At 32.4% G+C, this 176494-nt stretch carries 161 protein-coding genes and 1 other RNA gene; 92 read left to right on the plus strand and 70 right to left on the minus strand.

Going from position 1 to position 176494, the window contains the following annotated elements:
• Positions 1-64: 64 nt before the first annotated feature.
• The 4 genes from dnaN to ACVCXO_RS03770 all read right to left on the minus strand — a co-directional run bounded on the left by dnaN (position 65) and on the right by ACVCXO_RS03770 (position 5006).
• Entirely contained in the window at positions 65-1183 is a 1119-nt protein-coding gene (gene dnaN / locus ACVCXO_RS03755) for a DNA polymerase III subunit beta (RefSeq protein WP_452228256.1), read from the minus strand.
• A gap of 128 nt (positions 1184-1311) precedes the next feature.
• Positions 1312-3702 (minus strand): gliding motility-associated ABC transporter substrate-binding protein GldG, encoded by a 2391-nt coding sequence (gene gldG, locus ACVCXO_RS03760; RefSeq protein ID WP_452228257.1) that lies wholly within the window; start codon positions 3700-3702, stop codon positions 1312-1314.
• 107 nt (positions 3703-3809) lie between these two features.
• Positions 3810-4106, minus strand: a complete 297-nt coding sequence (locus ACVCXO_RS03765; RefSeq protein ID WP_452228258.1) for a putative quinol monooxygenase — start codon at positions 4104-4106, stop codon at positions 3810-3812.
• A 63-nt stretch (positions 4107-4169) separates the two neighbouring features.
• Entirely contained in the window at positions 4170-5006 is an 837-nt protein-coding gene (locus tag ACVCXO_RS03770) for an SAM hydrolase/SAM-dependent halogenase family protein (RefSeq protein WP_452228259.1), read from the minus strand.
• 123 nt (positions 5007-5129) lie between these two features.
• Between ACVCXO_RS03770 and ACVCXO_RS03775 the strand changes: the two genes are divergently transcribed.
• Together ACVCXO_RS03775 and ACVCXO_RS03780 are read left to right on the plus strand one after the other, a co-directional pair.
• The gene (locus ACVCXO_RS03775) at positions 5130-6086 is read left to right on the plus strand and encodes a PhoH family protein (protein ID WP_452228260.1); all 957 of its coding nucleotides are present in this window, start codon (positions 5130-5132) and stop codon (positions 6084-6086) included.
• A gap of 198 nt (positions 6087-6284) precedes the next feature.
• Positions 6285-7235: a phosphoribosylaminoimidazolesuccinocarboxamide synthase gene (locus tag ACVCXO_RS03780; protein ID WP_452228261.1), complete on the plus strand. Its 951-nt coding sequence runs from the start codon at positions 6285-6287 to the stop codon at positions 7233-7235.
• Positions 7236-7298: 63 nt separating this feature from the next.
• On the opposite strand, the gene mddA is transcribed toward ACVCXO_RS03780, so the two are convergent.
• Both mddA and ACVCXO_RS03790 read right to left on the minus strand, forming a co-directional pair.
• Positions 7299-8033 (minus strand): methanethiol S-methyltransferase, encoded by a 735-nt coding sequence (gene mddA, locus ACVCXO_RS03785; protein ID WP_452228262.1) that lies wholly within the window; start codon positions 8031-8033, stop codon positions 7299-7301.
• 125 nt (positions 8034-8158) lie between these two features.
• Complete coding sequence (locus ACVCXO_RS03790) at positions 8159-9355, minus strand: alpha/beta fold hydrolase (protein ID WP_452228263.1); 1197 nt, start codon at positions 9353-9355, stop codon at positions 8159-8161.
• A gap of 270 nt (positions 9356-9625) precedes the next feature.
• Between ACVCXO_RS03790 and ACVCXO_RS03795 the strand changes: the two genes are divergently transcribed.
• Positions 9626-11005 carry an alanine/glycine:cation symporter family protein gene (locus ACVCXO_RS03795; protein ID WP_452228264.1) on the plus strand — a complete coding sequence of 460 codons (1380 nt, stop codon included), beginning with the start codon at positions 9626-9628 and terminating at the stop codon, positions 11003-11005.
• Between the two features lie 278 nt (positions 11006-11283).
• Here ACVCXO_RS03795 and ACVCXO_RS03800 read toward each other — a convergent pair whose 3' ends face one another.
• Positions 11284-12204: an AraC family transcriptional regulator gene (locus tag ACVCXO_RS03800; protein WP_452228265.1), complete on the minus strand. Its 921-nt coding sequence runs from the start codon at positions 12202-12204 to the stop codon at positions 11284-11286.
• Positions 12205-12376: 172 nt separating this feature from the next.
• On the opposite strand from ACVCXO_RS03800, the gene ACVCXO_RS03805 reads away from it, so the two are divergent.
• From ACVCXO_RS03805 to ACVCXO_RS03885, 17 genes are all read left to right on the plus strand, one after another.
• Complete coding sequence (locus ACVCXO_RS03805) at positions 12377-13876, plus strand: aldehyde dehydrogenase family protein (RefSeq protein WP_452228266.1); 1500 nt, start codon at positions 12377-12379, stop codon at positions 13874-13876.
• Between the two features lie 67 nt (positions 13877-13943).
• Positions 13944-14297 (plus strand): DUF779 domain-containing protein, encoded by a 354-nt coding sequence (locus tag ACVCXO_RS03810; protein WP_452228267.1) that lies wholly within the window; start codon positions 13944-13946, stop codon positions 14295-14297.
• Between the two features lie 159 nt (positions 14298-14456).
• On the plus strand, positions 14457-14876 hold the full coding sequence (locus ACVCXO_RS03815; RefSeq protein WP_452228268.1) for a transposase-like zinc-binding domain-containing protein: 420 nt from the start codon (positions 14457-14459) through the stop codon (positions 14874-14876).
• Positions 14877-14981: 105 nt separating this feature from the next.
• On the plus strand, positions 14982-16229 hold the full coding sequence (locus ACVCXO_RS03820) for a hypothetical protein (protein WP_452228269.1): 1248 nt from the start codon (positions 14982-14984) through the stop codon (positions 16227-16229).
• Between the two features lie 12 nt (positions 16230-16241).
• On the plus strand, positions 16242-16502 hold the full coding sequence (locus tag ACVCXO_RS03825) for a DUF4212 domain-containing protein (protein WP_452228270.1): 261 nt from the start codon (positions 16242-16244) through the stop codon (positions 16500-16502).
• A gap of 30 nt (positions 16503-16532) precedes the next feature.
• On the plus strand, positions 16533-18299 hold the full coding sequence (locus ACVCXO_RS03830; RefSeq protein WP_452228271.1) for a sodium:solute symporter family protein: 1767 nt from the start codon (positions 16533-16535) through the stop codon (positions 18297-18299).
• 165 nt (positions 18300-18464) lie between these two features.
• Entirely contained in the window at positions 18465-18659 is a 195-nt protein-coding gene (locus ACVCXO_RS03835; protein ID WP_452228272.1) for a hypothetical protein, read from the plus strand.
• Positions 18652-21342: an ATP-binding protein gene (locus ACVCXO_RS03840; protein ID WP_452228273.1), complete on the plus strand. Its 2691-nt coding sequence runs from the start codon at positions 18652-18654 to the stop codon at positions 21340-21342. Before ACVCXO_RS03835 ends, ACVCXO_RS03840 begins: the two co-directional genes overlap by 8 nt.
• A gap of 16 nt (positions 21343-21358) precedes the next feature.
• Positions 21359-21724, plus strand: coding sequence for a response regulator transcription factor (locus tag ACVCXO_RS03845; protein WP_452228274.1), 366 nt, complete (start codon positions 21359-21361; stop codon positions 21722-21724).
• A gap of 294 nt (positions 21725-22018) precedes the next feature.
• Complete coding sequence (locus ACVCXO_RS03850) at positions 22019-23914, plus strand: acetate--CoA ligase (protein ID WP_452228275.1); 1896 nt, start codon at positions 22019-22021, stop codon at positions 23912-23914.
• A gap of 204 nt (positions 23915-24118) precedes the next feature.
• Positions 24119-26026: an acetate--CoA ligase gene (gene acs / locus ACVCXO_RS03855; protein ID WP_452228276.1), complete on the plus strand. Its 1908-nt coding sequence runs from the start codon at positions 24119-24121 to the stop codon at positions 26024-26026.
• A gap of 362 nt (positions 26027-26388) precedes the next feature.
• A complete protein-coding gene (locus ACVCXO_RS03860) occupies positions 26389-31701 on the plus strand; it encodes a DUF7379 domain-containing protein (RefSeq protein ID WP_452228277.1) in 5313 nt (1770 codons plus the stop codon).
• 202 nt (positions 31702-31903) lie between these two features.
• A complete protein-coding gene (locus ACVCXO_RS03865; protein ID WP_452228278.1) occupies positions 31904-32485 on the plus strand; it encodes a Crp/Fnr family transcriptional regulator in 582 nt (193 codons plus the stop codon).
• 99 nt (positions 32486-32584) lie between these two features.
• Entirely contained in the window at positions 32585-33145 is a 561-nt protein-coding gene (locus ACVCXO_RS03870; RefSeq protein WP_452228279.1) for a YceI family protein, read from the plus strand.
• Between the two features lie 156 nt (positions 33146-33301).
• Entirely contained in the window at positions 33302-33487 is a 186-nt protein-coding gene (locus tag ACVCXO_RS03875) for a CsbD family protein (protein ID WP_452228280.1), read from the plus strand.
• Between the two features lie 93 nt (positions 33488-33580).
• Positions 33581-34153, plus strand: a complete 573-nt coding sequence (locus ACVCXO_RS03880) for a Crp/Fnr family transcriptional regulator (protein WP_452228281.1) — start codon at positions 33581-33583, stop codon at positions 34151-34153.
• A 56-nt stretch (positions 34154-34209) separates the two neighbouring features.
• A complete protein-coding gene (locus ACVCXO_RS03885) occupies positions 34210-34944 on the plus strand; it encodes an acyl-CoA desaturase (protein WP_452228282.1) in 735 nt (244 codons plus the stop codon).
• A gap of 224 nt (positions 34945-35168) precedes the next feature.
• Here ACVCXO_RS03885 and ACVCXO_RS03890 read toward each other — a convergent pair whose 3' ends face one another.
• Positions 35169-35864: a hypothetical protein gene (locus tag ACVCXO_RS03890; protein WP_452228283.1), complete on the minus strand. Its 696-nt coding sequence runs from the start codon at positions 35862-35864 to the stop codon at positions 35169-35171.
• A gap of 344 nt (positions 35865-36208) precedes the next feature.
• Between ACVCXO_RS03890 and ACVCXO_RS03895 the strand changes: the two genes are divergently transcribed.
• The 7 genes from ACVCXO_RS03895 to ACVCXO_RS03925 all read left to right on the plus strand — a co-directional run bounded on the left by ACVCXO_RS03895 (position 36209) and on the right by ACVCXO_RS03925 (position 42625).
• Positions 36209-36379 carry a hypothetical protein gene (locus ACVCXO_RS03895; RefSeq protein ID WP_452228284.1) on the plus strand — a complete coding sequence of 57 codons (171 nt, stop codon included), beginning with the start codon at positions 36209-36211 and terminating at the stop codon, positions 36377-36379.
• Between the two features lie 38 nt (positions 36380-36417).
• Positions 36418-38061: a tetratricopeptide repeat-containing sensor histidine kinase gene (locus ACVCXO_RS03900; RefSeq protein ID WP_452228285.1), complete on the plus strand. Its 1644-nt coding sequence runs from the start codon at positions 36418-36420 to the stop codon at positions 38059-38061.
• Positions 38062-38064: 3 nt separating this feature from the next.
• Complete coding sequence (locus ACVCXO_RS03905) at positions 38065-38730, plus strand: DNA-binding response regulator (RefSeq protein ID WP_452228286.1); 666 nt, start codon at positions 38065-38067, stop codon at positions 38728-38730.
• Positions 38731-39074: 344 nt separating this feature from the next.
• Positions 39075-39608, plus strand: coding sequence for a thermonuclease family protein (locus ACVCXO_RS03910; protein WP_452228287.1), 534 nt, complete (start codon positions 39075-39077; stop codon positions 39606-39608).
• Positions 39609-39712: 104 nt separating this feature from the next.
• The gene (locus tag ACVCXO_RS03915; RefSeq protein ID WP_452228288.1) at positions 39713-40075 is read left to right on the plus strand and encodes a hypothetical protein; all 363 of its coding nucleotides are present in this window, start codon (positions 39713-39715) and stop codon (positions 40073-40075) included.
• Between the two features lie 158 nt (positions 40076-40233).
• On the plus strand, positions 40234-41592 hold the full coding sequence (locus tag ACVCXO_RS03920; RefSeq protein WP_452228289.1) for a GEVED domain-containing protein: 1359 nt from the start codon (positions 40234-40236) through the stop codon (positions 41590-41592).
• Between the two features lie 268 nt (positions 41593-41860).
• Positions 41861-42625: an NYN domain-containing protein gene (locus ACVCXO_RS03925; protein ID WP_452228290.1), complete on the plus strand. Its 765-nt coding sequence runs from the start codon at positions 41861-41863 to the stop codon at positions 42623-42625.
• Positions 42626-43434: 809 nt separating this feature from the next.
• Here ACVCXO_RS03925 and ACVCXO_RS03930 read toward each other — a convergent pair.
• A complete protein-coding gene (locus ACVCXO_RS03930) occupies positions 43435-44070 on the minus strand; it encodes a 3'-5' exonuclease (RefSeq protein WP_452228291.1) in 636 nt (211 codons plus the stop codon).
• Entirely contained in the window at positions 44071-45978 is a 1908-nt protein-coding gene (locus tag ACVCXO_RS03935; RefSeq protein WP_452228292.1) for a DUF294 nucleotidyltransferase-like domain-containing protein, read from the minus strand. It abuts the gene before it with no gap.
• A 122-nt stretch (positions 45979-46100) separates the two neighbouring features.
• Between ACVCXO_RS03935 and ACVCXO_RS03940 the strand changes: the two genes are divergently transcribed.
• From ACVCXO_RS03940 to ACVCXO_RS03950, 3 genes are all read left to right on the plus strand, one after another.
• Entirely contained in the window at positions 46101-47165 is a 1065-nt protein-coding gene (locus ACVCXO_RS03940) for a proline iminopeptidase-family hydrolase (protein ID WP_452228293.1), read from the plus strand.
• A gap of 201 nt (positions 47166-47366) precedes the next feature.
• Complete coding sequence (locus ACVCXO_RS03945) at positions 47367-48965, plus strand: hypothetical protein (protein ID WP_452228294.1); 1599 nt, start codon at positions 47367-47369, stop codon at positions 48963-48965.
• Positions 48966-49123: 158 nt separating this feature from the next.
• Positions 49124-51673, plus strand: coding sequence for a T9SS sorting signal type C domain-containing protein (locus ACVCXO_RS03950; protein WP_452228295.1), 2550 nt, complete (start codon positions 49124-49126; stop codon positions 51671-51673).
• 511 nt (positions 51674-52184) lie between these two features.
• On the opposite strand, the gene ACVCXO_RS03955 is transcribed toward ACVCXO_RS03950, so the two are convergent.
• A complete protein-coding gene (locus tag ACVCXO_RS03955) occupies positions 52185-53405 on the minus strand; it encodes a multidrug effflux MFS transporter (protein ID WP_452228296.1) in 1221 nt (406 codons plus the stop codon).
• A gap of 62 nt (positions 53406-53467) precedes the next feature.
• Between ACVCXO_RS03955 and ACVCXO_RS03960 the strand changes: the two genes are divergently transcribed.
• The 10 genes from ACVCXO_RS03960 to ACVCXO_RS04005 all read left to right on the plus strand — a co-directional run bounded on the left by ACVCXO_RS03960 (position 53468) and on the right by ACVCXO_RS04005 (position 65181).
• Positions 53468-53914 (plus strand): DUF1572 family protein, encoded by a 447-nt coding sequence (locus tag ACVCXO_RS03960; protein WP_452228297.1) that lies wholly within the window; start codon positions 53468-53470, stop codon positions 53912-53914.
• Between the two features lie 97 nt (positions 53915-54011).
• A complete protein-coding gene (locus ACVCXO_RS03965; protein ID WP_452228298.1) occupies positions 54012-55781 on the plus strand; it encodes an ABC transporter ATP-binding protein in 1770 nt (589 codons plus the stop codon).
• A gap of 79 nt (positions 55782-55860) precedes the next feature.
• On the plus strand, positions 55861-56961 hold the full coding sequence (locus ACVCXO_RS03970) for a sensor histidine kinase (RefSeq protein ID WP_452228299.1): 1101 nt from the start codon (positions 55861-55863) through the stop codon (positions 56959-56961).
• A gap of 3 nt (positions 56962-56964) precedes the next feature.
• The gene (locus ACVCXO_RS03975) at positions 56965-58293 is read left to right on the plus strand and encodes a sigma-54-dependent transcriptional regulator (protein ID WP_452228300.1); all 1329 of its coding nucleotides are present in this window, start codon (positions 56965-56967) and stop codon (positions 58291-58293) included.
• Positions 58294-58487: 194 nt separating this feature from the next.
• The gene (locus ACVCXO_RS03980; RefSeq protein ID WP_452228301.1) at positions 58488-58673 is read left to right on the plus strand and encodes a hypothetical protein; all 186 of its coding nucleotides are present in this window, start codon (positions 58488-58490) and stop codon (positions 58671-58673) included.
• A 12-nt stretch (positions 58674-58685) separates the two neighbouring features.
• Positions 58686-59981, plus strand: a complete 1296-nt coding sequence (locus tag ACVCXO_RS03985; RefSeq protein WP_452228302.1) for a Glu/Leu/Phe/Val family dehydrogenase — start codon at positions 58686-58688, stop codon at positions 59979-59981.
• Positions 59982-60000: 19 nt separating this feature from the next.
• Positions 60001-60402 (plus strand): GreA/GreB family elongation factor, encoded by a 402-nt coding sequence (locus ACVCXO_RS03990; protein WP_452228303.1) that lies wholly within the window; start codon positions 60001-60003, stop codon positions 60400-60402.
• A gap of 15 nt (positions 60403-60417) precedes the next feature.
• Positions 60418-60795 carry a hypothetical protein gene (locus ACVCXO_RS03995; protein WP_452228304.1) on the plus strand — a complete coding sequence of 126 codons (378 nt, stop codon included), beginning with the start codon at positions 60418-60420 and terminating at the stop codon, positions 60793-60795.
• 219 nt (positions 60796-61014) lie between these two features.
• A complete protein-coding gene (locus tag ACVCXO_RS04000; RefSeq protein WP_452228305.1) occupies positions 61015-63921 on the plus strand; it encodes a PEP/pyruvate-binding domain-containing protein in 2907 nt (968 codons plus the stop codon).
• Entirely contained in the window at positions 63922-65181 is a 1260-nt protein-coding gene (locus tag ACVCXO_RS04005) for a serine hydrolase (protein ID WP_452228306.1), read from the plus strand. It abuts the gene before it with no gap.
• On the opposite strand, the gene ACVCXO_RS04010 is transcribed toward ACVCXO_RS04005, so the two are convergent.
• From ACVCXO_RS04010 to ACVCXO_RS04040, 7 genes are all read right to left on the minus strand, one after another.
• Positions 65171-68002 (minus strand): Npt1/Npt2 family nucleotide transporter, encoded by a 2832-nt coding sequence (locus ACVCXO_RS04010; RefSeq protein ID WP_452228307.1) that lies wholly within the window; start codon positions 68000-68002, stop codon positions 65171-65173. The two genes, ACVCXO_RS04005 and ACVCXO_RS04010, sit on opposite strands and share 11 nt — an antisense overlap.
• Positions 68003-68127: 125 nt before the next feature.
• Complete coding sequence (locus ACVCXO_RS04015) at positions 68128-69048, minus strand: serine hydrolase (RefSeq protein WP_452228308.1); 921 nt, start codon at positions 69046-69048, stop codon at positions 68128-68130.
• Between the two features lie 233 nt (positions 69049-69281).
• Complete coding sequence (locus ACVCXO_RS04020) at positions 69282-70268, minus strand: phosphotransferase (RefSeq protein WP_452228309.1); 987 nt, start codon at positions 70266-70268, stop codon at positions 69282-69284.
• A gap of 44 nt (positions 70269-70312) precedes the next feature.
• Complete coding sequence (locus ACVCXO_RS04025; RefSeq protein ID WP_452228310.1) at positions 70313-71854, minus strand: acyl-CoA carboxylase subunit beta; 1542 nt, start codon at positions 71852-71854, stop codon at positions 70313-70315.
• 217 nt (positions 71855-72071) lie between these two features.
• Positions 72072-72542 (minus strand): hypothetical protein, encoded by a 471-nt coding sequence (locus tag ACVCXO_RS04030; RefSeq protein WP_452228311.1) that lies wholly within the window; start codon positions 72540-72542, stop codon positions 72072-72074.
• Between the two features lie 68 nt (positions 72543-72610).
• Positions 72611-74065 (minus strand): acetyl-CoA carboxylase biotin carboxylase subunit, encoded by a 1455-nt coding sequence (gene accC, locus ACVCXO_RS04035; RefSeq protein ID WP_452228312.1) that lies wholly within the window; start codon positions 74063-74065, stop codon positions 72611-72613.
• A gap of 131 nt (positions 74066-74196) precedes the next feature.
• A complete protein-coding gene (locus ACVCXO_RS04040) occupies positions 74197-74685 on the minus strand; it encodes an acetyl-CoA carboxylase biotin carboxyl carrier protein subunit (RefSeq protein WP_452228313.1) in 489 nt (162 codons plus the stop codon).
• Positions 74686-74891: 206 nt separating this feature from the next.
• Here ACVCXO_RS04040 and ACVCXO_RS04045 point away from each other — a divergent pair, with 206 nt between their 5' ends.
• Positions 74892-76364, plus strand: coding sequence for a T9SS type A sorting domain-containing protein (locus tag ACVCXO_RS04045; RefSeq protein WP_452228314.1), 1473 nt, complete (start codon positions 74892-74894; stop codon positions 76362-76364).
• Here the strand turns inward: ACVCXO_RS04045 and ACVCXO_RS04050 are convergent.
• Complete coding sequence (locus tag ACVCXO_RS04050) at positions 76354-77046, minus strand: PrsW family intramembrane metalloprotease (RefSeq protein ID WP_452228315.1); 693 nt, start codon at positions 77044-77046, stop codon at positions 76354-76356. The two genes, ACVCXO_RS04045 and ACVCXO_RS04050, sit on opposite strands and share 11 nt — an antisense overlap.
• Before the next feature lie 13 nt (positions 77047-77059).
• The gene (locus ACVCXO_RS04055; protein ID WP_452228316.1) at positions 77060-78316 is read right to left on the minus strand and encodes a flippase; all 1257 of its coding nucleotides are present in this window, start codon (positions 78314-78316) and stop codon (positions 77060-77062) included.
• An 89-nt stretch (positions 78317-78405) separates the two neighbouring features.
• Here ACVCXO_RS04055 and ACVCXO_RS04060 point away from each other — a divergent pair, with 89 nt between their 5' ends.
• From ACVCXO_RS04060 to ACVCXO_RS04105, 10 genes are all read left to right on the plus strand, one after another.
• Positions 78406-79386, plus strand: a complete 981-nt coding sequence (locus ACVCXO_RS04060; RefSeq protein ID WP_452228317.1) for a helix-turn-helix transcriptional regulator — start codon at positions 78406-78408, stop codon at positions 79384-79386.
• Positions 79387-79600: 214 nt separating this feature from the next.
• Positions 79601-79759 (plus strand): hypothetical protein, encoded by a 159-nt coding sequence (locus ACVCXO_RS04065; RefSeq protein ID WP_452228318.1) that lies wholly within the window; start codon positions 79601-79603, stop codon positions 79757-79759.
• Between the two features lie 19 nt (positions 79760-79778).
• Entirely contained in the window at positions 79779-79988 is a 210-nt protein-coding gene (locus ACVCXO_RS04070; RefSeq protein ID WP_452228319.1) for a DUF6140 family protein, read from the plus strand.
• A 49-nt stretch (positions 79989-80037) separates the two neighbouring features.
• Complete coding sequence (locus tag ACVCXO_RS04075) at positions 80038-80184, plus strand: hypothetical protein (protein WP_452228320.1); 147 nt, start codon at positions 80038-80040, stop codon at positions 80182-80184.
• 6 nt (positions 80185-80190) lie between these two features.
• Positions 80191-81954, plus strand: a complete 1764-nt coding sequence (locus ACVCXO_RS04080; RefSeq protein WP_452228321.1) for a hypothetical protein — start codon at positions 80191-80193, stop codon at positions 81952-81954.
• Between the two features lie 2 nt (positions 81955-81956).
• Positions 81957-82478: a hypothetical protein gene (locus ACVCXO_RS04085; protein WP_452228322.1), complete on the plus strand. Its 522-nt coding sequence runs from the start codon at positions 81957-81959 to the stop codon at positions 82476-82478.
• Positions 82479-82489: 11 nt separating this feature from the next.
• Positions 82490-82837 carry a hypothetical protein gene (locus ACVCXO_RS04090; protein ID WP_452228323.1) on the plus strand — a complete coding sequence of 116 codons (348 nt, stop codon included), beginning with the start codon at positions 82490-82492 and terminating at the stop codon, positions 82835-82837.
• 137 nt (positions 82838-82974) lie between these two features.
• Positions 82975-83412 carry a hypothetical protein gene (locus ACVCXO_RS04095; protein WP_452228324.1) on the plus strand — a complete coding sequence of 146 codons (438 nt, stop codon included), beginning with the start codon at positions 82975-82977 and terminating at the stop codon, positions 83410-83412.
• Between the two features lie 629 nt (positions 83413-84041).
• A complete protein-coding gene (locus ACVCXO_RS04100) occupies positions 84042-86162 on the plus strand; it encodes a hypothetical protein (RefSeq protein ID WP_452228325.1) in 2121 nt (706 codons plus the stop codon).
• 52 nt (positions 86163-86214) lie between these two features.
• Positions 86215-88608 (plus strand): TonB-dependent receptor, encoded by a 2394-nt coding sequence (locus ACVCXO_RS04105; RefSeq protein ID WP_452228326.1) that lies wholly within the window; start codon positions 86215-86217, stop codon positions 88606-88608.
• 84 nt (positions 88609-88692) lie between these two features.
• Here ACVCXO_RS04105 and ACVCXO_RS04110 read toward each other — a convergent pair whose 3' ends face one another.
• From ACVCXO_RS04110 to ACVCXO_RS04120, 3 genes are all read right to left on the minus strand, one after another.
• The gene (locus tag ACVCXO_RS04110) at positions 88693-89247 is read right to left on the minus strand and encodes an NUDIX hydrolase (RefSeq protein WP_452228327.1); all 555 of its coding nucleotides are present in this window, start codon (positions 89245-89247) and stop codon (positions 88693-88695) included.
• A gap of 9 nt (positions 89248-89256) precedes the next feature.
• On the minus strand, positions 89257-90399 hold the full coding sequence (locus tag ACVCXO_RS04115; RefSeq protein WP_452228328.1) for an aminotransferase class V-fold PLP-dependent enzyme: 1143 nt from the start codon (positions 90397-90399) through the stop codon (positions 89257-89259).
• Positions 90400-90596: 197 nt separating this feature from the next.
• Complete coding sequence (locus tag ACVCXO_RS04120; RefSeq protein ID WP_452228329.1) at positions 90597-91685, minus strand: M42 family metallopeptidase; 1089 nt, start codon at positions 91683-91685, stop codon at positions 90597-90599.
• A 234-nt stretch (positions 91686-91919) separates the two neighbouring features.
• On the opposite strand from ACVCXO_RS04120, the gene ACVCXO_RS04125 reads away from it, so the two are divergent.
• Together ACVCXO_RS04125 and trhA are read left to right on the plus strand one after the other, a co-directional pair.
• On the plus strand, positions 91920-92597 hold the full coding sequence (locus ACVCXO_RS04125; protein ID WP_452228330.1) for a DUF4294 domain-containing protein: 678 nt from the start codon (positions 91920-91922) through the stop codon (positions 92595-92597).
• Positions 92598-93224, plus strand: coding sequence for a PAQR family membrane homeostasis protein TrhA (gene trhA / locus ACVCXO_RS04130; protein WP_452228331.1), 627 nt, complete (start codon positions 92598-92600; stop codon positions 93222-93224).
• Between the two features lie 19 nt (positions 93225-93243).
• On the opposite strand, the gene ACVCXO_RS04135 is transcribed toward trhA, so the two are convergent.
• Both ACVCXO_RS04135 and ACVCXO_RS04140 read right to left on the minus strand, forming a co-directional pair.
• The gene (locus tag ACVCXO_RS04135) at positions 93244-93747 is read right to left on the minus strand and encodes a glycosyl-4,4'-diaponeurosporenoate acyltransferase CrtO family protein (protein ID WP_452228332.1); all 504 of its coding nucleotides are present in this window, start codon (positions 93745-93747) and stop codon (positions 93244-93246) included.
• 385 nt (positions 93748-94132) lie between these two features.
• The gene (locus tag ACVCXO_RS04140) at positions 94133-94579 is read right to left on the minus strand and encodes a KTSC domain-containing protein (protein WP_452228333.1); all 447 of its coding nucleotides are present in this window, start codon (positions 94577-94579) and stop codon (positions 94133-94135) included.
• A 631-nt stretch (positions 94580-95210) separates the two neighbouring features.
• Here ACVCXO_RS04140 and ACVCXO_RS04145 point away from each other — a divergent pair.
• Positions 95211-96092, plus strand: coding sequence for an NAD(P)-dependent oxidoreductase (locus ACVCXO_RS04145; protein ID WP_452228334.1), 882 nt, complete (start codon positions 95211-95213; stop codon positions 96090-96092).
• Between the two features lie 267 nt (positions 96093-96359).
• Here ACVCXO_RS04145 and ACVCXO_RS04150 read toward each other — a convergent pair whose 3' ends face one another.
• The 9 genes from ACVCXO_RS04150 to ACVCXO_RS04190 all read right to left on the minus strand — a co-directional run bounded on the left by ACVCXO_RS04150 (position 96360) and on the right by ACVCXO_RS04190 (position 103172).
• Positions 96360-97343, minus strand: coding sequence for a bile acid:sodium symporter family protein (locus ACVCXO_RS04150; RefSeq protein ID WP_452228335.1), 984 nt, complete (start codon positions 97341-97343; stop codon positions 96360-96362).
• A gap of 106 nt (positions 97344-97449) precedes the next feature.
• On the minus strand, positions 97450-97833 hold the full coding sequence (locus ACVCXO_RS04155) for a DUF3037 domain-containing protein (RefSeq protein WP_452228336.1): 384 nt from the start codon (positions 97831-97833) through the stop codon (positions 97450-97452).
• On the minus strand, positions 97823-98602 hold the full coding sequence (locus ACVCXO_RS04160; RefSeq protein ID WP_452228337.1) for a HipA family kinase: 780 nt from the start codon (positions 98600-98602) through the stop codon (positions 97823-97825). Before ACVCXO_RS04160 ends, ACVCXO_RS04155 begins: the two co-directional genes overlap by 11 nt.
• Before the next feature lie 68 nt (positions 98603-98670).
• Complete coding sequence (gene chrA, locus ACVCXO_RS04165) at positions 98671-99792, minus strand: chromate efflux transporter (RefSeq protein ID WP_452228338.1); 1122 nt, start codon at positions 99790-99792, stop codon at positions 98671-98673.
• A 40-nt stretch (positions 99793-99832) separates the two neighbouring features.
• Positions 99833-100879 carry an ACR3 family arsenite efflux transporter gene (gene arsB / locus ACVCXO_RS04170; RefSeq protein WP_452228339.1) on the minus strand — a complete coding sequence of 349 codons (1047 nt, stop codon included), beginning with the start codon at positions 100877-100879 and terminating at the stop codon, positions 99833-99835.
• Positions 100880-100881: 2 nt separating this feature from the next.
• On the minus strand, positions 100882-101499 hold the full coding sequence (locus tag ACVCXO_RS04175) for an arsenate-mycothiol transferase ArsC (protein WP_452228340.1): 618 nt from the start codon (positions 101497-101499) through the stop codon (positions 100882-100884).
• Positions 101500-101523: 24 nt separating this feature from the next.
• On the minus strand, positions 101524-101991 hold the full coding sequence (locus tag ACVCXO_RS04180; RefSeq protein ID WP_452228341.1) for a DUF6428 family protein: 468 nt from the start codon (positions 101989-101991) through the stop codon (positions 101524-101526).
• A 123-nt stretch (positions 101992-102114) separates the two neighbouring features.
• Positions 102115-102444: an ArsR/SmtB family transcription factor gene (locus tag ACVCXO_RS04185; RefSeq protein WP_452228414.1), complete on the minus strand. Its 330-nt coding sequence runs from the start codon at positions 102442-102444 to the stop codon at positions 102115-102117.
• A 101-nt stretch (positions 102445-102545) separates the two neighbouring features.
• Complete coding sequence (locus ACVCXO_RS04190) at positions 102546-103172, minus strand: DUF6624 domain-containing protein (RefSeq protein WP_452228342.1); 627 nt, start codon at positions 103170-103172, stop codon at positions 102546-102548.
• A gap of 190 nt (positions 103173-103362) precedes the next feature.
• On the opposite strand from ACVCXO_RS04190, the gene ACVCXO_RS04195 reads away from it, so the two are divergent.
• The 3 genes from ACVCXO_RS04195 (at position 103363) to ACVCXO_RS04205 (ending at position 104691) form a co-directional block, all read left to right on the plus strand.
• The gene (locus ACVCXO_RS04195; RefSeq protein ID WP_452228343.1) at positions 103363-103569 is read left to right on the plus strand and encodes a hypothetical protein; all 207 of its coding nucleotides are present in this window, start codon (positions 103363-103365) and stop codon (positions 103567-103569) included.
• Between the two features lie 38 nt (positions 103570-103607).
• Positions 103608-104051, plus strand: coding sequence for a hypothetical protein (locus tag ACVCXO_RS04200; RefSeq protein WP_452228344.1), 444 nt, complete (start codon positions 103608-103610; stop codon positions 104049-104051).
• 241 nt (positions 104052-104292) lie between these two features.
• Entirely contained in the window at positions 104293-104691 is a 399-nt protein-coding gene (locus ACVCXO_RS04205) for a hypothetical protein (protein WP_452228345.1), read from the plus strand.
• A 154-nt stretch (positions 104692-104845) separates the two neighbouring features.
• Here the strand turns inward: ACVCXO_RS04205 and ACVCXO_RS04210 are convergent, their stop codons facing one another.
• The 5 genes from ACVCXO_RS04210 to ACVCXO_RS04230 all read right to left on the minus strand — a co-directional run bounded on the left by ACVCXO_RS04210 (position 104846) and on the right by ACVCXO_RS04230 (position 108903).
• Complete coding sequence (locus ACVCXO_RS04210; RefSeq protein WP_452228346.1) at positions 104846-105286, minus strand: BLUF domain-containing protein; 441 nt, start codon at positions 105284-105286, stop codon at positions 104846-104848.
• Between the two features lie 241 nt (positions 105287-105527).
• Positions 105528-106736, minus strand: coding sequence for an esterase/lipase family protein (locus ACVCXO_RS04215; protein ID WP_452228347.1), 1209 nt, complete (start codon positions 106734-106736; stop codon positions 105528-105530).
• 82 nt (positions 106737-106818) lie between these two features.
• Positions 106819-107247 carry a DUF4268 domain-containing protein gene (locus ACVCXO_RS04220; protein ID WP_452228348.1) on the minus strand — a complete coding sequence of 143 codons (429 nt, stop codon included), beginning with the start codon at positions 107245-107247 and terminating at the stop codon, positions 106819-106821.
• Positions 107248-107399: 152 nt separating this feature from the next.
• The gene (locus ACVCXO_RS04225) at positions 107400-108071 is read right to left on the minus strand and encodes a ZIP family metal transporter (protein WP_452228349.1); all 672 of its coding nucleotides are present in this window, start codon (positions 108069-108071) and stop codon (positions 107400-107402) included.
• 100 nt (positions 108072-108171) lie between these two features.
• Positions 108172-108903: an SAM-dependent methyltransferase gene (locus ACVCXO_RS04230; RefSeq protein WP_452228350.1), complete on the minus strand. Its 732-nt coding sequence runs from the start codon at positions 108901-108903 to the stop codon at positions 108172-108174.
• A gap of 58 nt (positions 108904-108961) precedes the next feature.
• Between ACVCXO_RS04230 and ACVCXO_RS04235 the strand changes: the two genes are divergently transcribed.
• The gene (locus ACVCXO_RS04235; protein ID WP_452228351.1) at positions 108962-110134 is read left to right on the plus strand and encodes a THUMP domain-containing class I SAM-dependent RNA methyltransferase; all 1173 of its coding nucleotides are present in this window, start codon (positions 108962-108964) and stop codon (positions 110132-110134) included.
• A 144-nt stretch (positions 110135-110278) separates the two neighbouring features.
• Here ACVCXO_RS04235 and ACVCXO_RS04240 read toward each other — a convergent pair whose 3' ends face one another.
• The 6 genes from ACVCXO_RS04240 to ACVCXO_RS04265 form a co-directional block, all read right to left on the minus strand.
• Complete coding sequence (locus tag ACVCXO_RS04240; protein WP_452228352.1) at positions 110279-110818, minus strand: DUF4136 domain-containing protein; 540 nt, start codon at positions 110816-110818, stop codon at positions 110279-110281.
• A 77-nt stretch (positions 110819-110895) separates the two neighbouring features.
• Positions 110896-111423: a DinB family protein gene (locus ACVCXO_RS04245; protein ID WP_452228353.1), complete on the minus strand. Its 528-nt coding sequence runs from the start codon at positions 111421-111423 to the stop codon at positions 110896-110898.
• Positions 111424-111427: 4 nt separating this feature from the next.
• Entirely contained in the window at positions 111428-112153 is a 726-nt protein-coding gene (locus ACVCXO_RS04250; protein ID WP_452228354.1) for a DUF6048 family protein, read from the minus strand.
• Positions 112119-112661: a DUF6452 family protein gene (locus tag ACVCXO_RS04255; protein ID WP_452228355.1), complete on the minus strand. Its 543-nt coding sequence runs from the start codon at positions 112659-112661 to the stop codon at positions 112119-112121. Before ACVCXO_RS04255 ends, ACVCXO_RS04250 begins: the two co-directional genes overlap by 35 nt.
• 39 nt (positions 112662-112700) lie before the next feature.
• Complete coding sequence (rlmD, locus tag ACVCXO_RS04260) at positions 112701-114155, minus strand: 23S rRNA (uracil(1939)-C(5))-methyltransferase RlmD (protein WP_452228356.1); 1455 nt, start codon at positions 114153-114155, stop codon at positions 112701-112703.
• A gap of 92 nt (positions 114156-114247) precedes the next feature.
• Positions 114248-114448 (minus strand): hypothetical protein, encoded by a 201-nt coding sequence (locus ACVCXO_RS04265; protein WP_452228357.1) that lies wholly within the window; start codon positions 114446-114448, stop codon positions 114248-114250.
• Between the two features lie 33 nt (positions 114449-114481).
• On the opposite strand from ACVCXO_RS04265, the gene ACVCXO_RS04270 reads away from it, so the two are divergent.
• The 4 genes from ACVCXO_RS04270 (at position 114482) to rocD (ending at position 117445) form a co-directional block, all read left to right on the plus strand.
• Positions 114482-114991 carry a hypothetical protein gene (locus ACVCXO_RS04270; RefSeq protein WP_452228358.1) on the plus strand — a complete coding sequence of 170 codons (510 nt, stop codon included), beginning with the start codon at positions 114482-114484 and terminating at the stop codon, positions 114989-114991.
• Positions 114992-115528 carry an RNA polymerase sigma factor gene (locus tag ACVCXO_RS04275; RefSeq protein ID WP_452228359.1) on the plus strand — a complete coding sequence of 179 codons (537 nt, stop codon included), beginning with the start codon at positions 114992-114994 and terminating at the stop codon, positions 115526-115528. It begins immediately after the preceding gene.
• 158 nt (positions 115529-115686) lie between these two features.
• The gene (locus ACVCXO_RS04280) at positions 115687-116070 is read left to right on the plus strand and encodes a DUF6768 family protein (RefSeq protein WP_452228360.1); all 384 of its coding nucleotides are present in this window, start codon (positions 115687-115689) and stop codon (positions 116068-116070) included.
• A 130-nt stretch (positions 116071-116200) separates the two neighbouring features.
• Positions 116201-117445, plus strand: a complete 1245-nt coding sequence (rocD, locus tag ACVCXO_RS04285; protein WP_452228361.1) for an ornithine--oxo-acid transaminase — start codon at positions 116201-116203, stop codon at positions 117443-117445.
• Positions 117446-117542: 97 nt separating this feature from the next.
• On the opposite strand, the gene ACVCXO_RS04290 is transcribed toward rocD, so the two are convergent.
• From ACVCXO_RS04290 to ACVCXO_RS04310, 5 genes are all read right to left on the minus strand, one after another.
• Positions 117543-117881, minus strand: a complete 339-nt coding sequence (locus tag ACVCXO_RS04290) for a CCC motif membrane protein (protein ID WP_452228362.1) — start codon at positions 117879-117881, stop codon at positions 117543-117545.
• Positions 117882-117896: 15 nt separating this feature from the next.
• Positions 117897-118178, minus strand: coding sequence for a DUF2752 domain-containing protein (locus ACVCXO_RS04295; protein WP_452228363.1), 282 nt, complete (start codon positions 118176-118178; stop codon positions 117897-117899).
• 81 nt (positions 118179-118259) lie between these two features.
• Entirely contained in the window at positions 118260-120158 is a 1899-nt protein-coding gene (locus ACVCXO_RS04300; protein ID WP_452228364.1) for a T9SS type A sorting domain-containing protein, read from the minus strand.
• Between the two features lie 58 nt (positions 120159-120216).
• Entirely contained in the window at positions 120217-120582 is a 366-nt protein-coding gene (locus ACVCXO_RS04305) for a hypothetical protein (RefSeq protein ID WP_452228365.1), read from the minus strand.
• A complete protein-coding gene (locus ACVCXO_RS04310; protein WP_452228366.1) occupies positions 120569-121075 on the minus strand; it encodes a hypothetical protein in 507 nt (168 codons plus the stop codon). The genes ACVCXO_RS04305 and ACVCXO_RS04310 overlap by 14 nt, the downstream gene beginning before the upstream one ends.
• 108 nt (positions 121076-121183) lie before the next feature.
• Between ACVCXO_RS04310 and ACVCXO_RS04315 the strand changes: the two genes are divergently transcribed.
• The gene (locus ACVCXO_RS04315) at positions 121184-121375 is read left to right on the plus strand and encodes a hypothetical protein (protein ID WP_452228367.1); all 192 of its coding nucleotides are present in this window, start codon (positions 121184-121186) and stop codon (positions 121373-121375) included.
• Positions 121365-121919: a DNA mismatch repair protein MutS gene (locus tag ACVCXO_RS04320; protein ID WP_452228368.1), complete on the plus strand. Its 555-nt coding sequence runs from the start codon at positions 121365-121367 to the stop codon at positions 121917-121919. The genes ACVCXO_RS04315 and ACVCXO_RS04320 overlap by 11 nt, the downstream gene beginning before the upstream one ends.
• Here ACVCXO_RS04320 and ACVCXO_RS04325 read toward each other — a convergent pair.
• Positions 121916-122854 (minus strand): hypothetical protein, encoded by a 939-nt coding sequence (locus ACVCXO_RS04325; protein WP_452228369.1) that lies wholly within the window; start codon positions 122852-122854, stop codon positions 121916-121918. The two genes, ACVCXO_RS04320 and ACVCXO_RS04325, sit on opposite strands and share 4 nt — an antisense overlap.
• A gap of 112 nt (positions 122855-122966) precedes the next feature.
• On the opposite strand from ACVCXO_RS04325, the gene ACVCXO_RS04330 reads away from it, so the two are divergent.
• Entirely contained in the window at positions 122967-124109 is a 1143-nt protein-coding gene (locus tag ACVCXO_RS04330) for a cysteine desulfurase family protein (protein ID WP_452228370.1), read from the plus strand.
• A gap of 161 nt (positions 124110-124270) precedes the next feature.
• On the opposite strand, the gene ACVCXO_RS04335 is transcribed toward ACVCXO_RS04330, so the two are convergent.
• The 4 genes from ACVCXO_RS04335 to ACVCXO_RS04350 form a co-directional block, all read right to left on the minus strand.
• Positions 124271-124774: a hypothetical protein gene (locus ACVCXO_RS04335; protein WP_452228371.1), complete on the minus strand. Its 504-nt coding sequence runs from the start codon at positions 124772-124774 to the stop codon at positions 124271-124273.
• A 119-nt stretch (positions 124775-124893) separates the two neighbouring features.
• A complete protein-coding gene (locus tag ACVCXO_RS04340; RefSeq protein ID WP_452228372.1) occupies positions 124894-125268 on the minus strand; it encodes a hypothetical protein in 375 nt (124 codons plus the stop codon).
• Between the two features lie 55 nt (positions 125269-125323).
• Positions 125324-127732 (minus strand): TonB-dependent receptor, encoded by a 2409-nt coding sequence (locus tag ACVCXO_RS04345; protein WP_452228415.1) that lies wholly within the window; start codon positions 127730-127732, stop codon positions 125324-125326.
• 66 nt (positions 127733-127798) lie between these two features.
• The gene (locus ACVCXO_RS04350) at positions 127799-129430 is read right to left on the minus strand and encodes a M23 family metallopeptidase (protein WP_452228373.1); all 1632 of its coding nucleotides are present in this window, start codon (positions 129428-129430) and stop codon (positions 127799-127801) included.
• A 311-nt stretch (positions 129431-129741) separates the two neighbouring features.
• Here ACVCXO_RS04350 and ACVCXO_RS04355 point away from each other — a divergent pair, with 311 nt between their 5' ends.
• From ACVCXO_RS04355 to rny, 4 genes are all read left to right on the plus strand, one after another.
• Positions 129742-130032 (plus strand): hypothetical protein, encoded by a 291-nt coding sequence (locus ACVCXO_RS04355; protein ID WP_452228374.1) that lies wholly within the window; start codon positions 129742-129744, stop codon positions 130030-130032.
• Positions 130033-130046: 14 nt separating this feature from the next.
• Complete coding sequence (locus ACVCXO_RS04360) at positions 130047-130340, plus strand: cell division protein ZapA (RefSeq protein WP_452228375.1); 294 nt, start codon at positions 130047-130049, stop codon at positions 130338-130340.
• Between the two features lie 57 nt (positions 130341-130397).
• A non-coding RNA gene (gene ssrS / locus ACVCXO_RS04365) (6S RNA) lies at positions 130398-130504 on the plus strand.
• A 58-nt stretch (positions 130505-130562) separates the two neighbouring features.
• Positions 130563-132137 carry a ribonuclease Y gene (gene rny / locus ACVCXO_RS04370; protein ID WP_452228376.1) on the plus strand — a complete coding sequence of 525 codons (1575 nt, stop codon included), beginning with the start codon at positions 130563-130565 and terminating at the stop codon, positions 132135-132137.
• 43 nt (positions 132138-132180) lie between these two features.
• Here rny and ACVCXO_RS04375 read toward each other — a convergent pair whose 3' ends face one another.
• The 3 genes from ACVCXO_RS04375 to xerD form a co-directional block, all read right to left on the minus strand.
• Positions 132181-133338, minus strand: a complete 1158-nt coding sequence (locus ACVCXO_RS04375) for a sensor histidine kinase (RefSeq protein ID WP_452228377.1) — start codon at positions 133336-133338, stop codon at positions 132181-132183.
• A gap of 204 nt (positions 133339-133542) precedes the next feature.
• Positions 133543-134688, minus strand: coding sequence for a sensor histidine kinase (locus ACVCXO_RS04380; protein ID WP_452228378.1), 1146 nt, complete (start codon positions 134686-134688; stop codon positions 133543-133545).
• A gap of 117 nt (positions 134689-134805) precedes the next feature.
• Positions 134806-135711 carry a site-specific tyrosine recombinase XerD gene (xerD, locus tag ACVCXO_RS04385; RefSeq protein WP_452228379.1) on the minus strand — a complete coding sequence of 302 codons (906 nt, stop codon included), beginning with the start codon at positions 135709-135711 and terminating at the stop codon, positions 134806-134808.
• 162 nt (positions 135712-135873) lie between these two features.
• Between xerD and ACVCXO_RS04390 the strand changes: the two genes are divergently transcribed.
• Together ACVCXO_RS04390 and aroQ are read left to right on the plus strand one after the other, a co-directional pair.
• Positions 135874-136467, plus strand: coding sequence for an outer membrane beta-barrel protein (locus ACVCXO_RS04390; RefSeq protein WP_452228380.1), 594 nt, complete (start codon positions 135874-135876; stop codon positions 136465-136467).
• Between the two features lie 75 nt (positions 136468-136542).
• A complete protein-coding gene (gene aroQ, locus ACVCXO_RS04395) occupies positions 136543-136959 on the plus strand; it encodes a type II 3-dehydroquinate dehydratase (RefSeq protein WP_452228381.1) in 417 nt (138 codons plus the stop codon).
• Positions 136960-137078: 119 nt separating this feature from the next.
• Here the strand turns inward: aroQ and lpdA are convergent, their stop codons facing one another.
• The 3 genes from lpdA to msrB all read right to left on the minus strand — a co-directional run bounded on the left by lpdA (position 137079) and on the right by msrB (position 139762).
• A complete protein-coding gene (lpdA, locus tag ACVCXO_RS04400; protein WP_452228382.1) occupies positions 137079-138455 on the minus strand; it encodes a dihydrolipoyl dehydrogenase in 1377 nt (458 codons plus the stop codon).
• A gap of 175 nt (positions 138456-138630) precedes the next feature.
• Complete coding sequence (locus tag ACVCXO_RS04405) at positions 138631-139185, minus strand: DUF1572 family protein (protein WP_452228383.1); 555 nt, start codon at positions 139183-139185, stop codon at positions 138631-138633.
• A gap of 94 nt (positions 139186-139279) precedes the next feature.
• Positions 139280-139762, minus strand: coding sequence for a peptide-methionine (R)-S-oxide reductase MsrB (gene msrB, locus ACVCXO_RS04410; protein WP_452228384.1), 483 nt, complete (start codon positions 139760-139762; stop codon positions 139280-139282).
• Between the two features lie 158 nt (positions 139763-139920).
• On the opposite strand from msrB, the gene ACVCXO_RS04415 reads away from it, so the two are divergent.
• The 10 genes from ACVCXO_RS04415 to ACVCXO_RS04460 all read left to right on the plus strand — a co-directional run bounded on the left by ACVCXO_RS04415 (position 139921) and on the right by ACVCXO_RS04460 (position 152592).
• Complete coding sequence (locus ACVCXO_RS04415) at positions 139921-141327, plus strand: glycogen synthase (protein WP_452228385.1); 1407 nt, start codon at positions 139921-139923, stop codon at positions 141325-141327.
• 6 nt (positions 141328-141333) lie between these two features.
• Complete coding sequence (locus ACVCXO_RS04420) at positions 141334-142599, plus strand: glucose-1-phosphate adenylyltransferase (RefSeq protein ID WP_452228386.1); 1266 nt, start codon at positions 141334-141336, stop codon at positions 142597-142599.
• Between the two features lie 30 nt (positions 142600-142629).
• Positions 142630-144537, plus strand: a complete 1908-nt coding sequence (gene glgB / locus ACVCXO_RS04425) for a 1,4-alpha-glucan branching protein GlgB (protein WP_452228387.1) — start codon at positions 142630-142632, stop codon at positions 144535-144537.
• Positions 144538-144690: 153 nt separating this feature from the next.
• Positions 144691-147093 (plus strand): glycoside hydrolase family 31 protein, encoded by a 2403-nt coding sequence (locus ACVCXO_RS04430; RefSeq protein WP_452228388.1) that lies wholly within the window; start codon positions 144691-144693, stop codon positions 147091-147093.
• A gap of 101 nt (positions 147094-147194) precedes the next feature.
• Positions 147195-148031 carry a M48 family metallopeptidase gene (locus tag ACVCXO_RS04435; protein WP_452228389.1) on the plus strand — a complete coding sequence of 279 codons (837 nt, stop codon included), beginning with the start codon at positions 147195-147197 and terminating at the stop codon, positions 148029-148031.
• 53 nt (positions 148032-148084) lie between these two features.
• Positions 148085-149383 (plus strand): MFS transporter, encoded by a 1299-nt coding sequence (locus tag ACVCXO_RS04440; RefSeq protein ID WP_452228390.1) that lies wholly within the window; start codon positions 148085-148087, stop codon positions 149381-149383.
• Positions 149384-149434: 51 nt separating this feature from the next.
• Positions 149435-150613 carry a hypothetical protein gene (locus tag ACVCXO_RS04445; RefSeq protein ID WP_452228391.1) on the plus strand — a complete coding sequence of 393 codons (1179 nt, stop codon included), beginning with the start codon at positions 149435-149437 and terminating at the stop codon, positions 150611-150613.
• A 180-nt stretch (positions 150614-150793) separates the two neighbouring features.
• A complete protein-coding gene (locus ACVCXO_RS04450) occupies positions 150794-151960 on the plus strand; it encodes a hypothetical protein (protein ID WP_452228392.1) in 1167 nt (388 codons plus the stop codon).
• Positions 151961-152081: 121 nt separating this feature from the next.
• Positions 152082-152321 carry an addiction module protein gene (locus ACVCXO_RS04455; RefSeq protein WP_452228393.1) on the plus strand — a complete coding sequence of 80 codons (240 nt, stop codon included), beginning with the start codon at positions 152082-152084 and terminating at the stop codon, positions 152319-152321.
• Positions 152311-152592, plus strand: coding sequence for a type II toxin-antitoxin system RelE/ParE family toxin (locus ACVCXO_RS04460; RefSeq protein WP_452228394.1), 282 nt, complete (start codon positions 152311-152313; stop codon positions 152590-152592). Before ACVCXO_RS04455 ends, ACVCXO_RS04460 begins: the two co-directional genes overlap by 11 nt.
• Before the next feature lie 189 nt (positions 152593-152781).
• Here the strand turns inward: ACVCXO_RS04460 and ACVCXO_RS04465 are convergent, their stop codons facing one another.
• The 4 genes from ACVCXO_RS04465 to ACVCXO_RS04480 all read right to left on the minus strand — a co-directional run bounded on the left by ACVCXO_RS04465 (position 152782) and on the right by ACVCXO_RS04480 (position 155898).
• Positions 152782-153510 carry a head GIN domain-containing protein gene (locus ACVCXO_RS04465; RefSeq protein ID WP_452228395.1) on the minus strand — a complete coding sequence of 243 codons (729 nt, stop codon included), beginning with the start codon at positions 153508-153510 and terminating at the stop codon, positions 152782-152784.
• Between the two features lie 150 nt (positions 153511-153660).
• Positions 153661-154752, minus strand: coding sequence for a hypothetical protein (locus ACVCXO_RS04470; RefSeq protein WP_452228396.1), 1092 nt, complete (start codon positions 154750-154752; stop codon positions 153661-153663).
• A complete protein-coding gene (locus ACVCXO_RS04475; RefSeq protein ID WP_452228397.1) occupies positions 154730-155287 on the minus strand; it encodes a hypothetical protein in 558 nt (185 codons plus the stop codon). The genes ACVCXO_RS04470 and ACVCXO_RS04475 overlap by 23 nt, the downstream gene beginning before the upstream one ends.
• A gap of 47 nt (positions 155288-155334) precedes the next feature.
• Entirely contained in the window at positions 155335-155898 is a 564-nt protein-coding gene (locus tag ACVCXO_RS04480) for an RNA polymerase sigma factor (protein WP_452228398.1), read from the minus strand.
• Positions 155899-156144: 246 nt separating this feature from the next.
• Here ACVCXO_RS04480 and lon point away from each other — a divergent pair, with 246 nt between their 5' ends.
• From lon to ACVCXO_RS04525, 9 genes are all read left to right on the plus strand, one after another.
• Entirely contained in the window at positions 156145-158598 is a 2454-nt protein-coding gene (gene lon / locus ACVCXO_RS04485) for an endopeptidase La (protein ID WP_452228399.1), read from the plus strand.
• 2 nt (positions 158599-158600) lie between these two features.
• Positions 158601-159428 carry a LysM peptidoglycan-binding domain-containing protein gene (locus tag ACVCXO_RS04490; RefSeq protein ID WP_452228400.1) on the plus strand — a complete coding sequence of 276 codons (828 nt, stop codon included), beginning with the start codon at positions 158601-158603 and terminating at the stop codon, positions 159426-159428.
• Positions 159429-159482: 54 nt separating this feature from the next.
• On the plus strand, positions 159483-160502 hold the full coding sequence (gene porQ, locus ACVCXO_RS04495; protein WP_452228401.1) for a type IX secretion system protein PorQ: 1020 nt from the start codon (positions 159483-159485) through the stop codon (positions 160500-160502).
• 90 nt (positions 160503-160592) lie between these two features.
• The gene (gene cmk, locus ACVCXO_RS04500) at positions 160593-161288 is read left to right on the plus strand and encodes a (d)CMP kinase (RefSeq protein ID WP_452228402.1); all 696 of its coding nucleotides are present in this window, start codon (positions 160593-160595) and stop codon (positions 161286-161288) included.
• Positions 161289-161736: 448 nt separating this feature from the next.
• A complete protein-coding gene (rpsA, locus tag ACVCXO_RS04505) occupies positions 161737-163620 on the plus strand; it encodes a 30S ribosomal protein S1 (protein WP_452228403.1) in 1884 nt (627 codons plus the stop codon).
• A 311-nt stretch (positions 163621-163931) separates the two neighbouring features.
• Positions 163932-164471 carry a bifunctional pyr operon transcriptional regulator/uracil phosphoribosyltransferase PyrR gene (gene pyrR, locus ACVCXO_RS04510; protein WP_452228416.1) on the plus strand — a complete coding sequence of 180 codons (540 nt, stop codon included), beginning with the start codon at positions 163932-163934 and terminating at the stop codon, positions 164469-164471.
• A 118-nt stretch (positions 164472-164589) separates the two neighbouring features.
• The gene (locus ACVCXO_RS04515; RefSeq protein ID WP_452228404.1) at positions 164590-165519 is read left to right on the plus strand and encodes an aspartate carbamoyltransferase catalytic subunit; all 930 of its coding nucleotides are present in this window, start codon (positions 164590-164592) and stop codon (positions 165517-165519) included.
• A gap of 3 nt (positions 165520-165522) precedes the next feature.
• On the plus strand, positions 165523-165855 hold the full coding sequence (locus tag ACVCXO_RS04520; protein ID WP_452228405.1) for a ribonuclease Z: 333 nt from the start codon (positions 165523-165525) through the stop codon (positions 165853-165855).
• A gap of 67 nt (positions 165856-165922) precedes the next feature.
• Positions 165923-166828 (plus strand): ribonuclease Z, encoded by a 906-nt coding sequence (locus tag ACVCXO_RS04525; protein ID WP_452228406.1) that lies wholly within the window; start codon positions 165923-165925, stop codon positions 166826-166828.
• Here the strand turns inward: ACVCXO_RS04525 and ACVCXO_RS04530 are convergent.
• Both ACVCXO_RS04530 and ACVCXO_RS04535 read right to left on the minus strand, forming a co-directional pair.
• Positions 166825-167247 (minus strand): hypothetical protein, encoded by a 423-nt coding sequence (locus tag ACVCXO_RS04530; RefSeq protein ID WP_452228407.1) that lies wholly within the window; start codon positions 167245-167247, stop codon positions 166825-166827. The genes ACVCXO_RS04525 and ACVCXO_RS04530 overlap by 4 nt on opposite strands.
• A gap of 54 nt (positions 167248-167301) precedes the next feature.
• The gene (locus ACVCXO_RS04535) at positions 167302-167730 is read right to left on the minus strand and encodes an SRPBCC family protein (RefSeq protein WP_452228408.1); all 429 of its coding nucleotides are present in this window, start codon (positions 167728-167730) and stop codon (positions 167302-167304) included.
• 67 nt (positions 167731-167797) lie between these two features.
• Here ACVCXO_RS04535 and pdxH point away from each other — a divergent pair, with 67 nt between their 5' ends.
• Positions 167798-168445, plus strand: a complete 648-nt coding sequence (gene pdxH, locus ACVCXO_RS04540) for a pyridoxamine 5'-phosphate oxidase (protein ID WP_452228409.1) — start codon at positions 167798-167800, stop codon at positions 168443-168445.
• A gap of 165 nt (positions 168446-168610) precedes the next feature.
• Positions 168611-169105 carry a CAP domain-containing protein gene (locus tag ACVCXO_RS04545; protein ID WP_452228410.1) on the plus strand — a complete coding sequence of 165 codons (495 nt, stop codon included), beginning with the start codon at positions 168611-168613 and terminating at the stop codon, positions 169103-169105.
• Positions 169106-169469: 364 nt separating this feature from the next.
• Here the strand turns inward: ACVCXO_RS04545 and ACVCXO_RS04550 are convergent, their stop codons facing one another.
• The 3 genes from ACVCXO_RS04550 to ACVCXO_RS04560 all read right to left on the minus strand — a co-directional run.
• Entirely contained in the window at positions 169470-171404 is a 1935-nt protein-coding gene (locus ACVCXO_RS04550) for an OmpA family protein (protein WP_452228411.1), read from the minus strand.
• A gap of 78 nt (positions 171405-171482) precedes the next feature.
• Entirely contained in the window at positions 171483-172415 is a 933-nt protein-coding gene (locus ACVCXO_RS04555) for a PorP/SprF family type IX secretion system membrane protein (protein WP_452228412.1), read from the minus strand.
• Between the two features lie 14 nt (positions 172416-172429).
• A partial coding sequence (locus ACVCXO_RS04560) for a gliding motility-associated C-terminal domain-containing protein (protein WP_452228413.1) occupies positions 172430-176494 on the minus strand: 4065 nt, incomplete at its 5' end.

Consider the following 176494-nt stretch of genomic DNA (forward strand, 5'->3'; position numbering starts at 1 on the left):
ATGAGTATTTTTAATATTTAAAGGTTGTTTATCTCGATTATGAGATTCCTGCCTTCGCAGGAATTTAGCTATTTAACATCACGGGCATTACTAACATAGTAACTTGTTCTCCTTCATCTAATCCATCAACAGGAGTTAAAATTCCTGCTCTGTTTGGTAGACTCATTTCCAATTGCACTTCACCAGAAGTTAGGTTGTTTAACATTTCGGTTAAAAAACGAGAGTTAAAACCAATTTGCATATCGTCCCCTTGATAATCACAAGTTAAACGCTCTTCTGCTTTGTTAGAGTAATCGATATCTTCGGCAGAAATATTAAGTTCTGCTCCAGCAATTTTTAAACGTATTTGGTGTGTTGTTTTATTAGAGAAAATACTAACACGACGCACAGAATTTAAAAACTGTGTTCTGTCAATGCTTAATTTATTCGGATTCTCTTTTGGAATAACCGCTTCGTAGTTAGGATATTTTCCATCAATTAATCTACAAACTAATTCTGTGTTTTCAAAAGTAAACTTCGCATTAGAGTCGTTATACTCAATAGTTACAGCATCATCACTAGCAGCCAAAATTCCTTTTAAAAGATTTAAAGGTTTTTTAGGCATGATAAATTCTGCCACTTGGCTAGCTTGAACATCAGAGCGCGTGTATTTTACTAATTTGTGTGCATCTGTTGCTACAAAGGTTAAACCTTCTGTGGAGAACTGAAAAAAGACACCACTCATTACCGGACGTAAATCATCGTTTCCAGCAGCAAATATAGTTTTGCTAATTGCTGTTGCTAAAATATCACCAGAAATGGTTGTTGAACTAGGGTTCTCTAAAGCTACAGCTTTCGGAAATTCTGCACCATCGGCATATGCTAAAGCATACTTACCATGATTAGAGCTAATTTCTATCGTATTATTTTCTTCTACAACGAAAGTTAACGGTTGCTCCGGAAAAGTCTTTAAAGTGTCTAAAAGTAAACGAGCAGGAACTGCAACGCTACCTTCGTTATCACTTTCTACATCTAATTTAGAAGACATGGTTGTTTCTAAATCACTTGCAGAAACTGTAAGTTCGTTATGATTTAATTCGAATAAAAAATTATCTAAAATCGGTAAAGTATTAGAGCTGTTAATAACACCTCCAAGAACTTGTAATTGTTTTAGTAAATAGGTACTGGATACTATAAATTTCATGTATATAATACGTTAATTCGTTTCAATATTGAATAGATACAAATATATTCTAAAGCTAGTGAAAATGGAAACAAACTTATTAACAACTTGTTTCTGTGAAATGGACAAAATATTGCTGTTTTAAAATCTTATTTCGCGTACTTTTTTCTTCGGAAAAAATTAAAAATAAATCCGAAAACACCTAATAAAACTAGTGGTAACAGAATATTTACTATTTGCCATTTTGCTTTTTCGGAAGCTACTTTTTTAGGATCTAAAAATGCAACAGCAATTTCTTTGGTACGAATGTTTATAAGTCCATCGTCGTCTAATAAGTAGTTTACGGCGTTTAGCAGAAATTCTTTGTTTCCGTAGGTTTGTCCGGACCATTTATCAAAACCAAGTTCCTGAGGTCCATTTCTGCCCACATCATTTTTAATGACATCGCCATCTGCAATGACAATCATTTTAGTAGGAATACTTTTATTTAATTCGTTTTCTAAAGCAAATGGTTTCACTCTATTATTATACACGGAAGTAAATTGGCCTTCTAATAATACCGCAAGATTCTGACTGCCTTTGTTATATTGTTTGGGGTCTGGTTCTTTCTGCGTCATCTCTAAGCTAATCTCACGTGGTGTGCCGTCTATTTTAGAAAGAACAGAACTTTTTAACAAAATAGTCTTATCAATATTGTTTTTTAAGGTGTCTATTTGGTTCGCAAAATCAAACTTTACCAAGTTTAGGTTATTGGTAATAGCATGCTTGCTTTCTGCATTTACTAATGGCGAATAATACCAGGGTAGTTGCTTAAATTGCGATTGGCTGCCTTCGCCTGAAGCTAAAGTTATAGGAGCAGAGTAGAGGTCGTTAACCAAAACGTGATTGATACGAGCGCCGTATTTAAAAAAGAAATCAGTAAGATTTAAATCTCTTGCAACAGCAACACTTTTTCCTGTAGGATTATACAAGCTGTCTTTTTCAATGGAAACAGCATCTATTAGCCAAAGACTTTTTCCACCTTTCATTGTAAATTGATCTAATACCAATTTTTCTTTTTCTGAAAAAGCTTCCGTTGGTTTAGCCGAAATAATCAAATCGAATGCATTTAAAGCTTTCGATGTTTTTTGCGGATTAGAAGCAACACTATCTAAAGTAAAAGGTGCAATGAAATAGTAGTCCCCAATAGTTTTAATGAAATCGTAAATGTATTTATCTTCTAATTGATTGTTTCCTCTAAGTATGGCTACTTTGCGTTTTTTAGGGTTTACGAGTTTGCTAAATGCATCTGCAAAAGCATATTCTAAATGCTGTACAGAGTTGGTAACTAATTCTTGTTGTGTAGCGCCAATCTTCGTTTTTACTAACGGAATTTTAACCGTTTCCCCATTATGGCTCGCTAAAGCCCAAGGGAAAATTACTGCTTGGCTAGACTTACCACTTTCTTGAACGGTTAATTGCATCGGAGTTAAACCTCTATCGTTTAACTGTTGCATGCTGCGATCACGAGTTGCTTCGTCTGCAATCGGATTTATAAAATGAAATTTAATGTTCGCATTTTGTGCTTCAAACTCTTCTAGTAATTGTTTGGTTTCGTTTTTAAGTCGTCTAAATTCCGTAGGAAAATCTTCGCCTTCTAAGAATACATCTATCAAAATTGGCGATGCTACTTTATCTATAATTTGTAAAGCAGCATCACTAATAGTATATCGTTTATCCTGGGTTAAATCATAACGTTGATATAATCCGCTTTTCGCTGAAAATATATTGAAAAGCAAAAGACCTAAAGGCAATAATAGAAAAATGACATAGTCTTTTTTTACAAAAGGTTTTGTCTGAATTTTTCTTGCAGTGAAGAAAATAAACAACACAGTAATACTTAAAAAGTAAATAATATCTCGAGTATCTAAAACACCACGACTCATGCTTTTATAGTGCGTGCTCATGCCTAATTGTTCTACAAAAGAACTAGCCATAAAGTCTGCAATACCTTGAAACCCTATATAAAAAAGGAAGCATAAAAAAACCGAAGTAATAAATGCTACAATTTGATTGTCGGTAATGCTAGAAGCAAATAAGCCAATTGCGGTATACGCTGCAACTAGAAATAATAAACCAAAATAGGAGCCAAGTGTGCTACCAGCGTCTAGATTTCCTTGCGGATTACCAAGTTGGTTTACCGCATATACATAGAGTAATGTTGGTAAAAGGGCAATTAAAATTAAAATCAATGCGCCAAAATATTTGCCAAGTACAATGTTTACTTTGCTAATAGGTTTTGTTAATAAAAGTTCTAGTGTTCCTTGTTTTTTTTCATCACTAAAACTACGCATGGTTACCGCAGGAATAAGGAAAATAAGAATCCAAGGTGCAAGTAAAAAGAACGAAGATAAATCGGCAAAGCCATTATCTAAAATATTGAATTCGCCTTTAAATAACCAAAGGAATAGACCGTTTAGCAATAAAAATATAGCAATCACCAAATAACCTATTGGTGAAGCGAAGAAGGAGTTGATTTCTTTTTTAAGTATTGCAAACATGCTTTGTTTATTTGTTTTTTGCTGATGCGTTTATTTGGTTTGTTACTACTGTTTACTTTTTTCACTTACTGAATACTGAATACTGAATACTGAATACTGAACACTGCCTACTTCAGCGAAGCGACTTTATCCACACTCCAGGCTTCCGGTTTCCCATTAAACATGGGTTTTGTTTTTGCCCAAATACCTTTAAATAAATCGGAGTGTCTATAATTTTCTAAATCGGCTTCCGCTTCCCAATAACTATACGTGAAAAATATATTCGAATTTGTTTTATCTCTGTATAACTCTAAAAAACGACAGCCATTAAAGTTTCGTATATTTTCTTTCTTTTCATTAAAGTTTTCTAAAAATTCTTCAATTTTAGAAGGGTCAAAACTCATTTTTACAATACGTACAAACATAGATGTATTTTGTTTTATTTCCGCGAAAGCGAAAAGCTTAATTTATTTACTGAACACTGAACACTATACTTTATTAATATGAATAGTTACCGTATCTCTAAGTTGTAAACCCATTAATGTGGATGCACTACCAACGGTATTTGTATTACTTTTATACAACGCGATTTCCAAATAATTGGAGGAGTTAAATACCACAACCCGGCGTCCTTCATCATGTCTTTTTTCTTCGGGAATATCAAAATTTATAATATCGCTATACTTTTTATGAATGGTTTTAAACTTATAATTTCTAGCAGATATTTCAAATTCACGACCTTTTTGGATTTCTTCAAAAAACGATTTTCTAATATTCGTGATCACATTACCGTAATTGTCAATATAAATAACACTTCCTATAATTTGTGTTCTTTCTTCGTTTACAAAAGGATGTATGTTGGTGGTTGGTTTTATATCTGTTATCACTTTACCAATAACTTCTAGCGTACCACCGCGAGCCAAATGCGAAGCGACTTTTACAAACACATCTAAAACAGGGAAACTAGTAACTATTTTATCGTGTATATTAATTTCTACAATTTTCTCAGGTGCAATTTCTGCACAAATCATACTCATAATACCATTATTGGCACAAATAAAATAATGTCCGTCTAACTTCACAGCAATATGTTTGTTCTCTGGATTTATTTCGGCGTCAATTCCTATAAGGTGAATCGTGCCTTTTGGGAAACTACTATATGCATTTTGAATTATATACGCCGCTTCCGGAATATTAAATGGGGAAACAGAATGAGAGATATCAACAATTTTAACATCAGGAATTTCGCTATAAATAGCTCCTTTTATAGCACCAGCAAAGTGATCTTTCTCACCAAAGTCAGTCGTTAATGTTATTATTGCCATAAATTAATGTTGATATTTTTTTAACATAACACACCTTAAAATTGTTTAAGTTTGTTTAGCTTTCTAATTGGAAAACAAATCTAATAAAATAGAACAGATTACTATAATTAAATCGATACGCTTTTGAACGAATTAATAATTGAACTTGAAGAAATTACACCAAAAGAATTTTTTGGTGCTGGAAACGAAAATATTAAATTATTAAAAAAATACTTTCCTAAATTAAAAATTGTTGCTAGAGGCAATGAAATTAAAGCTTACGGAGAAGAAGAGCTTTTAGACGAGTTTAATAGGCGAATCACAATGTTGATAAAACATTTTGCCAAGTATAACAAGCTAGACGAGAATGTTATAGAGCGCGTTTTAACTAGCAATACTAGTCAAGATTATGCTACAAGTGCAAAAAGTGGAGAAACGATTTTGCATGGTGTAAATGGGAAAATTATTAAAGCCCAAACGGCAAACCAACGTAAAATGGTGGAACTTATGCGTACAAACGATATGGTTTTTGCTATTGGCCCAGCAGGAACAGGAAAAACATATACCGGAGTTGCATTAGCCGTAAAAGCATTAAAAAATAAGGAAGTAAAACGAATTATTTTAACGCGTCCTGCAGTAGAAGCCGGAGAAAATTTAGGATTCCTTCCCGGAGATTTAAAAGAAAAACTAGATCCATATATGCAACCTCTTTATGATGCGTTGCGAGATATGATTGCGCCAGAAAAATTAGCACAGTATATAGAAAATGGAACCATACAAATTGCACCTTTGGCATTTATGCGGGGACGAACCTTGGATAATGCATTTGTTATTTTAGACGAAGGTCAAAATACCACGCACGCACAAATGAAAATGTTTTTAACCCGAATGGGAAAGAATGCAAAGTTCCTTTTAACGGGTGATCCCGGACAAATAGATTTACCGCGTCGTACGGTTTCCGGACTAAAAGAAGCCTTATTGGTTTTAAAAGATATTGAAGGTATTGGTATGGTTTTCTTAGACGACAAAGATGTGGTTCGTCATAAACTTGTAAAAGCCGTAATTGCTGCCTATCGAAATATTGAAAATCTGGAAGGCTAGTTTTTTTAGGAGTCAGGAACCTGCTTTTCGCTATATCTTTTTACTTGTTCTCGATACAAATTTGCAAAAAAGCAAATCCACTCGAACTGACGTAAAAAGGATGCCGCTGCAATCAGGACTAAGGCTTTCTAGATAAAAATAAAAAATACAATTATTAAAGGCTAATAGCCAACAGCTACTAGCTAAAAGCAAAAAAAAATGAGTAATACAATTACAGATACCAACTTTAATTTTCCAAATCAAAAAAGTCTTTACAAAGGAAAAGTAAGAGCCGTCTATAATATCAATGATGAAGAATTAGTCATGATAGCAACCGATAGACTTTCTGCTTTTGATGTTGTGATGCCAAAAGGAATTCCTTTTAAAGGACAAATACTAAACCAGATTGCTACAAGCATGATGAAAGCTACCGAAGATGTGGTGCCAAATTGGTTAACAGCAACACCAGATCCAAATGTGGCCGTTGGTCATTTATGTGAACCGTTTAAAGTAGAAATGGTAATTCGTGGGTATATGTCTGGTCATGCAGCAAGAGAATATAAAGCAGGAAAGCGTATGCTTTGCGGCGTTGCAATGCCAGAAGGTTTAAAAGAGAATGATAAATTTCCTTCTCCAATAATTACACCTGCTACCAAAGCAGAAATGGGAGATCATGATGAAGATATTTCACGTGAAGATATCTTAAAACGAGGAATAGTTTCTGAAGCAGATTATATTGTTTTAGAAGATTATACCAGAAAATTGTTTCAAAGAGGAACGGAAATAGCTGCTTCTCGCGGATTGATTTTGGTAGATACTAAATATGAATTCGGAAAAACAAAAGAAGGAAAAATCGTTTTAATTGACGAAATTCATACGCCAGATTCTTCCCGTTATTTTTATGCAGATGGGTATCAAGATCGTCAAGATACAGGCGAAGCGCAAAAACAGCTTTCTAAAGAGTTTGTGCGTCAGTGGTTAATTGCAAACGATTTTCAAGGTCTCGAAGGACAAACAGTTCCTATAATGTCTGACGAGTATATAGAAACGGTTTCCGAAAGATATATTGAATTGTATGAGAAAATCATGGGTGAGAAATTTGTGAAAGCAGATGTATCTAATATTCAAGAACGTATTGAAAAAAATGTTTTAGCGTATTTGGCTAGCTAAATTACTAACATATACATATTAGACCTGACAGATTTCAAAAACTGTCAGGTCTTTTTTTTTTTTTTACTTAAACTTTGTGAAAGGAACTATCATGGGGACTTCCTTTTGATAGACTTCATATTTTTCTCCAATAAATTTTCGTAAATCTCTTTCTTCTAAATATTTAACTGCAATCAGCATGTAAAGCGTGGTAACTATAGCAAATAGCAGATGCCCAACGGTCATAAATGGGGTTGCCCAAAACGCTATCATAAAGCCAAGCATAATAGGATGTCTTACCATTTTATAGAAATAGTTGGTTTGAAAGGTTGGGTCTTCCGTATGTTTATTTTTATAATTATTAAATATTTGTGTTAAACCAAATAACTGAAAATGACTAATCATAAACGTAGAAAGAAATACAATTAACCAACCCATAAAAAAGACTCCCATAATTATATATTGCATAGTTGTGTTTTCAGCATTCCATATTACCGCAGTCATTGGTTGCCATTTCCAATAAATTAAAAGCAGCGCTAAACTAGATAATAGGATGTACGTGCTACGTTCTGAAGCAGGGCCAATCGCAGGTGAAATCCACTTTTTAAAAGCAGGTCTCGCCATAACGCTATGTTGTACAGCAAATAAACTAAGCAATCCTAAATTTATAAATAACGCATTGGTAAAAGAAGTTTCTACTCCAGAGTTTATTGCTTTTGGAACTATAAAATCTCCTACAAAACCGATAGCGTAAAGAAAAGCAATTAGAAATACTACGTACGCGATTAGGCCATACAGAATGATGATTAATTTTTTCATAATAGATAATTTGATTAATAGCTTATAAATCAGAGATTAAATATCGTAAAAAACGTAGCGTTTGAATATGCCTAAAAGACCAAAGAATGTTCTCTAAGGTTCAATGTTGTCTATTTATCTTGTTTTTAGTGTTTTAAAATTCGGTTCTTGTATTTGTTTGGAGAGGTTTTGTACTTTTCTTTAAATACTTTTATAAAATGGGAGTTGTTTTTAAAACCACTTTCGTAACATATTTGGTTTATGTTTAATTCGTTTTCTAACAGAAGTTTTTTTGCGTATTCTAAACGTTTTGCTTTTAACCATTTATATGGTGTAGTATGGAATTGATTACTAAAATCTCTTTTAAATCCAGATAAGCTTCTTCCACATAGTTTTGCAAATGCTTCCATTTTTAAATGATATTGAAAATTGTCAAGCATCGTTTTTTTTATATCAATTTTAGCGTATTTAGTTTTCCTTTTAATATGTTGCTTTAAATCACTAATAGGTTTAATTCCTGTAATAAATTCCTCCATTGCTTCTAGAGCCGAATTGGAATCACCAACCCAAAAACAATGATCATTACCTTTTAGTTCTATAAATTTCGAATTAATAATTTGATTTGCAAGATACTTTCCTTCTTCTATATTTACATCTATATCGTCGGTTCGATGTAGTATTAATGTTGGCGTTTTTATTTTTTTTAAAATACCAGTAATGTCTGTTTCGGTATTCATTTTTGCGAGAGCAAGAGCAGCACTCGGACTTGCCGCAGAACGTAAATAACTTGCAAACCAATTATAGTAATTTGTGTCACTAGCTAGAGATGGCATAATGGTTTCTAATCCCATTTTTTGTCCGTTTCCCCATTCTTTTTCAATGGTATTATAGAAAATCTCACGTGCCTCAGGTTTGGGAGCCCAAGGATAATTAATCGAATATTTTCTTTTTGCAAATACACCAAAAGTGATTAGAGAAATCATTCGTTCTGGATACGTTGCAGCAAAAAGACTTGCGATTGTTCCTCCTTCAGAATGGCCAAAAAATATAGCTTTTTTACTTCCTACCGCTTGCATCACACTTAAAACATCCTCCATTCTTTCCTCCAGGGAGCATAATGCATTTACGCGATCGGAAAGCCCTGTTCCTCGCTTATCGAATAAAATGAGCCTTGAAAACTGAGAAAGTGCCGTTAGAAATTCAGATAGTTTACTATCTAACCACATCATATCTATGTTGGAAACCCATCCCGGAATAAAAACGAGGTCAACATTACCTTCTCCTATTACTTGATATGCAATATTAATATCGTTGTTTTTTGCGTATTTCGTGATTGGTTTCAATGTGTGTAAATGCTGTTTTCTGTGTTAAAGTGTATGATAAATTAATTCCAGATATTTTTTAAAAATAATTTGCTTATTTTAATACGTTAAGTTACATTTTTTTTAACCAATCTTCCAATTATTTTTTTGTAAAAAGGGCTTATTTTTCTTTTAATTATTGTCTAATTCTATTAATCAAATATTGATTTTAATCCATAATTTTGTAATTATGTTGAGGGTTGTATTAAGATACTAGTAGTAATTTCAATACATTTATAAAAAAATATCAATTTGGAAAAACTAGACCAATTTATTGCAAACTTCGCCTCCTTTGTTTGGGGACTTCCATTATTAATTTTACTAATTGGAGGTGGTTTGTACCTGCTTATTTTATCCCGATTTTTACCATTTCGGTATTTAGGTCATGCTATTCAAGTACTTCGCGGTAAGTTTGATAATCCAGAAGATGCTGGGGAAATCACACATTTTCAAGCTTTAACAACCGCTTTGTCTTCTACCATTGGTATGGGGAATATTGCAGGAGTTGCTGTGGCAATTTCTATTGGAGGTCCAGGAGCTGTATTTTGGTTATGGGTTAGCGCAATTATTGGTATGGCTACAAAATTCTTTACTTCTAGTTTGGCAATTATGTATCGAGGAAAAGACAGTGAAGGTAATACGCAAGGCGGACCCATGTATTTTATTATGGAAGGTCTTGGTAAACACTGGAAACCCTTAGCAGTGTTTTTTAGTCTTTGCGGATTAATAGGCGCGTTGCCTGTTTTTAATGTAAATCAGCTTACACAAGCAATAAATGATATTGTTTTAAAACCGAATGGTGTGGCAGTAAATTTCACTTCCAATCTAATTATAGGTCTTGTTTTAGTAAGTATAACTTCAGTCGTTATTTTAGGTGGATTAAACCGAATTAGTAAAGTGGCTTCCAAGTTAGTACCAAGTATGGTTTTGCTTTATTTTGTGCTGATTCTTATTATTTTGTTCGCTAATGCGGAAGTAGTTCCAACCTATTTCAAACTTATTTTTACAGATGCTTTTGCAGCCGAAAATTATAAAGGCGATGCCTTTTTAGGCGGACTTCTAGGTGGATTGATCATTTTAGGAATTCGTCGTGGTGCATTTTCTAATGAAGCGGGAATTGGTACCGCACCTTTAGCCCATGGAGCAGCAAAAACAAACGAACCAATTCGAGAAGGTTTAGTGGCTATGTTAGGTCCCGCAATAGATACATTATTAGTTTGTACATTAACTGCTTTAGCTATTTTGGTAACAGGAGTTTGGCAAACCACCGAAGCGAACGGCGTTAGTCTCACAGCTAATGCTTTTGGAGCTGCAATGCCAAACTATGGTAGATATTTATTACTGCTTTGTATTGTCGTTTTTAGTGTGTCTTCTTTGTTTTCGTATGCCTATTATGGCGGAAAATGTTTGTCGTTTCTAATAGGAGATAAAAATAAACATTATTACAATTACTTCTATATTTTAAGTATTATTCTAGGAGCAACCACATCGTTGGCTTTAATGATTAATTTAATTGATGGTGTTTTTGCATTAATGGCAATTCCAACTATGACAGCCACTTTAATTTTAGCACCAAGAGTGGTGAAAGAGGCGAAAGCGTATTTTAAGAGAATGAAATCTCACCATGATTAAGTGTTTTTTATTAATACTACATTAGTAACTGATAATTTGTTGTGACTTGAAATTCCGACAAAGTCGGAAAACATCAAAATTCAGAAATAATGAAAGAAGGAGTGAAGATGCAATGCGAAGCATTCAGCACGTAACTCCGAAAATGAATGCTGCTTTAGTAATTTCCTATATTTTGATAGTGATTTTTTGGCTTGGTTTATCCTGAGCGTAGTTGAAGGGTTTTGTGTTAAAACAAAATGAATATAAGAAAGGAGTAGAAGTTTAAATCTAAAATTGATTTAAGATTTATTTATAGAAGCCTTAAACTGTTGCGGCGTCATCAATTCCATTTTCTTAAATTGTCTATTAAAATAACTCGTGTTATTAAATCCGGATTTAAAAGCAATCTCAGACATTCTAAAATCGGAAGATTCTTTCATTAGTTTTTTTGAAAATTTAATCTTTTCCGAGTTTATATAATCAATAGGAGAGATTCCTAATGTGTTTTTAAACTGCTTATGAAAGTGAGAAGCACTCATATATGCTTTCTTTGCCAATACATCTACAGACATGTCTTTATTGGTTAAATTTTCTTTAATAAACTTAATAACCGTTCCTATTCTAGTATCATTAAAAACTTGATGCGGATCATTTATTATTAATGCTTTGGCTTTGGTTTGTAATAGCCTAACAATTAACTCCTGAATCATTAAATCTAATAATACATCCTTCGATTTATTATTGTTGGTAAACGTATATGTTAATCGTTCTATTAGATGGTTGACATCTGTGTTGTTTATTAGATGTGAAGTGGTTTCGTCTAAATCCCAAGTGTTATTTTCATTTTCAATCGCTACATGCTGATTAAACTTTTCCACAACCTCATCAATTTTAAAAGCATCAATTCCTAAAGCTAGGCATTGCGTCGGATTCTCTTTTGTTGCCACCGGAAAATCAATAACCATTTCTTTATTGGTTGGCATCACTACAGATTCGCCAGGAAAAAAATCAAAAGCTTCAAAACCGTCTAAGTGCATAATCTTCTTTCCCGTAAGCATACTTGCTATAATGGGAAAGTTAAACGTTAGCGATATTTTTTCCGCGAAAGCGTGGGTTTCAAAAATATTAAGCTCTGCATAATCGGCACTATACGTCGTTCTGTTCTCCACTAATGTGGTCAGTTTTCTGTGGTTTCTATGTTGATTTAATAAAGATTCCATATTCAAGGTTACAAAATTTTAGTTAACAAATCTGTTAATAATAGATATGTTCACAACTATGATAAATACGTGCAAGGTAATTAGGATATGATAAAATAACTTTATAAAAAATAAAGATAATATATTTTTTAGATTAAAAAATTATCTAATTATTAATTTAACAAGAATTTATATGAGTTATTCTAAACCAAAGTTTAAAGCGAAATATGGCAATTTTATAAACGGAAAATTTGTAGAACCCATAGGTGGTCAATATTTTGAAAATACGTCACCAATCGATAATTCTTTAATTGCAAAATATCCACGCTCTCAAAAAGAAGATGTAGAAATGGCTTTAGATGCAGCAAATGCAGCTAAGGAAGCTTGGGGAAATACCTCAGCAACAGAAAGATCTAACTTATTAAATAAAGTAGCAGATATTATTGAAGCAAATTTAGAAGAGTTTGCACTTATTGAAACTTGTGATAACGGAAAACCAATTCGTGAAACGCTAAATGCAGATGTTCCTTTAGCGGTAGATCACTGGCGTTATTTTGCAGCTTGTATCCGTTCGGAAGAAGGTGGTGCATCCGAGTTAGATCAAAATACATTGTCATTAACCATTAAAGAGCCGCTAGGTGTTATCGGACAAATTATTCCATGGAATTTTCCACTATTAATGCTATCCTGGAAATTACCTCCAGCTTTAGTTACCGGAAACTGCGTGGTTTTAAAACCTGCGGAACAAACGCCTTCTTCTGCTACTTTTTTAATGGAAAAAATTGCAGCGGTATTTCCTCCAGGTGTTGTAAATATTGTTCATGGTTTTGGTCCGGAAGCAGGAAAACCGTTAGCGTCCAGCTCAAAAGTAGATAAAGTCGCTTTTACTGGTGAAACTACAACAGGACAATTAATCATGCAATATGCGTCTAAAAACTTAAATCCTGTAACTATGGAATTAGGAGGGAAGTCTCCTAACGTGTTCTTTAATTCGGTGATGGATTATGACGATGCCTTTTTAGATAAAGCTATTGAGGGCGCCGTTCTATTCGCTTTTAATCAAGGTGAGGTTTGTACAGCGCCTTCCAGAATTTTAGTGCAAGAAGATATTTATGATGCTTTTATGAAACGCGTTGTGGAAAGAACAAATGCAATTATTCAAGATAATCCGTATGATATAAATACTATGGTTGGTGCACAAGCATCTAACGATCAGTATGAAAAAATTCAATCGTATTTTAAAATTGGTAAAGACGAAGGAGCAAAAGTATTAGCGGGTGGATCTGCTAATAAATTATCTGGAAATTTAGCAAACGGATTCTATATTAAACCGACTATATTAGAAGGGCATAATAAAATGAGAGTTTTTCAAGAAGAGATTTTCGGACCAGTAGTTTGTGTGACTAAATTTAAAGATGAAGCGGAAGCTATCGAAATTGCCAATGATACACTTTACGGACTAGGAGCAGGAGTTTGGACACGAGATGCGCACCAATTATATCAAATTCCAAGAGCTATTAAAGCTGGTCGTGTTTGGGTAAATTGCTACCATGCATATCCAGCACATGCACCTTTTGGAGGGTATAAAAAATCAGGTTTTGGAAGAGAAAATCATGTGATGATGCTTAATTATTATCGTCAAACCAAAAACATGCTAATTTCTTATGATAAAAACAAATTAGGTTTCTTTTAGTAGTTTTGATTAATAGCACTAAAGGCTGAATTTTAAGATAATTCAGCCTTTTTAATATTTTATACATATGGAAAGAATAGCAATTACAGAAAAAGCATCAAAAGTTTTAGAACAACTAAAAGCAAAACATGGCGAATTAATTTTTCATCAAAGTGGAGGCTGTTGTGATGGTTCTGCACCTATGGTTTTTGAAAAAGGAGATATGTATCTGGATGAAAGTGATATTCTTTTAGGAGTCTTAAATGGTGTTAGCTTTTATATGAATCAAGATCAATTCGAATATTGGAAACATACCCATTTAACCGTAGATGTAACCGAAGGTCGCGGTGCTAGTTTTTCTTTAGAAATACCGTTAGGACTTCGCTTTTTAATCCATTCCCGTTTATTAACAAAAGAGGAAGAAACTTTTTTCAATGCATAGTTCAACGGAAGCATAGTAAATTAGATTTTATTAATTTTAGCTCTAAAATTCAGGTTTATTCTTGGTTTTAGAGCTTTTTTTATACTAAAGCTTTAAATTTTTAACAGTATGATTTTATTTTTATTGCTAAATTGATATATTTATGCTAAATTAATATATATGACCGTAGATTTATGTCCTAATTGTGGATCAGACCATTACATTAAAAGCGGAATTGTTAACAACAGACAGCGTTATAAATGTAAAAAATGTAACTATTTTTTCTCTGTGAATAAGATAGGAAAGAAGATAGATGACTACTACGTTAATAAATCATTACAATTATATCTAGAAGGGTTAACGTATCGAGAAATTGAACGTATTCTAGGGATCTCTCACGTTAGTATCATGAATTGGGTGAAAAAATATAATATTAAGCGTCCTTATAATTCTAATTATCATCCGACTTATAAGATTTTAAATGCTTTAGAATTAGGGAAGTACTTTAGCAATGCAGAAAATATTAAAGGAGCAGGTGTGGTCGTTACCGAGTTAGGCGATAAATTCATGCTGATTAAGTGGGAGCGTTTTAAGGATTAGTATAGTAAATTAACAGAAAGATATATTAGTTTTTTGTTAACACATTGTTTTTAAGAGATTAGTGGTGCACACAAAACCAATTATTACTAACTAATCCTTTAAACAATGAGAAAACAAACCCTTTTATTGATCGGACTCTTTTTAATGTCCTTTCAATTTATGACTGCTCAAGGCTCTCCAGATTATGATGGCGGACTTAAGTTTAAATTTAACGAAGATGGTTCTAAATATCTTCGACTAATTTCTTGGGCGCAAGTTCAAGCGAATTATAATACCGATGACACCTTTGATGCAAACGGAAACGAAAACAGTAAATTAAATTTTAACTTACGTCGTGCTCGTATATTGATGTTTGCACAAATTAACAAAGACTTTTTAATCGTAACCCATTTCGGATTAAACAGTTTAACAAGCACTACTTTAAGTCCGACAGGTAAAGGAGATGGTTCACAACTCTTTTTTCATGATGTTTGGGCACAATATAATGTAGGTGCAAATCATACCGTTGGTGGTGGTCTACACTATTTTAATGGTATTTCTAGATTAAATAATCAAAGTACTTTAAACATGATGACCCTAGATAATAATCGTCAATCCTGGGCAACTATAGGTTTATCCGATCAGTTTGCACGTCATTTAGGAATCTTTGCAAAAGGAAAATTTAACAAACTGCAATATCGTGTTGCTGTTAATGATGCTGCTAATGCTACTTTAGATGGTCGTACTGCTGTTGCAGGAGGAGATGCTGTATATAACGGTCGCTCTTCTTTAGGATCTAAAGATGCAGGGAAAACGTATGCTGGATATTTTGATTATAACTTCTTCGATCAAGAATCAAATTTTTTACCTTATAAAGTAGGAACCTACTTAGGTACTAAAAAAGTATTTAATGTAGGGGCTGGTTTCTTTTTACATCCAAAAGGATCTGTTATAGATACAGGAACGGCTTTAACTCCAAACCTAGAAGGTGAAGATGTTTCTATTTTTGCTGTTGATGCATTCTACGATGCTCCAATTGGGGAAAAAGGAAGTGCTATTACTGCATATGCGGTATATCAAAATAGTGACTACGGAAAAGATTATCTGTATAGCGCTTACGGAACAGGAAGTATGTTGTATGCACATGTAGGTTATGTATTTAATGGTGAAAAAACGAAAACGAGATTCCAACCTTATGTAAGTTATGGTACGCATAGTTATGATGCGGTAAGTGATAATAGAAATACACTTGGTATCGGAATTAATGCTTTTATGAGTGGTCACAATTCAAAACTAACCTTAGAATATAAAAATCAAGAATTTGGAGCTTTAGATGCAAATACTATTTCTCTTCAAGCAATGATATATCTATAAAAACGAACAACTATGAGTGAAAAACAAGACAACGCATCTGCGTACTGGAAAGAAAATATCAAGTATTTAGCAATATTACTTGTGATCTGGTTTATCGTATCCTTTGGATGTGGTATTCTATTTAGAGAAGAATTAAACCAAATTAGACTTGGTGGTTTTAAGTTAGGCTTCTGGTTTGCCCAACAAGGATCCATATATGTATTCGTAATTTTAATATTCGTATACGTAAGATTAATGAACAAATTAGATAAAAAATACGGTTACGACGAGTAATCCTTAACTAAACTTAAAACAATAAAAATTATGAGTGTACAATTTTGGACATGGTTATTAGTAGGGATTACTTTCGCCTTATATTTTGGAATAGCAATTTGGGCACGAGCAGGCTCAACAAAAGAATTTTATGTTGCTGGTGGAGGTGTTTCTCCTTTAGCAAATGGTATGGCAACTGCAGCCGATTGGATGAGTGCAGCCTCCTTTATTAGTATGGCAGGAATTATTTCCTTTTCAGGTTATGATGGCTCTGTTTACTTAATGGGGTGGACTGGTGGATACGTGCTTTTAGCATTACTTTTAGCACCTTACTTACGTAAGTTTGGTAAGTTTACTGTTCCAGATTTTATTGGAGATAGATATTACTCCAACACAGCAAGAACGGTAGCAGTAATTTGCGCACTAATAGTATCGTTTACTTACGTTGCAGGACAAATGCGTGGTGTAGGTATTGTGTTTTCGCAATTCTTACAAGTAGATATTAATTTAGGTGTAATCATTGGTATGACCGTCGTTTTAACCTTTGCATTATTGGGAGGAATGAAAGGAATCACATACACACAAGTAGCGCAATATTGTGTATTAATCTTTGCTTTTATGGTTCCTGCTTTTTTCATCTCGATGCAAATGACAGGAAATATCATTCCGCAAATAGGAATGGGAGGGAAAGTAGAAGGTGGTGCCTTTCTACTCGACAAGTTAGATTTATTACATACAGAACTAGGTTTTCACGAATATACAAGCGGTACCAAAAGTACTTGGGATGTCTTTGCAATTACTTTAGCTTTAATGACAGGAACCGCTGGGTTACCACATGTAATTGTTCGTTTCTTTACAGTGCCTAAAGTAAAAGATGCACGTAAATCTGCTGGATATGCATTATTCTTAATTGCTATTTTATATACTACAGCACCTGCAATTGCAGTGTTTTCTAGAACGAATTTAATTGAAACAGTAAGTAATAAAGAATATTCTGAAATTCCAGTATGGTTTAAAAACTGGGAAGACACCGGATTAATTGCTTGGGCAGATAAAAATGGAGATGGAAAGATTCAATATGTAGCAGGTAGTGCTTTATCTAGCAAAAAACCAATGTATACAGATGCAAGAGGAGCACATGGAGAACGTATGGTTTCTAATGCAAGTGATGCAGAAAACGAGCTTTACGTAGATAGAGATATCATGGTATTAGCAAATCCTGAAATAGCAAATCTTCCAAATTGGGTGATTGCTTTAGTAGCAGCTGGTGGACTTGCAGCAGCATTATCTACGGCAGCAGGATTACTATTGGTAATCTCTACTTCTATTTCTCATGATTTAATTAAAAAACAATTAAAACCAGATATTTCAGATAAAAACGAGTTAAAAGCAGCAAGAATTTCGATTTTTGTAGCCATTTTAATTGCGGGTTACTTTGGTATTAATCCTCCAGGATTTGTAGCAGCAGTCGTCGCTCTCGCCTTTGGTCTCGCCGCAGCCTCCTTTTTCCCAGCTATTATTCTTGGGATTTTCGATAAGCGAATGAATAGTCAAGGTGCTATTTCAGGAATGGTTGTAGGTATCGTATTAATGTTATTCTACATGATGAAATTTAAACTAGATATGTTTGGTGGTGGTACGAGTGAAGATTGGTGGTTTGGTACATCTCCAGAAGGATTTGGTACTATTGCAATGTTCGTAAATGTTGTAATATCATTAGTCGTATCACGTATGACTCCAGCGCCACCGCAAGATGTTCAAGACATGGTGGAGAGTATAAGAATACCTTCAGGAGCAGGTGAAGCTTCCGATCATTAAAGTATTGAGTTCTGTCTTGTATTCTTTTGGCTTTAGCTAAAAAAATATAGAACTTAATTTAATTTAGTTAGTTTGTAAATCAGCATTACATTTATGTAGTGCTGATTTCTTATATTAGTAGCATTACTATTTTTTCGCTTTCGCGGATATGAAACCAACCAACCAATGAAAAAACGTCACGAACAAAAGCTAGTCGTATTATCGATAGCATTGTTTTTATTTTTTAATATACCATTCATTCTTGTTTTTAATTTTGAAGGTGCTGTTTTTGGTATTCCAACCTTATACTTTTCTATATTTTCTATTTGGTTATTGTCCATCGTAATTTCATATATCGTATTAAAACGTCATTATGAATAATTACGCTTTAATAACTATTATTATCATCTATTTAGCAGTGTTATTTTACATTGCTTTTCTAGCGGAAAAAAAGCGCCAAAGTAAATGGGTGAATAATCCATACGTGTATACTTTATCTTTAGCGGTCTATTGTTCTGCTTGGACGTACTACGGAAGCGTAGGAATTGCCGCAAATTCTGGTATTAATTTTTTACCCATTTATTTAGGTCCCGTTATAGCAGCACCTTTGTGGATTGTTGTACTCCGAAAAGTTATACGAATTTCTAAGCAACACAAAATTTCATCCATAGCAGATTTTATTTCTTTACGTTACGGAAACAATAGGTTTCTTGGTGCATTAGTTACTATTGTTTGTCTCTTCGGAACCTTGCCATATATTTCGTTACAGCTAAAAGCGGTTTCCGAAACCTTTGAAATTATGTCGGATGATACCAGTTATATCTCCACAACAGTTATAGATGATTCTACTTTTTATGTCGCATTATTATTAGCCATATTTGCTACTTTTTTTGGAACACAAAATGCGGATGCTTCCGAGAAACATAAAGGAATCATAGCCACTGTGGCATTTGAATCCGTTTTAAAATTAGTATTCTTTTTAGCAATTGGAGTTTATGTTACCTTTTATCTGTTTGATGGTACCACAGATATTTATGAGAAAATTTCTGTTACCGAAAATTTTAAAGAACTCACCACGCTTAGCGGAATAGAAGATGGGTTTAATTGGTTGTTCCTGATAGGATTATCTTTTATGGCTATATTTTTATTACCGAGACAGTTTCAGGTTTCGGTTTTAGAAAACAATAGAGAAAAACATTTAAAAAAAGCCATTTGGCTGTTTCCATTGTATTTATTGCTATTTAATCTCTTTGTTATATTTATTGCTTGGGCAGGGAAACTTACTTTTGGTAGTACTCAAAATGCCGAGTATTACTCTTTATTATTACCCTTAGAAAATGGAAATTCATTTTTTGCTGCACTAGTATTTTTAGGTGGTTTTTCTGCAGTCATTTCTATGGTGATTGTATCTACATTAGCCTTGTCCACGATGGTGAGTAACAACTTAATTATTCCGTATGGTTTTTTAGATAAGTTTATTAAAAATCAGCCAGATAGAAATTTAAAATACATTAAAAACATTAGGCGTATTTCCATTTTCACCATCATTATTGCGGCATATTTCTTTTATGTATCGTTTTCAAAAGAGTTATCGTTGTATTCTATTGGTTTAATTTCTTTTGTTATTATTTCACAATTAGCACCTTCTTTTTTTATAGGGTTATATTGGAATCGTGGTTCGTCAAAAGCAGCAATTATTGGTATTCTTATCGGTTTTGCCATTGCGGTGTATACTTTAGTTTTACCATTTACATTGCGTGAGTTGACAGGAACAGACGATTTTACGCAACTTGGTTTATTTGGTATTGCAGCGCTAAAACCGTACGCATTATTTGGTATTGATTTTTTAAGTCCGCCAGCACATGCTTTCTTTTGGAGTATGACCTTTAATGGTATGAGTTATTTAGTGTTTTCATTAATGGCAAAAGGGAATTATAGAGAGCGTAATTATGCCGAAATGTTTGTCGATAGTAACAATTTTACTACACTTCAAGACAGTGCATTAGTTTGGAAAGGAGAAGCATATGTTGCAGATATTAAAAATGTATTAGTCCGTTTTTTAGGCGAAAAAAGAGCCACTCGTGCGTTAACGATCTTCTTCACTAAATATAAATTACCACAAGACACGCAATTGGCAGATGCACGATTAATTAATTTTTCTGAAAAGCTCTTAACCGGAAGTATTGGTTCTGCATCCGCAAAAATATTAATTGCAAGTGTGGTAAAAGAAGAGCAGATTAGTTTGGTAGAAGTATTGAAAATTTTAGAAGAATCTAAAGAAAATATTGTCAGTAATAAAGTGCTTCTAGAAAAATCGAATGAGTTAACACAGCTATCTTCAAAACTTAAAGATGCAAATGAAGAATTACTTTCTAAAGACAAGCAAAAAGACGAATTTTTAGACACGGTTGCGCATGAACTTAAAACGCCAATTACTGGTATTCGTGCTGCTACTGAATTATTGATGGACGAAGAGGATGATATGCCAAAAGAAATTAAAGCACAATTCTTAAAAAATATACTTCAAGATTCGGATCGTTTAGGACGATTAATTCATAATATTTTAGATTTTGAAAAGTTAGAAACTGGGCGTTTACATTTAGATATGCAATACCAAGACATTCAAAAAACAATTACAAAAGCAATCAGTAGCATCTCTCAAATTGCAGCAAAAAAAGAAGTGCAAATTATAAATAAGAATACACATAGTTTCAAAACGAGCTATGATGAAGATCGTATTCTTCAAGTGTTAACCAATTTACTGTCTAATGCAATCAAATTTTGTACAGTCAAAACAGGGGAGATTATAGTAGATTATAAATTGGGAAATGCCTTTTTGGAAATCTCGGTAACCGACAATGGTAAAGGGATTCCAGTGGAGGATTACGATTTTATTTTTGATAAATTTTACCAATCGCAAGATCAAAATACAAGAAAACCACAAGGTAGCGGATTGGGTTTAGCAATTAGTAAGCAAATTGTGGAAAAACATAGTGGAAAAATTTGGGCAAAAAAAGGCATAAAAAATGGCGCAACACTTGTTTTTACCATACCTTTTAAGTAAATTGTTGTCGTAAAGTATGAAGAAGAAAATTTTAATTGTGGACGACGAGCCAAATATTGTGATGTCGTTAGAATATACCTTCAAAAAACAAGATTTTGAAGTGTTTATTGCAAGAGATGGAAGTGAAGCTTTAGAGATATTAAAACATCATATTCCTAGCGTGGTTTTGTTAGATATTATGATGCCAAATGTAGATGGTTATCAAACCTTGACACACATCAAAAATACAGTCGGTTTAAAAGATACCAAAGTGGTGTTTTTAACCGCGAAAAATAAAGCTTCAGATATAGAGAAAGGTTTAAAACTTGGAGCAGATAAGTATTTAACCAAACCTTTTTCAGTGAAAAAGATAGTTTCAGAAATACTGGAATTATTAACCTAAAAAGTCTTTGTAAGTCTTTTTTAAATATTGGTTTTGTGTGCAAACAAACTAAGTTTAATTAAAGTTTAAAGACATGAAATTTCACATCAACCCGCTAGCGTCAGATATTATAATTAGTATCTACATTTTAGTTACGCTTTTTTTAAGGTTTAAATTCGAAAACAAAACCAATGTAAGTCCTATGCTTTCTATAGTTATGGGAGTTTGTTTTGTGGTCATTATTTGGGCACTTGTCAAGTTAAAAATACTTAATCCTAATTGGTTTGGCTTGTTTAATTCTAAAAAAGCATAGCCATGAAATATCAAGAATTTTACCAAGAAAGTATACAATATCCAGAACGATTTTGGAAAGAACAAGCAAATCAACTCGATTGGTTTACGTCGCCAAAAACCATTTTGTCTAAAGATAAATATAACTATAGCCAATGGTTTGAAGATGGCGAATTAAACCTAAGCTATTTGTGTATAGACAAGCATATAAAAGATGGTTTTGGAGAACAAAATGCTATAATTTTTGACTCACCAGTTACCAACACAAAACAGCATATTACCTTCCATCAATTACACCATGAAGTTTCTAAACTCGCTGGTGGCTTACAGAATTTAGGCTTGCAAAAAGGCGATACGTGTATCATTTATATGCCAATGATTCCGCAAGCTGCATTCGCTATGTTGGCATGCGCAAGAATAGGCGTTATTCATTCGGTGGTGTTTGGTGGATTTGCACCGCATGAGTTGGCAATTCGTATAGATGATTGTAAACCAAAAGCAATTATTACGGCGTCTAACGGTATAGAAATAGATCGTATTATTCCGTATAAACCTTTTGTAGATGAAGCAATTGCGAAAGCGAAAAACAAGCCGGAACATGTTGTTGTTTTTGATAGACAATTGGGTGTGGAAATTCCGAAGAAAAACTACGATATAGATTATACTACTTTAGTAGAAGAATCTCCTTCCATCGAAGCTGTTTCCGTACCATCCACGCATCCTTCCTATATATTATATACTTCAGGAACTACAGGAACACCAAAAGGAATTATTCGAGATACTGGTGGTTATGCAACTGCTTTAAAATTCTCTATGAAATATATTTATGGTGTAGACGAAGGCGATACTTTTTGGGCGGCAAGCGATGTGGGTTGGGTTGTAGGGCACAGTTACATTGTTTACGGACCTTTATTAAACAGAAATACAACGATTTTATTTGAAGGTAAACCAATACGAACTCCAGATGCATCTACATTTTGGAGAGTGATTAGTGAGCATCAAGTAAAAGTGATGTTTACAGCACCAACAGCAATTAGAGCTATAAAAAAAGAAGATCCAAATGGCGAATTATTAAAAGCATTCGACTTGTCTTGTTTAAAATATCAGTTTTTAGCAGGCGAACGTTGTGATGTAGCCACTTTAACTTGGACCGAAGAGCATTTAAAAGTTCCTGTAATCGATCATTGGTGGCAAACGGAAAGCGGTTGGCCAATGATTGCAAATATGGTTGGCGTGGCTTTACAAGAAGTAAAACCAGGATCTGCCAGCTTACCTGTTTGTGGTTATGATATTCAAATTTTGAATGAAGAAGGAGAAAAGGTCGACGCTAGCGTAGAAGGTTATGTCGCTGTAAAATTGCCATTACCTCCAGGGACTTTAAGTAACCTTTGGGGAAATCCAGAGCGTTTTAAAGCAGGGTATTTAGACCGTTTTCCGGGATATTATTTTTCCGGAGATGGCGGTTATAAAGACGAAGATGGTTATATTTTTATAACAGGTCGCGTAGATGATGTAATTAACGTTGCTGGTCACCGATTATCTACTGCAGAAATGGAAGAAATTGTAGCATCTCATAAAGCAGTTGCAGAATGTGCTGTTTTTGGTGTGCATTGTGATTTAAAAGGACAAAAACCATTAGGTTTAATTGTTTTAAAATCTGGCGAAGCTTCCACAGAAAGCCAAATTCAAAAAGAAATTATACAAGAGGTTCGTAAAGAAATTGGAGCAGTAGCCTCCTTTAGAGATGTGTTAGTTGTTAACCGATTACCAAAAACACGAAGTGGAAAAATTCTTCGTAAATTGTTGCGAAATATCGCAGATGAACAGCAATATAATATACCATCAACCATAGATGATATCGCTATTATAAACGAAATTAAATTAGTATATCAAACCCATTATATTGGGATTCATAAATAAGTTCTCGATACCATGCTCTTAAAATCGTATCACTCGAACTGACGAAGTGGATAACGTCATATCCATAGATAACGTCACTTAATAACTAACGTCACATCGAGTGATTTTTGAAGCATGAAAAAATGGTATCGAGATGTACTAAAATATAAACTATTTGTCAGGTCGAGCAGCGTCGAGACCAAATAATATATAAACCAATACATTATGAGTAATTACCACATTAAACACCTAGAAGAATATTACCAAGTCTATAGAAAATCTGTTAGAAATCCAGAAAGTTTTTGGGAAGAGATTGCAGAAGAACATTTTTTATGGCGCAAAAAATGGGATAATGTTTTAAGTTGGGATTTCAAAAAACCAGAAGTAAAATGGTTTGAAGGAGCACAATTAAACATTACAGAAAACTGCATAGATAGACATTTAGCAACGCGAGGAGACAAAACAGCCATTCTTTTTGAGCCTAATGATCCAAACGAAGGCGCAGAACATATTACATATAATCAGCTACATAAACGTGTAAACCAGTTTGCAAATGTGCTAAAAGAAAATGGTGTAAAAAAAGGAGATCGTGTATGTATCTATGTACCAATGATTCCCGAATTGGCCATTTCTTTGTTAGCATGTGCTAGAATAGGAGCAATTCATAATGTGGTATTTGCAGGTTTTTCAGCAAATGCATTGTCAACCAGAATTAAGGATAGCGATTGTAAAATGGTAATTACTAGTGACGGCTCGTATCGCGGTGCAAAAACTATCGATTTAAAGGGTATTGTAGACGAAGCTTTAGAAAGCTGTGATGGCGTAGAAACGGTTTTAGTCGCAAAACGAATAAATTCAGAAATCAACATGAAAGAAGGTCGTGATAAATGGTTACAGCCTTTATTAGATGCAGCTTCAGACCAATGTATTGCAGAGGTAATGCAAGCTGAAGATCCTTTATTCATCTTATATACTTCAGGTTCTACAGGAAAACCAAAAGGAATGGTACATACCACAGCCGGATATATGGTGTACACAGCGTATACCTTTAAAAATGCATTTCAATATCGAGAAAATGATGTGTATTGGTGTACTGCAGATATTGGTTGGATTACAGGTCATAGTTATATTGTTTACGGTCCGTTAGCAAATGGAGCAACAACCGTATTATTTGAAGGTGTACCAAGCTATCCAGATTTTGGACGTTTTTGGGATATTGTAGAAAAACATAAAGTGAGTCAGTTTTATACCGCACCAACAGCCATTCGTGCCTTAGCCAAACAAGGCTTAGAGTTAGTAGAAAAATACGATTTGTCTTCACTTAAAGTTCTGGGAAGTGTAGGAGAACCAATTAATGAAGAAGCTTGGCATTGGTACAATGATAATATAGGAAAAGGGAAAAGCCCGATTATAGATTCGTGGTGGCAGACGGAAACTGGCGGAATTATGATAACGCCAATTCCATATGTAACACCAACAAAACCAACGTATGCAACTTTACCTTTTATAGGAGTGCAACCTTGTTTAATGGATGAGAATGGCGAAGAATTAAAAGGGAATCAAGTCGAAGGACGTTTATGTATAAAATTCCCATGGCCAAGTATTGCACGTACCATTTGGGGAAATCACCAACGGTACAAGGAAACCTATTTCTCCACCTATGAAAATAAATATTTTACCGGAGATGGTGCGTTAAGAGATGAGGTTGGCTACTATAGAATAACAGGTCGTGTAGATGACGTAATTATTGTTTCCGGACATAATTTAGGTACCGCACCAATTGAAGATGCTATTAATGAGCACCCTGCAGTTTCTGAAAGTGCTATTGTAGGTTTTCCGCATGACGTAAAAGGAAGCGCATTATATGGTTATATTACTTTAAAAGATGTTGGAGAAAGTAGAAACCATGATAACCTTCGTATGGAGATTAATCAATTAATTTCGGATCGTATCGGACCAATAGCAAAATTAAATAAAATACAGTTTACCGAAGGTTTACCAAAAACGCGAAGCGGAAAAATTATGCGTCGTATTTTACGTAAAATTGCCGAAAAAGATACTAGCAATTTAGGAGATATTAGTACGTTGCTTAACCCAGAATGTGTTCAGGATATTATGGATAATTCTTTATAGTTTTTTTATTTTCTTCAGACAAATATGGATAGCATTGCTAGTTACCGCTAATCCATTTAAAAAAGTGTTTCTACTATTAGGAACACTTTTTTTTATATTAAAATGAAAAGCGTATTTGAATTAAATTATAGAATTTGTAAATATAATCTATTGCCTTTCTGTTGGTTATGTGCCGAAGACATGAAATAAAAGAAAGGTTTTATCTTTTTTTTGTATATTTATCACAGTTAATCTTAACTATTTCTTCCTAGAAATAAATTAATAGCACCCCAACTATCTGTATTCAGGTGGCTTTGCGCGCAAGTACTACTTTTTTGCGTGTGATTTAGATGTTTTATATAAACAGTAATAAGGTGCGAATTATGATTAGAAAAGCAAAGTTTTACGGCAATGAAATTAAAGTCGATAATGTAGATAGTATTCTTCCTATTGCGTTACAGGCTAAATTTGAATTAAAAACAAGTATTGAAGTATCTTCCAATCGATCGGAAAATAAACCCATTTCGGTCTCTTTTGAAGAACACGATTTACTGTCTTTACAGTTTACAGATAATACCGAATGGATAGGTCATCCCGAAGATATTCAAGAAATATATAACGAAAAAACCTTAGAAAAAAGATCTGGAAGTGATGATGATTATTTGTTTGAAACGCAAATAGCAACAGATGAAAATTCTAGAGGACTTATTAAACGTGCTTTAGTAAAGGTGTTTAGTGTTTTTAAGGCTAAACAGGTTGCTGAAGTTTCTATGAAAGTACTTGGGGAAACCTATGATAAAAAAGTACAACCGCATCCAGGTTTATATCAGGTAGATGCTAATTTTAAATTAGTGCCTTATAAAAAAAGCAAACAGGATAAATACCTATTGTTACTTCACGGTACACTTTCTACTACTATCGATGCTTTTGGTAGTTTGAATAGTAGTAATGCTTGGCAAGATATTATTGGAATTTATGGCACTAATATTCTAGCATTAGAACATTATACCTTATCTCAAAGTCCGTTACAAAATGCTTTAGATTTTTTAAATCGCTGTCCAGATGATTGCACTATTGATATCTTAAGTCATTCTAGAGGCGGTTTGGTCGCAGATATTCTTGCAAAATGTGATTTTAGAAATTATGTTTCTAAGGTTGGGTTTAGCGATAATGAATTAAGTATTCTTAAAAAGGAAGATCCGTATTCCTATAAACTGATGCTAGACATTAATGCTTTGGTGGTTAATAAACGAATTAAAATTGATAAGGTCGTTCGTGTGGCTGCTCCAGCAAGTGGAACAACGATTTTGTCTAGAAGAGCAGACCACTTTTTTAATCTACTATTAAATGCGGTGTCCATTGCGTTTGGTGTTAGAAATCCGATGTATGAAGCAGTTAAATCCTTTTTAATGGAATTGATTTCACAAAAAGAAAACCCCGAAATACTGCCAGGTTTAAATAGCATGATGCCGGAGTCTTTATTTCAAAAAATGATGAATGCCGCAGATACTACGGTAGCAAGTGAATTATATGCTATTTCAGGGGATTCGGATGTTTCAGGAGTAAACTTTAGCTCCTTAAAAGTTATTCTTGCCAATCTTTTTTATCGTACCGAAAATGATCTTGTAGTAGATACGTATCGTATGGTTCATGGTGTACAAAGGACGAATGGCATACATCTTTTTCTTTCCAAAGGAAGCAATACAAACCATTTCAAATACTTTTCTAATGTAAAATCATGCGACGCTATACTTCAAGCTTTTAATGATTCGGAACAAAACCCAGCTACCCTTTATAATACCGTAATTAATAGTGCCGATGCAGACAGAGGCATTATATTAGATAAGTTCTCATTAGACGGTTTTTCACTAAAACCAAGCAATATTTCTCGAGACGTTGTCATTATTATTCCTGGAATTATGGGATCTACACTAGCTAGTGATGACGATGATCAATGGGTAAATATGCGTAATATTAATAAAGGCGCTATTGTAAATAACTTAAATATTAGTGCCGATAATGTAAAGGCTTCCGGTATTATTAAAGACTTTTATTCTAAAATAAGCGAATATTATTCTGGTAAATATGATGTAATAACATTGGAATTTGATTGGCGGAAATCTGTAAAAGGAGCAGCCAAAGAACTAAGTGCACAATTAGAAACACTAATAGAGGCAAATGCTAATATTAATATTATTGCGCATTCTATGGGCGGATTGGTTGCCAGACAATGCATGATGGATTTTAAAAATGTGTGGTCCGATTTTTCCGATAATAAAAAGAACAAGTTTATCATGTTAGGAACACCATGGATGGGTTCTTATCTTATTATGGAAGTGCTTACTGGTCATAGTAGACGTGTAAAACAATTAGCAGCTTTAGACTTTAGAAATGATAAAAAAGACCTTCTAAAAATATTTTGGAAATATCCTGGTGTATTCGAGTTATTACCTATCGAAAAATATAGCAAAAGGCCTTTTTGGGATGCTAAGTTTTGGAAAGATTTAGATAAAATGGCGAATCTAAAACACATGCCCGAACCAACTAAAAATGAGAGATCGTTAAAAGATTTTAAAGCATTTAGAACTAGCGTTCTAGACTTTTTAAAAGATTTAGAAACTCCTGAAAATAAAGATGTTTTTAAGAATATATATTACGTAGCGGGAAAAGCAGAAGAAACCGTATTCGATTATACCTTTAAAAGCAGATTTTTATCCAGCTATGAAAAACTAGTGTACAAAGCCACCTCGTATGGTGATGGAAGTGTTACTTGGCAATCTGGTATTCCGAAACAACTTCTTGGTAGTACCAATTTATACTATTCTAATACTACGCATGGCGATCTGGCAAATGAGAAATATATTTTTGAAGGTATTGAAGATATCATCGCAACAGGAAGTACTAATAAACTTAGTACGCAACAGCCAAAGTCTAGAAGCGGAGAAGTAATTAGTGAAGTATATCGATATGCCGAACCTTTACATAACCAACAAGATGTAGTAAAAGCACTATTTGATACACAACCAGTTGCAGAGACGGAGACCGAAATGATAAACGTTAGTGTTATTAATGGAGATTTACGAATATCTTCTTTTCCTGTTATGGTTGGGCACTTTTATATGGACTTGATTTTAAGTGCCGAAAAAGCATTAGATAATTATTTAAATAATCGATTGTCACAGCGTTTAGATATTGGTTATTATCCGGGGCAAGTTGGAGAAAGTGAGGTGTTTTTTAATTTGAAAACGCAACCCAAAGGAGCTGTTATTTGCGGATTAGGAAGTTCGGATAACCTAACCACTTTCCTCTTAGCAAAAACGGTGAAGTTTGCGACTTTAAAGTATGCCATGTTTATGCGAGATAACTATACGCTGCCAGAAGTTAAAAAATATGGCACCGGACTTTCGGCTATTTTAATAGGTATCGGCTATGGTAAATTGCCATTAGAAGATTCCCTTAAAGGTATTTTACTAGGTGTTTCTGCAGCAAATGCATATATAAAAGATAGAGGTGAAGGATTAAAACAAATTAAAGATTTAGAGATTATTAATTACTACGAATCTGTAGCAAGTCAGGCATACTTCAGTTTAAGCAGAATGCAAGATAATGACAATCGAATCTCCATTAATTTAACCAAAGGTGTTTTACGAAGAGCTGGTGCGAAAAAGAAACAATTGTATTCCGATAATAAATATAACTGGTGGTATAACCTGCATATTAATGGCGTTGTAAAAGAAAGTAAAGATAGAAACGAAAAAGATAATGTGGTCGGATTTAAATATTATTCGTCCAACGGATTAGCAAGAGTAGAACAAGAAATGATTGATATTGGTTTAAATAAAATTAACTTTTTATTACAGCAAAAATCCTATCAATCTATTTGGGACAAAAGGTTATCCAAGGCATTATTCGAAATGTTAGTGCCTAATGAGTTTAAAGATACTTTTAGAAACCAAGCCAATATGATTATCAAACTAGATAAGAATGCGGCACAAATTCCTTGGGAATTATTACACGATCATGAAACAGGAGAAACGCCGGCAGCGGTAAGCTCGAGTTTTATAAGACAGCTAGTTACCGAATATGCAACCTATAATTCGCAAGTATCCTTAAATAATAATAGTGTTTTTGTTGTAGGTGATCCCAATTATAATAGCGATAATCTGCCACAATTGCCAGCAGCAAAAGAAGAAGCAGAGTGGATTACTAAAAAATTAAATCAATTTGGTTTTGAAACCACATCGATGATCAATGCTTCTGCAGCACCAATAATGATGGAGTTGTTTAATAAGAAATATAAAATATTACATTTTGCGGGACATGGTTTATACGATCCAGAAAATAATGAAGTAGGAATAGCCATTGGTGAAAGTATTTGTATCGATCCGGCAACCATAAAACAATTAGGGTATGTTCCAGAATTTGTATTTATAAACTGTTGCTATTCCGGAGCCATACATGTGGAAGACGAAAAATATACCAGAGAGCGTTATCGCTTAGCAGCAAATGTAGGAACGCAACTTATAGAAATGGGCGTTAAAGCAATTGTTATTTCTGGTTGGGCAGTTAATGATGCCGCTGCAAAAACTTTTTCCGAAGTCTTTTATAAAAACATGTTAGAAGGAGACACTTTTGGAAGTGCAGTTCAAAAAGCAAGATTGGTCTGTTATCAAAACCATTCTAATACCAGTACTTGGGGAGCATATCAATGTTATGGGAATCAGTTTTACAGGTTTATTACCAGAGGATCCAAGAAGAAAGAAGACTTTGAATATGTAATTCCTTCGCAGATTTATACCGATTTTGATAACCTATTAATAGCGATTAGAGACCAAAAATACAATAGCAATCAAGCGCTTCAAAAATTAGAAGGTTATTTAGAAAAGGTAGAGCAAGCAAATTTATTAGACGCTAATATTTTAGAAAAAGAAGCTTTGGTGTATAACGAATTAGGCGAAACAGAAATTGCACTACAAAAATTTAAAGACCTATTTGTGTATTCTAATGGTAATTTCTCCATTGAAGCTTTAGAGCAATATTGTATCATTAAAACCAATCATTTAAATAGAAAAACGCTGGTCTATGACTTAAAAGAAATTGAGTTTCTAACCTTAGTAGGTAAAAATCCATGCCGATTAAATATTGTAGGTAATGCCTATAAATTAGCATCTACACATTTAGAAACTACCAAAGAAAAAATCGAATACCTTAAAAGAGCATTCGCAATGTATGTCGATTCGTATAAAACATCTACTAATAAATACGATGGTAATAGTTTAGATGCGATGTCGAATTTAATTTTTGTCGGTCATATAATCGAGCTTTTAGGAGACGATAAACTAGAGGATTCCATTACAAATTCTGGGGCATTTGAAAACAGCGTAGATATAAAATCCTACCTAATAGATTTCCATCAAGAGCTTGAAGATTATGATAAAACCGACTTAGACGTCTCGGTGCTTATTGGTATGGCAGAAGCTAATTTTGGGTTAATGCTAATAAACAATAAGTTTAAACCAAATATAGAAATCGATATAATAGCCAGATTTAAACATGTATTCCAGCTTTTATATAGTCCGCGATATATTAAAAACGAAATTATTCAAATAGACTTTTTACTAAATTATATAAAAGACGAAATCATTATCGAACAATTAAATAAAATCAAGCTAGAAATAGAAAAGCTTTTAAATTAGTTGGGCATTCCACTTTTTCGCAACAGCTGCAAAGTGTCGGGCTCTCACTACTCGCTCTCTGCGAGGAGCTCAAACATGCCGTTCCATCCCTAATGCAGAAACAATCGGGATTGCCAGTAACAAAGCAATCTGTTTAATGATTAATAAAAAGCCATTCCTGTAATGGCTTTTTTTATATTTGTTAAGCAATCAAAATAGGAGCATGAATTTACAACCACTTTTAAACTATATAAGTAAAATAGTAACGTTAACAGACCAAGAGATCACTTTTTTAACCAGCCAAGTTACGTCTAGAAAATATTTAAAAGGACAATATATTTTACAACAAGGCGATGTCAATAAATCGATTTGTTTTGTGGTTTCTGGTTGTACCAAAATGTTTTATGCAGATACCGAAGGACAAGAACATATCCTTATGTTTTCGGTGGAAGATTGGTGGACTTCCGATCTTGGAAGTTTCATTTCTCAAACACCTTCCGATTTTAATGTGCAATGTATAGAAGATACCCAATGTATTATTTTTTCACATACTAACATGGAAGAAACGTATGCGCAAATTCCTAAACTAGAACGCCTTTTCCGAAAAACTATTGAAAAAGCATTTGTAGCTTCACAAAAAAGAATCGTTCGAAATTTTAGTATGTCTGCAAAAGAGAGATACCTCATTTTTAGAGATAGTTACCCCGAAATAGAACAACGAATTCCGCAGTATATGGTCGCTTCCTATTTAGGGATTACCAAAGAATTTTTAAGTAAAATAAAAAGTCAAATCGCTACCCAATAAAAAATGTTAATCTAGATTAACAGCATTTAATAAACTAGGTCATCTTTTCTTTCCTAATATTATTAGATCTTTGCTTCAGACAAATAAAAACATATAAAAATGAAAACACTTTTAACAGCAATTATAACATTTGCAACATTTTCAACCGCTATAATAGCGCAAAACAAAGAGATTAAAACTACAGATAGTAAAGTAGTTTGGAAAGGATACAAAGTAACAGGTTCTCATGAAGGAACAATAAACTTACAATCTGGATCTTTAGATTTTAAAGACGAAGTATTAACTGGAGGTACATTTGTTATAGATATGACAACCATTAGTAGTACAGATCTTGAAGGAGAATACAAAGACAAATTAGACGGACATTTAAAATCGGATGACTTTTTTGGAGTAAGTAAATTTGGAACTGCAAACTTAGTATTTACCGAAGTAACAGCAACAGGAAAAAACTCGTATACCGCTACTGGAGACTTAACGATTAAAGGAAAAACAAATCCGGTAACTGTAAATATATCTGTGTACGGAAGCAAAGCAACAGCAACACTAAAAGTAGACAGAACAAAATTTGATGTAAAATATGGTTCTACTAGCTTTTTTGATGATTTAAAAGATAAAGCAATTTATGACGAATTTGATTTAGTAGCAGATTTACAATTCTAAAAAATCTATTTCTTCTTTATCATACCAATACAGCAAACAAATCTGTTAAAGTTTTCTTTAATTAGTAAATGCGTTAATCCTTAAATCGATTGCAATAATAAGTACTTTAGTTCTGCATTATCTTTGAAGTATTATTAACTTAAAACACACAATACTATGAATGCAGATCAATTTAAAGGAAAATGGAAACAGATAAAAGGTGATTTTAAAAGCAAATACGGAAAGCTTACAGATGACGAGTATACAGAAGCTGAAGGCGATTTCGATACATTAGCAGGGAAAATCCAAGAAAAATACGGTAAAACAAAAGAAGAGATTAAAAGTGAAATAGAAAACTGGTAAACTTGAATTATTACCATTAAAAAAGCATCCTTATTACTACAATAAGGATGCTTTTTTTATATAAAATAACGTTCTTTGTAGTAATAGATAATTATGAAAAACATTAGAGCCTATATAGAAGAAACCATAACTGTAGATGATACCGATTGGCAATTGTTTTCCTCTAAATTAGTAAAGCGAGAATTCAAGAAAAAAGATAAGCTTGTGGAGGTTGGACAAGTAGAAAATTATATCTCTTTTATAGAATCTGGAATCGCACGTTTTTTAATTCCTAAAGAAGATAAAGAAAAAGAAATCACCTTTGGTTTTTGTTTCGAAAACGAATTTATAAGTGCTTATGATTCTTTTTTAACTCACGAACCTTCGTTGTACCAAATTGAAGCACTCACTAATATGTCAATTTGGAGTATTTCCTATACCGACTTACAAGAAGTATATCAAAAAAGTTTTGTAGGTAATGTCATTGGTCGTATGTCTTCCGAGCGTTTATTTCTTATCAAATCCAAACGCGAACAATCCCTTTTAAACGAAACTGCCGAAGCCCGTTACCTCAAACTTTTCACAGAACGACCAAACTTAATTAAAGAAGTTCCGTTAAAATATATCGCTTCATATATTGGTGTAACCGCACAAGCATTAAGTAGAATTAGAAAACGAATTTCTTAACCTAGGTTCATTGTAATTCGCATAACATATTCCGACCTTTACAAAAAGCGAAGATTATGACTATTCTTATATTTATCATCATTTTATGGTATACCGGTTTGTTTTTTCAAACCTTCTTTTTACATCGCTATGCAGCGCATCAAACCTTTACTATGTCTAAGTTTGCAGAGCGAGTGTGTTTCTTTTTAACATGGCTATTTCAAGGTTCCAATTATTTAAGTGCGTATGGTTACGGCGTTATGCATAGAATGCACCATGCCTATGCAGATACCGAAAAAGATCCGCATTCTCCAAAATATGACGCCAATGTATTTACTATGATGTGGCGTACCAAAAACATCTATCAAGATATCAATCAAAAACGTATTGCCGTAGCAGATAAGTTTACTAAAAACGTTCCGCAATGGGAAGCTTTCGATAAATTTGCAAGCTCTAGAGCGTCTCGATTAGTTTGGGTAGTTTTATACACCGCATTTTTTGCTGTATTTGCAACTGCTTGGTGGCAATGGCTATTTTTACCAGTTGCCTATTTAATGGCACCAATTCATGGCGTGATTATTAATTGGTTTGCACACATTTACGGATATAGAAATTTTGAAGTTTCAGACACCTCAAAAAACCTTTTACCTGTCGATTTTTTAATGATGGGCGAAGGCTACCACAATAATCATCATTCGCATAGCGGACGCGCAAATTTCGGAATCAAATGGCACGAGATTGATCCTACGTATTGCATCATGGTGGTACTAGATAAAATGCATCTTATTAAATTGAAAAAAGCTACTAGTTAACGTCATTGCGAGGAGGCACGACAAAGCAATCTGTTTATAGTTAATCCGTAGGGCATTACCTTTTGCCAAAAAAAGGCAAAACGTCAGGCTTTCCGCTATATCTTTTTTGCTTTTAATGGCAAAAAAGGATGCCGCATCAATCCCTAATGCAGAAACAAAAAAAGCAACCGGTAAAGGTTGCTTTTTTTGTTTCTAAAAACAGGTAGTATTACATTCAAATCCGATTAATAATTCTCAAAAATATGATTTTTTATCATATACGGAGTGATCTTTTTTAATGTTCCACCCGTAATTGGATGCTTTCCAAAACTAGTAAAATATTCTAAATCGCCCTTACTGTTTTTTCCGTACCATAAGTTTTCCTTTCCATCTATTTTAAAAAAAGCATAGGTAGAATCTGGGGCTATTCGTTTAAATTTTTCTAGAAGATACATGTCTTTTGTAATAGATTCAATATCTCCTTTTTCTTCACAAGACACTTTTTCATAATGTGTATTATCTACCCAAATCATGCAATTTTCTTTTGTATTATCATAAGTAATGTAGCCAATACAAGAAACTATAATTGTAGAACCGATAAGGCTTAACTTTTTATTAAAACTTATGGATTCCCTTTTAGTAGTGTTTTTCTTTTGAAGAGAAAAATCAGAGAAATTTTCGAAACCTAAATAAGTACTAAGTACATCTAGGTTAAATGCGTTTGGTTTGGTTTTTTCGCTTTCCTTTTTTAATAGGTAGCCATCATAATATCGTAGTAATGTTCTTTCTGCAATTTTTTCATGAATAGCAGTATACAAGTATTTTGAAATTCCATATCCAGTCGTTTCACTAGAATCTTCTGCTACTTTTTTAAATACTAGTGCTATCAATTTTTCAATTAATGCTTCCTTTTTAATTGTATTGGTTTCTATTATTTTCATTTTAAATCACTGATTAATAGTTATTTAGTTTGGTGTCACATGCGTGTCAAACAGATGTCATTATGTTGTCACTATTCTTTTTTTTAATCTATCCTTTATTTGCTTCAGAACAGATAAACACCATAGCGTAATATGGTTTACGAAATATATCCATTCTATACTGGAGCAGCAAAGTAAAATGGTATTGCCACTTGGGAAGTAACAATAACTATTTGCTTCTGCGCTCCATACTTCCCAAAGAAGCGAGAGACGTCTCTCTAAAATTTTAGGGTGTTGCCCTGTAAAAATTTTCGATAAAACATATCGAATAGCAACACGTATGTCCAATTTTAAAATATAACAAAATGAAAAAAATATATGTAATTCTCCTTACGGTTTTCCTCAATGTAGCTTTATTTTCTTGTACGCCAACTAGTATTCAGGAAGATGCACCAACAGCAACAGTAGATTGTTGCGATGAAGATGGGGATATAGATCCGCCACCTCCACCGCCACCACCAGGAAATCGAGGATAAAACTATTGTTAGTTAAAAAATGTTTCTAAATTTGAGGAATGAGATACTTAGTAAAATCATTCCTCTTTTTTTTTGTGTTTTTTCAGATAATTTCTACTACCAAGATATATGCTCAAAAAAGTATAGATAGCAGTTCGTATTATGTTAACCTTATTAATAAACCAAAACTAAATGAGGATCTTGTTATTGGTTTAGGGTATTTTCAAAATAAAAAAATTAAAAATTTACATGCCGATAATAAATTAGCTGTAGTTTATAACTTGATTTTTATAGCTAGAGCAGAAAAGAAAATAGGGGTTCTGTATGATAGTGAAAACTCGGCTATTGAAGCTTTAAAATTATTAGATCAATTAGACGAAAACGGATATAATAAATATAGAATTTCATTATATAATCATTTAGGAGTTATTAGTAAAGAACTCTATAAATATAGTATAGCATTAGACTATTTTAGAAAGGTATTAGCTATTGAAAATCGCCCAAAAGAAATAGCTACGGTTTTAAATAATATGGGTAATGTCTATAAAGAAAAAAAGGAATATGTAGTAGCTATAAATTACTATAAAGAAGCGTATACTAAAAGTGTGATTATTAAGGATCGTTTAAATCAAGCAAGAGTTTTAGATAACTTGGGAGTGGTGCAATCTAAATTAGATCTACCAGAAGCATTGGGTAATATAAATAAGGGACTTCAAATAAGAATAGATAAAAAATTTAAACAAGGAATTATCTCAAGCTATTCTAGCCTATCAGAATATTACAAAAACCGTAAGGATAGAGTAAATGCTTTATTATATGCAGACAAAGCACTAGATATTGCAAATTTCACTAAAAACGTAGACTATATAATAAGTGCATTAGGTAATAAGATGAGTATTAATGAAGATATGGGTGTTCTTACTTATAAGCGATTAACAGATAGTGTAAATGCTAGTAAAGAGAAAATTAAGAATCGATACGCCGTTGAAAAATATAATTATGATAAGAAATCTGGTGAACTTAAAATAAATAAAATTAAAAGACAAAACGATCAAATTTTATTTTTTATTGGATTGCTTTTTCTGCTGTTATGTACTACTTTTTTATATTTTATTTTGAGAGCGAAACATAAAAAAGAGAAGCTCTCACAGGTTTACAATACAGAAACCCGGATTTCAAAAAAAGTACATGATGAGGTTGCTAATGATGTATATCAAGTAATGACAAAGTTGCAAAACCATACCTATCTAAATGAAGATGTATTAGATGATTTAGAAGATATTTATACCAAAACTAGGGATATTTCTAAAGAAAGTAGTGCTATTAATATGGAGCAAGACTTTAAAGATGCAATTACAGATTTACTCCTCAGTTATAAAAGTAATACCGTAAATGTGATCACAAAAGGTATTTCTACTGTAGATTGGCAATCTTTATCCGCAATTAAAAAGGTAGCAATTTATCGCGTATTACAAGAACTTATGACTAATATGAAGAAGCATAGTGGCGCGAGTATCGTCGTGCTTGTATTTCATAAAGAAAATAAAAAAATAAGCATTAATTATAAAGATAATGGTGTAGGCTGTATACTAAAAAAATATAATGGTTTACAGAATACGGAAAACCGTATAGAAACTATAAATGGAACTATTACTTTTGATTCTAGTACTAATAATGGTTTTAAAGCAAATATTATAATTTAAAATATGTTTCATAAAGTTTTAGTTTCGGATGACCTAGGAAGCATCAATCAAGGTGTTTTAACAGTCTTAGATAGCATGTCTATAAAAAACGTGCAGCAAGTACAATATTGTGATGATGCCTATTTAAGGATCAAAAAAGCAATTTTAGAGGATGCTCCTTACGATTTATTAATAACCGATTTATCTTTTGTATCAGATCATAGAGAACAACAATTTACTTCTGGTGAAGAATTAGTAATCGCTTTAAGGAAAGAACATCCAGAATTAAAAATAATAGTGTATTCGGTAGAAGACCGTTTGCAAAGAGTAAGAAGTCTAATAGGCACGCACAAAATAAATGCCTATGTATGTAAAGGCAGAAGAGGTTTAATAGAACTTGGTAAAGCCATTAAGTCGGTGTATAATGATGAAATCTATGTGTCTCCGCAAGTAGCGCAAGCATTAAGTGAAAAAACAAATTTAGAAATCGACGATTTTGATATCGAATTAGTAAAACTTCTTTCTAATGGTTTATCTCAAGATGAAATAAGTGCATATCTTAAAACGAATAATATTACGCCTAGCAGTTTAAGTTCTATAGAGAAACGTCTGAATAAATTACGTATTCAGTTTAAAGCGAATAACGCCATTCACTTAATTGCAATTGTTAAGGATTTAGGATTGATATAAAAAAGCCTTTTACGGGAAACAGTAAAACACAAACTATTTATTTGCTTAAAATTGTGTATTATTTAAATTATTAGCAAGTTAGGGAAGTGAAGAGGCAATCCGTAATGGTTGTCTCTTTTTTTTGGTTAACGGTTTGTTATAAAAATATCCTTTTTAATAGGTTTAAGTTTGGTAAAAGGAATAGTATTGGAAGTCCAAAACCTAATTAATTCTTTAACTGAAAAAAAATAGATCAGTTAAAAGATAAAAGGAAACTAGAGAAATATAAACACTATGGATAATACTTATGTATTTGAAACAGTTATTAAATACTGTAAATTTAGATTAAATTAAATTGTCAAACTATGCCCAAATTTTGGTTCTTTTTATTCGTAATTATATTATCCTCTTATAAATATTCAAATCGCACTTTAAAACCTACAATCATCAAAGGGAAAGTTATTGGAATTATGGATGGAGACACCTTTAAACTACTGACTAAAGATTCTACAATACTAAAAGTACGACTAGCAAATATAGATTGTCCTGAAAAAAAACAAGCCTTTTCAATAAAAGCAAAACAGTTTGTATCCGATGCTGTTTTTAGCAAACAAGTAACGGTTCAAGTATTAAAAAAAGATAGATACAGACGTTTAATTGCGAATGTGTTTTATGGGGATTCTATTAATCTAAACCATCAACTAGTTAAACACGGATTAGCTTGGCATTATGCTAAGTATTCTAAAGATACCATTTTACAAGGTTTAGAAGATCAAGCAAGAAAGGATAAAGTTGGCTTGTGGGTAGATAAAAAAGCTATTTCTCCATGGCAATGGAGAGATGATAAAAAGAAAGCATATCAATTAAAGAAGAAACTAAAAGAAAGAAAGACAAATTAAACAATACTGTCTATTTAGTTGCTTTAAGACGAAGGATTTGAAATAATGCAGACTTTATGGTTGCCTTAAACTTTTCATTTCCTCGTTTTCTAAATTAAAAACAAATGAAATCTTTAAAATTTCTAATACTTGTTCTATCCTTTGCTTTTGTGCATACCGCAGTCGCACAAACCGTTTACACAACAAATACAGGAGAAAAATATCATAAATCTAGTTGTCGATATTTGAAATATTCAAAAAAAGAATACACTTTAGAAAAAGCAATAGAATTAGGATTTAAAGCTTGTTCCGTTTGTAAGCCAACATACATTAATACCACAGCTACAAATGCTAATGCCTTTTCTTCAAGTCAAAGGAGTACAACAGCCAAAAAAACAACAGCAACACAATGCACAGGTAAAACAAAAGCAGGTAAGCGCTGTAAACGGAAAACAAAAAATGCTAATGGTAGGTGTTATCAGCATTAAAGAATAAATAAGTATATACAGACTTACATGTCCTACGTCTTCGTAATGACTTCCACAAAAGCATAAGGTCTAAGTTAAAGTATTCTGTTAAAAAACAGTATCTTACAAATATGTGTGTTTTATTTTATAAATTAGAGTTTAATCAAATTCTAAAATTTATGAAAAAAATTACGCAAGTCCTTACACTCTCATTTGCACTATTCGCTATTGGAATTCAAGCACAAACTTTTCCACTTCCGTATTGTGAGATTACAAATGCAGGAGATGTTTTGGTGGAAGAAATCACAACAGTTAATTTTGGGGAAGCTACTATTGTCAATACAGATATTACATCTGTTTTATTAGATGAAACTGGAACTATAGTAACTGTAAATCCAGATGGGATATATACTCTTGAAGTTTCAGGGAATACCTACGATATGAATGGAAATGCTTTCGATAATGATATTGTTGCATTTATAGATTGGAATCAAAATGATGTTTTAGATGATGCTGGTGAAATCTACAACATAGGTACTATTACTGGATCTACAGGAAACGATGGTATTTCTGTGATGTTAAATATAACAGTTCCAACAAATGCTAGTTTAGGAAACACACGTATTAGAATTACTAAAGTCTATCAAGACCCAGACTCTCCAGCAGTTGTGAATCCATGCGCTATAGAGTTTTATCCTTTTGGTTTTGGACCTTATGCGAGTTATGGTCAAGCATTAGATTTTATGTTAGAAGTAGAAGTTGCTCCTGTTTTTCCGCTTCCGTATTGTGAGATTACAAATGGAGATGGTGTTTTGGTGGAAGAAATCACAACAGTTAGTTTAAATGGAAGTACTATTAATAATACCAATATATCTTCTGTTTTAATAGATGAGACAGGAACTATTGTAGCCGTAAATCAAGATGAAATTTATACACTGGAAGTTTCTGGGAATACCTATGATATGAATGGAGATGCTTTTGATAATGATATTGTTGCATTTATAGATTGGAATCAAAATGATGTTTTAGATGATACTGGTGAAGTTTATAATATTGGAACCATTACTGGTTCTACAGGAAGTGATGGTGTTTCTGTAACTATGGATATCCCTATTCCGTTAGATGCTGAAGAAGGAAGAACACGTATTAGAATTACCAAAACGTATCAAGATGCAGACTCTCCAGCAGTAGTAAATCCATGTGCTATAGAATTTTATCCCTTCGGTTTTGGTCCTTATGCAGGTTACGGACAAGCCTTAGATTTTACAATAGAAGTAGCACCAGCTTTAAGTATCGATACCTTTGATATGGAAGCTTTATCCGTTTTTCCAATACCAACAAAAGATATTTTAAATATAAAGTACAAGTCCGTATTAAATGCAGTGAAGATTTATACTGTTTTAGGACAAGAAGTGTATGCTGAGAATACAGCTTCATCTAATTTAAAATTAGATGTATCGACGCTTTCTGCAGGAATTTATATAGTGAAATTAATAGCAGAAAAAGGCCAACATAATTTTAGAATTATAAAGCAATAGAAGTAGATTAAGATTATTTCACTACATTTAAACTATAATTTAAAAGAAAAATATTAAAACAATACAATCATGGCAAAATCACAAGATTCAAAAAAAAACGTAAAAAAAGAAGCAGCATTATCACCTAAAGAAAAAAAGGCTGCAAAATTGGCTAAAAAGGCAGCTAAAAAATAATAACTTGTTATAACATATAAAACCACTCCAATTGGAGTGGTTTTTTGATATAATGCTATTATCTTTATATTCATTATTAAAAAGCACAAAATTTATGGACATTAAACTTGCAGTACTTATTGATGGAGATAATATTCCTTCCGCTTATGTAAAAGAAATGATGGAAGAGATTGCTAAATATGGTAATCCAACCATTAAACGTATTTATGGCGACTGGACCAAACCTCATTTGTCTAAATGGAAAAATGTATTGTTAGAAAATGCGATTACTCCAATTCAGCAATATGGTTATACTACAGGTAAAAATGCTACAGATTCTGCCATGATTATTGATGCCATGGATGTTTTGTATTCGGGTAAAGTAGACGGGTTCTGTTTAGTATCTAGTGATAGTGATTTTACTCGTTTAGCTACGCGATTGCGTGAAGCAGGAATGCAAGTATTTGGTATTGGCGAAAAGAAAACACCAAACCCTTTTATTGTTGCTTGTGATAAGTTTATATATATCGAGATTCTTAAAAATCAGGCCGAAGAAAGTGAATCAGAATCGTCTACAGAAAAGTCTGTGAGTAAAGAGAATAAATACGATAAAATAACACAAAAAGAAATTAAGTTTATTGCAGCAACTATAGATGATGTTGCAGATGATGATGGTTGGGCTTTTTTAGGAGATGTTGGAAGTTTACTGCAAAAGAAACAACCCAATTTCGATTCTAGAAATTACGGATTTCAAAAATTAACGCCTTTAATTAAATCTATTTCCACTTTTGAAATTGAAAGAAGAGAAGATGCTAGAGGACGTTCGAAGCTTATTTATGTAAAGATTAAAGAAGTGAAATCTAAGGGTAAAAAGAGATAGGGAAAAAGAAAGTGAAAAGTTAATGGCATTTCGAGGTAAGAAGCAATCTCATTAATGTATATATCAATAATAAATAGTACTGGCTCTCCTCTTTTTTAAAGAGGAGAAAGAATTTAAATTCTTTTTTAGAATTTGAAGAAAGAGGAGTTAATAAAAGTGCTTCGCCTTTTTCTACAAACCATCCGATTTTTGTTAAAACAAAAACCACCTTCCTTTAACTAAAGGAAGGAGCACCTAAACGCAAATTCTTTTATAAAATTTCGTATCGAGAACTTCTGATTAATTACTTCTCGATACCATTTGTACCTACTTCACAAATCACTCGAAGTGACAAAAAAAAATGTATACTATTTATCGAGTTGAGTTGCATTATTCCTTGTCCGTTCGAGTGAAATTACATTTTGTCAGTTCGAGTGAAATTCTTTTTCAGAATTCCGTATCGAGAACTTCTGATTAATTACTTCTCCATACAATTTGTACCTACTTCACAAATCCCTCGAAGTGACAAAAAAAGATGTATACTATTTATCGGTTTGAGTTGCATTATTCCTTTTCCGTTCGAGTACAATTACATTTTGTCAGTTCGAGTGAAATTCTTTTTCAGAATTTTGTATCGAGAACTTCTGATTAATTACTTCTCGATACCATTTGCTCATGCTTCACAAATCACTCGAAGTGACAAAAAGAGATGTATACTATTTATCGAGTTGAGTTGCATTATTCCTTTTCAGTTCGAGTGAAATTACATTTTGTCAGTTCGCGTGAAATTCTTTTTTCAGAATTTTGTATCGAGAACTAGTGTATTACTTCTAAAAATCCCTCAACCTCAAATCTCTTTTTTTCTTCTTTTTTAACAAAGCAGCAAACTTTAAAAATAAAACAGCAGTTAAAAACGCATCACCAGAAGCCGTGTGTCTGTCGTGCATAGTAATATGAAACATGTCGCAGAGTTGATCCAAACTATAATGTTTTACGTCTTTAACGTATTTCGTTTTTTTATAAAGCTGTCCCGTGTCTACCAATTTGTTTTTAAGTTTTGGCAAATCCATTCGTTTTAGAGCTTGGTTAATCATAGCGACATCAAATGCAATATGGTGCGCTACCAAAACAGCACCTTCAATATGTTTTAAGAATAGCTTTATACCTTCCGTTTCTTCTTTTTTATGAATAGATCCTGCTTTTAAAATGCCATGAATTTTTACTGTATCTGCATTAAAATGTTCTTGTTGTACGTAACATTCTAAGCTGTCGGAAACGTTTATACTAAAGTTTTGTATGGTAACTGTACCAATAGATAAAATAAGGTCTTCGTTTGGATTTAGTCCTGTAGTTTCGGTATCAAATACAACAAAACGCGTCGCTTCTAAAAGGTTGTTTTTGCCTTTAAAACTTTCCGCGTAAGCGTTATAAAAATCAGGATATGTTTTGCGTTTAAACCAATTCATTTATAATAATTGAGACAGTTTAAAACGAATTTTTAATAAATCTTGTATGTCCTTTATTGGCTTAAAACAACCTTTAAGTTTTAGCCTGTCAGCTTTACTTAGGCTATTCAGATCTATAAATCTTCCAGAATCATTATTTTTTAAACCTTGTTGTGTTCTAAAACGCAGTAAAATCCGAAAGGCACTAATACAAGATTCGTATAAATCTTTGGTTTGCGGTTCTATTTCTGCAAGTTTTTTAAAACGTTCAATAGTACTGTTGACGTCTTTGGTGTTGTGCGATAAAACAAGCAATCGCGCAGCATCTACCAATGGCATAATAGCACGTGCTTTAATATCAAACTGGTCTTTGTGTTCCCCCGAATCTTCTACTAAAAAATTTCTAAAAAAGCTTAAAGGTGCTGGGTTTTTTAACGCATTTTGTCCCATAAAATTCAAGAAGATTTCATAGCTATCTATGGCTTCAAAAATACTGGTAGACATCTCATCAACAAGTTTATGATTTCCATAAACCAAATCGTAATCAAAAAAGATGTTACACAGCATCATTTTATCTGGATCTGGATGCGTAATCCAATTTTTAAATTGTGCTTTCCATTCGGTAACCGACAAACACCATTTAGGATTACTAGCCATCATATTGGCGGGACAAAGTTCAAAACCAACGGTATTTAGTTTGTTGTTAATCGCTTTTGCTAATTGTATAAAATAGGAGGTGACTGTTTCTTTTTTTTCTTCGGAAACATCTTCAAAAACCAAAGCATTGTCTTGATCTGTGAGCAGTAATTGTTCTTTTCTGCCTTGGCTACCAATCGCCAACCATGCAAAACCAACAGGTGGCTCTTGTTGTATTTCGGTAATACTTAAAATAATAATACGTTTGGTAATAGCTTCGTTTATTGCTGAAATAATATTGGCAATAAATGAAATTGGAATATGTTGTTCTATATAGTTTTTAAGCAGTTCTTGTGCCTTTTCTCGGATGTATTTTAAAGCTTCGGCTGAGGTTGCTCGCTTAATCTCTTTAATTAACACGGAAGGGTTATTTCCGTGAATTACAATAATATCATGCTCAGATAAAATCCCAATTAATTCTGAATTGGTGGTGCCATCTGTAGTAATACACAAATGGGAAATTTCATTTTTCAGCATGGCTATTTGTGCTTCGGCAACCGTAATAGTTGGCGGAAACGTAATAACAGGAGCAGACATGATGGTTTCTACTTCTTCACTAATAGCATGCAAACCTGTTGCAATTTTGTTACGTAAATCTTTGTCTGTAATAATACCTATTGGTTGCTTGTTTTGAGTAATAACGATAGATCCGACTTTATTTTTACTCATCACCAAACAGGCATCTTTTATAATAGTGTGTGCCTGACAAACAATGGGGTTTTTAGAGAAGTTTGCAGATTGCACTTCTGTAAAACTATTGGTGTTTGGTTGTAAAAAATCTTCGTTAGCAAATAGCGTTCCTTTGTCTTCTTCCGAATACGGATTACGTGTATTAGTTGCAAAACTGGCAATTAAAAACTGATTGGCTTTCGGGTTAGTAATAATAATATCTTCCAAAACTTTAGAAGACATACTGTACACAATACTTTCTTCAATAGCTTTGGCGTCTAGCAAGTATTGATCTTTCCGAATTAAAGCGCGTAGACCAAAAATATCACCTTCATCACATTCATCTACCAAACTATTTCCGCGATAAATACCAATAGCACCATCTTTTACCACATAAAACGAATCGTGTAAATCTTCATTTTGCTTAAAAATAAAGTTGTCTTTTTCTATATAATGCACTTTAACTTGCGTGGCAATGCTAAATAGTTGCTCGTGAGTTAATGCATCAAAAGGAGGGAAGCCTTTTAAGAAATCTAAAATACGTTCTGCAATAGTATTCTTCATGCTACTAAGTTATATAAAAAGAAGCGGTAATATTCTGATAATTATCATATTGTTGCTAAAATACTATAGTTGTTAATTGCCACTTAATTTAACTAACTTAGTATTCTAAATCCTTCCGTTTTATGAAAATCAAAACAATACTATACAGTTTACTTGTTCTATTCTTCTTTAATTGTAAAGATGAAAATAGCCATAAGCAGGAAATTGCAACCGAAAATACTTCCGCAGAAAAATATTTAGAACCTCAAAAAGACGATCAATTTTTAGGTGGTATTAAAATGATTCCTATACAAACGCCAAAGGGCGAGTTTAAAGTATGGACGAAACGTGTTGGTAATAATCCGACCATGAAAGTCTTGCTATTACATGGCGGACCAGGAATGACGCATGAGATTTATGAATGTTTTGATGGCTACTTTCCGCAGGAAAATATAGAATATTATTACTATGACCAATTAGGGTCGTATTACAGCGACCAGCCAAAAGATGTAAGTCTTTGGGATTTAGATCGTTTTGTAGAAGAGGTAGAACAAGTGCGAATTGCCTTAGGTTTGGATAAGGATAATTTCTATTTATACGGACAATCTTGGGGAGGAATTCTAGGGATGCAATACGCCCTGAAATATCAGGAAAATTTAAAAGGATTGATTATTTCGAATATGGTGGCTTCTATTCCAGAGTATCAGAAATATAGTGATTCGGTTTTAGCGCCACAAATGAATCCAGAAGTTTTAAAAGAAATCTTGAAATATGAAAATGACGAAGACTATAGCAATCCGCGTTACATGGAATTGATTGTAAATAATTATTATACAGAGCATGTGATTAGAATGCCTGTTGCCGATTGGCCAGAACCAATTAATAGAGGTTTTAAGCATTTAAATCCCGATGTGTATGTAACTATGCAAGGACCAAGTGAGTTTGGAATAAAAGGAGATGCCACACTGAAAAATTGGGATGTTACAGATCGATTGAAAGAAATAAAAACACCAACATTAACTATTGGCGCAACCCATGATACTATGGATCCCGAACATATGAAATGGATAAGTACCGAAGTGCAAAACGGACGGTTTTTATTATGTCCTAACGGAAGTCATTTGTCGCAATTTGATGATCAGAAAGTATTTTTTAAAGGCTTGATTGCGTTTATTAAAGATGTGGATAATGGTGCTTTTAAAGACTAAGTCAATGCAAACTTGCTAAATCATCCTTTTTTCTTTAGCTAAAGTATCTAGCCTAAATAACGTAATTTAAATAGTATTTGGTGCGGGTAGTATTAAAAAAAAAATAATTTGATTCGAAATAAAGCGGGTAAGAATACTGTTTTTTATATGGTTTGTTTAATTTTACGCAAGATTGATAATTTATAAATGTCTTTGTTTTTTATGATGCGTTGCGCGGTTTTAAAATTAATATTTTTTGGTGTTTTATTCTTTTTAGTGCCTTCTTCTTTCGGACAACAAAAGGAAGGTAGTATAGCTATGCAATACTTAGATTCTGCAGAAGTTTATATCGATGAGTTTCCTAAAAAAGCTGTTGCTTATTTAGATGTTATTCCAGAACCAATAGAAGAAAATCTAAAAGGGAAAGTAGCCAAATATTATAAACTAAAAGCAATAAGTAACAATGCGTTAAATCAACAAGCAGAAATTTTCAATAATTTTCTACTAGCTTTAAAATATGCTGAAATAGAAAAAGATTATGACACCGCAGGAATGTCTAGTTTAGAATTGTTTTATAATATTTATTCTATTAAGGAAGATACTACAGCAATGGTGTATTTAGATAAAGCAAAAACGTATTACGAATTAGGTAATAATAAAAATGGGCTTACAGAAGTGGAGCAGATGTATGCTTATATTGAGTTTCAAAATAAAAACTATAAAAAAAGTAATGCTCTGTTATTAGCACATTTAGAGGACTATAAATCTATAAAAGAAGACGGTTATTATTATATGTATGCCTTGTTTATGCTAATTTCAAATTATTTAGATTTGAATGATTTGGAACATGCAAAACAATTCTTTCAACCTTTTGAAAGGTTAAGAAATGATGTAACAATTTCACCTTCATTATATAAAAAGCATGAAGTAACTTTATATAACTGTTTTGCCGAAAGGTATTTTAAAAATAAAAAAAAGGATTCTTTAAAAATATATTTAGATCAAGCAGAAGCATTGCGTTTGTCAATGAATGATGCAGATGTTGAAAATTATTTTAAACTAAAAAGTAATTACTATGATGAAATAAATAATATAGAATTTAAAAATAATTATGTAGATTCTTTAAAGGATTTTCATCAAAGAAATTTGAAAGAAACTTTAGATGCAAGTCTTAAAATAAATAAAACATTAATTAATACGGAAAATAATTTACGAGAAGAAAGTAGCAAGAAGAAGTTAAACAGAAATGCTATGATAATCTTGGGATTTGTACTTCTTGTCTTTATTGTTTTTGTAAGTGTTAAAAACAATAAAATAAAACAAAAAATAGGAGAGTTTACTAAAAAGAAAGAAGAATATACATATATGCAAACCAACCATGAAAAATTGCAGGTGAAGGTTCGCGGATTAGAAGATTATTTAAATGACGTGAAAAAGGAAATCAAAAGTATTTCGAAAATAAATGACACACCAAAACAAAGAGAGCGAATAAAAGAATTATATAAAGATTTACACTTAAACTCTTCTACCGTTTTAGATAAAAGCAAAAACCATCTAGAGCTTGTTAATGATTTGAATATCGATTTCTTTAATACCATGAATAGTAAACATCCAGAATTAGATGATTCAGAAATTATAATCTGTTATTATTTACACATCGGATTTAAAAATAAAGAAATAGCAGTATTCTTAAATAGATCACTAAGGTCGATAGAGAATAAAAGATTTAGAATAGGAAAAAAAATACATCTTAAAGCAACGAATCTAAATTTATTAGAATATCTAAATGCGCTTTTTGAAGAAAATAAAAAAGTTGTCTAATACAATAATTTTATATCTCCACACCTTACGGTAATTGAAAACCAGTTTTTTATAGAAGTGAGTAATTAGTGAGTAGTCCTTTTTGTTTTATTACTTCCGAAGTTTTTAATATTTGTAGGAACAATTATAATGTTCTACTAATTTTTAAAATGGATAAAATGAAAAAAATTACCTACCTATTAATGTTGTTTTCAATTGCTGCATTTAGCCAAAATACAGAGGATGCAAATTGGAGATCTATTTATGGCAATAACGATGCTAGTTTTTATGAAATCCAAGCAGATTTTAATGCCTATTGGAAAGGCAAAACGCCAGAGCGCGGACAAGGATATAAGCCTTTTAAAAGATGGGAAGATTATATGGCACCAAGAGTTTATCCTTCTGGAGACATCAACTTACCTTCTAATAACTACAATAATTATATCTCTTGGTTAAAAGAAAAAGGAAATAGCAAGGAAGAAATTACATACAGAAGTTCTTTATCAAATTGGACAGAGATTGGACCAATTGGTGCTGCAGGTGGACCAAGCCCTTACACAACAACAGGTGCAGGAAGAACAAATTTTGTAAGATTTGATCCAAGTGATAACAATATTATGTACGTTGGTACTCCTGATGGAGGTTTATGGAAATCTACAAATGGTGGTGCTTCATATACAACCAATACCGATTTTTTAGCAGCTATTGGGTGTTCTGATTTAGTAATAGATCCTACAGATACCGATATTATGTATCTAGCAACGGGTGATTTAGAAGGAAATAGAAAAACTATTGGTGTTTTAAAATCTACAGATGGCGGAGCAACTTGGAATACTACTTCATTTGCAGTAGCTCCTTCGAATGGATATCTTATCTCTAAATTAGTAATGGATCCAAATAATCCTTTAAAGATGATTGCTTCTACTAATGTTGGTACTTTTAATACTAATGATGGTTGGGCAACATATTTCTATGGTACATTCCCTGCTGGAGATCCTAATCTTCAAGATATGGAGTTAAAACCAGGAAGTTCATCTACAGTATATGCATCAGGTACTAACTTTTATAAGTCTACAGATTTTGGAGTTAATTGGACGGAAGTTACTTCTGGATTACCAACTTCAGGAATTGTTCGTATTGCATTAGGAGTAACTCCAGGTAATGATTCCTATGTGTATGCATTATATGCTAATTCCGCGGGTAATAATTATAATGGTATGTATCTATCAACAGATAGCGGTACTACTTTTACAACACAATCTACTTCACCAAACTTATTAGGTTATGAAGCGGATGGTTCCGATGCTGGCGGACAAGCATTCTACGATTTATCGATTGTTGTTTCTCCAACAAATCCAAATATTGTAACTACAGGTGGTGTGAACCATTGGCAATCTACAGATGGTGGTGTAAATTGGGTAAATACTACGGTTTGGGATTCTGGCGAAATACATGCAGATGTACATGAATTATACTATTTACCAGGAAGTGCTACAACCATGTTTTCTTGTAATGATGGTGGTCTTTTTAAATCTACAGATAATGGAAATGATTGGTATGATATTAGTGGTAATATGGGAATAGGACAAATGGTGAAATTAGGATTATCTCCTTTAACGGCAACAACTATGGTGGCAGGAGAACAAGACAATGGTTCTATTTTAAAAACAAATTCTAGTTGGTATGCTATCAATGGTGGAGATGGCGGAGAATGTTTTATCGATTATACAGATAATAATACCATTTATACACAATATGTAGAAGGTAAATATGCACGTACTTATGATGGTGGAACAAATATGAATCCTATTGTAACAGGTCTTCCAACAGGAATAGATTTTTATAGTCCTTTTAAAATGGATCCTGTAGATAATTATACCATATATTCTGGAGGTACTCCTACATTATATATTTCCACTAATCAAGGAGATAATTGGTATCCGTTAGCGACCTCTTTAGGTACAGGAAGTATTACCGATTTTGTAGTTGCACCTAGTAATACTGCTGTAATATATACAGTACAAGCAGATGCTATTTCTAAGTCTACTGATTATGGTGTTAGTTTTACTAATGTTACCGGAACGCTACCTACAACTGCAGCTTTTTCTAGTGTTACCGTATCTAATACAAATCCAGATAAAGTTTGGGTAACCTATTCTGGTTACGAAGCTGGAACTAAAGTGTATCAATCTCTGGATGGAGGATCTAATTGGACAAGTATTTCAGCAGGATTACCTAATATACCTATGAATACTATAGTATATACTAATAATACGACTTCAGACGCTATTTATGTTGGAGGAGATATTGGTGTATATTATTTCAATAATACCTTATCTGCTTTTGAATTATTTAATATTGGTCTACCTAATACAAGTATAAAGGATTTAGAGATTCATTATGCTACAGCAAAAATTGTTGCTGGAACCTACGGAAGAGGTGCGTGGATAAGCAATTTAAATGATGCTACATTAGATGTAAATCAAAATGAAGTTGCATTTGAAATTAAGGTTTTTGAAAACGAAAACGAACAATTAAAAGTGAAATCTACAACACATACTATTAATAGTATTACTGTTTTTGATGCCTTAGGTAGACGAGTATTTGACCAAGTGAATATTGGAGCAAAAGAGTTTACCATTGCATCTATTAAAAGAAAGCAACAAGCTTTATTTGTAAATGTTACTTTATCAAATAATTCTATAATTTGTAAAAAAATAATGTTTTAATTAATAATTGTTTAATAGCGGGAAAGGGGGTTTCTATTTTAGAAACTCTTTTTTTTTTAATATTAAAAAAGAATAACATATTTATAATTAGAACACAATCAATAATTTACTCTATTGAGTAATTAGTGAGTAGTCCTTTTTTTATTTAGTAGTAGACGGCTCCATATATTTGATGAGATTATTATTCTAAACAGGAAATAATATAAAAATAAAATTAGAAGAATAGGCCATATGAAAGTAGGAAGCAAATAGAATAGCATTTCAAAATATCCGAAATCAATTACAAATAGTAAACGAAACATTACATTACCAATACAGTGCATGGTACACGAATATAATTTATAATGTAGTTGGTGTTTAGTATAAAACGCAAACTTAAATCTTAGAAAAAATAGTGTAGATGTTAATCATGTGGCTACACAGAAGATAGTTATTAAGTGAGGGAATAATTAATTAATGTTAATTATTGTAATTTGAAAAGAGCCCCTAAAAAGGCTCTTTTTTTTGATTTTTATACAGATAAACTTGGTTTTAATTTCGCTACTTTTTTCTTGATATAAATAAAAATTAGAAGCGATAAAAAGCCAAATATAGTAAAGCCAATAAATAGAGGTAAAGCAGTGTCTTTTACAAAACTACCAATATAATTAGCAATTGGTACCGCCATTATGGTAGAGATAAAGCCTGTTAAAGCGGCTCCAATTCCAGCAATATGACCAATAGGCTCCATCGCAATGGCTCTTAAATTCCCGAAAATAAAACCAATAGTAAAAAACTGAATAGCCATAAATAATAGTATGATCGCTAAGGACGGGTTTGTTGCTGCACTCCAAAAAAGAAGCACGTATAACAACGCATTTATACTAAATACTATAATTGCTATATACGATAAACGCCACATACCTAAACGCATTACAAAACTACCATTTAAAAAGGTAGACAATCCAACACCAGCGGCTAATCCAGCAAAAATATATGGAAACTCTTCTATTAACCCATATTGATTCTCAAAAATAATTTGTGAAGCACTTAAATACACTATAAATGCTCCAGAAATAAAACCAGAAATAATGGTGAATGCTATAGTTTCTGGATGTTTTATTAATTCCTTTACACCATCAATAAATACGTGTTTACTAAACTTTATTTTATATTCTGGTTTCAGCGTTTCCGGTTGTCTTTTCCAAAACCAAATACTGACTAAAAATGCCATTACTAATTGTACATAAAAAATACCTTGCCATTCATAATGGTTTAAAATAAATTTTCCCATTACTGGAGCAATAACTGGCACTAAAATGAAAAAAGTGGTCACAAAAGACATGATTTTTGCCATATAATCTCCTTTGTACATATCTCTAATGACAGCAATAGCAATGGTTCTTGGAGCTGCTAAACCAATACCTTGTAAAATTCTACCAAAGATCATCCATTCTAAAGATGGAGATAAAACACATATTACACTCGCGACCGTAAAAACAGCAAAACCAATATATACTATAGGTTTTCTTCCAAAGCTGTCCGATAAAGGTCCGAACAATAATTGCCCAAATCCTAAACCTAAAAAAATCATGGTAATTAATAACTGATTGTTATTGGTGTCTAGACTATTAATAGAAACCCCAATAGCAGTCATCGCTGGTAAAATAGCATCAATGGCAAGTGCTACAATAGACATTAAGGAGGCCATTAAGGCTATAAATTCAAGCTTTACAGGTTGGTTTTCTTGCATCTTGCAAAAGTAAGTCAATTATTAACTATTTTTGGGCTTGAAATCTTAATTAAATCTTAATTATGCTAATACATACTTTGGTAAAACTCTTTACAAGAGACTTGAATGCTTTAATAACAGAAATTGAAACGTATACCAAGGAAACTAATTTGTGGATAACCAACGAAGCGGTGAATAACTCTGCAGGAAATTTATGTTTGCATTTGGTAGGTAATTTAAATGCTTTTATTGGTGATTCTATAGGAAACACAGGTTACATACGACAAAGAGATTTAGAATTCTCACTTAAAAATGTACCTAAAATAGAATTAATTAAGCAAGTTAAAGATACGATTATAGTAGTTGAAAATACACTTAAAATGGTAACGGAAGCCGACTTGCAAAAAGAATATAAGCGTCGTGTTTTTGAAGATACCATGACTACCGAATACTTTTTAGTCCATCTAACCATGCATCTTTCCTATCATTTAGGACAAATAAATTACCACCGACGTTTATTAGATAACTAACAAAAACCGGTCGGTCATTCTTCTTAACAAAACATTAATTTTTTAGTGTAAGTCTATTGCTTTTTCAAACGTATCTTTGCTTAACATTTATATAAATATGCAACATTTAAAAACTTCAGATTCTAAAGATAAAACCAAACCAAAAGTAACTTTAAAACAAGCGTTTAAAACCATTATTTGGCCTAGACGTAAATTGGTATTTATTGGTTTAATTCTAATCATCATTAAAAGTCTTTCCGGTTTAATATTGCCTTGGCAAAGTAAAGTATTACTCGATGACGTAGTGCCCAGTGGAGATACCAGTAAATTATGGACCCTTATTGCCATTGTAATTATTGCAATATCAGTGCAAGCGGTTACTTCTTATTTACTAACAAAAATATTAAGTGTTCAAGCGCAATATTTAATTTCAGAATTACGAGCTCAAGTTCAAAAAAAGGTGCTTTCGCTTCCTATTAGTTTTTTCGATAACACAAAATCGGGAGCATTAGTTTCTCGAATTATGACAGATGTAGAAGGCGTTAGAAATCTTATAGGTACCGGTTTAGTACAATTAGTTGGAGGAACATTTACAGCAGTAGTATCTTTATTTATCTTGATTAAACTGAATGCTTGGATGACACTTTTTGTATTTATTCCATTATCTATTTTCGGAATAATCGCATTAAAAGCATTCAAATATATCCGTCCAATTTTTAGAACTAGAGGTCAGATAAATGCGGAAGTTACTGGTCGTTTAACCGAAACTTTAGCTGGAGTTCGCGTAATAAAAGCCTTTAATGCCGAAGAACAAGAAAATGTAGCTTTCGAAAAAGGCGTGGATAGATTATACCAAAATGTAAAAAAGAGTTTAACAGCTACTGCTTTAATGACCAGTTCTTCTACTTTTTTAATAGGAGTTGCAACTACTGGAATCATGGGAATTGGTGGTTATTATATGATTATTGGAGAAATGACGACAGGTGATTTTCTGTTTTTTACTTTGGTATTAGGATTTATGATTGCGCCAATTATTCAAATGAGTAATATTGGTAGTCAGTTAACCGAAGCTCTTGCAGGTTTAGATAGAACGGAAGAATTGATGAATATGGCTGCCGAAGACGATGACGAAAATCGTACCGAAGAGCTTCAAGATTTTAAAGGGGAAATAGAGTTTAAAGATGTTTCTTTTGCATACGAAGAAGGAAAACCTGTCCTTCATAATATCGATTTTAAAGCGCCTTCAGGTTCTGTAATTGCTTTGGTAGGAAGTTCTGGTTCTGGAAAATCTACCATCGCAGGATTATCGGCTACTTTTTTAAATCCGGAATCTGGTACCATTACAATTGATGGAAAAGATCTTTCTAAAGTGAAATTAAATAGCTTCCGAAAACATTTAGGTGTGGTATTGCAAGATGAATTTTTGTTTGAAGGTACCATTCGTGAAAATATTATGTTTCCAAGACCAAATGCTTCCGAAGAACAATTGCAAGCAGCGGTAAAAGCAGCCTATGTAAATGAATTTACAGATCGTTTTGATGATGGCCTAGAAACTTTAATAGGCGAAAGAGGTGTGAAGCTTTCTGGCGGACAAAGACAACGTATCGCGATTGCAAGAGCTATTTTGGCAGATCCGAAAGTTATTATTTTAGACGAAGCGACTTCTAATTTAGATACCGAAAGTGAAGCATTAATTCAGAAATCTTTATCGCAATTAACCAAAAATAGAACGACCATCGTTATTGCACACCGATTAAGTACGATTCGTAAAGCAGATCAAATTCTAGTCATCGAAAACGGAAAAATTGCAGAGCGAGGTAATCATGAGGATTTAATAGCATCTAAAGGTCGATATTTTGATTTGTATACTTATCAGGCTAAAATTTAATTATTTTACGCTTAGAATAAGAAGGTTACTATAAATGGAGATAATTTAAATGTGTATTTTTGTTAGGTAAATCATTAAAATGGCACCATTAATTACAGCAGAAGATAAATTAAAAGAGCGTATTAAAGAGCTTACTTGTTTGTATGCAATAAGTTCGTATATCGCTAATTGTAATATTGAAAATATTAATCCTACCATACAAGCGATAGCAATTAGTTTAAAAGATGCCATTCGTTTTCCTGAAGATGCTTCCGTTGAAATCTTGGTTCATGATGATTTATTTAAAACAGGAAAAGAGCCTTTAGAAAAGGTGTTTATTCTTTCTGCTATAAAAACATTTAACACGCCAATAGGTTCTATAAAAATTGGCTATTCGGAAGCTAAATATACGTCGAATAGTTTTTTAAACGAAGAAAAACAGCTTTTGCAAAAAGTAGCTTTAGAGATTGGTAATTTACTAGAACGCAAACAAATTATAGAAAACGAAGCGATCACTAGACGACAAATAGAACGTACAGATCGCTTATCTATTCTAGGAGAAATCACCGCTGGAATTGCGCATGAACTGAATACACCTTTGGCAAATATTTTAGGCTATTCGGAATTATTAAAAGACCAATTCCTGAATAATATCGAAGCTTCCAACGACTTAGAGAAAATCACAAACAGTGCTATTTATTCTAGAGAGGTAGTTAAAAAACTCATGTTCTTTTCCTGTGATATGCCACAGCAAATGAAACTAACAAACATAGTACCTATTATTAAAGACGCTATCAGTCTGTTAAAACCTAATTTCATTAAAAAGAATATTGATTGTCAGTTACATATTTTAGAAGATCGTATTACACTTCGAGTGGATGCGATTCAATTAACACAAGTTATTTTTAATTTAGTAATTAATGCTATTTATTTTTCGCCAGAAAACGGCATTATAAAAGTGCATGTAACCCAAAATGAAAAGGATATTGAAATAGTAATTAGCGACCAAGGAAAAGGAATTGATGCAGGTAGTAGCGATAGTATTTTCAATCCGTTTTACACCACCAAACCCGTTGGTGAAGGTTCTGGCTTAGGATTGAGCGTTGTGCATGGCATTGTTAAAAGTCATAAAGGAAGTATAAAACACAAACCGAATGTTCCTAAAGGAACTATTTTTACTATACACCTTCCTAAAAATTAAAGCATGGAATTCAATCGTGAAAATATATTAATTGTCGATGATGATGTTCATATTTTAGAACTCATACAACGCCATTTACAAACATTAAATTACCATACGTATAAAGCAATTTCAGTAAAAGAAGCGATCGCTATTTTACAAGATAAGTCGATAGATTTATTAATTACCGATTTAAAAATGCCTGGTGTGGATGGTTTAGAATTAGTAAAATATGTTTCCGAACATTTTCCGAATATCCCCAAATTAGTGGTTACTGGTTATCCTTCTATCGATGGTGCTTTAGATGCTCTAAGATCTGGTGCTATGGAATATGTAACCAAGCCATTCACGAAGGAAGAATTAAAAACTGCAGTTACAAAAGCATTAAAAGATACACCGAAAAAAGTGCAGCTTGCCTCTAATACAACGGAAGATAAAAAGGGCTATGGCGAACTTATTGGGCAATCGGAAGCATTAAAAAAAGTAACCGATGTTATCGATCGGGTAAAAAATAATAAAGCAACTGTTTTTATATCTGGTGAAAGTGGTACCGGAAAAGAATTAGTAGCACGTTCCATTCATTACCTAGGGAAATTTGCTACAGCACCTTTTGTTGCTGTAAATTGTGGTGCAATCCCTGAAAATCTTTTAGAAGCAGAATTGTTTGGCTATACAAAAGGCGCATTTACAGGAGCAGAAAACGATAGAAATGGATTTTTTCAAGCCGCTAATAAAGGCACTATTTTTTTAGACGAAATTGGTAATGCATCTTTAGCAACACAGTTGCGTTTGTTACGTGTTTTACAAGAAAAAGAAGTGGTTCGCGTGGGATCGCAAAAAGTAGAACCTGTAGATATTCGTGTTATTGCTGCAACCAATGTGAATTTAAAAGACTTAATAAAAACAGGGCGCTTTCGCGAAGATCTCTATTACCGTTTAACCGTTGTGGAATTAGAAGTTCCGCCATTACGAGATCGTAAAGATGATATTCCGCTTTTAGTGAAAAAGTTTTTGTTTAAATATGGTGTGGAATTTAAGGATAAATTAATTTCTATTTCTCCGGAAGCACTTACCGCTTTAGAACGCTATAATTGGCCAGGAAATATCAGGGAATTAGAAAATGTAATCCAACGCGCTGTAATTATGTGCGACAAGCAGGTTGCTATTCAAGACTTACCAGAACATTTAAAATACACCATCCAATTTCCGGAAGAAAACCAAGAACTCTTACCCTTAAAAACAGTGGAAAGAAATTATATTCTTAAAGTTTTAGAAGCTACAAATAACAACAAAACAAAGGCCGCTAAAATTCTACAAATAGATCGCAAAACCTTAGGCGAAAAAATAAAATAATTCCTTTTAATAGTGCGTATTATTTACGCAGTTGGGGAGTTTCTACACACTTCAATAATTCGCAAAACGCTTTAGTGTTGCGTGTAACATGCTGTTTTGTAGTGATTTAGAATATTTTTCATAAAATTACTTTTAGTATGGCACAGCAGTTGCCTTTAGGTTTGTAATAATAAAACTAATAAAATAAAAGTATTATGGAAAATAGCTTATGCAGTAATTGCAAGTTTAACAACGACTGTAGTTTAACCTCCAATAAAAATTTTATATGGTCTTGTAGTGAACATGAAGTAGCTGCTATAAACAATTTTGACCATGAAGAATTAACTACAAAAAATGCCTTCGCGTACCAAACTACCGAACGTGCAATGGAACTTATCTAAACAAAACAAAAAATGACTTTAACAAAAGAATTAAAAAAGAAAAAACAACCAAAACAAGGCATGCTGGCAAATGTGATGCAACAATTTGACGCAGCAGCAGATATGGTTGAACTAAATCCAAACATTAGAAAAATATTGGAAGTAACCAATAACGAACTAATTATTCACTTTCCAGTGCGTATGGATAATGGAGAAGTGGAGATTTTTAAAGGGTACAGAGTGCAACACAACAATGCATTAGGACCTTATAAAGGTGGATTGCGTTACCATCCTACAATCGATATCGATTCTGTAAAAGCATTAGCGATGTGGATGACCTGGAAAACATCACTGGCAGGTTTGCCTTATGGTGGTGCAAAAGGAGGAATTCAAATGGATCCTAAAAAATATTCGAATTCAGAATTAGAACGTATTACAAGACGTTTTACTTATGCTTTAGGAGAAAACATTGGGCCAGAACACGATATTCCAGCTCCAGATGTAAATACAAATGCGCAAACTATGGCGTGGATTGCAGATACCTATATGTCTACAAAAGCACCATCAGAACGTTCTAAAAATCAACACGTAGTAACAGGAAAACCTGTAGGTTCTGGAGGATTAGAAGGTAGAGATAGAGCAACAGGATTTGGTGTGTTTTTAACCATTAAATATTGGGCAGAAAACAAGAATGTAGATTTAAAAGGAAAAACATTTATTGTACAAGGTTTTGGAAACGTTGGCTATTGGACCGCACACTTTTTAGAATTAGAAGGTGCGAAAATGGTAGGTGTTCAGGATGCTTTTGGTTCTATTACTAATACCGAAGGATTATCTGTGGAGCATTTATTTGAATACATTAAAAACAATCAAGGAAGTGTACAAGGATTCCCTGGTTCTACAGCTGTTTTAAAAGAAGATTTCTTTGCATTACACTGTGATATCTGTATTCCTGCTGCTTTAGGGAATCAAATTACGAAAGACAATGCCAATGATATTAAAGCTTTTTTAATAGCGGAAGGTGCAAACGGACCTACAACTGTAGAGGCGGAGAAGATTTTATTAGAAAAAGGGATCACTGTAATTCCGGATATTTTATGCAATTCTGGAGGTGTAATTGGTAGTTATTTTGAATGGTTACAAAACCGTAACGGAGAGCTTTGGGAACTGGAAGAAATTCTTGTCAAATTAGATAAAAAGATAAAAGAAGTTTTTAATAGGGTTTTAAAAACGGCAGAAGCTAAAGATATTGATATGCGTTCGGCAGCATATTTTATTGCAATAGAACGTATTGAAAAAGCCTATGTACAAAGAGGGATTTTTCCTTGATAATTTAAAAATTTAGAACATGAAGTATGGCAGTATAGTATTAGAGAAAAAGGAATATGTTACATTAAAACAATTACTTAATTTATCTGAAAGTTATAAAGAATCCACAAGAAAGACATCCATTTTAAGATTGAAAGAGGAGTTAAAAAGTGCTATAATATTAGATGAAAAAGAATTGCCAGATGATATTATTCGGTTTAATTCTAATGTCGTTGTAGCAACCAAAGATGGTTGGCAAAATGATTTTCAACTGGTAGCAGTAGCAGAAAGTAATTTTTCAAATAAAAAGGTTTCTATTTTAACACCAATGGGCTTAGCTATTATTGGTTATGCAAAAGGGGATATTATAGATTGGGAGTTTCCTGGTGGTGTAAAATCTTTAGAAATTAAAGATGTAAAACAAACAGAAAAAGTAAAGTAATAAAAAATAAAAGTTATGGAATTAAATACATTTTTTAACCATGATACCGATGAGCAAATTGTTCAGAAAAGAAGTGCTGAAGAGTTAAGCTTATGGATGTCTCATATTAATTATATTCTTAATGAAAGTGATAGGTTAGCAAAAATAGCTTCCAATGTTATTAAAAACAGAGATTTTAGAGATCAGTTTTTAGAGTTAATAATTCAAAACCAATCTGTTTTAAATGAATTGCTTAGTTATAAAAATACCATGGTACATTATAAAGAATGTGATGATTTTGAATGCGATTTATTTTATATTAATAAGCATGAGGATTTTAGAGAGAAATATATAAAAGCTGTCCGTAATTATAGATCACATAAAGATCAGTTTTATTCTAAAATGCTTTCCTAAGTGTATTATAACTACTTGATTTTTATATAAAAAAAAGCCAAAACAGTCTATGTTTTGACTTTTTAATTTTGTGAATATTCTTACTTTAAAAATACTTTTTGTGGCTAAAATTGTAGTCCTATAAAAGTTTTTCGTTTTTAATATTAGCCATGTATTTTCGTATTGTTTATTATATATATTAGTACTATATTATAATCTATATCAACCCTTTTAATTAAAATGAAAAATAGACTTCTATTTTGCTTTAGTATTTTTTTATGTTCGTCTTCTTTAATGGCGCAAAAGCTCGATTCCGAAAAGATTAAAGAGCAAATCACACAATATAAAAACGATCTGCGTGGTCCTTATAAAGACATTCGTTGGTTTTGTACAGATGGCAGTATAAGACAACCAAAAGATCCTTGTCCAGATAATATCGGGCCAGGAAATCAGCATGCCAGATATAAAGATGAAGTTGAAAAATTAGCGAAAAGTAACCATGTTTTTTTAGGACAAATTTTAACCTACACTAAAAACGAAGCATTTTGGGATGTCGATCATAATAACTCTAGATTAAAACAATATCAAATTGATAAGTATTTAAGAGCTGTAGATGATGGTTGGGTGAATAGAAAAAGCCAATTTTATCGCGGTGCAATCCAATCGGAAGATGAAGAAGCTTGGGGAATCGATTTTTATAAATGGTTACTTGCTAAGGATGCATTGTTAGTGGATAATTATTATTTAATAAGACAGTCGTTAAAAGATATTCCGCATAGTGGCGACGATAATGTAGCGCAACTCATGCGTAGTCAGTCTAAAGTGCTTTCTGATTTATATCCTTCCTTTATGGATTTACGTGTTAAAATACATGCGCAACCAGAATTTGTAGATATTGAAAAAGTGAAAACTTTTAAAATAAAGCACGTTTCAAAAATGTCTTCTAGCCAAACTAAAGTGTTAGACGAATTAGTAGCCACTATGACTATGTTTTTTAAACCTATTGATTTAGTTTCGTTACAACAGAAGGCTACTTTATTAAAAACAACAGCTTTTGGAGAAGCCTTTAAAGATTATGCTTTAGCGAATAATGTAAACACAAATGCAGCAGATTTAATTCAGGATACAGCAGAATTACTAGTAAATTTAAGAACCAATCTTTTAGTAGAAAAAAGACCTTTGGCACGTTTACAAATGCTAGATGTTTCTATTAAATTAGAAGAAGTTATTTTTAAAAATGCACCACTTTGGAAACCGGAAACGGTAGAACAATTAGTAGAAAAAGTATGTTATCTGGGAATGGCAACAGCGGCAGCTGGCTATATTGAACAACACGAATGGGAATCTTTAAGTCTAACCAAAGCAGCTAATTTAAATAATGAATCTACATTAGGAGAATTAACAACCATCTTACAAAGCGGAAGAAGTTTGGTAGAATGGAGTTCTGGAATGGTGAAAGCCAATTACCAAAATGAAGTAGATACATACACAAGCTTTGAGCCTTTAGCTTATGGTTTTATAGATGATAAAATTAGAGGTTCTATAGCTTTACATTTAGGAAAAGCAGTAGGAGAGTTAGGTGATTTTATTGCTCAAGAATCTTCTTTAACGAATAAGGCTTTAAACATTCCAAACCAAAGTACTATTCGTGGTTTAAATCCGGGTTATGCTTTTGGTGAATTAGTGGTTGTTGCTGGATCTCCAGATGCTATTGAAGTATCTTCCAATAAAATATATGTGTTTCAACGTCCGCCAGCAGATTTAAAACCTATTGCGGGAATTGCAACCGTTTCCGAAGGGAATATGGTCTCTCATGTGCAGTTGTTAGCGCGTAATTTAGGAATTCCGAATGCGGCATTATCCGATGAGAACTTGGATGATTTAAAACAATTTAGCGGACAAAAAGTATTTTATGCAGTTTCGAATAAAGGAAATGTGATTATAAAAGCAGAGAAAGATATGTCTGCGGAAGAGGTAGCATTGTTCGCGAAAAAAGAACGTAAAGAAGGAAAAATTGAGGTTCCGGTAGAAAGTATTGTTTTAAATGAAACGAAAGTTTTAAATATGCGAAATGTGGATGCTAGTGATTCTGGAAAGATTTGCGGTCCAAAAGCAGCTAATTTAGGACAACTTAAAAAAATGTTCCCAGAGCAAGTAGTAGAAGGTTTAGTGATTCCTTTCGGAATTTTTAGAGATCACATGGATCAAGAAATGCCAGAACAAAATCAATCATATTGGGAGTTTTTAAGTGCTATGTTTCAAGAAGCAATAGCAATGGAAAATAAAGGTATTGTAGAAGAAGAAATTGAACATTATCAATTACGCCAGTTAGAAATTTTACGTGCAGCGATTAAACAAATGCCTTTAAAAGCAGATTTTATTTCACAAATGGAAAATGATTTTAAATCCGTTCTAGGAAAAGGCTTAGGAGAAATTCCTGTGTTTTTAAGAAGCGATACCAACATGGAAGATTTAAAAGAATTTACAGGAGCAGGTTTAAATCTTACCTTATTTAATGTCGTGGATAAAAACAAAATATTAGAAGGCATTAAAGATGTCTGGGCTTCGCCATATACGGAGCGTAGTTTTAAATGGCGACAAAAATATTTATTAAATCCTGAGAATGTATTTCCTTCTATTTTAGTTATTCCTAGTGTAGATGTAGATTATTCAGGAGTTTTAATTACAAAAGGATTGACTTCAGGAAACGATAATGATTTAACCGTTGCTTTTAGTAGAGGTGCGGGTGGCGCAGTAGATGGGCAATCGGCAGAAACCTATTTGCTAAAAGATGCAGGAGGTTCTCAATTATTAGCACCTTCTAGAGAGCCTTTTTATAATAGTTTACCAATAACTGGAGGAACGCTTAAAAAGACAGCAACCTTTGCGCAACCTATTTTAAATGCACAAAATATTGCAGATATTAAGCAATTGGCAAAAACAATAAGAGAAACCATGCCAAAAGAAACCAATTCAGATTATGAAGGAGCTTATGATGTAGAGCTAGGTTTTAAAGAAAATAAATTATGGTTATTTCAAATTAGACCTTTTGTAGAAAATAAGAAAGCACTAAGTTCTTCGTATTTAGAATCCATCACACCAACCATTGATACTAACAAAGCGATTTCGCTTTCCAATAAAATATAAATGAAAAAAGTAATTTTATTAATCGCAGCGGTATTTGTTTTTTCTGCATTTACTACCATAATGGTATATCCTATTGATGGATATGAATACACAGGAATAAAACGTTTAAAGCGGTTAGCCCTTATTAAAAGCGGTGAAATTGTTGAAAAACAAACTCTGCCAGAAGGTGCTTTTAAATCGTATTTAGATATTAAACTAAATTTAAAAGAGAAAGCAGCAGACAGTTTACATTGTTTTTTTAAGGAAAATCCTGCTTTTCAAAAAGAGATCAGCGATTTGTTTCGAGGTTTAGATAAAAGTTATTCGTTAACGGTTTTAGACATCACGAACTTAAACGAAATTAAATACGCACATAGAAATGAAACTTCTGGTTATCAACCGGGAAGTGTAGGGAAATTAGCGGTTTTAGTAGGTTTATTTGATCAGCTAGCAAAAATTTATCCGGACGATTTTGATAAACGTATTGCACTCTTAAAAACCAAAGTGGTGAAAGCTGGAGTTTGGGGTTTAACTGATGAACATACCATTCCTATTTATAATATAGAAACTAAGAAATTAGTAAAACGCCAAGTGATTGCTAGTGATGAATTTTCGTTATTTGAATGGGCAGATCACATGCTTTCAGTTAGTAATAATGGTGCTGCAAGTATTGTTTGGCGAGAAGTATTATTAATGCAAGCTTTTGGTGAAAAATATCCAGAATTAACCGAAACGGAAGCTTTAACGTATTTTAAAACTACAGAAAAAAAGGTGCTTACAGACCTAGGAAATGACGTGGTTAATTTACCATTACGTGATTTAGGAATCACTGCAGACGAATGGCGCTTAGGAAGCTTTTTTACAAGAGGAGCAAATACCTATGTTGGGGATAAAGGTGGAAGTATTGGTACGCCACTTGGTGTAATGAAGTTTTTAGTGCAATTGGAACAAGGTAACGTGATAGATGCCCAATCTAGTCTAGAAATGAAACGATTGATGTACATGACCGATAGACGAATTCGGTATGCACAAGCACCAGCTTTAAAAGAAGCTGCTGTGTATTTTAAATCTGGTAGTTTGTATAAATGTGATAGAAGTAACGGACAAGAATGCGGAAAGTATATGGGGAATATTCAGAATTTTATGAACTCGGTTGCCATTGTAGAACATCCAGATAACACAACGTATATGGTAGTTTTAATGACGAACGTTTTACGGAAAAACTCTGCTACAGATCACATGAATTTAGCAGCTAATATAGATAAGCTAATTAGGAAATAGTTTGTAAAAGCGATTCCGTTTTTGCTCTAATTTTTTTATTGGTTTCATTGATTAAAACCATTTCTAAAAGGGATTTATAATTTGCAGTATTCGATTTTTCAATGAGATATAATACTGCAAATTTTAATTTCACATCTTTCCGTTTTAATAATTCATGATAACATTCTAATTCACTTAAAACCTTAAGATTAAGCTTCTTAATTTTTTCTTCGGAATTGGCGTCTAGTAAAATCGATTCCGCTAAAGGAATTAATTCCTTTTTAAGTTGACTATTTAAGATATTATCTAAAAATTCAATGGCATGAATACGCTGTTCTTCCTTCCCATTTATAATAGTTTTTAAAATAGGATCTACATCGTTAGGTGGATATTTTATTCCTAAAAACCTAAAAATACGTTGCAGTTGTCTATCTAATCGTTGTTCTAAAACATGAATTAATCCATTTCTAGCTTCGTTTTCCTCTTTAGACTCTATGGCTACCGATTTCTTTTTATACTGAAGTACAATTTGTGTGTGTATTACCGCTAATGTATTTTGATATAATTGACATTCGTCTAAAATTTTATCAACAATAAAACGGTCCTTGATTTTTAAGTTTGGGTATTTCCATTTTAAACGTTTTAAGGCTTCAATAGCTTCTACTTTTACCGTATGCTCTGTGTCATTAGTTAAGAGGATTAAAGTCTGAATGGCCTTTTGTGATTTGAATTTTTCAATAGCCAAAATAACATAAGCGGCATCTTCAAAGTCTATCGTTTCTTTGATTATTTTATGGTATAATAGATCCATAATTGGTTCGCCATAAATGTGTAAAGCATCTACAGCTATTGGTCTAGTTTCTTTTACCGATAAATGCGAAATGATTAAATCTATAAATTCAGGATCTAAGGTTTTTGAAGCACTAGTTATTGCCGTTTTTACCACTTCTATATCTTTGGAAAGTAATTGGGTTTTAATAACGTTATAATAGGTGCTTATTTTTGCATTTCCGATACTTTCTAATATCGCTTTTATAGTATTACTTTTAAATTCTTCGTTTGGTAATTCTAAATATTTAATTAATGCAGTTTCTATTTTTTGCTCTAAATTGAATTTATTTTGAAGCGATGGATTGTTCCTTAATTCTAAGGATAAACCTAATAATGCAGCATTACTTATGGTGTTGTCATCGCTATTGCTGTATTTTTCAAATAAAACGATGGTATTTTGCTTGTAGTTTTTTAATAAATATCGAAAAGCAGAAGTGGTCACATTTTGATCTTTATCTTGAATCATGCTTTCCATTTGTGCCGATAAATTTTCGGTTTTTAGAAAGTACAAATTCTCAATTGCTAAAGCTTTTACTCTAGGTGAAGGATGGTTTAATAGGTTTTTAATGCCGTTAAAGAAACGTTCGTCTTTAACTTCCAATGTTTTGGTAAGCATATTAATAATTTGATTTTCGGTACCGGTATTGAATACTCTTTTTACCGACTCTATAATGGATGTTACCTTAATTTCTTCCTTTAAATGCTTGTCTTTTTTAGTGGTAGATATTTCTAATAAATCTTTAAATGCGATGATATATTCTTTCCTTAAAAAATAAATAAGCGTCAGCCAAACCACTATTAAAATAATTATAATAACACTTATATAGGTGGAAGAAATATCTAATCCGTTGATAAAGAAAATTAAAATAAACCCGGCAATTCCTGTCGCAATACTATCTACAACAACATCTGTAAAGGTTTTGGTTTTCTTTTTAATATCTATTGGGATTGGAATCGATAATAACTCCGTAGATGCTTTGTTTACCGATTGTTTTAAACTACCATCTACAATTTTAATAAAAACAATAATCCATAATTGCGGAATTAAAAGTAATAAGATCGAACCAACTAAAATTCCTGTAGGTAACCATAATAGGGATTTTCCAACACCAAAAGTTCCTACAATACGTTTGGTTAAAAATAATTGAATAACTAGTGAAATGACGCTTAAAGTAGAAAACCAAAATCCGAAAAAGGAGGTAAGATCCTCTTGGTTATCTATAAGTCTAAAGGCATAATCACTATATTGATAATCTACTAATTTTGCAACTAAAACGCTAATACCAATCACCAATGCTATTAAACTTAATAGCTTCGATTGTTTTATTAATTTGAAAGGCGAATCTCCTTTTGGGCTACTTCTAAAAGATACTTGAAAAGGATTTAATTTAATAACTTCTGTTTTCCAAATAAATCTAGTGATTACAATACATGTTGTTAGGAGCAGAGCAGCAACAAAAAGTAAATCTTCCGTATTTATAAAATTGGTAAGTAGTGAAGTTAAGTAACCTCCAAAAATACCACCGGCTATTGCGCCAGCACCAATAAAACCAAACACGCGTTTTGCTTCTCTAACATTATAAACGAGGTTGGCTAAAATCCAGAATTGTGAAGCGGTTAGTAAACCAAAAATAGCTACCCAAACATATGGAATGTATAAAAAATAACCAGTAATTAGGTTGAGATTTAAACCAATACCAAATACAATTAATGAAATTACAGAACCAATTAACGTTCTGTCTATTATAATATTTAAGGGATATTTACCTAATGCTTTGTCATAAAAATAAGACCCTATAATGGCTAGAATAGCAGTAAATACATAAGCTAAAGGCAATGCGTCTGATGTTAATTCGGATAAAAAAAGCGAATTAATAGTCGGCTTAATAATTAATAATGTAGTAATTAATATGAAAATATTAAACTGAAGGAGAAGTGTTTTGTTCAACTCTTCTTCTTTTAAATCAAAAACCTTTAAAATATATCGCTTCAGAATATTAATTATGGACATCAAGGTGTTTTATTATATGAAATTTATACCAATCAAAAATAGTTAATATATATTCTAGTTATTCGTCCTTAAAGGAAAATAATGGAATATATATTAACTATAGATATATTAGTAATAAAAAACTTTTAGTTGGAAGCTAGCTTTGTTCTTTCGTGTTTCTTTAACGCTTTTTCAATTGGGTTTACTAAGCTTCTTATAATTTGTTCTCCATCTGCATCATCTATTAATGCTACTAGAATATAGCGTCTGTTGGGGTCATTTCCCCAAACTAAAATAGAATCTGAATGATAGGTTTGCCAAGAACCCGATTTTCTAAATAATTGTGCTTGTGGAGCAATTTTTTCAATAGAGTTCACAAACTTATGATGTAAATCTGGATTGCCCATAATGGCAAGCATTTGCTTAGAACGTTTGTTATTTACAAGTTTTCCATGCGCTAATAAATAATAATAACGACAAACTTGATCTACAGTTGCAGCGTGGCTTAAGTTTTTTAAAGGTTCTCTATTGGTGTCTCCACCGCCGCCATAACGTTTTCCAACCCATAAACCACCACCACAATCTTCATCGTAAAACATGTATTTAGGATCTGTCATTACCGATTCTATTTTCTCATAACCTAATCGATCTATCATTCTTGTAGATGCTGCATTATTCGATTTGCTAATCATTAAACGCATATCATTCTTCACTTCAGCAGTTTCTTTTAGTTCGCCTTTATCAATAGCATCCATTGCAGATAATAAAACAGCAATTTTAGGTAAACTTGCTGCGTACATCATGTATTCGCCATTTACACTTGCATATCGCACGTGATCGGGATTACTTAAATCTACAATACCAACAGACATTTTATTTTGCGCAATTAATTTCTTCCAATTTGGATTTGCATTTAACTGCATTTCTAAATTATCTTGTAAAGAAGCATTTTTAAGAGAGGTTAACGGAACTATTTTAGAATTATCTACTTGAATAGGTAATCCGTTTTGTCCATTAATGAATAGGTGAAGACCTAGAAATAACACAATAAACAATTTTGTTTTCATTTTATATTTTATACGTTTTAAGAATATAGTCAAAGATATTTAATTCGCTCACTACTAAAGTGTTAAATTTTATACTTTGCTTACATATGTATTACATAGTAAATACGATAGTTTGCACTCATTAGGATCTCTAGAATATGTTAATATTTTAAAAGGAAGAATAAAGAAGTCGTCTACCGCTAAACTTTTGGTCTTATAACTTTAAAATTATGGTGTATAAAAAGCTTGGTTTTTTAAATTTCTAAGTCATTAAATGCCATCCATTGTTTTACGGTATGTATCCAATATTTTAGAAAATCTTCACTTAAAAATGGATTCGAAAAATCGTTGAAACGTTTTATATGAATACCATTATAATGCAACCAAATAGCCAAGCTTCCAAAGGGAATCAATCGTTTTTCTTCTTTAGAAATAGAAACAATAGATTCGTACCCTTCATAAAAACGGATGCGTTTTTCTTTAAAGGAATCTTTATCAGGTTCATTTCTAAAAAGGATCATCAAACTATAGGAAATATCTAAAAACTGCCAACCATTACCACAATTATCAAAATCGAATAAAGTGATTTCAGAGCCATTTTTAATCTTCATATTTTCATACCAAAAATCTAAATGCACCGTTCCAGTTCTAATATTTTGTGTATCGGCATTTTCAAATTCCGAAGTAATTATAGTATTTGCCCGTTTGTAATATTGCATTTCTTCAGAATCTTTTTTGAAGAAATTGGTTGCAGCTTCATAGGCTTCATGTACAAGTGTATTGGCGTTATAATCTATTCGGTTAATGGATTTGTTACTCGTTAACTGATGGAATTTTGCCATCGTTTCCCCAAGATTAAAGCAAATTTCTTTGGAAGGATTTCGAACTGTTTCACCTTCAGCATAAGAAAAAAGAACAGCAAAACGTTCCCCTTCCGAAGCATCTATACTTTGAATATAGTTATCGTTTTTATCTTTTATAGGATAGGAAACAGAAAGACTATTCGACTTTAAATAGTCTAATAATTGTAATTCTGCTTTTATTTCATTTTTAGTTCTCCAATTTAGGAAATAGACACGTAAAACATATTTTTTAGTTCCTTCTGAAACTAAATAGGTATGATTAACCCCAATTTTTAAAACGCTACATGTTGTGGTAGCTTTGAGATTATAGTGTGTTTTTACAAATGCCGAAAGATATGCTGGCGAGATTATGCTACTAATAGTAGGAGCGTAGTCCATTTGGAAAAAAGTTTAAGATTTAGTGTTTTCTGTCTGCGCAGGAATTATAACGGAATATTTCCATGCTTACGTTTTGGTCTTACAACCTCTTTATTCTCCAGCATAGTAAAGGCTTTAATTAACTTTCGTCTGGTGTCTTTTGGTAGAATAACTTCATCTATAAATCCGCGCTCTGCTGCACTATACGGATTCGCAAAAAGTTCTGCATATTCTGCTTCTTTTTCTTTCCATTTAGCGTCTTTGTCTTCCGCAGTATTTATTTCCTTTTTAAAGATAATTTCTGCTGCTCCTTTTGCGCCCATAACTGCAATTTCAGCACTTGGCCAAGCAAAATTCATATCACTTCCAATATGTTTCGAATTCATTACATCATAAGCACCGCCATATGCTTTTCTAGTAATTACCGTAATTCTTGGAACGGTAGCTTCACTAAAAGCATATAAAAGTTTTGCACCATGTACAATAATACCATTCCATTCTTGATCTGTTCCAGGTAAAAATCCTGGTACATCTTCTAAAGTTAATAATGGAATATTAAATGCATCGCAAAAACGAACAAAACGTGCCGCTTTTTTAGAACTGTTTACGTCTAATACACCAGCTAAAAACATAGGCTGATTAGCTACAATACCGATACTTCTTCCGCCTAAGCGAGCAAAACCGACAAGAATATTTTCTGCATAATTTTTATGGATTTCATAAAAAGAATCTTCATCTATAATTCCTGAAATTACAGCATGCATATCATACGGTTTATTCGCATTGCTAGGAATAATAGTAGATAAACCATCTCGTACTTCGTCTTGTAATTCAAAAGGAAGTAGGGCAGGAGTTTCTGTATTATTTTGTGGTAAATAGCTTAATAGTTTTTTTATATCTTCTAAACATTCCACATCATTAGATGATGTTTTATGTGCTACTCCAGATTTAGTAGAATGTGTACTTGCACCACCAAGTTCCTCACTAGTAACTTCTTCATTCGTTACCGTTTTTACAACATTTGGACCCGTTACAAACATATAACTAGTGTCTTCCACCATAATGGTGAAATCGGTCATTGCAGGAGAATATACTGCGCCGCCAGCACAAGGTCCCATGATTGCAGATATCTGAGGAATCACTCCAGACGATTGCACATTTTTATAAAAAATATCGGCATATCCACCAAGAGAGCGAACACCTTCTTGAATACGTGCACCACCAGAATCGTTTAAACCTATAATTGGCGCACCAACTTTAAGCGCTAAATCCATAACCTTACAAATTTTTTCTGCATGTGTTTCCGATAAAGAGCCACCAAAAACGGTAAAATCTTGCGCAAATACATAAAGAAGTCTTCCGTTTACCGTTCCGTATCCAGTAACCACACCATCGCCATAAAACTGTTGCTTTTCCATACCAAAGTCTTTGGTTCTGTGTGTTACTAAAGCGCCAATTTCTTCAAAAGAACCTTCATCTAATAAATACATAACGCGTTCTCTTGCGGTTAGTTTTTTCTTTTCGTGTTGCTTATCTATTCGTGCTTGTCCACCACCTAAAAAGGCTTTAGCAAGTTTTTCGTTTAGGTTTTTTATTTTGGATTCCATTATTTAGTATTTTATCGCAAAGACGCAAAAGCGCAGCGCTGTATGTGATTACTTCTATCTGTTAATTAACTCTTTTAAAATATTTTTATTTGTATGTGGTTTGTTGCGTGTTAAAGCACTAAATTCAGAAAATAAAACCGAATAGAAAATCTGATAGGATTTTTGTAAGTAGTCTAGAACTAGCAATAAATTATATAAGGTGTTGCCTATAGCTTTTTTAACCTTTGTATTTCAATTCAATTATTTTCCCGTCGATTACAAATGTATCTATGATTTCGTTTTTATCAAACGAAGGTTGGAACTCTATAGCTATCTTTCTTTTTTTATTTGGTTTAAGTTTTTGCTGCATTTTGTTTGTTTTACCTGTCAACTTCATAGCAGCTAAAACGAAATCAATACTATGTAATTCAGAATTGTTGTCTTGTATAAATATTTTTTCAAAATCAATTATTTGAGTTTCTGAAGATTTATTATTGAATTCTAATACTATTGAGATGAACCGTTTTCCTTTTTTAGCAATAATTGTATTGGAATAATTTGCAGATCCTCTGTCAATCATTCTTTGTTTTTTTAATTGATATATTCTAAATTCAACCTTATCAGAGTAGTCGTAATGCACTTTCCTGTCTATTTTTTGTGCAGAAATAAGTAAAGGAAAAAGCATCAAAATAAGTATTATTTTATTCATTTGAATAGGGTTTTTGTTACTGTTTTGGTCAATATTGCAAAAGGAATACGACTTCTGTGTTGTTGTGTTTATTGTTGCTTACTGTTTACTGCTACACGCAATAATTTTTGATCTTCTATATATTGTTTTACAGCGATTAATGCTGCAATTTTTGCTTCTTCTTCCTGTTTGCTTTTTAACGCTTCCGCGGAATAATATTTTTTCACAAAATGCGTGTCAAAGTTTCCGGAACGGAACGCTTCATGTTCACAAACAAAACTTCCGAAAGGCAAGGTCGTTTGAATACCTTCTACTTGATAATCGTTTATCGCTTTGATCATTAGCGCGATAGCTTCTTCTCTAGTTTTTCCGTAAGTAATCAATTTTGCAAGCATGGGATCGTAATAAATAGGAATATCCATACCTTGCTCAAAACCATTATCGACTCTAATATTTTCGCCAACAGGTAATTTATAAACTTCTAGATTTCCAACACTTGGTAAGAAATCGTTTAAAGGATCTTCGGCATACACACGCAATTCTAGGGCGTGACCATGAATTTTTAAATCTTCTTGTTGCATAGGAAGCGTTTCGCCTCTTGCTACACGAATTTGTAGTTCTACCAAATCGGTATTGGTGATCCATTCGGTAACTGGATGCTCTACTTGTAAACGCGTATTCATTTCTAAGAAATAGAAGTTAAGGTCGTCATCGAGTAAAAATTCCACTGTTCCTGCACCAACATAATCACAGGATTTAGCCACTTTAATAGCTGCTTCTCCCATTTTTTCTCGCATTTCTGGAGTTAATACTGCAGAAGGTGCTTCTTCAACTACTTTTTGGTGACGACGTTGTACACTGCATTCACGCTCGAATAAATGTACCACATTACCATGCGTATCTGCCATGATTTGAATTTCTATATGTCTTGGTGAAGTCACATATTTTTCAATAAAAACCGAACCATCGCCAAAAGCATTTACAGCTTCGCTAATAGCACGATCCATTTGTGAGGTGAAATCGGCTTCTTTTTCTACGACACGCATTCCTTTTCCACCACCTCCAGCAGATGCTTTTATTAAAATAGGAAAACCAATTTGTTTGGCTAATTTTTTTGCTTCTGGTATATCGGTTATCGCTTGGTCTGTTCCGGGAACCATAGGAATGTTGTATGCTTTTACAGCTTCCTTTGCTGCTAGCTTAGATCCCATTATTTTTATGGCTTTGCTTTTCGGACCAATAAATAGGATGTGGTTTTCTTCGCAAGCTTCTGCAAAATCGGCATTTTCAGATAAGAAACCATAACCAGGATGAATGGCATCTACATCTAAGCTTTTTGCAACTTCTATTATTTTGTCACCTAATAAATACGATTTGTTTGAAGGTGCTTCTCCTATTAAAACGGCTTCGTCTGCAAACCTTACATGTGGCGCATTTCTATCTGCAGTAGAATACACTGCAACGGTTTTAATTCCCATTTTTTTTGCAGTTCGCATCACACGGATTGCAATTTCTCCTCTATTTGCTACTAGTAATTTTTTCATCGATAAATGTATTTATCGTTCCCGGAAAACGGGAATCTATTTAATTTTTATTTCCGTGAAAACGGAAAACTTATATTTTATTATTTAATAGCAAGACTTTCAAAAACCTTGTAAAAAATCAACTTATTTATTTAAGCTTCAAATTCAATTAGTAATTCGCCTTTATCTACAGCATCTCCTTTTGTAACAGAAATAGACTTTATAACTCCATCTCTTGGTGACGTTAATGCGTTTTCCATTTTCATGGCTTCCAATATTAAAAGGACATCATTTTCTTTTACTTCTTGACCAGTTTTTGCAATGATATCTAGTATTAATCCAGGCATTGGTGCTTTTATATCGTTAACCATTTTGGTGGCACCGATCTCAAATCCCATTTGCTTTATTAAAACATCTAAATCGTTTAAAATATTTATGTTATAGGTGTTGTTATTCACTTTTACTTGGTATGCTCTTTCTTTAAAATTGGCTTCCGTAATTTCTGCTTTAAAGGAATGGTTATTCTGAAGGATATGAAATTTGGATGGCCCTGTTTCTATAGTATCTAATGCTAAAGCATCGCTTTTTGTAATATCAATTTCTGTAGCGCTATTGATTTTTACTTTATAAGATGTATTCATTGTATGAAATTTAAATGCAAGTAAATATATGTATAATAAAGAAAACCTTTTAAAGTAATATTCGTTTTTCTGCTAATTTGTTATAGTTCCGATTTTTAGCTGTAAGAATTATTTGGCATCTAAAAATGGATTTAATGCGTATATCTCATGTAAACCAAAAGAATCACTAAGGGTTTATTTTTCAAGGAAATATAAAATTTAAATCGATGAAAAAAATTACGTTACTTATTTTCTGTTTTATATTACAAAAAGGATTTTCACAAAACCTCGGACAAGGTTACATCGCTAACGACTTGGACCAACACCCAATGCAAAGCTTAACAAAACCAGCTTATCTGCAGTCGGTTGCAGATCCATCATTTCCAAATACACAAATAAGACGTATTACAAATGCTTCCTCTGGAAATTATATAAAACCAATGTATAGTACCATTCCGGCTTGGAATGCTGACGAAAGTTTGATGCTTGTTTATGGAGGTGGAACGCATCAGCTTTTAAACGGACAAAATTATACATTTATACGAAACCTAACCGATGTAAATCCAGACGATATAGAAAATATTTTTTGGTCGTTTACAGAACCAGACATTTTGTTTTATATGGATGGAAGTACAGACGATTTAATTCGGTATAACGCACAAACACAAGTAAAAACGATTCTTGTTAATATAAGAACCATTAGTAGTTGTGTTTCTGGAAATGGTTTAACTGGCGGTAATGATATACAAATGATGTCTTGGGATAGTGATGTTTTTGCATTTAGATGTGGAAATGATGCTGCTTATTATTACCGAATTTCTACAGGAGTTTTAACCGAGTTTACTATTTCTAATATAGCATTTACTGCTCCAATGCCTTTTCCTAGTGGTAATTTGTTTTTTCATCTTGGCGATATTTATGATGCAAACGGTGATTTTGTTAGAAGTTTAAATCTAGATGTAGTATATGAACATTCTTGTTTAGGAAAGCTAAGTAATGGACATGATGCTCTTTTTGCTATTGGTTTTGAGGAAGGTCCTAATGGAGGTTGTCAAGGTACTTTGGTAGCGCATGATGCAACTACTGGAAGTTGTTTTTCTGTAACGCCTACAAGTGATTATGCGTATCCAAAACCTGGAACACATATTTCTGCTTTAGCACATGCAAATAATGAAGATGGTTGGGTTGCAGTTTCTTCTTTAGGATTTCAGCTAGATGGTGTGCAAATTTTAGATCAAGAAATTTTTGTGGCTAAAGTGAATCCTAGTGATGCCGATGTGTATCGCGTTGCGCATCATAGAAGTGATAGAGATTCATTTGGTTATGAAGGTGAACCACATGTTACTATGAGTCCGACAGGAACACGGTTATTATTTGGAAGTGATTGGAGTGGTGCAGAAGATGGAATTTCTGTAGATAGTTATGTTGCGGAATTAGATGTTTATTCCTTAGGGATTTTGGAAGGAAAAACAAATACATCTATTCAAATTTATCCTAATCCGGTGGTTGATTTTTTACATGTTTCTGCGGAAGATGTATCTACTCTAAAATATAAAATCATAACTATTTCAGGACAAGTTGTATTAGAATCTGAAGCAATTACGAATACTAAAATTTCAGTAGAATCTCTTTCTAAAGGTATTTACTTTGTAACGTTTTATTCCAATGAAAAAGTAGAAACCTATAAGTTTATAAAGTAAACGAATCTTTAAATCTGGAGTTATTAGAGTGTTTTTTAATTGCTTTTCTAGAAAGTACTAATCCTATGAAAAGAGATATAAAAGCACCAATCCAGATACCCGGAATAAATTCTAGAAACAAAAAGAAATCGTAAGTACCATGAAAAAGAACAGCAAGTATTAAACCTAATAAATTGAGTCTTCTTCTGTTTTTAGAAAACTTTGCTTTTCCCATAAAAAAGCCCATTATGACGGCAAAAGTTGCATGCGCAGGAACGGCTGTAAATGCTCTTAAAAGCGCTGTTTGCATACCGCCTTGTAATACATACATAATGTTTTCGGTAGCAGCAAAACCCATAGAAACCATTACGGCATAAACAATACCATCAAATTGTTCGTTGAATGCTTTGTTTGGTTGTGCAAAGTAGCGCACGATAATATATTTACTAAATTCTTCAATTAAAGCAACGATAAAAAATGCCTTTATAAAAAGTTGTAAAACACTTTTATTTCCAACGATTTCTATAGGAATGGTATAATCTGAAAGGATATAAAGTACCGTTGTAACGATGATACTTACAACAGCACCAAGTAAAAAACTGAAGAATAATAAACGCTTCGGTTCTTTGTCGTATTTATCTTTGTAATAGATATATAAGATGATTAAAAAAACGGGAGCTATTGCTAGTAGGAGTAGATGCATGATTCAAAAATAATTAAAAAATAGATAACACTTGCTTTCTACTTTCTTTATCTAAAAAAACATAGGCAATGTTGGTTATAAAGTGGCTCGTTAAAACAGCTATAGCGGCTCCATTTACATAGAAAACAGGGATTAGTAAATAACATAAAACAACATTTGCTACGCAACCAATTATAAAACGATATACGTTTTTTTGTAAATGACCGGTATTAACCAAGTGTTTTTCGAAAATCATTCCTATAAAAACAAAAAGTGGCGCCCAACAGAAAATGAATAATGGCGTTTTAACTTCGGAATAGGAATTGGTGAAAAAAGTGTCTAAAAGCGTATTTCCGAAGCATGTGTAAAAGCTTCCGATAGCGATTCCTAAAGCGAACATGATTTTTAAAAGTTGTTTTATCTTTTGACGATACAGCATTTTGTTTTCTTGAAAAGATTCTGCTAAAGAAGGATATAATGCATTAATAATTGAAAATCCAATATTCCAAGTTAAACCAATGACTAAGAACTGAACTGTTGCAAAAATTCCGATGGCATGATCGTTATGAAAATATTTTAGAAATAATTCGTCAATAGTAATGTAGAACATAATTAGACTATTCGAAATTATTAAAGGAAAAGACATCTTTAATAAAGATTTTGCTAAAGGCAAGGAGAACGTCCATTGTTTAAATAAAAAAGGCTTTTTATGTTTTAATAGGATGCCATAAATAAGACCTTGAATAAAGAAATCTAGAATAATAAGTTTCGCAAAATAATAAACATCTAACTGTTTTTTTACTCCGTAATATTGCAAAGAAACGATAATAATTAAGCTTGTTATTTTGCTGATAAAAATATATTTAGTCCATTTATTAGCTATTAAATAATACTCAAAAACATCGGTTATTTTAAAGAAGTAACTACAAGTAATAATAAGATATAAAGCCGTTAACGGACTATTTTTAGCAAAACTAAAATAGATTAAAACGCCAATAAATATAGCACACCAACTTATAATTCTTAGGTAAAAAGCAGTAGCCAAAATAAGCGGACTACGTTTTGGATGAAACACAATTTCTCTAATACAGATAGCAGATAAGCCCAAGAAAAACAAAGGCGTAAGCATACCTAAAATGGATTCTACAAATTTGAGTTTTCCTATGTCCGTAGTACCTAAAGTATTAAAGATTTTAGGAACTATAAAAACACCAGTAATCAGTTGTATTATTTTTTCTAGCGTAAACCATTTGGTAGCAATAAAATCTTTTTTACTAAAAACCGATGTCATGAAATGTATTTAAAAATCAAATATATAAAAACAGATTCCTTTTAACTGTTTGAAAGATTATTATTACATTCGTTTTTACAAACAGTACTATGACTCCAGAGTTTCTTCGTCGATATTATATTTTACGCGTTATTTCAAATCCGAAAGTATATGGCATTGAAAAAAATGGTTTTGTGCCTCTTTCCGATTTACAAAACGCTCTCGATCAATTGCGTTTAGATAATATTGACGATCCGCTTTACGATAAATTAAATCAGTTTTCTCAAAAAACGATTAAACGGGACTTGGAAAAAATAAAGTCGTATTACCAAGCTATTATTTTACACAAGCGTAATTATGGGTATTATGTAGAAGGTTATGAGGTAAGCGAAGCATTACAGGAAGTTTATGAAAAAACCGAACTCTATCTTTTAAATCATCATGCGCATGCTTGGAAAGAGCATGTTACTACTTCTCGAAGTTCTTTAAGTTCACAAGTAGATTTGGTTTCTCTTATACATGCTATTGAACAACAGTTTTTGGTGGAGATTGTATATTATGGTTGGTATGACGATAATGGTTTTCAAACTATTTCTGGTTTTTTTCAACCTTTACATATTAAAGAAATTAATAAAGCTTGGTATTTAATAGCGCATAACAAGCAATTTGGAGTGTACGCTTTTTGTTTGGACTATAGAATTAAAATGTTGCAAATTGGCAAACAGCAGGTAAAAGAACCTATAGTTTTTAATCCATCTGCGTATTATAAAAATACGATTGGTATTCTAAAAACAGGCATGCAGGCAGAATGGATTCATTTAAAAGTAGCGAATCACCATTTTAAGTATTTGGAGACAAATCCTTTGCATCCTTCCCAACAAATTGTAGTCGCTCCGAGAAAACTAGATACGCAAGATTTAGATTATTCTAATCCAGATATTTGGGGAGAAATAAAACTATTTGTAGAACCTAATTATGAGTTTTTAATGGAAATATTAAAATACAACATTTGGGTGAAAGTTTTACGTCCGTTGCATGTTAAAGACTATGTAAAGCGGCATTTAGGTTTGATTGTGGAATATTATAATTGATTTAGTTTCTATATAATTTTCATTAATTACGATTTATAATTTGAATATTCCAATTCTTGGTTTATTACAATTCCCAATATTTGGGAAAACCACCTTCTAATATTTCATTATAATTATTTTAATCGATTAAATTTATTTTAAACGGACAGGTTTTGTCTATTTTGAAAATACATTTGAAAAATCTTACAAACCAATAACCCAAATTAACGAAACAATGGCAACCTACAAATGCCGAATCTGCGGCATCTATAAAAACGACACCTTAAATTCACAATTAAACACTAGCATAACCTGTAAGCATTTAGGTGGTGCAAAGGAAGCTGGGTTTCATGGTTGGGATAAGGTTTCGGAAGAGGATTTGAGGTTGGATTGAATTTGATAAAAATATTATCATGGCAACATTTGAAATAAAAACGAAGCAAGCTATAAACGTGCAAGGCGAATATGTAGATGCAGGTTTATCGATACAGATAAGCTCTATGTTTTCTAATCCTTTTGACGAGGTAGAAAAAGTGCGTAAAGCATTTATAAGAGTCCACGGAATAGATTTAAAACCCGAAGGCTATTTGAGTTTGGGGTATTTGGAGTATAATAAATTATAAGTATTCCTGAATTGATTAACTATAATAATAATAATAATAATTTAAAATAATGGCAACCTACAAATGCAGAACCTGCGGTATTACTAAAAATGATACGTTAATATCTAAAATGAGTACACCTACAAAATGCAAACCAGCGAATACCAGTGCAACACTTTCTCATCATTCCTGGTCTAAAATTTCTAATGAAGATTAATAAATTATGGCAACATTTGAAGACATCACAAAATGGAATTTAAAAAGTTTACTTCCAGAAGTAATTAGGCAAATTCACGAATTAGTTATCAAGTTATCTACTAATAGAGTAATTTATAATAGAAGACAATTAGTTGATTACCTAAATGAGAATATTGAGGGCTTAGATCTTAAAGAAGGAATTTTATTAAGGTATATTTTAAAAGAGGCTTATATAAAAGCATCTCATTCAAAAACAGTACAGGATGGAATTATCAACAATTTAATAGAAAATAATAGTAATGATAGTATTTATAGTCCTAATAGATTATTTGTCAATTCAGCTTCTCTAACTTATGATGGAGATTATTTGAAAAATTTTGAAAACAAAATAAAATTAATTGAAAATAATTCCTTGGAAATACGAGGAATGGACGTGGTTAATATTTTAAATCAATCATATCAAAGTGCTTTAGAAGTTACCAAAAAGGAAGAATTCTCGTTAACAGGAAATACTAAAGTTGAAAATGCTTATAAATATGCTGTTGATGTAAAAAAAGGCTATATTAATATCATTAACAAATATGATGAAATTAAAGATGTAAACTTAAATTTGATTAGTGATTTTGAGTTTTTACGAAATGAATTAAAATTATTAAGAACAGATTTAATTGACTTATTGATAGATTTATTTGGAGATAGTATAAAAAATAATGAACCTGATCTATTTGATTTTTCCGAAGTTGAATGGATAGATTTTGAAAGTACTTGGGAAAATTTAAACTTATATTTTTCACAAATAGAACAGAACCTCCAAAGTTTTAAAAATATTCATGATTCAGAAATGAATAAGTTAGGTGAATCTGGTTTACAGTATGGAAAGCAAGCCTTTAATAACCTAAAGAAAAAGAATAAGAGTGGTGGCCTATCAACAGGTGATATTAAAGGTGAGCTTGCAGGAGCTGCTATTAGCATGGCTATTCAGGGTGTTTTTAGTGTTGGAAAAACTAGAAGTGAATCCAAAAAGACTATAGCGATGATTAACAAAGACGTTGAAGTTCTTAAAAATGAGATGCAAAACGATCAGAATAAAATGATAAATGATTTGTTAAGAATAGCGAGTATTTTTTCTCATTTAAATGATAAATTAATCCCAAGTTTCAAAATATTCATAAACAAAGTGATTTCAATTATTGAAGATGATATAAAACCCATCTACAAACAAATAGAATCAATTGAAGGGATTAAAGAAAAAAGGGATAATAATTCTAAATTAATTAAAGAAACAAGACTGATTAGGTTAGAGCTTGCTGATAAAGAAAATGGATTAGACTTTTGTGACATAGAAAAGGTTAGAATAAATGATCTACTAAATAAATCCCAATTTGAATATAATTTTGTACTTGATATAAAACCAGAAAAACCATCTTTGTTTTATAAGATCGTCTCTTTAGGAAAAGGAACAAGATTCTATAATGAAGTTTTATTGGAATGGAATGAATTCTGTTTACCTGTTGTAGAGTATTATGATAATTTACAAGAATTACTATTAAGACAAGATGCTATTAAAAATGAGATACGTACAGATTTAAAAGATTTAAATGAGCGCAAAATTGAACTAACTAGTTTAATTAAAAAGAATTCTGAAGAGATACATGGGATTTTTAATAAAAGCTCATTTTCAAAAGATATTTTAAAATCGCTACTTAAAAACATTAAAGAAGTTTCTGATGCGTCAAAAACTACAATTTCTGTAGAATTACTAACTGAAGACTTAAAAATTCTAAATTAAAAATGGATTCACCTAACCTTACTGTGTTTAATCAAATTGAAAAAAAGGAAACGCAATTATTATTTTTCAATGGTATAAAACAATTTACTAATCAATTGAATAATGAAACAAATTTTGAAGTTCTAATAAAGTCTCATCTTAATGAAAGAATAAATGAAAATGATAGTTTTTCCTTTATGTCTGGCAACCAGAAATCGGAAATGGTAAATTTAGGTTTAGACATTATTAAAAATGAGTTTGAGTCTAGGCTAATTAATTTAGAAGCGGATCAATTAAGAGCTGTAAACCAAATTAAAGAGGATGCATTTTTAAACTTGTTCAATGAGAATCTTTTTAAGTTTAAGGAGAAAGTGCTTCAAAACCAATCTGATTATGAGAGTTTATTGAATATAAACAACAATGATTCAATTGACTCTTTAAAGGAAATGTCAAAAATTATTAACAACAAATATAATCCTGATCTAACAACAAATGTTGATGAAGATATCAATGATTTTTTAAATGGTGGAGATCTTGAATTTTAAATAAAAAAAATATGAGTTTAGAAAAATACATTGAAACGAATAAGTTATCAAAATCAAAATGTCTAAAATATTATTTTTTGGGTAAGGAGGATAAACTGTTCTTAACTGATGATCACGATGATATTAGAAAATTGGGAAAAAGTAATAAAAAAGAGTTCAGAATGCTTTTGTATCGAGCAAACTATTTTCTAGCATTATTCTTTTTAATTGGTTCTATTGTGATGATTTCATCAGGTGGACTTATTATGCTTTTACCCTTTTTCTTCGTATTCATAAAACCTTTGGGTCATTTCTTTGCTTTGGGTAATAAAAGAAAAAAGAAAAATATAGCTATATATAAAAATTATTATGGAAACTAAAATTTTATTTAAAAAGATTTTTTTACCAAAATTTTATATATACAATTATTTGAGAAATCAACCTGGAGTAAATAAACGAAACTGCTTATAAACATTCTTAGGCAATTTTTACTTATTTAAGAATACATATTAATACCATGCCAAACCCAATCCGCCCATATCACCGCACAGAAATAGATCTACTTTTCAGTAAAGTAAAATCACAAATGCATCAAGAAGCTTTAGCTAGAGGAGGAGACGGAATAGCGATGTATACAGATTGTTATACTGGAGAAATATTAAGAGGAGGTGATAGATATGATTACGAACACATCCGTTCATCGGAAAGTATATTTATGATGTATAGAGACCGTTTAACCAATACGGAAATAGCAGAAGTAGTTAATTGTCCAGCAAATGTTTCTGTTACTTTGCGAACCATTAATCAGTCGAAAGGAAAAATAAGAATGGAAGATTGGATGGCTAATACAAACAATGTTTCTAATTACAATATAAACGTTTCTTTAGTTAAAAAAGGAATAGCGAATGCCGATAAAGGGATTAGTAGAAAAGCGAAAGAAATACAAGCAAGATAATACCTTTTAAATATTTGTTATTTGGAACAAGGTTTCACTGTTAAAATCTTGAAATTCTGAAATTATTGAAGCTAAATAAAAAGTGCTTCGCCTTTTTTGTTAAACCGTCCGATTTTAATTAAAATAAAATCTACCTTCCTTTAGCTAAAGAAACCTGGGTTTCATGGTTGGGATAAGGTTTCGGAAGAGGATTTGAGGATAGTTTGAATGTATATTATAATGATATAAAAGTATTCACGATTTGTAGTATCAAGTATGACAGTAAAGTTTATCGTTTTAATTAAGGTTTTTAGTCAATTAGGGGCTTAATACTATGGTCGTGATATTTTATAAAACCTCAATTTTAAAAGATTGGGGTTTTATGTGTTAAAGGCTAAGTCCTTTTTAGACGTTTCATTATTACATTAGAGTTGAAATAGCATCCAATATTTTATGGTAGTACGCATAATTACTTGCCACAAAATGACCATTCGTTTCGCTATTCTCTAAAAGAGTTTTAAATTCAGAAAGAGGTACTAGTTTAATTTCTTCGACTTCTTCTTCCTGAAAGATTAAAGTTGGTAAATCTGCTGTTAATTCATAGGATATATATAAAGAATTAATTATCTTTAATAATAAACCCCAAAAATATGCTTCGCTTCCTTTCTATTTTATTCGTTTTTTTCTGTTTTTGTAATAGTTCTTTGTCGCAAAATAGCATCAATGAAAACTCAATTAACTCAATTTTTGATAATGAGTATTTTAATAATTATAGCTTAGAGAATTTTTATTTACACACAAACAAAAGTATTTATTTCTCACAAGAGGAAATATTTTTTAAAGCGTATGTGGTACACGAAGAAGACAATAAGCCATTTGTAGAAACAACTAATCTTCATATTAGCTTGTATGACTTTAATAATAAACTTGTTTTAAGCGAATTGTTTTATGTAAATAAAGGAACATCTTATGGATCAATAGCAATTCCTGAAGATATTAAAACAGGCAATTATACTATTCAATTAAACACACAATGGAATAAAAATTTTAAAGGAGGCTCTCTTTTTCCTATTCAAATTTATAATATTAATAATACTTCTTTAGAAACAGCTAAAAATGAAAAATTAAATATTACTAAAAAAATACAAGTAGTAAAATCATTTCAAGATAATAATTCAGGTTATCATTTAATTAAAAGCAAATCTAAAAACAGTGAAATAGTAAGGTTTCAACTAAAGTTAAATAACGAAACCATTGCAGCAGAAAAAGATGAATTTATCTATGCTATTTCACATAAAAAAGGTACAACAAAATCTGTTGCACCAATAAAATTATTAAATAATATAAAAACATATAACTTACATTTTTATAAGGACTCGTTATTTCAAGGATTTAACTCCATAACAGTTTTTAACAAACAAAATAAAATTTTAGCAGAAAACAATTATTTTAACAAACCAAAAAAAGAAATAGACATCTCTACTAGTATTATAAAAGAGACTAATGATTCTATTAGCTTAGATATTAAACTACTTAATATAGCTAAAGAAACTAATATTAGTATTTCGGTTTTATATGAACAAACAAAAGCATTAGATACTAATACAACAATAACTAAAAGGTTTCTTGAAAGCCCAGAAAGGACCGATGGATTTAATGCATTTCCTTATAAAAATAGAGCAAATAGAGAACCAGTTTTAGAAAATGAAAATGGTCTAAAACTATCTGGATCTGTTAATACTAAAATAGATAACACAAGTAGTTATAAAGTTATGTTAACTTCTCAGGCTAATAATTTACTGGTAACTTCTCCAATTTCTTCAGACAAGAAATTTGAATTTAAAAATCTGTTACTAAAACATCCTTCAGATTATAAGCTTGCATTAGTAAACAAAAACCGAGAAGTAATTAAAGGGGAATTCTTCATATATAAAAACTTTGTTACTTTTAAAGCCGATAGTCTTTTAAATAATAATCCAGTTAATAAATTAGAAAAAACGCCTATTATTCTTGAAGAAAAAGAAGAAGCTACAAATAAAACTATTAATTATTTTCCTGTAAATAAAGAGGTAGAACAATTGGAGGAGGTATTTTTAAAAAGTGTTATCAATAAAAAAGAAGAAAGAATTATAGAAATAAAAGATGAAAACCCTTTTTTAGGTATAAGTACTAGTTTTTCCAAAGACTATTTAGTTGATTTAGATAAAGATTATGTTTTAACACTTAGACAATATTTACAAAGAATACCAAGTATTTATGTAGCGGAAAGTTCTTTTGAAAAATTAATAGTTAATACGAGAAGAATTTCTACTATAACAGGTGATAGTAGTGTGCTTTTTATTTTAGACGGAACGCCATTAGATGCAGAGCGTGGACTAGATATAGGTCATTTAAATGTCACAGATTTTGAGTTAATAAGTGTTAATATTTCAGGTTCGGGTTATGGTATCCAAGGTGCCAATGGTGTAATTAATTTAATTTCTAGAAATCATGTAGCGTCAAATAATAATACAAATACTTTAGTCAAAGAATACCAAACAAGCTTAGGTTTTAATTTTGATAAAAGTAGTTTAGAAAACAGCAAATTAGTATTCCCAAACTTGCAATCTAGTTATTATTATAAAACCATAGATTGGGTTCCTAATTTTACTTTAAGACCAAATAACTCTAATATTTTAAAAATAAAAAAGCCGAAAAACGAGAATGTAAAGCTAATTATCAACGGTTTTAATAATGACGGAGACTTAATCTATAAGGTAATAGAATTATAATTTTAAAGTGTTTATAAAGAATTAATTATCTTTAATAATAAACCCTAAAAATATGCTTCGCTTCCTTTCTATTTTATTCGTTTTTTTCTGTTTTTGTAATACTTCTTTGTCGCAAAATAGTAAAGCAGAGCAAACAAAAACCTTTATTACAGAAAGCAACAACTTGCACAAAGAGTATTTAGAAAAATTTTCGATACACACCAATAAATCCGTGTATTTTTCAGGAGAAAGCATTTGGTTTAAAGCTTATATTGTTTATGATATAACAGAAACACCTAACTATGAAACCACAAATTTGCACGTAAATATTTATGATGCAGAAAAAAAACTAGTTGCCAATCAATTGTGTTATGTTACAAACGGAAATGCAAACGGCAAAATAAAAATTCCTGAAGATTTAAAATCAGGCACTTATTATATTGAGTTAGATACTAATTGGAATAGCAATTTTAAGAATACGTACATAAAACCAATTCAAATAAATAACTTGCAAGATGACTTTATTAATAAGACAAATAGTGAATCTTTTATAAACAACATTATTGATTTTCAATTTTACCCAGAAAGCAACGTAATACTTAAAAATGCGGAAAATACGATATACTTTATTGTTACCGAAAATAACTTACCATTAGAATTAAATGGAAATGTAATAGATAGCAATGGAGAAGTAGTTTCTCAATTTAATAGCGATAAAAATGGACTAGGAAGCTTTAAGTTGAGAACAAATAAGGATGCCAAGTACTATGTTGCATATAATAAAGAAAAATTCGAAATACCAAAAGCGCAGGAAACAGGCTTCATAATTCATAAAAATGAAAATAACGAATCTAATGACTCTATTAGCTTAAGTTTAATAACAAATGAAACTACAATACAACAACAAAAAGGAACCACATTTTTTGCCGTAATACATAGAAAAGGATATGTGTTATCTGCGATTCCTGTAACTTTAAACGAAGACCATTATAGCTATAATTTAAATCTTTCGAAAAAAGATCTTTTTAATGGTGTAAACACTATCACGTTATTTAATAAAAACAATCAGCCAATTGCTGAGCGTAATTTTTATAGCAATAACAAAAAGTTAATTAAATTAGAAGCAACCAAAATTTCTCAAACAAAGGACTCTACTTACATTAAGATAAATCTTAAAAATACGTATACCAATACAAATGTTAGTATTTCTGTTTTACCAGAAAACTCCTTAATGTATAAAAACCAATATAATATTCTTACAGATTTTTTAGTAACTCCTTATATAAATGATAAAACAGGTAGTATTACAGAGTATTTTTCTGAAGAATCGAACACAAATAAGCTAGACACTTATATCCAAACAAAAAGTAAAAACAACTTTGTTAATCTTTCAAATAACACAAAAGGAAATCTTAAACATGAAGTTGGAATTAAAATAAAAGGTTTTGTTATATTAGATAACGAAGTCGCACAAAACTCTAAAATAATGCTTACTTCTCAAGAAAACAATATTGTTTTAGTTTCAAAGTTAAAACCAGACAACACATTTGCTTTCGATAATCTTTTATTAAAACAGAACTCTAGTTATAAGCTCTCACTAGTAGATAATAATGGTAAACTTTTAAAAGCAACTATAAAAATAAATGAAGAATTTATAGATTATAAGCCAGAAGCTGTATCTAGTAAGTACTTAAATAACTTTTATATTAATAACTATAGAGATGAAGAAACAACGCACCAATCTTCAAAAGAAATTACAAAACTAGAATACCTAGATGAAGTAGTTCTTGAAGCTAAAATCCAAAAAATAATTTTACCAGACGATTACCCAGACCCTAAAGTTAGAGGAAACAGTGTAACTAAAACATATCTGATAGATGAAAACCAATACACCATTGGTGATTCAGCATTAGATGTTGTTAAGGATTTACCAGGAGTTTTAATTAATTCTTTTGGTAGATTAGCAACTAGCAGAGGACCCAAATCAATAATTCCTGGCAGTAGAAATGATGAAGTAGCTGTAATTATGAATGGTGTTAGAGTATCCGATTTAGCCATATTGTTATCTATTGATGCCACAGAAATTGTAGAAGCAAAAGTAAATGCATCTGGAGCTGGTTATGGTTTAGATGGTTTTGCAGGAGTTATTATCTTAAAAACCAAAGGAGTTGGAAATCCGTTTAAAAACAAAAATACCAATACTGAATCTCATTTAATAAAAGGGAATGTCGATTTTGGGTTTACAATTACAGACCAAAATTATAGCAACTATGAAATGAATTTTCCCACAAAGAATTCTAAAATACATTATAGCGCTTTAGATTGGCTAACAAATGTGGATTTAAAACCCAATACAGATAATTTTATAACTGTATACAACAACCATTTAGATAATATTAAATTAATAATTAATGGTCAAAATGATAAAGGGAATCTAGTTTTTGAGATTTTTATTTTTAAAAATTAATGCTATTTAAAGACGTATTGATGTAAATAGATATACGGAAAACTAAAAAAAATAGAGAGGAATGATAAAATTGTATTTATATAGCTAATAATGTATTTGCTTTTTAATAATCTCAAACACAAACTTGTAATATTCTCTATTACTTGCCACAAAATGACCATTCGTTTCGCTATTCTCTAAAAGAGTTTTAAATTCAGAAAGGCTTATTAGTTTAATCGCTTCTACTTCTTCCTCCTGAAAGATTAAGCTAGAAAAATTTACTTGCAATTCGGCTATAAACGTATGATGAAATTCGTTATCTGTAATCCCGTTAGGATAGCTTTGAAAACATTCAAAAACACCAATTTTCTCTAAATCTTTCTCAGAAATTGTTAGTCCGATTTCTTCTTTCACTTCTCTAATGGCACCTTGTTTTATAGATTCACCCGCATCCATATGTCCAGCAACAGAAACATCCCAAAGTAATGGGTAAATAGTTTTTGAAGCTGCGCGTTGTGCTAATAATATTTCCCCTTTTTTAGTGTAAAACCAAATATGCGCGGTATTGTGGTAATAGCCTTTTGCGTGGATCTCTGATTTTAAAGCAGATTTCCCAGTTGGTTTGCCATCCTTGGTTACTATATCTATTAACTCGTCCATATTTAGGTTTTATAAATGACTAACCAAACATTTAATTAATGGTTTAAAATCTTCAGAAGTATTAAATAAATGACACGAAATACGAATGTAATTTCCTCTAAAAGAGACAAAAATATTGTTGCTAGCTAGATCTTTTTTTAGTGCATCAAGGTTTGTGTTTTCTGGTAATTCTATTCCGAAAAGATGATGCGTTCTTAGATCATCGGCTTTTATTTTACAACCTAATTCTCTTAATTCTTTTATCGCTTCCGCGGAAATTGTGCTACAATATTCTTGAATTGCTTTTGGTGTCCATTCTAGTATTTGTTGCAATGCCGCAATTTGCATTTTTACATAAATAAAATTGCCACTTTCTCCAACAGAATAACGATTTGCTAATGGTTTGTATTCACTTTGGTAATTGGTTAATCCCGCAAAATTTTCGCTATCTAATCGATTCGACCAGTTTTCTTCTATAGGATTTCCGTTATCAAAATATTCCCCAAAATAGGCATAAGCACAGCCATAAGGACCAAATAACCATTTATAACCAGCGCAAATTAAAGCGTCTGGTTGTATTTCTTTCACCGAAAATGGCAAAGCACCAACACTCTGACTCCCATCAATAATAAGCAATGCACTTTGTTGTTTCGCCTTTTTACTAATCGCTTTTAAATCGAATAAATCGCCGTTCGACCAATGTATGTTTCCCATAGCAACAACAGCAGTTTTATCTGTTATTGCTTCTAGAATGGTAGTATTCCATTGTTCTCCTTCGGTTTTACAAACTGTTTTAATAGTAGCCTTATATTTTTCCGCAAGTTTTTGCCAAGAATAAATATTACTTGGAAATTGCTCATCAATTACTAATATTTCATCGCCTTCCTGTAACGTAATATTATTGGTTACTGTCGCAATTCCGTAGGAAACAGAAGGAATTGTAGCTATTCTGTTATAATCGGAAACAGCTACTAATTCTGCAAATAATTTTTTCAACGCAATAACTGGTTCAAAATAATCGGAACCTTTTATAGTATGCGGTCTACTTTTTTGCTTTAAACCTTCTAATCCAGCTTCATAGATTGCTTTAAAAGCTGGGGATTGTGACGCTATGTTTAAATAGGTGATGTCTTCAGGAATATCGAAAAGGTGTTTTTGGTTTGGTAAAAGCATGAGTTTAAAAATAAGTATGGTATAAAGTTACTAAAGTTTCCGAAGAAAAAAAGGAAAAGATAACAGAAGAAGAATAGAGAATTGGTAATAAAAAAGCCTCTATAGAAGAGGCCTTTTTTATTCATTTGTCATTCTGAGTTACGACGCAGAATCTATTATAATTGTAGATCAGGAATCCAGTTCCCGATGACAACTTTTTATTTAAAATAACTAAAATCTTCGCCATCTTCAATTTTAAGAAGCGTTTCATAAATCATTTTTATAACATTTTCGACATCGTCTCTATGCACCATTTCCACTGTGGTGTGCATGTAACGTAAAGGTAACGAGATTAACGCAGAAGCAACACCACCATTGCTATATGCAAAGGCATCTGTATCTGTTCCTGTTGCTCTAGATAATGCAGAACGTTGAAACGGAATTTTATTCGCTTCCGCTGTTTCTGTAATTAAATCACGTAGTTTTTGTTGCACCGCAGGAGCATAAGCAATTACAGGACCTAAGCCAAGCTCTAAATGACCTGCTGACTTTTTTTCAATCATTGGTGTAGTGGTGTCATGCGTTACATCGGTAACTATCGCCACATTAGGCTTAATCGTTTGTGTAATCATTTCAGCTCCACGTAAACCAATTTCTTCTTGTACCGAGTTGGTAACATATAAACCAAATGGTAATGTTTTTTTATTCTCTTTTAGTAAACGTGCTACTTCCGCAATCATAAATCCACCCATTCTATTATCTAACGCACGACAAACAAATTTGTCTTTGTTTAAAATATGAAATGCATCTGGATACGTAATCACGCAACCAACATGAACACCAAGTGCTTCTACTTCTTCTTTAGTAGCGCAACCAGTATCTATAAAAATATTGTCTGGTTTTGGCGCTTCTTCTTTTGCTTTACTTCTTGTATGAATTGCTGGCCACCCAAAAACACCTTTTACAATACCGTTTTTAGTATGAATATTTACAATCTTACTAGGTGCTATTTGATGGTCACTTCCTCCATTTCTAATTACGTAAATCAATCCATTATCAGAAATATAATTTACATACCATGAAATTTCGTCGGCATGTCCTTCAATCACAACTTTGTACTTTGCGTCTGGGTTAATAATACCAACCGCTGTTCCGTAGGTATCGGTAATAAACTCATCTACATACGGTTTTAAATAGTCCATCCAGATTTTCTGTCCTTCCCATTCGTAACCCGTTGGTGCTGCATTATTTAAATATTTCTCTAAAAAGTCCATAGACTTTTTGTTAAGTATGCTCTTTTTTGCCATGTGTATAATTTTCCACTAAATTAATAATATTAATACTATTTTAAGGGTTAATAAAGCCTAAATTATTAATTTTACTCCGTTACTCTCCAATTGTGGATTTTGTAATGACAAACCTGCATAGCAAACGGTGGTTTTCAATACTGAAATGCATTTGTAGGTTTGAAATTGAATTTGGAACGATTTTGGTGCTTACTATTAACAATCAAAACAATTCCGTTTTCACAGAAGAAAAAAATGAAATACATAAGTTACTTTTTTATATTATTTCCAGTGTTGCTCTTTGCTCAAATTAAAGACGTAGAGCAAGATAGCACCGACTACGATTATATTATCGTGGAAGGTGATTCTATTGCGACGTCTGCTATCGATTTAGAAGAAGTGATGCTATTAAATAAATTGAAGTTTGATAGTAGAGCAGACAGAAAACGCTATCTTATTTTAAGACGAAAAACCATAAAAGTATATCCGTATGCCAAACTTGCAGCAGAACGTTTGCAAACCATGCAAGAAAGATTGGATGCTATAGAACGTAAAAGCCTTAAGAAAACCTACGCCAAACGCGTACAAAAATATATTGAAGAAGAATTTTCGGAAGAATTAAAACATCTTACCAGAACCGAAGGACAAATTTTGGTAAAACTAATCCACCGACAAACAGGAAAAACAACTTTCGATTTAATTAAAGAATTACGAAGTGGTTGGCGGGCCTTTTGGTTTAATAGTACCGCAAGCCTTTTTGATATTTCATTAAAACGCGAATTTGATCCGGAAAACGAAAAAGAAGATTACCTTATTGAAGACGTTTTACAACGAAACTTTCAAAATGGAATTTTAGAAAAGCAGGAACCTGCAATCTCTTTTGATTTTTATGCGCTTTCCGATAAATGGTTATCTGCAAAAAATAATCCGTAAATGCGTATACAAACTCTTTTTGAAGAAAAACTCAATGCCTTTTCACATCTAATAGGTGCATTTCTTGGTATTGCAGCATTGGTATTGCTTATTATAAAAGATGCACATAAAAGTGATTGGAGTCTTTTTAGCGTGATTGTTTATGGCATTTCTATTATCGTTTTATTCACCGCATCTACTTTGTATCATTATGTGCAAAACGAAAAAAAGAAGCATTATTTTAGAATTTTAGATCATATTAGTATCTATCTTTTAATTGCAGGAACCTACACACCAATTCTACTCATCTCTTTGCAAAATAGCTTAGGTTGGCCTTTGTTTTATACCGTTTGGGGAATTGCAGCTTTTGGTGTGATCTTAAAAATATTCTTTACAGGTCGTTTTGAAGCTTTCTCGGTAATTCTATATTTAGCAATGGGTTGGTTAGTTGTTTTCGACTTTAGCCATTTAAGTGAAGTTATTGGTGCCAATGGAATTTTATTATTATTTGCAGGAGGCTTAGCCTACACTGGCGGAATTATCTTTTATGCCATTAATAAAATACCGTATAACCACGTTATTTGGCATTTATTTGTACTGGCAGGAGCAATCTTCCACTTCTTTATGGTGTATTTCTACGTGATTTAAGTAGCAGTTTAAATTGCGGTTATTCTTTTATATTCCTAGTTATATGGTCAATTCTAATGCGGTGTGTTCGTTGTAAAATAACAGGATACAGATTTCCAATTATATTTATTACCGTGATAGTACTGACGAGGAAAAAATAGCCATGCATAAGTAATATTACAGATAAAATTAGGATAACAATGAATGCAGCAAGGTGACCAAATTCCGATTGTTTGGTTTGAAATACAAAATTTTTCAATCCTTGTTTTGTTCCGTTAAAATACTTTTTTCTGTTTTTTTCTTTTCCCCAAAAAGCAAAGAGAAGCAAGTATTTAAAATATTTCACACCAAGTATTTTACTTATAAAGCTTAACCTTTTCGTGTTTTTAATGGTGTAATACCTAGAAGGTAATATTTTATGTGAAGGATAGGTAAATCCTATAAAAGCAAAGATTCCGGTAATAAAAAGCGTGAGTAAAAAGGAAATTATAAAATTTTGCAGGGTGCTGAGATCGGTTGGTTCCGAAGCGAATAAAATCTTCATGATAGCTACCGTTTGATAGCATAGAAAAATGGAGAATAACGGGAAAAGTATTTTCTTTAAGGTATTCAAATAGATGTTATTAGGTTTGAAAGAGGTAAACAAGTTAAACGAAATTATTTAATATGTACCTTTTTTAAGTCTGTTATTCTGTCATTTATACCAATATGGAGAAATCTATTTTATTTATATAAATTTCGATTCGCGCATGATGGAGAACAAAATATATTTTGCACGAAGGTAACTTAAGAAGTCAGTCGTGAACTATAGTGAGATTAAATGGCGCCTTAGCCAGACCCCATTAATAGTATTACGTAATTAAAAGGCATAAAAAAACAAGGTCTACAAAAGTAGCCTTGTTTTATATATACTGAAAGATGTAAAGCGATTATGCTACTACGTCTTGCTTCTTGATTTTTCTAAAAGTAAAAGAGTTAAAAATACTACGTTTACCAAAACGAGATTGTTTATCACTTTGCGAAAACTTAATGTATAAAGCTTTGTTCACACCAAAGTATTCATAGGTATTACCATCTAAAAAAGAAACCTCTAATAATAAACCTTTATGTTGCCAGTCTAATATTGGACTAGAAATAGTGGTAGCGTATTCTTCTTTGTTAGCTTCCGTAGTTTCTGGAGCAATACTCACTAAAAAGTGGTACCCATCAATTACTTTACGGCTCATAAGTTCTGCTTCTGCAGCCTTATCATCACCTGATTGAAACTTATCTGGATGCCATTCTTTTACTAAACCTCTGTACGTAGTTTTTAAACTTTTTAAAGTCATTTCTTGTTCTACGTTAAATAGCTTTTTGTACTCGTTAATACGTTTCATAAATAAAAGTGTTTTTTTAAACCGAGTGCAAAGGTACTACTTCTTTTTATAATGTGTTACTTTAGTTTGAAAAATTGGTTTTTTGTTTCGTAAATGGGATTGAATAGTAACACTTTAGTGGAGTTCCTTCTCCTATTTTAGACAATTAGCGCATAAATATAGTAAGGATTAAAATAGGTCGTCTAAGTGTACACGAACACCTATTAAAATCATACCTGTTTAAATGTTTGTGTACTAGCTTTAGGTGTGGAAAATGTTGTTTTTCTGATAAATGGTTTTTATATTCATTTAAATAAAGACCAATTCCTGCAATATCGAAATTGCCGTTATGTACATATTTATTAAGGGATAGGATGCAAGTATTGTATAAAGTCTATAACTGCAAAAAGAGATTTTTAGTAGGAAAACCAGTAGATATAAATTATAGTCATTGTTGTATGTCTACTTTTAGAATCTTAAGAAATGGAATGCTTTTTTTGCGCTTAGGGAAAATTGTTATTTCGTAATATTTCTTGATTTTTTTGAAAAATAAAAACTTTTCTAATTAATTTTTATGGATTTCGCTTTTTTTAGCTGGGTGAGATATTTTAGCTAACAGATGCCTATCTTTGTGCCCATAATTAAAAAAAATATGAAAAAACCAACTATTGGATTTATCGGACTAGGCCTTATGGGCGGAAACATGGTTGAAAATCTACAAAAGAGAGGATTCGAATTAACGGTAATGGACCTTAATAAGGATGAGGTTTCAAAAGTTATCGCTCGCGGTAATGCTACGGAAGCTTCTTCTCCAAAAGAATTAGCGGCAAAGAGCGATATCATAATGTTTTGTCTTACTACTTCTGCTGTTGTAGAAAAGATTGTTTACGGTGAAGAAGGTATACTAGCAGGTATTCAAGAAGGATCTGTTTTGATTGATTTCGGAACGTCGATTCCTGCATCTACTATTAAGATTGGTAAAGCGCTAGCTGAAAAAGGAGCAGGTATGATTGATGCGCCACTTGGACGCACACCTGCTCATGCAAAAGACGGACTGCTTAATATTATGGCAGCTGGAGATAAAGATACTTTTGCAAAGGTGAAGCCAGTTCTTGATGAACAAGGTGAGAACGTATTTTATCTTGGTGCTCTTGGTGCTGGTCATACAACAAAACTGATCAATAACTTTATGGGTATGACAACTGTAGTTGCCATGTCTCAGGCGTTTGCTGCAGCAAAACTTGCAGGTGTAGATGGACAACAACTTTTCGATATCATGTCTTCAGGGCCATCGAATTCACCATTCATGAAATTCTGTAAAAACTACGCAGTAGATAATGTAAGTGATTTAGGTTTTTCTATAGCTAATGCAAATAAAGATTTAGGTTATTTTGTACAGATGATGAATGATCTTGGAACCGTTTCTCAGATAGCAGAAGCTACTTCTTCTAACCTTCAGGCTGCTTTAGGTGCTGATATGGGTAGCGGAAATGTTCCTGAAATCTATGATTATTTCATGACGCTAGAGAAATAAATAATACTTTGGTATTTAAAGAGTAATGAATTTTTCTTTTTTAAGTAGAGTTTGTTATTGTATACAATACGATGACAAAAAATCGTTTGATGTCTTTTATAAGATATTAAACGATTTTTTTCGTTAATAGGAATAAAGCCTGGCTGTTTTCAAAATTTAAGAATCTAAAATATAGGTTTTAAAAGGAACAGTTAATCAAAAACAGCTTGTATTTCTTCTTCGGAAGGAGTTCTTCAATCCGGATATATTTTTGATAACGGATCTATTCTAAGAATTTTCAAATGCATGTTGTTCTTTAGAACTTATTTTTGAAGCAACAATACTAATTATCAATAATTGTATAGCGTGATACAACATAATAGGTAAAAGTATAATACCAATGGAAGCCATATTGCCAAATATTATTTTGGAAAACACGGTACCGTGAACCAATGATTTTTTTGTTCCGCAAAACTGTGCCGTAATTTGATCTTCGTTCTTAAATTTCATTTTCTTCGCTAAGAAACCTGTTAAAAAAAATAGGATGCCAAACAAAATTAAAACAGCAATAAAGAGCAGGAATATATCTAAAATAGAAATCGAACTAAATAGGTTATCCGCAAACGAACTTGCAAAGCTTTTGTAAATGATTAATAGGATAATCGATTTATCGAACCGTGTTAATAGCTTGGCATGTTTATGCGCAAATTCTCCTAAAAAACGCTGTAAAAGAATACCAAAGATTACTGGTAAAATTATTTGCACTATTAGTTTTACGTAGATATCCATAAAACTAAAATCTGTTTCTGTATGCTGTACAAATAAGCCCATCCATAAAGGAGTAAGAATAACACCTATAATTCCGGAAATACTAGCATTAAAAATGGCAGCAGGAATATTTCCCTTTGCAATAGAAACCATTACTACAGAAGAAGAAACGGTGGAAGGAAGCGCAGCCAAGAAAAAAAATGCCAACCAGATGATTTCTTGTTCTTTGTTTTGAATTAATGGGCGAAATATTAATACCAATAATGGAAATATCAAGAAGGTGGATGCTTGTATTAAAAGGTGTAATTTCCAGTTTTTAATTCCTTCTTTTAGTTTTGTCGGACTTAATTTAAGTCCGTAAAAAAAGAAGATTAGAGAAATTCCTATCGCGCTAATGGTGTCTATAGGAATAGGACTTTCGGCAGTTCCCCACTGTGGGAAAATATAAGCTAGTCCGATTACTGCTATAATAGATAAAACAAATCCATCAATTTTCATTTTCATAACTTTTTCTTTGGGGCACTAATTTATAGATTTGATGAGATGCAATCCGGATAAAATCCTTGCGATTAATCCTATGTATTAAGAGGACAAAATTAGAAGACAATTGCTACAAAACATACTTTTCAAAAATATCTTCTAATACTTTTTCTGGATCTTCACATAAACCAGGATGCGTTTTCGAGCTTTGTATAATAGTACTTCTGCAAGCGGTTAGCCATCTAAATCTATCCGATAATTCTAGAGTTCCTATTTTACCTCCAGCAGGAGCACCTTCGCAAATTAATTGCCAAGCATGCAAATATTCTTGAAAGACTTCTCGTTCTATTTCTGTGGTAAAGGCTTTTAGTTTCTCTGGGTTAATATGGTATTTAATGCCTAGAAATTTTTTCCTTTTAGAAAAAAGAATCACACCGACGTTAAAGAATTCTTCACGTTCTACTTTAGGTACAATTCTAATAATTGCATATTCAAATGTGTGTCTATCTTGCATCTTCGGCTTCTTTAACTAATACTTCTATTTTAGAAAGTCTAGAGTTTATAAAAGCAATATATGCTTCTCGCATTGCTGTGCTAGACATGGTATCTGCTTCGCTTTGCAACCAATCTTCTGGTATGTTATTAATTATTTCGGTAATGGTTTCTAGATCTAATGCTTGTTTTATATGTACTGCAGCTTCTTTTAATTTGGTTGCTTTTGGTACTAATACATGATCTTTTATAAGCGGAAAAGTTCTACTCAGATGATTTTCCCAACTTTTAAAATCATGATGAAAATAAAAGCTTGCGCCATTATCGATAACCCAAAGTTCCTTATGCCAATGTAATAAATTGGTGTTTTTAGCGGTTCTGTCAATATTACTAATAATGCTATCTAGCAATACTACTTTGGAAGCTGAATCTGCATCTACAGTACTTACCAAAGGGTCGTAGGTAATTGCACCAGATAAAAAGTGTAACCCAAGGTTTAATCCAACACTAAACTTAAGAAGGTCTTGAATTTCTTCGTCTGGTTCTGTTTTACTAAAAGAATCATCTAGATTCATAAATACCAATTCGGGAACATGTAAACCAATGGCTCGTGCCATTTCACCACCAATAAATTCAGCTACTAATGCTTTTTTTCCTTGTCCGGCACCTCGAAATTTTAGTACATACAAAAAACCATCATCTGCTTTTACAATAGCAGGAAGTGATCCGCCTTCTCTTAAGGGCTGCAGGTATTGGGTAACATCTACGGTTCTAATATCCATTTTACTCATAAATATTTTAATGTGTATTGCAAAATTACATGATTTAAATAAAGGGACCTTTTATTTGTTCTGTTGTTTTAAATGAAAGTGAGCAGAAAACCAATAAACGCACCTCCTAAAACAATAAATGCACTATTTACATTTTTTAAAACAAAGACGACTATTAAACTAGCTATAGCAATAACCATTGTGCGCCAATCGGTTAACGTGTCCATTCCCATTTGTATACAAACGGCGATTATTAATGCAACAGCAGCAACATTTATAGCATCTAAAGTGGTACTAATAATTTTGGAGTTCCTCATTTTAGAAACTAGTGGATTTAATATAAGTACAAAAAGAAAGGATGGAAGAAAGATTCCAATGGTTGCCGCAATGGCTCCGGTAATGCCGTGCATTTGCCAACCTATAAAAGTGGCTGTCGATAAAACAGGTCCTGGTGTTATTTGTCCGATAGCAACCGCATCGATTAATGTCTGTCTTGTTAACCAGCTATTTGCGACAAGTTCTGTATCTAGAAAAACGAACAGTACATAACCACTTCCATAAAGTACTGCGCCAACTTTTAAAAAAGTAAGGAATATTTTTAATGCACCAATTTTGGAAGGATCTAGTATTTGAAATAATAAAATAGGAGCAAAGCTCTTTAAATTGGTCTTATCTTTTTTAATATAATAAAGAAGTAAACCGAGTAATCCGGTACCAAAAAGAGCCGCAATTTCATTCACACCAAATAAGCAAGCTGCTAAAGCTAAAATACCAAGTATGGCTAATTCTGCCGTTTTTATAGCCTTTTTACCAAGACGATAAGAAGCCATAAGAATAATAGCAATAACTGCAGGTTTTATGCCATAGATAAAAGGAGTTACTTCTGGTAATTGTCCGTATTCTTGATACAACCAAGCAAGAATAGAAGTAATTACCACGGCAGGAAATATAAAACAGAAACCTGCAACAATAAGTCCTTTCCAACCAGCACGTTCATAACCACAATGCATGGTCATTTCGGTAGAGTTCGGACCAGGAATGATGTTTGTAGCACCAATTAAATCTAGAAAGTGTTCTGGTGTCATCCACTTTCTTTTTCGTACTACTTCATCTTCCATCATGGCAATATGCGCAGCTGGACCACCAAAGGCAATACTTCCTAATTTGAAGAATACTTTGGCTATTTCTTGGAGTTCTTTTTTCTGTGACATTATAGTTTCAAAAATATAAAAACTTTTAATCTATAACGTTTTATGCAGTGCCTTTTCCGAAGTATTTTTTTCGTAACCAAAAGGAAACTCTAACCAATAATATTAATGCTGGAACTTCTACTAACGGACCAATAACTCCTGCGAATGCTTGTCCGGAATTCAACCCAAAAACAGCAATAGCAACAGCAATGGCTAATTCGAAATTATTTCCTGCAGCTGTAAAAGCAACTGCTGCGGTTTTATCATAGGACGCTCCCGTAGCTTTGGTAAAGAAAAAACCAATAATAAACATGAATGTAAAGTAAATAAGTAGCGGAATAGCAATGATAATTACATCCATTGGGATTTCTACAATCAGTTCCCCTTTTAATGAAAACATAACCACAATAGTAAATAATAGAGCGATTAAGGTCATTGGTGAAATGGTTGGAATAAAAGTATTCGTATACCAATCTTCGCCTTTTAGAGGTACTAAAATGAGACGACTTAAAATTCCTAGGGCAAATGGAATTCCTAAATAAATGGCTACGCTTTCTGCTATAGTTGCAATAGAAATATCTACAATAGCACCTTCAAATCCGAAGTAGGGAGGAAGTACCGTTATAAAAAGCCATGCATAAAAACTATAAGCAAATACTTGAAAAATACTATTTAATGCTACCAATCCTGCTCCGTATTCGCTGTTGCCTTCTGCAAGATCATTCCAAACTAAAACCATTGCAATGCATCGCGCAAGACCGATTAATATAAGTCCGACCATATATTCCGGATAATCTCTTAAAAAGGTAATTGCTAAAAGGAACATTAAAATTGGACCAATAATCCAATTCAGAATTAGAGAAATAGAAAGAATTTTGGTGTTTTTAAATACTTTTGGTAATAAGGCAAAATTCACCTTTGCTAAAGGCGGATACATCATTAAAATTAAACCAATGGCAATCGGGATATTTGTGGTACCGCTACTTAATGCGTTTACAAAATCTGGAAAGCTTGGTGAGAAATATCCTATGGAAACACCAATAGCCATGGCGACAAAAATCCAAAGCGTTAAATTTCTGTCTAGAAAACTTAGTTTTTTATTTGTCATTTTTAAGATTGAATTTGAGAGAATACGTAAAACATTTCGGTTGCAATTTGTAAGCTTCTTTCGTTGTATTTATCTGCTTGTTGCGGTGTATTATCAAATGCCTTCGGATCTTCAAAAGTAATCGGAATACGTTTTTCTGCGCCTGCAATAAACGGACAACCACCATCTGCTTGCGAGCAAGTCATTATAGCTGCAAATTTGGATTTCGGGTTAAAATTAGCATCTAGTTTTTTTGAAAAACAAATAATGGGATGTTCGTTTGGAGCATATTTAATACTGTAAATCGGATTGCTGGTTGCTGCTATTTTTTCGATCTCAAAACCTGTGTTTTTTAAGGTTTCTGCAACCATTGGAAATAATGCAGTAGCTTCCGTTCCTCCAGAATAGCAAAACACATTTTTAATCTTGAAATGATGTGCTAAAGTTTGTGCCCAAACTTGTGATAAATGGCTTCTTCTAGAATTATGTGTACAAATAAAATTTATTCTAATTTCTTGATTTGCATTTACTTTTTCTTGCATATAAGCAACTAGCGGTTGCAGTGTTTCTTTACGTGCAGTATCTATATTTTGCACATTTAACGTTGCAATAGTTTTTGCTACAGATTTAAATAAGGACATATTCTATTGGAATTTAATTATAGATTAGCAGCAACCGCTTCCTGGTTCGCAAGCGTTTCCTGTTGGCATATCTGAAAATTGTAATTTTGGTTTTTCCGCAGGAATTCCGCAATTATCTTTTGCTAAACAATCGGTTTGTTTTGTGGTTAAAAGAAAGTTTGTTCCATCAAAATCTAATCCGAATTTACCAATAGTTTCTGCTTGATATTCTACTTCAATCTCTAAATCTTCGATGCCGAGCGTCTTTTCAGAAAGTTTAATAATATGCAATAGTTTTTCTGGGTGTAATCTATGGTCGTAGTCATTCGCATTCCAAAGTTGAAAGTTTACTACTTCTTCTTTTCTAACGGTTCCTCCACAATCGATAAAGTGTTTGGTGATTTTACCAACCTCGGTAACGTGAAAGTGATTAGGTACTAGTTCTCCGTTTGGTAATTGAAAAGCAATTGTTTCTAATTGGTCTAATTTGTTTTTAATTTCTGAAAGTTTCATATGTTTATTTTTGTTTCCTACGACATCCTATTAATCATTGCCTTTGAGTATTAAGGATTTGTTATGGATGTTTTATAAGTGTATTTGTTTATTGCGATTATACGATTAATGATTGAAATTTTTTTAACAACAATCTGTGCTAATAATATCTTGATCTAAAAAGGTGTACATTATATTTTTCATTTTGCTCCAGTTCTCTGTATTTATACAGTAGCAAACACTAGTTCCTTCTACATTTCCTTTAATTAAACCTAAATGTTTCAGTTCTTTTAAATGCTGTGAGATAGTAGGTTGTGCTAAGCCAATTTCGTTTACCAAATCCCCACAAACACAAGCGTTTATTTTAAATAAGTGCTGTAAAATAGCCACTCTTGCAGGATGACCAAAGGCTTTTGCAAATAATGCAATTTCGTTTTGTTGGTCCGTAAACATTTCTGTTTTTGCTAATCCCATTTGTTTTATATATTTGTTCATTGCAATATTACGATTAATATTTCAATTGCTAATTATATTTTCAGAAAAAACATATAATATGTTTTAGAAGTAGGGAATAGTTATTCTTCCTTTTGCGGAATATGCCAATCTATTCCTCTTGCTTTAGCGAAATCTTCAATAGGATCTAGGCCAATTTCTTTTCGTCTTTTATGGATATATTCAGGTTTATCAATTTCGAAAAAAGTAGCATTTCCATTTTTATCTTTTGTGGTTTGTGATCCATACACTTGCGGTTTATTGTCATTAATACGCATTCGATCTATGAGTCTAGCATATTGCATGGCTTGCGATTCGTTCTGTAAAACGGATGCTTTCATTAACGGCGCATATTTTTCTTTAATTTCTAGACTGCTATGTTGTATAACACTCCAAATGGCTCCATTTGCTAATCTGCCAACTTGACTAGTACCAAGCCAACCATATTTGTCGAGAATTAATATAAGCTCATTTTCAATGCGTTTGTCTTGTTCTTCCACAATTTTCCAGAAGTAATCCATTTCCCTAGAATCTACACCAAATTTTTGCTCCGCGTCTTGGTACAACCTTCTAAAAAGTTGGTCTTGCATAAAGAGCGTTTCTAGTTTGGTTTGTATAGCATCCATTTCTTTTTTATTCGTATTCTCGTTTTGTGCGCAAATAGAGGAGGAGGAAATAGTAAGTATTAATAAGAAGATTATTTTTTTCATAACTGATTTTAATTGGAGTAAAACGCTCTAATAGTTTACGAAGTTATATAAATTATTTTAAATTAAAAAGGCTTACGTGTTTATAACTAATTATTATTCAGGTGTTTGTACTCTTTTTTTATTCTGTTTAAAATCTGATATTTATAGAGCTAAAAAGGAAAACGAATCCATTTAATAAAATAGATGTCTTATGAAACTTGCAAAACCTTTATTGATTATTATCGTTTTATCTACATTATTTGCTTGTAAGTATGATGAAAGAAAAAATTTAAAAACCGAAGTAGTTCCCGATTATATAAAGGTTTCTAAAATAGTAGATTCCGATTGGGTAGCTGCATCCAATTGGGTTGCAAAATTTGATGCAGCGATTAGCGTATTTAAAAACAAGCATTTATAACAGTCAAAAAAGCAATCCACTTAATAAATTGGAAGCTTATGAAACCTTTAAAATCTGTAGTATTTTTTATCGTTTTAATAACATTATATACTTGTAAAGAAGAAGTAAAGCAAGATGTAAAAACCAATAATTTATCACAATATATGCAGGTTTCTGAAATTGAAAATTTAGCTTGCACAGCATCTTCTAGTTGGTTTACCATGGTAGATGGCGTGCGTAAAACACCAGCATCAAAAGAGGGAATGACAAGTGTTTTTGCAAACAATGCGACCGTTACAAACTGTAATTTTCACCAATGGTCACGGCAGAAGTTTTTATGGCTAACGAATGAATATAATGGACGACCACTGTTTTTAGATAGTTTGCATCAAGTTTCTACATTAGGTGAAAAGTATCTGAAAGGCAAAAGGATAGTTTTAGTAGATACAGCACAAGCTACGAATGCATTAGATGTTTTAAAAACCCTATTTTTCTTCAGGTAAACCTGCTTCAACTACTGTTTACTATGCTATTTATATGGATGACACTAGTTATAATGCGATGTTAAAATATGGGCCAATGGCAAAATGAAATCCGACGAGCTTAAAAGAGATAGCATTTCCTGTTGGTGCCTTAGAGCTTAAAACTTCTTGGGTAGATGTTAATGCTTTAAAGGATGCTTCCACCTATTTTGTAACCGATGCTTTAATAAATAATGTACCTACTAAAGTCGCACTTTTAGGAATGCATGTGATTGGCGTGGTAGAAAACCATCCAGAGTTTGTTTGGGCTACTTTTGAGCATGATGCACTTGCACCTTATTATGATTGGAGTAAAGCGACTTCTACTACAGATGCACCAGTTACAAGTGCGGTTGATTATCCGCTATTTAATAAAAATAGTACCGCAACAGTAAAAAATATAACGTCTAATAATGGCAATTATACAAATGTGTTTTCGGTATATAAATACGGAACTCCAGTTGTCATTAATACCACGGGTACTACAAATACAAAGACATTTATGGAAACCAGCCAGAATGGAAAGGAAAATTTTGATAATATACAAAACCTGAATACGAGTGTTAAAAGCAATTATCAGGAATTTGATATAATTACTTTTACAATGGTTCGATATGGCTGAATACCGAAAATTATAAAGGGATAGAGACACAAACAAACCTCATCGATTCTCTGTCTGTGCATTTTGCGCTTCAGAATTCTAAACTCGTCTATTGGACATATAATTGTTTTCCATTCTTGAAGCAGGAACAATTGCAATTGGGTTTATAGAATGCTTATTTTGGATCCTGTATTTGAGGATCTGTTAGGTTTTCGATTAGAAAATTAGCAACTTCAGGAAGATTATTTACAAGTTCTTCTACTACTTTTGGGTCTGCCAAATCAGTACGAAGTCCGGGGAGCATACTCAGAGTAGGATCATCAAAATCGGCACAACCCATAGCCCAATTTTCAAATAAACGATGGTCTGTAGGACTTTCAAAAAGGATATGAATATCAGCATGCCTAGTATCTTTTTTCAGACGGATAAAAAGCGCATCTATAGTTTCTGGTTCTCCCTCAATAACCTGAAGAAAATAACCTTCTTTATACATTAGTACTCCAGTAATATTATCTATCATATTGTAACCACGAGCTTCATGGAGTAAGTCTAACAAGTCCCGTTTACTAAGTGGTACAATTGCATGACTAGAGTAGACTAGACGACGTAATTTCATATGGAATACTATTTGGGTTTGAATACGTTTTTTTTACTGCTATTAGAAGTAAGTAGGGTTAACAAATTTAGAATAAACTTTTTACAAAGACAAGTTTTTTTAATTTTTATAATGTATTGATTTTTACCGAATAAACTTGTTCATAGAGCGGTTTTTGTATTACGGAAAATAGCGATTTTACTTCTTGTAATTTGTGTGATTGAACTTTTTGTACTCTTAAATTATTTTCTAAGTATTGACATCAATCAAGCATCCAGGTTTTTATTTTAGAGTAGATTTTTGGATTGCTCAATAAGTCTAGATGGTTATTCTCATAAACAATCCACGTATTTTTCTTTTTGAAATTTAAATTTTTGTCTGGATTTTTGTGTTGCCCTAAAGCACTTTTTACACCCACCATATTATCGCCTAGTAATTGCGGGATACCAGATTTGTTATTTTTACTTGCAACAGCTGCTATACTGTAGCAACCTATCTTTTTAGGAAGCGGCACATGTTGCCTTTTATCTTCTTGCATTTCAAAGCGATCCCTATCTTTCCAATCGGTGTCTAATAGATTTCCGTATCTTAAATCGATAACACCAGCACTTCTAATTTTTCCTAATCTAGCAAAAGGTTTTGCATAGGGAACAGCTTCTAAAATAACATCGAGATAATTTCCTGCTTTTTCCAATGGTGCTCCGTGATGTGGTGTACCAAGAAAAATAATTTTTTTAAGATGTTTAGTCCATGATTTTTTTTGTTGTTGCCCATAATGTATTGCGCTTCTCGAAACTAAACCTCCCATACTATGTGCAATAATTACAATTTCTTCTACAGGAACTGGCCAATGTAGTACCAATTTTTCCAATAGTTCATTGAGTTTTTGTCCGTTGGTAGAGATATGAAGGCCACTATTATACTGCAAGTAGATGGGGTTTTTTTCGAGGTCTTCTGCTATTGCAGCTCCGTGATTATGCCCTTTTCTAGTCCATTGCATAGCATTCATACAAGAACCATGTACCATCAAAAGAATTTTTCCGGTGATAAAAGGATATGCTTTTGTAATGCTTTTTTTATCTAGAGGAATTGCCTTTTCTTCATTTCTGAATTGCATGGAAATGGATAACGGATTTTTAGTTTTTTCTAAATAGTCACCAATAATTCCGTTTAAAACGGATTGTAGCACTTCTCTTTCTTGGGTAGTTTTTATTTTTCCACTTACAGAAACAAATTTCCCTAAAGTTTTATCTATACTGCTGCCAATAAGCCTAGTGCTCCATCGAATATTTTTATATGCGATTCCTGAAATATTGGTAATAAGGTGTTGTATTGGTGTAGAAGGTAAAAATGGCGGATGCACAATTCTGTGATGCATAGATTCTACCAAGTCGGTAACTCCTATGGTGGCATCTGTAATTAAACGACTAATGCCTTGTAATTTGGAATCTGCATTTTTTTTGTTTGCCATTTAAATTTTTATAAAGGAAAGCTTTATGTGTGTAGTATCTATTATCTAGAGAGTTAACATCTCCTAAACAAATATAAGGAAATTAAACATTTATAATATCTTGATACTCTTCAAAAAAGGCCTCAAATTGATGCATGTTTTCATTGAAAAACACCATTACTTCTTGCCATGTATTTTTGTTATGTATAGATACTTTGTTTTCTAAAGGAACATAAATACGCGAAATTTCTTTACCATTTTCTAGAAAGAATTCTTCTTCAAAAATAGCATTTGGTAAGTACTCGTTAAGTAAAATAGATTTTAAGGATTCTAATTTTTCCCAATAAGTAATTCGGTTTTCTAAATCGTCTTCTAAATCTAGAGCCACTAAAGCTGTTTTGTTATCAAAATGAAACTTAAAGCTAAAACCTTTTATTTTAGTATTGTATAAGGTCCATTTTCTGGGAAATGATTTCCCAAAACTAGTCCAAAATAACTGTTTTATTTGTCTGGATTCTTCTTTACTGAACATAGCAAAATTGTGAATTTTGGAGTTCCCTTAAAAAAGGGAATTTCCTTTTAATTATTTTAACTCCTCTTTCTTATAATTTTTTGTAACAAAAATTATAATTCATTCTCCTCTTTAAAAAAGAGGAGAGCACTTACTAATAAACTTTTACTATACTACACGAAATAAGCAATCGTAATTGCTGCTACAATGGTTATTAATTTGGTAACATTAAATTTATGATCTTCATTGCTTTCAAATAAAATAGTAGTAGAAATATGTAAAAATATTCCAATTACTACGGCTGAAATCTCAAAATAATAATTTTGAATAAACGTAAATTTTTCAGAAAGTAAAACTCCGAAAGGCGTCATTAATGCAAACAAAATTAAGAAAAAAGCAATCTTTGCTTTTGGTAATTGAGATGCAAAAAAGAAGGTAGCAAGTATAATAGCAACAGGGAGTTTATGGATTATAATACCATATAATAAAGTACTATGGTTGTGTATTGGTATTCCTTCTAAAACACTATGAATACTTAAACTTATAAATAATAACCAAGGAAAAGCGGTTGTGCTTTTATCTAAATGTACATGACCATGTTCTGCACCTTTAGAGAAAAATTCTAAAATTATTTGAAGTAAAATACCAATCATAATAAACAGACCTATTGGTTTATTGGTATGTTGATACACTTCTGGTAAAAAATTAAAAACGGTAATAGATAGGAGGAAAGCGCCACTAAATGCGAGTAGTAATTTTAGGTTTTTGTTTTGCGATGGTTTTAAAATTAAAACAAAGGCATAGCCTAAAAGCACACTTAAAATTGGTAGTAATATGTTTTGCATCTATTTAAAGAAATATTTAATTTAAAGACTCTTCGATAAGCTTAGAGTACTTCTTTTACGTATTATTTAAAGTCAATTATCCAGTAGATTATGAATAAGATTATTTGAAAATCATAATTAATCTTTCGCTTTGTTTGGCATGAAACTTATTCAGTTTAAAATCGCCAAATACGTCTAATAAATACACGCCAGCTTGCTCAAAAAGAGCTTCAAAATCTGCTAAAGTAAATCCTCTTACACGTTCTTGAAAATTATAATCCTCGTCATCGACTGTAAAAGAAATATCTTTGATGATATAGCCATCAACAACGCTTCGTTTTTGGGTGAAGGCAATACCTTCTACCGTTTTTACATCTTCAGCAACTAAGTGGTCAATAACGTATTCACTATTCATAAAATCGATAACCCCGAAACCAAATTCATTCAATTCCGATTTAATCGCTTTTATGGTATTCAAGTTATCTTCTTCTTTATCAAAATAACCAAAACTGGTAAACAAATTAAAAACAGCATCAAATTGATGTTCATAAGGAGTACTCATGTCATGCACATTAAAATGCAAGGTGTCATTTTCAAACTGTTTTGCATGCGCGATGCTATTTTCGGATAAATCTACTCCAGTGACATTATATCCTAAAGTATTTAAATAGATCGAATGTCTACCTTTTCCGCAGGCAAGGTCTAATATTTTTCCACCTTCCGGAATATTTAAATAATCGGTAAGATTATCCATAAACTGTTGCGCTTCGGTATAATCTCTGTCTTTGTAAAGAATATGGTAAAATGGCGAATCAAACCAAGAAGCAAACCATTCTTTTTTGCTTTTTATCATGTATTGTTATATATCAGCACAAAAATAATCTATTTTTGCAATCTATTTGTCGAAAAACATGGAGAATAATTTTAAAATGCTAGCCAAAACTTTATTTGGCTTTGAAGAGATATTAGCAAAAGAGCTAACTCAATTAGGTGCGCAACAGGTAAAGGTTGGCGTGAGAAGCGTTACTTTTGTTGGAGATAAGGGCTTTATGTATAAAGCGAACTTAGGCTTGCGTACGGCAATTAAGATTTTAAAACCTATTAAGACTTTTAGAATTGTCAATGAAGAGGATTTGTACAAACAAGTGTACAAAATGGATTGGAGCGAATACATGAAGTCTTCGGGTACTTTAGCGATTAGTTCGACCGTGAATTCGACACAGTTTACCCACTCACAATATATTTCTTTAAAAACGAAAGATGCTATTGTAGACAAATTTAGAGATACAACTGGCGAAAGACCAAATATAGATTTACGTTTTCCAGATTTAAAGGTAAATGTACATATTGACAGACAAATGTGTACGCTTTCTTTAGATGCATCTGGAGAGTCGTTACACAAACGTGGTTATAAAACAGCTACCAATATTGCTCCAATTAACGAGGTGCTTGCTGCTGGTTTAATTATGCTTTCTGGTTGGGACGGACAAACTGATTTTATGGATCCAATGTGTGGTTCTGGAACCATGCTTGTAGAAGCGGCTATGATTGCATGCAATATACCACCAAACTTGATGCGAAAAGAATTTGGTTTTGAGCGTTGGAGTGATTGGGATGTAGAACTTTTTGAGAAAATTGAAGAATCTCTGTTAAGTAAAACTAGAGATTTTCATCATAGATTATTAGGTTTTGATAAATCGCCAAGTGCTGTTGCAAAAGCAAAAGAGAATTTAAAAAATGCCCATTTAGACGAATTTGCTACCATTAAACACGAAGATTTCTTTAAAACGCGAAAAGGAGGAGACGAAAAACTGCATATGGTTTTTAATCCGCCTTACGGAGAACGTTTAGATAATTTAGATATAGAAGATTTTTACGGGAAAATAGGAGATACCTTAAAACAAGGTTATCCAGGAACCGATGCATGGTTAATTACTTCTAATTTAGAAGCTTTAAAGTTTGTTGGTTTACGTCCTTCACGAAAAATAAAAGTATTTAATGCAAAATTAGAAGCGCGTTTGGTGAAATACGAAATGTATGCCGGTAGTAAGAAAGGAAAGTATATGAATCCAGATGAGGATTAGGTTTTAGTCTTCAGTAGGGAGTCTGCAGTGAGCAGTGTTCAGTAGACAGGCTTTAGTAGGCAGTAATCGGTTTTTGAATACTATATTCATGTCATGCGACTTTGGAAAGTTTTTTTGCCTTCAACTTCAACTTCAACTTTGCAATCATTTATGCACTTCTGGGAATTCTAAAAAAAGTTGATCTACTAAAGTTTTAATGTGCTTTCTTAAGGCATGTTTCGATTTATCTAGTTCGCATGGAATTGTAGCTTGCCATACTACTTGATTTTTTTCTATATCCGAAACATATAGAATAAGGGTTTCTTTAGTATAAATAACCGAATTTATGGTACAAGTTCTCCAATAGTCAAATTCATTTTCTAATTCACAGTTTTTTACAAAAGTCTCTTTTTCTGTTATAGCAATTTTAAAACCAGCTTGTAATTGTGGACTAAACACGTTGGTTCTGTAGCCTAATGCGGCCATATTTTTATCTACTTCTCCAGCAATTAACTCACGAACATAGGTATTATCTAGGTTTGGATATTTGGTATTGTCTACTTGAAAATCATCCAAGCAAAGCATAAAGGTTTCGTAAGAATCAAAATCGACTTCATCATCATATTCCGATATAATATCTAGGCTTGCTGCACAACCAAATAAAAGAATAAAAGTGAAAAGAGGTAAAATTTTTAAAGATTTCATGTGTTATATTTAGTACATAAAGATCTTTGATTTTAAGTTGCTTAACTATGATATTTGTCAGCTTTATCGTTTTTATACTAATATTTTTCTTGAAGAATTTGTGTATGATGTTCTACATGATGTGCGGTCCACATAATAATTTCCCTTACAGGCATTTTTCCCATTAAAGGATGTGGAATAATATAGGTGTCCAGTTGCTTATCACTCCATCGTTTTAACGTTTTGTATTGTAGTTTTTTGTTTTCTACTTGCAGTCTGTTCAGTATATATTCTTTTTCGCTTAAAGCAGGCGCTTTCATGTTTTGAGAACCCTTGAAGGTTTTACCTTGTACATTTACTAATCGTTCCTGGTAGCGTTTTACAATAGCATCATAATCTCTTACTTCTCTATTTGCTTTACCAAATTTAAACTTTAGTAAAAACTTAGGCATGCTTAACGCATCGTTTAAGGGTTTTATACTTTGTAGTAAGTGTAATGCTTGTTGACCAGATGTCCATTTTCCTTCTGGGCCATCTTGCCATTTATCGTCTTGTTGATTTTGCAACCAATCTATAAGTGTATTATGTTTTTCTTCTAGATTGCTTACAATATCTTCTTTGTTCATGAACTTATCCTTTTTTAAATAAAGGAATAAGGTAAGAAATATTATAGCCATAACCTACACCAAAACTACTACCATCATACGTTCTATTATAGCCAGGAACGTATAGGTTTTCGAAGTTATTTGGCTGGTCTTGACTAATCATGTTTTTTAGCTGCGCATTTATACCTATAAATAAGTTAGGTAATACTTCGGCTTTAATACCAATAATTAATTCTGCCCAAATAGCAGTTAAGCCGCTAAATTTTTCGGAATCATTAGAGATTAATGGTTCCCAATATTGCTCTTGCGAATATACCGCATAGCTATTTCTTGTTTGGCTGAAGGTACTTGCTCCAACACGCAAACCACCATAAATCATGTTGTGCATACCAAACCAATTGGTATATGAATTATAATCTATTCCTGCTTTAAAATAAGAACCAGAAGCTGTAGCATTCACATAGTCATTACCAAGAGTTCTTTCTTCGGTACCAAGTTCTCCTGCAACATAGATACGTTTGGTTAATCTAAAATCAGCCATGATTTCAAAACCTTTATAGTCATCGTCAAGCGCACTTCTTATTAGCTTGCTTAAATCACCACCAATACGTAGTCCGTACTTTTGTATATGTTTAATCGAATCTTTTTTAGCTTTAGCAATACTATCATTTTGTGCATTTACAGACGCGCAAAATAGCATGAAAAAGATAAATATATTAATGGAAAAGGTTAAAGTGCGCTTCATCTTCATTGCTAATAGGTTCGTTATCTGTTGTTGATATTATATTGTTTATCCATTTGTCTCCATCGTCTACAACGCTAATAGTAACATTTTCAAAAACCGTTTTATAGCCACATGCTTTAGATACATATTCTAGTTTTGTATTATACGAAATGGTAATTATGTCTTCGTTTCCGTTGGGGAAATCATCCGTATCGTCATCTGGTGTTCCATTGTCGTTAATAGAATAATCATTATGCAATTTAAACTGCGTTGAATTTTCTGTGGTTTTTAAAGGTAAATACACACTACTCGCAGTAACAATATTATAAGCACTTAAAACGTCGTCATTATCTACACCTTGTACTCTAAATTTTAATACGTTTTTTAAGTTTTCGGTATTAGAACTATTATAAAACTGTATATATAAACGTGCTGTTGTAGAGGTTTCATCCGAGCATATATCATCTTTTTCGCAACTTAAAAAAGCGACAAAGGCGATAAGAATTGGGATTACTATTAATTTTATTTTTTTCATGTTTACTTTCCGCGAAAGCGGTAATCTTTTCAATACTAATTAACGTTTTTCTAAAAGTACAACGGTTTCAACGTGTGCTGTGTGCGGAAACTGATCTACTAAACTTATTTTTTTAATGTAATATCCTGCCTGCATCAAGGTTTCGGTATCTCTTGCTTGTGTTGCAGGGTTACAAGATACATAAACCATTCTATCTGCATTCAAATCAATGATTTTTCGAAGTGTTTTAGGCGCTATTCCTGCACGTGCAGGATCTAAAATTATAGTTCTTATCTTTTCTTTATATTCTGGGTGTTCGAGTAAAAATTTCCCAACATCTGCAGCAAAAAAGGTTAACCCTTCAATATTATTTCTTTCGGCATTCTTCTTAGCGTCTTCAATTGCTGAAGCAACAATATCGACACCAACTATTTTTGTGTTTTTAGATTTTGAAGCAATAATTTGGCCAATAGTTCCTGTTCCACAGAATAAATCCATTACAATAGTATTGTCAATCGCTTCTTTGTTTTCTAACGCATAATCCACTACTTTGGTATATAATCGCTCTGCGGATTTGGGATTGGTTTGAAAAAAGCTTTTCATGCTAATTTCAAAGTTTAAACCTAAAAGTTCTTCAATAATTTTATCTTTTCCGTAAACTAAATCGATACTTCCTGTAGTTGCAAGCGTTCTATCTCCGGTTTCATCATTAATTGTATGTAAAAGCCCAGCGACTCTGTTTCCAAATAATTCCACTAAAAAGTTCGAGAATTTTGTTAAGTCAAATTTTGGTAAATCGTAAGAAGTAGTTACTAAATTGAATAAAAGCTCATTGGTTTTGTAGGATTTACGTACCACCAAGAAACGGAAGAATCCTTCTCTTTTTGGACCATGCCAAGGCGCTAATCCAGTGGCTTCACAATAGGCTTTAATTTGGATAAGATGGTCTTCAAATTCTTTATCGAACAATCCGCTATCTTTATCTAAGTTTTCACCACACCACCAAGTTCCTCGTTTCTTAAAACCTAATGTAAATTCATCCACATCGGTTTTTTCTTCTCTATCGTATCCTATAGCAGAGAAGCTATATTCCATCTTATTTCTATAATGGAAATCGTTAGGTGAAGTAATAAATTCATCAAATAGATCTTCAATATTTTCAACTTTACCAATGCGTTTAAATAATTGAAGCGTACTATCTTTTTTGTATTTGTGTTGTTTTTCAACAGGAAGTTTAATGTATGGAGCACCTGCAATTTCTTGAAAAGGCATCTCCATTTCATCACTAGAAGGTTCTAAAACCTCAAATAATTTACATTCCGCGTACTTTTTACTTGATTTTTTTACCTGTGCTTTTACTAGTTGACCAGGTAATGTATTGGGTACAAATACTACGAATTCTCCATGTTCATTTCGGATACGCCCAATTCCTTTTCCGCCAAAGGCATAATCTTCAATCTTTATTTCTATAATTTGTCCTCGCTTAACAAATTTGTTTCTTTCTCTTTTTGGCATCTATTCTATTTTAGAATGCAAAATTATAAAAAAAGCACCTCGATTGCGGTGCTTTTTTCAATTTATGTTGATTTGATTATTTCTTAGTCCATTTATTTAAATTTATTTCCAAAAACTTGACGACCACGAAGGCTAAAAAATAAGGTAATGATTAATGCGTCCATGCCTATACTAATATCAAAAGAGTTTGAAAATAGTACAATAATAGCAGTACCTAAAATGTATGTAATTAGGGTTATCTTTAAAAGATTTCGGGTTTCTTTTAAAAGATTGGGTATTTTATGGGAGTACATTGAACCTTTTACCTTTTTTTACGTCTTTATAATATGCGAGTAATAAATATTCATAAACGAAAAGTACAGGAATCCGTAGAAAAAGTAGCCCTTCTATTGGATACATTAGGGACCGATGAAGATCAGATTTGGCCTGTTGTAAATTGGCCTGCAATGCGTTTTAAAAATGGAGTAGAAGTAGGAAGCAAAGGCGGACATGGTTTTATTAGATATACCATAATTGCTTTAAAGGAAGGAGAAAGTATCACTTTTCAATTTACAAAACCAGATAATTTTATAGGAACACATTCTTTATTTCTCAAAGCAGTTTCAGAAAAGGAAACAGAAATTAGTCATGAAATTACAATGCGTACAGCATCTTTAAAAGCTTCCGTTTTATGGCTTTTTGTTATAAGATGGTTGCATGATGCTTTACTGAAAGAAGCTTTCGATAATTTAGAGAATCGTTTTATGGAAGGAAAGAAAATTCCGAAGTATAACTTTTGGGTACGTTTTTTAAGAAATACGTTTAAGAGAAAACCATTGCAAACCAAAGAAGCCTAGTTGAAAATAGACAAACATAGAGATGCACAATTAGTGGAAGCTTTTCAATCTGGAAAGAAGGAAGCCCTGACTATACTCGTAAAAAGATGGCATCTTATATTTTGTGAAAAGGCATTTTGGTTGGTTAAAGATGCCGATATAGCAAAAGATATTGCTCAAGATTCTTGGCAAACCATTATTGCTAAAATAGAAACTTTAAGAGATGCTAGTTCTTTTGGTAGTTGGGCTTTACGGATTGTGTATTCTAAGTCTTTAGATGTGTTAAGAAGAAAGAATAATGAGCGATTTAAAAACGAAGAGTATGGAAAGGATCGGGATATTATAGCAGAAGATGTTTCTGATAGTACAAGTTTAAAAAAGAAGCTTTTGCGAGCAATTCAAGATTTACCAGAGCAACAACAGCTAGTTATTAAGTTGTTTTATTTGGAAGAATATACATTAAAAGAAATTAGTGAAGCGCTAGATATATCTCCAGGAACAACTAAATCTAGACTGTTTTATGCTAGAGAGAAATTACGATTGCTAATAAATAAGTAAACAGTATTTAGTAGCAGTAGGCAGTGCTTACTCAAATGCAATCCTTGAGGGTTGTTCTTTCCTGTGGAGAAAAGGTCGCAAAGCGAAAAATAAAATAATTAAAGAGATAATAATAAACAGTTTCTCACTTTCGTGGAAATAATAAAACAAATTTTAAAATGGAAGATATAGACAAATTAATTAAAGACACACTAACACAAGAAGAAGCAAAATTCTATGACACGTTAGAAGAACAAAGTGTATTGGGAATGATTTTTGGTTTATTCCAAGGGAAAAATAAATGGTTGCTAATTATGATGAATTTTATGACCGTAGTATTTTTTGGTTTATTTATTTACTGTGTCTTACAATTCTTTCAAGCCGAAGCCACTAAAGATTTACTAAAATGGGGATTAGGAAGTATTGTGTTTATGCTTGGTGTAAGTATGCTTAAAATTTTTGCTTGGATGCAAATGGATAAGAACGCATTGCTAAGAGAACTTAAACGATTAGAACTACAAGTATCTTCATTATCTGGAAAATTATCTTCAGAAGATTTATAATTCGACATTAATATTTAGTAATTTGCAGGTCTTTAGGGATGATTTCTTTCCCACGCTGAATTTTCGACACTTCGAAAGGATAAAGGTAGATAAGGAATGGCTTTTTTATTCACTAATAAAATTATTTAAAATGGCTGTTTTAGACCAATTAACATCGCAAGAAGCGATGGATTTAGAAAACAAGTATGGTGCACACAATTACCATCCACTTCCAGTAGTACTGAGTAGAGGAGAAGGTGTGTATGTTTGGGATGTAGAAGGAAAAAAATATTACGATTTCCTTTCTGCTTATTCTGCAGTAAATCAAGGACATTGTCATCCAAAAATTGTTAGTGCTATGGTAAACCAAGCACAAACACTTACATTAACTTCTCGTGCGTTTTATAACGATATGTTAGGAACATTTGAGAAATACGCTACCGAAACCTTTGGCTACGATAAATTGTTACCTATGAATACAGGTGCAGAGGCAGTAGAAACGGCTTTAAAACTATGTAGAAAATGGGCGTATGAAGTAAAAGGTATTGATGAAAATGAAGCCGAAATTGTAGTTTGCGAAAACAACTTTCACGGAAGAACAACTACTATTATTTCGTTTTCTAACGATCCTGTAGCTAGAAAAAACTTTGGACCTTATACCAAAGGATTTATTAAAATTGAATACGATAACCTTAAAGCTTTAGAAGAAGTACTTTCTAGTAATTCCAATGTTGCAGGGTTTTTAGTAGAACCAATTCAAGGAGAAGCTGGTGTATATGTACCAACGGAAGGGTATTTAACTAAAGCCAAAGCTTTATGTGAAAAGCATAATGTTTTATTTATTGCAGACGAAGTACAAACTGGAATTGCAAGAACTGGTAAAATGTTAGCAATTGATCATGAAAACATTAAAGCAGATATATTAATTCTTGGTAAAGCATTAAGTGGTGGCGCATATCCTGTTTCTGCTGTTTTAGCAAATGATAACATTATGAATGTTATTAAACCAGGAAATCATGGAAGTACATTTGGTGGAAACCCAGTTGCAGCAGCAGTTGGTATGGCAGCATTACAAGTAATTAAAGACGAAAAACTTGCGGAAAACGCACAAGTTTTAGGGGAATTATTTAGAGCAGAACTTTCTAAATTTATTGAAACCTCTAATATTGTTAATGGCGTAAGAGGTAAAGGTTTATTAAATGCTATTTTAATTAATGATGATGAAGAAAGCGAAACTGCTTGGAACATTTGTATGGCTTTACGTGATAATGGTTTATTAGCGAAACCAACACATGGAAACATTATTAGATTTGCACCGCCTTTAGTAATGACTAAAGAGCAATTATTAGATTGTGTTTCTATTATAACAAAAACGCTTAAGCAATTTGAAGTATAAGTTTTTTGTGAAAATAAGTATAAAAAAAAGCGACCATTGGTCGCTTTTTTTTTATAAAATCTATCCACTTTTTTTAGGGAGACTTAACTATTGGATTTTATTGGTTTTGTTGTTGCCATTCTTCCATTACTTGTTGAACGTTTTCCATATAAGCATCCCAACCACCAATACTGTAAATTTGATATACAGAATACAATAAAGAGAGTACAGCCAATGCAAGTCCAATATGGGCAATTATTTTAGCTGTTTTTACTTGGCTATAATTAGAGTAAAGTTCTGGATTCTCCATATATAAAGCATCATCTTTCTTTAATAGGAATAAAGCAATTCCAGAAAAAAGAAGTCCTCCAATTCCCATACTACAGCAGCATGCTATAAAAGAGATAATTCCTAAGACTAAAGCGATTGTTGCATTTGGTAATTTTTGTTGTTCCATTGTTTTTTTGATTAGTTATACAAATTTTAAAATATAGCTTCCCATTATGATCACAATATTAATAATGGCAAGAGAAATGATGATTTTATTTGCGAATTTAAAATTCTTAAAATGATTAATTAATACAAAGCCAAAAAGCAGAATTAATGTAAAAATTGCAGGATACATATTAAAAGCTGCTGTTAAATCTCCTTGAAATATTAAAGAAACGGAACGCTGCATACCACAACCTGGGCATTCTATACCAAGTAGTTTTTTGTTTAAACACGGAAGCATGTAATCTTCAAAGGAAGACATAAGAATCATTTTTTTGAATTACAAATGTATAAAAAAGCCAATGGTGAACCATTGGCTTTTTCAAATATATAGAAGTTTCGTTTATTTTTTCTGTGAAACGATTACTTTTTTACTCATTGTGCTTTGATTAGCAAAAGTTACTTTAGTGATATAAATACCTTCACTTAAGTTTTTAGTAGAGAATGTATATCTATCTTTAACAGATAAATTATTTTCGTTAAATATTCTTTTTCCGGAAACATCCAACAAAGAAACCGTTGTCACCTCTAATTGGTTAGGGTTTAAAATCGTTAGTTGTGCTGTGTTATTATTTTGCATTACTAAGAAATCTTTGTCGTTAAATGCTTCTGAACTTAAGGCATTGGATTGAAATGTTATTTCAAATCGATCGGTATAATTACCTTGCTCTAAAGTAATTTCATAAGCGTGCTCTTGTAAATTAATATATAGATCACGTGTTTTATCGTGAATATATATAGGCTGACTTGTAGCGAAATTTTGAACATCATAAATACCAAATCGTACCAATTGGGGATTATTTATGTTTACTAGTAATGGAATTTTTAATGTTTCGTCATAATTAAATGCTTGTATAGCATACGGAGTTTCATCAAGAATCCAATTTGCATCCGAACTTGTTTGTTCTGAAATTTGCGCTTCTAAACCATAGTCAAAACCATCTGTTGCTGTATGGTGAAAATTCATTAATAATTGTCTTGTGTACGAATCATTTCCATTATTGTCAAAACCTACATTAATTCTGAAACGTTTAAAATCTTCTGGAACTATGTTATAGCCATCCGTATTGTATTCTGTATCTGTTCGTGTATTGGAAGAAGTGTCTACGGTTCTAAAAAACTCACTATTAGCCCCAGATTGTTTGTAGAAAACTCTTTGAGAATTTGAGAAAATTACGCTAGTTGCACTAGCAGTACCTTCCATCATGAATCCTTGTCCAACAGGAATATATCTCCTTCCTGTTTTTGGAGCTGCGTTCGTTATAGGAGGAGTACCAGCTACGGTACCATCTAATAAATACATTCTAAAAGCAGCAGGAACAAAAGAGTCCGTAATTGTATCATCTGTAAGGTCTGCAGGAGTACCATTATCATTTACCGTTGCAATGGTGTATATACCATATCCACCAACATAATTAGATAAAACATGAGATGTTGCTCCCGGTTGTTGTTCCCAATATTTTATTGCTCCAGTTGTGTTCGTTATATTTTGAGGGTTATGTAAAAAATAATAGGCATCTAAAGCAGAAGGATATGGATTACCAACTAGAGTTTCTCTATTTGGGTTTAATGTAACTGCTATATCTCCATTGTTTGGTTTTCCTCTAAAATCATATTTTTGAGCGCCGCTCGGGTTTCCTTTCATAGAAAAACCATAACCAGAAAGCAAAGTGCCGTTTTCATCTCCACCTGCAGGTAAAGGACCGGTTACACCTAAACCACGCCAATCACCATAAGCATCAATTGGAGCTGTTGAACTTAAGCCGATAAAAGTATATAACCAATAACTAGAAATTTGTGTGGCAGTACCATCATAACCTGTAACAAAGCCGTAAGGAGTTGTATTTGTAGGAAGAGGCCCAGTTTCAAGATAAAAACTATTACTAGGCATAAAACTGGAGTTTCCAGTAGCGGCTAAATTTTGACCTACAGGAGAAGCCCAATAATTATACATATACGTATTAGAATTACCAGTCTGCTGCACACTAAGTTGTCCATTTCCAGTATTTGTACTTGTTGTAGTTGCATTACTTTGTAATAACTGTGCATCATTACGAAGATAGATGTGGCCGTTTGTGTTTAAATTAACATCATCTGTTACATAAAGAGGTGCCACATTTGGTCCGCTAGCAAAAGCGGTTCCATCTACATATACATAACTTCCGTTACTCACGTATAAATCAGATTGTGCAAAGGTTATACTGCAAATAGTAGATAGAAGTAAGGTGTATAAATATTTCATGAGGGTATTATTTACTTTTTAAATGGAATAATAAAAGTGTTATCATCTAATGCGACGTCTAATTGCTTTTAGTCGCAGTTGCTGTTGTTAGAACAAGTTTATCAGATCTAGTTATAGGAGTTAGAATAACCTTGTCTTTTGAAAGTCTTTTTTTGTTCACTATAACAGCAGTAGGTTCGACATTTATATAAAACACTGTTCCGCGGTTTCTTATTGTTTTTAAAAGAGGAATTATTTTTGGTATCTTTATATTAGACTTAAAGGAAGTTTCTGCTTTTTCAGCAGTAGCTACAACATTCTTTATTTCACTATTTTGACGTTCAGCTGCAAAATTAGGAATAGTTTTAACCTGTGAAAATGTAATATTCACAGAAAAAAGGAATAAAGTACCAATTAGAACTTTTATGATTTTAGTAAAATGCATAGTATATAAATTGATGATTATTTAAATTGTATCCTGTATAATTTGCAAAATGGAAAATAAATTGGCCATTTCGAGCCTCAATCGTTGTTACTAAATCACCATAATCAGGTAAAGGAGAAAGGTTTCCTCCCCAAGTTACTGTACATGTGCTAGTAGTTGTACAATCAGAATCAAGCAACGTTAAAGTGGAATAACCTGCAGGAATATTAAAGAGTCCGCTATAGTATTTACCCATTTTTGTTGTTTGAGTTGTATTTAATAGTCTTAAGCCCCAGGTAGGAGAATTTCCTGCACCTTCCGATAATAATATTTGTTTTGAAATTCCAGCTAAATTGTTTGGCATTAAAGCACGAGAGAACTTTACATTTCCTACTACGTCCAAAGACTCTGAAGGCGTAGTTGTACCAATACCAACTTGGGCAGTAATTGTAAAGGTAAATAGTAGGCAAAGAATTAAGATTTGGGACTGCACAGATTTAGTAATATTTTTCATAATACAGTTTTATTTTAGGGTTCTTCTACTAAATCTAGTTAAAAATCATTAGAGATGTGATTTATATTGGTTATTTTCGACCAAAAGTATTAATGCATCGTTTATTATATGTTTTCATCTAAATATCTAAGTTATATATTGATTTTAATTGGTTGTTTTGTAGCGATTTATGCGCAAGCGGAAGCGCAACAAAATACATTGGTTTTAGTTTTAGGAATTGTATTATTAATGTTTGGTTTGTATAGAGTTTATAGTACTATACCGAATAAAAAAGAGGAAGAAGAAAAAGATGAGTTTTAAAATTGGTGATTTTGTGTTTGTTTTAGATGACGATTTATCTGGTGAAATAGCTAAAATTTCAAAGGATACGATTACCATTTTAACCGAAGATGGTTTTGAATTAGACTTTACTAGTAAGGAACTGATAAAGCAAGAAAAATCGAATGCTTTAAATCAAAATGTTTTTAAGAATAATTCTTTTCAAAATGTAGTTTCCGAAAAGGAATCAAAGAAAAGAAAACAAGTAACCAAAAAGCCTAAAGAGCGCTACGAACCTACTTTTGAAGTAGACTTACATATACATCATTTAACAAATTCTTCTAGAGGAATGTCAAACCACGACATGTTAAACTTGCAGTTAGATACTGCAAAAAGGCAGTTAGAATTTGCCATACATAAACGCATGCAAAAAATGGTTTTTATTCATGGCGTAGGAGAAGGCGTTTTAAAAATGGAATTGGCGTATCTTTTTGGTAGATATAATGTGAAATATTATGAAGCTAATTACCAAAAATATGGATTAGGAGCTACAGAAGTTTACATCTACCAAAATAGTAATTCTTAAGGGAAAGGTATATCTTCTACCGTTCTTTCTGTGGTTAAACTGCTGTCTTCCAGAGTTCCAAAATCTAAAAAGTCATAGGTAATAGAAGGAAGTTCTATGCTTCTTAGTTCTATGGTGATTTTAAAAACTTGTTCTATATCGTGATCTTTATATGCGGTTGCTGGAACGGTATTAGCGACTTCATCATTTAAATAATCCGCAACTGTAATTAAAGGATTCGTACCTGTAAAATCGTTGGAAGGATCTTCGTCTTGCGAATCGTTTTCTTCATCTATAGTTTCTACACCATCATTGTCATCATCTGTATCCAAATAATTTGGTATTCCGTCGCCATCTGTATCTAAAGGGTTCGTTATAGGATCTTCATCTCCATCCGCATCGGTCGTATCAATTTCTAAGCGGGTAAGTACGTTGTCGCCATCATCATCTTCATCTAAATAATTTGGGATACCGTCTCCATCACTATCATCGTCTGTTAAATCGCCATTCAAATTAATATCTTCCATTTCTGCAGGAATACCATCGTTGTCATCTTCAACAAGTGAAACATATATAGTTGCCGTTCCTGTGGTGCTTTCTTCATCATTGGTAATAAGGATTGAAGAAGAAGGTACATCGTTACAAAAGAAATCTGTTGGTGTGGTGTTGTATCTTCTATAATTAAATAGGTTAGTGGTTCCGTTAATGGTGAATTCTTCTTCATTATAGGTTAAAGTACCGTCGGTTTCTATTTCTAGTAAATCTGCTAAGGTTAATGCTGTAGAAGTAATTTGTAAAGAAAGCGATTCTGCTGGGTCTTCTTTTATTTTATAAAACACCAATTCGCCGCAAGCGGAAAAAGTATCTTCAAAATCTAATTCTTCCGTAATTATATCTCCATCGTCACAAGAAATAAATATAAAAAGAGATAAAAAAACAAAAAGTAACTTTTTCATAGCAATGTAATTTTTGAACAAAAATAATAGAATTGTTAAACTTATAACGATGCTTCTTGTTAATAATTTTAATTCCTCTATTTTTGTTGCTTCTAACAAACCATTCTTATTTATGAAAACCGTTTATTTTGATAGTGCTGCAACAACTCAAGTTCGAGATGAAGTAATAAAAGATATGCAAGATGTTCTTGCTACGCACTATGGTAATCCATCATCAACACACGCATTTGGGCGTTCTTCAAAAGCTATTATAGAAACAGCAAGAAAAACCATTGCGAAGCAATTGCATGCATTACCTCAAGAAATTATTTTTACTTCTGGAGGTACAGAAGCAGATAACATGATTCTGCGTTGCGCGGTTAGAGATGGTAATGTAACCACTATTATTACTTCTCCAATAGAACATCATGCCGTTTTGCATACTGTTGAAGAATTAAGAAATGAATATAATGTAACCATAGAGTATGTGAAATTACAACAATGTGGAACGCCAGATTACGAAGATTTGGAAAGATTACTATCTGCTAATGATGAGCGTAAATTGGTAAGTTTAATGCATGTTAATAATGAGATTGGTAATATTCTAGATATAGATAAGGTTGCTGCATTATGCCAAACCAATAATGCCCTTTTTCATAGTGATACGGTACAATCTATTGGTCATTTTGAATGGAATGTACAAGAAACTCCTATTGATTTTATGACTGCTGCTGCACATAAATTTCACGGGCCAAAAGGAATTGGCTTTGCTTATATACGTAAAAACAGCAATTTTAAGCCACTTATTTTTGGAGGATCTCAAGAACGTGGTTATAGAGCAGGAACAGAACCTGTGCATGCTATTAAAGGTTTAGAAACCGCTTTTAAACTAGCATATCAAAACCTAGAGGAAGAGCGTGCTTATATACAAGATTTAAAAGACTATTTTAAAGTGGTACTTAAAAAGGCTATTCCAGGAGTAAAATATAATGGTAATTGTGAAGATCAAGTAAAAAGCACCTATACTTTAATAAATGTATGTTTGCCAATGAGTGCTGAAAAAGCATTGACCTTGCAATTTCAAATGGATTTAAAAGGAATTGCTTGTTCTAAAGGTTCTGCTTGTCAAAGTGGAAGTGGAAAAGGATCTCATGTTTTAGCGCAAATCTTAGAGGAAGAAGATATACAAAAGCCATCTATTCGATTTTCTTTTTGTAAATACAATACGAAAGAAGAGATTGATTATGCTATTGGTGTTTTAAAGGAGTTTGTATAAATATATTTGTAAGCCTAATTACTATTTTTTTTTAGATAAAAAGTGCTTCGCCTTTAGTGTCAAACCATCCAAGTTTTATTGCAGATTTATCAAATTATAAAACATAAAAAAACCTTCAGAAATTATTTTCCTGAAGGTTTTTTATTTCAATTAATCAACACTTAAGCAGCTTGTTCTTTTTTATGTAGTCTGCTTTTAATTTTAGTTTCCCATTTTTCTAGAAGCGGAACTTCATTCGTCATTTCAATGTTTACATCTACATTGTAAAACTCTAATACTTCTTTTGCTTTATTCGAATTTTTATAACCAATAACCAAATCGATTTTATCGGTTTCCGTTTTAAAAACTTTATTGCTTTTAAAGGTTCTATTGGTTCTAACGATTTCACAAGAAGCTATTTCTTCTACATCTATAATAATAGTGTTATGTTCTTCATTAACTATTTTAGAATAGATTAATTTGTTTTGTGTTTCATCTAATGCAATAGCATAGTAGGATCCCCAAAAGTCAGGTTCTGTTACATTTAAATTGTTTTTTTGTGCTTCGTCTATAAAGCCTTTTTTAGATTTTTTCTTTTTACTCGTTTGTGATCTTTGTATGAATACAATTGGTATAGTTATAATAAGAACAATTACAATTCCGATAATGGTGCTAATGGATTCCATAAATTTATTTTTTTATTTGATTATAAGTGGAAATTCTTGGCTGAAAACCAAGGATAAATAAGGTGACAGCTAATTCCTTTTTAGAAAATTAGTTGTTCGAATAAATAAAAAAATAGGTTTTATGAAAATGTATGGAAAGGGTAGAGTAGTGCTTCCAAATCTAATCCAGGATGGATGTTTACACTACGATATACGTATTGTTTGTCTTTCGTTACGGTGTAGTTTTCCACATACTTAAAAAGTGGAAATTGTGCTTTTAGCTTTTCAGATTCAAAATTGAAAGTATTGGAACTAGCAATATCTACGAGTGGTTCTAAATCTGGAAATACAGAAAGCTCAGGTGTTTTAGCGTCCGAATGATTATGGGAAACATCCTGATGTTGACTACTATCTGAAACAACATCTATGACAAGATTTTGTATAGAAATGCTGATGCTTAAACTATAAGCAAGCAGCAGGCATAAAGCCGTTAAATTTCTAAACATTTGTTTCATGAAGGCAAAATTACTACTGTTTTTAATTCGGTATTAAAAAAATATGTTAAATTTTTTAAAACTTCATATTTAGTCTCACATTAAAAACTCTTGGTGTCAAGTAGTTTGGTATTGCATATTGTCGTTTGCTGTATACATCTCTAACCCAAGTGTTTGTAATAGAGTTTTGTACATCGAAAATATTAAATATTTCAATACCTAAAGCAAGTTCTTTAAATGGTTTTTTCCAGCCAGATTCAAACTGCTTTTTGTCGTCTACAAGTACATATTGCACCCCTAAATCTGCACGTTTATAATCTGGTAAACGGTTTTGATATACATAAGGATCTGCATAACTTGGTGAACCACCAGGAAGTCCTGTGTTATACACTAAGTTTAAATACATTTTTAAGTTTGGCATTGTTGGTACGTAATCTTGAAACAATGCTGCAAATTTTAAACGTTGGTCTGTTGGTCTTGCAATATAGCCACGACCATCAATATTTTCTTCGGTTTTTAAATAACCAAAACTAAACCAAGATTCTGTTCCAGGAACAAACTCCCCGTTTAGTCTTAAATCTAAACCATACGAATAGGCTTCCGCATTATTAGCTGCCGTATAACGTATTCTTACATTTTCAACAGTATATGGATTTACATCATTTAACTTTTTGTAATATGCTTCACTAGTAAGTTTAAATGGTCTATCCCACATTTTAAAACTGTAATCATTTCCTAGTACAAAATGAATAGATTGCTGTGCTTTTACGTTGGGTTGTACTTCTCCGTTTTGGTCTCGTAACTCTCTATAAAAAGGAGGTTGGTAGTAAAAACCGGTTCCAAATCTAAAAAGCATGTCTTTTTTCCAATTCGGTTTTATTGCGACTTGTGCTCTCGGACTAAAAACAGTTTGTGAAGAACTTGCAATACCATCTCCTTGTACATTCCAATTGTGCATTCTTGCTCCGGCATTTAACCAAAGTTCGCTTTCACCAACGGTAAAACGCCTGCTCCATTGCAAATATGCCTGAATTCTATCTATAGAGGTATTGTTGTTTGCTCTAACGTTTTGATAAGCCGTAATAGGACCTTCATTTGGTTGATACGGTTGATTATTGAAATCATCTAGATTTGGCGGATTAATAGTAAATCCAGCAGAATCTACAACTTCCCATTCTACTAATCGATCTCTAATATCTTCGTTGGTATATTTTACAGACCATTCGAAATTGTTGTCGTTAATTTCGTAATCTCCTTTATGCTCAATAGTGGTAATAAGCGCATCTAAATCATTTCTACCATGATTTAATTGTCCGCCAATACCTTCACTAAATTCTACTTCTCCTAAATCTTCGTCACCAATATTTGTATTTACTTCTCCAAGGCGGTATTGTGCAAGAATATCAAAATACTCTTCTTCCGTAGTGTGATATGTAGAAGCTACTAAACTTAAGTTTAAATCGTCATTTACTTTGTAGGTTCCTTGTAATGCACCAAAAAGTGTTTGGTATGCATCTTTTTCTTGCCCTTCATAAAAAACAAGTAAAGCAATAGGATCTGTTAACGTTCCAAAATTGGTTTGTCTTGTTTGTGGTTCGTAATTATATTTGTTTATAGAGGCGTTTCCTAAAAAGCTCAAGCTAAATTTATCTGTAAAATTATAAGTGACATAAGATTGCACGTCTAAAAATTTAGGATCGTAATTGGTTTCTGTTTCTTTTGCGTTTACCAATAAACTATTATCTCTGTAACGTACACCAACAATTCCTGTTAATTTATTGTCATTACTTACGGCTTCTATAGCGATGCTTCCACCAAGTAAGCTTAAATCTGCTGCGATACCAAATTCCGAAGGTTTTCTATAGGTGATATCTAAAACGGAAGAAAGTTTATCTCCATATTTAGCTTGAAATCCTCCAGCAGAAAAATCTACATTCTGCACTAAATCTGTATTTACAAAACTTAAACCTTCTTGTTGTCCCGAGCGAATTAAAAACGGTCTGTATACTTCAATACCATTTACATATACCAGATTTTCGTCATAATTACCACCACGAACGGAGTATTGTGTACTTAATTCGTTATTACTATTTACACCAGGAAGTGTTTTTAATAAGTTTTCTACTCCTGCATTTGCACCCGGAATTCTTCTAATGGTTGCGGGTTTTAGTGTAATAACACCTTGAACGTCTTTTCTTTTTCTTCCCGAAATAACAACCGTCGCAATTTGCTCTATATTGGTTTGCATTACTGGATTGAACTCTATTTCTTCCCCATTTTTTAAGTTAAAAGTGGCAACTGTCTTTTTTAAAGATATATGCGTAAAGGTTACGGTTACATCTTGATTAGCAGGTATTTTTAGAATAAAAAAGCCATTAGCATTTGTTGTGGTTCCAGTATCGTCTACTTGAATGTTTACGTTGTCTACTGGTTTGTTAAATTCATCTAGAATGACACCTCTTAATGTTCCTGTTTGGGCAAACATAAAAAAAGGTAGAAGAATAAATAAAGAAGATAGGAATTGAAATTTAGTATTCAAGATAGTTCGTTTTTATTTTCGGTAAAACATAGTTTCAAATGTAGAATTATTTCCAACATTATCTGTAACAATTAGCTTTAAATTATTTTTTGTTTCCGTGGAAACGGCATCATTAAAGTCGTAAGTTAATGTTTTTGTTTTATAATCGTACTCGGTTAAAATCCATTTCCCGTTTAAAGTAGCTCTGTAATTAGATATTCCAGAACCTTTATCTTCAATTTTAATTTTAAGGAATCGGTACTTGCTTAGCCATTTTCCTTTAGAAAAGTTCTTTGGTGTAATAGTTGGAGCAATGGTATCTGTAGCCAACGCATATTTACCCAATGTTTTTGTGCTAGTAGTTAAAATATTTCCTTTCCTTTTTGTTCGGGAGTATAACGGATAATCATTCCAGCCAACCAATCTTGCAATGTAAACTTTACTGGCATCTTCGGTTTTATAACCACTTAAATCATAACTAATATCAAAATTCCTTTTTGCAGGAATGATATCTTCATGTAGTGTCAATGTATCTTTGGTAACCTTAAAGTCGATAAAAAAGTTATCATAAAAAGTATTACTTCCAATATTTACTTTAACGCGACCATCGTTTAAAGATTCTTCTTGACTAGCTAATATATAAAATGGAGTAGTAGGGTCTTCCAAGGGTAAAACATCCTCCGATTTTAAACCTTTAATATTAATTTGAAGCCAAACCTCATTGTTTTTAATATCGGAAACACGCACTTTGTACACAGAAGAAGTACTATCTTCTACTTCAATATAGCCATCATTGGAAGCATTATTGTACATGCTTAACGGATTATTTTCTTCTATAAAAAGCTTTTGAACCCTTTGTTTCTTCGTTTTATATAGATCATAATCTATTAATCGATTAAGGTGTTTTGTTTCGCTAAACGAAAAGCGCTTAAAATCTAACTCAAAGCATAGATCGCCATTATATCTGGTTTGAATATTATAGACGCCGTTTTTATTGGCTGCCAAATCCTGTCTATCTATAGTTGCAATAGCAAAACCTATTTTACCAAAAGCTTCTAAATTTTCAACAGCATAGGTACCATCTTTATTATCTATTAATCGAAGCTTTTGTTTTATTTTAGACTTGTTTACATGTGCATCTTGACCAATTGGATAGGCATATACTTCTGTAATAATTGGCTTTGTACTGTCTTTTATATCTAATCCGAAAAGTAACGGGTTTATAGGTCTTTCTTCGTTGTCTCTAATTTCGTAATGTAAATGAGGTCCGCCAGAGCCGCCAGTGTTTCCGGAATAAGCAATGATTTCTCCTTTTTCTACTAGGAGTTCTTCCGAGTTTGGAAATAGCTGAATTTCGAAGGATTCCTCTTCGTATTGACGTTTTTTTACATAGGCTTCAATTTCTTTTGAAAAGCTTTGTAAATGACCATAAACGGTAGTATATCCATTAGGATGCGTAACATATAGGGCTTTTCCATAGCCAAAATGAGAAACCTTAATTCTACTAATGTAGCCATTTGCGGTACCGTATACTTTTAAACCTTCCCGCTGTTGCGTTTTTAAATCTATTCCGGAATGAAAATGGTTGGATCGTAGCTCGCCAAAAGTACCGGCGGCAACCAAAGTAATGTCTAAAGGGGATCTAAAATAATCAGTAGGGTACACGCTTTGTGCATTACAGAAAGAGGGGAAAAGCAGAAATAAAATAAATAGAATTCTCATAAAATATATTGTATTGCGAAAGTATTAAATTGAAATGAGCATAACCAAAAAGTTATAATATATTCATTAAAACATTTATAGAAAATTTTCTATAAATATATAGAAAATGAATTTTGTAAGCAAGGATTATAGCAAATAGTACGCCATTGTATTGATATTTAGTGTCTTTCAATATTTTTTAATTTAATTATAAAAAACAATTGCTAATTAGCTTCAGGTATGTTAACTTTGTGAGATAAGTATTGAATTTGTAAATGAGTCATATTGAAGATATTGTAGATGCTTTAGAAAATAAAATTAGCAAAGTGTTGCATAAACAAGACGTTTTAAAACAAGCTAATATAAAACTAGAGCAAGATTTACAGGCATCTAATCAAGAGCTTCTACAAGAAAAACAACACATTGTTGTTTGGCAAGAAAAATATGAAGCACTCAAAATGGCGAATTCTTTGCTTGGCAGTGATAATAATAAAAGAGAAACTAAGCTTAAAATAAATACATTAATTAGGGAGATAGATCATTGTATCGCACAGCTTTCTGAGTAATGAAACATAGTTAAATGGCAGAACAGCTTAAAATAAAGCTATCTATAGCTAATAGAGTATATCCTTTAACCATCAGTCCTAATCAGGAAGAAGGTTTACGTAAAGCAGCCAAGAACATTGAAGCTATGATTACCCAATTTGAGCAAAGTTATTCTGTTAGAGATAAGCAAGATGTATTAGCCATGTGTGCATTACAATTGGCATCACAAACAGAACAAAAAACTATAGATAAAGAGAATGTTAACGAGCATGTAGAAGAGAAGCTTAACGCTTTAAACAACTTACTACAGGAACATTTAAATTTATAATTCGTTCTTTTAAATAAAATAAAGGTTACTGCCTGCATTGATTATTTTTTTTGATAAACTCAACGTTAATTCTTTAAAAAGGGTGAGTTGAAGTTGTAAAAGCGAGCTACCTCGAGTAGATACTTGATCAGCTTGTTAGCCCTAAACTTGTTTTTAAGGAGTTTATACAAAACCATAAATTGATGTAGGCTTTTTTATATAATAAATACTAATTAACTAAACATGGAAAACCCAATTGTATTAGCAATAATAGGCATTGTAATAGGTGTAATTATAGGATACATTATAGCTAAAGCATTAGAAAAAAGTAATGCATCAAAATTAATTAAAGGCGCTAAAAAATCTGCAGCTTCTATTCTAAAAGAAGCAAATAGTGAAGGAGAATCTATAAAGAAAGATAAAATTCTTCAAGCCAAAGAAAAGTTTATTGAATTAAAATCAGAACACGAAAAAGTAATCTTATCTCGCGATAAGAAAATGGCGGAAACAGAGAAACGTATTCGTGATAAAGAATCTCAAATATCTAGTGAGCTTTCCAAAAGTAAAAAATCTAATACAGAAGCAGAAGCTAAAATAAAAGACTATAACCATAGGCTCGATATTATTGAAAAAAAGCAAGAAGAAGTAGATAGGCTGCATAAAAGCCAAATACAACAATTAGAAGTAATTTCTAGTCTTTCTGCAGAAGAAGCAAAAGAGCAGTTAGTAGAATCTTTAAAAGGGGAAGCTAAAAATGATGCAATGGCTTATATTCAGAGCACATTGGAAGAAGCTAAAATGACCGCACAGCAAGAAGCTAAGAAAGTTATTATTAATACCATACAACGTATTGGTACAGAAGAAGCGGTAGATAACTGTGTATCTGTATTTAATATAGAATCAGATGATGTAAAAGGACGTATCATTGGTAGAGAAGGAAGAAATATTCGTGCTATTGAAGCGGCTACAGGAGTAGAGATCATTGTAGATGATACTCCAGAAGCTATTATATTATCTTGTTTTGATTCTGTAAGACGTGAAGTTGCTCGTTTATCTTTACATAAATTAGTTACTGATGGACGTATCCATCCTGCAAGAATTGAAGAAGTAGTAAAGAAAACGCAAAAACAAATAGAACAAGAAATTATCGAGGTTGGTAAACGTACCGTTATCGATTTAGGTATTCATAACTTGCATCCGGAGTTAATTAAAATGGTAGGTAGAATGAAATATCGTTCTTCTTACGGACAAAACTTACTACAACATTCGCGTGAAGTAGCTAAACTTTGTGGAGTAATGGCTGCGGAATTAGGTTTAAACCCTAAACTGGCAAAACGTGCTGGGTTATTACATGATATTGGTAAAGTGCCAGATGCAGAAGCAGATATGGAAACGCCGCACGCTATTCTTGGTATGCAATGGGCTGAAAAGTTTGGTGAAAAAGATGACGTTTGTAATGCTATTGGTGCACATCACGATGAAATAGAGATGACTTCCTTACTTTCTCCTATTATTCAGGTATGTGATGCTATTTCTGGTGCAAGACCAGGTGCTAGAAGACAAGTATTAGACAGTTATATACAACGTTTAAAAGATTTAGAGGATATTGCCTTTGGTTTTCAAGGTGTGAAAAAAGCGTACGCTATTCAAGCTGGACGTGAACTACGAGTAATTGTAGAAAGCGAAAAAGTATCAGATCAAAATGCGGCAGACTTATCGTTTAATATCTCGCAAAAAATACAAACAGATATGACGTATCCTGGACAAGTTAAGGTTACCGTTATACGTGAAACAAGAGCAGTAAATATTGCTAAATAAAAAGAATACTATTTTACAGTAATAAAAAAAGTCTAGCTACGTGCTAGACTTTTTTGTTGGGATATTTTATAGTAAAAGTAGATCCAACGTTTACGGTGCTTTCTACTTCTATTGTGCCATCAAAAGCTTCAATCTGACTCTTGGTAAGATATAGTCCTACGCCTTCCGCGTTTTCATTGTTATGAAACGTTCGGTATAATTCAAAAATATCATTTCCGTATTTATCTAAATCAATACCTAAACCATTATCGGTAATAGTAAGAATGATTTCCTCAGGAGTAATTATAGATTTAATATTTATAATTGGTGTTCTGTCTGGGTGTTTATACTTAATAGTATTAGAAAGTAAGTTTTGTAGGATACTTTGAAAATAGGCAGGATTGTATTCTAAAAATAAATTTGGGTCTATATTGTTAGTAATAGTAATTTCGGTTTTTTTTGTTTTTGTTTTTAAAAAGCGCACCGCATTAACAACATATTCTTTGACATTAATAGTTTGTATGGTTTTGTTTTTAGAAGCGTCTGTTGTAACTATTTTATTTAAATTACTAATAGTTTTGGTTAGTGAATTATTTACGGTTTTAAGATGATTAATAATCTCCTTTTGCTCATTTTCATCTTCGGCTTCCTCATAAAAATTTAATAAACTATCAAAATTAGCAGTATGCGATTTTAGATTATGAGTTACTATTAGCGCAAAATTTCTAAGCCTTTTATTTTGACCTTTTATAATGTTTTGATTCTTTGCTAGTTTTTCTTCTTGTTCTTTCCCTTCACTAATATCTGTGTGCGTACCAATAATTCGAGTCGGTTTGCCGTAAATATCACGCTCAATAATACGACCTCTATCTAGAATCCATTTGTAAGAACCGTCTTTACATTTTATTCGATGTTCGTTAACATAGTCTGGATTTATACCAATAATATGATTGTTAAAATCTTGAAAATAAAGAGCTTTGTCTTCTGGATGAACGCGATCGTTCCATTCTTTGGCGGTTGTTCCTATTTCGTGATCGTCAAAACCTAAAATATGTTTTGATTCTTTAGAATAGAAAACACTTTGGGTTGTTGCATTATAATCCCATGCTCCAATATTGGAATTCTCTAAAGCAAATCGCAAAACCTGTTCTTTAATATCTAATTGGTAATGGTCATTTTCTTTATCAGAAATGGTAGGGTTTAACTTATTTGCGTTATTCATTGTAGGTCTTTAATTAGTTTAGGGGAGTACAAAAATAAGCAACTGTAATGTATTCTTACTTTATTTAATTCGAAAAACAAAAGAAACACGACGAAATGCTTATTTATAGGTTAAAGTGTTTAATTATTGTTGTGTTGTAAGAAATATAGACGATTGTAACAATTAATTGAATAAAAAAGCTAATCTGTTTTTGGTTTGGGAAGATTACATTTTCTTTCTATTTGTTATTGTAATAGTAAAAGTAGTTCCTGTATCTACTTTACTTTTTATAGAAATTTTTCCGCCAAAAGATTCTATTTGGTTTTTAATAAGGTACAATCCAACGCCTTCGGCATCTTCATTATGATGGAACGTTTTATATAGACCAAAAATATCCTTACCAAACTTATTTAAATCGACACCTCTACCATTATCAGAAATGATTAAGTCAATCGCGTGCTGTTTTAAGGTGTAATCAATATTAATTACAGGATTTCTGTCTTTATGTTTATATTTAATAGCGTTTGTAAGTAGGTTTTGAATTACACTTTCAAAATAAGAGAGGTTGTAATAAATAAAATACTTTTCATTTACATTATTAATTACTATGGTATGGCTTTCGTTAATAACAAAATCAAGAGATTTTAAAACATTATTGATTTCTTGAGCAACATAAATGCGCTCTGTTTTTTTGTTATTATTGGCTTGTACAGATACTACTTGGTTTAAATTGTTTATTGTTTTGGTAAGGGAAGTAGAAAGTGTTTTTAAATGTAGCATTAACTCTTTTTTCTCTTCAAGCGTTTCTGCTTCCTCATGAAAATCAAGTAAACTTTCAAAATTACCAACATGTTGTTTTAAATTATGCGTGACTATATGGGCAAAATTCTTTAATTTATTGTTTTGCTCTGTTGCTATATTTAAAGATTCAATTATTTGGTTTTCAGCTACTTTTTGATTGGTTATTTCTGTATGAGTACCAATAATGCGTTTTGCTCTGCCATCCATGGTAAATTCTACTATTTTACCTCTATCCAAAATCCATTTATAACTGTCGTCAGCGCATTTTATTCTATGCTCATTTTCATACATTGATTTTATTCCAGTAAGATGATCTTGAAAGTCTTGAAAATATTTTTTTCTATCATCCGGATGTACTCTATCATTCCAATCATTTATATTGGAACCAAAAGTATCGCTATCTTCAAAACCTAGTATTTTTTTAGATTGATTAGAGAAGAAAACCTTATTCGAATCTAAATCAAATTCCCAAAAACCAATTTTTGTGTATTCTAGTGCAAGCTTCCACTTCGTGTCGTTTCGATCTTGCAAAACATTATTTTCAATAAACCCCTGATTTATAGCATACATATGTATCGTATTTAAAAAAGTTTTAGGGATTTTTTTAAAAATTATTTAAGTCAGTTACAACTTACATAATTCTATTCAAATATAATAAAACATCGATTAATAACAAATTTTTATCGATTAAAAACTCTCATTTCTAGGGTGATACGTATTCATAATATCTTTTAAATGACTTTTATCTACATGCATGTAAATCTCTGTAGTTGTAATACTCTCATGACCTAACATGAGTTGTATTGCTCTTAGATCTGCCCCGTTTTCTAGTAAATGCGTTGCAAAAGAATGTCTAAATGTATGTGGAGATATGTTTTTATTTAAGTCAATTTTCACAGCTAATTGTTTAATTATTGTAAATATCATTGCTCTTGTCAGCTGTTTTCCTCGTCTATTTAAAAATAAAACATCTTGAAATGCTGCTTTTACTGGTGTATGAACTCTTACTTGGTTTTTGTAAATATTAATTATTTTTTGTGTTTCTGGTACAATGGGAACAAAACGTTGTTTATCTCCTTTTCCTGTAACTTTAATAAAACCTTCATCAAAAAATAAATCTGAAATTTTTAAACCAACAAGTTCACTAACTCGCAATCCGCAACTATATAGTGTTTCTAATATGGCACGATTTCTTTCGCCTTGAGGAGTACTTAAATCGATTGCCTCAATTAATGAATTTATATCTTTTTCAGATAATGTATCTGGTAGCTTTCTTCCTATTTTAGGAGATTCTATAAGTTCTAACGGATTGGTTTTAATATAATCTTCAAAAACGAGATAATTAAAAAAGCTTCGTAGTCCAGAGATTATTCTAGATTGTGATCTTGCATTTACTTGTTTGGCAACTTCATAAACAAATTGTTGAATGATTTCAGAAGAAATAGTTAACGGCGATTCTTGTATTTTTTTCTCTTCTAAAAAAGCAATTAGTTTATTAACATCTAGCGCATAGTTATCTATAGAATTTTGAGATAAACCTCGTTCTATCTTTAAATACATTTTATAATCTAAAAGCGCCTGTTGCCATTTCATTGCAGTAAAATTAATCGTTTTTTTTGAATTATTAATTGTATTCTAAACATTAGATGAGTAATTGTTTTTAGTGTTAAAAATGTTAATTAAACGCTAAAGTCAAAGGTAAGATTCGCATTACATAGTATTTTTGCCGACTTAAATATAAAACTCAAATTAATTATGAAAAAATTATTGTTTACAGCTGCTATTGCAGTATTAGGATTTACAAGCGTTAACGCACAAGATGATACAACAACAACTGGCGGTTTTTCTAAAGGAGATATCTTTCTTTCAGGATCTGTTGGTTTTGGTAACGAAACTACAGGAGATGTTAAAGCAAACACATTTATGATTGCTCCAAAAGCAGGATTTTTTGTTTCTGATAACATTGCAGTTGGTGCGAAATTAGGGTATACTTCTTGGAAAGCAGATAATGATGGTACAGATACTGTAGATCAAAATCAATTTTCTGGTGGTGTTTTTGGTAGATATTACATGACTCCATCTAACCAATTTTCTTTATTTGCTGAATTAGGTGTAGATTATACTTCTACAGATAACAAATTAGCAGATGTAAAATCGGATGGCTTTAGTACAGGTTTTGCTCCTGGAATTAGCTATTTCGTTTCAGACAAATTCGCTATCGAAGCTTCTTTTGGTATCTTAGGATATTCTACAGAGAAAGGTGATTTTGATGGTGCTGAGTCTACAGACAACTTTGACTTCGGATTAAACTTTAGCAATATCAACTTTGGTATCGTTTACAATCTATAAGCTAAATAAATTTTTATTTAAGCCGAAGCATTTGCTTCGGCTTTTTTTATGCCTATTTTTTAATATCTTTACTTTATGAAGAAACTCATTATCATTAATGGTCCTAATTTAAATTTATTAGGAACGCGAGAACCAGAAATTTATGGAAGCTTATCTTTTACCGAATTTTTAGAGGAAATAAAAGAAAAGTACCCTAAAGTAGATATAGACTATTATCAATCTAATGTAGAAGGTGAACTTATTAATAAAATACAAGAAGTTGGTTTTAACTATGATGGTATCATATTAAATGCAGCAGCTTACACACATACTTCTGTGGCAATAGGCGATGCTATAAACGCGATAGAAACTCCAGTAGTAGAAGTACATATTTCTAATACCTTTTCTCGTGAAGATTTTAGACACACCTCCTATATTTCTCCAAATGCAAAAGGCGTTATTCTAGGCTTTGGTTTGCAGAGTTATGAATTGGCGATTCAGAGTTTTTTGTAAACTGGTTTAGATGCTGTAAAAGTTCAGGATGACAACATTCGAAATAAAAAATGCGATTCCATATGTATGGAATCGCATTTTTTTTATATTTCTAACAGCTAACAGCTAACAGCTAACAGCTATAAATGAATCACTTCACCATAAGCAGCAGCTACAGCTTCCATAACCGCTTCACTCATTGTTGGGTGTGGATGAATCGCTTTTAATACTTCATGACCAGTTGTTTCTAGTTTTCTTCCTAAAACAGCTTCAGCAATCATATCGGTTACTCCAGCTCCAATCATATGGCATCCTAACCATTCGCCATATTTAGCATCAAAAATAACTTTTACAAAACCTTCTTTTGCTCCAGAAGCACTTGCTTTTCCAGAAGCAGAGAATGGGAATTTACCAACTTTAATGTCGATACCTTGATCTTTAGCTTGCTTTTCGGTTAAACCAACAGAAGCAATTTCTGGAGTACAATACGTACAACCAGGAACGTTTCCGTAGTCTAAAGCTTCTACATGCTGACCAGCAATTTTCTCTACACATAAAATAGCTTCCGCAGAAGCAACGTGTGCTAAAGCTTGACCAGGAGTAATGTCTCCAATAGCATAATAACCCGGAATATTAGTTTGGTAGAAATCGTTAACTAAAACTTTATCTCTATCTACAGCAATACCAACATCTTCTAGTCCAATATTTTCTATGTTTGATTTAATTCCAACAGCAGAAAGAATAATATCTGCTTCCAAAATTTCTTCTCCTTTAGCAGTTTTTACCGTTGCTTTTACACCTTTTCCAGAAGTATCAACACTAGTTACCTCTGCAGATGTCATTATTTTTATACCACTTTTCTTAAAGCTTTTTTCTAATTGTTTAGATACATCTATATCTTCAACAGGAACTACATTTGGTAAGTATTCTACAATAGTTACATCGGTTCCCATAGAGTTATAGAAGTACGCAAACTCTACACCAATGGCTCCAGAACCAACTACTATCATCGATTTAGGTTGCTCAGGTAAAACCATTGCTTCTCTGTATCCAATTACTTTTTTACCATCTTGCGGCAAACTAGGCAATTCACGAGAACGTGCTCCAGTAGCAATTATAATATGATCTGCTGCATATTCTTTTCCGTCAACATCTACTTTTTTTCCAGTTTTTAGTTTCCCAAAACCTTCAATAACATCGATTTTATTTTTTTTCATTAAAAACTTAACGCCGTTACTCATGCCATCAGCAACACCACGACTACGTTTTACAACCGCATTAAAATCTTTGTCATACTCTTTTACAGAAAGACCATAATCATCCGCATGTTTTAAATATTCAAACACTTGGGCCGATTTTAATAAGGCTTTAGTAGGAATACATCCCCAATTCAGGCAGATTCCACCAAGGCTTTCTTTCTCAATAATAGCTGTTTTTAAACCTAATTGAGAAGCTCTAATAGCTGCTACGTAGCCTCCAGGACCACTTCCAAGTACAATTATATCGTATTTACTCATTGTGTGTTTTTTAGTCGATTTTTCAAGTTACGAATTTACAAAACAAAGCCGAAATAATAAATTGATGTTTCATTTTTATTTGGGCGTGCCCTAAAGGTCGGGCTATACACTATATCTTTTGCTAAAAAAAGCAAAAGGATACCGTTTCTATCCCTCACGCGAGATGCAGAATCGTTTATAAATCGTCGGTAAAATGTATTTTTTCTTTTTCTTTTGCAAATTTTTCTTGATTGTATGTAGCAGAATTTCCTATAGAAATAGATAAAGATTGCCAAGCAGCTCCTTTTATAAACTTCCCTATAAAAACCATTTGTCCTATGTGATAGGAGTAGTGTGCCAGTTGCCTGTTAATAGCTTCTGTTACTGTATGTCCTTGATTTCGTATGTAAATAACACGTTCTTGGTCTTCTTCCTTTAGAGCTGTAATCGCCTTAAATAGACAAGACCATCCGGTTTCCCAAGAGGCCAATAGTGCTTCTTTAGTAGTATACGTCTCTATAAATTCTTCATCGCGTTTTCTCCATTCTTTTTCGCCATCTTCGGTTAAAAAGTTGGTCCAACGAGATACCATATTACCAATAACATGTTTCGCTATAATTGAAACGCTATTAGATGCGGCATTAGGTTGCCACTGCAATTCTTGAAAAGAAAGCTGGTTTAGGATTTTATCGCCAAGAGATTTGTAGTAGACAAACTGTTTTATAGTGCTAGATAAATAAGTGCTTTCCATACATTCAGAATTTGTTTACTAAAAGTAGTACTTCTAAATGTATTTCATACCACATTAGTATCGTTAGAATTTATGTAGCTATACGTTATTTTAATTATTTAGCAGGTACAAACTTTAGTGCATCGCCATTTATACAATGACGCTTTCCGGTAGTTTTTCTCGGACCATCATTAAATACATGGCCTAGATGTCCGCCACAATTTGCACAATGCTCTTCGTCTCTCGAAAAGCCTAGCTTGTTATCTGATCCAAAGGCAATATTACCTTTAATTTCTCTATCAAAACTTGGCCATCCAGTTCCAGAATCGAATTTGTGTTCACTTTTAAATAGCGCAATATTACATGCCGCACAATGGTAGGTTCCTTTGGTTTCGTTTTTATTTAACGGACTAGAAAAAGGGCGTTCCGTTCCTGCTTCTCGTAATACATAATATTGCTCTTCGCTAAGTTCTTTTTTCCATTCGGTATCCGTTTTCGTTACCGGATATGCTGCTTTTTTTTCATTCTTATTTTTTTGTGCGGAAGAATTACAACTAAATAAAATACTTATAATACTGACTAATAAAAACTTTTTCATAAAATAAAGGTGTTGATTTTGTTTCTTAATTATGTCGAAATAATGATCACATCATTACGAAATCGGTATAGTAATATATTTACATTAACTATTTAACTATTAAAGTTCTCTTTTCATATAAATTTACTAATTTAGAAGGGTAATATTAAATACATTGGATGAATATAACACATATTAGTGCCGAATGTTACCCAATAGCTAAAGTGGGCGGATTAGCAGATGTGGTTGGTGCACTACCTAAATATCAAAATGCACTTGGCTTAAAAAGCAGTGTTATTATGCCTTTTTATGACAATAAATTTACTGCAGATAACACCTTTGTTTCTATCTATACATCGCAAGTTTTATTGGATGAAGTGGCACACGATTTTGAGGTACTAATACTCAAGGAAAATAGTTTAGATTTTGATGTGTTTTTTATAGATGTACCGTCTTTGCTTTTTAAAGATTATGTGTATTCTTTTGATGATACCAATCGTTTTTTAGCATTTCAAATTGCAGCTTTAGATTGGATTCTTACTTTAAAAGATAAACCGAATATTATACATTGTCACGATCACCATACCGGACTTATTCCTTTTATGTTGCAAGAAAGTTTTAAATATGAAAGTTTAAATAAAATTCCTGTAGTAACTACTATTCATAATGCGCAATACCAAGGTTGGTTTACGTATGATAAGCTGCATTTAATTCCTGAGTTTGCTTTGGGAAAAGCAGGATTGTTAGATTGGAATAGTCAGATAAATCCGCTAGCCGCAGCAATAAAATGTGCATGGCGTGTTACTACTGTTTCTCCAAGTTATATGGAAGAATTAAAACTAGAAGCCAATGGTTTACAAGATTTGTTAAAAGCCGAAAGTGATAAATGTGTTGGTATTTTAAACGGTATTGATGCGCAAGTTTGGAATCCGGAAAATGATGATTACTTAGTCCATAATTTTTCAGAAAAAAACGTAGATTTAGGAAGAGAGAAAAATAAAAAGTGGCTATGTGAAACTTTTAATCTAGATGTTACAAAACCATTATTTGCATTTATTGGTAGATTGGTTTATGAAAAAGGATCGGATTTACTTCCAGAAGTATTTGAGACTATTTTAAAAGAAAAGAATTGTTCTATCCTACTTTTAGGCTCTGGAAATAAAGAGGTGGAGCAGGAGTTGCGAGATTTAAAAGAATCACATAAAGGAAATTATGATGCTTTTATTGGTTATGATGAGAAGCTATCACATATTATATATGGAGGAGCAGATTTTTTGTTAATGCCATCTAGAGTAGAACCTTGTGGTTTAAATCAGATGTACTCCTTAAGGTATGGAACAATTCCTATAGTGAGAAGAACAGGTGGTTTAAAAGATACGGTTATAGATATAGATTCTGAAAACGGTTTTGGTATTTGCCATAAGGAAGTAACCGTTTTAGAAATCGAGCAAGCTATTAAAAGAGCAATTACGTTGTATGACGACCAAGAAAAATTTAAAAAAATTAGAAAATATATAATGGAAATTGATCATTCTTGGGATGCATCAGCTAAAGAATATATTAAATTATATAAATCAATAAACTAAAAAATTATGATTAATAATAAAGTATTATCTATTATTTTAGGAGGAGGACAAGGCTCTAGACTATATCCTTTAACACAAGCAAGATCTAAACCTGCAGTTCCAATTGCTGGAAAATATAGATTGGTAGATATTCCTATTTCTAATTGTATAAATTCTAATCTTAAAAGAATATACGTGCTAACGCAGTTTAATTCAGCGTCTTTAAATAAACACATAAAAAATACATATCATTTTAGTTTTTTTAGTCATGCTTTTGTAGATGTTTTGGCTGCAGAACAAACCATGCAAAGTGATAAATGGTTTCAAGGTACTGCAGATGCTGTAAGGCAAAGTATGCATCACTTTTTAAGTCATGATTTTGAATATGCGTTAATACTTTCTGGAGATCAATTGTATAATATGGATTTGCAAGACATGATTAATAAGCATAAAGAAAGTAATGCTGAAATTACTATTGCAACCTATCCTGTAACTGCCAAAGAAGCAACTGGTTTTGGAATTTTAAAGACAGATGATGAGAATACAATTACTTCGTTTGTTGAAAAACCAGATGCAGATTTATTACCAGATTGGACAAGTGATGTAAGTGATGATATGAAAGCAGAAGGAAGAAATTATCTTGCTTCTATGGGAATCTATATATTTAATAGAGACCTATTAGTAAAACTAATGGAAAACCCAGATACCAATGATTTTGGTAAAGAAATTATACCACAATCTATTCATGATCACAAAACAGTGAGTTATCAATATGAAGGTTACTGGACAGATATTGGAACCATAGAATCTTTCTTTGATGCGAATTTAGGTTTAACAGATGATATTCCTAAATTTAATTTATATGCCGAGGATAGAGTATATACTAGAGCAAGAATATTACCAACTTCTAAAATTTCTGGTACTTTATTAAATAAAACAGTGATAGCAGATGGTTGTATTATTCATGCCGCTAAAATTGAAAGAAGCGTCATTGGTATTCGTTCTAGAATTGGTAAAGAATCCGTTATATTAAATACCTATATGATGGGAAATGATAGATACGAATCTTTAAAAGATATTGAAAAAAATAAGATTGAAAATATTCTGGGTATTGGCGACAGATGTTATATAAACAACTGTATTATAGATAAAAATTGTAGAATTGGTGACGATGTTAAGATTGAAGGAGGTCTGCATTTAAAAGATATAGAAACAGATACATATCTTATAAAAGACGGAATTGTAGTGGTTAAAAAAGGAGCAACGATACCAAAAGGAACTATAATTAATTAGTAAAATTTAAACTTACCCAAAAAACAATATATGTCTAAAGTAATAGTACATAGCTTATTTACAGATTTTGATATTAATTTATTTAAATCTGGCAAACATTACAAACTTTACGAGAAGTTTGGATCACACATTATTACTGTAGATGGCGTAGAAGGAACTTATTTTGCGGTTTGGGCTCCTAGTGCAAAACAGGTTTCAGTAATTGGCGATTTCAATTATTGGAAAGAAGGAGAACATCAATTAAATGTCCGTTGGGACGAAAGTGGGATTTGGGAAGGTTTTATACCAAATATTGGTAAAGGAACCACGTATAAATATAAAATTGAAAGTACTAATAATGGTATAAAAACGGAAAAAGCAGATCCTTACGGGAGACGTTTTGAGCATAACCCGAAAACAGCTTCTATAGTTTGGGAAGATGCATACAGCTGGAAAGATTCCAAATGGATGAAATCTCGAAAAAAGAAGAATGCATTAAACGCACCTTTTTCTGTTTATGAAGTCCATTTAGGCTCATGGAAAAAACAAATAGAAGAGAATCGTTTTCTTTCTTATGTAGAATTAGCAGACCAATTGGTAGACTATGTAAAGGAAATGAACTTTACACATGTAGAGTTAATGCCAATTATGGAGTTTCCTTATGACCCAAGTTGGGGATATCAAGTTACGGGATATTTTGCGCCAACCTCACGGTTTGGTTATCCCGAAGAATTTAAACTTCTAGTAGATAAATTACACCAAAATGATATTGGAATTTTATTAGATTGGGTGCCTTCACATTTTCCAGAAGATGCACACGGACTAGGTTTCTTCGATGGTTCTTGTTTGTATGAACATCCAGATAAAAGAAAAGGATACCATCAAGACTGGAAAAGTTTAATCTTTAATTATGGTCGTAATGAAGTGAAATCCTTTTTAATAAGTAATGCCTTATTTTGGTTGGACCAATATCATGCCGACGGGTTGCGTGTAGACGCAGTGGCATCGATGCTATTTTTAGATTATTCTAGAGAAGAAGGCGAGTGGGAACCAAATGAACATGGCGGAAGAGAAAATCTAGATGCCATTGCGTTTATGAAAGAGTTAAACGTAGCCGTTTATGGTACGTTTCCAGATGTACAAGCCATTGCAGAAGAATCGACATCTTTTCCAGGAGTCTCTAAACCTGTTTTCTTAGGCGGTTTAGGATTTGGTATGAAATGGATGATGGGTTGGATGCACGATACCTTAGATTACTTTGCTAAAGATCCTGCGTATAGAAAACACCACCAAAACGATTTAACGTTTAGTATGACCTATGCGTTTACAGAAAATTTTATGTTGCCACTAAGTCATGACGAAGTGGTATATGGTAAAAAATCCATTTTAAATAGAATGCCTGGTGACGAATGGCAAAAATTTGCAAATTTGCGTTTGCTTTATAGCTATATGTTCACACATCCAGGAACAAAATTATTGTTTCAAGGCGCAGAATTCGGACAAAGTGAAGAATGGAATTTTCAAACCAGTTTAGATTGGCATTTACTGCAATACAAACCGCATAAAGGAGTACAAAAACTAATAAAAGACTTAAATACTTTATATAAAACCGAACCAGCTTTACATGAAAATCAGTTTACGCAAGAGGGTTTTGAATGGATCGATTATAACGATGCAGAGAATTCAGTTTTAGTGTATATAAGAAAAGGAAAGAAACCAAAAGATAATATAATTATAGCTTGTAATATGACGCCGGTTCCTAGAGAAGGATATCGTATTGGTCTTCCTAAAAAAGGAAAATTAAAAGAAGTGTTTAATAGCAATGAAAAAGAATATTTTGGTACTGGAGATTTTAAAAATAAAACCCTTACTTCGGAAGCTGAAAAATGGCAAAACAGAAAAAATTCAGTAGTGCTAAATATACCTCCTTTAACCATGTTAGCATTTAAATATCAATAAAATATATCTCTTTTTTAAGCTTCTTTTTTAAAAATTTAATAAAAATTACATACTAAAACGATGTAGTTAACAATAAGTTATAAGAACTAATAGTATAGTTTTTTTTACAACGTTTTTTTATGTTTTTTTACATACTACTTAAAAGATTGCAAGATGATTGTAAATACAGAATTAGAACAAAAAGGGAATCTATTTCCTTCCGAAATAATAAAATATAAGAAAGATGTAGATACCTTACATTTTTCAACAAAAAACGGAGTGGTACTCCAAATAACGGTTGTTAGAGATAGTGTTATCCGATTTAGATATAGCACAACAGGAAAATTTGAAAATGATTTTTCTTACGGAGTTACTATCCATGCCAGTAGAGGTTATAGTTTTTTAGATGTAACAGAAGACGAAACGCATTATATTATTACTACTTCCAAATTAATTTGTAAAGTAGAGAAGTTAGGTTTGCAAGTCGCTTTATTTGACGCTATCGATAATAAACTAATTAATCAAGACGAAATTGGTTTCCATTGGGAAGAGAGTTATGAATATGGAGGAGACATTGTGAAAATGAGTAAAGCTTGTCAGAAAGCAGAAAGTTTTTATGGTTTAGGAGACAAACCTGTAGATGTAAATCTAAAAGGAAAACGTTTCGAAAACTGGGCAACAGATTCGTATGCTTTTGGTAAAGATACCGATCCTATTTACAAGGCAATTCCTTTTTATACGGCAATACAAGACAATAAATCGTATGGTATTTTCTTTGATAATACCTTTAAAACACATTTCGATTTTGCACACGAAAGAAGAAACGTAACGAGTTTCTGGGCGCAAGGTGGAGAAATGAATTATTATTTCATTTATGGTCCGCAAATGGAAGATGTTGTTAAAAACTATACAGATTTAACAGGTAAACCACATACCTTACCTCCTTTATGGGCATTAGGTTTTCACCAGTGTAAATGGTCGTATTATCCAGAAGCGAACGTAAAAGAAGTAACCAAAACCTTTAGAGATTTAAAAATTCCTTGTGATGCTATCTATTTAGATATCGATTATATGGATGGTTTTCGTTGTTTTACTTGGGATAAAAAACTCTTTCCAGATCCAAAAAGAATGGTGAAGGAACTAGAAGAGGATGGTTTTAAAACTGTAGTAATTATAGATCCAGGAATTAAAATAGATTTAGATTATGCTGTTTTTAAAGAAGGATTAGATAAAGATTATTTCTGTAAACGTGCAGACGGACCATATATGAAAGGTAAAGTTTGGCCTGGAGAATGTTATTTTCCAGATTACACAAAACCAGAAGTGAGAGAATGGTGGTCTAGTTTATTTCAAGAATTAATTGAAGATATTGGTGTAAAAGGCGTGTGGAATGATATGAATGAGCCAGCTGTAATGGACGTTCCTAATAAATCCTTTCCAGATGATGTTCGTCATGATTATGATGGCAATCCTTGTTCGCATAGAAAAGCACATAATATTTATGGAACACAAATGGCGCGAGCAACCTATCATGGTTTAAAAAAATACGCGTATCCAAAAAGACCTTTTGTAATTACAAGATCTGCATATTCTGGAGCACAAAGATATACTTCCACTTGGATGGGAGATAACGTTGCAACTTGGGAACATTTAGCAATTGCTAATAATCAAGCACAGCGTATGGCAATGTCTGGTTTTTCTTTTGCAGGAAGTGATATTGGAGGTTTTGCAGAACAACCACAAGGAGAATTATTTGCAAGATGGATTCAATTAGGTGTTTTTCATGCCTTTTGTAGAGTGCATTCTTCCGGAGATCATGGCGATCAGGAGCCTTGGGTTTTTGGTGAAGAAATTACAGATATTGTAAGAAAGTTTGTTGAAATTAGATATCAGTTATTACCATATTTATATACCGCTTTTTGGAAATATATCAATGACGGAACACCAATCTTAAAATCTTTGGTGTTGTACGATCAAGAAGATACAGCTACACACTATAGAAGTGATGAGTTTGTGTACGGAGAACAAATTTTAGTTTGCCCAATTTTAGAACCAAATGGCAAAGGAAGAAGAATGTATGTCCCTAAAGGGAAGTGGTATAATTTCTGGACAGACGAAGTCATTGAAGGAGGAAGAGAAGTATGGGTAGATGCAGAGTTAGATAGCATGCCAATGTTTATTAAAGAAGGTGCTGTAATTCCTAAATACCCAATACAACAATATGTGGATGAAAAGAGTTTTGATGAAATTACTTTAGATGTTTACTATAAAGAGGGTAAAGAGTCTTCCAAATTATATGATGATGCACATGATGGGTACGATTACAAAAAAGGAAGATTTAGCTTACGTACTTTTAAAGTAACCGGTAAAAAGGAAGAATTAATTCTTCAGCAACATAAACGTGGAGACTTTAATGCGGATTATAGTAAATTTAATCTAGTATTACATAATTTACCTTTTCAAATTACATCGGTGCAAATAGACAATGTAGAAATTAATTTAGAAAGTGTGAATCTAGAATCGCAATCTATTTCTGTGGATAAAGAGTTTACGGAAATACACATTATCGGTAAATAGTGACACTTAATAGAATATATAGTGGTCAATTGCCCTCCAGAAAATTAGTTATTGGTTAACTTTCATTAACTTTATCGAGATTAATTAAAATATGTACCTAAATGAAATTTAAAAACGTAATAATTGCTTGTAGTACCATTGCACTTTTTCTGTCTTGTGCAACAAATCCTTTTACAGGAAAATCTACAATGGCATTAGTGCCAAACTCTCAATTATTTCCAACGGCCTTTGCCCAATATAATCAAGTATTAGCGGAAAGCAAAGTAGAAACAGGAACAGCTAGAGCAGATATGATTACTAGAGTTGGTCAGCGTATTGCTGTTGCAGCAGAGCGTTGGTTAAATGCAAATGGACATCAAGGGTACTTAGCAGATTACAAATGGGAATATAATTTAATAGATGATGCCACTGTAAATGCTTGGTGTATGCCTGGAGGAAAAATTGTTTTCTATACCGGAATCTTACCAATAGCACAAAGTGAAACAGGAGTTGCTGCAATTATGGGGCATGAGGTAGCACATGCATTAGCAAATCACGGACAACAACGTATGAGTGCTGCTTACATTCAACAAGGTGTAGCAATCGCAGGAAATGTAGCGATCCAAAACGATCAAGATAGAAATACCTTTAATCAATATTATGGTATTGGTTCTCAGGTTGGTGTGATGTTACCTTTTAGTAGAAGCCATGAAACCGAAGCAGATAAAATTGGTTTATATTTAATGGGAATTGCAGGATATAATCCTACAGAAGCTTCTAATCTTTGGGTGAGAATGAAAGCGAATAGTGGAGATGGAGCGCCACCAGAAATGTTAAGTACACATCCATCTAACGATAGTAGAATTGCGAATCTAAAAGCATTAGCGCCTCAAGCTATTGCTGAATCTAAAAAGTTTGGAGTACAATCTTTTAGACCTATTACTAGTTTTTCGTACTAATTAAAAATATTTGTTTACTTTAGAAGCTGCTCCAAAAAAGAGCAGCTTTTTTTATGAATAAACTTGAAAAAGGAAGTAAAAAACTTCTAAATGCCTGGGCTTTTTACGATTGGGCAAATTCGGTATATACACTTACCATTGCATCTTCTATATTTCCTATATTCTATTCTGCATTATTTCTTACCGAAATAAAGAATGTGCACGCTTTTGGTATGGATTTTAAAAGTACTGCACTAATAACTTACGTTACTGCTTTTACTTTTCTAGTAGTGACTTTTACCTCACCAATTCTTTCTGGGATTGCAGATTATGTGGGGAATAAAAAGAATTTCATGAAGTTCTTTTGTTATGTTGGTGGTTTAGGTTGTATAGGTTTATATTGGTTTAGTTTAGAAAATATACATCTCAGTTTGTTGTTTTATTTTATGGGTTTAATAGGGTATTGGGGAAGCTTGGTTTTCTATAATTCCTATTTGCCAGATATTGCATATCCAGAACAGCAAGATAGTATTAGTGCCAAAGGCTTTAGTTTTGGTTATGTTGGTAGTGTTTTATTGTTAATTGCTAATTTAGCTATGGTGATGAGTCAAGATACCGGTGAAGCAAAAATGCAAATGATGCGTTACTCTTTTATTACGGTTGGTTTATGGTGGATTCTATTTAGCCAATACACTTTTTATATTTTACCAAATGGTGTTTCTTCTGGTCATAAAGTAACCAAAGATGTGGTCTTTAATGGCTTAAAAGAATTACGAATTGTTTGGGGTGAGCTAAAAGAAAACCTACGATTAAAACGATATTTAGTAGCCTTTTTTGTCTTTAGTATGGCAGTACAAACTATTATGTTAGTTGCTGTTTATTTTGGGGAAGAAGAAATTGCTTGGGGAACAGATAGCGATAAAACCACTGGGTTAATCGTTAGTATTTTAGTGATTCAATTAGTCGCAATACTTGGTGCGTATTTAACCTCTAAAGCTTCTTCTAAATTCGGAAACATAAAAACACTTATAGTAGTAAATATCATATGGATGGGTTTATGCTTTTATGCCTATTTAATGGAAACCCCTTTTCAGTTTTATTTGGCTGCAGGTTTTGTAGGTTTAGTTATGGGAGGAATTCAAGCATTAGCACGTTCTACCTATTCTAAGTTTTTACCAGAAACAGAAGATACCACATCCTATTTTAGCTTTTTTGATGTAGCTGAAAAAATAGGAATTGTAATTGGTATGGTCATATTTGCAACCATAGATCAAATTACGGGAAGCATGCGAAACGCTATTTTGTTTTTATTTGTTTTCTTTTTAATAGGAATAGTGCTCTTACTTAGAGTGCCTAGAGAGGAAGCAAATTAAAACATTTTACTATGTTTGTTTATAATTAGAAATCATTTCAATAAAAAATTTATGAAAAGCTTAAAGATTGCTAGTATTTTTATTTTATCATTATTCGTATTTACCATCACTTCTTGTGATGATGAACCATTAGAAGGCGAATTTATAACCGACGGTGGTGGTGGTGCTGTAACCTGTGTAGAGGCAACTCAAAACCTTGCTACTGCTTCGGCTACTTATGGAACTACGGCTGCAGACGACGTTAATTATGCTGTAGTTTGTAATGCCTATGCAGTTGCATTGCAAAATATGATTGATGCTTGTGGGGATGATTCGGGAGCAATACAGACTTTATTGGAAGCTTTAGATTGTCCTGCAATTTCAAATGATTGTACAACAGCACAAAATGCAACAAGTATTGCAGAAACAGCATATAACGCAGATAACACCAACGCAACTTTGTGTAATGCATACGAAGCCGCTTTACAAAATGAAATTGCGCAATGTGGGGATGCAGACGGAAGTTTACAAACGATTATAGATGGGTTGGATTGTGATACTACGAATCCAACAGATACTTTATTTTTAAAAGAAATGATTTGGACAGAAACAGATGGTACTACTATATATACAGATACTTTTACTTATGAGGGAAATAATTTAATTTCAATTTTAGATTCTGATGGTTATGAAAATACATATGTTTATGAGAATAACTTGCTAACTAGAATAAATTTTTACGAATCTGGAACATTAAGAGATTATGTTTTAATTGAATACAATGGAAGTAATCAATTAATATCTTATACAATATATATTATTTTAGATAACGAAGGTTGGAGGTATGATTTGACATATAATACAGATGGAACCATTACACAAAAGAGATATATTGGTGACCTTACTTCTCAAACTAATTTTCAATCAGAAACATTAGTTACAATGGGAAATGATCAAATTTTATTAGAAAATAAAGCTAATGGCACAGAGACTGTTTATACTTATGATACGAAAAATGGTATTTATAAAAATATTTCAAATTTAAAAACACTAAACTTAATCAATATTGATTTTTCTGGATACATAGATGGTGGATTGAATAACCTTGTTTCATTAGCTGGAGATTACAATGGATCTGCAGTAGTTTTTGAAGAATATGAGTACACTTATAACTCCAGTAACTATCCGGCAACTTCTAATGATTATGTTGAAGGAGTTTTAGATTCTACGCGCGAATATATTTACGAATAAATTCAATTATCAAAATAAATTAAAAGCCATTCTATTCGAGAGGTTTTTTATGCATTTCGTTTTATTATGTTAATAATACAATAAGAACCAATACTTTTAGTTTCTTTTTAAGAAGTGAGTTGTAACTTAAATCATTTCCTTAATTTAGTTTCCTAAAAAACTAATTTCAATAAAAAATTTATGAAAAGCTTAAAGATTGCTAGTATTTTTATTTTATCATTATTTGTATTTACCATCACTTCTTGTGATGATGAACCATTAGAAGGCGAATTTATAACCGATGGCGGAGGAAGTGGTGTAACCTGTGTACAGGCTACTCAAAACCTTGCTACGGCTTCTGCTACTTATGGAACCACACCTACAGACGACGTGAATTATGCTGTAGTTTGTAATGCGTATGCAGTTGCCCTACAAAATATGATTGATGCTTGTGGTGATGATTCCGGAGCAATACAGACTTTATTGGAAGCTTTAGGTTGCCCAGCAATTTCAAATGATTGTACGGATGCACAAACAGCTACAACTAATGCAGAAACAGCTTATAACGCAGATAACACGAACACAACTTTGTGTAATGCATACAAAGCTGCTTTACAAAATGAAATTGCACAATGTGGGGATGCAGACGGAAGTTTGCAAGATAGTATGGATGCATTGGATTGTGACACCACGGATTTAATCCTGCCAAGACAGATAACTCAAACCTATGGGGATGGCTCTACAATTGTAAGTGATTTCACATTTACCGGAAATAGATTGACCAAAGTAGAATATACTATTGATTTTGTAGGATCTTCTACAGAAATTGAGATGGAAGAATTTACGTATAGTGGCGATTTATTAGTCAGAATTGATGAAAGTTCTACGGATTCAAGTGGGAACATAGAAACTGCTTTTTCAGTTTTAGAGTATAATGCAAGTAATCAGTTAATTACGGAAACGTATAATACATCTACAAATGCACAAGTAAATACCTTTGTACATAATACAAATGGTACTGTGACATTTAATGAAGATGGAGGACAGATTTATGTTTATACCATGGAGAATGGAAATATAATCTCGGAAGATAATACAAATGGTAATCAGGATTACAGTTATACTTATGATGCTAAAAACGGAATTTCAAAAAACGTTTACGCAAAAGAAGTTTTAGCATTGTTGGGATATACTACTTTTAATAATAACCCTTTAAGTTATACGAACACTGGAGGTGCAACTTTTCCGGATAACGAGAATAACACATATACTTATAATACGGATAATTATCCTGTTACTTCTAATACGTCTGAAAATCCAGGAACTGCAGATGAAGAAACCTATACTTCTATGATTACTTATTATTAGTAATTTAAGAATTAGCAAATAAAAAAATCCGAAGCAAACGCTTCGGATTTTTTTATTTTTTTTTGCCAATAATTTAGTGTCTAGTAAATTATGTATATTTGTTTATCTAACAATAATTAGTATGGAAGCAGTTGAATTAAGAAAAAAATGGTTACAATCTATAGCTAAAGTAGATGAACGGTTTTTACGCATGGTAGATGCTTTATATGAAAGTTATATTACTAATGAAGCAGATTACACAATTTCATCTTCACATAAAAAAACCTTAGATACTCGATTAAAAAACCATAAGGATAATCCTGCTTTAGGTAAAGATTGGGAAGTTGTTAAAGAAGAGCTTACTCAAAAGTATGGCTCTTAAAGTAATTATTAAGCCAGAAGCAGAACTAGATATTCAAGATGCAATTAATTGGTATAATGAACAAAAAGATGATCTTGGTTTTGAATTGTTAACGGAAATTATTCTTGTTATAGATTTAGTAAGAGAAAACCTAAATTACTTTAAAAAAAGATATAAAGATTTCAGAATTTCATTTACTAAAAGATTTAAATATGGAATTCATTATACTGTTGAAAATAAAACAATTTACATACATGCAGTTTTGCATATGAATCAAGAACCAAAAGAGTAGAGAAATTTACTTTGAAAAATTAATAAAAAATCCGAAGCAAACGCTTCGGATTTTTTATTGTTTTTAAATCTTGTATGTCATTTCGAGCGTAGTCGAGAAATCTATTATATTAATAAAAAAGATTCCTCCATTACAGTCGGAATGACATAAGGGTTCCATTTGAAAATTTATTTTACCAACAGCCAACAGCTAGTTTCCGGTAATACTTCCAGAACCAGCAACCTTAGTATCTTCCTTTTTTGGATTTCCTTTATACTCTATATCACCAGAACCAGAAACTCTTGCTCTTAAGGTTTCCGTACTATAAACATCTGCATCCCCAGAACCTCTTACAGAAACTTCTGTATTTTCTGATTGCAGATTATTACCATTAAAATCTCCAGAACCGGTTACGCTTGCTTTTAAATTCGTAGTTTTTCCTTTTAAAGTGACATCACCAGAACCAGTTACGCTTCCGGATATATTATTGGTTTGAATATTTAAAACGATATCTCCAGAACCTGTTAAGCTTACCTCTAAATTGGTTTCGGTTATGGTGTCTGTATTCCATACATCTCCAGAACCTGTAAGAGATACTTTGTCAATATCTTTAAACGGAATCGTAATCTTTATTGTTTTGTTACGGCTTTCTCTTAGGTCAACACCATTTTCTACTTTTACAGTTAAGGTATTGTTTTTTACTTCGGTTATAATATGTTCTAAAAGGTTTTCTTCTCCTTCAATCGTTAGTTTTCCTTCTGTACCTTTTACTAAAATAAAGTCCATAGATCCTATACAAGCAATAGCGTCATAATCGCCAGTGGTTCTTGAAATAGTGGTCACATTTCCGTTTCCTTTCACTTTATTACCAAACCAAGATTGTGCTTGTATTTGTGTGGTTAGTAAAATAGTTGCTAAAATTAAGATTGAATTCTTCATAATATTTATTTTTTAATGGTTTAATTAAAGATTGTTCTATCCTGCAAGGTTTTTGAAACCTTGTAGGTGTTTTTTATAAAATTATTATTGTTTGTGATTTTCTAAACCTACAAGGTGGTTTAAAACTTGTCCGATTAGGTAATGTGTTTTTTAATTTTGTTTAAGCGTTACGCTTCCGTAATCGGAAGAGATACGAAGTGTGTTTCCAGAGTTTGCATTACCGTAATATCCTTCGTAATATTTATCTGTAGACTCTACGCGCTTTTTGGTGAATTCTAATCCTTCATAATCTCTTAAGGAAGCATATTCTAGATCGATATTAAAGTTAAAGTGATACGCAGGGTCATATCCAATAGTGATACCTACGTAATCGGATTCTATACTAACATTCTTTGCATTTGCCGTGATCTTATCAATTTTAATAGAACCATAATCGGCATTAATAGAAGCCGTTTTATAAATTTCGCCTATTCGTGTAGTCAGATAATCGCCATCTCCTTTTATATGGTTTGCTTTTTCAATATACACCGAACCATAATCACAATCATAAGTAACGTCTTCTGCTATTTCTACAACAGACTTTGTGTAATCTGCTATAATATCTATCTTTTTTGCTTTTGCGACAGTAAACCCACTATAATCTGCGTTTATTTTTCCGCTTTTTATATATTCAAAATAACAATTATTAGAGTAGTCAAAGGTTATGATATTGTTATCGGCTAAAAGCTCTTTGGTTGTGATCTTTCCGTAATCGCAATTTAAAGTTGCTTGTCCTTTTAGTTTGTCTAGATTAATATTACCATAATCATTATCTAAGTTTACATGATTGGTAATCGGCATCTTGATAACATAGTTAATTTTCATGTTTACGTTATTTCCATTATTCCATTTAAACCAAGAGTTCGATTTACTTTTATTAAAAATGGTTCTTGCAGAAATTAGGCTAGAAGAAGCTTCAAAATCTACAGTGATTTCATCTAGTTTGTCTTGTACTTTCTCTGCATCATTGCCATTTGTAGTAATAGTGATTTCAAATGCTATTCGGTTTTCTTCCCAAGTAATAACATCTATATTACCATAGCTATTATCTACTTTTAAAGTAGCATCTGCGTTTACAGAAAACTCTTTTTTAATTACTTTTTCTTTGGTATGTTTTCCTTTAACAGGATCATTTCCTGCTATAAGTAACATAGGTATTAGCAAGAATGCTAATGTGATTTTATATAGTTGTGCTGTTTTCATTCGTGCTGTTTTTTAACTGTTTAATGTTTTCTATTTGTGTTAAGGTGTCTTGTAGAATATCAATCCTGTTTTGAAAATTGCTAATCATAGCATAGATAACACGTTTATCTTCGCCACTTTCAGACAAGTCTGTTTTTAAATCTTTATATTCTTTTTCTAAGCGCTGCATTTGCATCATAGCATCTGCAATTAATAATTTTGTTTCTGGATTGGACGCTTGTTCAATTTTTGCTAATTCACTTGCAATTACATTGGTAAAGAAATTTTGTGTTTCTGCCATTTCTGGAGAAATACTAGCCAAATCAAGAACCTTATCTTCTTGCTGAGTAGTAACAAAAACAGTCACTAAAATTGCTAATGAAGCCGCAATACCTAGAAAAGGTTTCCAAAAACTATTTTTTGGCTTAGATGTATTTGCAAGCGTTTGCTTGTTTAGCTTCTTTAAAAATCTTTTTTCATGATCTAGCGTAGGAACTTCTACATCAAAATCATCTTTCAGAGTATCAAAAAGGCTATCTAAATTATCTTTATTCATCTTTAGTTTCCGCGAAAGCGGTAATCTTTTAATTATTTATACTTTATTTAAAGTGCTACTAGTTCTAGTTTTTTTCTTAAACTTTCTTTAGCTCTAGATATTGTTGTTCTACAATTAGCATAAGTTATAGTCATAATGCCACTTATTTCTTCGTAATCATATCCTTCAATAAGATGTAATGTTAGCGCAATTCGGTAATTGTCTTTTAGTAATTTCATCGTTTCTAAAACTTGTTGCGCTTTTAAGTTTGTAAACTCGTAATCACTAGATATACCATCGTTGTCTTCCATTTTATACAACACATCTTCTAAAGGAACATCTTGGTATTTATTATTTTTATTGAAATGATAAATACTGTTATTAATTACAATTCGTTTTAACCAAGCTCCAAAAGTCATTGTATCTTTTATAGTGTCTAGTTTTGTAAAAGCGGAAAGAAAAGAATCTTGCATAATATCTTCTGCTTCAAATCTATCTTTTACAATTCTGTATGCTACGTTAAACATTGCTTTATAGTACCTATTATAAATCTCCAATTGCGCAAATTGGTTATTAGACTTACATAGACATAGCGCTATGAGCTGCTCGATATTTTGGTTGGTTAGTGTCAAAAAATTAAATCAAATTGTTATAGTATAGATACGCATAAAGATAAACTGTTACAGTTTGTAAATAAAAAGTTTCAGGTTTTTTCTAAGCATTGGCATATTAATTGACTTTAATACTATAGATATGTAGGCGGTATGTGTTAATAACGTACTGATTGCCATTTAGATAAATAGAAAAAGACTAATAATTTTAAACTCAAATCGTAATAGCATTATTTTATTTAATGACATTATGACTTAAATATATATATGAAGAAATCTAGTTTATTAAGCCTTGACAGTTTGTCATTACAGGATTTTGATGAAAATTCAGAATTAATTCCATTAATGACACCTGAGGATGAAGAAGAAATAAATAACGAAAAATTACCAGAAACCTTACCAATTCTTTCTTTACGGAATACGGTTTTATTTCCAGGAGTTGTAATCCCTATTACTGCAGGAAGAGATAAATCTATTAAACTAATTAACGATGCTAATAATGGAAGCAAAGTCATTGGTGTAGTTGCGCAAAAGGATGAAAGTGTAGAAGATCCAAAAGCAGGAGATATTCATGAAACAGGAACCGTTGCTAGAATTCTACGTGTTTTAAAAATGCCTGATGGAAATACAACCGTTATCATTCAAGGTAAAAAACGTTTTAAAGTTGCTGAGGTAATAACCGAAGAACCTTACATGAATGCTACCATTCGTGAAGTTCCAGAAGCAAAACCTGCTAAAGAGAACAAAGAGTTTGACGCTATTATTGATTCTATTAAAGAACTTGCTTTACAGATTATAAAAGATAGTCCGAATATACCAAGTGAAGCTTCGTTTGCGATTAAAAATATTGAAAGCAATTCGTTTTTAATAAACTTTGTGTCCTCTAATATGAATCTTTCTGTTAAAGAAAAACAACTTCTATTAGAAAATAACGATTTAAAAGAACGTGCACTTGCAACCTTAAAGTATATGAATTTAGAGTTTCAGAAATTGGAACTTAAAAATGACATTCAATTAAAGGTTCAAAGTGATATGAACCAACAGCAACGCGAATATTTCTTACACCAACAAATGAAAACCATTCAAGAAGAACTTGGAGGAGGCGTTTCGTCTGGCGAAGAAATTGAAGAAATGCGAATGCGTGCTAAAAAGAAAAAATGGGATGATAAAGTTGCAGAGCATTTTAATAAGGAATTAGCCAAAATGCAACGTATGAATCCGCAAGTTGCAGAATACTCGATTCAGCGTAATTATCTAGATCTATTTTTAGATTTACCATGGAATGAATTTAGTACCGATAAATTCGATTTAAAACGCGCTAAGAAAATATTAGATAGAGATCATTACGGTTTAGATGATGTAAAGCAAAGAATTTTAGAGCATTTAGCAGTTATTAAATTGCGTAATGATATGAAGTCACCAATTATTTGTCTGTATGGACCTCCAGGAGTTGGTAAAACTTCTTTAGGGAAATCTATCGCAGAAGCTTTAGGTAGAGAATACGTACGTATGTCGCTTGGTGGATTGCGGGATGAAGCAGAAATTCGCGGACATAGAAAAACATATATTGGTGCTATGCCGGGACGTATTCTTCAAAGCTTGAAGAAGGCCGGAACTGCAAATCCAGTTTTTGTTTTAGATGAAATTGATAAACTTTCTAATTCGCATCAAGGAGATCCTTCTTCTGCAATGTTAGAAGTATTAGATCCAGAACAAAACAGCGAGTTTCATGATAACTTTTTAGAAATGGGCTTCGACCTTTCTAAAGTGATGTTTATTGCAACATCTAATAGTTTATCTACCATTCAACCAGCTTTACGTGATAGAATGGAAATTATAAATGTAACCGGTTATACTATTGAAGAAAAAGTAGAAATAGCAAAACGTCATTTATTACCAAAGCAATTAAAAGAACATGGTTTAACAGATGCGCATCTTAAAATAGGAAAACCGCAATTAGAAAAAATAGTAGAAGGATATACTAGAGAATCTGGTGTTCGTGGTCTAGAAAAACAAATTGCAAAAATGGTGCGTTATGCTGCCAAAAGTATTGCAATGGAAGAGGAGTATGATATAAAAGTGTCTAATGAAGATATTATAAAAGTACTTGGTGGACCAAAATTAGAAAGAGATAAATACGAAAATAATAATGTAGCAGGAGTAGTTACAGGATTAGCTTGGACAAGCGTTGGAGGTGATATTCTTTTTATAGAATCTATTCTTTCTAAAGGAAAAGGGACAATGACTATTACCGGAAACCTTGGTAAAGTTATGAAAGAATCTGCAACTATTGCTATGGAGTACATTAAAGCAAATGCGGAAGAATTAGGTGTAGATCCAGATGTTTTTGGTAAATATAATGTGCATATTCACGTACCGGAAGGTGCAACACCAAAAGACGGACCAAGTGCAGGTGTTACCATGTTAACTTCTTTAGTGTCTTTATTTACACAACGTAAAATAAAAAAGAGCTTAGCAATGACCGGAGAGATTACGTTAAGAGGAAAAGTACTACCTGTTGGCGGAATTAAAGAAAAAATTCTAGCGGCAAAGCGTGCAAGAATAAAAGAAATCTTACTTTGCGAAGACAATAGACGTGATATTGAAGAGATTAAGCCAGATTATTTAAAAGGATTAACTTTTCATTATGTTTCAGAAATGAAAGATGTTATCGCTATTGCAATAACAAATCAAAAAGTTAAGAATTATAAAAAGCTATAATTATGAGGTCTCTAATTTTTATTTTAACATGCTTCGTTTCGCTTGTTTCGTTTTCGCAAGAAACAGAAACTAAAGAGGAATTTCTTCCTATAAATCTAGAAGGAAAAGAAGCATTTCTTTCAACTCAAACGGGAGAATATGTTTTTTTAGAGCATGCTAAAACGGATGCTACAAAATTAGAGACTACAAATAATGGCGTAATTTATACCGATATTAAAAGACATACGGTAGCAAAAAAGGAAACAATTTCTAAAATTGCAAAGCAATATGATTTGAGTAAAGACGAAGTAATGCGTCAAAATAAGTTGTCTAATAGTAAATTAAGTATCGGACAAGAACTTAAAATCATAAAAAAAGTAGTGGTAAAGTCCAGTAGCCCTGTTATTAGTCAAGAAGAAGGTACTATTATCGCAAGATTAAGTCCAGGGCAAACACCAACAGGTTTAGATACAGCAAGAACAAATAGCGCTCCTTTTGAATCACCTAGCCCAGTTGCTGTTGTAAATGAAGAAATAGAAACACAAGATATAACAGAAACTGAAACTGAAACTGAGACGCAAAATATAGAAGCAGTGGAAGAAGTTGCAGAAGAAGCTTTAGAAGAAGTAAAGGAAACTGTAGCAGAAGTGGAAGAAAGAATTGAAGAATACATTGAAGAAGAAGTTAAAGAGTCTGCAACTACAAACGTAGATTCTGTATACATCGTTAAAAAAGGAGATAACTTATATAGCATAGCTAAAAGACATGATATTAAGTTAGATGCACTTAAAAAAATGAACGGTTTAGAATCCAATAATCTAAGTATTGGACAAAAGTTAAAGTTGAAATAAAAATATTTTTCCAATATCTGCGTTTTAAGATAGATTTAGTTACTTTGCAGCTTTATGATTAAGAAATATTTTACTTGCATTTGTCTTTTATACTTTGTTACTTCTAATGCACAATTAGGAGGAGAAAGTACGTATCAATTTTTAAACTTAGTCTCTTCACCTCGTCAAGCTGGACTTGGAGGTAAAGTACTTACCAATGTAGATTATGATGTTACACAAGCTATATTTAATCCAGCAACTATTAATTTAGAGATGGATAATCAATTTGCTGTTAATTATTCCAGTTATTTAGGTGGCGTAAATTATGGTACTGCAGCGTATGCATATACAGTAGATAGAAGAAATCTTACCTATCATGTAGGAGTTACTTATATTAATTATGGAAGTTTTGATGGTTATGATGAACAGGGTAATGCTACTGCATCCTTTTCAGGGAATGAAGCAGCGATCTCTTTTGGTCATTCTAGACAAATAGGATATTCCGATTTTTATTTAGGTGGAAACGTAAAGCTAATCACTTCCAAATTAGAAGAATACAGTTCTATTGGTATTGCTTTTGATGCTGGTTTAATTTATATAAACGAAGACATCGAGTTTCAAGCAACTTTAGTACTTAGAAATGCAGGAACACAAATTACTACCTATGCCGGACAAAACGAATCTTTACCATTTGAAGTAGATTTTGGTATGTCGCAAACTTTAGAGTTTGTACCAATACGTTGGCATTTAACTTTTGAAAATTTACAAAAATGGCCAATTGGAGCTTCTAATCCCGCAAGAGCAACTACCGATTTAGAAGGAAACCAAACCCAAGAGGAAGTTGGTTTTTTTAATCAGGCATTAAGACATACTATAATAGGAGCAGAGCTGTTTCCAGAAGGCGGTTTTCAAATTAGATTTGGTTATAACTTTAGAAGAGCAGAAGAACTTCGTATTGTCGAACAACGTAATTTCTCTGGTTTGTCTGCAGGGATTTCTATCAAACTAAATAAGTTTCGTTTTAGTTATACACACGCAAAATATACAAGTGCAGCAAATGCAAACTTTTTTGGAGTACAGTTGGATCTGAATTAATACTTGCTGGAGTTTCTAAAATCATATAGGTTTTTCATCTAGTTTTTACTTACTAAATCACCTAACAAACCACAACCCAAACAACACAAAGTGAAAAAAATTACCATAGCCATAGATGGATTCTCATCCACCGGAAAAAGTACCGTAGCAAAACAAATTGCAAAACATTTGGGTTATATATATGTAGACTCCGGTGCCATGTATAGAGCGGTTACTTTATATGCCATGCAAAATGGTTTTATTGATGCCAATCATTTTGATATAGAAGGTTTAGTTTCAAAACTACCTGAAATTACGATTCATTTTACATTTAATCCAGAACTAGGCTTTGCAGAAGTATATTTAAATGGCGTAAATATTGAAAAACAAATTAGAACATTAGAAGTATCTAGTTTTGTAAGTCAGATTGCAACCATTCCAGAAGTGCGTTCCCAACTAGTAAAGCAGCAACAACAAATGGGAAAAGATAAAGGTGTTGTAATGGACGGAAGAGATATTGGTACCGTTGTTTTTCCGTATGCGGAATTAAAAATATTTATGACAGCTTCCGCCGAAACTAGAGCACAACGTAGATACGATGAACTTATTGGTAGAGGAGATGTCGTATCTTTTAAAGACGTATTACATAATGTACAAGAACGAGATTATATCGATTCGCATAGAGAAGATTCTCCTTTAGTAAAAGCAGAAGACGCCGTTGAGGTGGATAATTCTAATCTTTCCTTAGAAGAACAGTTTCAAAAAATATTAGATTTAGTTACTGGGACTCTTGAGGGTAGGGAGTAGTGGGCAAGTGTTTAGTAGGCAGTAATCAGTAGGCAGTGTTCAGTATTTAGTCATCCGTTACTTTAATATTCTATAACTATATAAGAACTAATAGGTAGTAGTTAATTTTCGGGGATTCCTTTTTAATCTTCGCAAAATTATTATTGAATACGGTAAATATTAAATTTTGAACTTCAACTTCAGATTCAGATTCAACTTCAGATTCAATTTCAGATTCCTCTTCAACTTCATTTTTTCCTATAATAAACATTTGAGAATCAAAAATATAATTGTAAATTTGCACTCCTTTTAGCGAATAATGGAAAGATAAAAGGAATAAAACAAAAACAATTTTAACACTTCTGTGTGTTATCGCATCCTATCTTCCTAAAGCATAGCAGAATACAAAAACATAATGTGTATACGTTTTCAAATAATTGGAATCCTATTGCATTATTAAATTAATTAAATGGCTGAAAAAGCAAAAAAAGCGGAAGTTGAAGCAACGGAAGCAACAGAAGTACAAAAAACAGAAGCGGTAGCAACTGAAACTACAGAAGCAACTGCAGTAAAAGAAGCTCCTCAGGTTTCTGAAGCACAAGCAAACCCAGAAAAATTCTTGGCAAGCTTTAACTGGCACAATTACGAAGAAGGTATTGATGAGGTTGAAGATTCTCAATTAAAAGAATTTGAAAAATTAGTATCCGAAAATTTCGTAGATACTTTAGATGACGAAGTAGTAGAAGGTGTGGTTATTCACATTTCAGATCGTGATGCAATTATTGACATCAACGCAAAATCTGAAGGTGTAATTTCACTAAACGAATTTCGTTACAATCCAGGTTTAAAAGTAGGAGACAAAGTAGAAGTATTAATTGATGTTCGTGAAGACGCAACAGGTCAATTAGTATTATCGCACAGAAAAGCTCGTGTAATTAAAGCTTGGGATAGAGTAAATGATGCACATGACACTGGTGAAATAGTAAACGGTTTTGTTAAATGCAGAACTAAAGGTGGAATGATTGTAGATGTATTTGGTATTGAAGCATTCTTACCAGGTTCTCAAATTGATGTTAAACCAATTAGAGATTACGATCAGTATGTAAACAAAACTATGGAATTTAAAGTGGTGAAAATCAACCACGAATTCAAAAACGTAGTAGTATCTCATAAAGCGCTTATTGAAGCGGATATTGAAGTACAAAAGAAAGAAATTATTGGTCAATTAGAAAAAGGTCAAGTACTAGAAGGTATTGTTAAAAACATTACTTCTTATGGTGTATTTATTGATCTTGGTGGTGTTGATGGATTAGTTCATATTACAGATCTTTCTTGGTCAAGAATCAATCATCCAAATGAGATTGTTGAGTTAGACCAAAAATTAAACGTTGTAATCCTTGATTTTGATGAAAACAAATCAAGAATTCAATTAGGTCTTAAACAATTATCTAAACATCCTTGGGATGCATTAGGAGAAGAGGTAAAAGTAGGTGACAAAGTAAAAGGTAAAGTTGTAGTTATTGCTGACTATGGTGCTTTTGTTGAGGTAGCTGAAGGTGTTGAAGGATTAGTTCACGTAAGTGAAATGTCTTGGTCTACACATTTACGTTCTGCTCAAGATTTCGTATCTGTTGGTGATATTGTTGAAGCTCAAATCTTAACTTTAGATAGAGAAGATAGAAAAATGTCTCTTGGTATCAAGCAATTAGCTCCAGACCCATGGACAGATATTACAACTAAATATCCTGTAGGTTCTAAACATTCAGGAACAGTTCGTAACTTTACAAACTTTGGTGTTTTTGTTGAATTAGAAGAAGGTATTGATGGATTAATTTACATCTCAGATTTATCTTGGACTAAGAAAATCAAGCATCCATCTGAGTTCTGTGCAGTTGGTGATACTTTAGACGTAGTTGTACTTGAGTTAGATGTTGAAGGACGTAAATTATCTTTAGGTCATAAACAAACAACAGTGAACCCTTGGGATAAATACGAAACTGAATTTGCTTTAGGTACTACACATACTGCAGAAATTGCAGAAGTTGTAGACAAAGGAGCTACTATTGAGTTTAACGAAGATATCGTTGCCTTTGTTCCTTCTCGTCATCTTGAAAAAGAGGATGGTAAGAAACTTAAAAAAGGAGATTCAGCAGAATTCAAGATTATCGAATTTAATAAAGAATTTAAAAGAGTAGTTGCTTCGCATACTGCTATCTTTAGAGAAGAAGAAATCAAGAATGTAAAAGAAGCTGTTAAAAAAGCTGCAAATCAAGCTGCAGAAGCAAAACCTACTTTAGGAGATGCTAACGAAGCTTTACAAGCACTTAAAGATAAATTAGACGGAAAAGTATAATCTTTCTGAAAACTTTATATAAATTAAAGCCTTTCCATTCACTTGGAAAGGCTTTTTTATTTTTACTATTTTAACTTCTAGAGGCGCAACGAGATCCTTTTTAGGATTAAAAAGAAAACGATTATAAATTTTTATTATCTATAGAATACGGATTTTATAATTTCAAAACCGTTCTTCCAACTAGCCCAATAATACTAGATTTAGAAGTTACCAGAATTTAAAATATAAACTTATTTACGCTACTTCCTAATTATCTTTCAACTTCTAAAATTTTGCATTATCTTTGTTTACCAAATACGTTTGGATATTCTATGGGTCAAAAAGTGTTACTTAACGCAAAAGAGGTAAACATCATTCTTCATCGATTGGCTTGTCAACTTATTGAAAATCATAAAGACTTTTCTAACACCGTTTTAATAGGTATTCAACCTAGAGGAAAGTATTTAGCAAATAGGTTAATTACTTTACTAAAAGAAGATTATAAAATTAAAAACCTACAAACAGGGCAGCTAGATATTACTTTTTATCGAGATGATTTTAGAAGAAGTGACAAACCTCTAGAAGCGAATGCTACAGAAATGGATTGTGTTGTAGAAGATAAAAAAGTCGTTTTTATTGATGACGTTTTATATACCGGACGAAGTATTCGTTCTGCATTAACAGCAATTCAATCTTTTGGTAGACCAAAGGAAATAGAACTTTTAACCTTAATAGACAGACGATTTAGCAGACATTTACCAATTCAGCCAGATTATAGAGGAAGACAGGTAGATGCTATAAATGAAGAAAAAGTAAAAGTAAATTGGGTAGAAAATGAAGGAGAAGATGTAGTGTATTTAATTTATAGTTAGTTTTTTCTAAGTTATAAATAAATAGATGACACACAGAGTCCAGTAGAAGTGTCTCAATAATAAGAATATAAAAATAATTTGCCAATAGCTAATAGCTAAGTGCCAAAAGCAAAAAAATATGAGCGAATTAAGTGTAAATCACTTATTAGGAATTAAATATCTTAACAAACAGGATATCGAACTCATTTTTAAAACTGCAGATCATTTTAAAGAAGTGATTAACAGACCAATTAAAAAAGTGCCTTCACTTCGTGATATTACTATTGCCAATTTGTTTTTCGAAAATTCTACGCGTACCAAACTATCTTTCGAGCTGGCAGAAAAAAGACTTTCTGCAGATGTAATCAATTTTTCAGCTTCGCAATCTTCTGTTAAAAAAGGAGAAACCTTAATAGATACCGTAAACAATATACTTTCTATGAAAGTAGATATGGTAGTTATGCGTCATCCCAATCCTGGTGCAGGCGTATTTTTATCGAAACACGTTAATGCAAGTATCATTAATGCGGGTGATGGAGCACATGAGCACCCAACACAAGCATTATTGGATAGTTATTCCATAAGAGAAAAATTAGGAGAAGTAAAAGGAAAGAATGTGGTTATAGTTGGAGATATTCTACACAGTCGTGTAGCATTATCTAACATTTTTGCATTACAATTACAAGGTGCAAATGTGATGGTTTGCGGACCAAAAACATTAATACCAAAGTATATAGATACGTTAGGTGTAAAAGTAGAAACCAGCTTACGCAAAGCATTAAATTGGTGCGACGTAGCAAATATGTTACGTGTACAAAATGAAAGAATGGACGTAAGCTATTTTCCAACAACCAGAGAATACGCACAACAATTTGGAGTAGATAAAACCTTATTAGATTCTTTAGATAAGGAAATAACAATCATGCATCCTGGACCAATAAATAGAGGTGTAGAAATCACTAGTGACGTAGCAGATTCAAAACAAGCCATTATTTTAGATCAAGTACAAAATGGTGTCGCTATTAGGATGGCAGTAATATATTTATTAGCTTCAAAAATAAAACAGTAAATTATGATTTTTGATACCGAAGAAAATATCACCATTATAACACAAGAAAAAGCATCTACTATTGAATTAGTAAAAAAGCTTAATGTGTTATATGAAAGATTTAAAAACGATAATATAATCGTGAATCTAACGAGTTTAAAACCAATTACGTTAGAAAACATTGTAGAGTTTTTACAAATATCTAATACGCATAGAAAAGCAAAAAAGTCTTTTGTAATTGTAACAGATAAAATAAACTTAAGTGAAACTCCAGACGAAATAATTGTAGTGCCAACTTTACAAGAAGCGCATGATGTTATTGAAATGGAAGAGATAGAACGCGATTTAGGTATCTAACAGAAAGTGGATGCGTTTATTCGTCTAAAGTTTATGTACTCTACTATTTAAAACCTATAAACTCAATATGAAATTACGCATTTTAGGCTGTTATAGTGCTACTCCAAGAGTGAATACCAACCCTACAGCGCAAGTACTAGAAATAAATAACCACATGTTTTTAATAGATTGTGGTGAAGGCACGCAAGTACAGTTGCGTAGACATAAGATTAAGTTTAATAGAATTAAGCATATCTTTATTTCCCATTTGCACGGCGATCATTTTTTTGGGTTAGTTGGTCTTATTTCTACATTTAGATTACTTACTCGGGAAACAGAATTACACATTCACGCACCAAAAGGTTTGAAGGAAATAATTACGCTTCAAATGAAGGTTTCAAAATCATGGACTAATTACCAACTTATCTTTCATGAGTTGAATGCCAAAACTTCTGAACTTATTTTTGAAGATGATACGGTAGAAGTACATACTATTCCCTTAGATCATAGAATTTATACCAATGGTTTTCTATTTAAAGAAAAAGAGGGAGAACGTAAGCTGGATATAAATAAAGTAGAAGAAGCTAACATTAACGTAGCGTATTACCGAAAATTAAAACAAGGTCATGATGTAGAAAATGAAGATGGTATTTTAATCGATAATAGCAAAGTAACCAAACCAGCAAACAAACCTAAAAGTTATGCTTTTTGTAGTGATACAGCTTATTCTGAAGCTATAATTCCGATAATTAAGGAGGTAGATGTGCTTTATCACGAATCTACTTTTTTAGAAAAAAATGAAAATCTTGCCGCACCTACTAAACATAGTACTGCCAAACAAGCCGCTACAATTGCACAAAAAGCGAATGTTGGAACTTTAATTCTTGGGCATTATTCTACTAGATATGACGGTTTAAAGGAATTTAAAGAAGAAGCGAGTACTATTTTTAAAAATGTAGAACTTGCAGAAGACGGAAAACTTTTTGAGTTTTAGTACACTTTCTTAAACTCATCCAAATTTAATGTCCAAGAAACTGCTTCTTCAATAGAATTGGAACGTTTTAGACTCTTTTTAGAAAAGAGTTTTTCTAAAGTAGCATTATTATAGTTTAATTCAGAATAGTAAACAGATACACTCGCGACAACAAAATCATATTTATCGAAAAAATTCTGCCAATGGTTGGGATCATAGGAATATGAATTTACTTTATTAGAGATATAGGCAATCTTAAAATTATCACCATAGTGTAAATCAATAATTTCAATTATTTCTACAATTTTGTTCCAACTTAAGTGTATTCCTTCATTCATTTCAGAAATCACGAATTTTTCACAAAAATAAAACGTTCCAAAAGGAAGCATTTTTTTAGTATAAGCATGTTGTGTACTTATAATAGAATTTTCAAATAGCATTAAAAATATTTTTAGGGATTGACAAATTACATAATTTACTTGAAAATTCAAATCCTATTCGCTCTCGATATACGTTTTAAATTGACGCATCCAGGTATCTACTTGGTTTTTAAACATTCCCGGAAATAATTTCATCAGTATTTTTATTATAAAGCCATTTAATTTTATATAATCTATTTGGGAGACGTAGCGAGTAGTTTCGGGGTTTATAGCATTAAAAATGACATGCATAGTATTGGTAGTGTGTTTGTGTTCATACAAAGCTTTAAATGCATCTGGAAGATTGTTTAGCTGTATGGTTTCGATTAGTTCTAACTTTTTATATGTTAATTTAGACTTTGTACCTACTTCATTGATTTTTCCGCTTAAAAGCTCCTTACGTATAAAACCATCTTGAAAATGGTGCTGTTTATTAGGATCTAAGAAAACAGACACGACTTTATTTCTTGGTGCGTGGATATCTATAGTACAAGTGAATTTCATGAATACATTTTTTATAAAGTTACAAAAAGGCTTTATACATTATTTAAAAAACGTGTAAATTGCAGGTATGGAAAAAGACCTAGGAAATTATAGAAAATCGTACGAAAAGGGAGCACTTTTATTAGAAGACACTCCAGAAAATCCATTGGAATTATTTCAAAAATGGTTTCATGAAGTGGATACACATTTTCCGGAAGATGAAACGAATGCCATGACATTATCTACCATTGGTTTAGATGCCTACCCAAGGAATAGAGTAGTGCTGTTAAAAAAATATACATATGAAGGTTTTATTTTTTATACCAATTATAATAGTGAAAAAGGACGCGCAATAGCGAATAACCCAAATGTTTGCATTTCTTTTTTTTGGCAAGCTGCAGAACGACAAATTATTATTAAAGGTAAAGTAGAAAAAATTGCGGCTAATCTAAGTGATGGTTATTTTGAGTCTAGACCAAGAGGAAGCCAATTGGGAGCAATAGTATCTAACCAAAGCGAAATATTAAATAGTAGAGAAACGCTTGAGCTTAAATTAAAGGCTTTAGAAGAAAATTTTGAAGGGCAAGAAATAGAGCGACCTGAATTTTGGGGAGGTTATATTGTGAAACCTGTTGAAATGGAATTCTGGCAAGGAAGAGCGAATAGGTTACATGATAGAATACGTTACACACTGGATAAAGAATACTTTTGGGTGAAAAACCGATTATCTCCTTAAATTACGGTTGAAATACGTTAAAATTGGCTTGAAAATTGCATTTCATCGATTATGTGTCTTTTAAATCGACGAAATACATGCGTTTTATCGAATTTAACATTTCGTTAACATTTTCTTTAGACTTGGTTTGTATCTTTATAATCCCAAATCTAAAGAACCCTAACCATGAAAAAACCTACTTTATGGCTTATGGCATTAACCGTTTTGTTTAGCACGTTTTCGTGTTCTACAGAAAATAATGATCATGAAGCAAAAAACGTTAACAGTGAATATGTAGTACCAGATACTAAAGGTATTGAAACTGAAATTCTAGAACTTCTAAATGAATATAGAATAAATGAAGGTTTAAGTACTTTGGAATCTTTAGATTTAATTAAATCTCAAGCTTTTGTACATTCCGATTATATGGCAGAAGTTAGTAATATTTCTCATGATAATTTTGCGCAAAGAAGTGCTTTTTTAAAACAGTATGCTGGGGCAAATAGAGTTTCTGAGAATGTAGCTTATGGCTATAGTAGTCCTGCTTCGGTTGTGAATGCTTGGATAAATAGTGAAAGTCATAGAGGAGCAATAGTAGGTGATTATACGCACTTTGATGTTTCTGCAGAGCAAGATGAAAATGGGTATTGGTATTTTACGAATATATTTGTAAAGAAATAAAGAAGGATCATTAAAAGTAAACATATAAAAAAATATAAAAACCACTCTATTTAGAGTGGTTTTTTAGTTTCATAAACTACATAAAATTGGATCTAGTTCGTAATTCATATACCTTATGTAAGGTCGTTTTTCAGTATTAATGAGGTGCATATAGAAATAATAACGGTAATAATTACCTTAGTGTTTTGTTTTGCAAATGAATCTTGATTCCAATGCTATACGATCGTAATTATAGGAAATAGCTTTTAGTTTTAAAGCGACTTTATTATAAATAAAAAGCCACTCTAATTAGAGTGGCTTTTTGAAGTATAGGATGTTGTTAGGAACGCTTTATAAAAATTATAAAGTAACATCTTATACTATATTAATATTCATTGGTAATAATGAATTTGGATCTACGATTTTCTTGGTGTTCTTTTTCAGAACAAATTTTTCTATGTGCATTATCACATCTATTTACTAATTGGGATTCCCCATAACCAATGGCACTATTAATTCTATCGGAAGTAATTCCTCTAGAAATTATATAATCTCGAGTAGACTTAGCTCGTCTATCCGATAGTTTCATGTTATACGCATCTTTTCCACGACTGTCTGTATGTGCTTCTATTTTAATATGCATTTTTGGATGATTTTTCATCACGGTTACAATATTTTCTAACTCGTACGCCGCATCTGGTCTAATGTTCGATTTGTCATAATCAAAGAAAATAGGATTAATTACAATTTCATTATTAACGATAAATGGCGTTAATAGTAAATCTTGCACTTGCTCTTCTTCTGGAACATCTGTTGTTTGCACTTCTTGTATGTCTTCTCTATAATCTAATTTACTACCGATAACGGTGTATTTCTTTTCACATTCTACTTCAAATTCATATGCTCCATTTTCATCAGACATTATTTCTTCTAGTTCTTTTCCGGTTTCGTCTAAAAGTTTCACTTTCGCTTCCGGAATTGGCAATAGTGTAATTTTATCTTTAACGACTCCTTTAATTACTTGTTTACATTGGTAAGAACCAAATTGGTAAATATCATCGCTACCGCTTCCTTCTTCTCTGTTAGAGGAAAGAAACCCTCTATCTTTATCCGAATCAATAAAGAATGCAAAATCATCGAATCTACTATTGAAAGGCGCTCCTAAATTTTGTGGTTCTGTAATCGAATCTTTATCTTTAACTTGAAGCATATTAGATTTAAAAATATCTAATAAACCTAAACTTATATGTCCGTCTGATGAAAAGTAAAAGGTACTGTCTTTGGCAACATAAGGAAACATCTCTCTACCTGGCGTATTGATTTTTGCTCCTAAGTTTTCTGGAGTACCATAAGCTCCAGATCCTTTTATTTCTACACTATAAATATCTGTACTTCCTAAACCACCTTCTCGATCGGAAACAAAATATAGTGTTTTATTATCTGCACTTAAAGCTGGATGCCCGGTAGAGTGGACTTTGTCATTAAATGGGAGTTCTACAACATTACCCCATTTTTCTCCAGATTTAGTAGCTTTATATATTTTTAAATAAGAGGTACCTTCATCATCATAAGAAATCTTTTTACGATTGTTAATATTATCTCTTGTAAAATACATGGTTGTGCCATCCTTTGTAATAGCAACAGTCGCTTCATGAAATTCTGTATTTACTTCTTCAGAAAGGGCTTTAATATCTTCAATAGTTACTTCTTCTTGACCATATTCAATGGTTCCTGAAAATATATCTAAATATGGTTCTTCGTTCCATTTGTAAATCTTACCACTGCCACCTTCGCCAGAAACTTTAGTAGAAGCATAGTAAAAAGTACTATCATGAACATACCCTCCAAATTCGGAGAACTCTGTATTTATTCCTAACGCAGAAAATTTAACATATTTTCCTTCGGTAGAAGATAGTTCTTTGTACTTAGCAAGATCCATGATTTCAAAATCTTCCGCTCTTTTATCGCTTGTCTGTAATTCTTTAAATTTAGCTATCCAAGTGTTCGCGTTTTCATATTCACCTAAACTTCTTAAGGATTGTATATACTTGTAAATAAATTCCGGATTTATTTTTTCGTATTTATTTACCGCTTTTCCATACCACATAGCTGCTTTTTCAGAATTAGAATTGTTATAATAACAATCTCCTAATCGTGTTAATACATGCTCGCTACTATCTCCTTTTTTTACAGCAGACTCATATAGTTCACTAGCTTTGATATACGCATAGTCTCTAAAATAATTGTCTGCAACTTTTACCTGAGCAAATAGCATGGTATTGCATAGAACTAATAAAATTAATATAACTTTTGTTTTCATCTGTATCTTATTTTCTTATTAACCATCAGAAGGAATTATCATATAATAAAATTACACGTTTTTATCTGAATATCTATTTTAGAAATATCTTGGTGATTTAATACGTTTCACTTTAAATACTTCGAACATTAATAAAACCTCATGTGTTCCTCCTGTATATTGGTTGATATCGGATAAAGGATATTCGTAGGTATAACCAATTCTGATTTCTTTAGAGATTTGAAAATCTGCTATTGCACCAAATGCAGAAGTGTAATTATTAATTCTGTAGGATGCACCTAGCCAAAGTTTTTCATGAAACAAAAAGTTTGCAGTTAGATCATAAGATAGAGGAGCACCGTTAGTAGCTTTAATTAAAGCAGCTGGTTTGAATTTTGTATTATCACTTAAAGTAAATACATAACCACCAGTAAAATAATAACTAATTCTTTCTAATGCTTCATATTGAACTCCGCTTGAATTTCCTTCTTTGTTATAATCGGTGTTTAGAATTCTAGGAGCAGATAAACCTAAGTACCATTTTTGCGTATGCCAAAAGAAACCAACACCAATGTTTGGGCTCCATCTATTCTCAACACCGTAAATAGAAGGGTCATCTGGTTCATCACCTCTTAATGTGGCACTAAGACTATATTGGGTAAACCCAGCTTTTAATCCGAATGCTAATTTTGTTTTTTCACCAGTATTAATGGTATATGAAAAGTCACCATAAATATAGGAGAAATCTTGATACCCTAATTTATCATTTATTAAAGATAAACCAACACCGATTTTTTCATTTCTAAGTGGTGTATGCGCAGAAAGAGTTTGGGTAATTGGTCCTCCTTTAAAGCCAACCCATTGACTTCTATGAAGACCAACTACACTTAGTGTTTCTCTGCTTCCTGCATACGCAGGATTAATAGATATTGTATTATACATGTATTGTGTAAACTGTGGTAATTGTTGCGTAAACCCAACTGTACAGCTTAATAACGCAAATGCAACAATATATTTTTTTATAAGTTTCATATAGGTTAATATTTTTATTTGGTTCCTACGTAGATATATCCATTTATAGGATCAATTCCACTTTCTTTTAAAGTTACTATGTAATAATATGTACCATCAGGAACGGTATTAGATCCACCAACAGAGTTGTTATGTGCGGTTCCATTCCAATTATTTTGATAATCATGAGATTCATAAATTAATGCTCCCCAACGGTTAAATATTTTCACATCTATTACATAATTACAAAGCTCAACGCCACTAACTTCAAAGAATTCATTGTATTGATCTCCGTTAGGAGTTACTGCGTTAGATATTTCAACATCATCTTCACCACAGTTCAATACGAAACATCTGTTGTGAACTTCAATAGAAGCTTCCACGTAAGTAGGACAAGCCGAATTGTTTTCCGTATAGCTAAATTCAATATCGACTCCTACATTTTCACCATCTAGTGTAATACTTAATGGATCGAAATAATGACCATCCATAATTGTAGCATCACCAGAAATAACTTCCCAAGTACCACTATCCTCATAGTAACCACTTAATAAATCAAATAAATCATACACTTGAGCTTCAATTTCACTTGTATTACATATACTAATATCACTTCCAGATACGGAATTGTTTTGTAGTGTTAACATCGCATAAACTTCTGTTTCATTACCACAATCATCTGTAATTATATATTGAACATCTAGCATTCCTCCTAAACCAGGAGCAGAAGATAAATCAGCAAAGTTATAATCTGAAGTTATTTGACCAGTAAAGTCTAAATCACAACCATCGGTAACACATGCTTCAAGAGCTGCAATGTTGTCTGTATTCCATTGGTCTGCAATAGCTTCATTGTTTTCACCATCACAATCTAAAGTTTGGTCGGTTACACAATTAGTTGCATCTGGAGCCGTATTATCTACTATAGTAAGTGTAGCAGTAAGTGTTGTAGAATTATTACAATCGTCTTTTACAACATAAGTAACTTCTATAGAACCAGTAAGACCACAAGCAGCTACAAGATTAGTGAAATCATAATCAGAAGTTACATCGAATACCGCATCTGTATCACAAGAATCCGTACCACAAGATTGAAGCGCTAATATGTTAGTAGCATTCCAATCATTCGCAACCGTTTCGTTATCTGTTCCGTTACATTCTATAGTTTCGTCTATTACAGTACAAGCAGTAAGATCAGGACCGATAGAATCTTCAAGCGTAAGTGTTGCAGTAAGTATGGTTTCATTACCACAATCATCAGCTACAGTATACGTAACTAGAATAGTACCACCAGCGCCACAAGTGGAAGCAAGGTTAGTAAATACATAATCTGAAGTTACATCAAATACTGCATCTGTATCACAGCTATCTGTACCACAAGATTGAAGAGCAAGTATGTTAGCGGCATTCCAATCGTTCGCGATCGTTTCGTTATCTGTACCGTTACATTCTATAGTTTCGTCTATTACAGTACAAGATGTTAAGTCAGGACCGATAGAATCTTCAAGCGTAAGCGTTGCAGTAAGTATGGTTTCATTACCACAATCATCAGCAACTGTATACGTAACTAGAATAGTACCACCAGCGCCACAAGTGGAAGCAAGGTTAGTAAATACATAATCTGAAGTTACATCAAATACTGCATCTGTATCACAAGAATCTGTACCACAAGATTGAAGTGCTAATATATTAGCAGCATTCCAATCGTTAGCAATTGTTTCGTTATCTGTTCCGTTACATTCTATAGTTTCGTCTATTACAGTACAAGCCGTTAAGTCAGGACCGATAGAATCTTCAAGCGTAAGCGTTGCAGTAAGTATGGTTTCATTACCACAATCATCAGTAGCCGTATATATTACTTGAATAGTTCCACCAGCACCACAAGTTGTAGCTAGGTTAGTGAAAACATAATCAGAAGTAATAGTTACATTAATATCATTCGCACAAGCTTGAAGTTCTGCAATATTATCTGCATTCCAAGTATCTGCTAAAGTTTGGTTATTATCGCCATCACATTCGATTGTTTCATCTACTACATTACAAGCAGTAAGATCTGGACCAGTAGCATCACCGAAGTTTAGTGTTACTGTAATTGTAGATTCATTACCACAATCATCTGCAACGGTATAGGTAACCGGAAGCGAACCACAAGGACCACAAACTACATTTAAGTTATTGAAGTCGTAATTGGAAGTTACGTTATAAACACCATCTGCATCACAGCTATCTGAACCACAAGATTCAAGCGCAGCAATATTAGCAGTATTCCAAGCATCGGCAATAGTTTCGTTATCATCCGCTGTACAATCTACAGAGGTATCTGTAACTGTAGTACAAACTGTTAAATCTGGACCGATAGAATCGTTAAGCGTAAGAATGGCAACAAGTATAGTTTCGTTATCACAATCATCCGCAACGGTATAGGTAACTGTAATTGTACCACCAAGTCCACAAGTGGAAGCAAGGTTGGCAAAAGCATAATCAGAAGTTACATCAAATACCGCATCTGTATCACAAGAATCTGTACCACAAGATTGCAGTGCTAAAATATTAGCAGCATTCCAATCGTTAGCAAGCGTTTCATTATTTGTTCCGTCACACTCAATCGTTTCATCCGCTACCGTACAAGCTGTAAGATCAGGACCGATAGAATCGTTAAGTGTAAGTGTAGCAGTAAGTATAGTTTCGTTACCACAATCATCTGCAACGGTATAAGTAACTGTTAATGTACCACCAGCGCCACAAGTAGAAGCAAGGTTTGTGTACGCATAATCAGAAGTTACATCAAAAACAGCATCTGTATCACAAGCATCTGTACCGCAAGATTGAAGCGCTAATATATTCGCTGTATTCCAATCGTTAGCAATCGTTTCATTATTTGTTCCATCACACTCGATAGTTTCATCTGCAACAGTACAAGCTGTAAGGTCAGGACCAATAGAATCGTTAAGAGTAAGTGTAGCAGTAACCGAAGAAGTATTTAAACAATCATCAGTAGCCGTATATGTTACTTGAATAGTTCCACCAGCACCACAAGTTGTAGCTAGGTTAGTGAAAGCATAATCAGAAGTAATAGTTACATTAATATCATTCGCACAAGCTTGAAGTTCTGCAATATTATCTGCATTCCAAGTATCTGCTAAAGTTTGGTTATTATCACCATCACATTCTATCGTTTCATCTACTACATTACAAGCAGTAAGATCTGGACCAGTAGCATCTCCGAAGTTCAGCGTTACTGTAATTGTAGATTCATTACCACAATCATCTGCAACGGTATAGGTAACAGGAAGCGAACCACAAGGACCACAAACTACGTTTAAGTTATTGAAGTCGTAATCTGAAGTTACGTTATAAACACCATCTGCATCACAGCTATCTGAACCACAAGATTCAAGCGCAGCAATATTAGCAGTATTCCAAGCATCGGCAATAGTTTCGTTATCATCTGCTGTACAATCTACAGAGGCATCTGTAACTGTAGTACAAACTGTTAAATCTGGACCGATAGAATCGTTAAGCGTAAGAATGGCAACAAGTATAGTTTCGTTATCACAATCATCTGCAACGGTATAGGTAACTGTAATTGTACCACCAAGTCCACAAGTGGAAGCAAGGTTGGCAAAAGCATAATCTGAAGTTACATCAAATACCGCATCTGTATCACAAGAATCTGTACCACAAGATTGCAGTGCTAAAATATTAGCAGTATTCCAATCGTTAGCAAGCGTTTCATTATTTGTTCCGTCACACTCAATCGTTTCATCTGCAACAGTACAAGACGTTAAGTCAGGACCAATAGAATCGTTAAGTGTAAGAATTGCAACAAGTATAGTTTCATTATCACAATCATCTGCAACGGTATAAGTAACTGTTAATGTACCACCAGCGCCACAAGTAGAGTTAAGGTTCGTAAACACATAATCAGAAGTTACATCAAATACCGCATCAGTATCACAAGCATCTGTACCGCAAGATTGAAGTGCTAATATGTTAGCAGCATTCCAATCGTTAGCAATCGTTTCATTATTTGTTCCATCACACTCGATAGTTTCATCTGCAACTGTACAAGCTGTAAGGTCAGGACCAATAGAATCGTT

This window comes from Lacinutrix sp. MEBiC02404 (assembly GCF_053601575.1).

What these genes read in the sequence shown, in the direction of transcription:
- dnaN (WP_452228256.1), bottom strand. Translation starts at nt 1,183, where the DNA reads ATGAAATTTATAGTATCCAGTACCTATTTACTAAAACAATTACAAGTT.
- gldG (WP_452228257.1), bottom strand. Translation starts at nt 3,702, where the DNA reads ATGTTTGCAATACTTAAAAAAGAAATCAACTCCTTCTTCGCTTCACCA.
- ACVCXO_RS03765 (WP_452228258.1), bottom strand. Translation starts at nt 4,106, where the DNA reads ATGTTTGTACGTATTGTAAAAATGAGTTTTGACCCTTCTAAAATTGAA.
- ACVCXO_RS03770 (WP_452228259.1), bottom strand. Translation starts at nt 5,006, where the DNA reads ATGGCAATAATAACATTAACGACTGACTTTGGTGAGAAAGATCACTTT.
- ACVCXO_RS03780 (WP_452228261.1), top strand. Translation starts at nt 6,285, where the DNA reads ATGAGTAATACAATTACAGATACCAACTTTAATTTTCCAAATCAAAAA.
- mddA (WP_452228262.1), bottom strand. Translation starts at nt 8,033, where the DNA reads ATGAAAAAATTAATCATCATTCTGTATGGCCTAATCGCGTACGTAGTA.
- ACVCXO_RS03800 (WP_452228265.1), bottom strand. Translation starts at nt 12,204, where the DNA reads ATGGAATCTTTATTAAATCAACATAGAAACCACAGAAAACTGACCACA.
- ACVCXO_RS03805 (WP_452228266.1), top strand. Translation starts at nt 12,377, where the DNA reads ATGAGTTATTCTAAACCAAAGTTTAAAGCGAAATATGGCAATTTTATA.
- ACVCXO_RS03810 (WP_452228267.1), top strand. Translation starts at nt 13,944, where the DNA reads ATGGAAAGAATAGCAATTACAGAAAAAGCATCAAAAGTTTTAGAACAA.
- ACVCXO_RS03815 (WP_452228268.1), top strand. Translation starts at nt 14,457, where the DNA reads ATGACCGTAGATTTATGTCCTAATTGTGGATCAGACCATTACATTAAA.
- ACVCXO_RS03820 (WP_452228269.1), top strand. Translation starts at nt 14,982, where the DNA reads ATGAGAAAACAAACCCTTTTATTGATCGGACTCTTTTTAATGTCCTTT.
- ACVCXO_RS03825 (WP_452228270.1), top strand. Translation starts at nt 16,242, where the DNA reads ATGAGTGAAAAACAAGACAACGCATCTGCGTACTGGAAAGAAAATATC.
- ACVCXO_RS03830 (WP_452228271.1), top strand. Translation starts at nt 16,533, where the DNA reads ATGAGTGTACAATTTTGGACATGGTTATTAGTAGGGATTACTTTCGCC.
- ACVCXO_RS03835 (WP_452228272.1), top strand. Translation starts at nt 18,465, where the DNA reads ATGAAAAAACGTCACGAACAAAAGCTAGTCGTATTATCGATAGCATTG.
- ACVCXO_RS03840 (WP_452228273.1), top strand. Translation starts at nt 18,652, where the DNA reads ATGAATAATTACGCTTTAATAACTATTATTATCATCTATTTAGCAGTG.
- ACVCXO_RS03845 (WP_452228274.1), top strand. Translation starts at nt 21,359, where the DNA reads ATGAAGAAGAAAATTTTAATTGTGGACGACGAGCCAAATATTGTGATG.
- ACVCXO_RS03850 (WP_452228275.1), top strand. Translation starts at nt 22,019, where the DNA reads ATGAAATATCAAGAATTTTACCAAGAAAGTATACAATATCCAGAACGA.
- acs (WP_452228276.1), top strand. Translation starts at nt 24,119, where the DNA reads ATGAGTAATTACCACATTAAACACCTAGAAGAATATTACCAAGTCTAT.
- ACVCXO_RS03860 (WP_452228277.1), top strand. Translation starts at nt 26,389, where the DNA reads ATGATTAGAAAAGCAAAGTTTTACGGCAATGAAATTAAAGTCGATAAT.
- ACVCXO_RS03865 (WP_452228278.1), top strand. Translation starts at nt 31,904, where the DNA reads ATGAATTTACAACCACTTTTAAACTATATAAGTAAAATAGTAACGTTA.
- ACVCXO_RS03870 (WP_452228279.1), top strand. Translation starts at nt 32,585, where the DNA reads ATGAAAACACTTTTAACAGCAATTATAACATTTGCAACATTTTCAACC.
- ACVCXO_RS03875 (WP_452228280.1), top strand. Translation starts at nt 33,302, where the DNA reads ATGAATGCAGATCAATTTAAAGGAAAATGGAAACAGATAAAAGGTGAT.
- ACVCXO_RS03880 (WP_452228281.1), top strand. Translation starts at nt 33,581, where the DNA reads ATGAAAAACATTAGAGCCTATATAGAAGAAACCATAACTGTAGATGAT.
- ACVCXO_RS03885 (WP_452228282.1), top strand. Translation starts at nt 34,210, where the DNA reads ATGACTATTCTTATATTTATCATCATTTTATGGTATACCGGTTTGTTT.
- ACVCXO_RS03890 (WP_452228283.1), bottom strand. Translation starts at nt 35,864, where the DNA reads ATGAAAATAATAGAAACCAATACAATTAAAAAGGAAGCATTAATTGAA.
- ACVCXO_RS03895 (WP_452228284.1), top strand. Translation starts at nt 36,209, where the DNA reads ATGAAAAAAATATATGTAATTCTCCTTACGGTTTTCCTCAATGTAGCT.
- ACVCXO_RS03900 (WP_452228285.1), top strand. Translation starts at nt 36,418, where the DNA reads ATGAGATACTTAGTAAAATCATTCCTCTTTTTTTTTGTGTTTTTTCAG.
- ACVCXO_RS03905 (WP_452228286.1), top strand. Translation starts at nt 38,065, where the DNA reads ATGTTTCATAAAGTTTTAGTTTCGGATGACCTAGGAAGCATCAATCAA.
- ACVCXO_RS03910 (WP_452228287.1), top strand. Translation starts at nt 39,075, where the DNA reads ATGCCCAAATTTTGGTTCTTTTTATTCGTAATTATATTATCCTCTTAT.
- ACVCXO_RS03915 (WP_452228288.1), top strand. Translation starts at nt 39,713, where the DNA reads ATGAAATCTTTAAAATTTCTAATACTTGTTCTATCCTTTGCTTTTGTG.
- ACVCXO_RS03920 (WP_452228289.1), top strand. Translation starts at nt 40,234, where the DNA reads ATGAAAAAAATTACGCAAGTCCTTACACTCTCATTTGCACTATTCGCT.
- ACVCXO_RS03925 (WP_452228290.1), top strand. Translation starts at nt 41,861, where the DNA reads ATGGACATTAAACTTGCAGTACTTATTGATGGAGATAATATTCCTTCC.
- ACVCXO_RS03930 (WP_452228291.1), bottom strand. Translation starts at nt 44,070, where the DNA reads ATGAATTGGTTTAAACGCAAAACATATCCTGATTTTTATAACGCTTAC.
- ACVCXO_RS03935 (WP_452228292.1), bottom strand. Translation starts at nt 45,978, where the DNA reads ATGAAGAATACTATTGCAGAACGTATTTTAGATTTCTTAAAAGGCTTC.
- ACVCXO_RS03940 (WP_452228293.1), top strand. Translation starts at nt 46,101, where the DNA reads ATGAAAATCAAAACAATACTATACAGTTTACTTGTTCTATTCTTCTTT.
- ACVCXO_RS03945 (WP_452228294.1), top strand. Translation starts at nt 47,367, where the DNA reads ATGATGCGTTGCGCGGTTTTAAAATTAATATTTTTTGGTGTTTTATTC.
- ACVCXO_RS03950 (WP_452228295.1), top strand. Translation starts at nt 49,124, where the DNA reads ATGAAAAAAATTACCTACCTATTAATGTTGTTTTCAATTGCTGCATTT.
- ACVCXO_RS03955 (WP_452228296.1), bottom strand. Translation starts at nt 53,405, where the DNA reads ATGCAAGAAAACCAACCTGTAAAGCTTGAATTTATAGCCTTAATGGCC.
- ACVCXO_RS03960 (WP_452228297.1), top strand. Translation starts at nt 53,468, where the DNA reads ATGCTAATACATACTTTGGTAAAACTCTTTACAAGAGACTTGAATGCT.
- ACVCXO_RS03965 (WP_452228298.1), top strand. Translation starts at nt 54,012, where the DNA reads ATGCAACATTTAAAAACTTCAGATTCTAAAGATAAAACCAAACCAAAA.
- ACVCXO_RS03970 (WP_452228299.1), top strand. Translation starts at nt 55,861, where the DNA reads ATGGCACCATTAATTACAGCAGAAGATAAATTAAAAGAGCGTATTAAA.
- ACVCXO_RS03975 (WP_452228300.1), top strand. Translation starts at nt 56,965, where the DNA reads ATGGAATTCAATCGTGAAAATATATTAATTGTCGATGATGATGTTCAT.
- ACVCXO_RS03980 (WP_452228301.1), top strand. Translation starts at nt 58,488, where the DNA reads ATGGAAAATAGCTTATGCAGTAATTGCAAGTTTAACAACGACTGTAGT.
- ACVCXO_RS03985 (WP_452228302.1), top strand. Translation starts at nt 58,686, where the DNA reads ATGACTTTAACAAAAGAATTAAAAAAGAAAAAACAACCAAAACAAGGC.
- ACVCXO_RS03990 (WP_452228303.1), top strand. Translation starts at nt 60,001, where the DNA reads ATGAAGTATGGCAGTATAGTATTAGAGAAAAAGGAATATGTTACATTA.
- ACVCXO_RS03995 (WP_452228304.1), top strand. Translation starts at nt 60,418, where the DNA reads ATGGAATTAAATACATTTTTTAACCATGATACCGATGAGCAAATTGTT.
- ACVCXO_RS04000 (WP_452228305.1), top strand. Translation starts at nt 61,015, where the DNA reads ATGAAAAATAGACTTCTATTTTGCTTTAGTATTTTTTTATGTTCGTCT.
- ACVCXO_RS04005 (WP_452228306.1), top strand. Translation starts at nt 63,922, where the DNA reads ATGAAAAAAGTAATTTTATTAATCGCAGCGGTATTTGTTTTTTCTGCA.
- ACVCXO_RS04010 (WP_452228307.1), bottom strand. Translation starts at nt 68,002, where the DNA reads ATGTCCATAATTAATATTCTGAAGCGATATATTTTAAAGGTTTTTGAT.
- ACVCXO_RS04015 (WP_452228308.1), bottom strand. Translation starts at nt 69,048, where the DNA reads ATGAAAACAAAATTGTTTATTGTGTTATTTCTAGGTCTTCACCTATTC.
- ACVCXO_RS04020 (WP_452228309.1), bottom strand. Translation starts at nt 70,268, where the DNA reads ATGGACTACGCTCCTACTATTAGTAGCATAATCTCGCCAGCATATCTT.
- ACVCXO_RS04025 (WP_452228310.1), bottom strand. Translation starts at nt 71,854, where the DNA reads ATGGAATCCAAAATAAAAAACCTAAACGAAAAACTTGCTAAAGCCTTT.
- ACVCXO_RS04030 (WP_452228311.1), bottom strand. Translation starts at nt 72,542, where the DNA reads ATGAATAAAATAATACTTATTTTGATGCTTTTTCCTTTACTTATTTCT.
- accC (WP_452228312.1), bottom strand. Translation starts at nt 74,065, where the DNA reads ATGAAAAAATTACTAGTAGCAAATAGAGGAGAAATTGCAATCCGTGTG.
- ACVCXO_RS04040 (WP_452228313.1), bottom strand. Translation starts at nt 74,685, where the DNA reads ATGAATACATCTTATAAAGTAAAAATCAATAGCGCTACAGAAATTGAT.
- ACVCXO_RS04045 (WP_452228314.1), top strand. Translation starts at nt 74,892, where the DNA reads ATGAAAAAAATTACGTTACTTATTTTCTGTTTTATATTACAAAAAGGA.
- ACVCXO_RS04050 (WP_452228315.1), bottom strand. Translation starts at nt 77,046, where the DNA reads ATGCATCTACTCCTACTAGCAATAGCTCCCGTTTTTTTAATCATCTTA.
- ACVCXO_RS04055 (WP_452228316.1), bottom strand. Translation starts at nt 78,316, where the DNA reads ATGACATCGGTTTTTAGTAAAAAAGATTTTATTGCTACCAAATGGTTT.
- ACVCXO_RS04060 (WP_452228317.1), top strand. Translation starts at nt 78,406, where the DNA reads ATGACTCCAGAGTTTCTTCGTCGATATTATATTTTACGCGTTATTTCA.
- ACVCXO_RS04065 (WP_452228318.1), top strand. Translation starts at nt 79,601, where the DNA reads ATGGCAACCTACAAATGCCGAATCTGCGGCATCTATAAAAACGACACC.
- ACVCXO_RS04070 (WP_452228319.1), top strand. Translation starts at nt 79,779, where the DNA reads ATGGCAACATTTGAAATAAAAACGAAGCAAGCTATAAACGTGCAAGGC.
- ACVCXO_RS04075 (WP_452228320.1), top strand. Translation starts at nt 80,038, where the DNA reads ATGGCAACCTACAAATGCAGAACCTGCGGTATTACTAAAAATGATACG.
- ACVCXO_RS04080 (WP_452228321.1), top strand. Translation starts at nt 80,191, where the DNA reads ATGGCAACATTTGAAGACATCACAAAATGGAATTTAAAAAGTTTACTT.
- ACVCXO_RS04085 (WP_452228322.1), top strand. Translation starts at nt 81,957, where the DNA reads ATGGATTCACCTAACCTTACTGTGTTTAATCAAATTGAAAAAAAGGAA.
- ACVCXO_RS04090 (WP_452228323.1), top strand. Translation starts at nt 82,490, where the DNA reads ATGAGTTTAGAAAAATACATTGAAACGAATAAGTTATCAAAATCAAAA.
- ACVCXO_RS04095 (WP_452228324.1), top strand. Translation starts at nt 82,975, where the DNA reads ATGCCAAACCCAATCCGCCCATATCACCGCACAGAAATAGATCTACTT.
- ACVCXO_RS04100 (WP_452228325.1), top strand. Translation starts at nt 84,042, where the DNA reads ATGCTTCGCTTCCTTTCTATTTTATTCGTTTTTTTCTGTTTTTGTAAT.
- ACVCXO_RS04105 (WP_452228326.1), top strand. Translation starts at nt 86,215, where the DNA reads ATGCTTCGCTTCCTTTCTATTTTATTCGTTTTTTTCTGTTTTTGTAAT.
- ACVCXO_RS04110 (WP_452228327.1), bottom strand. Translation starts at nt 89,247, where the DNA reads ATGGACGAGTTAATAGATATAGTAACCAAGGATGGCAAACCAACTGGG.
- ACVCXO_RS04115 (WP_452228328.1), bottom strand. Translation starts at nt 90,399, where the DNA reads ATGCTTTTACCAAACCAAAAACACCTTTTCGATATTCCTGAAGACATC.
- ACVCXO_RS04120 (WP_452228329.1), bottom strand. Translation starts at nt 91,685, where the DNA reads ATGGCAAAAAAGAGCATACTTAACAAAAAGTCTATGGACTTTTTAGAG.
- ACVCXO_RS04125 (WP_452228330.1), top strand. Translation starts at nt 91,920, where the DNA reads ATGAAATACATAAGTTACTTTTTTATATTATTTCCAGTGTTGCTCTTT.
- trhA (WP_452228331.1), top strand. Translation starts at nt 92,598, where the DNA reads ATGCGTATACAAACTCTTTTTGAAGAAAAACTCAATGCCTTTTCACAT.
- ACVCXO_RS04135 (WP_452228332.1), bottom strand. Translation starts at nt 93,747, where the DNA reads ATGAAGATTTTATTCGCTTCGGAACCAACCGATCTCAGCACCCTGCAA.
- ACVCXO_RS04140 (WP_452228333.1), bottom strand. Translation starts at nt 94,579, where the DNA reads ATGAAACGTATTAACGAGTACAAAAAGCTATTTAACGTAGAACAAGAA.
- ACVCXO_RS04145 (WP_452228334.1), top strand. Translation starts at nt 95,211, where the DNA reads ATGAAAAAACCAACTATTGGATTTATCGGACTAGGCCTTATGGGCGGA.
- ACVCXO_RS04150 (WP_452228335.1), bottom strand. Translation starts at nt 97,343, where the DNA reads ATGAAAATGAAAATTGATGGATTTGTTTTATCTATTATAGCAGTAATC.
- ACVCXO_RS04155 (WP_452228336.1), bottom strand. Translation starts at nt 97,833, where the DNA reads ATGCAAGATAGACACACATTTGAATATGCAATTATTAGAATTGTACCT.
- ACVCXO_RS04160 (WP_452228337.1), bottom strand. Translation starts at nt 98,602, where the DNA reads ATGAGTAAAATGGATATTAGAACCGTAGATGTTACCCAATACCTGCAG.
- chrA (WP_452228338.1), bottom strand. Translation starts at nt 99,792, where the DNA reads ATGTCACAGAAAAAAGAACTCCAAGAAATAGCCAAAGTATTCTTCAAA.
- arsB (WP_452228339.1), bottom strand. Translation starts at nt 100,879, where the DNA reads ATGACAAATAAAAAACTAAGTTTTCTAGACAGAAATTTAACGCTTTGG.
- ACVCXO_RS04175 (WP_452228340.1), bottom strand. Translation starts at nt 101,499, where the DNA reads ATGTCCTTATTTAAATCTGTAGCAAAAACTATTGCAACGTTAAATGTG.
- ACVCXO_RS04180 (WP_452228341.1), bottom strand. Translation starts at nt 101,991, where the DNA reads ATGAAACTTTCAGAAATTAAAAACAAATTAGACCAATTAGAAACAATT.
- ACVCXO_RS04185 (WP_452228414.1), bottom strand. Translation starts at nt 102,444, where the DNA reads ATGGGATTAGCAAAAACAGAAATGTTTACGGACCAACAAAACGAAATT.
- ACVCXO_RS04190 (WP_452228342.1), bottom strand. Translation starts at nt 103,172, where the DNA reads ATGAAAAAAATAATCTTCTTATTAATACTTACTATTTCCTCCTCCTCT.
- ACVCXO_RS04195 (WP_452228343.1), top strand. Translation starts at nt 103,363, where the DNA reads ATGAAACTTGCAAAACCTTTATTGATTATTATCGTTTTATCTACATTA.
- ACVCXO_RS04200 (WP_452228344.1), top strand. Translation starts at nt 103,608, where the DNA reads ATGAAACCTTTAAAATCTGTAGTATTTTTTATCGTTTTAATAACATTA.
- ACVCXO_RS04205 (WP_452228345.1), top strand. Translation starts at nt 104,293, where the DNA reads ATGCATGTGATTGGCGTGGTAGAAAACCATCCAGAGTTTGTTTGGGCT.
- ACVCXO_RS04210 (WP_452228346.1), bottom strand. Translation starts at nt 105,286, where the DNA reads ATGAAATTACGTCGTCTAGTCTACTCTAGTCATGCAATTGTACCACTT.
- ACVCXO_RS04215 (WP_452228347.1), bottom strand. Translation starts at nt 106,736, where the DNA reads ATGGCAAACAAAAAAAATGCAGATTCCAAATTACAAGGCATTAGTCGT.
- ACVCXO_RS04220 (WP_452228348.1), bottom strand. Translation starts at nt 107,247, where the DNA reads ATGTTCAGTAAAGAAGAATCCAGACAAATAAAACAGTTATTTTGGACT.
- ACVCXO_RS04225 (WP_452228349.1), bottom strand. Translation starts at nt 108,071, where the DNA reads ATGCAAAACATATTACTACCAATTTTAAGTGTGCTTTTAGGCTATGCC.
- ACVCXO_RS04230 (WP_452228350.1), bottom strand. Translation starts at nt 108,903, where the DNA reads ATGATAAAAAGCAAAAAAGAATGGTTTGCTTCTTGGTTTGATTCGCCA.
- ACVCXO_RS04235 (WP_452228351.1), top strand. Translation starts at nt 108,962, where the DNA reads ATGGAGAATAATTTTAAAATGCTAGCCAAAACTTTATTTGGCTTTGAA.
- ACVCXO_RS04240 (WP_452228352.1), bottom strand. Translation starts at nt 110,818, where the DNA reads ATGAAATCTTTAAAAATTTTACCTCTTTTCACTTTTATTCTTTTATTT.
- ACVCXO_RS04245 (WP_452228353.1), bottom strand. Translation starts at nt 111,423, where the DNA reads ATGAACAAAGAAGATATTGTAAGCAATCTAGAAGAAAAACATAATACA.
- ACVCXO_RS04250 (WP_452228354.1), bottom strand. Translation starts at nt 112,153, where the DNA reads ATGAAGATGAAGCGCACTTTAACCTTTTCCATTAATATATTTATCTTT.
- ACVCXO_RS04255 (WP_452228355.1), bottom strand. Translation starts at nt 112,661, where the DNA reads ATGAAAAAAATAAAATTAATAGTAATCCCAATTCTTATCGCCTTTGTC.
- rlmD (WP_452228356.1), bottom strand. Translation starts at nt 114,155, where the DNA reads ATGCCAAAAAGAGAAAGAAACAAATTTGTTAAGCGAGGACAAATTATA.
- ACVCXO_RS04265 (WP_452228357.1), bottom strand. Translation starts at nt 114,448, where the DNA reads ATGTACTCCCATAAAATACCCAATCTTTTAAAAGAAACCCGAAATCTT.
- ACVCXO_RS04270 (WP_452228358.1), top strand. Translation starts at nt 114,482, where the DNA reads ATGCGAGTAATAAATATTCATAAACGAAAAGTACAGGAATCCGTAGAA.
- ACVCXO_RS04280 (WP_452228360.1), top strand. Translation starts at nt 115,687, where the DNA reads ATGGAAGATATAGACAAATTAATTAAAGACACACTAACACAAGAAGAA.
- rocD (WP_452228361.1), top strand. Translation starts at nt 116,201, where the DNA reads ATGGCTGTTTTAGACCAATTAACATCGCAAGAAGCGATGGATTTAGAA.
- ACVCXO_RS04290 (WP_452228362.1), bottom strand. Translation starts at nt 117,881, where the DNA reads ATGGAACAACAAAAATTACCAAATGCAACAATCGCTTTAGTCTTAGGA.
- ACVCXO_RS04295 (WP_452228363.1), bottom strand. Translation starts at nt 118,178, where the DNA reads ATGTCTTCCTTTGAAGATTACATGCTTCCGTGTTTAAACAAAAAACTA.
- ACVCXO_RS04300 (WP_452228364.1), bottom strand. Translation starts at nt 120,158, where the DNA reads ATGAAATATTTATACACCTTACTTCTATCTACTATTTGCAGTATAACC.
- ACVCXO_RS04305 (WP_452228365.1), bottom strand. Translation starts at nt 120,582, where the DNA reads ATGCATTTTACTAAAATCATAAAAGTTCTAATTGGTACTTTATTCCTT.
- ACVCXO_RS04310 (WP_452228366.1), bottom strand. Translation starts at nt 121,075, where the DNA reads ATGAAAAATATTACTAAATCTGTGCAGTCCCAAATCTTAATTCTTTGC.
- ACVCXO_RS04315 (WP_452228367.1), top strand. Translation starts at nt 121,184, where the DNA reads ATGTTTTCATCTAAATATCTAAGTTATATATTGATTTTAATTGGTTGT.
- ACVCXO_RS04320 (WP_452228368.1), top strand. Translation starts at nt 121,365, where the DNA reads ATGAGTTTTAAAATTGGTGATTTTGTGTTTGTTTTAGATGACGATTTA.
- ACVCXO_RS04325 (WP_452228369.1), bottom strand. Translation starts at nt 122,854, where the DNA reads ATGAAAAAGTTACTTTTTGTTTTTTTATCTCTTTTTATATTTATTTCT.
- ACVCXO_RS04330 (WP_452228370.1), top strand. Translation starts at nt 122,967, where the DNA reads ATGAAAACCGTTTATTTTGATAGTGCTGCAACAACTCAAGTTCGAGAT.
- ACVCXO_RS04335 (WP_452228371.1), bottom strand. Translation starts at nt 124,774, where the DNA reads ATGGAATCCATTAGCACCATTATCGGAATTGTAATTGTTCTTATTATA.
- ACVCXO_RS04340 (WP_452228372.1), bottom strand. Translation starts at nt 125,268, where the DNA reads ATGAAACAAATGTTTAGAAATTTAACGGCTTTATGCCTGCTGCTTGCT.
- ACVCXO_RS04345 (WP_452228415.1), bottom strand. Translation starts at nt 127,732, where the DNA reads ATGTTTGCCCAAACAGGAACATTAAGAGGTGTCATTCTAGATGAATTT.
- ACVCXO_RS04355 (WP_452228374.1), top strand. Translation starts at nt 129,742, where the DNA reads ATGAGTCATATTGAAGATATTGTAGATGCTTTAGAAAATAAAATTAGC.
- ACVCXO_RS04360 (WP_452228375.1), top strand. Translation starts at nt 130,047, where the DNA reads ATGGCAGAACAGCTTAAAATAAAGCTATCTATAGCTAATAGAGTATAT.
- rny (WP_452228376.1), top strand. Translation starts at nt 130,563, where the DNA reads ATGGAAAACCCAATTGTATTAGCAATAATAGGCATTGTAATAGGTGTA.
- ACVCXO_RS04375 (WP_452228377.1), bottom strand. Translation starts at nt 133,338, where the DNA reads ATGAATAACGCAAATAAGTTAAACCCTACCATTTCTGATAAAGAAAAT.
- ACVCXO_RS04380 (WP_452228378.1), bottom strand. Translation starts at nt 134,688, where the DNA reads ATGTATGCTATAAATCAGGGGTTTATTGAAAATAATGTTTTGCAAGAT.
- xerD (WP_452228379.1), bottom strand. Translation starts at nt 135,711, where the DNA reads ATGAAATGGCAACAGGCGCTTTTAGATTATAAAATGTATTTAAAGATA.
- ACVCXO_RS04390 (WP_452228380.1), top strand. Translation starts at nt 135,874, where the DNA reads ATGAAAAAATTATTGTTTACAGCTGCTATTGCAGTATTAGGATTTACA.
- aroQ (WP_452228381.1), top strand. Translation starts at nt 136,543, where the DNA reads ATGAAGAAACTCATTATCATTAATGGTCCTAATTTAAATTTATTAGGA.
- lpdA (WP_452228382.1), bottom strand. Translation starts at nt 138,455, where the DNA reads ATGAGTAAATACGATATAATTGTACTTGGAAGTGGTCCTGGAGGCTAC.
- ACVCXO_RS04405 (WP_452228383.1), bottom strand. Translation starts at nt 139,185, where the DNA reads ATGGAAAGCACTTATTTATCTAGCACTATAAAACAGTTTGTCTACTAC.
- msrB (WP_452228384.1), bottom strand. Translation starts at nt 139,762, where the DNA reads ATGAAAAAGTTTTTATTAGTCAGTATTATAAGTATTTTATTTAGTTGT.
- ACVCXO_RS04415 (WP_452228385.1), top strand. Translation starts at nt 139,921, where the DNA reads ATGAATATAACACATATTAGTGCCGAATGTTACCCAATAGCTAAAGTG.
- ACVCXO_RS04420 (WP_452228386.1), top strand. Translation starts at nt 141,334, where the DNA reads ATGATTAATAATAAAGTATTATCTATTATTTTAGGAGGAGGACAAGGC.
- glgB (WP_452228387.1), top strand. Translation starts at nt 142,630, where the DNA reads ATGTCTAAAGTAATAGTACATAGCTTATTTACAGATTTTGATATTAAT.
- ACVCXO_RS04430 (WP_452228388.1), top strand. Translation starts at nt 144,691, where the DNA reads ATGATTGTAAATACAGAATTAGAACAAAAAGGGAATCTATTTCCTTCC.
- ACVCXO_RS04435 (WP_452228389.1), top strand. Translation starts at nt 147,195, where the DNA reads ATGAAATTTAAAAACGTAATAATTGCTTGTAGTACCATTGCACTTTTT.
- ACVCXO_RS04440 (WP_452228390.1), top strand. Translation starts at nt 148,085, where the DNA reads ATGAATAAACTTGAAAAAGGAAGTAAAAAACTTCTAAATGCCTGGGCT.
- ACVCXO_RS04445 (WP_452228391.1), top strand. Translation starts at nt 149,435, where the DNA reads ATGAAAAGCTTAAAGATTGCTAGTATTTTTATTTTATCATTATTCGTA.
- ACVCXO_RS04450 (WP_452228392.1), top strand. Translation starts at nt 150,794, where the DNA reads ATGAAAAGCTTAAAGATTGCTAGTATTTTTATTTTATCATTATTTGTA.
- ACVCXO_RS04455 (WP_452228393.1), top strand. Translation starts at nt 152,082, where the DNA reads ATGGAAGCAGTTGAATTAAGAAAAAAATGGTTACAATCTATAGCTAAA.
- ACVCXO_RS04460 (WP_452228394.1), top strand. Translation starts at nt 152,311, where the DNA reads ATGGCTCTTAAAGTAATTATTAAGCCAGAAGCAGAACTAGATATTCAA.
- ACVCXO_RS04465 (WP_452228395.1), bottom strand. Translation starts at nt 153,510, where the DNA reads ATGAAGAATTCAATCTTAATTTTAGCAACTATTTTACTAACCACACAA.
- ACVCXO_RS04470 (WP_452228396.1), bottom strand. Translation starts at nt 154,752, where the DNA reads ATGAAAACAGCACAACTATATAAAATCACATTAGCATTCTTGCTAATA.
- ACVCXO_RS04475 (WP_452228397.1), bottom strand. Translation starts at nt 155,287, where the DNA reads ATGAATAAAGATAATTTAGATAGCCTTTTTGATACTCTGAAAGATGAT.
- lon (WP_452228399.1), top strand. Translation starts at nt 156,145, where the DNA reads ATGAAGAAATCTAGTTTATTAAGCCTTGACAGTTTGTCATTACAGGAT.
- ACVCXO_RS04490 (WP_452228400.1), top strand. Translation starts at nt 158,601, where the DNA reads ATGAGGTCTCTAATTTTTATTTTAACATGCTTCGTTTCGCTTGTTTCG.
- porQ (WP_452228401.1), top strand. Translation starts at nt 159,483, where the DNA reads ATGATTAAGAAATATTTTACTTGCATTTGTCTTTTATACTTTGTTACT.
- rpsA (WP_452228403.1), top strand. Translation starts at nt 161,737, where the DNA reads ATGGCTGAAAAAGCAAAAAAAGCGGAAGTTGAAGCAACGGAAGCAACA.
- pyrR (WP_452228416.1), top strand. Translation starts at nt 163,932, where the DNA reads ATGGGTCAAAAAGTGTTACTTAACGCAAAAGAGGTAAACATCATTCTT.
- ACVCXO_RS04515 (WP_452228404.1), top strand. Translation starts at nt 164,590, where the DNA reads ATGAGCGAATTAAGTGTAAATCACTTATTAGGAATTAAATATCTTAAC.
- ACVCXO_RS04520 (WP_452228405.1), top strand. Translation starts at nt 165,523, where the DNA reads ATGATTTTTGATACCGAAGAAAATATCACCATTATAACACAAGAAAAA.
- ACVCXO_RS04525 (WP_452228406.1), top strand. Translation starts at nt 165,923, where the DNA reads ATGAAATTACGCATTTTAGGCTGTTATAGTGCTACTCCAAGAGTGAAT.
- ACVCXO_RS04530 (WP_452228407.1), bottom strand. Translation starts at nt 167,247, where the DNA reads ATGCTATTTGAAAATTCTATTATAAGTACACAACATGCTTATACTAAA.
- ACVCXO_RS04535 (WP_452228408.1), bottom strand. Translation starts at nt 167,730, where the DNA reads ATGAAATTCACTTGTACTATAGATATCCACGCACCAAGAAATAAAGTC.
- pdxH (WP_452228409.1), top strand. Translation starts at nt 167,798, where the DNA reads ATGGAAAAAGACCTAGGAAATTATAGAAAATCGTACGAAAAGGGAGCA.
- ACVCXO_RS04545 (WP_452228410.1), top strand. Translation starts at nt 168,611, where the DNA reads ATGAAAAAACCTACTTTATGGCTTATGGCATTAACCGTTTTGTTTAGC.
- ACVCXO_RS04550 (WP_452228411.1), bottom strand. Translation starts at nt 171,404, where the DNA reads ATGAAAACAAAAGTTATATTAATTTTATTAGTTCTATGCAATACCATG.
- ACVCXO_RS04555 (WP_452228412.1), bottom strand. Translation starts at nt 172,415, where the DNA reads ATGAAACTTATAAAAAAATATATTGTTGCATTTGCGTTATTAAGCTGT.